Genomic DNA, 230,686 nt, shown 5'->3' with positions numbered 1-230,686 from the left:
ACGAAGAGCCTGACCTTTCTGTTATTTTACGACTGAACCATTTGGCAATGCTGCATCAACAGCTGCAAGTGATAAATTACCCGTTTCTGGATCTTCCGCAGATAAAATCATCCCTTCAGACCACTCTCCACGGAGCTTCACAGGCTTTAAATTGGTAACACAAATCACTTTTCTACCAATAAGGTCCTCTGGTTGATAATACTTCGCTATCCCAGAAATCACCTGACGTTTTTCAAAGCCAAGATCAAGCTTAAACTTTAATAACTTATCAGCTTTCTTCATTTTTTCACATGCTTCTACTTGAGCTACACGTAGATCAAGCTTCATGAAATCATCATAGGAGATCTCAGGCTTAGCTTCTTCTACTTTTTTCTGTTCAGTGCTTCCTTCTACAGGCTTTTGCATCATTGCTTTAATAATTTCTACCTCTTCTTTTACATCAAGACGAGGAAAGATCGGTTCTCCTTTTTCTACCTTGGTGCCTGCAGGAATAATACCTTGCGCTGTAACCCCAGCCCAAGTAACTAAGTTTTCGTCCGCGATGCCTAATTGGCGGAAGATTTCTTTTGGAGATTCTGTTAAGAAAGGAGTTAACATAATGCCTACAATTCGAAGCGAATCTGCCAAATGAGCCATTACGTTTCCTAACCGTTCCTGCTTTGTTTCATCCTTTGCCAAATTCCACGGCTCTGTTTCATCAATATATTTGTTTGTGCGGCTAATTAACTGCCACAGTATAGATAAAGCAACAGAAAATTCCATGTTATCCATTGCTACTTCATATTTTTCGACCGTTTCGGCAACAAGCTCTTCTAAAGACACATCAACATCTGTTTCTGCTTTCTTGTATGCTGGAATATTCCCATCGAAGTACTTATTAATCATAGCAACCGTACGATTTAATAGATTTCCAAGATCATTTGCTAAATCGTAATTCGTACGCTCGACGAATCCTTCAGGTGTAAACACGCCATCATGTCCAAACGGAACTTCTCTTAACAAATAATAACGGAGAGCATCCAAACCATAGCGATCAATTAATGATACCGGATCAACGACATTTCCCTTTGATTTTGACATTTTGCCATCCTTCATTAATATCCAACCATGAGCAAATATTTTCTTCGGAAGTGGAAGATCTAGCGCCATTAGCATAATCGGCCAATAAATGGTATGGAAGCGAACAATTTCCTTACTCATTAAATGGACATCAGCCGGCCAATATTTTTCGTATTTTTCAACGTTTTCCGTGCCGTAACCTAGTGCAGTAATATAATTAGAGAGTGCATCAATCCACACATAAATAACATGCTTTGGATTTCCTGGAACCTTAATACCCCATTCAAATGACGTACGAGATACAGCAAGATCCTCTAGTCCCGGGCGTAAAAAATTATTCAACATCTCATTTTTTCGACTTTCTGGTTGAATAAATTCAGGATGTTCTTCATAATAGGCAATTAATCGATCGACATATTTACTTACTTTAAAGAAATAGGATTCTTCCCTCACCTTTTCAACTGGGCCGCCACAATCTGGACAACTACCTTCCTCTAACTGGCGTTCCGTAAAAAATGATTCACAAGAAGTACAATACCATCCTTCGTATTCATCAAGGTAAATATCACCTTGTTTTACGAGCTGATCGAAAATTCGTTCCACAACCTGTTTATGTCTTTCCTCTGTCGTTCGAATAAAATCATCATTTGTGATTTTTAATTTTTTCCATAAATCTTGAATCCCGGCTACGATTTCATCCACATAGGCTTGTGGTGTAACGCCTTTTTCTTCCGCTTTTTTTTGAATCTTTTGCCCGTGTTCATCTGTACCGGTTAAGTACATGACATCGAAGCCTCGCATCCGTTTATAGCGCGCCATTGCATCTCCGGCTACCGTTGAGTATGCATGTCCTATATGTAATTTTCCACTTGGATAATAAATTGGAGTAGTGATATAAAACGTTTTTTTACTGTCCATTCGTCTTCCTCCTCAAACGACTTTCCATTCATTATTCTACTATTGTAGCGATTTTACTCTCAAAATGCCAATCCAAAATCTAGTTGCATGCTATTGGTTTTTTCCAAAAAAGCTTCCAAATTTAAAAAAAGTTAAAATAAATGTCGAATTTTGTCGAAAAATCACGGGTTAATTATTGCCTTCCTTGCTTTCACATGGTAAATTTTAATTATATAGCAATTAGGAATAAGGTATGATTCGCAGTGTACCAATGGGTTCCATTAATTATCAAATTTTCGAACAAATTTTTAAATTAATATTGACACAAATAGTCAACGTTGGTATTCTATTCCTAAGAACTTGTCGAAAAATGACGAAAGTTAAAGTTAATGGAATCAACCATTAAGGAGGAGAAACGATGAAATCTACAGGTATTGTACGTAAAGTTGATGAATTAGGACGTGTAGTCATTCCCATCGAGCTTCGTCGCTCACTGGATATTAACATCAAAGATCCGCTAGAGATTTATGTGGACAATGATAAGGTGGTATTGAAAAAATACCAACCAAATATGGCATGTTACGTTACTGGGGAAGTTTCTGATGATAACGTGGCATTAGCAAACGGAAAGCTTGTACTTAGCCCAGAAGGTGCGAAGGCACTCATCGACGAAATTCAATCTCATTTTAAATAAAAACGAAAAAGCCGCATTCGGTATTGCCCTCCAACGTTATGGAGATCACTACCTTCCTGCCGGCTTTTTTTATTGCCTACTAGTCTACGTGATAAGCTTGATATACATCTCGCTTTGAAATATCTCTATCTAATGCTACGGTCTTTATCGCTTCCTTACTTTTCATTTGTTGCTCGTTTATATAATACGCTACATGGTCAACGATTGATAAATCCTGCCACCACGCTTCCATGCTTGTATTTTCGCTTATTTCATCGATCGATCTACCGTCGACAACGATACAAAACTCTCCTTTAAGCTCCTTGCTTTCTGACCACTCTAGAAGCTCAGCAATCGTTCCACGAGCATACTCCTCAAATCGCTTTGTTAGCTCACGCGCAATGACAATTCTCCGCTCTTTACCAAATTGCTCTTCCATCGCTTTTAACGTTTCTTTGATACGGTAAGGTGATTCGTAGAATAGTAATGTTGCTGGTAAATTATTTAATCGCTTTAATTCATTGTCTCTTTCCTTTTTTTTACGTGGAAGAAACCCATAAAACAAAAATTCTGTAGAAGGTAATCCCGAGCCGACAAGTGCACACAATGCTGCATTTGCTCCAGGCAATACGACAACAGAATAGTTTTCAGCAATTGCTGATGCAACAAGCTCTGATCCCGGATCAGATATGGCAGGCATTCCCGCATCACTTACAATAGCGATGGAATGTCCCTGTTCTAATCGCGCTATAAGCTGATTCTCCCGTGCCATTTTATTATGCTCATGATAACTGATTAATGGTGTGTCGATTTCAAAATAATGGAGCAGCTTCTTTGTATTCCGAGTGTCTTCTGCAGCAATTATATCCACTGACTTTAATGTTTGTAGTGCACGAAATGTAATATCTTCTAAATTTCCAATTGGCGTAGGTACGACATAAAGTGTTCCTTCAACATCTGCTTCAAAGCTTTTTTGATTGTTCATCGTCACTTCCTCCAGTAATTAGCTGCCATTTTTGATTCCGTTTTAACTGTTTTATTGCATACTCTCTACGCAGTGCTTCTTCCTTTGTTGCATATTTTTCGAGATGCATGACTTGAAAAGGACCGCGCCCACGTGTATATTTCGCTCCTTTTCCCTGTTCATGCATCGTTAACCGATGCTGTAAATCATTCGTATAGCCTGTATACAAGCTGTCATCCTTACACTTTAATATATAAACGGTATGGACCAAACTATCCATATATAATCGCCTCGGCTTCTTTTGTATATGTACCATCTTCCCCATAAATATAGAGAGGGGGTAATATTTTTAAATCCGCCTTTCCATCTCGTATTCCTTCAATTAACAACATATTTGCATCTCTTCCTTGCTTTGGGTATACAAGCTGCATTCGCTTTGGTTCAAGCTTATATGCCCGAAACAATTCAATAATATCTACAAGCCTGCCCGGACGATGAACCATTGCTACCTTTCCGCCTGGACGCACATGAAGCTTACATGCTTTTACTACATCCTCTAATGTACAATATACTTCATGCCTTGCGATCGTTAAATATTCATTTTCATTATACTCTGTCTCAGAAGGCGTTTTAAAATACGGTGGATTACATGTAACGACATCAAAATTACTATGTCCTAAAACAGGCTGCATTTCCTTTAAGTCGCCATGGATTAGCTTAATTTGATTCGTCAACTGATTAAGTTCCACATTCCGTGTTGCCATACTAAAAATTCGCTCTTGAATCTCTACCCCAACGAGGTTTGCACTCGTCTTTCGTGATAATAAAAGTGGAATAACACCATTTCCACTACATAAATCAAGAATTTTCCCACGTTTTATCGGGATGCTTGCAAAATCAGCTAATAACACCGCATCTAAGGAGAATGAAAAAGCTGTAGGGCTTTGAATAATTTTCATCGTTTCATCTGCTAACAAATAGTCCATCCGTTCATCATCATATAAACGTACCATGCTTTAATTCCTTCCCACTAACTTGTAATAAGATTCGTTAATAAAAAGCTATCTATAATAGAAAAGCCACTGTGATTTTTACAGAAAAAGCTGTCTCTAGCCCTATAAAACGACTCGGAGACAGCTTCTATTATAATCTATTTAGTTTTGCTTAGGAAATCAAGGCAAAACATACAATCTTCATTACGTCGTGGACTTCCAAACTCAAGATTGCAAATATGGAAGCCTTCATCGTATAGGCGAGCAAGGTTATCATACCCTTCTCCTGGTGGTGCTCCCTTTACCGCTTGATCATGCAATACCGAAGAATCCCCTATTTCGTTTGTATCCTTTCTTTCGCCATCTAGTCGATTTCGCAGATGTCGATTTTCCATTTCCAAACGATGGTTTTCCTCTAGTAAATCACTTAGGTTATTTTTTAAACTACCAAGTCGCTTATGCAACTCGCCAAGCTGTTTTTCCATATCTGTTACTTGATCAAATAATTGTCTTTTGCTCACGCCTCTTCACCCCACTATTCTGTGGCTTGCGCTGTAATAATCCCTTCTTCAATCAGTTCATCTACGGTGTATTCAACAACTCGCTCCTGATCGGTTACTTCAATTTGAATGAGTTTTTCAAGAATATTTAATCCTACAACTTGTCCTGCTCCATACGGTGTTTTCACGCGCTGACCAACATCTGGAAGCTGTCGTTTCGCTTCCTCATACTGATCATTTTCATATTTTAAACAGCACATCAACCGGCCACATAGCCCCGAAATTTTTGCTGGATTTAATGATAAATTTTGATCCTTGGCCATCTTTATCGATACAGGTTCAAAATCACCTAAAAACGTAGAACAGCATAGCATGCGTCCACATGGACCAATACCACCAAGCATCTTTGCTTCGTCTCGGACACCGATTTGTCGTAGCTCAATCCTTGTTTTGAACTGCGCGGCCAAATCCTTCACCAAATTACGAAAATCAACGCGTCCATCAGCTGTAAAGTAAAAAATAATCTTATTACGATCAAATGTAAACTCTACATCTACTAGATTCATTTCTAATTGATGCTGTCCTATTTTTTCTGAACAAGTTTGAAAAGCTTTTGCCGCATAACCTTTATTTTCGTTAACGATTGCCTTATCTTCCTCTGTAGCAATTCGAATAACTTGTTTTAAAGGTAGTACCACATCTTCTTCATCTACTTGCTTTCTAGCTATAACAACCCTTCCAAATTCAATACCTCTCACTGTCTCAACAATGACATAGTCATCATGATTAATTTGGAAATTAGAAGGATCAAAATAATATATTTTACCCGCTTTCTTAAAGCGGACGCCAATCACTTCTACCATTATTGTCACCTCTGAATTTGAAGTGTAAGTTGTTCCATTACTAACGTTGGGTGAACATTTTGTTTGATACTTCGCTTTGCCTGTAACAACTGCTGCAATATAATTGCCAATTGTTCCTGAGAAAAATGCATCGCCAAGCGTTCAAGCCGCTCATCTCCAGCTTGAAAACAAACAATGGCTGCTTCATTCCCAATATGAAAGTAGAGAACATCTCGAAATGCAAGCAATAATAAATCCAAGCCTTGCTCATGCTGCTCCCTATCTTTAAAATGAGCGAGCCAGTGGCGATGAATAAATAAATATACATCATCTGGATTAATTGCAAACATTTCTACTAATTGTACCACTAACTTTCGTGCTTCGGCAAACCAATCGTCACTTAGTAACCGCGTTGCTTCATTTAAATCGTTCGTTAAAGCACGCATAAATACAGCATTTCCTTCAGATACGCCCGATTCTACTAATATTTCATAGAAAAGTGTTGGGCTTAAAGGCTGTAAATCAATCACCTGACACCTCGAGCGAATTGTTGCAATAATTGCTTGACTATTTTCTGTTAGCATAATGGCAGTTGTCTTCTTATTCGGCTCTTCTAAAAACTTCAAAATTCGATTGGCGGCATTTAATGTTAACAATTCTGCACTTTGAATGATATACACCTTTTGATCGGACTCCAGTCCCGAATAGGTAAACTCTTTTTGTAAACGACGTACTTGTTCAATTTTAATCGATTGCCCTTCTGGTTCAATCCAGTGTACGTCTGGATGGTTTCGTGAATCAATACGCTTACACATGTTACAAGCATTACATGGTTCTATTCCAGTTTTCTGTTCACAAAATAACCCTTTCGCAAGCAATTGCGCGATTTCCCTTTTTCCCGTTCCACGTGCTCCCTGAATTAAGTAAGCATGTGAGATACGGTCTTTTTGGATACTATTCGTTATTATTCTACTTGCTAACGGTTGTACCTTTTCCATCTCTTCCCACGTTTTCATAAAACCATCCCTTACATTGTGCAGCATCACCTGTCAAAAAATAAAGACCTTATTTCATGTATATAAATTAATTAACAATCCTTTTATTTCTCCAATAAGCCCTAATAAATCAACCATTTTTCTTTCATCGCTTAAAACAGTTTCCGTTAATTCCACTAATTTTTCATCCACTTGCTTTACAGTGATTAGTTTTTGACTTTGTCCAGATAACTGAAAGCTATGAGATTCTTCTAAATGCAGTCCATTTGTTACTGCTTCCTTTAGAAAAGACCTTACGAGACGTTTAAATTTCGCTAAATCACGAAAAGAGCGAAAGCGTGCAAGGCGATCTCCCTGCACGGTAATATCACTCATTAGTTTTTGAAGTTCAGCTTGCTGCAATTTACCTGCATGGGACTGAACCATTTGGTTAAATGGTTGTTTTCCTTCTGGTAGCGTACGCATATTCTTATTTGATGCGTCCAACTGTGCACGCATATCCTGCGAAATTTTCAAGCGCTCAGCCCCTTTCCTGTCTAACGAACGGTTTAAAAGTGATGAAAAGCTTCAATCGGTAATATAAAGACAGTGGCTCCGCCAACTTCTACTTTAACTGGCTTTGGAATATAGGAATCTGCATTTCCACCCATCGGTGATATAGGAGCTACCATTTGTTCACGCTGTGAGCAATTATCTCGAATAATCGTTAATGCATCGTCAACATATTCATCCTCACAGCCAATCATTAATGTTGTATTTCCTTCTTTTAAGAACCCACCTGTTGTTGCCAGCTTAGTTGTTTTAAAGTTCCCTTCACCCAACGCATCTGTCAATCGGTTAGAATCCTTATCCTGGATTACCGCAATGATCAATTTCATGGTCTTTTCCTCCTAATTATTTTTTTGCCTCTAAAAACGAAACAATTCGTTGGAACGCATCTTCTGCAACCTTCTCTTTTTCCTGATCGGCATCAATTACTTGAATACGGTCCGGAAATCGCTTTACTAATAGCTGATATGCTTCATAGACTTGTTCATGGAAGTGCAGCTTTTCTAAATCTAAACGATTTCTTTCTCTATTTTTATTCGCCTCAATACGCTCCAATCCCTTTTTTGGAGAAATATTAAAAAATAATGTTAGATCTGGCATCGCATCCTGTATTGCAAATTGATTAATTGCAAAAACTTCATCAATACCAAGCCCTCTCGCATAGCCTTGGTAAGCAAGACTACTATCAATAAAGCGGTCACACAGTACAATTTTCCCTTTTTCCAATGCTGGTAATACTTTTTCAACGAGATGCTGCCTCCGTGCAGCTGCATACAATAGCGCTTCGGTCCTGCCATCCATTGTGGTATGTATTGGATCTAGAATGATTTTGCGGATTTTTTCCGCGATGTCAATGCCACCTGGTTCACGTGTTAACAAAACTTCATATCCGTGTTTGTACAATTTTTCATTAATGACTTGCATGACTGTTGTTTTTCCGGCACCCTCGCCGCCTTCTAATGTAATAAAGTAGCCACTCACGTATTTTTCTCCTTACTTGCACATGTTCAAGCAGTTACTACTTTCATTTCTGTTGAACCGTATTTTCATTCTAGTTACTATTTTTCTTCAAATACGAGAATTCCTGTCTGTATATATTGATTTTGAAAGGTTGCACCTTTTTTTATAAGTGCTTCTACAAGCTTTGCATGTCTATTCGTAATCCGCTCTCCCTTAAGCACCAATGGGATACCTGGGGGATACGGGATTATTGCCTCTGCGGCTATATAATCGATACTCTGTTCCAAACGCATTCGCTTGGTTGGCAACATTCGCATTTCATTATACGTATATGCTAATTGTGCATAAGACTTTTGAAAAAGTCCGCTTATATCTATTGTAGCATGATTTGAACTTATTTTTAATCGTTGTCCAATTCTTTTTAATGCAAGCTTCACTTCATCCAATCGCATTAGCTCTCCTAATCCGTGAATAAACAAAATGTGTTTATGTGACGCCAACTCTGGGTAAATTCCTTCCTGCTCAAATAAGGCTGCAACTTCATAACCACTATGTCCCTGTTTCATCGTCAGCGTTATCTTTAGAGGATCACTTGTCTCTTCTACGAACCAATGCGTACTTTCTGCAAAATCCTCTTTTAGCTGTTGTGCACTTTGTAGGATGCGCGTTAGATCCTGCTTTGTCAATGAAGCTAAAAAAGCCCGAGCAATATCGAGTGATGCAAGCAATGGATAGGATGGACTACTTGATTGAAGCATTGATAAATAATATTGAATTTGATCTCGCGTAACAAAATCTGATTTTATATGTAGCCAAGACGCCATCGTCATTGCTGGTGCCATTTTATGTGCAGATTGAACAACGACATCTGCGCCAAGCTGAAGAGCAGATGGTGGAAATGGGTCTCCAAGTGCAAAATGCACACCATGTGCTTCATCTACTAAGACAGGGATTTGATATGCATGTGCACAGTCAATGAGTTCTTTTAATGCATACGTCTTCCCATAATAGTCTGGATAGGTCAAGACAACCCCTTTGGCATCAGGATGTGCCTGTAATGCCTCCGCTAATCCCTCTATAGATGGAGCTATATAGCGATCTGTTTGGGAATCAAACATTGGATTTAAAAATATAGGAGTAGCACCAGCAAGCTCTAATCCATTCGCAATTGACTTATGACTATTCCTTTGGACGATAAGCTTTTCTCCTGGACGACACATTGCTAGAATCGTTGCTAAATTACCAACGGTTGTTCCTCCTACTAAAAAAAACGTTTCGTCCGCATGAAAAAACGTCGCTGCACGCGTTTGTGCTTCCTTTATTATTTCGGTTGGCGCATGTAAATCATCGAGACCGGTTAATTCCGTGAAATCAATCGATAAAAGTGGACCAAACGTTGCTTTTGCAAAGTCCGGAAATACGGTTCCATTTTTATGTCCCGGAACGTGAAAAGAAATAGGATTCATTGCGCTAAACTCGCAAAGCCCTCGAAAAAGCGGAACATCATATGCTGTGTTTTTCATCTTCACTCTCTCCATTCTTCCTTAAGACTACCAAAAAACAAGTAAAAAATGAAAGATTCACATATAAAAGCGCATGCTTTACCCTTTCATACAATATGGAACCTGTTTAGAACATAAGATTAAATCGCTTTATCGACAATAAAAAAGGTCTATTGCAGCTTGCTCGCAAAGACCGGGGAATCGTTCTATGAAAAAAGGGTAGGTTGATTCATATTTTTTAATTTTTGCAGATAATATCGATACTTTTCCTCTCGCGGCTCGGTATGAATCATATTATATTCACATTCGCAGCAAATAAACATGGTGTAGAGATGAATGCCAGCTTCCTTCTTTTCTTCACAAATACCGCAGTATTCCATTTCATTTACGTGCTTGTCCATTTTCCCACCTCCGTTAATCTAGCATTTCCAAATCTAACGGATTTATACAGGAAACTTTGAAATTTTTTTCATAGCTTTTTAATTTTTGCTTTAGCCTATAAGAACTGGGGTTTATAAAATTCACTCAAATAAATACAAACAAATGAATAGCTGCCAACGAAGCAACGCCAAACAAACCAAGAAAGCCAGCAATAAGTACTGTAAACACATTAATCGGAACATGGAGGCCAATCGCGCCACCTAGTACATTTAAGAAAAACAAAAACAAAACGCCAATTGCTAGTTTTACTGCACCTTGTCCAATCCACTTCATTGGCTTAACTGGTGCACCTATAAATAACAATAGAATAATCATTCCAACCATAATTGAAATCACAATTGTGGAACTCATTTTATCCAACTCCTCTTTCTTGTTTGACCTATACTACTATGTATGAACAAGAAACAAGAAAAAGAACCGAATGACGCTAGATTTGAAGATGATCGTTCATGCAAAAGAGGTTGTAACAGAAGCTTTTTCAAACTGCGATGCGATTATTCGTATTTAAAAACAAATGCTCTTGGTTTGTCTCATATTTCTCTTATCCATAAAAAAAAGACAGGGACTCCTGTCTTTTGAAAATCTAGTTATTTATCATATCGGATGGCACTTATTTTACGATGCCTTGCCTCACGTAACAAAAATGTATATTTCGCCAATGCTAATGCTTCACTATTCTTTCCCTCAATGGTTGGTTCAATGCTTTTACTTACAATAGCACGTATTTGCTTCCAGTCATGCTCCACTGTGAAAAAGGCATCTAATAGTTGACGATCAATATCTCTTTTTTTTAGTTTCTTCCCCATGCTGTCACCTAAATTCTACAGTTCTCTTCTTCCTTCAAGTGCTTTTGATAATGTAACTTCATCTGCATATTCCAAATCACCACCGACAGGCAATCCATGTGCAATTCTTGTCGTACGAACGCCTGAAGGCTTTATAAGACGTGAAATATACATCGCCGTCGCTTCACCTTCAATCGTTGGATTCGTGGCTAAAATAAGCTCTTTTACTTCTTCATCCTTTAAACGATTTAATAATGAAGGTACATTAATATCCTCAGGTCCAATTCCATCCATTGGTGAAATCGCTCCATGTAACACATGGTATTTCCCATGATATTCCTTCATTTTTTCCATGGCAATTACATCTTTAGGATCCTGTACTACACAAATTACCGATACATCTCTCGTTGAATCCTGACAAATCAAGCATGGATCTTGGTCCGTAATATGACCACATACGGAACAATGTGTTAATTCACGCTTTGCATTAACGAGTGATTGGGCAAATTCCATCACATCGTCTTCCTTCATATTCAAAACAAAAAACGCCAGTCGGACAGCGGTTTTTGGTCCGATTCCTGGCAATTTTGTAAAGCTGTCAATTAGCTTAGAAATTGGTTCCGGATAATACATCGTCGTTCCTCCTAGAACATGCCTCCACCAGGTAATCCTTTCGTGAATTGCCCCATCGTAGCATTTGTTTTTTCATCTACTTGGTTTAGCACGTCATTGGTAGCTGCTAAAATTAAATCTTGAAGCATCTCGATATCATCAGGATCTACAACTTCTTCTTTAATTTGCACATCGGTAATTTCTTTCTTCCCGTTTGCAGTTACGGTTACCATGCCGCCTCCTGCCGTTGCTTCAAATGTCATTTCAAAAAGCTCTTCTTGAGCCTGTAGCATCTTTTTTTGCATCTTCTGCATTTGCTTCATCATATTACCCATATTTCCCATACCTTTCATGGAAAACGCCTCCTTTAAATTGTAAAGTTGTTTTAATTAAATACAATTGTTAATCATGAATTTGTAATAAATCATCGCCAACTAACTTACGCGCTTCTTCAACGAGCGGATCTTTCTTTGCTGCTTCCTGTGGAGATTCTTGCTCTTGTTTTTTAACATATTCGTTTCGTAATTCCTTCCAATTATGAATTGGAATTGGAATCATGGTCATTTGTTTGTTTAATACCCCTGCTAAGACCGATTCAACTAACTGTTGATTGTCCAAAAACAAGGAGCAATGTATTTCATACTTAAATGCGACAATAATCGTTTTGTCTGATGCGGCAACCGGTTTAGAATCTTGAACCGTTGCATGTGCTGGTGCACTCGTTGATTTTAATTTATTCAAGAAAGCGGCCCATTGTGTTTGCACCTGCTTTAATTGATCCTTCTCCGCACCCTGTAAGCAAAGTCGGATTTTCTCAAATGGCACCTTAAAGCTATTCTTCGTTGGGCGTGGCTGTCTTTTCTTCGATTCAGAAGGAGCAGATTCATGAAAGCTTCCTTTTGATTGCTTTAATGCTTCCAATTCTTTTTCCAACTGAGCAAGCTTATGTGTCAATGCTGTGATTGCCTCAGAATCTTCAACAGGCTGCGTCGTTTGCTCTTGATAGCGATTCGTTATTGAAATAAGTGTTATTTCAATATATACCTTCGGATTATTCGTCCATTTAATTTCCTGTTGACATGCATTTAACTGCATCATGGCATCTTGAATCCAGGCTTCTGACACTTCTTGCGCAAGCTGCTTAAACGTGTCATCAATCATTGCTCGCTCAAGAATACCTTCTAGTGAAGGAGCACTTTTATACAAAAGTAGATCACGTAAGAAATAAATTAAATCATAGATAAAGCGACCCGGATCCTTGCCATTTTGAATCATGTCATCAAGTAGCTTTAATCCTTGTTGGATATCATGTGCATACATCGATTGAACGATGGCGGTCAGCGTTTTTTGCGATACGCCTCCCGTCACAGCAAGCACATCCTCCAAACCGACCTGCTCATCACTATACGAAATAGCCTGATCCAAAATACTTAGCGCATCACGCATTCCACCTTCCGCAGCAAGTGCGATCGCATCCTGTGCTTCAGTGGTTACAGAAATTCCTTCTTGCTCGATAATATGCTGCATGCGTGTCACAATTGCCTGATTTGAGATAGGCTTGAAATCAAACCGTTGGCAGCGTGAAATGATGGTTAATGGTATTTTGTGTGGTTCTGTCGTGGCTAAAATAAATACAACATGCTTTGGTGGTTCTTCTAATGTTTTTAACAATGCATTAAACGCATTCACCGAAATCATATGCACTTCATCAATAATATACACTTTATATGGAACGGAGCTAGAAGCGTACTTTACATTATCACGAATTTCCCGGATATCATCTACACTTGTATTCGATGCTGCATCAATTTCAATCACATCCGAGATCGAACCATCCTGAATTCCTCTACAAGCAGCACATGTATTACACGGCTCTTTTACTGGAGCATGCTCACAATTAATAGCCTTCGCAAAAATCTTCGCCGCACTCGTTTTTCCTGTTCCACGGGGTCCAGAAAAAATATAAGCATGCGAAAATTTATTTTCAACGATGGCATTTTGCAATGTTCTTGTTATATGCGATTGACCGGCAACGTCTGCAAAGGTTCTTGGACGCCATTTACGGTATAATGCCTGATAGCTCATCATACACGTTCCTCTCCATAGTTTCCTTCTAATTATATCCTATTTGGTTGGTTCATGTGAACCTTTAACCTGATTTCGTATTGTTACGTTATTAAAAATAGTGTATCTTCAATCGAATAACCGTTCTTCTCTTTATTCCTATAGAAAAAATCACTCCCTACCGATTTTGGCAAGAAGTGATTCGTTCACAATTATGTATACCGTGCACCTAACGTCGATGCAACTTCCCCATGCGTTACTTAAGTTCATGGCTCAGTCTAGGTAACCCTACGGCACACAGAAAAGACCACTTACTGCTGCTTCCTTCCGGACCTGACAGGGTTCATGGGTTTCTGTTGCGCAGGACCTAAACGTCAACACCAATTCCTTAAGGCAGACCATGAGGCAGCCCACCTCGGTTAGGAATTCGGCCTCGCTATAGCGGATTGCGAGTACAGGGCACCGCTACCTCCCCGCTTAGCACGGTACTAATCATTATACTTTTTTCATACATAAAATGCAATGACTAATGAAGAGTTGGTTCTAATTTACAGGAAAGGTTTGCATTGACTTTCCCATTAAAATAAGTATTAATGAAAGAGAGGGAAAAATGAATTTCCCCTATTTTTTAATCTATGGAGGTTATTATGTTTTTACTTTATTTATCTATTTCATTTTAAAACCAACCTGTTAAAAATAAAGTGAGGTGTTTTAAAATGAATTGGGTTAACAACTTTTACGAAAAACAATTTTCCATTCTAAAAGATGGATCAAAAATAACAGCGTATCATAAAAACCTAGTAACAGAATTAGAAAAACAAGTAAACAAACCTATTCAGACGATTTTGGAGTTAGGAGCAGGTTCAGGTGAGCTAGCAATCACAGCAGCACAAGAGGGCTACCACGTTACTGCAATTGAGCTTATTCCTTCGATTGTGAAGCATATGGAGGAGCAAGCAAAGCAAACTAATTTAAATGGCAGTCTTACACCAATCTGTGGTGATTTTTATACGGTAGACGTACCTGCTTCATTTGATGTCGTCCTTTATCTTGATGGCTTTGGTGTTGGAAGTGATCAAGATCAAAAAAGATTGTTACAACGAATCGCATCATGGTTAAAACCAGATGGGTGTGCACTCATTGATATTTATAGTCCATGGTACTGGATTAAAGCTGCTGGACAGCAGATGAAGATCGGCGAAGCATTTCGTAAATATGATTATGATTCTGAAGAAATGCGCATGATTGATACATGGTGGACAGATTCTGAAGAAGAAGCATTTTATCAATCGCTTCGCTGCTATGGACCCGCTGACCTCAAGCTACTCTTGGAAAACACTGGCTTAGAGCTAGTTGGTTTTATCCCAGGAGGCGGGTTAGATTATGATACGATGGAATATCATGAGAAAGTTCCATTAAACGAAGCAATGTCTTATCGCGTAAAGCTCATGAAGCGTTGAATTTTCTTGTAAAGAAGAGACTTCCATTAAAAGATATCAGAACCAATTTATAATATTAACGTACGAAACCGACTTTATTGAAAGTCGGTTTCATACTTTTCTGGATGATTAATTGGTTTAATTTCCTTTTTATGCAAAGGGGTTTTTAAAATCTATGTAATCCATAATAAATCTTCTATACTCGTCAGTTAATGTATCAGGTAACTGTTGAAGTCCAACATACTCCACTTTTACGGACTCGCGATAATCGATATTCATTTGTCCACTCACATCTCTCGTATAATATACAGCGGTTAAGGAATATAACTCATCCCCATTTTCAACTTTTAAATAATATTCAGATCCAGAATATACATGAAGTAACTTCAAGTTTTCTATGGTTAATCCTGTTTCTTCAAATATTTCTCTTTTTGCTACTTCTTCAAAGCTTTCACCTAAATCCATTAAACCGCCAGGCAACCCCCAATTTCCATCTCTTCTTTTTTGCAATAGCACTTCTTCTTTTTCATTTACAATAATGACAACAGAACCAGGTAATATAATCGGTCTATGCCCTACATATTGGCGCAAATATTTATAGTATTCCAATACGATCCCCTCCTTGTATCATATGGAACGGGTATACCCCCTATTTTTTCCGTTTACGTAATGCACGAAAAAAATCGGTTAATAGCTGACTGCATTCCGCTTCAAGCACACCAGTCGTCAATTCTACTTGATGGTTAAAGCGTTCATCGTCAAGCAAGTTCATCATTGTCCCTGCACAGCCTGCTTTTGGATCAGAGGCACCATAAACAACACGCTTTATTCGCGATTGGACGATAGCACCTGCACACATTGGACAGGGCTCTAGCGTCACATATAATGTACAATCTTCTAACCGCCATGTTCCAAGCTTTTTATTTGCTGCTTGAATAGCAATCAATTCTGCATGCGATAGTGTCTCCTGTGATGTTTCACGAACGTTATAGCCTCGGGCAATGATTTCATCCTTATAAACGATAATAGCTCCAATTGGGACTTCATCGATTTGGGCTGCTTTTTTCGCTTCCTCTATTGCTTCATACATCATTTTTTCATCATTTATTGTTATATTATCATTCATTTTTACTCCAACGCCTTATTATAAGTTTTTAATGCTGCCGATTCGGATATTACTAAGTAATGACTTTCACTAGGAAAGAGGGATAATCATGTTTCATTACGATGAGCATAGTGCTGTATTATTTGTTGATATGATAAATACCTTTGATTTTGATGGTGGTGAAAAGCTTTTAAAGCATACCGAACAAATATTACCTAACCTCGTAAAACTAAAAAAATTTGCCCATCAACACAAGCTTCCTGTTATCTATGTTAATGATCACTATGGTATCTGGCAAGCGGATTTACATAAAATCATCGCGCATTGCCACAATGAACAGAGTAAAAACGTAATAGATGCTTTAAAACCGGAAGCGGATGATTATTTTCTCATTAAACCACAGCATTCCGCATTTTTCCAAACACCACTTCAATCTCTGCTACATGAATTAGGAAAAAAACATTTAATTATGGCGGGAATTGCAGGAGACATTTGTTTGTTATTTACCGCAAAGGATGCTTATATGTACCAATACAAGCTAACGGTTCCTGGAAATTGCATGGCTTCTGAAGAAAAGGAAGGAAATGATTACGCCCTCTACCTCATGCATTCTGTCATGAAAGCAGAAATCGATTCGATTTAATCGCATATCCCCTTCTTTCCATTCATACAATGATAGTAGTCCGCCGAATGTGTTTCCAGTTCGGCATTCATCTAGGATGAGACTTAGAAGGAGGGGTTTGCATGCAAATCCACGTTGTGAAACAAGGAGAAACTATTAACGCAATCGCAAATACATACCGAATCACCGCAAAAGCAATTATTGATGCCAATGAATTAGAAGCTCCGAATAATCTAGTTGTTGGTCAGGCACTTGTCATTCCTATAATTGGACAGTTTTATTTTGTTCAGCCCGGAGAAAGCTTATTTACAATTGCCAATAAATTTGGCCTCACGTATCAAGAGCTTGCACGCATTAATCAAATTCCCGTAACAATGACATTACAGGTTGGATTACGTCTATACATTCCTCCGCTTCCAAAACGAGAAATCACCTCAAACGCCTATGTCGAACCACTCGGAGAAAGCGTGTCAGAAACCCTCATTAATTCTGCTACAAAAAATGCACCATACTTAACCTATCTTGCTCCTTTTAGCTATCGTGTTAATCGAGATGGAACATTAAACGCCCCTCCGCTTGATAACTTTAAGCAAATTGCAGCTTCGAATAAAGCAGCTTTAATGATGGTTATCACGAACTTAGAAGGCGCAGCATTTAGCACCGAACTAGGTCATATTATTTTAACCGTTCAAGCAGTTCAAAACACGATGCTTGATTCCATCATTAATGTAGCGAAGGAAGTCGGATTTACGGATGTACATTTTGATTTCGAGTTTTTACCAAAAGAAGATCGGGAAGCATACAATACGTTTTTGCGTAAAGCAAAAGAACGTCTAGCTCAAGCTAATTTACTGCTTTCTACCGCGTTAGCACCGAAAACAAGTGCCACTCAAAAAGGAATTTTATATGAAGCACATGATTATGCCGCACATGGCGAGATTGTTGATTTCGTTGTACTAATGACATATGAATGGGGCTACAGTGGTGGACCGCCACTTGCTGTTTCACCAATTAATGAGGTTCGTAAGGTGGTTAATTATGCGTTAACAGAAATGCCAGCAAATAAAATAATGCTTGGTCAGAATTTATATGGCTATGATTGGACATTGCCATTTCAGCCTGGCGGGAATCCCGCTCGAGCCGTTAGTCCACAACGTGCAATTGCGATTGCAAGAGAAAATAACGTTGCCATCCAGTATAATACAACAGCACAAGCACCTTTCTTTACTTATACAGACAAGGAAGGGAAAAAGCATGAGGTTTGGTTTGAAGATGCCCGTTCCATCCAAGCGAAATTTAATTTAATTAAAGAATTGAAGTTGCGCGGAATTAGTTATTGGAAGCTCGGATTGGCATTTCCACAAAATTGGCTGCTTTTAGAGGACAATTTTACAATTAAAAAACTCATCGAATAAGAAAATATATCGAAAAACATAAACGTGCCCTTGAAGTTTTTGGTTTAACTTCAAGGGCATTTTGCTTTATTTACGATTCGAAATCTATATTGAAAAAGCGTTTTTAAAGTGATTCCTACCTAAATGGCGTTTTATAATAGATTTAATGCTTCTCGATTGAATGCAGGAATATCATCTGGCTGGCGACTTGTTACAAGTTGATTTTGACATACGACTACTTCTTCATCTACAACCTTAGCACCTGCATATTCCATATCGACCTGAATTGACTTATAGCCCGTTGCTTTTCTGCCTTCTAATGTCTTTGCTGTAATTAATAACTGTGGTCCATGGCAAATTGCAAAAACAGGCTTCTTCTCATCCATAAAATGTTTTGTAAAAGATACAAACCGATCATCCCCGCGTAATTGATCAGGCGAGAATCCACCTGGAATAAACAACGCATCAAAATCGGATGGATTAACATCCGCAATTCCTTTTTCAATCGTAACTGTTGCTTCTTTATTTTTTCCTGTAACTTGTTTTCCTGTTTCTTTCCCGATGACCACTACTTCATGTCCATCTTCCTTGAAAGCCTTCGCGGGTGCGGTATATTCTACATCCTCAAACATATCCGTTAGTACACATGCTATTTTTTTACCCATTATGTTCATCCTCCTTCAAGAAATATTACATAGGAATTGTTCCCGAATCATATCCTTTTAAACATACTCTTCCAGAGGAGCATGTACGAAAAAGAGCTAGTACTCTTATGCGCTTATATAACATGAGGAAGCAAGAATACAAATATGAAATGATTCAATCCGTAGCTACAATATGATTCTAAAAACACATAAACCCCGAATAGGTTACCTTTATTATAAGTGTCCACTATTTGGGGTTTCGTTCAATCAAGTTGGTTTTCCTAATAAAAACGAGCAAAGCATATTCACTTTATTTTATATTGTATATTCAGTCGGTATGCGCGACAGCCCGAATTTCAATCAGTTGCTCAGGTGATGCCAAATAATTTACTCCAATAAGGCTACCAGCTGGTCGATGTTGTTCCACGTATTCCTTGAACAGCCTGAGAACTGGTTCAAAATGCTCTTGCGCATTTGTGAGATAAATATCCAAATAAGCGAGATTGGTCTTTGTAACACCAAATTCCTTAAGGACGCGATCGAGATTTTCAAGGGTTTGTCGGGTCTGTGCTTCGATATCACCTTCTCCTATAAACGCACCTTCCATATCATGGGAAAATTGCCCGGAAATGTAGATCATGCCGTTAACACTGTAACCTTGAGTAATACCGTGATCCCAAAGATTATGATCGTAGGTTTTAACATTCGTCATTTTTTTCTCTCCTTTACTTCAAAGTATATTCAGTATAAAATAAACGCAATGTTAAAAATAGTACGCACTTTTTTGATATGTACTATCAGAAAGGATAGTGTGAATATGGGAATGGCTGACTATAAAGAAACAGGTAACATTCAAAAGACACCTTTTGGCTATACAATGTCAGTGATTGGTGGAAAATGGAAGATGCTTATCATATACATCTTGGCAGAAAACCAACCAGTTCGCTTTAATGAGTTAAAAAGAAGAATAGGAGTTATTACCTTTAAAACGTTGAGTTCACAACTTAAAGAATTAGAAGCAAATGGGATGGTTATACGGAAAGAGTATCCTCAAGTCCCCCCTAAAGTTGAATACAGTCTCACACATAAAGCGGAAACTCTATTACCTGCTTTGGAACAGTTATGTGAATGGGGCATAAACAACCAAAATAGTTAAAGTTCTTCTTCATAGTTAATGAAATTAATAGATAATAAATCCTAGCATTAGGAGTTGCAAAAGAGTTTACTCAAAAATAAGAAAATCCAAATCAGATCGATTTGGATTTTCTTATTAATTATGCTTTTGTACGTTTTCCATCGAAACAGTACCTACTACCTTAAATCTAGCCATCTTTTCTTATTCCTCTAAGGTTGATGTATCTCCAGTTGGTAATCCAAGCTCCCACGATTTTAATAAACGACGCATAATTTTTCCGCTTCGTGTTTTAGGTATTGTATCCTTTACTTCTAATTCACGTGGTGCAGCATGCGCACTTAATCCTGTTTTAACAAACTGACGAATTTCTTCCAGTAACGCTGGTGTCTTTTCATATCCATCATTTAAGGTAATAAATGCTTTTATGATTTCTCCACGCTCTGGATCGGGTTTTCCAATGACCCCTGCTTCCGCTACTGCAGGATGTTCAATTAGCTTGCTTTCCACTTCAAATGGTCCAACACGCTCACCAGAGGTGTTAATGACATCATCCAGCCGTCCTTGAAACCAGAAATAGCCATCTTCATCTCGATAAGCACTATCTCCCGATACATACCAGCCATTCAGAAAATAACTTTCATATTTACCAGGGTTATTCCAAACTGCTCGCATCATCGCTGGCCAACCTGCTTTTATCGCGAGGTTCCCCATTTGATTTGGCGGGATTTCATTTCCTTCATTGTCTACAATCGAAGCTTCCACACCTGGAATCGGTTTTCCCATAGATCCCGGGCGAATTTCTTCTGATGGTAAATTCACAATCAATTGTGCACCTGTTTCCGTCATCCACCACGTATCATGAATACGTAAATCAAATGCTTTCATTCCCCATGTAATTACTTCTGGATTCAACGGTTCACCAACACTTAAAATATGCCGCAAAGCAGCTAAATCATAATTACTAGGTAAGTTTTCGCCTGCACTTACCATTTTACGTAAAGCAGTTGGTGCAGTATACCAAACGGAAACCTGATTTTTCTCTAATGTTTCATACCAGGATTCTGGTGTAAATCGCCCACCGCGAACAACATTCGTTACCCCTTTTAACCATGGTGCGAATATGCCATAGCTCGTACCTGTTACCCAGCCAGGATCTGCGGTACACCAATAAATGTCATCATCCTTTAAATCTAATACCCACTCTGCGGTTGCATACTGCTGAATCATGACATTATGAACATGGTATACTCCCTTTGGTTTCCCTGTTGACCCTGATGTATAATGCAGGAGTAATCCGTCCTCCCGATCTACCCATACGATGTCAAACGTATCAGATGCTGCGTCCATTTCAGTTTGATAATCGATATATTTTTCTGTAGTTGTTTTCTGGTCCTCACTACCTACGAGCACGATTTTCTCTAAATGAGGTAAATCAGCTTCAGGAACACGTTTTAAAAGTTCAGGTGTTGTAATTAATACCTTCGCCTCACTATCCTGCAAGCGGTCACGTACTGCCTGTTCCATAAATGCTTCAAATAATGGACCTGCAATAGCTCCAAGCTTAATAATGCCGAAAAATACAGCATAGAATTCTGGACTTCTTGGTAAAAATAGAAAAACACGATCTCCTTTTTTAACGTCATACTTTTTTAACACATTTGCAAACTTGTTACTTTCTCGCTTTAAATCAGCAAAAGTCATCTTTTCTTCGCGATCTGGTGCTGTATAAAGCAATGCAGTATGATCTTTTTTAGTTGGATTATCGGCATGCCGATCAATGGCTTCATAAGCAATATTTACTTTTCCTGTTTTGTGCCAGCTAAAGTGCTTATTTATATCTTCCCACGAAAAATTTTGTCGCATTTCTGCATAGTTTACTAGATTATGATTTCCTTTTTTTGCTGGTATGCGTTGCATGTCCATGCTATCACCTCAATTATATTTTTTGTAACCGAATACATTTCTGAATTAAGCTAAATTAACAAATTATTGAAACTTTTAGGTAAGTAATTTCTATTTTAGAACATTTTATGAACAAATTAAAGTAAAAAAATCTAGCATACTGGAAATAGGGTGGTATAGTTAACAGCCATACTTACTTAACCAGGGAAGTATTGTTTATTTAAAACAAATAAAAAACAGCCCTCTGCAAGTTGCAGAAGACTGTTATACGATACATCTTTAATTCTATTTATCTATCTTATCTACCGCACACCTTCAAATGTGATAATCCGTGTATCTTTCGTAGGACGCTTTTTATATGAGTATTCAGCAGAACAGGTTATATTAGAAAAACCTACTTTTTCCAATAAAAGCGTGAATTCCTCCACACCATACCAACGAAGTAAAAACCTTTGTAGTTCCGCATCTATTCGTTTACCATTTCGCCATTTCTCATATTTTAAATAAGATAATGTATATTGTTCTATCCAATTTATTTCAATAGACTTGCTCTCCAATAAAAGGCCTTCCTCGTTTGATGTAGGATATGTAACCGTCGAAATTTCTCCGGTCTTCCAATCAACAGGAAAAATCAAATCAATTATTACACGTCCACCTGGAATTAAATGCTTATAAAAACAATCAAGTGCATCCTTAGCATCCTCAAAGCTTTCTAGCAAGCAAAAGGATCCCGTTGGTATGACAATTACTTCATACTTATGAGGTAATTCAAACTGTCGAAGATTCCCCTCATAAAGATTGGGATTTAACCCTCGCTCATCGCATTGCTCTCGACACGACTTTAGCATAGCAGGAGAATAGTCAATCCCTTCAACCATATAACCCTGCTCTAGTAAAGGAATTAAAAATCTACCCGATCCAACTCCAGCTTCAAGGATCTTTTGATTCGTTCCCTTTAATCTTTCCATATAATATTCAATATCTCCACCTATTGAATATCCAATAGGCTTTGTAAGATTGTAGAGCTCCGTACTTAATTTTCCATAATAACTAAACAATTTCATTCCTCCATTGTTACGTGCGGAAGAACTTATATCATAATCCGCACCTTATTATTTTTAAAATATCGTAAGCAAATTGTCATTTCCATCACTCTCTCTTCTATAATTATTATAAATATATACTATTTTTCGAATTATAGGAAATAAATATTCATAAAAGACAAAAAAGAACAAGAGAAAGATTATTTCTCTTGTTCTTTATAATGCTATATATACGCCCCCGGCAGGATTCGAACCTGCGGCACACGGTTTAGGAAACCGATGCTCTATCCCCTGAGCTACGGGGGCAATCAAATGCGACAACTAATATTATACAAAAACCATACACTTTTGGAAAGCATCTCCGACTAAAGATCTAAAGACAGAGTACCTTAACAAGACCACTTATGGTAAAATAAATAACATCTGTATTATGCTTGGATTGGAGGAGTAGCTATGACAGGAGTTCCTTTTATTGCAATAGAAGGACCAATCGGAATCGGGAAAACATCCCTTGCAAAAAAACTTTCTGTCCAATTTGACTTTCATTTACTGAAAGAAATAGTGGAAGAGAACCCTTTTCTCGGTAAATTTTATGATGATATTGAAGCATGGAGCTTTCAAACAGAAATGTTCTTTTTATGCAATCGTTTTAAACAGCTTGAGGATATAGAAAAAAAATATCTTAACTTACAAAAGCCTGTTGTCGCAGATTATCACATTTCTAAAAACATGATTTTCGCACAACGAACATTGCAGGAAGATAAATTAGAGAAATATGAAGATATTTATCATATATTAACAAAGGATATGCCTGTGCCAAACATGATGATTTATTTGCACGGCAGTTTAGATACGATACTTAATCGCATTCGCCTCCGTGGGAGAGATGTAGAAAAGAACATTAAGGCTTCCTATCTCGCGCAGCTTGCTGAGGATTATGAAACGTATATGAATGCATTTGAACGGATGCATCCCGACATTCCCGTCATCCGTATTAATGGGGATAAGCTGGATTTCGTTAACCATCAGGATGATCTCGATCACATTATCCAGCAGGTGAACGACAATCTGAAGCATTCAAAAGTGACTTCAATATAAATTCTAATTTTTTGACGTATATAAAACAAGCTATCTCAAACTATCAGGTTTTTTATCATTTTAAAAAAGGGGAAGAACGATGAATTTACGAGAGAAATACCAAATCCCGAACGATAGCGTCATTACCATTGCTGGTACAGTTGGTGTAGGTAAATCAACACTGACTAATGCACTTGCTAATGCACTGCAATTCAAAACATCCTTTGAAAAGGTCGATACAAATCCTTATTTAGAGAACTTCTATGCTGATTTTGAACGGTGGAGCTTTCATTTACAAATCTATTTTTTAGCAGAACGTTTTAAAGAGCAAAAGAAAATATTTGAATATGGTGGCGGTTTTATTCAAGACCGTTCCATCTATGAAGATACAGGCATTTTTGCCAAGATGCATTTTGAGAATGGGACAATGTCCGCAACAGATTATGAAACATATACAAATTTATTTGAAGCGATGGTCATGACTCCATTCTTCCCACATCCTGATTTACTTATCTATTTAGAAGGAACCTTTGATGATGTAATCGATCGTATCAAGCTCCGTGGGAGACAAATGGAAAAAGATACACCAATTTCTTATTGGGAAGAAATGTACAAGCGGTACGATGATTGGATTAATAACTTTAATGCATGCCCAATATTACGAATTAATATTGCTGACTACGATCTCTTAGATACAGAAAGTTCCATTGAACCAATTCTAGAAAAAGTTGGTCATTTTATTCATCAATCTAGACATTGGAACAAAAGAGAACTTGTAAAATAAAAACATAAACAGCGCCTTGGTCTGCTCTCCTTCATTGGAGACAGACCATTTTTATTACCAATATGGCACCCGCTCCTTACTGAGTTTTGCAATAAAAGGATATATACCAAGCATGACTACAATTAAAAACAGCAGCAATCCGAAAAATTGCTTTATTGTCATGTCCACTAATAATTGGAAGATAAATATAATACCGATTGGTAATGTAAAATATAAAATACTTGCGAGAGTAATTGCAGAAGAATCATAATTTTCCCTTCCACAGAAAGGACAGGTTTTCGTTATGTGGTATGCATTTTTTAACGTCGTGCCATAGCTCCATGTCCTTCCACAATGGGCGCATACTGGCATTTCACTCTCTCCTTTCGCTCTTATCTATTTCTTTAGTGTAAACTATTCTTGCTTTCCTAATGCAATCGACCGTTTACGTGCGCTTTCTACACAAGCTATAACCGCTTCTTGAAATTGGCATTTATTTAATACTTCGATACCTGCTTCGGTTGTTCCTCTTTTACTGGTAATTTTCTTACGAAGCTCTGCTGCTGGCTCAGTTGATGCTTTTAGCATTTCTCCTGCACCTAACACTGTTTGGCTAATTAATTGCTTTGCGATAAGTGGTTCTAAGCCTGCATCGATTGCTGCTTTTTCCATCGCTTCTACGAGGTAATAAATATATGCAGGACCACTCCCAGAAATACTTGTTACCGTATGCATATTCGCTTCTTCGACCGTCACCGTTAAACCAATCGTATCGAATAATGCCTTCGTCAATTGAAGCTGTGCCGCTGTAGCGAATTTTCCAGCTGAGATAGCTGTAGCCGATTGACCAATAGCAGCAGATGTATTTGGCATTGCTCTTACAATAGGTATCTGCTTATCAATGAGCTCTCCAATATAATCTGTTGATATCCCTGCAATAACAGAAACAATTAATTGATCCTCATGTAAATAAGAACGAACGGACTCTACCGCAGTTTCGATGTCATAAGGTTTTGTTGATAGAACGACAATATCTGCTGCTTCAATAACCGCTCTTTTATTTTCCGGATATTGAACATGATATCGTTGTTCAAGACGTGCAACCCTATCTTGATTGCTTTTATTTATCACATTGATCGAATCTGCTGAGACAAATTTGCTTTTTAATATTCCAGCAATAATCGCCTCTGCCATCGAACCTGCACCAATAAATACAATTTTTTTATCCATACGAATTTTCCTCCTATGATTTCGATTTCCTTCCTCCATACAAAAAGCCCAGATCCATCCTCTCTATAGGACGGACTGAGCTCCGCGGTACCACCTAACTTAGCATGCAATGCATGCCCAACTCTTCCTTTGATAACGCAGGAAACTGCGGTCAGTTTTAGCTGACGACTCCGAGGTAGGTTCACACATGCTGGAGCAGATGGGACCTTTCAGCCGATGAATCCCAATTTCTTTCAGTCATACATGTGCTACTGGCCTGATCATAGTCTGTCTATTGGACTTAATCTATATTCTTATCGATCACAAGCTTTTAGTATTGTTATGTACTATATGTTGTCTCGATAAAATTGTCAAGAGTAAAAAGGACGTTTATTTACTTTTAAATAAATGTTCCATTCTTTTCTATAATTATGCCACTTCTTTCGATTATAATAGAAGAGAACAGTGATTATTACGCACGTAAGAAAAGAGGAAACAATAGTGGATATAAAAGATTTACAACGCTTAAAAGTAGCTAGAAATGAAATTACACGGCTTATGATGACGTATAAATTTGGACAAGATGAAGTAAATACAAAGCTAATGATTTTAAAAGAAGAATTTCAGCATTTCCATGACTATAATCCTATAGAGCATATTAAATCACGGATCAAATCACCGGAAAGTATTTTAAAAAAGCTAATTCGTAAAAACCTTGAAATCTCACTTGATTCGATTCAAGAAAACATTCATGATATTGTTGGCTTTCGGATTGTTTGCTCCTTTGTCTCTGATATTTATCGCATTCGTGATATGATTCAACAACAAAAAGATATCACCCTTATTTCATGCAAGGACTATATTAAATATCCGAAACCAAATGGTTACCAAAGCTTACATTTAATTATCTCTATTCCTGTATTTATGTCCGATAGAGAAGAGCAAGTATATGTCGAAATTCAAATTCGAACTGCTGCCATGGATTTTTGGGCAAGCCTAGAGCATAAAATCTATTATAAATATGACAAGCAAATTCCAGCACATCTCTTACAGGAACTAAAGGAAACTGCCCATATTGCAAATAGCTTAGATATAAGAATGGAGAAGCTCCATCATGAAATACAGCATATTAAAGACTTAAACGCAACGGAGGAAAGTCTTCATACAATGCAGCTAAATGATGAGAATTTCCATTTACCACTCTCTCTTTTAACTTCATTAACGAAACAAGAAGAAAGCGATCTATCCGAATAACAAAATAAAACTACTGCAAATGCAGTAGTTTTATTTTTTATCTCCAATATTTATGCGCTAATTTATAAAATGGAGGAGGTAGAGGGATTCGAACCCCCGCGGGCTTTGACACCCCTGTCGGTTTTCAAGACCGATCCCTTCAGCCAGACTTGGGTATACCTCCATAATCAACATGTTTTAATATACAATAATATACGAACGGTGTCAATTACTTTTCAACATGAAATAACATACCAAAATATACCATAAGTAACTACCTACGCTTTTTAAACGCTAAAAGTAAACATCACCTGCCAGCAAATGAAGAGCCGGCAAGTGATTGTCATTTACTTTATTACTTCTTTTCCACCCATATATGGACGCAGCACCTCTGGAACAACAACTGTTCCATCCTCCTGCTGATAATTCTCTAGAATTGCTGCTACGGTACGGCCAATTGCCAATCCAGAGCCATTTAATGTATGAACAAATTCTGGTTTGCCATTCGGTTCGCGACGGAAGCGAATGCCTGCACGTCTTGCTTGAAAATCTTCAAAATTCGAGCAAGAAGAAATTTCTCGATACGTATCCTGACTTGGAATCCAAACTTCAATATCGTATTTTTTGGCAGCTGTGAACCCTAAATCACCTGTACACATAGACATCACGCGATAAGGAAGCTTTAACAATTGTAGCACCCTTTCTGCATGTCCTGTTAATGCTTCCAGCGTATCATAGGAATCCTCAGGCTTTGCAAAATGGACAAGCTCCACTTTATTAAATTGATGCTGACGAATTAACCCACGGGTATCTCTGCCAGCAGATCCTGCTTCTGAACGAAAGCTTGCACTATAGGCAACATATTTTTTCGGTACTTCATTTGGCGAAAGAATTTCCTCCCGATGAAAATTCGTTACTGGAACCTCTGCTGTTGGTACCATGAAATAATCCCATTCTTCGAGTTTAAATGCATCCTCTTCAAACTTTGGTAGCTGTCCGGTTCCAGTCATACTTGTACGGTTCACAATATATGGTGGAAGCATTTCCTCATAGCCATGCTCATCTGCATGTAAATCCATCATGAAATTCAATAACGCACGCTCAAGTCGAGCTCCAAGCCCTTTATAAAATACAAAACGGCTTCCAGTTACCTTTGCAGCTCTTTCAAAATCAAGAATTCCTAAATTCGTTGCAATATCCCAATGTGGCTGTGCTTCAAACGTAAATGCAGGAACCTCACCCCATTTACGAGCTTCTACATTATCTTCCTCATCTTCACCAACAGGAACACTTTCATGTGGGATGTTTGGGATCGACAAAAGGATATTTGCTAGCTGTTCTTCTATTTCTTTTAATTCTTTATCAAATGCAGCTATTTTATCGCCAACTTCGCGCATTTCTTTTATAACTGCCGCTGCATCTTTTCCTTCTTTCTTTAAGATCGGAATTTGCTTGGAAACTTCATTTCTTCTCGCCTTTAAGCTTTCTGTGTCATTAATTAATGCACGTCTTCGTTGATCAAGATCTCCAAATCGATCTAATTCTGATAAATCTTCTCCACGATGGGATAATTTTTCTTTTACTTCATCAAAGTGATTGCGCAAATATTTCATGTCAAGCATGATATTCACTCCTTATTTTATTTATAATTAAATACAAAAACTCCCGTCCCTAGTAGTAGGGACGAGAGTTGAATTCCCGCGTTGCCACCCTTATTGAAGATAATCTATCTTCCGGCTTTTCGTGATAACGGCACGGACCCGGGTGTACTTATGAGGAGAATGCTCCTTTTCAGTTCACCAGTTCAAGGATGGATTCACAATGCTCCTTCATCGATTCTCACCAGCCATCGACTCTCTTGAGAATAGAGCAACGCTACTATTTCCTCTCATTACTGTTCAGTTTATTATGCATTATCATAGCTGATTTTCACACGATATGCAAGTAAGGTAACTGTCTTATTCAAATTTTAGTTAAACCAACCTTTTACCATATCCACAATAGAACTGAATATGTCGGCAAAGAAGCCGCCAATAGCATCAAGTGTAAGCATAAACCAGTTACTTTTCTCAACTGTTTCCGTTGCTACAACATCAACTACGTGCTTTTTATTTTCAAAGATATATCCTGCGTCTTCTCCCTTGTAAACAAGTTCAGCGGTACCAATTTTTTCACCCTTCTTAACAGGTGCGACTAAAGCGCCTTCCTTGTCCAACTTATCTTTATCTAAATGATACGTAACCGTATAATTTTTTTCGTCACCCTGTTGAACAGGGACTGTTAATGGTGCATTTGTTGCGATAGCAACTTGATCTTCTTTTCCTTTAACAACGTCAATCGTAGCTTTATCCTTTAGTTGATAGCCTGCTGGAAAAAGCTCTTTGCTATTAAAATTATTATATCCATAATCAAGTAATTTTGCCGTTTCTTTAAATCGTGCTGGAATACTATCTGTTTTCATGACAACAGAAATCAGACGTTGACCATTTCGTTCTGCAGTTCCAGTAAAGCAATAGCCCGCAAGATCGGTATGACCGGTTTTTAAACCGTCCACTCCTTCATAATAGAACTGCTTAAAATTCACACTGTCATGTGGCAGCATCCAGTTCCAATTATCAATCATATGCCCATCAAATTCTGTTTGCGGCACTCTAGAAACTTCTAATGCCTCAGGATGGTCGTTTACTAAGTGATAGGCTAAAAGTGCTGAAGATCGTGCAGACATATAATTAATTCCATCCGGCTCTGTTCCTTTTGGATAATTATCACCTAAATCAGCATTTTCTAAGCCAGTTGAATTTACGAATTCAAAATCAGGGAGTCCCATTTCTTTCCCTTTTTTATTCATCATTTTAACGAATTCGCCTTCTGATCCTGCTACAAGCTCAGCAAGTGCGATTGTTGTTGCATTATCGGAATTAATAGCCATTGCATTATATAAATCGCGTACCTTATAATCAACATCCTGCGTTAAACCTGTACCTGAGGATGAAATATCAGCCGAAATTTTATAGGCATAATCACTAATTTGCGTTGTCGTATCCCACGTGATTTTCCCTGCTTCAATCGCTTCTAAAACAAGGTATTCCGTCATCATTTTTGTCATGCTGGCTGGAGGTAATTTCATATCAGGATTTTTAGAAAATAAAATTTTTCCTGTCTCCGCATCAACTAAAATAGCTGACTCAGCAGCTATATCTAATGTACTTGCTGCTTGTGCAGATTGAGTTGTCATAAATGGTGCAATTACGACGAGAAGTGCCATCCACCATACGATGCCTTTAATAAATTTGCGTTTCAACTTTCTCTACCTCCACTATAACTCACTTTTTTAAAATCATGTACTATATATATCGAACGTTCTATTACAAACGTGAACTCCTTTCGCAAAAAGCATGTCGAATTGAGTAAACATACGTTGATATTTTAACATAAAATATCAATAAAAAATAGACGGGTAAAATTGCCCATCTATTTTAAAAATATATAACTGCTGCAGTTTACCTTATAAAGAATAATTTGGGGCTTCTTTCGTAATTTGCACATCATGTGGATGACTTTCACGTAATCCAGCATTTGTAATACGGACAAATTGCCCATTTTCACGTAAAGCTTCAATCGTATTTGTTCCACAATATCCCATACCAGCCCGAAGACCGCCGACAAGCTGATGTAATGTATCTGCTAAAGGTCCTTTATAAGCGACTCTACCTTCAATCCCTTCAGGAACCAACTTTTTGGCATCATCTGTATCCTGAAAATATCGATCCTTCGAGCCTGCTTTCATTGCTCCTACTGATCCCATGCCACGATAAACTTTATAGCGACGTCCTTGATAAATTTCTGTCTCACCAGGGCTTTCAGATACCCCTGCAAACATACTTCCAAGCATGACGGCATGTCCACCCGCAACAAGTGCTTTAACAACATCTCCAGAATATTTAATTCCGCCATCGGCAATAATTGGTACACCATACTTTTCTGCTTCTTTTGCACAATCATATATCGCAGTTATTTGTGGTACGCCAACTCCTGCAACAACACGTGTTGTACAAATCGATCCTGGTCCAATCCCAACTTTAACAATGGTTGCTCCTGCATCAATTAATGCCTTTGTTCCCTCTGGAGTAGCTACATTGCCAGCAATAATATTTAAATCCGGATATGTTTCACGCACACGTTTAACTTGTTCGAGAACGCCTTTTGAGTGTCCATGTGCCGTATCAATGACAATAACATCCACACCCGCTTCTACCAACTTCTCGATACGCTTCATTGCATCCCCAGTAACACCAACAGCAGCACCTGCAAGTAATCTTCCTTGATCATCCTTTGCTGCATGTGGGAACTCAATGACCTTTTCAATATCCTTGATCGTTATTAGTCCTTTAAGTACATTGTGCTCATCTACAAGTGGTAGCTTTTCAATTTTATGCTGCTGCAGCAGCTTTTCTGCCTCTTCTAATGTTGTGCCAACAGAAGCAGTTACAAGATTTTCACTTGTCATCACTTCCCGAATTGAAATAGAGTAATCTTGAATAAAGCGAAGATCACGATTCGTAATAATGCCGACTAATTTTTGTTCTTCAATCGTATTTACGATCGGAACCCCAGAAATTCGGAATTTACCCATTAGATGCTCTGCATCAAAAACTTGGTGGTCTGGTGTTAAAAAGAACGGATTCGTAATGACGCCACTTTCTGAACGTTTCACCCGATCTACTTGCTCTGCTTGCTCTTCGATTGACATATTTTTATGAATAATCCCAAGTCCACCTTGGCGAGCCATTGCAATTGCCATTTCAGCTTCTGTTACAGTATCCATTCCAGCACTTATAAAGGGAATATTAAGCTTTAAGCTGTTGGAAAGCTCTGTACAAACACTCACTTCTCTTGGTAAAACTTCTGACTTTGCAGGGATTAACAACACATCGTCAAATGTTAATCCTTCTTTGACAAATTTATCATCACGCATGGAAATCCTCCTCTAGTTTTTATTCGCTAATAAAAAAACGCAGTTAGGCTAAGCTAAACAAGTACATCTATTTCTAATTACAATACGGTATCAGCCTTTATTTTTCAATCCTATATTTCAGGGAAAACAAAAGAAAATACATTCAAAATTTTAAAACATTTTAAGGGTGATCAGATGAACACAAATGAAATTAATGATTTTTACATATATTTGCAATCGCAGCAATCTGCAAGACATTTTCTTCAGACTTGCTATAAAAAGCTACCACAAGTTGATGCAGAAGCAAAAAGCTATGAAAATTGTACAACCTTCATGTACTACCTTGAACATGGAAGGAAATTTTATGAGACAGGAAAGCAAGTAGATATTGTAATGCAGCCAATGTTATTTTTTTATGGGATGGTTCATTTGGTAAAGGCCTGTCTCTTAACGAAAAGACCTAATTATCCAGAATCTACCACGATTCTTGCTCATGGAGCTTCTACACGGAAACGTAAAAAAAAGAATTACACCTTTCTTACAGATGAAGTGAAAATCCAACATCAAGGATTATTTCCTTATTTTTCTGAGCATCTCTTTTCCACTAAACGCATCCCGTTTCAAAAATTAAACATGGAGGAATTGCTTGGATTAATTCCAGAGCTTCACATTCTTTTTCAAATGCAGCATAAAAAAAAGCTCGAATCGATTGGTAAGCTTGGTGACACGATGCTCGCGTTTCCACCATCGATCCTTGATCAATATCATTTAACAAAAAAAGCATTTCTATCCCGGATTCAACCATATTTACCACAGATTCAACATACAAACCAACTGCAAGATTCTATTGTCATTGAACTAGAGCAGCCAGTATTCCATGCAAGCGGACCATTATTTATCCATCAAAATGAAACACTTTACTTCCCCTCATCTCGTGATAATTTCTGGCCGATATCTGAAGTAATGGTGCATTATTTATTGCTGTATAATTTGAGTATGCTTAGTCGATATGAAGCGGAATGGTGGGGCGATTTGCTCGTTACGAAATCGGAAATCGATTATCCTTTTATTCTCCGCTTTTTACAAATAACAGAAGCTAAAATTCCGTTTCTACTTGGTACAGAGCTCTATAAAATGGTTTAAGGTCAAAGCGAATAATTCGCTTTGACCTTGTTGTTAGCTTTCACTAATTTCACTAATATATAAGGAAGGATGATCTGTTAACTTCAGTAATTCTTCATTTTGATCTAGACGAATAATCGGTCTTGTTGGTGACTGTTTATCTATAAAAACAATGGCACCGGTTTGACCATCAGAAAGACGCACGCGCATCCCGATCGAAAAATGCGTTAAGCATTGAATAAAGGTATGTACAATGGCGGGATCGAACCTTGTGAATTGTTCAACCTGAAGCTCCTCGATCACTTTAAATGGCGATTGCTTTTCACGATAATTCCGTTCACAGGTCATGGCGTGATACGTATCACAAACAGCAATGATTTTGGCATACAAATGAATCGTATCACCTTTAAGCCCTAATGGATAACCGCTTCCATCCTCTCGCTCATGGTGCTGTAGAATTGTAGTTTTTATTGCCTTTGTAACAGCTGGGATTGATTTAACCATGCGATACGAATAGGTTGGATGAAGCTTTACTTGCTCCATATCAGCTGCTGTTAACGTTTGTTGCTTCGTAATGATAGAGTGATCAATTTTCGCCATACCAGCATCACTTAAAAAAGCTGCCAGCCCTATCTGTATCCATTCCTGTTTCGGTAAATCCATTTTCATTCCTATATAGGCGGATAGCATCCCAATTGCAACACTATGGTGATAAAAATAAGCTTCCTTTGTTGCCTCATGATGCAGTGTAAACACTGCTGTTCCAATTTCACGAACTCGCTCTAGTAACGGGATTATCAACATGCGTACTTTTTTGATATCCACGGTAATACCACTCTGCCATTGTGAAAAAAGCGATTGATAATCGTTTACCACAAGATGATAATGGGCATTAAAAGGCATGCTATCTTGCTTTGTCAATGAAATATCTGGTTGTGCTTCTTGTGTTGGTTGTGTTTGGTTATTTTGCGGTTGAAATAGTTCTCCTGCTTCTAGCTTTGTAGAAACATCGACTTCTGTAACTAAAAATCGTTCTAAAACTACAATATGCTCGCTTGTTAGCACAGTATTTTTATGCATAATAGGACGGTTTGTTTTACCTTTGACATCATTCAATAAAATACAACCTGGAACCAATTGTGAAGCTTTTACCCGCATTTCATATCCTCCCAACTGAATATTCACTATCCAATGCTACGATAGAAAAAAACGTTTAGATGTGAAGAAATCGGCCTTCAATAGCCGATTTCTTCCTTCCATCCATTTATTCTTCCTCTGGTTGATTATCCTGTTGTTGATCCGCTGAATTTACTTCTTGTTGCGCTAGCTCTACTGATTCCTCTTCTTCTTCATCTTTCTCAATCTTTGCAACGGTAGCTACTTCTTCATCCTCCTGTAAACGGATGAGGCGTACACCTTGCGTATTTCTACCTGTTTGCGAAATATCTTGAACAGGCGTTCGAATTAAGATACCAGCTGCTGTAATAAGCATAATATCTTCTTCTCCAGTAACTGCTTTTACAGCTACAACATGTCCTGTGTCATCATTTAGCTTACAAGTAAAGATACCCTTACCACCTCGACGAGTGATTCGGTATTGATCTTCCGGTGTCCGCTTTCCAACACCTTTGTTAGTCACATGTAATATTTGCAAGCCTTCTTCAAGTATCTCCATAGACACTACTTCATCATCGCCACGGAGTGAAATACCACGAACCCCACTTGCCGTTCTTCCCATTGATCTCACTTGTTCTTCTGGAAAGCGAATTAAATAGCCATGCTTTGTAGCAATCATAATATCCTTTGTACCATCCGTTAAACGAACAGAAATGAGCTCATCCTCATCACGAAGACCGAGTGCAATTAACCCACCTTTTCGGATATTGGCAAATTGCGATAGTTCCGTGCGTTTGGAAATCCCGTGCTTCGTAGTAAAGAATAAATAGGCATTCTCACTAAATTCATTTACAGATATAACAGCATTTACCCATTCTCCTTTTTCTATTTGCAGGAGATTGATAATTGGAAGTCCTTTTGCGGTTCGACTAAATTCCGGAATTTCATAGCCTTTTACGCGATATACCTTTCCTTTATTCGTAAAGAAAAGAATCGTGTCATGGGTAGAAGTCGAAACTAAATGTTCCACAAAATCGTCTTCATTCGTTCCCATTCCTTGAATACCTCGTCCACCACGTCGTTGCGCACGATAGGTTGAAGAAGGTAATCGCTTAATATAGCCATGATGTGTTAAGGTAATGACGATATTTTCTTCTGGAATAAGGTCTTCATCCTCAAAAAATCCTGCGCCACCAGCCATTATTTCCGTACGACGGGCATCACCATAGCGTTCTTTAATTTCAGTAAGCTCTTCACGAATAATTTCAAGTACTCGCTCTTCATTCGCTAAGATTTCCTTTAATTCCCCAATAAGCTTTAGAAGCTCTTTATATTCGCTTTCAATCTTTTCACGCTCTAGTCCTGTTAATCGTTGTAAACGCATATCTAAGATTGCCTGTGATTGCTTTTCTGATAGCTTAAAGCGTTCCATTAATCCTTGTCTTGCAATATCAGCAGTTTTCGAACTACGAATTAATGAAATCACTTCGTCTAAATGATCTAATGCAATGCGCAAGCCTTCAAGAATGTGTGCACGAGCTTCTGCTTTACGTAATTCAAATGCAGTACGTCGTTTAATAATGACAATTTGATGATCAATATAGTGCTGTAATGCTTGCTTCACAGATAACACTTTTGGTTGTCCATCAACTAATGCCAGCATGTTTATCCCGAAAGTCGTTTGTAATGCCGTATATTTATATAAATTATTTAAAACAACATTTGCATTGGCATCACGGCGTAACTCCATAACTACACGCATTCCATTCCGATCTGATTCATCCCGAAGATCGGTAATCCCTTCAATCCGCTTTTCGCGTACATGATCGGCAATTTTTTCGATAAGCTTCGCTTTGTTTACCTGATATGGTAGCTCGGTTACAATAATTTTTGTTTTACCATTGTTCTGCTCTTCGATATCAACCTTTGCACGAAGGGTTATCGAGCCTCTACCGGTTTCATACGCTTTGCGAATTCCGCTTCTTCCTAATATTTGTCCTGCAGTTGGAAAGTCAGGTCCTGGTAAATGATTTTCCATAATTTCTTCTACCGTTATATCTGGGTCCTTACTTATCGCCAATACAGCATCAATTGTCTCACTTAAATTGTGTGGAGGAATATTCGTTGCCATCCCTACAGCAATCCCTGAAGCACCATTCACTAATAAGTTCGGGAAACGTGCTGGAAATACAACTGGTTCCCGTTCTGATCCATCATAGTTATCAGCATAATCAATCGTATCTTTATTAATATCACGCAAAAGCTCCATCGCGATTTTTGACATTCTTGCTTCGGTATAACGCATTGCCGCAGCTGAGTCACCATCAACCGATCCAAAATTTCCATGCCCATCAACAAGCATGTTTCGATAACTGAAATCCTGCGCCATTCTTACCATTGCCTCATATACCGCGGAATCACCATGCGGGTGATACTTACCAATAACCTCGCCTACGATACGAGCTGATTTTTTATATGCTTTATCTGCATGCATTCCTAAATCATTCATCGCATATAAAATTCTTCGATGAACAGGCTTTAGCCCATCTCTAACATCAGGTAATGCACGCGATACAATAACACTCATTGCATAATCAAGAAATGAAGTACGTATTTCCTGACTAATATTTATCTCCTGAACACTTGGACGTTCTTGTTCTGCCATTTTCAGTAACCTCCTAAAAAACACCGAACATTTTGCTCGTGTGATCCATATCGATTATCAAACGATGAAGTAATGCTCCACCATTTTGTATTTCGATCTTTTTCTACTTCTTTACATATGGATATAGCCGTTGATCGTCCTATACATCCAGGTTTTTCACATACTGGGCATTTTCTTCGATAAAGTTCCTTCTCGGCTCAACCTTGTCTCCCATTAAAACATCAAAAACCTGATCTGCATCAATTGCATCGACAAGCTCAACTTGAAGCAGTGTACGTGTATCAGGCGACATCGTCGTTTCCCAAAGCTGTTCGGCATTCATTTCACCAAGACCCTTGTAACGCTGTAAGCCTGGCTTCGGTTGTTTTGGAATTTCGTCTAAAATACGATCAAGCTCTTTATCATCGTATGCATAATGAACAGCTTTTCCTTGTTGAACTTTATACAATGGTGGTTGCGCAATATAAATATAACCACTCTCAATTAATGGCCGCATATACCGATAGAAAAAGGTTAATAATAAAGTTCGGATATGGGCGCCATCCACATCAGCATCGGTCATAATAACAATTTTATGATACCTTGCTTTCGAAATATCAAAATCCTCGCCAATTCCTGTTCCAAGAGCTGTAATGATCATCCGAATCTCATTATTGGATAATATTTTATCGAGTCGGGCTTTTTCAACGTTTAAAATCTTACCACGCAATGGTAAAATCGCTTGAAAATGACGATCTCTTCCTTGCTTTGCAGATCCTCCCGCTGAATCACCCTCAACAATGTACAATTCACTAATCTTCGCATCACGTGATGAGCAATCAGCTAATTTACCTGGTAGATTAGAGATTTCTAAGGCGCTTTTTCGTCGTGTTAAATCACGGGCCTTTTTCGCTGCCATCCGGGCACGCGAAGCCATCAATCCTTTATCAACGACAATTTTTCCGATGGATGGATTTTCAAATAAAAATTTAGAAAACGCATCACTAAAAATGGAATCGGTAATTGTTCGGACTTCACTATTTCCAAGCTTTGTTTTCGTTTGTCCCTCAAATTGAGGATTAGAATGTTTAATAGATACGATCGCTGTTATACCTTCACGAACGTCATCTCCTGAAAGATTCGTATCATTTTCCTTCAACATACCGTTCTTGCGAGCATAATCATTAATCACACGAGTGAGCGCTGTTTTAAAGCCAGATTCATGGGTTCCACCTTCATACGTATGAATATTGTTCGCAAATGAGTAAATATTACTTGAAAAGCCATCATTGTATTGAACAGCTACATCAACGGTAATCCCTTCTTCTTCACCTTCAGCAAAAAACGGCTCATGAAGTACTTCCTTCGTGCGATTAATATACGCTACGTATTCGCTAATTCCGCCTTCATAATAAAATGTATCTGGCTCTTTTTCTACTCGTTTATCTTCAAGCGTAATGCGAATACCTTTGTTTAGAAAAGCTAATTCACGTAAACGCTGACTTAAAACTTCATAATCATAAACAATACTTTCTGTAAAAATTTCTGGATCAGGCTTAAAATGTGTTGTTGTTCCAGTAACATCTGTTTCACCAATTACTTTTAATTCTTCTTTTGGTACACCTCGTTCAAAGGCTAAAAAATGAATTTTTCCATGGAGATGAACGTACACTTCTAAATTAGAAGACAACGCATTAACAACAGAAGCACCTACACCATGTAAGCCCCCTGATACTTTATATCCGCCACCACCGAATTTCCCACCGGCATGAAGTACAGTCATAATGACTTCAACAGCTGGTTTTCCTGTTTTCTTTTGAATATCAACAGGAATTCCTCGACCATTATCTTTTACGGTAATACTATTGTCTTCTTCAATAATAATTTGGATATGATCACAGTAGCCTGCTAATGCTTCATCAATACTATTATCAACTATTTCCCAAACGAGGTGATGCAATCCTTTTTCACTTGTTGAACCGATGTACATCCCAGGTCTTTTTCGTACAGCTTCCAGGCCTTCAAGGACTTGGATCTGGTCGGCATTATACGTTTGTTCTTGTATGATTTTTTCTTCCATAGCCATTTTACACATCCATTTCCATTCAATTATTCAAGCTTTGCTCGAGTTCTGTTGAATAATCGTCGAGTTTGCTTATTGTTGAGATCATACTTGCACGCTTTTTAAGTGTTGAAACAGATAACGTGCTGAAATAAATATACGCTGTCGTGATGACTACTGATTTTGCATTTTTTTCTGGACCGACAATACTTTTTTTGTTTGCCGTTATCATCTCTTCCATAATGCTGGAGGATGATATGATATTTCGATCAATAATCGTAACAATTTCGTTGGAATGTATAACATTGTCATTCCCGATATGAATGAACATTATAATACCTCCGCATTTAAATTATGGAGCAACACTACCGTTATGAATTCGAAAAAGCTCTGCCTTATTCAAGGTTTCATGATGAATCCCTTCTACACTTGTTGTTGATACAAAGGTTTGTACCTTTCCTTGAATCGTGTTCAACAAATGGGATTGGCGATAATCGTCAAGTTCACTTAACACATCGTCGAGAAGAAGAATAGGATATTCTCCAACTTCATTATGGATTAATTCTAGCTCCGCTAGCTTTAATGATAATGCGGTCGTTCGTTGCTGTCCCTGTGATCCATAGGTCTGCACATCTTTTCCATTTACATAAAAAAGAACGTCGTCGCGGTGTGTTCCGATTAATGTAGTGCCTCGTTCGATTTCCTTTTGCTCGATTTGGGCAAATTTTTCCAAGTATATAGCTTCTATTTTCTCCCTACTAGACGCTTCTAATACTTCAATCGTAGGAGAATACCTTATTTCAAGCTGCTCTAGTTCACGACTGATCCCTTGATGGATTGGCTGTGCCCATTTTCTAAGAAGCTCTAAAAAAGAAAAGCGTCGCTCGAGGATATTTGTAGCGTGTACAATCAATTGTTCTGTAAGCACATGCAGCATCGTTGTATCCTGTGATGGCTTACGCTGCATTTGCTTTAACAAATGATTTCGTTGCTTTAATATTTTTTGATATTGTCCAAGGTGATAAATATACGTTGGTTGGATTTGTCCGAGTTCCATATCAATAAATCGTCTGCGAACTTGTGGTGGACCTTTAACAAGTGTTAAATCCTCTGGTGCAAACATCACTACATTCAGTGCACCAATATAATCACTTAGTTTTTTCTGCTCGATTCGATTTCGTTTTGCTTTTTTACCTTTAGATGAAATAATAATCTCCAGTGGAAAAGCTTGGTTGCGCGCATGAATCCTTCCTTCTACCTTGGCAAAATCTGCTTCCCATTGGATAAGCTCTTTTTCCCTCGGAGTCCGATGTGATTTCGTAAATGCGAGCAAGTAAATTGCTTCCATTAGGTTCGTTTTTCCTTGTGCGTTTTCACCAATGATTACATTTACTTTATCGTCAAAGGAAAGCTCTAATTCATCATAATTTCGGTAATGCTTTAAATTTAAATGTTCAATATGCATGCAAATTCCTCATTTTTCTTGAAACCGTCCATTTTGTCGGATGCATTTCAACTAGACATCTGATCTGCCATGTTTATCCATGCTCTTTGCGTGAAACGAGATAAGAACCTATACCTTCTACTTCAACAACATCATTTGGATAAAGCTTTCGCCCACGTCGTTGCTCTAGCTCTCCATTTACCAGCACCCCTTGCTCCTGCAGAAAGACTTTTACCATTCCTCCAGAATCAAGAATATTGGCAAGCTTGATAAACTGACCGAGTGTAATAAATTCTGTATTAATTTCGATTTTTTCTTGCAATTTTCCTCACCAGACTCTTCATGAAATTTTATCCGCCTTGATAATCTAAAAAGTGTCTATTCCTATTTTACTAAAGTTTTTGTGTTAAGGAAAGGATTGACCCTAGAAATGTATAAAAACAGCTTAAAAAGTGCTTAAAATTGTTTTTTCGGATATATTAATGCATATTCATACGCTAGCCAAACACGAAAATTAGCTTTAGGTAAAACAAACCCTCACCCATTTAAACTAACGTTGTCGGGTGAGGGTTATTTTTTAGAGTTATAAAGATTTACATGCCTGTTTTAACAAGTTTAATAGGTTCGCACCGGTAGAATAAGTTGTAATATTTGATCATCATTTACAGGCTGGATAATAAATGGACGCATCGCACCAGTGAAATTAATTTTCACATCCTCGACCTCCATTGCTTTCAGTGCATCCAGCATATATTTTGCGCTAAAAGATATTTTAAGTTCTTCTCCTTCAAGAGATTGGACAGATACTTCTTCTGAAACGCGACCGATTTCTGGAGAATTACTCGTAATTTCTAGTTGATTATTATCCAATGTTGTTAACCGCACAACATTATTCCGTTCTTCTTTTGCTAAAAGTGAAGCACGATCAATTGTATGGATGAGATCCTTTGTTTTAGCTTGGATTACAGTTTTACTTTGCTCTGGAATTAATCGTGATGTTTCGGGATAATTCCCATCAAGCAAGCGTGATAAGAAATTTAAATGCTTTGTTTGAAAAAGCACTTGATTATTTGTCACACTTATTTCTACTGTTTCCTCTGAATCATCCAACGTTTTATACAATTCGTTTAAGCTTTTACCTGGAATAACGACATTTGCAAATTCTACATTGCTTGCTTCTACTGGAATCGTCCGTGAAGCTAAGCGGTGACTATCTGTTGCTGTGAAATGTAAGCTTCCACCCTGTAATGTCACACTTACACCTGTTAATATCGGGCGTGTTTCCATAGCAGAAACAGCAAATACTGTTTGCTTAATCATTCCTTTTAGTAAATCAATTGGCATTGTAAAGCTATCATCGGTTTGTAGCTTTGGTAATTGTGGATATTCTTCTGCACTTTGTCCATTTAAATTAAACTCAGCTTTTCCAGAACGAATAATTACTTTTAAATTAGCATCCGCTTCGATTTCAACTGTTTGTTCTGGAAGCTTTCGAACAATTTCCGAAAAGTAACGTGCTTGCAATACAATGCTTCCTGGTTTAATTTCTTCTACGTACACGTTTCCGTCGGATTCTTGTGGAATAAACGATTCAATGGAAATATCAGAATCACTGCCTGTTAGCGTTATTCCATTTGGACTAGCCTCGATTTTCATACCTGTTAATATCGGAATTGCGGTTCTGGAAGAAATCGCTTTTGAAACATCTTGTACACTTGCTAATAATTGATCACGTTGGATAATAAATCGCATAAAAAATCCTCCTAATGGGATGGTATATATTTATTTATTTTTAATAAAAATATAATAATAAAAGTAATAAGGCGTGTGAGTATGTGGATAACATGGAAAAGTCTATTTTTATTATACTTATCCCCATGTGGATAAACTGTTTACAACTAAGTACGTTCATCCACGCTATTCACATGTGAATAATTTAAAAAGATTTGATTTCTTCTTTAATTTCCTCAATTTCTTTTTGGAGTAATGTATCCGAGTCAATCATTTTGGCAATTTTTTCGTGTGCATGAATGACTGTTGTATGATCACGCCCACCAAATTCCTCTCCAATTTTCGGCAATGACGAATCTGTCAGCTCTCGTGAAAGATACATCGCAATTTGACGAGGAAACGCGATTGATTTCGTCCTTTTTTTAGCAATAAAATCTTCTAATTTTAAGTTGTATTTTTCGCCAACCACTTCTTGGATTTTCTTTATGGTAACTACTTTAGGCTTATTGCTTGGAATAATATCTTTTAATGCATCTGCAGCAAGCGCCGCATCAATATCTTGATTCACTAAAGATGAATAGGCAACGACGCGAATTAATGCGCCTTCAAGCTCACGGATGTTCGTATCAATTTGGTTCGCAATATAGAGCATGACCTCATTCGGAATATCTAATCCTTCTGCTTTAGCTTTTTTTGTTAAAATTGCAATTCTTGTTTCCAAGTCAGGTGGTGTAATATCCGTTATCAGACCCCACTCAAAACGGGATCGCAATCGATCTTCAAGCGTCGGTATTTCCTTCGGAGGTCGATCACTTGAAATGATAATTTGTTTATTTTCTTCATGTAGCGCATTAAATGTATGGAAAAACTCTTCTTGTGTTGACTCTTTTCCAGCAATAAATTGAATATCATCAATTAATAACACATCAACATTCCGATATTTATTGCGGAAATTTGCTGTTTTGTTTTCCATAATGGCATTAATGAATTCATTCGTAAATTTCTCTGAGGTTAGATAAACAACCTTTGCATTTGGATTATGATCGCGTACATAATGGCCGATTGCATGCATGAGATGCGTTTTACCTAATCCTACGCCACCATAAATAAAGAGCGGATTATATGCTTTAGCAGGTGCTTCTGCGACTGCTAAAGAAGCAGCATGTGCAAAGCGATTCCCAGAGCCAATGACAAATGTATCAAATACATACTTTGGATTTAGCATGGACTTTTTCATTTCTTCTCCAGCAACGACTTGCTTTGGAGGCTTTGGAGATGCCTCAAACAAATCCTTCTCCATTGCTGCATCTGGAATAATAAATTTTACCATTAAGGTAGAACCTGTAATTTCTGCTACCATTTCGGTAATTAATTGTGTGTATTGCTCCTCTAACCAGTCACGTGCGAATTCATTTGGTGCGGAAATAGTTAATGTTTTGCCTTCTATTTTTTCTGCCTTTGTATTTTTAAGCCACGTATCAAAGCTCGGCTTACTTACTTTTTGTTCGATTAATTCTAATGTAGCTGTCCATAATTCACCGATGTTTTCCAAACTGGTTTCACCCCTTTCAATAATTGTTTAAGCGAAATGATTTTTGCTCTATATGGACAGTAGCTGTCTCATTTCTTTTGAATTTGTCGCTTTTTGTCTTTTCTAAGGCCGATCATAATTAGCCGTTATGTAACATAGAAATAGATGAAAAAGCCTCTCTCGATCTATTTGCATACAAAAAGATGGAAAGGCAGGCTGGATAATTTAATTGCAACTACGTAATTATTGTAGAATTCAATTTAGAGTATGTGGATAGCTCGTGCGTGATTGTGTATACGTTATGACTGGTTATAAGCAATATCCACATTATTGTTGATAAGTAAATAAACAGAGGTGTGAACAAATGTCCACAGTTTATCCACAGTCTGTGTATAAGTGATATTTCCTGTATACTTTTACACATGTTAAAACACAACTATAATATCAAATAAATATCATTGGTGCAAGGTTTTTCGACAGTTATCCACAATATCTACCCATTGTAGACAAAATCTATCCACACTACTATATTTTGTGGTTAACTTGTCGATAATTGTTGTGGATAGAAAATATGAATGATAAACTTATTAAATCTTGTTGTGGATAATAAAAAGTGACGAGTTTAAATTGTGTCCTGAATATTTTTTAGGAAGGGAAGTTGACAGATATAGATGGTTTTCAGTATAATTACAAAGACTGTCTTATGGATATGTTTTATTTTGGATTTTGGAGATCCCTCAGGGAGGTGCAAGATAGATGAAAAGAACATTTCAACCAAATAACCGTAAAAGAAAGAAAGTACACGGCTTCCGTTCACGAATGAGTACAAAAAACGGACGTAAAATATTAGCTCGTCGCCGTCGTAAAGGAAGAAAAGTACTATCTGCATAGGCCACTGAACATGTCAGTGGTCTTTTTTACACGATTAGACATCAATGATAATAATGGAATAAGAATGTAAAAAGGATAGAATAGCGTACTTAGAATCAATGTTTATCCGATTTATTTGGAGGGTTTACATTGTTTTTGCTGCATGAATCATTAGTTTTGTGCAAAGATAGTTTCTGTCCAGTTGCTGCAATTCGTAAAGGTGATCAAAATGAAAAAAGCATTTCGTGTAAAAGACAATAAAGAATTTCAAGCTATTTTTAATCATGGGAAATCATTTGCAAATCGTCAGCTCGTTATTTATTATTTACAAAAATCCGAGCAAACGCATTTTCGAGTTGGCATATCCGTTGGAAAGAAGATAGGTAATGCTGTTGTAAGGAATCGAATTAAACGTTATATTCGCCAAGCCTTTCAGGAAATGGATGCGTTGATTCAGCCGAATTATGACATCATTATTATTGCAAGAAATCCTACAAAGGATATGGGTTTCCATGAGATAAAAAAAAGCTTAAACCATTTATTATTTAAAGAAAAACTATTCAAGAAATAAATGGGTAGATTTTAATAGAATCTTTGCGCCATTTAATGATAAAATAAGATGTAATATGGTGGTTATACTTGGGGTTGTTTAGTTAGGAGGAAATAGATTGCGTAAAAAAGGTTTATTGCTTTTGCTATTGGTTGGACTAGTTGCATTGCTTTCTGGTTGTACAGAAATCAATGAGCCAATCAATGCAGAAAGCACAGGAATTTGGAACAAATATTTTGTTTATCCAATGTCATTAATGATTACATATTTTGCAGAGCTATTTAATAATAATTATGGGTTAGCAATTGTTATTGTAACCATTATTATCCGTTTAGTATTATTGCCACTGAACGTGAAGCAACTAAAAAGCTCTAAAGCAATGCAAGATATTCAACCAGCTCTAAAAGAGTTACAGCAAAAATACGGTTCAAAAGATGCAAATACACAGCAAAAGCTACAACAGGAAACGATGGCATTGTTCCAAAAGCATGGTGTTAATCCACTTGCAGGATGCCTGCCTGTTCTAGTGCAAATGCCGATCTTAATTGCGATTTATCACGCAATTATGCGTAATGAACAAATTGGTTTACATTCCTTTTTGTGGTTTGAATTAGGTTCACCGGATCCATTCTATATTTTGCCACTTGTGGCTGGAGCTGCAACCTTCCTACAACAAAAACTAATGATGGCTGGTAGTCCAGCAGCTCAAAATCCGCAAATGATGGTAATGCTTTACGTCATGCCGATTATGATCGGTGTATTTGCGATGTTCTTCCCAGCAGCGTTAGCACTTTACTGGGTAGTTGGTAATATTTTCATGGTCGCTCAAACAATTTTCATCCGAAAACCAATGATGAAGGATGAGAAAAATGGAGGAGACAAAAAGTGAGACAAATAACTGCTAGTGGACAAACGGTAGATGAAGCGGTCCAATCAGCATTAGAGCAGTTAAACACCACACGGGACCAAGTAGAAGTTGAAGTTATTGATGAAGGAAAAAAAGGGCTTCTTGGCGTATTTGGATCAAAGCGTGCGATTGTAAAAGTAACCATTTTGAAGAATCCAATCGAAGAAGCAGAAAAATATTTAAAAGAAGTTATTCGCAATATGGGTGTAGAGGCTGAAATTACCGGTTCTATCGAAGGGAATCATATTACGTTCGATGTAACTGGTGAAAAAATCGCTCTTTTAATCGGAAAGCGCGGACAAACCTTAAATGCCCTTCAATATTTGACACATTTAGTTATTAATAAAGATAAAAAGCAGTATTATACAGTCACGGTTGATGCAGAAGGATACCGTGCAAGAAGAAAAGAAACGCTAGAAACGTTAGCTATTCGAATGGCTGAAAAAGCACTTCACTTGCAAAAGGTCGTGGAGCTAGAGCCGATGCCAGCATATGAACGGAAAATTATTCATAGTGTGCTTCAAACAAGAGATGATGTAAGCACATACTCTGATGGTGTTGAGCCACATCGACATATCGTTATTAAGCCATAATTAAACCCCGATACACGAATGTATCGGGGTTTTTTTTGCTGCCAATGAATGGTTTTCTCCGATTTTAGTTTTAAATTCCGTTTTTCCACATTTATTTTTTCCGCGCACCAGAAAACGATTAAAACCCGTGTAGACTTATACACATGTGGATAAAAAGGGAATAGAAAGTGAAAAATAATCCTTGTGGATAAGTTTATTTTTCATTAAAATTATGGTATTCTATTACATTAGTGACGGAAAAAAGTCACTATAAAATAAACGTATAATGGAATTATTCATATAAATCATTGCATCGATTTAAAAGAAGATAGGAGGTGACGAGATGGAAACAGATACAATAGCAGCAATTTCTACACCGGTTGGAGAAGGAGCCATTGCGATCGTACGGTTAAGTGGTGTCGATGCAGTAGCAATAGCAGCATCTATATTTCAAGGGAAAAATTTAAAGGAAGTAGCTTCCCATACGATTCACTATGGAAAAATTATGGATCCAGATACAAATGAAGTAGCAGAGGAAGTTATGGTTTCCGTCATGCGCGCACCAAAAACATTTACGAGGGAAGATGTCGTTGAAATAAATTGTCACGGTGGCATGGTGGCTGTTAATCGTGTTTTAGAAATTATGTTAGCTAAAGGTGCGAGATTAGCAGAGCCAGGTGAATTTACGAAGCGTGCTTTTTTAAATGGAAGGATTGACCTTTCACAGGCAGAAGCTGTTATGGACTTGATTCGTGCCAAAACAGATAAAGCAATGACGGTTGCTTTAAAGCAAATGGATGGCAGATTATCTAAAATGATACAAAAATATCGACAGTCCCTGTTAGAAACGGTTGCACATGTGGAAGTGAATATCGATTATCCAGAATATGATGATGTGGAAGAGATGTCTCATGAGCTAATGCGTGAGAAAACAAAAGCCGTTCACAAGGAAATTGAAGAGCTTTTACAAATTGCGAAGCAGGGAAAGATATTAAGAGAAGGATTATCTACCGCGATTATCGGTCGTCCGAATGTCGGAAAGTCCTCGTTAATGAATACATTAGTGCAGGAAAATAAAGCAATTGTAACTGAGATACCAGGGACAACGCGAGATATTATCGAGGAATATGTAAATGTACGTGGTGTACCACTTCGCTTAGTTGACACAGCAGGTATTCGGGAAACAGAGGATATCGTTGAAAAAATTGGTGTAGAACGGTCACGCCAAGTATTAAAAGAATCGGATCTTATTTTGTTTGTGCTTAATTATAATGAAAAGCTTTCAGAAGAAGATCGAAAGCTTTTTAAAGCAATTGAAGGGCTAGAGTATATCGTTATTATTAATAAAACAGATTTAGCGCAACAGCTGGATATGGATGAAGTAGAAAGACTAGCAATGAATCGTCCAGTTATTACAACCTCCTTGATTGAAGAACAAGGGATAGATGAGCTGGAAGCAGCAATTGCCAATGTCTTTTTCGCTGGAGACATTGATACCGGTGATTTAACCTATGTATCTAACGTTCGTCATATCCAGTTATTAAAACAAGCAAAAGCGGCACTCGAAGATGCGATGCAAAGCTTAGAATTAGGCATGCCGTTAGATATTGTGCAAATTGATGTAACGAGAACGTGGGAATTATTAGGAGAAATTATTGGCGATACTGCTAGTGATAGCTTAATTGATCAATTGTTTTCTCAATTTTGTTTAGGAAAGTAACGCGTATTTGACAGCGTGAGAAATAGAAAAATTCACAGAAGAAAGGATGAAAAGAAATGGTATATGATGCAGGACATTACGATGTAATCGTTGTAGGTGCAGGTCATGCTGGAAGTGAAGCAGCACTTGCTGCTGCAAAGATGGGTGCGAAAACATTAATCCTCACGCTTAACCTGGATATGATTGCATTTATGCCTTGTAATCCGTCTATCGGTGGACCAGCAAAAGGAATTGTTGTTCGTGAAATAGATGCTTTAGGCGGTGTTATGGCAAAAGTAATTGATAAAACGTATATCCAAATGCGTATGCTGAATACTGGTAAAGGACCAGCAGTGCAAGCATTACGTGCACAAGCAGATAAACCGCTGTATATTCAAGAAATGAAGCAATTGATTGAAAATGAAAAGAATATAACCCTTCGACAAGGCATGGTAGATGAACTTATTATCGAGGACGGCATTTGTAAAGGAGTTATTACAGAAACACACGCAGCCTATCATGCGGAAACGGTAATTGTTACAACAGGAACATTTATGCGTGGAAAGGTTTTAATGGGGGATCTCGAGTATGAGAGTGGACCAAATAATCAGCGTCCGACAATAAAACTGTCAGAAAATCTAGAGAAGCTTGGTTTGGAAATTACCCGTTTTAAAACAGGAACCCCTCCACGTGTAAATAGTCATACGATTGATTATTCAAAGACGGAAATTCAACCAGGAGATGAAAAACCACGTGGGTTTTCTTATGAAACGACCGAGTTTATTACAGAACAAATTCCTTGTTGGTTAACGTATACGAATGAATTTACGCATAAAATTATTGATGATAATCTAAGTCTTTCAGCTATGTATTCCGGGATGAAGCGCGGAACAGGTCCACGTTATTGTCCATCAATTGAAGATAAAATCGTCCGCTTTCATGATAAGCCGCGACATCAAATATTTTTAGAGCCTGAGGGACGGAATACAGAAGAAATATATGTACAAGGCTTATCCACATCGCTACCTGAATCGGTACAGCATGAAATGGTACGATCCGTGCCAGGTTTAGAAAATGCTGAAATAATGCGTCCAGGTTATGCAATTGAGTATGATGCATTAATTCCTACCCAGCTGTGGCCAACATTAGAAACAAAGAAAATAGCTGGTTTATTTACTGCTGGTCAGATCAACGGAACGTCAGGCTATGAAGAAGCGGCCGCACAAGGCTTGATGGCAGGTATTAATGCAGCAGCAAAAGTGCTCGGCAAAGAACCGGTTATTCTTGACCGCTCACAAGCATATATTGGCGTTTTAATTGATGATTTAGTAACGAAAGGAACAAAAGAGCCATATCGTTTGTTAACCTCTCGTGCAGAATATCGTTTGCTTCTTCGCCACGATAATGCAGATCTTCGGTTAACTGCGCTTGGTCATGAGCTAGGTTTAATTTCTAATGAAAGATATGATCGTTTTCTCCTTAAAAAGCAACAAGTAGAGGAAGAAATGAACCGACTCCGAAAAATAGTGATTAAACCAAATGCTATCGTGCAAGAAGTGCTTCAAGAAGCAGAGGCTTCACCTCTAAAAGAAGCGGTGAAAGCAGCAGATTTATTGAAGCGTCCTGAAATGTCTTATGCACTAATAGAGCGACTCATCGAAGCAAATGAATCGCTAACGAGTGATATAAAGGAACAGGTAGAAATCCATATTAAGTATGAGGGCTATATTAAGAAAGCCAACGAACAAGTGGAACGAATGCTTAAAATGGAAGACAAAAAAATTCCCGAAAATATTGATTATGATGCCATTAGTGGAATAGCTACAGAAGCTAGGGAAAAACTGAAGACAGTTCGTCCGCTTTCTGTAGGGCAAGCTTCTCGAATTTCTGGTGTCAATCCTTCTGATATTTCGATCTTACTCGTATATATTGAGAATGGAAAAATTGCCAAGCTCGCTAATTAAGAATTGGCAATGAAGCAACTGTGTAAAAGGGCTGTCCTAATTGAGCGCTGCTCGATGCGGTTTTGGGACAGCTCTTTTACCATCATAAAAGGTCAAGATACTTTAAAGGAGTGAAAAGCCTCGTGAATCCAGAACAGTTTGCTGCTGCATTAGAGGAACAAGGGATAATTTTAAATAACCGACAAAAAACTCAATTTTCAATTTACTTTGATACGTTGGTTGAGTGGAATGAAAAAATGAATTTAACTGCGCTTACAGAAAAGGAAGACGTTTATTTAAAGCATTTTTATGATTCAATAAGTGCATCCTTTTATTATGATTTCACAGAGCAAATTCATATTTGTGATGTAGGAGCTGGAGCCGGTTTTCCAAGTATCCCATTAAAAATATGCTTTCCACAATTACATATCACGATTGTTGATTCATTAAATAAACGAATCGGTTTTTTAAATCAACTTGCCTTACAGTTAGGCTTAGATAATGTCGCGTTTTATCATGATCGGGCAGAAAGCTTTGGGAAAAACGTGAAATTCCGTGAAAAATTCGATGTAGTCATGGCACGAGCTGTAGCTAGAATGTCGGTATTATCGGAACTGTGCTTACCACTTTGTCGAAAAGATGGTGTGTTTATTGCTATGAAGGGAGCACAAGCAAGCAATGAGTTACAAGATGCAAAAGGGGCTATTGAATTATTAGGAGGAGAACCAGCAGAAATTCATTCTTTCTCATTACCAAAGGAAGATAGTGATCGTTCTATTATTATAATTGATAAAAAAAGAAAAACGCCGAAGAAATACCCAAGAAAAGCAGGCTTGCCAAATAAAGAACCACTTGAATAACTATGGAAGATTACGAACAATAGTAGCCTTGTAATCTTTGCATGAAGCAAATCGTTTCATATCATTCTCTCATCAAATATGGTAAAATAAGAACAAGTGTACATGTAGTTGTTGAAGAATGGAAGCCATACATAATGAAAGCGGTGTAATTCAAACACTAGTAAATTGTTTCACGTGAAACATTGTAAGTTGGAAAAGATCCAAGCTATCGAAATAGCTTTTTTAGATATAACGGATAATTCTTTGGGGAACTAAAAATAATCTATTTATTTTATAAAGGTGGTGTTGTATAGTGTTGCAGCCTTTTAATCGAATTTTTGGTATGGGGGAAAAAACAGACGCAGATACAAATAGTGAAATAGAAGCCTATCATCCAGATGAGGTCATACAGCTTCCTGTTGTTAATATACAGCCAAATCGCTATCAACCAAGATCAATGTTTAATGAGGATAAAATAGCTGAACTCGCTCAAACGATCAATACACACGGAATGATACAACCAATTGTTGTGCGTAAGATAGACGGTGAAGAAGGGCAATATGAATTAATTGCCGGGGAACGCAGATGGCGAGCAGTACAATCGCTTGGATGGGAGTTTATTTCAGCAATTATCCGAGATATGAGTGATACTCAAACTGCGTCGGTTGCATTAATTGAGAATTTGCAACGGGAAGAGCTAACTGTCATTGAAGAGGCGATTGCCTATGCAAAGCTGTTAGAAATGCATGAGTTAACCCAAGAGGCGTTAGCGCAACGGTTAGGTAAAAATCAATCAACGATTGCAAACAAGTTGCGGTTACTTAAATTACCAGAGGAAGTACAGCAGGCATTATTGACAAAGCAAATAACAGAACGCCATGCTCGCGCATTAATTAAATTAAAAGAAGCAGAAAAACAGCTTTTTATTTTAAATGAAATCATACAAAAAGATTTAAATGTAAAGCAAACCGAAGAAAAAATCGCAGCTATAAATGAGCCGGTAGAGAAACCGAAGAAAAAACGCGCAAAGCTAAAGGGTGTTAATAAGGATATCCGTATTGCGATGAATACGATTCGTCAATCATTGAGTATGGTATCAGACACAGGGATTGAAGTAGAATCAGATGAAGAAGATCTTGATGATTATTACCAAATAACGATTAAAATACCGAAAAAGAAATAATCATTTAATTTTAATAGACATAAACCTTCTCCCTAGATAGGGAGAAGGTTTATTTTTAGTATAATTAGGCGCATCTAGAATCTATTTCGGATATATTTTAAGTAAAAAGTAAAATTAATAGTCGTTTACTTGGAAAAAGTGATAGAATAGAAAGTATAGCTTAAAGGAAGTTTAACTGGTAGGTGAAAACATGGGAAAAATCATATCCATCGCGAATCAAAAGGGTGGTGTAGGAAAAACAACTTCATCGGTAAATCTGAGCGCAAGTCTAGCGCAATTTGGAAATAGAGTGCTATTAGTAGATATTGACCCGCAAGGAAATGCCACGAGTGGAGTAGGCATCAATAAAGCAGACATGGATCAATGTATCTATAATGTGCTCGTTGAAGATATACAGGCAAAGGAAGTTTGTGTTCCTACGAATGTAAACAACTTAGATATCATACCTGCTACAATTCAACTCGCTGGTGCAGAAATCGAACTTGTACCAACTATTTCTCGAGAGATTCGCTTGAAAAAAGCATTAGAAGAGTTAAGAGGAGTCTATGACTATATCATTATCGATTGTCCACCATCATTGGGCTTACTCACGATTAATGCATTAACTGCTTCTGACACCGTCATTATTCCAGTCCAATGTGAATACTACGCTTTAGAAGGACTTAGTCAGCTATTGAACACGATTCGCCTTGTACAAAAGCACTTAAATAAAAGCTTGATGATTGAAGGTGTATTACTCACCATGCTTGATGCAAGAACGAATTTAGGAATTCAAGTGATTGAAGAAGTAAAAAAATATTTTCAGGATAAAGTTTATAAATCCATTATTCCGCGAAATATTCGGTTAGGAGAAGCACCAAGTCATGGCCAGCCAATCATTACATATGATCCGAAATCACGTGGGGCAGAAGTTTATCTTGAATTGGCGAAGGAAGTGATGGAAAATGGCACGCGGGTTGGGTAGAGGACTAGATGCTTTTTTTCCAGAGATTAATGAAAATGAGAATGATACAGTTCAAGAAATAGCGATAAAGGAATGTCGCCCGAATCCATATCAACCAAGAAAAACATTTCACGCTGATGCGATTGAGGAGTTAAAGGAATCTATCTTAGAATATGGGATTATCCAACCTTTAACCGTACGAAAAAGCATTAAAGGCTATGAAATTGTTGTTGGAGAACGTCGTTTTCGTGCCGCAAAAGAAGCTGGACTCGAAACAATTCCAGTCATTATAAAAGAATTGACAGACGAAAAGATGATGGAGCTGGCGTTATTAGAAAACTTACAGCGTGAGGATTTAACCCCAGTAGAAGAAGCGCATGCGTATGCAAATTTAATTCGAGAGTTAAAGGTAACCCAAGATGAATTAGCTAAACGATTAGGAAAGAGCCGTTCACATATTGCGAATATGGTTCGATTGCTGTCTTTACCTGAACAAGTCATTGCGTACATTAACAATGGTGAGTTATCAATGGGCCACGGACGTGCTTTGTTAGGATTAAAGGATAAGAGTAAATTAATTGCAGTAGTGAATAAAGTGCGTCAAGAAAAGCTAAATGTAAGACAAATAGAAAAACTGATTACTGAGTTAAATGAAAAACCGGTAAAAAAGAAAACGACAGCGAAAAAGGATATTTTTCTACAAGAAAGAGAAAGCTTTTTACGTGATCGTTTAGGAACTGCCGTATCGATTCATCGTGGCAAACGAAAAGGGAAAATCGAAATCGAATTTTATTCAAATGATGATTTAGAGCGCATTATGGAAGTGCTCGATAAATAATTCAAGCATTACTAAACACCATCTTAATAATTCGTTTATCCACGACAAAATGTTGTCTATGGACTGGGATTAGGAAGTTAACCTTCTTAACCAGTCTATTTTATTATCTTTTTACTATCTATTAAAATGAACCCCATTCAATCTGATATAACAACAATGAAAAAGAGTAGGATATTCGTTTCATCAACTTGAGAAAGGAAGCAGATACAATGATATATCTTGATCAGGCAGCTTCCTCGTTTCCGAAACCTCCAGAGGTAGGGGAAGCAATGCTACATGCATTAAATGAAATAGGGGCAAACCCAGGTAGAGGTGGACACGTACATGCGCGTGAAGCTTCGAAGATAATTCAAGAAGCCCGCGAAAAAGCTGCGCAATTATTCGGGTGTGAAGATCCGAAGCGAGTGGTCTTTTTTCAAAATGCTACGATTGCCTTAAATCAGGCTATTAAAGGGTTAGAGTGGAGAAAGGGCGACCACATTATTGCTACATATATGGAGCATAACGCAGTGCGAAGGCCTTTAGAGCATTTAAAAAAGAAATATGGTGTAACGGTGTCCTATGTTCGTTTTGATGGAGATGATGATGCATTTATACATGCAATGAAAGATACCATTTGCTCTCAAACAAAGCTAATTGCTGTAACACATGCATCCAATGTTACAGGAGCTATCATTCCTTTGAATGAAGTAATTAAAGTCGCTAAAAAACATCGTATTATAACGCTTGTTGATGCTTCACAAACGGCAGGGCATATACCGATATCGATGAAAGCACAAGGGGTTGATATGCTTGCCTTTCCTGGTCATAAAGGAATACTAGGACCACAAGGAACAGGGGTGTTGCTTGTTGCACAGCATCTTGATTTACACCCCATTCATCATGGTGGAACAGGAAGCTATTCGGAATCTCCTGATCAGCCGGAAGTGTGGCCAGAAAAACTAGAAAGTGGAACATTAAATACACCAGGCATAGCTGGGTTATTAGCAGCTTTACAAGTTTATGAACGGAAAATACACGACAATGTTTCACGTGAAACATTGTTAGCAAACAAACTATTAGACGGGCTAAATTCAATAGAAGGAATTACTTGCTATGGACCCTTGATAGAGGATGTGCGATTACCGATCATCGCTTTTAATGTAAACGGGATAGATGCGCAAGAAATAGCGATCGTGTTAGATACACATTATCAAATTGCAGTACGTGCTGGATTACACTGTAATCCGTTAGCCCATGAAACCCTTGGAACAACTGAGCAGGGAGTTGTCCGTGTAAGCTTTAATGCAACCAACACAGAAGAGGAGATTGAAGCGTTTTTAACTGCAATCGAAGAAATAACAATGGCATATGAAGGAATGTAAAATAGATTAATTACAATGGAGTTGGAGGCAATGGTATTATACGGGACATTAGTGAATGCGGCTTTTATTATTATTGGTAGTTTACTTGGATTATTTTTTACAAAAATCCCTGAAAAATATAAACAGACCGTGATGCATGGAATAGGACTTACTGTAATTCTAATTGGTATGCAAATGGCGTTTGCAACGGATTCGATTATTATCGTGTTAATTAGCTTACTTACAGGTGCATTATTAGGAGAGTTTCTTCAAGTAGAAGAAGGTTTAAATCGATTAGGAACATGGATCGGTAGTAAATTTACAACTAAAAACCAAAACATAACGGTCACGCAAGGCTTTGTTACGGCTTCGCTTATCTTTGTAATTGGTGCAATGGCTGTGATAGGTGCACTTGATAGTGGCTTGCGTGGCGACCATGAAGTTTTAATCACAAAAGGTGTAATAGATGGATTTACAGCACTTGTATTAACAACAACATTAGGATTTGGTGTTATCTTTTCTGTTATTCCAGTTGTCTTATATCAAGGTGGAATTGCATTATTGGCAACGCAAATCGAAAGTTGGTTTCCGGAGACATTTTTAAATGGACTTATTGTCGAATTAACTGCAGTAGGAGGGCTGTTAATTGTTGCAATTGGGTTGAATTTGTTAAAAATTGTTTCAATCCGTGTTGGAAACTTATTACCATCCATTCTAACAGTAGGGCTCGTTTATGCGATGTATCAGCTTTTCTAATAGAAGAATAAATAATGAAAAAACTGCGAGCATGTATTTCGCAGTTTTTTTCTATTTCGTTAAATTAGAGGGTCGATGATTTTATTTGGGGTACTACAACGGCAGGAGCCTTGCGATGATGGATTAAACGATAATCAATCGACTCAAGCAATCCGGCAATTTTTTTAGCCATTTCTACTACAATAGCTAAGCGAGTATTTTGTAGAACCGAATACTCCATAAACCCACTTACATTGACCACGCCAGTAAGATGGACATCACCAACAGCTGGTAATGGTTTATTTAAAGCTGCACCAGGCTGTAAGGGACCTTCAGTGGCAATGATTTTACCCACCGAATGTGTTTTTCCTAAACAAGCATCCACTGCAATGATAAATGGATTTTTATGAACATGATTAATTTCTTTAATATATTCATGCAGGTTTGTAGCATGTACAGGATGTTCTAGTGTTCCAAAAATCGACAAATGCCTTGGTTTCATTTCCGTTAGAAATGATCCAACTAATGGACCTAGTGCATCCCCGGTCGATCGATCTGTTCCAATACAAACGACGACATATTCACGAGGTACACTAGGAAACCAAGAAATTAATTTATCTCCTATTGCTACATCGAGGTGTGGTGCAGTGTGATCGATTCGAACGGAATCAATTTTTGATTGAAAACGGCTCTTAAGATTCATAGCTTATCCTCCGCAAACATATTGATATAAGTATACGGATTTCATTCGATTTTTATACATTAAGTCAAAAAGTTTAACGGAGGAACTTCCATGTGGAAATCAGGATTTAAATGGATGTTTTTAATTATTGGTACAACGATTGGGGCAGGCTATGCATCGGGGAGAGAGTTATGGGAGTTTTTTGGTCATGAAAGTGGACTTGCTATAATGCTATTCGTGCTTTTCTTTTCCATTTCATGTACGGTCATTATGCATATTAGCTATCGACTACAATCACAGGAATATCGTTCTGTACTAAGAGAAATTGTTGGAGACAAACTTACAGGAATATATGATGTGATGATTTTCCTTTACTTGTATACGACTACTGTTGTCATGCTTTCAGGTAGCGGAGCAACCGGACAAGCGTTTAATTATTCGTATTGGTGGGGTATAAGTATAATGGTGGTCGCACTAGTTATTCTTTTTATGAAGGATATTGGTGGGCTATTATCCATTAATCAAATCATTTTGCCTGTTTTGCTAACTGGTCTATTGTATGTATTGCTTCAGTTTACATATGATCAGGAGCTTTCCTTATTTTCTCATTGGCATGAGCAACGAAATTGGTTAGCTGCTTTTCCCTTTACGGCATTAAATATTTTGCCACTTATTGCCGTCTTAGGTGCGATCGGAAATAAAGTAGAATCCAAAAAGGAGATCTGGATTGCCTGTATCGGTAGTGGCGCTATATTAGGAATTATATCGTATATTTATAACAACAGTCTTATCCAAATTGCAGACGAGCTATTATTATATGAAATTCCTTTATTTGCGATTTTAAAGCATTATCCGATTCAAATGCTTATCTTAATGACAGTGCTCCTATGGTTTGCTATCTTTACAACAGCAGCTGCTGGTATAATGGGGATTGTAACTAGAATCCATAGTTTTTTCCGTGTGCCATTATGGGTGCTTGTTTTCTTAACATTGCTTACGATGATTCCGTTAACAACGTTAGGATTCTCTACATTAATCGGCTATATTTATCCTGTTTATGGGGTATTAAACTTATATGTATTGACAAGGCTGTTATTATTTCCAGTGTGGAGAGTGTTAGATAAACGAAAAGTATAAGATTATTCGCATAAATCATTCGCTTCCATTTTTAAACGAAATATTGTACTATTTAATCTAAAATAATCGCATTTAATTCGTAGTAACAGACGAACAGGAGGTTTTAGTTTGGTTGAAAAAGAACTAACAGACTTATGGGAATATATCACAGGACCAAAGCCTTGGATTGCAATTGGAGAAGGGATTATTCAAATATTATTAATCACCTTTATAGCGCTTTTTATTGTACGAATAAGTAAAAAAGTCGTTGAGCGACTTTTTAGCAACGAACGTCGCGGACCGATTCGTATTTCCGAGCGCAGAGAAAACACATTAAAAAAACTAACGCTTAATGTAATCGCTTATGTCGTTTATTTTATCGCGTTCATTATGATATTAGATAATGTATTAGGATTTAAAATTGGCGCATTACTAGCCGGAGCTGGAGTAGCAGGGCTTGCTATCGGCTTTGGAGCACAAAATTTAGTTCGAGACATTATTTCAGGGTTTTTCATCATTTTTGAGGATCAATTTTCGGTAGGAGACTATATTGCTGTTTCCGGTATAGAAGGTACCGTAGAAGAAATCGGTTTACGTACAACAAAGGTGCTAAGCTGGACAGGGGAGATGAATGTCCTTCCAAATGGAAATATTACACAGGTGACAAATTACTCTGTTCATAATGGCCTGTCCGTAGTAGATATTAATATTCCATATGAAAGCAATATTGAAGAAGCGGAAAAGGTTATTGAAGTAATCGCTAAAAAACTTCCGGAAAAATATCCGCAAATCTTGTCCGCTCCAGAAATCATCGGCGTTCAATCATTAGAACTTTCTCATTTTGTCGTTCGCGTGATTGCCGAAACGTTACCAGGCTCTCAATGGTCAGGTGAACGGATGATTCGTAAAGAGATGAAGGAAGGGCTATATCAGGCTGGTATTGATATTCCTTCGCCACGACTAGTCATGTATTCACGCAATGAACGACCAACAATAATGGATGAAAACCACCACCATCGTGGGCGTGAAAATGATTAAGAAGGAGAACATAGCATGGTAGACAAGGATTTTGGTTTAAATGATGTTGTACAAATGAAAAAGCCACATCCATGTGGGGAAAATCGCTGGAAAATCATTCGAATGGGAATGGATATCCGCATTCGTTGTCTTGGCTGTTCGCACAGTGTGATGATACCTCGCAAGGAATTTGCTAAGAAGCTAAAAAAAATCCTCGAAAAAGCGGAGGATTAAATAGTTAATATAGACTAATATCTTCCAAAAATGGTATAATAGTAACATAGATAGAGAGAAATAGAAATATAATAGGGTAAAAGCAAAAAGTAGGCATCCACTTGGTGCCTACTTTTGCATTATATCTTCTTGTCTTCTTGTCCTGTTGAATCTATAATTAGGAAGACAAACGCGTTCATATGAATGGAAATCCTTAAGGAGTGAAAGATGTATGTCTTTAACAGCAGGAATAGTCGGACTTCCTAACGTGGGGAAATCCACGTTATTTAATGCCATTACACAAGCAGGAGCAGAAGCAGCAAACTATCCATTTGCTACGATTGATCCGAATGTAGGTATTGTGGAAGTGCCAGACGATCGCTTAAATAAATTAACAGAGCTTGTAAAACCAAAGAAAACAGTACCAACAGCCTTTGAATTTACAGATATTGCAGGGATTGTAAAGGGTGCGAGTAAGGGAGAGGGATTAGGCAACCAATTTTTATCCCATATTCGCCAAGTTGATGCGATATGCCAGGTCGTTCGTTGTTTTGAGGATGAGAATATTACCCACGTTTCTGGTAAGGTTGATCCGATTGATGATATTGAAATCATCAATTTAGAGCTTATTTTAGCTGATTTAGAAACGGTAAACAAACGGATACAACGTGTGGAAAAACTCGCAAAGCAAAAAGATAAGGAAGCAGTGGCCGAGTTTGATATTCTTGCAAAACTAAAAGCAGCCTTTGAAGAGGAAACCCCTGCACGTGCATTAGATTTTACCGATGAACAGCAAAAAATCGTTAAAGGACTTCATTTACTTACAGCAAAACCAATGCTTTATGTTGCAAATGTTAGTGAGGATGAAGTGACAGATTCGGATGCGAATGCAAACGTACAAAAAGTAAAAGCTTATGCGGCAGAAGAAGATGCAGAGGTTATTGTTATTTGTGCAAAGATTGAAGAAGAAATTTCAGAGCTTGAGCAGGATGAAAAAGAAATGTTTTTGCAGGAGCTAGGTATTACAGAGTCGGGATTGGATAAGCTCATTAAAGCTTCCTATCATTTGCTAGGATTAGCTACTTACTTTACGGCTGGTGAGCAGGAGGTTCGTGCGTGGACATTCAGAAAAGGCACGAAAGCCCCACAAGCAGCTGGAATCATTCATACCGACTTTGAGCGCGGATTTATTCGAGCTGAAACAGTTTCCTACACAGATCTTGTTGAGGCTGGTTCAATGGGACAAGCTCGTGAAAAAGGAAAGGTACGTTTAGAAGGTAAGGAATATATCGTACAGGATGGCGATGTCATCCATTTCCGTTTTAACGTGTAAATAATGGTTGGTGTAAAATAGGATCCCTTTCATAGGTTGTTATTTATGAAAAACTTTGGTATAATACACTATCGTGAGTAATTAAATTATCGATTACTCCTTGCTCTCAAAAATTTGAGGGCCGCTAAGACCAAAAGGAGGTGTAACGGATGAGAAAATATGAAATTATGTACATCATCCGCCCAGACATGGAAGAAGAAGCGCAAACAGCTTTAATTGAGCGTTTCAACACAATTCTTACTGATAATGGAGCGGAGATCGCTAAGGTAGACGAAATGGGCAAGAAGCGTCTTGCTTATGAAATTAAAGACTACCGCGATGGATATTATGTATTGATTAACTTCAGCGGCGATGAAAAAGCAGTAAATGAATTCGATCGTTTAGCGAAGTTCTCTGATGATATCATTCGCCATATCGCAGTTCGAGAAGATGACCAATAATAAGGGGTGATTCTGATGTTAAATCGCGTCGTACTTGTCGGCAGGTTAACGAAGGATCCTGATTTACGTTATACACCAAACGGAGTAGCTGTAGCTAATTTTACAGTTGCCGTTAACCGACCATTTACGAATCAGCAAGGCAATCGTGAAGCTGATTTTATCAATTGTGTCATTTGGCGTAGACCAGCTGAAAACCTTGCTAATTATATGAAAAAAGGTAGTATGATTGGTGTAGATGGACGAATTCAAACGCGTTCCTTCGAAGGCCAGGATGGAAAAATGGTCTACATTACAGAAGTTGTGGCAGATAATGTGCAATTTCTGGAAACAAAAGGTTCTTCTCCTAACCGTGGAGGACAAGATCAATATGGTTTCCAGCCGAATCAGAATCAAAACCAAGATAAGCAATTTGAGGACGATCCGTTTAAAGATAACGGAGAGCCTATCGATATTTCAGATGACGACCTTCCATTCTAATTAGAATGAGGTAGGAATCGGTGAATACAGATAAAGGAGTGATACGAATGGCAGCTCGTCGCGGACGTGCAAAGCGTCGTAAAGTGTGTTTTTTCACAGCAAACGGAATTACACACATTGACTATAAAGATGTTGAGCTTTTAAAGCGTTTCGTTTCCGATCGTGGAAAAATTCTTCCTCGTCGTGTAACTGGAACTTCAGCTAAATATCAACGTAAGCTTACAAAAGCAATCAAACGTGCTCGTCAAATGGCATTATTGCCGTTTGTAGCGGAGTAAAGAGAAAAACCTTCAACAGCTGATTTATAATCAACGGTTGAAGGTTTTTTTGTATATTGTATTCTAATCAAGCTTTCCAGGAATGCTTCGTAAATCTACATTAAGAAGGAACAGGCGCTGTATGGAGTGTTCCATGCTCCACATAAAGCACACGATTTCCAAGCTTTAATGCTTCCTCATGACTATGCGTTACCATAATAATAGGAATTTGCCATAATGCATGAAGTCGTAACAGCTCCTCATGGCTTCGCAATCTTGTTTTATCATCCAAAGCAGAAAACGGCTCGTCTAGCAAAAGTAGGTCAGGCTCTGTTGCTAATGCACGTGCCAGCGCAACACGCTGCTTTTCCCCACCTGAAATTTGATGCGGGTATTGTGCGATTAAATGGTCAATCGTTAGTTCTTTAATCACTTGCTTTGCTAACGTTTCGTTTTTCATTCCGTACGCAATATTCTTCCAGACCGTCATGTGTGGGAAAAGGGCATAATCCTGAAAAAGATAGCCAATTTTCCTCCGCTGAATTGGAACAGCGATTTTTTGCTCCGAATGAAACAATACGCTGTCATGTAAACGAATGATCCCTTGATCGGCTTTTGCAATTCCTGCGATACTATGGAGAATTGTTGTTTTTCCAGCACCAGAAGGACCGAATAAAACAACAATTTCATTTTTCACGGTAAAAGTTGCTTGTAATTCAAAATGGGAAAGTTGTTTCTTTATCTCGACTTCAAGCATGACTCTTCCTCCTCTGCTCTACCCACATTATTATTTTGATCGCTTCGCTGTATAACGCATCATATTTCGTTTACTCCACCAATTCAACCAAAGGATGGCCGAAAATCCAAGTGCAACGATAATAATAACCCAAAACGATGCGAGTTCCATGTTTCCAGATTCTACTGCGAAATAAATCGCCAGTGGAATCGTATCAGTCACATTTGGTATATAGCCTGCAAGCATTAAGGTAGCCCCAAATTCTCCAAGCGCACGAGCAAAGGATAACACAAGCCCAGCTAACAATCCCGGCCATGCTAACCGGAAGGAAATCGTCCAGAATACTTTCCATTTAGAAGCGCCCATCGTGTAGGCGGCATTTTCCATATTGGCATCGTATTGTTGAAATGCGCCAGCTGCACTTTGATACATTAAAGGAAATGAAACAACGACGGCAGCAATGATAACTGCATACCATGAAAAAACAATTTGAACATCAAACCAATTCATTAGTAGTTGCCCAATCGGACCATTTTTTCCGAATAAGAATAATAGGCCGAATCCAACAACGGTCGGAGGAAGTACAAGCGGCAGCAAGATAACGGCTTCTACAATACTTTTTCCAGGAAAATCATTTCTTCCAATAATACGCGCTAAAAACACGCCAACAATAAAAACAATGATTGTTGCGATAAATGCTGTTTTAAAAGAAAGCCATAATGGCGATAATTGAATATCTGTCATCTGCAATCCACCTAGGTTTATTTACGGAATCCATAGTTATTTAAAATTTTCTGTGCTTCATCACTTTCTAGAAAGGTGAGAAACTTTTTAGCTTCCTTCTCATGTTTTGTATCAGCGACTACCGCACCTGGATAAATAATCGGGTCATGCATCCCAGCTTTTGCTGCTGCCAGTACTTTAATTTTGTCTGATACAAGTGCATCACTTTCATAAACGAATCCGATATCGGTGTTTCCTGTTTCTACATACGTTAATACTTGCCGTACATCCTTGGCAAGCACTAATTGTTTCTCAAGCGTACTCCATTTTTCTAATTGCTGCAATGCTTGCTGCGCATATTTTCCAGCAGGAACACTTTCAGGATTCCCAATCGCGATTTTCGCTACATCCTTTGCATTTATGTCTGCAAATGCCTTATATTCGAGCTTGGAATCATCTCCAGTAATCAAAACAATTTTGTTACCGGTAATGTCAGCCCGTGTATCCTTTAAAATAAAATTCTCGCTTTCAAGCTTGTCCATCCAATCCTGATTCGCAGAAATAAAAATGTCTGTTGGAGCGCCTTGCTCAATTTGCTGTGCCAATTTACCAGAACCGCCGAGATTAAAAACAAGCGCTACATTATTTTCTTTTTCATATGTATCTTTTATTTCTGCTAATGCATCGGTCAGACTAATTGCTGCAGAAATCGTTAATTCTGTTTTCTTTTCGGCTTCATCCTGCTTGTCATTACTGCAACCAGCTAAGAAAATAGTAACTGCGATAAAAAGTAAAGTGAATAACTGTGTCTTTTTCATGATTAGCCTCCATTAAATATAAGTAGATATAACTAATTATAATTACTTATAACTAATTATAAGTAGATTTAGTTGTAAAGTAAATGATAAACTAAATAAAGGAAAGAGTGAGGTGATTGCTCGTGTCGCAAAATGAGTCTTATACGACAGAAGAAATTGCACGTCTATTAAAGGTATCAAAGCTAACCGTATATGATTTGATTAAAAAAGGAGAGCTTCAGGCATTCCGTGTGGGTCGGCAAATGCGTGTAGATGCCATGGAGCTGGAGCACTATAAACGAAGAGGACAGCAAGGTGTTTCTGCGCCTGTACAGGCAGAAAGCAGAATAGAAGCTGGATCAGAACAAGCGGTTGTTATTAGTGGTCAAGACAATAGTTTAGATATATTAGCACAGGAGCTGGAGAACAAATCAGCTTCCATTCGTCCACTTCGTACGCATAAAGGAAGTTTGGACGGACTAATCGCAATGTATGAAGGAAAGGTAGCAATTGCAAGCGCTCATTTGTTTGATGGAGATACCGGTAAATATAATATTCCTTATGTCCGCAAGCTGTTAGTGAGCCAATCATTTATTGTTTTTCGATTTATTAAGCGAACGGCCGGATTATACGTAGCGGCAGGAAATCCAAAGGAAATTTATGCGTGGGCAGATTTAAAAAAGCCGAATATTGTTATGGTGAATCGCGAGCCTGGTGCAGGAGCTAGAGTGTTATTAGATGAGAAATTTCGCTTACATCATATTAATAAACAAGCGGTTGCAGGCTATTCGAACGAACAATCGAGTCATCTAAACGTTGCCTCGATGATTGCAAATGGATCGGCTGATGTTGGTGTTGGCATTGAAACCGTGGCAAAGGTAGCTGGAATCGACTTTGTCCCCATGGTCGAGGAAAGCTATGATTTAGTTGTTTTGAAAACAGCACAAAATAACGCATTAATTAATCATTTAAAGGAAATCTTAACGAGCAAGCAATTTCAGAAAAAGCTGGCATCATTAGGCTATCAAACCGCAGGCATTGGAGATATCATTTGGGAGCAATAAAGCTGGATATGAAAAGAAATCGGAAATATTAACCGATTTCTTTTCATATGAATAAACAACAGTCATTATGATGCATGTTTCTTCCGTTTTGGGTAGATGGAAATGATCTTGATTAACAAAACGAGAGAATACACAATAAATAGAATAATAATCATATCGTGCACCGAAAAAAAAGTGGCTGCTACTGTATAGAATAAAAATGGAATTGTTGTGGTATATGCACTCATTTTCCATAATATCGAAAATTTAAGCTTCCTTTTCATAAGGTGAGCAATTCCTGTTGCAATATAGGCGAGGAGGGATAGTAATATAAAAATGACAATGGTTAACGGCAAATAAGAAAAAATAAAAAAGTAGATTAGTCGAAATAATATATTCATATTTGCGGTCATTCCATTTGTTTCGGTTAAAACGTCAATCAGTGTTGGAACGGATACAAAACCAAGCAGTATAAACATATAAAAGACCGTGATATCCATACCTGTTCGATTTAAACGAAAAACAGCTTGTTTATTAGGAAGTCGTAAGCTTTGTGTGAACATCGTCCAAAAAATCATTATCTTCATCCTTTAATATGTATTCATCTAGTCAACCAACTCTATTATAATAGATGAAAGACTGAAACGTGTAAAAAAGCGGCTTATGCTGAACCGAATGCTTCATTTCAAGTAGAAATAGCGCTTTTCCCCAACCTAAACCACTCAACCTTCTTTCCGAAATATCTGTAAATCCATGTTTCCATTCGTTCTCTTTCCAAATTCGATGAAAATCATGTTATCATATTAGAATGAAATAAAAAAATATCCCTTTCTCTAGAGAGAAAAAATAGGCGGATGAAAAAATAGACCAATATTTATTCCTGTCTTCGCGATATTGAACGAGGTGCAAATAATGAATCAATCGAAAAAAATAACAGATGGTGCCCTATTAACAGCTATTTTCGTAGTGCTTATGCTTTTATGGTGGTACTTTTCATTTTTCTCAGTAATAGCGGTGTTTTTACTACCAATTCCATTTATCATTTTTTCTTACCGATATGATTGGAAGCCAAGCTTACTCATGTTTGTCGCAGCCGCAGTAATTACGATGCTTTTTGCGACCGTCATCTCGATTCCCATTACGCTGTTAGCTGCAGCGGGGGGAATTATGATTGGTACTGCCATGCATCACCGCGCTAGTCCATACGAGGCCTGGGCTCGAGGAACAGTTGGCTTTGTTATCGGTATGTTGTTTTCCTTTTTATTTAGTCAAATCGTATTCCAAATCAATTTCACTGCAGAGTTTGATAATATGATCCAGCAATCGATGCAAATGAGTAGAGATATGATGCAGCAGCTTGGAGTCGAGGATCAAATAGAAGGCCAAATAGAATTATTAGAGCAGCAGTTCTTAATGGTAAAGAACTTAATCCCGGTCATGTTTGTTGTCATGTCGATGTTATTTGCATTGGTTAGTCAATGGTTAAGCTATAAATTAATTAATCGGATAGAAAAGAAGACCTATCAATTTCCACCATTTCGCATGCTACGTTTTCCAGTAGCAATCGTGTGGATATACTTTGTTGCCATGATTGTTTCATTTTTTCAGCCTGATCCGAACGGAATCTTATTCCTAGGTGTTCAAAACGTATTAATGCTAGCTGGATTTTTCATGGTTATTCAAGGTCTTTCCTTTGTTTTTTTCTATGCACACGAGAAAAAACTAACGAAAGCAATCCCTATTTTGCTAATTGTTTTTATCGTGATCATCCCTTTCATTCTACTTCCTTTGGTTCGAATCTTAGGTATAATTGACATAGGATTCCGTTTAAGGGAACGGGTTTCAAAGAAGTAGAAAAATAGGCCTTGTCACCTTTCAATTGATCCATTCCTTTAACGTGAAAAGGTGATGAGTAGTAGGAGCTGAATTTCTATGCCGAATTTACAAAAGAAGCCCGCACTTGGCAGACATTTATGGATAATTTATTTGTTGTCCTTTTTATTGCTTGGTGTGATTTGGTATTACCAATGGATGCTTGGTATTGTAATGACTTTATTGTTAGCTGCGTCCTTTTATAATAGCATTCGTACCGAACGAATGATTATAACAGAAACGGAAAAATACATTTCCACCTTGTCCTATCGCCTGAAAAAGGTTGGTGAAGAGGCATTGCTAGAAATGCCCATTGGTATCATTCTTTTTAGTGAGGATTATAAGGTGGAGTGGACGAATTCATATATGAATCAATTTTGGGAAGAAGACTCGATTGTTGGAAAATCACTAAATGAGATTTCTGAGGCTTTAATTCCTGCTATTAAGGAAGATAACGAAGAAGTGTGGGTACGGCTGGAACAAGTCGAATTTCAAACAACAATCAAGAAAGAAGAACGACTTCTTTACTTTTTTGATCGCACAAAGCAAGCTGAAATGGAGACATTGTACCAAAATGATCAAACAATTTTAGCGATTATTTTCCTAGATAATTACGATGAAATCACGCAAAACATGGATGATGCGATAAAGAGTCAATTGAATTCAGAAGTAACTGCAGTACTTAATGAATGGTCACAGCAGTATGGACTTTACTTAAAGCGAACATCGCAGGATCGCTTTCTAGCAGTCGGTACGAATGAAATTCTTAACCAGCTTGAACAATCGAAATTTCATATATTAGATACGGTACGGGAAATAACGAGTGAACAAAATATACCATTGACGATTAGTATTGGGATAGGATTAGGTAAAAAAACATTGCCAGCACTTGGAGCAAATGCCCAATCAAGTCTTGATCTTGCTTTAGGACGTGGCGGTGATCAGGTTGCCATTAAAGATGATTCCGGTAAGGTTCGCTTTTACGGTGGTAAGACGAATCCAATGGAAAAACGCACAAGAGTAAGAGCAAGGGTCATTTCTCATGCGATGAAGGAGCTTGTGAAAGCAAGTGATAACGTCATTATTATGGGACATAAATCTCCAGACATGGATGCCCTAGGTGCAGCAATTGGCATATTGAACATTGCGAAGCGCAATCAGGTGAAAGGATATATTGTTTTTGATCCAGATGATATTGATACAGGTGTTCACCGGTTAGTAAAAGCAATCAAAGAAGATGAAGAGCTGTGGCAGCATTTTATCGATCCGAATGAAGCGGAAGAGCTTGTATCATCGAATAGCCTTGTTGTTGTTGTCGATACGCATAAACCATCGATGGTTGTGGATGAACGCTTATTAAATAAAACAGAATATAAAGTTGTTATTGATCACCATCGTCGGGCAGAGGACTTTATTGAAAATCCAACGTTAGTGTACATGGAGCCATATGCCTCATCAACAGCAGAGCTCGTAACCGAGTTGCTGGAATACCAACCAAAAGGTCCGAAGCTAAAGATGCTAGAGGCAACGGCATTATTAGCTGGTATTATAGTAGATACGAAAAGCTTTACATTACGAACCGGCTCACGTACGTTTGATGCTGCCTCTTATTTACGATCAAAAGGTGCTGACACGGTACTCGTGCAGCAATTGATGAAAGAGGACTTAGATCGTTATGTAAAACGTAGTAAGCTAGTGGAGCGTGCGAGAATATTCCGCGATCATATTGCGATTGCAAAGGCAAATCCAGGTGAAATATATGATCCTGTATTGATTGCACAAACAGCTGATACACTCTTAACGATGAGTGGCATAAGTGCTTCCTTCGTTATTTCAGAACGAAAGGACGGAAGGATAGGGATTAGTGCACGTTCACTCGGAGCCATTAATGTGCAAGTAATAATGGAAAAAATGAATGGTGGCGGTCATTTAACAAATGCCGCGACACAATTAGAGGATACAACAGTAGATGATGCAGAAGAACTGTTGAAGGATATGCTGGAAGCGTATGATGAAGGGAGAGAATCAGAATGAAAGTAATTTTTGTGAAAGACGTGAAAGGAAAAGGAAAAAAAGGTGAAGTAAAGAATGTGTCAGACGGCTATGCACGTAATTATTTGTTGAAGAACAACATGGCTGTTGAAGCAACGCCTGGTAACTTAAAAGGGCTAGATGCACAAAAGAAAAAACAAGATCAGCTTGAACAAGAAGAAAAAGAAGAAGCAATAAATCTAAAAGATAAGCTAGCAGCGTTAACGGTTGAAATGAAAGCAAAATCTGGCGAAGGCGGTCGCTTATTCGGTTCCATTACGAGTAAGCAAATTGCAGATGTATTAAAGAAAGAGCACGGTTACCAAATTGATAAGCGTAAAATAGAACTTGAACAACCAATTCGTTCGTTAGGATATACAGTTGTACCAGTAAAACTACATCCAGAAGTATCTGGTTCTGTTAAAGTACATGTTGTGGAACAATAATCTTTTCGTAGCGTCAAACAAGGATGCTTTGTCTTAGGTGAAGGAGGAAAAGGCTTTGAGTGATCAATGGAATGAACGAATACCACCACATAGTATTGAAGCTGAACAATCGGTTATCGGAGCAATCTTTCTGGAGCCTGAGGCATTCTCTACGGCATCTGAAATATTAATGCCGGATGATTTTTATCGTGCTGGGCATCAACGTATCTTTGAAACGATGATGAAGCTTTCCGACCATGGTGAGCCAATTGATGTAATTACAGTAACGACAGCATTAAAGGATAGTAAACTATTAGATGAGGTTGGTGGTGTTTCCTATCTAACAGAAGTAGCTGGAAGTGTGCCAACAGCCGCTAATATTAGTTATTACTGTAAGATTATCGAAGAAAAAGCGTTACTACGTCGATTAATACGTACCGCAACCGATATTGTAACCACTTCCTATGATAAAGAAGATGAAGTGGACGATGTTTTAAATGATGCGGAGAAAAGTATTTTAGAAGTTTCCGGTCGCAAGAATTCCGGCGCATTTAAAGCGATTAAAGATGTTTTGATTAATGTGTACGATAATATTGAAATGCTACACAATCGGAAAGAGGATGTAACCGGAATCCCAACTGGCTACCGTGATTTAGATCGAATTACATCCGGTTTCCAACGAAACGATTTAATTATTATTGCGGCCCGTCCATCAGTGGGTAAAACCGCATTTGCATTGAATATCGCCCAAAACGTAGCTGTTAATACAGACGAGAACGTTGCGATATTTAGTCTGGAAATGGGAGCAGAACAGCTTGTGCAACGTATGCTTTGTGCAGAAGGAAACATTGATGCGCAACGATTAAGAAATGGACAATTAGAGTCTGAGGATTGGGGAAAGCTTACGATGGCGATGGGCTCTCTCTCTAATGCAGGAATCTATATTGATGATACGCCAGGTATTCGTGTAAGTGAGATTCGTTCAAAATGTCGACGATTAAAGCAGGAGCATGGACTTGGCATGATTTTAATTGATTATTTACAGCTTATCCAAGGAAGTGCTGGCTCACGAGATAACCGTCAGCAGGAAGTCTCGGAAATCTCTCGTTCCTTAAAAGGACTGGCTCGTGAATTGAATGTGCCACTTATTGCACTTTCCCAGCTTTCACGTGGCGTGGAACAACGCCAAGATAAGCGCCCGATGATGTCTGACCTACGTGAATCAGGAAGTATTGAGCAGGATGCGGATATTGTAGGGTTCCTTTATCGTGATGACTATTATGATAAAGAGTCCGAGAAGCAGAATATTATCGAAATCATTTTAGCAAAGCAACGTAATGGTCCAGTTGGAACTGTCGAACTTGCTTTTGTGAAAGAATATAATAAATTCGTAGATTTAGATCACAGGTATGATCAAAGTGATATTCCACCAGAACCAGTTCATGCATAAACGGCATCTTTCATTGTTTTTTAAAAGCAATGGGAGAGCCGTTTTTTTGGTGGAAAGCAATGTGGTGAATGCGGAAGTACGAGTATGCATGTTTGTTCTAAAAAAAGGAATAATACGGAGAGATAAAGAAAGGTAAGAATAGATATTTAATGTTCGGTAATTACGAACATTAAATATATTAATATTGTAATGGTTCGTGTTTAGATTGACTATCCTTAAAAATACTGCTAAAATTACTTCTGTAATGCACAAATAACATAAGAAATACAAACTTAGTGGAGGTGCGTCATGTCCTCAGTAGTAGTTGTTGGAACCCAGTGGGGAGACGAAGGAAAAGGGAAAATAACCGATTTTTTATCTCAGAATGCAGAGGTTGTTGCTCGTTATCAAGGAGGCAATAATGCCGGTCATACAATCAAGTTTGATGGCATCACCTATAAACTGCATTTAATCCCATCAGGAATATTTTATAAAGAAAAAACGTGTGTGCTTGGAAATGGAATGGTAATTGATCCAAAAGCGTTTCTTGAAGAAATCGCTTATTTACATGAGCATCAGGTTTCAACTGATAATTTGCGAATTAGTAATCGTGCACATGTTATTTTGCCATATCATTTAAAATTAGATATTTTACAAGAGGAAGAAAAGGGTACGAATAAAATTGGGACGACAAAAAAAGGAATCGGCCCAGCCTATATGGATAAAGCGGCTCGTGTAGGCATTCGTATGGCAGATCTTCTTGATAAAGATGTATTCCGTGCGAAGCTAGAGCAGAATCTAAACGAAAAAAATCGTCAGTTTACAAAGCTGTATAATACAGATCCAATCCATGTAGAAGATATTTTCGAAGAATATTATGCATATGGACAACAAATGAAGCAGTATGTTTGTGATACATCCGTTGTATTAAATGATGCCTTAGACGAAGGCCGTCGTGTGTTGTTTGAAGGGGCACAGGGTGTAATGCTTGATATTGACCAAGGTACGTATCCATTTGTAACATCATCCAATCCAATTGCTGGAGGCGTAACGATTGGAGCAGGAGTAGGACCGACAAAAATAAACCATGTTGTTGGTGTATCCAAAGCGTATACGACGCGTGTAGGAGATGGCCCATTCCCAACGGAGCTTCATGATGAAATAGGCGACCAAATCCGAGAAGTCGGACGTGAATATGGCACAACAACTGGAAGACCACGTCGTGTTGGCTGGTTTGATAGTGTGGTTGTTCGTCATGCACGCCGAGTGAGTGGAATTACAGATTTATCGCTGAACTCGGTCGATGTACTAACTGGAATAGAGACATTAAAAATTTGTGTAGCATATCGCTATAAAGGGGAAATCATGAAGGAATTTCCAGCGAGCCTTGCTGTATTGGCTGAGTGTGAGCCAGTGTATGAAGAAATGCCAGGCTGGACAGAAGATATTACGGGGATCAAAAATCTCCATGATTTACCTGACAATGCGCGCCATTATATCGAGCGGATTTCGCAGCTTACTGAAATTCCGTTATCGATTTTCTCTGTAGGACCAGATCGTACACAAACAAATGTTGTTCGCAGTGTATATGCCTAAGCTTTTTTAGAATGATGATAGGGCTGGAAGGAGGAAACAGTAGCCTCCGGTGGAGAATCCGAAAATTGCATTGTAGTTTAAAATAGGATCGCTTTCAACACAGGCACAAGCGCGACAGCTGCTCAAAAAGACTTCGCAGTGTCTTCTTTGCCACGGCACGGCCTCAACTAACTCGGAAAAGAAAATACGCTTTTCCGAGTGTTTTTTTCGACGTACAGGACGTACTAGCGCAGACGTTGCCACAGGATGTAGCGGTTTTAGTCTGCGTTCCCCTGTTAGTTTTCCCGCTGGACTAGGAACGCTTCGGCAGCGACACATCGCACGCAGAAAAAGTGCTTTTCTTTTTCAAGGAGTCTCTCCTATTTCAACTATCCCAGATCAACATGAAGTACTATAATAACTAACCGATTTCATTTGGCTTTCCTTTAACAAAAATTCTTTGGCCCTGTCGCATCATTTTTAGTCCATGGTCGATTTGGTTATGAACTCCTCTTAATCCAACCGCAGTGTGCAATTTAACTGCTTCTATACCCGATTTAATCCTACCTTAAACAACCGTATACCCACCAATGTAATTATTTTGTAAAATAAATGCTAAAAAATGGTAAAACACACCCTTTTTCAACAGTTTTCACGTTAATATTCACCCAACAGCCCTATAAAAAGTAAAAAAATGTAATAAATGATACATTTAGATTACATTTTACCTAGAGTTATTCAATTATCTATTACTCCTATGGTAGATTAGTAGTGGATTAATTACATAGAAAAATAGATTTAGAGAAGATTTGGTTTTGTCAGGGGGCTATACCAAGTGAAGTCGAAAGGTACGAGCAAAATGGACAAAAATAAGTATATACATCGTTTTATGATTGCAGCTGTATTTCTGTTTTCATTTGCATTTGCCATGCCGGTAGCTGCAGATGATGATCAAGAGCTACAAACGGTGTATCACGTTTATGTGAATGATGATTATGTCGGAAAAATTGATAACAAAGAAGTTGTTCAATCATTCGTTGATCAGAAGGTTGAAACAGCACAGCAGACGAATAAAGACCTATCACTAACAATTGGGGAAGAGATTACATACATACCTGAAAAAGTATTTCGTCCTTCCTTTGATAACGATAAAGTCCTCCGTGATTTAAATGAGAAGCTAACGGTTAAAGCATTAGCGATTGAATTAAAGCTCGGTGATGATGTCGTAGGTTATTTTAATAGTGAAAAGGACGCACAACAGCTTTTAACTGCGTACAAAGCAAAGTATGTTGACCAAGCTATCTTGGACAAGCTCGAAGCAGCAAAGCAATCACAGGAGCTAAAAGTAGATGATTCAGGCATCGCAATTGTTGAGCAGCCAAACAAAGAAACCGAAATTGAAGTAGGAGACGCAATTATAAAGGATGTTTCTTTATCAAAAGAGGTTTCGTTATCCGAGCAAAAAGTGTCTGTTGATCAGATTCTAACAGAAAAGCAAGGAATGAAAATGCTTGAGAAGGGCACGCTGACAGAGCAGGTTCACAAAGTAGATTCAGGTGAAGTGCTTGGATCCATTGCAGGAAAATATGACCTTACAACAAAAAAACTACTTGAGCTCAACCCATCGATAGATGAAGATACAGTGTTACAAATTGGACAAGAACTGCAAGTAACAGAATATAAGCCATTTGTTCACGTTGTGCTTAAAAAAGAGCATATCGTTGAAGAAAAGGTTGCCTTTGAAACAGAGGTAAAGGAATCGGAAGATATGTTCAAAGGTGATGAAAAAGTAAAGCAAGAAGGAAAAGACGGTAAAAAAGTCGTTCACTATGCGATTGAGGAAGTTAATGGCAACATTAAAAACAAAGAAGTTTTAGAGGAAAACGTTATTGATGAGCCAGTAAAGAAAGTCGTTATTAAAGGAACGAAGGTAATTTCGTCTCGTGGCACTGGGAATATGCAATGGCCAACAGTTGGTGGCTATATTTCAAGTAAATCTGGCTATCGCTGGGGAAGCATGCATAAAGGGATCGACATTGCTCGTCCAAGTAACCGTTCTATCTTAGCTGCTGATAATGGGGTAGTTGTCTCGGCAGGATATGATAATGGTGGCTATGGAAACAAAATCGTCATTAACCATAACAATGGATTAAAAACGATATACGCCCACATGGCTTCCATCAGTGTTCGAGCTGGTCAAACGGTACAAAAAGGAATGAAAATAGGTGTAATGGGATCAACAGGGAATTCAACTGGTGTGCATTTACACTTTGAAGTATATAAAAATGGTGCCTTACAAAATCCATTAAACTACATTCAATAATGAATAAAAGCTTCAAAGGCTGACTCATGACAGAAGCAAGATAATGAGTTAGTCTTTTTTCTATTCATGCGCTTGCTCTGATTTTAACGTTTGCCGATAGGTTTAATATCGTGAATAAAAGACTTTTCGATAAAAGTACGTTAAAATAGACGCAAGGCAGATGATCCTTAACGAATAGTATACGAGCAAAACTGATAAATAATAAAGTCGTTTTGATAACGAAGAAAAGGATGATGAAGAATATGCCACAGAAAATTTTAGTTGTTGATGATGAACAGCCAATTGCTGATATTCTACGTTTTAATTTAGAAAAAGAAGGCTACCAGGTTGTCTGTGCCTATGATGGAGATGAAGCTATTGAGCTTGCTGAAAAAGAAAAGCCAGACCTCGTCTTATTAGATATTATGCTTCCAAATAAGGATGGAAATGAAGTCTGTCGTGAAATTCGTAAAACACAAACGATGCCAATTATTATGCTAACTGCAAAGGACTCCGAAATTGATAAGGTGCTAGGGCTTGAGCTTGGAGCCGATGACTACGTTACAAAGCCTTTTAGTAATCGGGAGCTTATTGCCCGTGTAAAGGCAAATTTACGACGCTTACAGCATGCACCAGAGGACGCAGGGAAAGCGAATAAGGATATTGAAATCGGAACACTAGTCATTCATCCAGATGCCTATACGGTTACGAGAAGTGGAGAAGAAATTGAGCTAACTCATCGAGAATTTGAACTGCTTCACTATTTAGCGCGTCATATTGGTCAAGTAATGACGCGAGAGCATTTATTAGAAACTGTTTGGGGCTATGATTATTTTGGCGACGTTCGTACGGTTGATGTTACCGTTCGTCGTCTTCGTGAAAAGATTGAAGAAAATCCAAGTAATCCAACATGGATTGTTACCCGTCGTGGGGTAGGCTATTATTTACGAAATCCTGATCAGGAGTAGGTTTTATGCATAAAGTAGGCTTTTTTCGCTCGATACAGCTGAAGTTCATTATTATTTATATTCTACTGCTCCTTGTCGCGATTCAAGTCATTGGTTCTTATTTTGCAGGCAAGCTAGAAAAAGAACTAACCTCCAACTTTGAGAGTAGTCTAACAGAACGAATTGACTTGCTTAGCTATAATTTGGAACAGGCTTTTGAAAAGGATCGCTCAGAAGAAGAAGAGGAGTCCAAATTAAAAGAAGATATTCAAAAAATGATTTCCGATATAAAAACAGACGATATTACGAAGCTAGAGGTTGTAAATAGTCAAGGACGTGTATTAGGAACAAATGATACGCTAAATGAAGAGGTAATTAACAAGATTACGACGATGCCTTTGGTTATCTCTGCACTTAAGCAAGAAGCAAAATCAGCGCCACAGCAAGCCTATGATCCAATTACTGAAAATCGTGTATTCGTACAAGCCGTTCCAGTTTATTACGAGGATCGGTCGATTGCGGGTGTTGTGTATGTACAAGCATCAATGGAAGGTATTTACGATCAGATGCAAGAAATCAATGAGATCTTCTCAAAAGCTTCTGTTTTGGCAATTGTTGTTTCTGCCTTTCTTGGTGTGCTTGTTGCACGTACGATTACAAAGCCTATCAAAGAAATGCGTCGCCAAGCACAAACAATGGCGCGCGGTGATTTCTCACAAAAGGTGAATGTTTATGCAACCGATGAAATTGGGCAGCTCGCGATTACCTTTAATAATATGAATGATCGATTAAAGCATTCCTATGCCACCATTGAAGAGGAGCAGCGGAAGCTTAGCTCTGTGCTTTCGAATATGTCGGATGGGGTTATTGCAACAGATGCAACTGGCGCCATCACGTTAATGAATGAGTCTGCTGGTATTTTAATTGGTAAAGACCCAGAAGATATTCAAGGCGCTTTTTTGCTCGATGTTTTACATTTAGATCAAAGCAACTTTGATATTTCGAATCTTCATGATAGTGGTTCTTTAATTATCGATTATGGCGATGGGGAAAATGACTTTTTAATTCGAGCGAACTTTTCAACCGTTACCGATGATGAAGATCGGGTTACCGGATTTATTACCGTGCTTAGTGATGTAACAGAGCAGGAAAAAATGGAGCAGGAACGACGTGAATTTGTTTCTAACGTCTCCCATGAGCTTCGTACGCCATTAACGACAATGAGAAGCTATATTGAAGCACTAACCGATGGAGCTTGGCAAGATAAAGAAATCGCTCCACGTTTTTTAGAGGTTGCCCAAAATGAAACCGAGCGGATGATTCGCATGGTTAATGATTTGCTGCAGCTTTCCAAAATGGATAGTACGGATTTCACTGTGGAGAAAGAACGTACAGAATTTATTGTTTATTTTCATAGTGTAATCGATCGTTTTCAAATGAATAACCCAGAGCATATCACCCTGCAAAGAGAGCTTCCAGCTGGAAAATATTTTGTATGGATTGATAAAGATAAAATGACCCAGGTGCTCGATAATATTATTTCTAATGCGATCAAGTATTCACCAGAGGGTGGCACGATTCGCTTTAAAGTGGTTAGACAGAAACAGCACCTCCTCGTTAGTATTGAGGATGAGGGAATGGGAATACCATATGATAAAGTAGATAAAATATTTGAGCGCTTTTATCGCGCTGACAAAGCACGGACGAGAAAATTAGGTGGTACAGGGCTTGGCTTAGCAATATCTAAGGATATTGTCGAAGCACATGATGGGAAAATATGGGCTAGAAGCAGAGAGGGTAAAGGGACAACGATTCTCTTTACACTTCCACTACTCAGTCAAAAGAGGAGAGGGAGTAGATGAGGCTTGAAGTTGTAAAAACCTATGTATTAGTTATATTAGTTGGCTTAAGCCTGCTACTCACCTTTAATATTTGGAGCTTTCAACCTAACTTTGATTCGCTTGATTTAAAATCAAGCTATTTAGGGGAAGACGAGTTTTATCTAAATGGGAAGGATCAGAAAGTAAAGCAATTGATTGAGCCAAGCAATATTATTTTCCATCGCCAAGGTGTGTTTTATGGATTTGAGAGTCCTAAGATAGAGCATTCGATTTATCAGGATATGCAAACATGGATGATGTATGATTTTCGCCTACGCGAAAACGCTGCTCCTATGGACGAGAAGTATCAGGTGGAAATTCAGTTCCCAGTGCAATTGCCGATGAAGCTTATTAATAGTTTATTTAATTTTAATGAGGATATTAATGAGCTACCAAACTGGTCGTTTGAACGGATGTACATTACCTTTAATCGGGAAAAATCACTTATGACGATTCATTTCGTTAGTGTTGATGGTAGAAATGAAGCAACGGCAATTGTTAATAATGCAACGAAGTTTGATACGATGTGGAAGTATATGAACCAGTTAGAAGGATTAGAGCAATATGTTCTAGTTGAAGGAGCAAGAAATCCAATTTACATTCCGAAGTATCCAGAAGAAGTAACGATGCTGACGTTATCGGCTTCGCAAACAGATCCGAAAAACTTAGTGAATGCACTGTTTAACAACCCGTTTACTTCGGTTACGTGGAATAGTGATTTAAAGCTTTATACAGATGGAAGCCGTCAAATGCGTATTGTTCAAGAGCGGAGATATATGGAATTTACAAACCCGAAGAATAACAAAGATTTTATTCGAATGGGTCCAATTGATCTGATTGTGAAAAGTATGAACAATATCAATGAATATAAAGGGTGGACAGATGATTATAATTTGCAATACATCGATACGTCTAAAAACCTCATTCGATATTTGATGTATTACGAAGGCTATCCTGTTTTTAATAATAGTAATTTGACAGAGATTGAACAGCAGTGGCGGGACCAAGATATTTTTCAATATCAGCGTCCGTTGTTTAGTATAAATAATTCCTTTGGAGGCGACCCCGTTGAGCTGCCTTCTGCAGATGAAGTAATAACAAGCATCAAAGAAAATAAAAACATTGACGTTAAACAAATTGAGGATATTCGGATTGGTTATACACTCCGGTTTCATAACACGAATTTTATGACATTGACCCTAGAGCCAGCTTGGTATATGAACTATAATGGAGATTGGAAAGAAATTATCCAAGAAGATATGCTGCAAAATAGAGGGGTGAGCTGAGGATGCAATGGAACCAAATAAAAACACTATTTATCCTCTGCTTTCTCGTATTAGATATTTATTTAATTGTGCAATATATGAATAAACAAGAAGCAGCGGATTTAGCGTTAATTAAGCTCCAGGATCCAACATTTGATGAGACGTTAAAGGAAGAAAATATTAAAATCAGTATGCTTCCTGAAGAACAGCCAGATGAAGCATTCATTTCCTTAAAACAGAAAACCTTTTCGGAAAAGGATAAAAAAGATCTAGCACAATTACCAAACCAAACGGTTGATGTGATCAAAGATCAATTTATTGTAGCGGCATTTAAAAAACCGATTCCAATGCCACAGCCATTTACAGAGGAAAATATTACCGAGGTTGTGAAGCGGAACATTATTTATCCGAGTGAGTATGTATTTGGAGAATGGAACAAAGAGTTGAATGTATTGCTTTTCTATCAAACGAAAAACAATCGTCCTGTTTATTTAAACCAAAATGGCATATTACTCATTTATTTAAACAATAACAATGAAATGGTTTCTTACACACAAGCAATGCTTGGAGATACCGTGGAAACGGGAGAAAAAAAGAAAGCGATAATGCCAATCACCGCAATTGAAAAGCTATATAATAATAACCAATTATACTCTGGTGATGAAATAACAAAGGTTGATCTTGGTTTTCATACGACCGTTCCATTACCTAATGGCGTGCAAGTATTTCTACCGAGCTGGAGAATCGTTGTAAATGATGACAATTGTTATTTCGTCAGTGCCATCGAAGCGGATATTTCTGCAGGGAACGTTGTAGAGTTTCTGGATGAAACATTACAAGCGAATTTGTTGAAGGTGCACATGATTCAAGAAGATAAAAAGGAAGTAAGAGAAAGTGTAACAGCCCAGCTAGAAACAAGACTGGAAAGTATTAGACGGAGTGAGACAGAATGACGTTACGATTTAGTGTACTGGCATCCGGAAGTTCCGGCAATGCATTTTATATCGAATCAAATAAGACAAGGCTGCTCGTTGATGCAGGACTAAGCGGGAAACAGATGGATCGTTTGTTTTCACAAGTAGAGGTTGATCCGTCTCAGTTGAACGGTATCCTCGTAACCCATGAGCATAGTGACCATATTAAAGGGCTTGGCATTGTCGCGCGCAAGTATAACCTACCTATTTATGCGAATGAAAAGACATGGAAAGCAATGGAGCATTCAATCGGCAAGCTTTCGCTAGATCAGAAGTTTATCTTTGATATGGAAACCGTGAAAACATTTGGCGACATGGATGTGGAATCCTTTGGTGTTTCCCATGATGCTGCAGAGCCGATGTTTTACGTGTTTCATCATAATGGCAGCAAGGTGGCCATTGTAACTGATTTAGGCTATGTTTCAGATCGGATTAAGAAAACCGTTTCCGATGCGGACGCCTATATCTTTGAAGCAAATCACGATGTGGAAATGCTGCGAATGGGACGCTATCCTTGGAATGTGAAACGACGTATTTTAGGCGACTCAGGCCACGTATCTAACGAAGATTGCGGACTTGCCCTATCTGATATTATATCTAATCGTACAAAGCGTATTTATTTGGCCCATTTAAGTCAAGATAATAATATGAAAGATTTAGCTCGGATGTCCGTCGATAACGTGCTTCAGGAGCGGGGAATTGAGATAGAGCTTCATGATACAGACCCACAACAAGCAACAACCCTTTATGAAGTAGGATAATGTTTTATAGTTTATCGGTTATGGGTAATACTATATACAGATTTACATGATGAATGGATCGTGTGACAGAAATTTTTGAGGGGATGATTTAATGGGGTATTACGACGATCATTATCCACCCAATCCACATCGTCGGAAAAAACGCGGTTGGATTGCTCCAGTCTTTTTAGGTATCATTATTGGTATTTTACTCGTTATAATTGCACGCCCTGAAGTGCTTGATATGAATCGTTCTGATACGAATCAGGAAACAGCGGAAATCAATCGCGAGTCGAATAATGCTGGCATCCAAAATACTGTAAAGGTAGACGTTTCTACGCAAATAACAAAAGTCGTAGGTGAAGTAGCACCTACCGTTGTAGGGGTTACCAATATTCAACGGCAGTCCAACTTCTGGGAGCAACAAGGCGATGGAATGGAAGCGGGAACAGGTTCAGGTGTCATTTACAAAAAAAATAATGGAAAAGCATACATCGTTACAAATTACCACGTAATCGAAGGAGCAGATGAACTAGAAATCGTGTTGTTTGACGATACGAACTTAAAGGCAGAGCTTTTAGGTGGCGATTTATTTTCCGATTTAGCTGTATTACGCGTGGATGGCAAACAAATTGAAAAAGCAATTGAATTAGGATCCTCGGATAATGTAAAGGTAGGAGAGCCAGCTATTGCGATTGGAAATCCGTTAGGACATATGTTTGCAGGCTCAGTTACAGAAGGTATCATTAGTGGAACACAGCGAACGATCCCACAGGATTTTAATCAGGATGGACGTGCCGATTGGCAAGCCGAGGTTATTCAAACAGATGCGGCGATTAATCCTGGGAATAGTGGTGGTGCATTAATCAATATCCAAGGCCAGCTTATTGGGATTAACTCGATGAAAATAAATCAAACAGCAGTGGAAGGAATCGGCTTCTCCATCCCAATTGATTCGGCTCGACCAATTATTGATGAGCTTGAAAAAACAGGAAAGGTCACGAGACCATACTTAGGTGTAGAGATTTATTCTTTAGAGGAAGTACCGCAAAACGAATGGGAAAGTACACTAAAACTACCGAAAGAGGTAGAAGGTGGCGTTTATATTTGGAGTATTGAACGACTTTCGCCAGCAGATCAAGCAGGACTTCAGCGTTTAGATGTTATTACCGAGCTAGACGGGAAGCAAATAATGAATATGATTGACCTTCGTAAAATCTTATACCATGAGAAAAAGGTCGGCGACAAAGTTGATGTGACGTATTATCGAGATGGCAAGAAAAAGACAACAAGCTTAACATTAGGAAGACAAGAATAACAATGAGCCACCATTTCTTCGGAAACGGTGGCTTTTTTGTGGATGAAGACAAAGGAATTTGACCATTCTAACAGCTTTATCCACATTTTTGGGCTACTTATGCACAATATGGGGATAAAAAAAGAGCAAAATCTATATTTAGTATCAAACGTATGTTCGAACACAAAATAACAGCGAACATTTGTGCATATGTGGATAACTTTGTGCATAACTGAAATCATTACCTCGTATCAAAATGATGAGAAAAACTTTATATACGTCCAGGAGAATTGCGCCAAAGCACAAGGAGCAACATCAGCATGACGATGTCTAGCCGTGCTTCGAACGCAAATGAAACAATGCCTTTTTCAAGGAGAAGCGGTAGCTTCGTTATATATAACGCACCAAGCATAACGAAAATAAGCGGGATACTAGCTTGCTTTACATAAAGGTTACTCACAATGAGCGCTCCACAGGCAATTTCAATTAAGGCAAGTATAAATAAGCTTTCGACTGGAAAAGGAATAGCTAAGCTACTAAATATACCTTTAAAATCGGCTGCAAGTAATTTCATAACACCGGACGTTATAAAAACATAGCCAACAGCATAGCCAATCCAACGATACATCGATATGTGGATATTCATTTCATTCCTCCCATCCTTGTTTTTTCTATTGTATGCCGCGTTATGGACAATCTTGACAAGCTGCTTTATGAAATGAATAAATGTACGGTTGGAAGTTTTATGAGATTTGTCTATAAAGGCTACATTCAAATTATTTGAAGCTTGATTAACACCAAAAAAGCGTTTCAAAAGTGCGCTAGGCGATTTTATTGCTAATCCTTCTTTTCACACTTATAATTTTCTTTATACTTTCCAAAAATGGAGAGTATAGCTAAAATAGCAATAATGAATGAACACAGAAGGAAGTGCAGCAATGATTAAACGTTTTTTTTCTTATTACAAGCCGCATCGGCGTCTTTTTATCATAGACTTTACCAGTGCTGTTATTGTCGCGTTACTAGAGCTCGCCTTTCCAGTTGCCGTGCAACGATTTATCGACAAGCTCCTGCCGGGAAATGACTGGAGTTTAATTATTTTAGTTAGTGTACTGTTACTATTTGTCTATTTAGTAAGTACGGTGCTGCAATACGTTGTTACCTATTTAGGACATAAGCTCGGTGTGAACATTGAAACCGATATGCGCCAAGAGCTCTTTCAGCATGTACAAAAGCAGTCGTTCCGTTTCTTTGATAATACAAAAACCGGCCACATAATGAGCCGAATCACAAATGACTTATTCGATATTGGCGAGCTTGCCCATCACGGACCTGAAGACTTTTTTATTGCGATTATGACGTTTGTCGGGGCCTTTTTACTCATGTTCAATATTAATTTTCAGCTTTCGCTGATCATCTTAGTAATCGTGCCGATTTTAATTGCCTTAATTTCCTATAGCAATATCAAGATGAACAAAGCATGGAAATCCATGTATGAGGAAATTGCGGAAGTGAATGGACGCGTTGAGGACGCAGTGTCTGGGGTGCGCGTTGTTCAATCGTTTACAAATGAAGCCTTTGAAATGAAACGTTTTACAAAGGATAATTATAATTTCCGTAAAGCGAAGGTAAGCGCATATCGTGTCATGGCCTTTGTTAGCTCGAATATTTATATGATGATGCGCCTTATGGTACTAGTTGTACTCGTCTATGGAGCTTGGTTAACGTTCCATGATCAATTAACGTACGGCGAGCTTGTTAGCTTTGTCTTGTTTACGAACGTATTATTTAAACCAATCGAAAAAATAAGTGCACTCCTAGAGCTTTATCCAAAAGGAATGGCTGGCTTTCGCCGATTCACGGAGCTGCTTGATATCGCACCAGATGTCGTCGATCGAAAGCATGCCCAAAAGGTGGACACGCTCCAAGGCCATATTTCCTTTCATAAAGTTACCTTTGGCTATGAAAAAACACAGGGTCCGGTATTAAAGGCGATGAGCTTTCATATTCAAGCAGGAGAAACGGTAGCATTAGTTGGTCCGTCTGGTGCGGGTAAAACAACTATTTCTGCTTTAATTCCACGCTTTTACGATGTCGATAGTGGTCAAATTACGATTGATGGAATCGACATACGCGATATGACGAAGGAATCATTACGCAAGCAAATTGGTATTGTCCAGCAGGATGTATTTTTATTTACTGGGACACTAAGAGAAAACATTGCCTATGGAAAGCTTGATGCAACCGATGCAGAAATTAAGCAAGCGGCGAAACAGGCGCATTTAGAAGAATTTATTCAAGGGCTTCCTGATGGTTATGAAACACAGGTTGGGGAGCGCGGATTAAAGCTTTCGGGCGGGCAAAAACAACGTATCGCAATTGCACGTATGTTTTTAAAAAATCCACCAATCCTTATTTTAGATGAGGCAACCTCTGCCCTGGATACAGAAACAGAAATGCAAATTCAGCAAGCATTAACAGAGCTTTCGAAGGATCGGACTACGATTGTTGTTGCCCACCGGTTAGCAACAATTAAAAATGCGGATCGCATTATGGTTGTGACGAAAAATGGTATTGAAGAAGAAGGAAATCATGCGGATTTATTAAAGAAGAATGGGATATTCGCTCATTTGCATCATGTACAAATGATGTAGCTGGAATTACGGCAAAGAAATTGTGAGCATCATCGCAGATTGAAAATGGGTTCGCTTTCCCCGGGCACGGCCTCAACTAACTCGGAAAAGAAGTACACTTTTCCGAGTGGATTTTCGGCTCGCGCTGTTCCCGTGGGAGTCTCACCCATTTCAACTGCTCGATAAATTTATTTATATTAAATGTTAAATTAAAAGTACATTCATCAATTATTCGTTCAGCTTTATTTTTAAAACATTCTTTTGTCTCATTGCCTTTTTCTATGGGAGGCAGCAAAGGAATGCTTTTCTTCTTTTTAGCGGATGTTGCGGTATATAAAATTAGCGGATACCGGCTTTATTCCTAGCTCTCGTGCCCAGACGGATAATTGCCCAATATGATGAATTTCGTGGGCAATAATATGGTGTAGGATTTCTTCCTTGGAAAAGCTGTCATCCAGCCAGCTAGCATAAATAGGCTGATTGATAGCAGCGAATTCATCAGAGAATAGAAATGCTTCCACCTGTTCCCGATAATGATCAGCTAGCTGTTTGGCGTCCTGTAAGCTAGTATATTGCTCCTGCTTTAAAGGAATATCTTCCTTTCCTTGGATGGCACGTACCCAGCTATATTCCACATCACTTATATGGATAAGCGTATGCATAATCGTACCAACCCCACCTGTTCTTTTTTTGAATAGCTCCTTTTCAGGTAGCTGTGCTAACAGCGCATACCATTCTTCGCGCACCTGCCAATTATACGTAAATAAAGGCTGTAGCATCCGTATCCTCCCCCTCTGACATTATCCCATCGATATTCTGTTCTTTCATTATAGCGTATATCTAATGGGTAAGAAGGAAGTTTATGCACGTTTTTTGTCATTCACAATAGAAAGGGATGCTTTTTCCTTCGTGATAATGTGCAGCACCAATCCGGTAAATAAGAAGCCACTAATGAAATTTCCGATTGTGACCGGAATTTGATTCCATAGCCACCAATCACTAAAGGAAATATCAGCACCAATCATCATCGCAACGGGAATAACAAACATATTTACGACAGCGTGCTCAAAGCCTTGCGCAAAGAATATAAAAATCGGCAGCCACATGGCAGCAATTTTTCCAATGGTTGAACGCGAGGTAAAGGCCATTACTGCACCTAAGGTTACCATCCAGTTACAAAGCAGGGCTTTCACAAATACAACAACCATCCCATCTGTTCCGATGGCTTGATATGCAAATGTTTTTCCTTCCGCAACAGCAATAATTTTATCAATTAACAGCGAATCCTGGACATGTCCAAGCTTCGTTATGAAAATAGCAAATAAAACCGCATAAAAAATACTTCCCGTCAAATTTCCGAAAAAAGCCCACGCAAAATTTCGGAGCACCGGTTTTATCGTCGTTTTCTTTCGTAAAACGGCAATCGGCAGCATGGCAAACGATCCGGTGACCAGCTCTAAATTTAATAATAAGACCATTACGAAGCCAGCAGGAAAAATTGCTGCTCCAACAATGTCCATTCCAGTTTGGGTTGAAGCGGTAAGCGCTAGTGTTGTTGCATAGCCTAAAAATGCGCCAGCAAGCATGGCTTTTAAAAAGATATGACTTGAAGGAAGTGCTGCTTTTGTTGCACCAGCAAGTGAAATGTCATGGATTGCGTCTTTCGGTTTTACATAATCCAAGATGTCAGCTCCTTTATCGATGTATAATCTATTACCTATTCAATGAAATAGTTGTGGAAGCGACGTTTCCATCTAAAGTGTACGTATTTTAATGGCCCTTTTCAATTGCTAGTTTTAGGGCATAAGACGGAAAAGGAAACGGCAAATAAGGTGAATGTATGGAGAAAGCGAGCCGCCATATGTACTGACAACGTTGCTTGCTCAAATGGAAGAAGAAAGGAACACTTCCAACAATTTGGTGACTAGCCACTATGAAGCTAGTAAATAGGCAATTAAACAAAATATCGGTGGAGAGGTGCAAACGCAAAAAGTGTCGATATTTCCCGGGAAATAGAAATAATAGATCAATTTCTTAAAAAGCACTTCCTAGATTCTTAGCAAATTTTAATATTTTTCTCATTGTCCTGTTATATCTTTCCTTTATTCTGAAATTAATCACATAGAAAAGGAGAGATTCACATGAAAACATTTGTATTAACAACCGTAGGAGCGCTAGTGCTAGCGGGTGGAGCTGGAAGTGTACATGCATTCCAAAATGATCAAGCACCCGAAAATGAAGCAAAGGTTAATATCTCACAATTAGCTGGAGCAGAAGCAGAGGATATCCAAGCATTTACGGAATATGCTAGCTTAGAAGAGCATGTGGATGTTTCGGACTATGAAGCATATGTTGTCGAGGACAATGCGTATAAGCGTGTAATCGTTTTAAAGAAAAATAATCAGGTACAAGTAAAAAGCATTTTTGTAAAAGAGACGAACAGACATAAAATCATTGATTTTCAAGAAGGTCTTCTTTTCCAAGGAATTCTTGGCAATGATCAAGCAGAAGCAACAGATTTAGATGATTATCCAGAGTACGATAACTTAGAAGATCGTGTAGATGCCTATGACTATCATGGAATGGTTGTTGAAGATAATGCGAATAAACGTATCATCGTATTAAAGGATGAGGATGGAAACAGTGTCTATAAAAGTATTTTCGTAAAAGCAACAAACATGCATAAGATTGTTGATCTTAACGGCGGATTGATTTTTGAAGGTGTCATCGGTACGGATGATGATATAGATGATGAAGCAGATGATGATCAAGACGAAGAAGAAAACGAAGCGGACATCGATTTCGATGCGTTCCTAGAGTATGATAATTTAGACGATGTTATTGACGTGGATGAAGATGAGCTTGTGCTTGTCGAGGACAATGATTCAAAGCGCGTTTTACTTGCTTTAGATGATAATGGACAACCACGCTATAAAAGCATCTTTGTAAAAGAAACAAACAGACATAAAGTGATTGATCTTCGCAATGGAGAAATCTTTAACGGCATTTTGAAGTAATATTATCGCCCCTATGCAACGAGCTTGTGCATGGGGGCGTCGTTTGTTTAAAATCGCATATCTATCTTTTATTGCTGTCCACGATGCCAGCGTTGCATATTGGTCATAATCAACTTTCGCCCTGCAGGTAATGCATCCAGATAGGTTAAACGAAAATAGAGAGACTTTAAAAAGGAAAATATGTTGATACGTGTGTGATAATTATCCGTAGCTTCGGCAAGCAAGGCATCTGTCTTGGCGCAAAGCGTGGTTATCCAATTCATCATGGTTTCCTCTGTAGCTTGCTTGTCCACACAGGCATCGACGGCAAATAACAGCCGCTCATCCTCTTCATCTGTATACATACAATCCTTAAACAAGCAGGTCGTAATTGCTTGTAGAAATTGATCAGCCTGCTCTAGCGGGAAAAGTGGATGACGAATTGCTTCATCTAAATAATCTGCTCCATGGGCAATACTATGTGCCCAGCCTTTTTCAGGAACAAATCCACGTGTATCTACTTCTTGCTCTAAATAGGTCACACTTTGCTTGATCGCGGTTAATGCATCCTCATCAGGTAAGAATCGCGCGTTTTTATCCTTATGTAAAAGTACGGCAAGTACTAATGCAGAAAAGGAACGGGTAAACACACTATCGGTATCCCGCTCACCGATTCGATAAAATAAATGGTCTTTATCCAGACAAACACGAAGTAGCTGCTGCATTTGCGCAGTAGAAAGGAAATCGTCAAGAATAAGCTTGCAAAAGAGCGGATAAATTAGCCCATCCCGGAGCTCTGCATCAGGTGAACCAATTTCCATCACCATATTCGCTAGTAATGCATCAAGATCAACCGATGCGAAATCTTTTTTTTCCATCGAAGACAAGGTACGCAATTGTTCTTTTAATGACATCAATTTCCCCCTCTTTTCTCTAGTTGTCTATAACACGCATCCAAGCTGCCATATACATGCTCCACATCTTTATCGAAATAAAAGGTTGGAGCTGCTGCTGGATCAATTGGTTCTGCAGCATATAGGATGATACGCTTTTTTTGAGCAAGCGCCATGCCGAATTCAATATGACTTCCTTTTCCAGCAGGAAGCAGCATGAAGAAAACCTCACACGCACTTACTGCCTTTCTTTCTAAAGCGCCAATCGTAGCTAATGCTTCTGCATCTAGAGCACGCTCGTTTTGTGTCCAATCATATGTATGTGTAAAGCCTAGTCGAACGAGCCCATCTCGGAGTGTCTGAACGGCAGCTTTATTAGCGAAGGTCGAAGCGATGTAAAATTTCACGAAGATTGCCCCCAATCCTGTGCAAGCATACCATATACGATATGGTCAACATAATGATCATATAGCCATTCCGCCTGCCGAATTTGCCCTTCTTTTGTAAAGCCGAGTCGTTCCGCAATTGCTCTGCTTTTTTTGTTTTCATATGCGGCACGAATATCTATCCGATTAAGCTGCAGTACATGAAAGCCATAGTTTACCATTGCGCTTACCGCTCGACTCATAATTCCTTTTCCTTGATAATCGACGGCCAACCAGTAGCCAATATATCCAATCTGATTACGCCAATCAAAGCTGTTATAGCCTACTACGCCGACAAGCTCCTCTTGATAAAAAATACCTGCTGTAAGTCCGGTACGCTCGGCAAACAGATGAAAGGAATTTTCGATAAATTGCTTGGAATCAGCTACCTCTGTTGTTTGATCAAGCCATGGAAGCCACTCTTTTAGATAGACACGCGAACGATCGGTAATGGCAAATAAGGCAGGTGCATCTTTCGCAGTCAATAGTCGTAATGTAATCTCTTCATCTACCTCATAATAAAACGATGGAATCATATGTTATCCCCCTTTAGCTGCGGTGCGTTGTCATTTTGTTTAAGTGTACCATAGAAACAAGAGCAGTAGCGGCTAATCGTTGGTGTATACCTGCAAAAGAAATGGAGTTGTTAAAGTATATTCCAAATTCATTGTGGTGCTGATTTTATCCTTCTTTTTCATAAACATCGTTGCTTTTGGGAAACGTATATAAAGGTATTTCTAATTGAATTCGCTTACAAGCAGAAAGTTTATAAAAACGTCACGTTTTATATGTGCACTTCTTCACAAAAGGTATATAATTACCGAGTGAAATGGATTGCGCAGCATACAACTGGAGGGTTACACATGTACAAGAAAAAACCGGATAAATTTTTGCTTTATTTAGTTGATTTAATGGAACAGCTTGATAAAACAGTCGATTACTTCGTTCGCTTCAAAGTAAAGGATGCTCAAAGCTTAAGTGAATTCGCTGAACAGATTAAGCAGTTTGAAACCGAAGCAGATGACAAGGTACATCGCATTATCAAAGACTTAAACGACGCCTTCATTACGCCAATTGAGCGTGAAGACATTCTCCAGCTAACGATGAATTTGGATGATGTTATAGACGGCATGGAAGAATTCACTGCCTTGATGGATACGTACCAGATTCTATCGTCAGACAGCTACATTGATCAGTTCACCGATTATATCCATAAATGCTCCAAGGAAATGCTTACAGCGATTCAGCTGCTGGCTAATGGCAAGCTAAAGGAAGTAGAGCCACATGCCATTCTCATAAAAGATCATGAAAGCAAGTGTGATGATTTATACCGCCAATCGTTAAAGCACCTTTTCCAAACAGAAAAAGACGCCATTACGGTAATAAAATATAAAGAAATTTATGAAACGCTGGAGGAAATTGCCGACTACTGCCAGGATGTCGCAAGCACCCTTCAAAGTATCATGATGAAAAACGCGTAGTGAGGAATCGATGATGGATGGACTAATGTTTGTTATTATCTTAATCGTTATTTTTGCGCTTGTTTTTGATTTTATTAATGGCTTCCATGATACGGCAAATGCGATTGCAACGTCCGTATCCACCAAGGCTCTAACACCAAGACGAGCCATTATCCTGGCGGCAGTCATGAATTTTGTTGGTGCACTAACCTTTACCGGTGTTGCCCAAACGATTACGAGCGGGATTGCTGACCCATTTGATTTAAACAATGGAACAACGGTCATTTTAGCCGCTTTAATCGCTGCGATTATTTGGAATTTAGTCACCTGGTATTATGGCATTCCAAGTAGCTCCTCCCATGCAATTATTGGTGCGATTACAGGTGCGGTCATTGCTTCTGCCGGATTTGAAGCGATCCGTTTTGGTGGCTTTGTTTCAATTTTAAAAGCATTGTTATTGTCACCGATTATTGCGTTTGCGATTGGTTTTATCGTCTATGCTATCATTAAAGTTATTTTTAAAAATGCTAACCTAGCAAAAACAAATAAACGGTTTCGCATGATGCAAATAGCAACAGCAGCCGTACAAGCTTATTCCCATGGAACAAATGACGCCCAAAAATCGATGGGGATTATTACGATGGCCCTGATCGTCGGAGGAATGCATACAACAACAGAGGTTCCCTTTTGGGTGCAGGTTGCCTGTGCTACCGCAATGGCACTAGGAACATCTGTTGGCGGCTGGCGAATCATTAAAACCGTTGGCGGAAAAATCATGAAAATCCGTCCCGTAAACGGTGTTGCTGCCGATTTAACGGGTGCAGCTGTTATTTTTGGTGCAACATTGATTCATTTGCCAGTGTCGACTACACATGTTATTTCCTCCTCCATTCTTGGAGTTGGCGCCTCACACCGTGTTAAAGGTGTAAACTGGGGTGTTGCCAAACGCATGCTCATTACCTGGGTCATTACATTACCGATTTCTGCTCTGCTTGGCGGATTGTTCTTTTATATTTTACAGTTATTTATATAACGCATATGAGATCTCTAGTTGAACGAATCCGGCTGGAGGTCTTTTTTCGTGGAAAAGGTCATGGCTGATTTCCTCGAATGGTTGCTAAAGTTTTCGCATAAGCTAAAAGTAGGAAATAACTGGTTTTCAAGAATGTTAGATAGGTGAATAGAACGATTTTAATGTGATAACGCTTACAATTTGTTCGGTAGATGGTATAATTTACGGAACAATATGAAAATTTTAAAAAAGGATGTGGACATGCCAATGACTGCAAAGCGTATGCGAAAAACAGCTTTACTCGTTGCAATGTTTGCCATGCTTGTCTGGATGCCATTTACAATCAACGACCTCTCCTCATATGTGGCTGCATCCAATGAAAGCAATAAGACTGTCTCTAAGACCCCAGCTGAACAAGTAACAAATGAAGCGGAAGGATTAAAAGCGCAAATCGATGCCATTCTTGACGATGCCCGACTAGATGGTGCGATCACAGGTGTCAGTATTCGAAAAGCAGCAGACGGAACGCTACTCTATTCCCATGATGGCGATATTCGCGTGCATCCAGCATCCAACCAGAAGATCCTAACTGGGGTATCGGCCTTACGTACCCTTGGTGCAGACTACCGCTTTGCTACGGAAGTACGGACTGATGGCAATTTAAAAGGAAAGGTTTTGCAAGGGAATCTCTATTTAAAAGGAAAAGGTGATCCAACCTTAATGAAGGAGGACCTCGATGCCTTCGCCCAAGAGCTAAAGGAAAAAGGCATTGATAAAATAAAAGGGAATCTCATTGGTGATGATAGCTGGTTTGATGCGGTGCGCCTATCCACCGATTTAAATTGGGATGATGAACCATATTATACAGCAGCACAAATATCTGCCTTGACCCTTTCCCCGAACGATGATTATGATGCAGGAACAGTCATCATTGACGTTCATCCAGGAAAGAAAGCAGGCGATAAACCAGTCGTAAAACTCACACCAGAAACAGACTATGTAACGATTAAGAATAAAGCCGAAACCGTCGAAAAAAATGGTTCCCGATCGATTTCTATTGAACGAGCGCACGGCTCCAACGAGATCATCATTACCGGCACCATTCCTGTAGATGCGAGCCGCTCACGTGTCTGGCGTTCTGTATGGGAACCGACAGGCTATGCGGTGGATGTTTTCCGTAAGTCATTGGAAAAGGAAGGAATTCAGCTTATCGGCAAAAGTAAAGCGACGGTAGGCGTCACACCAGAGGACGCCACATTACTAGCAAAGCAACAATCGATGCCTTTAGAAGAGCTACTCATTCCATTTATGAAGCTAAGCAACAACGGCCACGGCGAGGTGCTTGCGAAAACAATGGGCAAAGCTGTACATGGAGAAGGCAGCTGGGAAAAAGGCATCCAGGTGATGGAGGATACACTTGCCTCCTATGGACTAAACATGGATACGATACTCCTTCGTGATGGAGCAGGCATGTCCCATAAAAATCTTATTCCCGCGAATGAGCTATCCAAGCTACTGTATGAAATTCAAGCAGAAGACTGGTATCCATTATTTGAGTCGGTTCTTCCAGTTGCCGGAAACCCTGAGCGTATGGTTGGTGGTACATTGCGCTATCGCATGACAGAAGCTCCAGCTAAAGGAAATGTAAAAGCAAAAACCGGTTCACTTACAGGAGTGAACACCTTATCCGGCTATGTCACATCAAAGGATGGCGAAAAGCTCATCTTCTCAATCATGATGAACAATTATATAAAGGGCTCGATGACGCAAATCCAAGACGAAATCGCAACTGCATTAGCGAAGTATGAGTTTGAGGATTAGGGTTGAGGGAGTTGTACGATAGCTCTTTTATAGCGAACGGTGCTTTCACTTAGGTGGAAGCACCGTTTTTTATATGGGGTGGGATTCTGTGGTGTATGTGAGGGGAATGATACACAGCAATGTCGATTCACATGGAAGCGGAGAAATGGAAAGAGGTAAGGAGAAAGGCTTATATTAAACAATCCTATCTGGTAGAATAAGGATATATTTAAGAAAAAGGACGAATTCCCTATGAAAATAAGCTTAATCACAGTTGGCAAGCTAAAAGAAAAATATTTAAAGCAAGGCATTCAGGAATATATGAAGCGGCTCGGAGCCTATGCCAAGGTCGACATCATCGAGGTTGCCGATGAAAAAGCACCCGAGAGCATGAGCGCAGCGGAAGAAGCAGAGGTGAAGCGCAAAGAAGGCGAACGTATCTTAGCGCATATCCAGCAGGAAACGTATGTAATTACCCTTGAAATCAACGGAAAAATGCTCACATCCGAACAGCTCGCAGCAAAAATTGATGAACTTGCTACATACGGCAAAAGCAAAATCGCATTTATTATTGGCGGCTCACTTGGACTAAGCGAGAAAGTACAAGCAAGAAGTAATTACGCGTTGTCATTTTCTAAGATGACGTTTCCGCATCAGCTTATGCGCCTTGTTTTGTTAGAGCAGGTATACCGGGCGTTTCGGATAAATAGGGGGGAACCGTACCATAAATAGTGGTAAAGCAGAGAGTGGAAATTGTGTTAAGTAAGACCGTTTTAGAACAAATATAAAATAAAATACATCCCCTTGCACTCTTAAAAAAGTTTGTAGGGGGTCTTTTATATCAAAAGTTGATTTTTTGATTACTTTAAGGGAATAAACGTTCCCTTTGTATTAAGTTAATAAGTGGATAAATGGTATAATTGTACATATTAGAATGATTAGAAGATGTGTAAGTGAAAATTTTATTAAAAGGGAGTGATAACAATGCAAAATGAAACTAATATACTAATCTATCAAACAGAGGATGGAAATACAAAGATAGATGTTAGATTGGAAAATGAGACGGTTTGGATGACACAAAAGGCAATTGCGGAGTTGTACCAAAAGGGAGTTAATACAATTAACGAGCATATTAAGAATATTTATGCAGAAGGAGAACTTCGGGAATCGGCAACTATTCGGAAAAACCGAATAGTTCAATCTGAAGGTAAAAGAGAAGTTGAACGTGAAGTGGCATTTTACAATCTCGAAATGATAATTGCAATTGGATACCGAGTTCGTTCTCACCGAGGGACACAATTTCGCCAGTGGGCAACTAAACGTTTAAATGAATACTTGGTTAAAGGCTTTGTAATGGATGATGATCGCTTGAAAGAGATGCGCAATTTTGGACAGGATTATTTCGATGAATTACTGGAACGAATCCGTGACATTCGTGCCTCAGAGAAAAGGTTCTATCAAAAGATTACAGATATTTATGCAACGTCTGTTGACTACGATCCAAAAGCAGAAATAACACAAGAATTTTTCGCAACTGTTCAAAATAAACTACACTTTGCAATTCATGGTCAAACAGCGGCTGAACTTATAGTAGACAGAGCCAAATCAGAAAAGGAGAATATGGGTCTTACCGCATGGAAAAGCGATATTGTTCGAAAAAGAGATGTAACAGTTGCAAAAAATTACTTAACAGAGAAGGAACTTAAATCACTCAATCGGATTGTAACAATGTACTTAGATTATGCTGAAGATCAAGCGGAAAGACAACAGCCAATGCATATGAACGATTGGATTGATAAGCTTAATGCCTTTCTTCAGTTTAATAATCGTGAAATTCTTGAAAATGCAGGAACAATCTCAAAGTCTGTAGCCGATAAGTTAGCCATTCAAGAGTATGAAAAATTTAACCAGTATCGTTTAAATCAAGATACTCAGGATGACTTTGAGCAGTTTATAGAGAATAGTAATTTAAAGAAATAACTCCTAAGTTCTGCACCATTCATTATTTTGAAAAAGTCCTTAGGTATGGAACATGAAAATAGATCAAACTATAAGAGAGAGTAAACTTTCATGAAACATATATATGCTTTTGAAAGTAAAGAGGTTCTCGATAAATATTAGGGCGTAATTGATAGGTTTTCAGACAGATTAACTGAACTAATGAAAACAGATCGCCGAGGAATTCCAGAATTCATTTGTAGTAATGGGAGGTTCCGGGGCAACATTAGGATTGTGTATATTTATTGCATTTTTAGCTAAATCACAGCAATTAAGAGTTTTAGGAAAGGCAGCTTTGGCACCTGGTATTTTTAATATTAATGAGCCATTAATATTTGGATTGCCGATTGTGTATAATCCGTTCCTGGCAATTCCATTCTTTCTAGCACCTATGATTTCAGCTACAATCGGCTATTGGGCGATTAAACTAACTATTGTTAAACCTATAATTGCCCAGATGCCATGGCCTTCGCCAATAGGGATAGGTGCTTTTATTAGTACAGGTGGCCATTTTATGGCGATAATTGTTGCTATTATTTGTGGAATCGCAGCATTTCTTGTATGGCTTCCATTTATTAAGATGTACGATAAGAAGTTAGTTAAACAAGAACACGGCGAGGGCTCTATTATTTAAATTCGTCCTGGGATGGTAGAAGAACACATGTTAAATGATGTGCACCCCTAGAGTTTGACCAAAAATCTAACTCTAGGGGTGTTTTGTCCAGCACGGGAGAATTCTAACGAGAAAATTAGAAGGGGAGAATAAAAATACCTTTATAGAAATAACGACTGGATGCGAAAATTGATCACTTGCAAAAGTGGACACTGACTTTCGACGCTGAAAGGAAATAATAAAGCATGTGTGAAGGATAGCTAGAGATGAAATATCTAAGGACTTAGTTACCAAGCTATGTGTAGATTGATTCATTTTTTCTAAGCTCTTAATAACTTTTAACAGTACATCTTCTCCTATTGATTCCAGTGATTCAGCAGCATTGGTTAGTGCATAAGAAACTCGCTCTTTAGTAGAAGCATAGTTGTTCAAATCTTCATCATGTAATGCCTCGACTTCCTTTAGCGCTGTTTGGATCTTATTTCTACTAACTAGTAAATGAGATAGCCTAACGTAGTCATTGCATTCAATAGAATCTACTATCTCATTTTTAATTCTTTCATCTTCATTTAATAACGATTGATAGATTGTTTTAATCTCTGGAATAGGAACTCTTTTCCCATTAATCAATTCATGATCAAGCCATAAGTTTTTTCGCATAATAAAATTCCTCCTAAATGTTATTGGATAATCCTAATTAGCTGTTGAAGTGGTGATAACCCTTGAGTGTTAACTTCAATACCATTTCATCTGACTTACTTTTCATAGTCAGAATGAGTCCATCATCCTCAAGTTCTGATAGATTAACCTTTTGAATGTCGTACTTCACTAGGAACTTTGCAGGGATCCATTTGTTTAGCTTCTTAGCTTCAATTAGGATCTTGATCAATGAGTTGTTCATCTCCATTCCTCCTTTCATAGTGCGCTCCTCTCACCACGCATGTCGTCTCTGTAATGCAAAAAACCGTTATCTATCCAAATGGATGAATAACGGTTTATATAAAGGGGTGGGGCATGAAACTGATGGGTACCCCGTTTGTTAATATAACTGTGGTGCCGAGGGAAAATATATATGAAATTCCCTCCTTATATAAAAATAGTTTGAAGTGTTTGGTCACTTAGTAGTCAATAGTGATAACAGTGTTACTAGACCGAAAGAAAGGGATATATTTAAAAGAGATAAACAACTGCATATTTCTTGAAGAGATACTACATGTAGTAGCTATTGAATAAAAATGATGAGCTGTTTTATGGTAGAATACTAATATAGGAAGAAAGTATGAAATTGAGGATCTAAACTATAAATAATTTAAAAGATAAATGAGAAATTAGAATAAACTGTAGGGAGAGTTTTCATTGAATCAGAAGCTAAATGACTTAAAGAAAAACTTATGGGAAGTAGCCGATGAATTACGTGCAAATTCAGGTTTAAAAGCATCTGCATATTCGACTCCTGTATTGGGATTAATATTTTTAAAGTTCGCGGATGCTAAATACGAACAATTTGAAGATGAGATTGTGAAAGAATATGAAGCATTAAAAGGCGGAAGACGTGAAAAGAAAATAGAAGAAATTGCAATTGAAAAATGTGGGTTTTATTTACCAAAACAGTCATGTTACTCCTATTTACTTAATTTAAGTGAAGAAGAGGATATTGCCAATAAAATAAAAGAAGCGATGGAAGGTATAGAAAAGTTTTCGCCTGAATTTGCTGGCGTTTTACCAAAAGATAATTACCATGATTTAAGTGCCGATGATAATAATAAAATTTTAAATAGACTATTGAGAAACTTTAACGATATTCCGACAGATTCTGAAAATGATATTTTTGGTGAAGTATATGAATACTTTTTAGGGAATTTCGCATTAGCCGAAGGTCAGGGTGGCGGAGAGTTCTACACACCAAGAACGGTAGTACGTTATATGGTTGAAGTATTACAACCGTCGGAAGGTAAAGTATTAGATCCTGCTTGCGGATCTGGAGGAATGTTCGTTCAAACAGCACATTACGCACAAGCACATAAAGAGAAAAATGGTGGGCAACCTTTAAATTTAAGAGCTTACGGTGTCGAAAGAACTGGAGAGACTGTTAAATTAGCAAAAATGAACTTGTTTTTAAACAATATACGTGGAGAAATAACAGAGGCAAACTCTTATTATGCTGACCCGTATGATTCCTTTGGGAATTTTGATTATGTTTTGGCAAATCCACCTTTTAATGTAGATAATGTGGAATTAGACTTGGTGAAGAATCAGAAGAGGTTTAATAAATACGGTGTACCACAAACAAAAGGAAAAAAGCCCAAAGTACCAAATGCAAACTATTTATGGATTAACCAATTTGCGACTGCTTTAAATAAAACGGGAAAAGCAGCACTTGTTATGGCAAACTCGGCTTCAGACGCAGGGCATAGCGAAAAAGAAATCCGTAAAGCATTAATAGAAGATGGTATTGTTTCGCAGATGGTTGCTCTTCCATCCAATATGTTCAGTACAGTTACATTACCAGCAACACTATGGTTCTTTGATAAGCAAAAGAAAGAGCAAGATGAAATTTTATTTATAGATGCTAGAAGTATATTTACTCAAGTAGGTCGTGCTTTAAGAGAATTTTCGGATGAACAAATAAAGAACTTAGCAATCATTAATCGTTTATATGAAGAAGACAGCGAAAGTTTCTACGAACTTATTAAAGAGTATGAGGATAGTAGAGAAAGTGCAACATCAGAAGAGGATAAAAAGTACTTTCAAAAACAAATTGATTGGTTATTGGAACGATTTCCAGACGGTAAATATCAAGATGTAATTGGCTTGTGTAAGGTAGCGAAACTTGATGGTGAAGATGGGATTATTGAACAAGATTACTCATTAAACCCTGGAAGATATGTTGGTGTTGTTATTGAAGATGACGGTATGACAGCAGATCAATTTAAAGATAAAATATCCGCTTTAAATGATGAGTTGAAACAATTAAATGAACAATCAAAAGAACTAGAAAAGCGAATTGAGAAGAATTTAGATAGTATGGTGATCGAGTATGAGTGAATGGAGAGAGGTAAGGTTTAATGATGTTATTGATTTAAACCCCAGAGTTAAGTTAGAAAAAGGAATAGACTACCCTTTTATTGGTATTGCTGATATTAATGAAGGAAATTTTTATGTTGAAGAGGGACAACAAATAAAATTTACAGGACAAAGTGGAAGTAAATTTCATTCGGGAGATACTTTATTCTCAAGGATTACACCTTGTTTAGAAAACAGAAAAATTGCTCAATCAGTTCTGAAATCAAAAGATAAAGGTTTTGGTTCAACTGAATTATTAGTATTTAGAGCCAAGAAGGGCAAAACAGATCCTAACTTTGTTAATTACCTAGCTCAGACCGATATTATTGTTTTACCTGCTATTAATAGTATGAGTGGTGCGAGTGGTAGACAAAGAGCAGATAGTAATTATATAAAGAAATTAAAAATAAATATACCCAACTTAAGTACGCAAAAGAAAATAGTAAGCGTTCTTTCAGCATATGATAAGCTCATCGAAAACAATAAACGTAGGATTGAAATTTTAGAAAAAGTAGCAGAAGAAATTTATAAAGAATGGTTTGTACGAATGAGATTTCCAGGATATGAAAATGCAAAGTTTGATAGGGGAATACCAGAGGGATGGAAAGTTAGTAAGCTAGGAAGTTTAGTTAATATATCATCTAGTAAAAGGGTCTACTCTTCAGATTATGTAGAAACTGGTATACCATTTTATCGGTCAAAAGAAGTAATACAATTATCGAATGGAGAAATCATTTCAGATATGCTTTACATTTCAAATGAGAAATATAGAGAATTTAAGGAGAAGTTTGGTGTACCCCAAAAGAATGATATACTACTAACTTCGGTTGGAACAATTGGTGTACCAATGCTAGTAAGAAATAATAATCCGTTTTATTTTAAGGATGGAAATCTAACATGGATTCAAAGCAGGTCTAATGCCAGTTTGGCAAATTATTTATACTATTGGATAAAGTCAGGCGTAGGTCAGCAACAAATACTAGCATCTACAATAGGTACATCGCAAAGTGCTCTAACAATTGAAAACTTAAAGAGGGTTAAAGTTATTATACCTGATGATACTGTTCTTTCTATGTTAAACAATCTTTTTAGTGATATTATCGAAAATATAAGTAATTTAACAACTCAAAGTCAAAACTTAATTAGACAAAGAGACTTACTATTACCAAAGCTTATGAACGGTACAATTAAGGTGAAGTAAAGGAGGGATAAATATGAGGAAGATAATCACTGAAGATATGATCGAACAAGCTTGTATAAAAGTATTATCCGAAAATAATTACTACGAATTTATTGATGCAAATATTAGTGCAGATAAAGTGTTTGCTTCACTAAATGTTTTAGAGCATGAAGATGATGGAACAGGTCGTTCCAACATACAAGAAGTAGTATTGCCACAAGTGTTCTATGAAAGTTTGCAAAGATTAAATCCACAAATACCTGACCGTTTTTTTAAAAAAATTGTAGAGGATTTTAGACTTCCTTTTACAGATAAAGAACTTGAAGTTGTTAACTATGAGAGATATAAACAAATAAAAAATGGTATTAAAGTAGAGTTCGAAAAAGACGGCAAGAAACAGTATGAAACAGTTCGTATTATTGATTTTAACTGTGCAGCAACAAATACGTTTACAATTGTTTCCCAAATGTGGATTAAAGGGGAAACCCAGCATCGTAGACCAGATTTACTATTATTCGTAAATGGATTACCACTTGTTTTTATTGAGCTGAAAAATTCAGATGTTAAATTAAAAACAGCATACGATAAAAATTTACAAGATTATATTCGTGATATCCCTCAATTATTTCACTTTAACCAATTATGTGTGCTATCAAACGCATCAGAAACAAGAGTAGGGAGCTTTACAGCGAACTACAGCCACTTTTTTGAATGGCTACGTTCAACAGAGGAAGATAGAGTAAATCGACAACAAATACGTTCAGAAGGCACAAGTATTCAATATTTGTTAGATAATCTCTTCAAGCATGAAACTTTACTAGACTATGTTGAAAACTTTATTCTTTTTGAAAATAAACGAATGAAAGTTTTAGCTAAAAATCATCAGTTCCTAGGTGTTAATAATGGAATTGAATCATTTAAGAATCGGAAAAAGTTGAATGGAAAACTAGGTGTATTTTGGCATACACAAGGTAGCGGAAAGTCTTATTCAATGGCGATGTTTATTAATAAGATTAATAGAAAAATGACAGGCAACTTCACGTTTTTAATAGTTACAGACAGGCAAGACTTGGACGATCAGCTATACAAAAACTTTTTAAGAACAGAAACGGTAACAGAAGAAGAGTCGGCTAATCCTAAAAATGGTGCTGCCTTAAGAAAAGACTTACAAACGAATAAAGCCTTTCTATTTACTCTGATACAAAAGTTTCGTTATGACAAGGGTAAAAAATATCCAGTATTATCTGGGCGAGATGATATTGTTGTTATTGTAGACGAAGCACATCGTACACAATACAAATCATTAGCGGAAAATATGAGAACAGCTCTACCAAATGCTCAATATATGGCTTTTACAGGAACGCCATTATTAGGATCTAAAAGGTTAACTAATCAATGGTTTGGTGATTATGTTAGTGAATATAACTTTGCACAATCCATTGAAGATGGTTCAACTGTTCCTTTATATTACTCAAGAAGAGTTCCTGAAGTATGGTTAACAAATGATTTCTTGGAAGATGATTATCTAGAAATAATCGAAAATGATAACTTGTTACCAGAAGAAGAAAAAAGGTTATCAGATTATTATTCCAAAACAAATGAAGTACTGAAACGTGATGATCGTTTAAATATAGTTGCAAAAGATATTGTCGAACACTTTCCTAACAGAGGATATTTAGGAAAAGCAATGGTAGTATCTGTAGATAAATTTACTGCTGTCAGAATGTATGACAAAGTACAATATTATTGGAATGAGAAGTTAAAGGATTTGTATCAAGAACGTTCTAACGCTCGTTCAAGAGAAGATAGAGAACGAATTAATCGCCAAATTAAATATATGCAACAAATAGAGATGGCTGTTGTTGTAAGTGAAGATGGAGATGAAGATGAAAGGTTTAAAAATGAAGGGTTAGAGATTAAAAAGCATCGAGAACGGATGAATCATATCGATGAAAATGGTCAAGACATAGAGGATAACTTTAAAGATCCGAACAATCCATTATCTTTAGTCTTTGTTTGTGCGATGTGGTTAACGGGCTTTGACGCGCCAAGTGTGTCAACAATTTATTTAGATAAGCCCATGAAAAGTCATACGTTGATGCAGACGATTGCGCGAATTAATAGAGTATTTCCTGGCAAGAATTCAGGACTAATCGTTGATTATTTGAACTTATTTAAATATATGCAACTAGCGCTTGGTGATTATGCAAATCCAGATAATGCTGATGAGATGCCTGTGAAAAATATCCAAGCACAAATTGAATTGTTGGATAATGTCATTGAAGAAACAATATCTTTCTGTAACGGTTTAAAGATTCATTTGGATAATATTATGCAAAGGGATCAAACTTTTGACCAAATTGAACTTTTTCAGCAATATACAGATAAATTACTAGAAAAAGACGAGTATTATGAAGAATTTAATATCTATGTAAATATTTGTAAAAATATCTATGAAGCTTGTAAGCCAGAAATATTTGAATTTGATTGGGAAAATAAATATTTATCCGTCATATTCTATTTGGGTGATATGATCAAAGCATCTGCGAGAGAGGAAAGTATCGAAAGTGCAAAGGTAGCATTAAGTAGAACATTAGATTTGAGTGTAAAATCAAAATATGTTCATGAAGATGCAGGAGACAACAAATATGAAGTTACAAAAATGAAGACATTAAATTTATCTGAGATAAATACAGAAAATGTTAGAAAAGCAATAAAAGAATCTCCATACAAGAATATTGAAATTCAAGAGTTAAGAATGTTTATTGAAGATAAATTAGATAAGCTTTTACAAGAAAATAAAACACGAGTTAACTTTGTAGAAAGATACAAAGAGTTGATAAATCGGTATAATGCTGGGAACTCAACAAATGAAGATTATTACGAGGACTTAGTTGATTTTGTAGATAATTTGAAACAAGAAGATGAACGACATGTACGAGAAGGCTTAACTAAAGAAGAACTAGAAATCTATGATTTGTTAAAAAAGGATAAATTAACAAAGAAAGAAGAAGAAATAGTTAAATTATCTGCAAAAAAATTGTATGAAATAATAAAAAGTGAACAAAGCAAAACGAAGGTTATTGATTGGTATAAAGATACACAACCTAGAGAAGCTGTTAAATCAGAAATTGAAACAATTTTAGATGAAACTTTGCCGGATAGTTATGACAAAGATATCTTTAATTTGAAGACAGAAGTGATTATGACTCATTTAATGGAAGAAGCTATGATGGGAAGTATACTACATTCAAATGAAGCTAGTTAATTTAGTTGACCTAAAACTTTAATGGACAAAGATAAAGGGTCTGACCCTAATTTTTGGAATGATGAATCATGATACTTTCTTTCAAAAGCAGGCGAAAATAGTTAGTAAGGAACTGGAAAGAAGATTATTGTTACAATAATAATATAAACCTAAAATAACTTAAAAAACTACTACAACAAGGCATGACAACTCAGATAAGGAGAAGTCATGCTTTTATTTATGTGGTTGGAGTTATTGAAAGTTGAAATTAACTTATCAGTTCTAGAGTTTGTTTATTATTATCCAAGAGGGATGGTAGAATGGTGTGAACATACTGGAAAATATAGTTACTGAATTAACCCCAGAGGAATTTGAAGTTTACTGTTTAGAACTATTGAAAACTACTAATATAGAATTAGAGGATTGCAAAATTAAACACAATCAAATTATTAAAACAAATGATGGGAGTTATCAACTTGATGGTTTAATAGAATTTAATCATTTTGGCGTAAATTATAAGACTGTGGTCGAATGTAAAAGATACAAAAGTAAAATTAAAAGGTCACAGATTCAAATCTTACATGACACAATTCAAAGAGTTGGTGCAAACAAAGGTATCTTCATCTCAACATCAAGTTTTCAACAGGGAGCAATGGAGTATGCTAGAATTCATGGAATTGCTCTATTACAAATTGTAAATAGCTCCATAATGACAATTCAAAATTCACTATCACCTAGGAAAATATTGAATTTTTCTTATCCTAAATATACTTTTGCAATTTATGATTTAAAATTACAATGTCCAACTGACTTCACATATTATGGAAATGCAGAACCATTAGTAAATTTGTTATTGGAATAGATATCTGGAGGAGAATATGTTTATACCTACTAAAGAGAACTATACAAATATGACACCACAAGATTTTGAGAAATTTGTAATGGATTTAATATATAGAGCTAGTGAAGGACAGCGGAATATAGCTGTTCGGCATAATGAAATAATTAAGACAAACGAAGGAGAATTTCAGATTGACGGTACTATTAGGTTTGAGATTATGGGTGTTAAATACTTAACTTTGGTTGAGTGCAAGATGTATAAAAGCCCAGTATCAAGGGAGAAAGTTCAAATATTATTTGATAAGTTACGTGCAACTGGTGCTCAAAAGGGAATACTGGTTACTACGTCCTATTTCCAATCTGGAGCAATTGACTATGCAGCCTCTCATGGTGTTGCTCTGGTGCAAATTATAGATGGAAAATTAACCTATAACGTAAGAAGTAGATATGTCGAAAAAATAAACTATCCAGATGATCTTCCAAAATATGCGGGAATTGCTCAATATAAGGTGAACAAAAATACAATTGGCTGCTCGAATGTAATGGGGACTGATTTTCTTGCTGAGTTTATATTTTCTAATTAATGTAATGTGGATTCTAAGCTATAAGGATAACTTAAATAAGCCGTAATGTTATGTAAAAAAGGTTTTATATTCATTATATCGGTTATCGTCAATACTTAATATTAATTCTACAAGCGGGGGTGATTACGATGAAAATAGTTTTCCATTATCCACCAGAACTTATTAATCTGTTAGTAGATACAATACCTTTAATTTGTAGGTCTAAAGATGATGTAATACTCTTTTTTAAAGGATCTGGAGTACCCTCTAAATATACACGGGATTTAGAAAATAAGGTAGATTTAAATCGCAAAGGTATTTCAAAATATGAAATAGCCAGAACAGTATTAACTAGGATAAATGAAGCTGGTGAAAAGTCCTTACGTACCAGACGTGAAATATTGAAAAGAGTAGTAGAGTTCGAGAGTTTCTCGTCTTGTTGGCAGGATGATCAACTAAAGGCTAGAGGACTGGTATCGGAAATTCAAAAAGTAGTTAATGCCAAAGATTCTTTTACTAGAATGAATTTAGAACGTGAGAAAGAAGCAGAGAGGAACCGTATAAAGTATCAAAAGAAAATTGCGGAGGAACAAAGTCTGCGTAAAAGGAAGGAACTGATTAAAGGGGAGTTTAATTAGTTGTTTAGTATAAAGAATCCCCACAAAAGAGGCAAAGCATTAGAGAGTGTACTAAACAAGATTTTTGAAGAAAACAAAATTCTTGTAAGAGAGTCATTTACATTAAATGTTTTTGATGGTGAAGGTATCATTGAACAGATTGACGGTGTAGTAGAGCTAGAGAATAAACTATTCTTGGTAGAGATGAAGTGGTGGGATAAGCCCATTGGAGTTGGGGAGGTATCTCAGCATTTAGTTCGGATTTTTAATCGTGGCCATGCCTGTGGGATATTTATTTCAGCATCACCTTTTACAAAGCCTGCTATAACGATTTGTAAAGAATCACTTTCTAAAGTATTGATAATTCTTATAAACCTTGAGGAAATACACAGAGTGCTTGATCAAGATGGAGATTTAAAAGATTACTTACAAAGAAAAATACAGGCTGCCACAATTAATAAGGAACCATTGCATGTTCCAGTGTAGCTAGTAAAGAAACCTGCTATGACCTAGAATACTAGAATTGCATTATAACATCATTTTGTAACTTTAATAAGTAGATGGAGGCGGATTTTTTGGGTTACCTTTTTAATAAAAGTAATATACTTGATGATTTAAAAAGTTATTTTGAAAGTAGTAATATTAACTTCTTGTTAGGTTCTGGTTGTTCTTTACATGCTATTCCATCTTTAGGAGATGTAGAAGTTGAAATAACAGATAAAGTAAGGAAGTATTCAGTTTCAAAAGATGACAGATTATTAGAAGAAATATCCGATGAACTAAATAACTTTATAAAATCAGCTATGATTCCTAGTAATCGGTTAATTAAAGATGAATATGCAAGTGAAGATGAAATTCACCAAACGAAAGTTCGTTATGAAAAGTTTTTAAATACTGTATACTCACTCATATTACATAGAGGTTCGAACATTTTACCTAAAAAGGTTAATGTATTCACAACAAACTATGATCCCTTTCTTGAAATAGCCGCTGAAAGCCTAAAAATGCCGTACAACGATGGTGGTGTAGGTGTATTGAAAAGGCAATTTAGCAGCAAAAACTTTCAAAGGAGGATTTATAGATTAAGTGATTCATATTCATACGAATACGAGGAACCGAGCTTTAATATTATTAAGCTTCATGGTTCCTTAAATTGGAAACTAGAAAGTGATCCCGATTCTATATTAATTAGTAATGATATAGAATGTTCACTTCTTTCTAAGGAACACATTGAAGAAAATGGATATATTAAAAATCAATCTAATATACCAATTATTTTACCAACAAAGCAAAAGTTTGTCCGTACACTTATGGAGCATACATACTACGATTTATCACGATTGTATTCTAATGAACTAGAAAGAGAACAAAGTGTATTACTAAGCTCTGGTTTTTCCTTCGAAGATGAGCATATCAGGTCAATTACGCAGAGGGCATTAGGGAACCCATATCTTAGCTTGTATATTTTTCCATTTAGTTATAGAGGTGAACAAAAAGTCTTAGATTATTTTCATACATTTCCTAATGTAAAGGTTGTAAGAGTTAACGAAGTGAGTTTAGAGGATGAGGAAGATTCCCATACAAGTACTGAAACAGCAAATTATGATTTGACTTTAGCTAAAAAGGATATGGAGGAAAATTCAAGAGTTAACATAGATTTTTCATTATTTATCAATATACTATATCATTTACTATCGCAGGTATCAGAGAGAAGGGCGTATTTATGACTATAAAGGAGACAAGAGACTTTCTAGACCAAAACGCCTTTTCAAGGATAGGAGAGGTAGTAGAGATAAATGGAAGGTCAATTGTAGTAAAGGTGGATAAACAAAAAAATAATACAAGTCTATTTTATAAGGGAGAGATATATCGAAATGTAGGAATTGGTAGTTATGTAAAGGTAAAGAAAGACTTTTTGTATATTATAGGAAAAATAGAAAAGGAATTTATAAAGGAAAAACGGTACGTAAACGATACAAGTAAATTAAAACATTTAAACCAATATGATAGGTTTATAGAATTATCAGTAGTTGGAACATTTGAAAATGGCAATTTTAAAAGAGGAATAAGAGTACTACCCCTTCTGTATAATGAGGCATACCTTGTTTCTGAAAAAGAATTAAATCAAATCTTTCATTTTACAAGTAAAAAGTCAATTTTAATTGGCAAAGCTATTTTTGAAGATGTTCAGGTTAGAGCTAGTGTTACAAATTTATTTGCATCTCACATTGGAATTTTTGGTAATACAGGAAGCGGTAAATCAAATACACTTGTAAGGTTATATCACAATTTGTTAAACATACCAAATATAAATATACAAGGAAAAAGTAAATTTATTATTCTTGATTTTAATGGTGAATATTCAAATGACACAACTCTATCAAGCAGCAAGAAAAATATTATTTTATCTACTCGAAGTAGTAATGATCAGATTTGTATCGAAGCAAGTTGGTTAGACGAGGAATTCTGGAGGATAGTTCTTCAAGCAACAGAAAAAACCCAAGCCCCTTTTATAAAAAGAGCATTAAATTATTATTCCAAACAACTTGCAAATGAACCATTAGAGAGGTTTTCTCAAATACTATCACGGAGGCATAAGACTATCTTGAATAATGGAGGGATAAATAAGCAAGAAATTGATGCATTTAATCTGTTAAAGAATTGTGTGAAGAATTTGTTTAGTATAGAAGATGAGAGTCAGTTCCCCGAAATCTTTAGAAATTACTCTACTCATGGAAGTGATATATGCAGAGAGAGTGTTCGTGGTTTTGATTCTGAATATACTATTCACCAAAACGGGAAGATTTACCTAAACAAGCCAGAAAATGCCGAATTAGAAGTGAAAAAGTTTAAAGAGAAAATAGATGCATTAATTAATGGTTTTCAAGGTGAGATTGGATACTTTGATTTGTTTGAAGCAGCTTTGGGGATTCGACTAACTGATGACGTCCTATATAATATTGCACAATTTGATCATATATCACCAATCATTCATAGATTTCAAAAAAGAAAAAATGAGTTGAAAAAAATCTTTCAAATTAGTGAAAGTAACTTTATGGATATTGCGACTCACGATATTATTAGTATTTCATTAAGAGATGTTAATTTAGAAATGAGAAAGATCATTCCATTACTCTTATGTAAAAAGATATATGAAAATCACAAAGCTCAGAGTTTAACCTCAAAAACATTGCATTTAATTATTGATGAGGCCCATAACATACTATCTGAAGAATCCTTTAGGGAAAGTGAAAATTGGAAGGACTATCGTTTAGAAGTATTTGAGGAGATAATAAAAGAGGGACGAAAATTTGGGGTTTTTTTAACAATATCAAGTCAAAGACCTTCTGATATATCAAATACAATTATTTCTCAATTACATAATGTGTTTATACACAGATTGATAAATAATAATGACTTACAAACAATGAGTAAAACAATCTCCTTTTTGGACAATGTATCGTACAACTCGATTCCTATACTTCCACCAGGAGGTTGTATTTTTACTGGTACGGCAACTGAGATACCAGTAGCTGTACAAATACCAGTATTAGAAAAAAGCATTCAACCTACTAGTGAAACAAGTTTACTAGATGTACTCTGGTTTGATAATGAAGTGGGAGAAAATCTATAAATTCGATTGGTAATGTAAAATGAAAAAGTCAACTAAGCAATCAACAGGTTTATTAGAAGTTGATTACTGACCTTTTTGTCTACACTTAATTAGGAGGAAAAATGAAGAATCTAAAACAAAAGTCAGAAGTTAGATATGCTATTTGGCAAGCATATAATAAGAAATGTGCAATCTGTGGAGAACCTATAAATTACACACAGCTTCAAATAGACCATATTATTGCAGAAAGTCTTGAGAAAAATCATTATGAGCTTTATGGTGTATTAAAAAAGTATGAATTACCAAAGGATTTTCAAATTAATAGTTTATACAATTTAAGACCTGCATGTGGCTATTGTAATAGAGAAAAAAGTTATTATGAAGCACCAGAGGAAATTACTGCAAAGCTGTTGAGAAAAGCAAAGAATAAGATAAATGATGTAAATAGAGAAATAAATAAATACTTAGATGAATCAAAATACGCTCTTAAAATAGAGACAATGCGGATGGCTGTTAAAACTGGAGAATTAAAGTTGGAGGAATATATAGATCAAGTAAATAATTTTGTTGCTGACTATGGCGATGAATATGTTAAATACGAAGATAGTTTCACAAATGTTCGTTCAATAAAACATTTTTCTGTAAGGTTAGATGGCCATCTACCTAGACTTCATGAACCTGAGGGAAGCTGCTTATTTACATTTAATAGTTTTTATATTCGTGGTATGAGTATAAATTTATCTCATACTGATATCCTTCAAACATTATTTATTGGGAAGAAAACTCCAATAGATCTATTAATGCGTCCTTATATAATTGATAAATTAAGCGAAGACAATTTTATTATTCAATTAGGAAATTGTAGGTTCAATCTGAGTAAGGATGAAACAATGCATCTTTGTGAAGTAGTTGATAGGTTTATTGACGAGTATATAATTGCCATAGAGAAAATTGAGAAAGTACTATTTTGTAAAGAATTTCTACCATTAAGTAATGATTTGACAAAGTACAAGCTTATCAAAATAAATAAGAATTTGTGGAAATTAATGTTAAAATTTGCGGATGAACATGATAACTATCATGGAGAAGGTAAATGGCATATATTTGACGCATCGGGAAGGAATATGATTAAAGTTTATAATAATCAACCCACTCCACAGTACAACTCAGGTTTTCATTGCTTTATACATAGTTTAGCTGAGTCTAACGATAGTTGGGAAACAACAGATGAAGTGTGGTTAGTTTGGTGGGATGTTGAAAATAATCAGAATTATGGGATAAGAGATTATTGGACAGTAGAACAAGCATATAAATGGTTAACTACTGAATTCATTCCAATAGTAATGTATACATATGATGTTTCTCTTAAGAGGAATAAAATAGGATCTAGAAAAGGAATCTCATTTGTTGAGTATAGAGAAAATAATAAATTCAATGAATTATATTATAGCGATAGTAAACGGTATCTAAATGTTAATAAAGTAACGGGAATTAATGAATTCTTGGAGTTGGTAAGCACATTACAACTATATTATTCAGTAAATAGAGAGACATATCTAGAGAAGGAAGCAATTGAAGGTATTTATGATGCATTAATTTATATACTAAATATTAGTTCCGATACCAATTTTAGTTATATTTGTTCGAAATTAGACATAAAACAAACTTCTAATTTAAATGAGTTACTAACACAAGTAAATAGGAACAAGAAAAATGAAAAATCAGGTAAGGTTTTTGGTGGAACTTTAGATATGTTACTAAGGTCGGTCTTTTCGGCGGCTGAATATTCAATGGATATATTGAATTCCGATGAAATTATACTATTAACAAAGTATTTAGAACCTCTGATCAATGATTATAATACTAATAAATTAGTTGAGGTATATAGTATTAGGTCAAAATGATACGGCGTAGAAGTGCACCAACGTTGACACAGTTTTCCATTGAGTGACAAACAGTGTATCATTAGGATACAGTCTATTGCCACCTTGATTCTTCCGGGAGATTGGCAATAATCTAATGTTTATTGTTGATGAAATTCACCTATTTTTGCTAGTTTATTTTTGCATTGATTTATAAAATTACTATTAGTATTATTTATTTTAATTAGAGAATTATTGTGGTTATGATAAAAAAGATTGTAACAATACAATAGTAACCAGACATGTAAAGCCTTTTATTAAGATTAAAAGATGATCATTATCTAGTCTTCTAGATAAGATGTAATTAATAAAATAATATCTATTGAGTAATTTAAAGGTTAGATAGAGGGGGAAACCGATGAATAAGATGATTTTAAAAAAATTATATCTAAGAGAAGATTTGCAGATTTTTTTCAATACTGGTCAGAACTATATCATTGGGAAAAATAATACTGGGAAAACAACAATTTTTAATATAATGCAATATGTATTAGGTTTGAAGCGGGTAGATATTAATTCTGAGGAGATTTATAGCACGGCAATTGAACCTTATATTGAATGCCAATTTGGTAGGGAAGTATACAAAATATCTAGAAAATTTGGTTCAAATGAAATAACATTTCAAGGTGATATTAATGTAATAGTCAATGCTGATTCATATGAATTAAATGATCTATATGCTAAATTATTAAATATTAGTTTTGAAAATGAATTAAATTTTAACAATGACAATATTAATAATGATCATTCTTCAATTGATATTATTAAAATGTCATTCTTATCAGAAATTGAACTGAGTAAAACTTATCTAAACAGAGGAAACAATTATTATAAAATATTAGGATATAACGAGGACTACTTAAAATTAATAAAAAATGATATTAGTAGTTTAAAAAATGAACTAAAATTTGAAACAAAGTCTTTAAAAACTATTGAACAATACAAAGAATCTGTAGAAAATACCCTGAAAACAAGATATGTGACAAAACAAGAAGAAATAACCAAGATATTAGAGGATGAGTATTCGATTTTCAGAAATAAATACTTGAACAAAACTAAATTACTACATAATGCCGAGGAGGTTTATGAAAAAGAGCTAAGAAATTTTAAAGATAGCATAAACAATGAAATATCTAAACTAAATCCTTATTTCCTAAAAATTATAAAAGAAATATCTCCTATTACTAATAGTCTAGTAGGTAGTGATTTGCAACATGTAATAGAATTAAAAAATATGAGAAATATGTCAATTGGCCAAAGAGTGTTGCTATTGTGGGCATTGCATATTACTCTCTGCCGAAATGAAGTCCAAAATGGATTGGGAATGCTTATCACTGATAGCATCTTGCCAAAGGTTGATATTGCAACTATGAAGAGTATAAGGAATAAAATATCCAATATTACTAAAAATGGAGAATTACAATATATTGAATTTTGTACTGAAAATTCATATGTTCCCAAAGAATCAGTTGTTTTTGAGATGCCTTCAAAGCGAGGAGGAGGCATTTTTGAATGATAAGAAATATATTTTAAATGATATTATTCCTTACTTAATGCTTATCATTGCTCTACTAACCTTATTATTTGGTGACAGTATTATTAGCAAAGTATTCTCTAATAAAGCAAATTTAGTCCTAGAGACAGAATTGATTAATGAATTTATTCCTGAGGAAATAGCCAACAATAAAATATTTAAGGACAATAATTTAAATAAAGGTAGTTCCCTTAGAATTATTAGGATTAAAAACGAAGGTAAATCAACAAAGAATCTAAGAATTCAATTAAACTTAGATGGTAGGATTTATTTTAATGATATAAATAGTACTGAGAAAATAACTAATAAGAAGATTGAATCTGATTCTACAATAATTTTATCTCTTGATAGATTGTCACATAATTCAACAATTGATATAAAAGTCTGGCTAGAGAATGAACAGAAGCAGTTTGATGTTTCTTATACAGATGATGTATCTAATAGTACTATAAGAGAAAAGAGTCAGTCAGAAACAATTTACAAGACTATATTATATACTTTGTTAACATTGATACTTTTATTATCATTAATCTTAATTATTTTTAACTTTAGTAAGAGAAGAAACGCTAAAAGGTCATTAGAACAGCAGGATTTATTAGAGAATATTCTTAAACAAGTTAGTGAGAGTCATTTTAAAGAAGAAAGTGAAGATGAAAGCCCAACTACAGTTAATGATAGAAATAATTCCTTAGACCGATTACGAGATTTAATTAACAAAAATAGAGAGTGATAATTGATATATATATATATAGACTAATTTATCATTATATGTTATCTCTGTTATCTCTGTTATATCTTCCTAAGACTCTGCCACAATCAGTCACAATTCCCAAAACAAAAGCCTAATGCCTTGCCGAAAAGGAGAAGGTAATAGGCTTTTTTCTTCTTGAGAAAAAGTGGTAAAAAAGACGGTACAATTGGTTAAATCAGATGGCTGTAAATAAGAAACGCAATCGTAAGTAGTACTAGTTACTGTCTTTCTTTTATTTTACCCTACAAACCGGTACGGTGAACCGTATCATAAATAAGAGGAAAATATTCTGATAGACTTTCCGCCCTGAAATCTGTCTTAATATTTATTGAAACATACGCCTCACTTCAAAGTTGTATGTGTTTAAGCGAGCGTTTCTGCTCTTTTTCTAAATCAGCCACCGAAGAGTTAGTGACATTTTTATAACAAAATCTTATGGAAATAAAAAAACTTACTTAGCTAAGTATTGATGTTATTGAAAAACCGTGCTAAGATTTTAATATGCTCAGTATTTCACAAACTTTCTAGGAGGAATAAAAATGTTGACTACTTTTAAGGCAGTTACGAAAAAATTACCGGAAGGTCTTCAAGTCGAATGTAATTCCAGAGGCTTCAAAATTATTGCAGATGAACCAAAGGATTTGGGTGGAACGGATAAGGCAATGAACCCTGTTGAAATCGTACTATGTGCGCTTGGTGCTTGCCAGTCCATTGTTGCTAGTGCATTCGCTCAAGCTCACAATTTTACTTTTGAAGAATTTCATGTTGAACTGGAAGGCGATTTAGACCCGGATGGTTTCATGGGACTTGCAGATGTAAGAACTGGTTTTCAGGAAATTCGCTTTACAATGCATTTTAAAACAAATGAATCCCAAGAAAAGGCAGAAGCTTTTGCAGCATTTATTGAGAAGACATGTCCGGTAGGTGATTGTCTTGCAAACGGTGTGAAATTAGTACAATCAGGAGTAGTTAGATATTAATTCATGAACCAAAAGGGGTCTAGAACCCCTTTTTTAATATTTGAGGAGGATAACGATGCAAGTTAAAATGTCAATGATTCCTGGTGGGAAAACTGGAATAGTCGGAGAAATCCATGTTTCTCTCGGTAGTCAGGTAACTGCTGGTGATACCTTAATGGAAGTAGAGATTAGTAAAGGAAACCTCGAAATTACTGCCGAAGAAAGTGGCGTCATCAGTCAGATACTCGTTGAAGAAGGAAGTGAAGTTTCTTCGGATGAAGTGCTGCTTGAAATGGAGCCAATCCAATCGAACAGCACTGAAGCTGAAGCGGGTCAGCAAGCACGAAATGAGGAGATGCCAACGGATGAGGTGGATGCTGATTTACTCATTATTGGTGCTGGACCAGGTGGATATGTTGCTGCCATTTATGCAGCAAAGAAAGGGCTTCGTGTCACATTAGTTGAAAAAGAGAAGACGTTAGGGGGCACTTGCTTAAATGTAGGATGCATCCCTACAAAGTCCCTTGTTAAATCTTCAGAGGTTTGCCATAGCGTAAAGAATGGCGCTTTGTTTGGCATTGAATCAGACACAAGCCTCCAAGTTAATATGAAGCAAATTATTCGTCGTAAGGAAGAGGTAGTAAATCAACTCGTATCTGGTATTGCCTTCTTAATGGAGAAGAACGACATCCGGGTCATCCATGGCGATGCATCCTTCCTTTCCGAAAAGAAGGTTCTTGTGAAGGGGAAAAATAATTACCAAATTTCTGCCAAGGATATCATTATAGCGACAGGTTCAAAGATTTCTAAGGTGAATATTCCCGGTATTGATCTACCGTTTGTCATGAACAGCACAGAGGCTTTAGCTAGTACAGAATTGCCAAAGAGTATAACGATCATCGGTGGGGGCGTCATCGGTATGGAGTTTGCATTTATTTACCGTAACCTTGGCGTTGACGTGCATGTGGTGGAATTTATGGACCGTCTTCTGACCATGCTAGACAGCGATATAACGGAAGAGCTTGAACAGGCAGCAAAGCAGGCGGGTATCCATGTTCATATCGGAGCTAAAGTCTCTAAGATTCAACGAGCTCATAATGGAGAAGCGATCGTGACCTATGTGACGGCCAGTGGAGAACACCTTTTAGTAAGTGAAAAGGTTCTTGTTGCAATTGGCCGTGAACCGAATATAGATGGCTTGGACCTTGATCAGGCAGGAGTTCAGTTAGTGGCGCATGGGAAAGGGATTGCCGTTGACAAACAGATGCGAACGAATGTGGAGCATATTTATGCAATTGGTGATGTCACGAATATTATGCAGCTTGCCCATGTAGCATCACATCAAGGTATTCATACTATTGATACAATACTTGGAGAACAATCGGAAATGGATTATACAGCTGTACCGAATGTTATTTTTACGTCTCCGGAAATTGCTAGCGTCGGTCTGCAAGAATATGAGTGTAAGGAGCGAGGAATCGATTATCGTGTGAGTAAGGTATCCTTTGCCAGTAACGGAAAGGCATTAACAATGAATGAGCCAGCCGGTTTCATTAAGCTCATTAAGGATAATCAAACCGGTAAGATTATAGGAGGGTCTATCATAGGGCCAGACGCTTCTTCTTTGATTAGTAGCCTTACGATTGCGATTTCAAACAAGCTTACTGAACAGCAAATTACACAAACTATTTTTGCGCATCCAACGACCGCTGAAGTGATTCACGAAGCAGCATTAGGTTTAAGTATTGGCGCACTGCACGAAGCGTGAGTAGTCATATTTCAATCTCAATAAATACCGAGTGCAAGTAGGATAAAGTAATCGAAACGTTCATTTGAATTAAAGCGTATCTCAGCATTCGCACCAATAATTTGCTATAATGATGAAATGAAATATAACTCTGAATGAATGAGTTAAGAATGGTTGGTGCTTTCATTGTTTAATTTGGATGACTGTCTTGCCTTTATTACAAATAAGAGCTCGAAACGATTAGTAGAAGCCCTGGACAATGAATTCAGGCCTTATCATATAACAAGAAGCCAGTGGATTACGATGTATTATATTTTCAATAATGACTCTATTACTCAGAAAGAACTGGCAGATAAAATGGCTATCAAAGAACCAAGTGTGGTAAGGCTTCTTCAAAAATTGGAATTAGGCGGACTTATACACCGCTCAGAAACTAGTGAGGATAAGCGTATTAAACAATTACAGTTAAGTTCTAAAGGCATCAAGGTTTATCACGAATTACTTCCTATTGCTGAGAATTTTAAAAGGAACACGCTTCAAGGTATTCCTGAGAAGGACCTTGAAACCTTTAAGCAGGTATTAGAGATTATGACCAAGAATACAATAAAAGAGTAAGATAGAGGCTTCCCTGTTTAAACTTTAGGTGAAGCCTCTTCTTTTTTAGCAAGCTTAAAGTGCTCTTTGCTGTTTCAACTTCACTAAAATCAGAAATATTTTTCCCCTAGCGTTTGAAGCACAGGTATTTAAAGGTGTATTAGAATTTCTTTTTCCCGATCCCTTATCCAAGTAATTAGTTTTTTCTTACAGTATTCTTTGATTCCCCCTGAATCTTGGTAAGGTGGCTAGTTTCATATGAAATTACTTTTTGGTTTTCTAATTTCCCATCTAACATCTGCATTTAATGTGCTCTGTTATATATCACTTCTCTACTAAATTCAAAACTCATCAAAATAATGAAAAAATTTTGTTGACATGTGTAACCGTTTACAGTAATATGATTTCAAACGAAAACGTTTTCGTAAAACGTTTTCTCAAACTAGGTGATAACATGACGAAGTATACGATAAAGGACATCGCGCGTGAAACGGGATATTCGATATCAACGGTATCTCGTGTATTAAATAACAAGGAAGAGGGGATGTCGAAAGAAACAAGAAAACGTATTTTAGAAGTTGTTAAAGAAATGAATTACCGTCCTAACCAGTTTGCTAGGGGCCTCATTACGAAAAAGTCAAACATGCTCGGGCTAATTGTTCCGAATATTTCAAATCCATTCTTCCCTGAATTATGTCGAGGTGCGGAGGATGAAGCGGTTCAGAATGGCTTTAGTTTAATTATTTGTAATTCAGATGATCAGGCGAACAAGGAAGAGCGGTACATTCACCTGTTAAAGGAACAGCAGGTTGATGGGATTTTACTAGCAAGCATGAACAAATTAACGCGTGGAAACGAGAGGATCTTAACGGATTCGCAAATTCCATATATTTTAGTGGATCGTGGAGTTGATGTCGATTCAGCCACGGGGGTGTTCATGGATAACTTCAAAGGAGGTTATTTAGCGGGTAAGCATTTAATTGAATTAGGGCATCGGAAAATTGCTTGTATGACAGGACCTGCTGACATTACGAACGCGAACAAGCGCTTAAAAGGATTTCTGCAGGCATTGAATGAACATGATATTTCGATTCCATCGCATTACATCTTGAATGGAAACTATCATATGGAGGATGCGTACGATCTGGCCAAAAGGTTTCTTGCGGAACATGAGGTGACCGCTATTTTTACTGGTAACGACCTAATGGCTTGTGGTGTATATCGAGCAGCGTTCGAATTAAATATTTCTATTCCGAATGATTTATCTGTGATTGGCTTCGATGATATTCCATTTGGAGAGGCTTTGAATCCGAAGCTTTCTACCATTCGGCAAAATACATATCAAATTGGCAAGGACAGTGTAAAGCTTCTCATTAAGAAATTACGAAATGAACCTGTTGAATCATTGTTTTACGAACCAACACTTGTCGTAAGAAATAGCACCCAAAACCTCATCCAAAGCCCTTCTCTTGAGGATTGATAGGGCTGATGCACACGTCTTAATCGCTTCACAAGGTGAAATTGTGGAAGGTCTAAGCCATAAAAGGATGAAAGTGGTAATAAATCAACATTTTTCTGTTATATGTCAATAAAATTTCACTTTTATGTCATACCATTTAAAAATAATGTGTTATACTATTTCAGTATTAAAGCTAAAAGTGTTATCTTAAGTGAGTTCTGGAGGAAAGAAGGAATGCGAATCGGTAATGGAGCATAAATGAAAAAGTGACGACACGGTTTGGGACGAGCCCAGCATGCTGTACATCCAAGATGGTGCGTCGCTTAAACACAGGTATTGCTTGTGAATATATAGATACAGCAAGAGAGACTAGAACTAGCATAGAGGAGTGATGACTAAATGAAGCGTATTCCAGTAATAATTGATTGTGATCCAGGTATAGATGATGTAATGGCTTTATTATTTGCCTTTGTCCGACCAGAATTAGACATTCGTTTAATTACGACAGAGGCGGGAAATCAAACGCAAGATAAAACGGCGTATAATGCAAGAAGCTTTTTGACTTACATGAATCAAGAAGTGGAAGTGGCAAGAGGTTTAGAGCAACCACTTTTCGTTGATTTAGAAGTTGCTGAGGAGGTTCACGGTGAAAATGGATTAGGGGATGTTATTTTTCCTGAACCAAGCTTTGAAGAAAGTAACCGTACAGCTATCCATGCGCTTTATCAGACGATAATGACAAGTGATGAGCCAATCGTTCTCATTGCAACAGGTCCTTTAACGAATATTGGCGCACTCCTGTTAGCACATCCAGAAGTAAAAGATAATATTCGCTCTATCTCCTTCATGGGTGGAGCAGCAGTGGGAGGAAACATGACACCTACAGCAGAATTTAATGTGTATGTTGATCCACATGCTGCTGATATTGTCTTCCGTTCCGGTATTCCGATTGTCATGAGTGGCTTGGACGTCACGCATAAAGCATTTTTAGATGAGGATGACCTGAAACGCATTGGCGATATAGGGACAGAACTAACGGAAAGACTCGTCGAGTTAATGACCTTTTATACAAAGGCAGCAACACAAACTGCTTTTCATGAAGAGAATTACGATACGAACGTTCGGTTACATGACTTATGTGCGGTTGGGTATGTTGTCGAACCAAAGCTGTTTCAAGGGGATGATTGTTATGTAGCAATTGAAACAACCAGTGAACTAACGAGGGGCACAACGATGGTGGATTATACACAGTCCTTGCCTTATGCAAAGAATGTTCATGTGCTTCATACGGTCGATCGTGAGCGATTTGTGGCTATGTTTATTGATGCAATTCAAAAAGCAGAACAATTAATTAAAGGAGGAAATTTACATGTTGAAAAAAATTAAGGCAGATTTTAATTTATTAGCAATTTTACTTATTCCTATCGGTATCGCAGTTAACTTTGTTGGCTTTCAGGTGGCACAAATTTTAAGGCTACCAATTTTTCTAGATACGATTGGTACGATCTTAATTGGGGTTATCGCAGGACCTTGGGTTGCGCTAGTAGCAGCACTTATTACGAATTCGATTACAGCAATTTTTAATCCGGTTTATTTTCCATATGTTGTTACTTCCATGGCTATTGGGGTTGGAGCAGGTCTATTATCCAAGTATGGAATGCTAAGTAATGTGTATAAAACGATTGTTTCAGGCCTTGTAATTACAGCAATTGCGGTTGTTGTTTCTTCGCCAATTACGGTTATTTTCTTTGGGGGAGCAACTGGTAATACGTCCTCAGCAATTACAGCAACATTCTTAGCAATGGGGCAAAATATTTGGGGAGCGGTTTTTTCTTCAGCAATCATTACTGAAATAGCGGATAAGGTCGTTTCTGTATTATTAGTTTACTTTGTTGTAAAGAGTATTTCCGATCGCTATTTATCAAAAATGAAATATGGTCATTTATATATGAAAAAGAGAAACACAAAGAGCAAAAAAACGGATCACGCATCCTAATCTTTTTACTTGAAAAAGGGCATATTCAAGAGATAGCAATGCCCCGCACTTAAGGAGAATACCGCTTAAGTGTGGGGTGTTATCTATTATTTCATAAAACTATTTGGAGTTGTGTGAACATACTCCACTTTTGAAAGGAGCTACACCATGAATCAAAATCCAATTTTATCGCTTCACCCGTTAACAAAATTCTACTTTGCAATCTTTATTACCGTATCAGTCATTATTGTGCCAAATTATCTATTTGCATATGCTTGGTTTCCAGTATTAATTGTGATCGCTGCTATGGCGAAGGTTGCAAAGTCATTTATATCATTTATTCTCAAAACGTTAATCATTCTTTTGGCAATTGTCTTCTTAATGCAATTGTTCTTTTACCCAGGAGAGGATGTCATTGGCTCTTGGTGGATTTTTGAACTAACGAATGAAGGCTTATTACAAGGTCTTTCTTTAACCTCCCGTATTTTAGCGATAGGTTCAGCGTTTATTTTATTTTTTAGGATTGTAGAAATTAAGGACTTTGTGAAAGCACTCGAGGATATTGGCATGCCACCAACTGGCGCTTATATCGTACTTTCCACCTTACAAATCATTCCGGAAATGCGTCGTCAATCAAATACAATCATGGAGGCGCAAAAAACGCGTGGAGTAGAGACAGAGGGGTCTTTAATTGTTCGTGCAAAAGCCTTTTTCCCAACGTTAACGCCACTTATCCTTTCTTCGATTGCAAGTACAGAGGAAAGAGCAATTACGCTAGAATCGCGTGCTTTCTCAGCACCTGGCAAAAAGACAAGCCTGCATAAATTAACAAAACGTCCCATTGACCGTGTGCTTCCATGGGTATACGTCGGCATTATAATCGGACTCATTATTTGGAGGGTTTTCCTATGACAGCAATCATTCAACTAGACAATGTTTCCTACCGCTATCCGATTGGGGAAGAGTGGATATTAAAGCATGTTTCACTGGAAATTAAAAAAGGCAGCTTTGTTTCGATCGTTGGCAACAATGGCTCTGGTAAAACAACGCTTTGTAATATTTTGCGCGGATTTATTCCCCATTTCCATAAAGGAGATTTGGAAGGGACGATTAAGCTCGGTGGTACCGATATGAGCGAATATCAGCTAGGTCAGCTTGGGGAAAAAATCGGCTTTGTCTTTCAAAATCCATTCATTCAAATTTCCGGTGTGAAAGATACCGTGTTTGATGAAGTAGCATATGGCTTAGAGAATCTCGGGGTTGCCGAAGAGGACATATATAAACGAGTGGAAGAGGTGTTATCGCTCGTTAAAATTCAGCATTTGCGTGAAAAAAATCCCTTTGAATTATCAGGCGGACAGCGCCAACGTGTTGCATTAGCTTCTATTATCGTCATGGATCCGGACATTTTAGTAATCGATGAGCCGTCTTCCCAATTAGATCCAATTGGAACGGAGCATGTATTTGAGATCATTCGATTAATGAAAGAAAGAGGCAAAACAATTATTCTTGTAGAGCATAAAATGGATTTGGTTGCGGAGTATTCCGATGAATTAATAGTGTTAGATAAGGGAGAGGTTCTGATGCAGGGGCCGACCCGAGAAGTGTTGGAAAGCGAGATTTTTAACACAGCTAATATTCAATACCCACATGTGACAGAGGTAGCATTGGAGCTGCAAAAGCAAGGTGTAAAGCTAAACTTCCTACCTATTCGGGATTCAGAGATTACGACCTGTTTTGAGAATGATGGGGGGAATGAATAATGACAAAGCTACATTTACAAGATGTTAGTTTTACGTATCCAGATGGCACAAATGCGGTCGAAAATTTATCATTGGAAATCCCTAGTGGTCAAAGGGTTGCGATTATTGGACAAAATGGTGCTGGAAAAACAACAGCTGTAAAACTAATGAACGGACTATTAAAACCAACGAGTGGACAAGTGTTAGTTGGTGAATGGGATACAAAAACGAAAACAACGGCACAAATATCGAGTAAAGTAGGCTATGTTTTCCAAAATCCAGATGATCAAATTTTTCATAATGAAGTGATGAGTGAAGTGCGCTTCGGACCAAAGAATATGGGCTTTGATGAGGAAAAGACGGAAGAAATTACGAATTGGGCAATGGAGCTTTGTGGAATTTCTGAATATGCAGAGGAAAACCCGTATAACATGCCTTATTCAACGCGAAAGTTTGTCACCATTGCATCTGTTATTGCGATGGATTCAGATATCATTATTTTAGATGAACCGACAGCAGGGCAGGATAAAATTGGACTCGAACTGCTAGGTACGTTGCTCGCCGAATTAGAAAAGCTAGGAAAAACGGTTATTACAATTACACATGACATGGAATTTGTTACAGAGCACTTTGAACGAATCATCGTAATGGCGAATCGCCGCATAATCGCGAACGACAAAGCTGCTAATATTTTTTATCAGCATGATGTTTTAGAAGAAAGTATGCTAAAGCCCCCAGCGGTTGCGCGAATGGCTTCTTTAATAGGATTGCCAAATGGAGTATTGCATAAGGCGGAATTAGTAGATTATTTAAAGCAACAGTTGTTATTAGGGGGAAAAGCGCAATGAAGATGACGGTTATTGGGAGTATCAATATAGATGTCGTATATGATGTTCCCTATATTGTAAAACCGGGTGAAACAATTCATAGTACAGGCTATCAAACTTCCTTTGGCGGGAAGGGCGCTAACCAAGCTGTTACGATGTCTCAATTAGGAGCACAGGTTGACTTTGTTGGTTGTGTTGGTCAGGATGATTTCGGTAAAAGGGCGTTAACGAATTTACGTGACTACCATATTTCTACGCAACATGTTAGTGAAGCGGGAGTTACCGGAAATGCGCTTATTCAAGTAAGTGAAACAGGAGAAAATGCGATTGTTTTAATGAATGGTGCGAATTATCATGTCACACCAGATTCAGTGAAGGAGGCCAAGGATGCGATCGTTGATGCAGATGCGGTCGTCATGCAGCTTGAGATTCCTTTAGAATCAGTTGTTGCGGGAATAGAGCTTGCTGCAGAAAATAATGTTCCTGTTATTTTAAATCCAGCGCCTGCTCAAAAGCTATCAAACAGCCTGCTTGCAAAAGTGGACATATTAACACCCAATGAGACGGAATTAGCCACCTTAACTGGAATGGAAATAAACACAAAGGAAAGCATCATTGCTGCATGTGACTCGTTACTAGAGCAAGGTGTTACATGTGTTGTTGTAACCTTAGGCGAACAAGGCGCCTATTTTACAGATGGCAAGGAAAGTGGCTGGGTAGCGGCAACAAAGGTAAAGGCTCTGGATACAACAGGTGCAGGGGATGCCTTTAATGGCGCATTAACTGTTGGGCTATGTAAAAAATATAGCTTACGAAAAGCGATCGACTATGCATCCAAGGTTGCAGGACATGTCGTCACACAAAAAGGTGCACAAGTAAAAATTCCAACAGCTTTATATAAGGGTGAGTAATGAAGGCGATTCTCTTATTACTCGTTTTGAGTTTGTTATGGGGCTCTTCCTTTTTGTGGACGAAGCAGCTGTTAGTTTATTTTGATCCGATAACCGTAGTCTTTTTACGGTGTCTGTTCGGTTTCGTTGCCTTGTTTCCTTTTTGGTTGCGCAGTAAGCATAAGACGAAGTTTCGCGTAAACCTATTGTTCATATTCATCGTTTCGCTTGGAGCAGCAATCCCCTGGTCCATTGTTAGCATTTCGTTGACAGCATTGGATACAGGAGTGGCTGGAATTTTAAATGCGACTACACCAATGCTTGGTCTGTTATTGTCCATATGGGTATTGCGTGAGAAACCGACAGGAAATCAGTATGCAGGTATTTTGATTGGATTTTTCGCTGTATTATCGTTGCTGTTATTTTCAGGGCAAGCTACAAATGCGGAATTTTCCATTGCGCATGCCATACTTATGTTAATCGCCACATCCTGTTATGCGTTAAATTCTATTCTTGTTAAGAAATATTTCCCGACCATATCGGCCTTGCAGCTTGGGATGTGGACACTTGGGGTTGCAGCATTGTTAAATGGGATTATTAGTGTAATTCAACAGCCGGCGGCGATTTTGCATGTAAATACGTTCCCGGTGATCGCATCTTTGGTTGTTCTAGGCTGTCTTGGATCGGGCTTAGGCTATGTTTTGTTTTATCATTTGGTCATTTCAGCAAGTCCGATATTCGCTTTATTAACAACCTTTATTATTCCGTTTATTACGATTTTCTTAGGAATCTTTATTTTAGATGAACCGTTCCATCTTGGCATCGGAATCGGATTACCACTAATCATCACCAGCCTTTTTGTGGTGAGTATGCCAAAGAAAGGTATTGGGAAGGTAAAGACTGCAAAACAGCAAGCAGGATAAATAGAATAACCACCTGTATAATAAAAATTGCATGCAACCAAGTAAATATTATCCAGGAGAGGGTAGGCGGTGGTGAACAGTGTATTATCATATTGGAAGTAAAGAATATTCTTTAAAATACACCTATCCAACTGGATCCAAATTCTACAAATAAAAAAGACCGTTCATGTTATAGAGAACGGTCTTTTTTCATTTTTCCTAAAAACCTATCGATAATTTATTTCCCAACCGTCCCGGCTTCTGCGGGATGGACACCATGACGGTAATAATCTTTATACTCCGGCTTCATCGGTTCGCGTCCAAGAATAATATCTGCTGCTTTTTCTGCCAGCATCAATACCGGAGCATGGATATTTCCATTGGTTGTAGTTGGCATGGCAGATGCATCCACTACCCGTACATTGTCCAGGCCATGAACTTTCATGGTATTTGGATCAACGACAGCCATTGGGTCGGAGGCGGGCCCCATTTTAGCTGTGCATGATGGATGAAGTGCCGTTTCCCCGTCTTTCTTCACCCACTCCAGAATTTCTTCATCTGTTTGGACAGAAGGACCAGGCGAAATCTCACCAGTGGTGTAAGGTTTCAAAGCGGGTTGAGAAAGGATGTCCCGTGTGACCCGTATTGCTTCAACCCACTCGCGTCGATCCTCTTCGGTAGATAAATAGTTACACACGATACTTGGATGCTCAAAAGGATTACGTGATCGGATTTTCACGCTTCCTCTCGAGTTGGAGTACATTGGTCCGACATGTACCTGGAATCCGTGTTTTGTATCGGCTTTTTGCCCATCGTATCGGACAGCTAGCGGTAGGAAGTGGAACATTAGATTTGGATAATCAACTTCCTCATTGGAACGGACGAATGCGCCACCTTCAAAATGATTCGATGCTGCTGGTCCAGTACGACCAAGTAACCATTGCAAGCCGATCCAAGGCATTTTAGCTTTATTTAAACTTGGCTGCATGGAAACGGGCTGTGGACATGCGTGCTGGATATATACCTCGAGATGATCCTCTAAGTTTTCCCCTACTCCTGGTAAGTGTAGAATCGGATCGATACCAAGTGAGCGTAAATGCTCTGCGTCCCCTACACCAGACAATTGTAAAAGTTGCGGCGTGTTAAAGGCACCACCAGAAAGAATTACTTCCCCTGCGTTAACATGATAGGTTTTTCCATTCCTTTGATATGTTACCCCTTGCGCTTTGGTACCCTCAAAATTGATACTTGTAACAAAAGCTCGTGTTTCTACAGTAAGGTTTTTGCGACGCATCGCTGGTCGTAAATATGCCCGTGATGCAGAAACTCGTCTGCCATTATGCACTTGACTGTCAAATGGGCCAAAGCCTTCTTGCCGAAAACCGTTTACATCGGGTGTTCTTGCATAACCAGCTTCCACACCCGCATCGAAAAAGGCCTGGAATAAAGGATTTGTCGCAGGTCCACGCTTTAATTTTATTGGACCATGATGCCCGCGATACTCATCCGTAGAATCGGCTCCAAAGGTTGTTTCCAATCGCTTGAAATACGGAAGACAATGGGCGAAATCCCAATTTTCCATCCCTGGTTCAGATCCCCATTTCTCGTAGTCCATCGGGTTCCCGCGTTGATAGATCATGCCATTGATCGAGCTTGATCCTCCAAGCACCTTGCCTCTAGCATGTGCGACACGACGCCCATCCATATAGGGCTCAGGATCTGTAGAATAGATCCAGTCATAAAAACGATTGCCTGATGGGAACATTAATGCTGCAGGCATTTGAATAAATAAATCCCAAAAGTAATCATTGCGCCCCGCTTCCAAAACAAGCACAGTCTTACTCTTATCTGCACTTAGGCGGTTGCCGAGTACAGAACCTGCACTTCCACCGCCGACAATTACGTAATCATAAGTTTGATTCATGTGAAATACCTCCTTGAAGATAGTTAATAGAAATCAGCAATCTGGCAAACGATATCTTCCAATCATATTTTATTAAGTTTATTTTATTTATTAAAAATTATTTTAACAATTTGTACACAAGCAATGGACCATGATGTTTTTACCTTGTAAATCAAGGCACAGCTTTTCTTTTTGGGAATCCGCCAAGACTATAGCGGAAATACGCCATATAGCTCTAAACCTTCCTAAGTAAGAGGACTTAGAGCTATTAATCTATCAAAATCTTAGTTAAACCATTTAACAGGTTCAGGTTGCTTGTTGCGAAAAATGTGTTTTACTTCGGTATACTCCTCGATGCCTTCCCGTCCAAGCTCCCGTCCAATGCCTGATTGTTTATAACCACCCCATGGTGCTTGGGCAAAATAAGGATGGAAATCATTGATCCAAACGGTGCCCATTCGTAACCGTGCGGCAACAAATTCTGCCTTATTCAAATCCTGCGTCCATACAGCACCAGCCAAACCATAAATCGTATCATTCGCTAATTTGACAGCTTCTTCTTTGGTCTGGAATGTTTCTACTGTTAATACTGGTCCGAATACCTCTTCTTGGACAATCCGCATATCGCTTCTGCAGTTTGTAAATATGGTAGGTAAGTAGAAGAAACCGTTTTGCAATTCAGGGTCATCTGGGCGTTTCCCGCCAACAGCGAGTTTGGCACCTTCTTTTTTGCCTATTTCTACATAGTTTTCCACTTTCGCACGGTGTTCTGCCGAAATCATTGGCCCGCTTTGTGTACTTTCATCAAAGCCATTACCCAATTTGATTTGTTTTGTTCGTTCAATTAGAGCTTCAACAAATTCATCATGGATGATTTCTTCAACTAAAAGCCGTGACCCCGCAGAGCAAACCTGTCCTGCATGAAAAAATACTGCATTTAACGCCTGGTCAACAGCTGTCTCAAAATCAGCATCGGCAAAGACGATATTCGGATTCTTTCCACCAAGCTCGAGGGCGATTTTTTTTACATTATGACTCGCCGCCTGCATGATTGATTTCCCTGTTTCAATGCCACCGGTGAATGAAATTAAATCGACATCATGATTAGAAGCTAATTCCGCGCCGACAGATTTTCCGGAACCAAGTACTAAGTTGGCAACACCTTTTGGTATACCAACCTCTTCCATTAGTTCAAAGACTTTCACGGTAGTTAATGGAGTAATCTCACTCGGCTTCATCACAAGGGTGTTACCAGCGGCCAAAGCCGGAGCGAGCTTCCATGCGGCTTGGAGTAAAGGGTAATTCCATGGGGTGATTTGACCACAAACACCGACAGGCTCACGAACGACCTTGCTTTCACTGTTTGGTATTGGTGAGGCAATAACTTCTCCGCCGTCTTTATCTGCCAGTCCACCAAAATAAAAGAAAACATTCGCAATGTCGGCCATATCTGCACGGCTCTCTTCGACAGTTTTACCTGTATCCAATGTTTCCAGTTCAGCTAATTCCTCCAGATCCCGCCGGATTAATGTACCTATTTTGTATACGAGCTCCCCGCGTTCGCTGGCAGGTAATGTGCTCCAGCTACCTTCATCAAATGCCACTCTTGCAGCTTGAATGGCTGCTCGCGCATCTTCTGCATTTCCTTCTACAGCACGTGCAATAACTTTTTGATTATATGGGTTAATGATATCCCGTGTTTCTCCAGATTTGGCATCTAGCCATTCACCATTTATATACATTTTCTGTAATTTCACAACAACACTCCTTTAATGTTTATTGTTAAATTTGTTAAATAAAAATTAAACATTATTAATATAACAATCGTAACAATAGTTTAATTAACGTGTCAAATAAAAGCAGAAAGAGTCTAGTTACTAACCAATGAAGCTGAATATAACGAATGAATTCCTAAGGAATACGTTTGCAGGACTTATTTTTTTATCCTGAAAAATTATAAATCTTCTCTACCCCTGATAAAACAATAAGGAAACTAGATGAAAGATCTAATTCGATTTGACAAAACGAAATATTTCGATAACCTATTACATGTGGATAGTTTATTAAATAAAAATTTAATAAATTTATTTTATTTAATAAAAGGGGAGGGGAGAAGACGAATCATCTACGTAATTTAAATCCACTCCTGGGAAAAAGGGGAGTTTTTACTAGATGTTTGCCGAAAATCTAAATTGGAAAGGTGTTTATAATCAATGAATGTTAAAAGAGTTGGTCAATTAATTTTAGTTACTCTAATATTTGTTGTACTCGCAGCGTGTGGTTCAACTAGTGAAGATGCAAATTCGGATAAAAACTCTGGCGAAGCGAAGGACAGCAAAGGGACAATTACGATTGGACAAATCAATTGGCCTGAAAATATTGCAGTTACAAATTTGTGGAAGACAATTTTAGAAGATGAAGGATATGAGGTTGATTTAAAACTTCTTGAAATGGGGCCACAGATGGCTGCGTTAGCCTCAGGAGATTTAGATGTCGCACCAGAAATCTGGTTGCCGGTTCAGGATAAGAGTTACTTTGAAAAGTATAAGGACGAAGCTAACTTTTTTGAAAATCCGTGGTATGACAATGGTAGAGTTGGGTTGGCTGTTCCAACGTATATGAAGGATATTAACAGCATTGAGGATTTGAATGAAAGCAAAGATAAATTCGATGGAGAAATAATCGGCTTTGAGTCTGGAGCAGGAACAATGCTGGTTGCACAGGATGTTATTGATGAATATGGACTTGATTATAAATTGTCACCGAGCAGCACAGCAGCAATGATTACATCTATTAAGAATGCGGTTAAAGATAAAGAACCGATTGTCGCTCCATTATGGAAACCACATTATATATTTTCGGAAGTGGATCTGAAGTTCTTGGAGGACCCGAAAAAAACCTTTGGTGAAATAGAGCAGATCTATATGGCGACTCGGGATGGATTTGATTCCGATCACGAAAAGGTCAGCAACTGGTTGACAAACTTTAAATTGAATGACGAGCAACTTGGTGATTTAATGAATAAAATTAAGGAAAATGAGGATAACCCGATCGAAGGCGCCCAAAAATGGGTGGAAGAAAATCAGGATGTCATTAACAAATGGATGAAGTAAACGAAAATCAAGAGACGATACTCGATAAGAGAATCGTCTCTTTTGTAATGGAGTGAAGTATTAGATAAGAATCTAGTGCTGAATTTATTTGCTTCTTTGCATTACAAATTATAAAATATAAGAAACGTTTAATTTATTATAAACTAATTAAATAAACTCTTAATTTTACGATAAAGAATGATAGGAAAAACTTCTGTACTTGCTTTAAGATGAGGCGAATGCAATTTACAAAAGAGAGGTGCCACCATGGAAAGAAACCAGAATAATTCCCCCAGCGAAAATGCAAACGAAAAAATAGAACAGGTTGAACGCATGATGATTAATACGATCTCAGAAACTATGGACCTGTATGGCGTTACTCCTTCAGTGGGACGTTTGTACGCAACCATGTATTTTAAACATGAACCTATTACCCTGGATGAAATGAAAGACGCACTCGGCATGAGTAAACCGAGTATGAGTACTTCCGTCCGAAAACTCCAAGAAATTAATATTGTTCAAAAGGTATGGCAGAAGGGCTCGAGAAAGGATTCATTCATAGCTGAAAAGAATTTCTTTAATTATTTTTCTCAATTTTATGGTATGAAATGGGAACGAGAAGTGAGTATGTATTTGGTTAGCCTAAAGAAGGCCCAAGCACAACTTAAAGAAATAATTGAAGATAGTGAAACAGATGAAGCATCAAGAGAAAAAGCTGAATTGGACTATCAGCAACTTGCAGATGCTATGGTCTACTATCGGTGGTTGGACAAGCTCACCAAGCTTACTAAATCCGGTGAAATATTTAAATATATACCAGTAGACGAAGCGGATGAAAGGGATGAGGTGTAGGAAAGATTGTGATTGTTTATCGGAAATTTACTGATAGATAATCGTTCATGTAACGCCCTTGTTCTAGTTAATTTCTTGATTGTTAGGATCAGTTCCTTACTGTGCATCATTTTAAGGGAGAATTCATGAAACTACTAAATGTTAACATATCATTAATATATGGGAAGAGACTATCAACGGAAGTCTCTTTCCTTTTTTAATGTATAACACTTTTGCGTGGCTTCCATTATTGTAATGAAAATAGGTGCTGACGAGATTCCTGCTAATACAGGTGAACATCAGGGTTTTTCTCTTGTGATGGATAGAATCAGTTATTAAAAAGGGGTTTGATTAACATTTGGAATTAGAAATATTATAGTTTTTAGAATAAGTAGATTTATACCCTAGTTTACAGTATATGGATTTGTTATAATGGGCATATTGAACCATTTAAAGATCGATACATAAAATATTTAGACATAACACCAGTATCCCTTTAACAAATATAGGTCTTGTTTAAATGAGAGGGGAAGGAAATTGACTATTACCTCAGAGCAAGTATTAAATATACTCCAGTCGACTCAAACTATTGAATCGAGGATTAAAGAGACATATAAAAAAAATCATGACGAGGTTCGCAGACATCCAAATGTAAGACAGGAACAAATGCCTGTTTTTGTTTCTTTTTTATATGAAAAGATAATTGAAGATAAACAGCTACCATCAGTTCAAAGTTTTACAGATAGTTATATGGAAACGTATTATAAAAACATAAATAAAAACCATCTTATCTACAGCGCGTATAAGCAACGTTGCTGGATGGCGTATGAATCACTGGTGAGAGATCTTCATTTCTACTTTAGATTATCCGAAAGTTGCATGTTTGAGAATGTTGCACTTTCATATGCATATGATGTTGAGGCGAAGCAGGATGTGGTAGTAACTCTGGGTAACCTCAAAGCTGGTCTTCAGCTTTTTTATGGTACGGACAAAGATATTGCGTATAAAAAGAGAAATGCATTAAGGCGTAGAGCGGTGATGGGATATCCCGACCTATTTCTTCCACTCAACGGTTCTGAAACAGTGCCGGAAAATATCGGAACCGATAAAGAAGTATTTCTAGCGTATAGTGACCATGATGTTAAAACAATATACAGAAAACTACGGACGGTTGAAGCGGCTGATCGATACCCACAAGAAGATTACTTTGTTAAACCGCTGAAACCCGTGGCAGTTAAATCAAATACTGAAAATAAAGCTAAAAGTTCAATGAAGCATTCACTGCTTTATATAGGACCCGAAAATATAAAAGAATATTCACAAACAATTAAAGCGTTGACTAAAAAAGGGAATCGTGTGGAGTGGCTGTCTCCTTTCGATGATTTTCCTGTAGAATTTGATGAAAAGGTAGCTAAGTATATAAGAATTCATAAGTGGGAAAGCGCTTTACAGCATAATTTGAAGATTTATGATGGTCAAATAAAGGATAGTTACACAATGGAGATTCTCAAAGAGGCGGATTCAGAAACCACTTTTAATTTTGGACAGTATATTACTGAACATGCTCCTGAAGATAAACATATTATACTCGAAGCTGGTGCTGGGAGCGGAAAAACAGAAACAATGATTTCTCGCATTATCTTTTTGCTTCATACAAAGGATGCCTTATCTCTTAGGGATATTGTTATGATTACCTTTACGAATGAAGCGGCAGATAATATGAGAAACAAGCTGTCTAAGCGATTATTCGATATGTATAAGAATACTGGTAACAATACATATATTGAATGGCATGAGGAAACGGCTTCTATGAGGATAATGACAATACCTTCATTTGCAAAATCAGTCCTTAAGGATTTCAGTTCTGCACTTGGTATTAGTCCTTCTTTTAAAATAAGCCCAATGACTGACCGGAAAAGAGAAATTGTAAGCGCTGTTCTCGATGAATATATGCGGAAACATCGCCTGAGCTACAATGAAATTGGAAAACTGAGAGAATATGAACTAGAAAAGATTATTGAGAAATTCTGGAATAAAATGGAGCAAAAGGGTATCACTATTAAACAACAGGAACAGTGTATGATTGACTGGGGTGCTCCGCCTGAGAATCCTGTTGGTAGAGTGTTGCATAGTTTATTTCAAGCGACATTGATTGAATGCAGAAAAAGGTTTGAAGATGTAAAAACAAGATACAATACACTAACAGTTCAGGATCTTACAAGCAAAATTAAGGAAATAAGACCTATATTAAAGGTTGAGAATCTCAATACTCCGTTTAAATATTTATTTGTAGACGAGTTTCAAGATACTGATGATATTCAAATTGATCTAGTGAGCGAACTGACAAAACTGAACAATGCTCACTTGTTTGTCGTGGGTGATATTAAACAATCTATTTATCGTTTTAGGGGAGCAAATTATACAGCCTTTGATGTGCTAGAGGATAAACTCGGAAAAGCTCACATTAACAGAGGCTTTAAGCTTAAGAAAAACTATCGAACAAGCAAGAAGATTCTCGAGGAACTTGAAAGTTTGTTTGATGTATGGCGTACAGATCAGGATGAAATTTTGCCTCGTGAAATTGGGGCGGGGAGGCTTCGAGCTGAAATCGATCAACATGTATATCCTGATTTTATTGATTTTAATATTATGGGAAATTATTGGGAAATTGACATCGCGCCTGTTATCAAACGTCTCTATGATTCAATGAATACATCTGAAAAACGTGAAGCTCCTGTTGTGTTAGCTGTTCTTGTGAGGACGAATTCACAGGCAAGAAAAGTAAGGGAATTATTGGAAAAGATGAGGGAAAATAACAATAAGATAACTTTTGAGGTGGACATAGGCGGTACTCTTTTTTCATCTAAAGCTGCCAAGGATTTGCTAATACTCGTTAATGCATTGTGTTACAGTAATGATCCTGAAAGTCTTTATGCTTTGTTCCAGACGCCTTTTTCCAATCTCGAATTTATACCGGAGCATATTTATGAAAATATTATTTCACCTCCTGAAAAAGGACTTTCTAAAGCTAAGGAATCAATAAAAGGCCTTTCTAAGGCGGAGTATGGTCTAAGGTCTCTACCTGCAATTAATATTATATATTCCTTTATTCAAGACAATGATTACGAGGATATTTTAACGCGAAAAGATTATCAGGAGCATGAAATTAAGAAATACCGTTTGAACATATACAAAATACTCAGCTTAGCTTCAGAAAGTAATAATATCGATCTTAATAACATCATTGAGATAAGGAACTGGCTAAAAACCCAGATAGCAGTCAATAGGGATGAGGACGAAGCTAGAGTTGAAATTAAAGATGAAGAAAAAATTATTCAGGTGTTAACTGTACATAAGGCAAAAGGTCTGGAATTTGATACGGTATTGGTGCCTTATACTAACAACAAGTTTCAAAGTAATCAATATGATGATTTGTTAATCACTCATAAGGACAAAAATATTTCAGCAGGATGGAAGATTGCTAAAGGTAACACGCAATCGCCCATTTTTGCCGAACTTAGTGAAAGAGAAGGAATTGAAGTTATCAGAGAAGAAGCTAGACTTTTATATGTTGCCTTGACAAGAACCGAAAACAGACTGCAAGTTTTATTAAATAACGAAGAACAAAATCATAAAGCCTCTTGGTCCGACCTAATCTGGCTTTGGAAAGGGTGATCAAATGACGCGTAGAATACTGGCCTACCAAACGCCTGCACAATTGTTCAGATCCGATTCCGTGATGCAGAAAGAATATGCGGACTGTCTGCATGTCACTGCTACAACGAGTTTAAGGAGAGGAATCGGTGAGACCATTAGAGATAATTCGTCATTTTTAAAAGCACCTGTTATTACTTTCAACGAACTGTTTTCGGAGATGGCGGGTACATCTTGGTATTCGCAGACAGCCCAACTTAAACAGTTTCTTAGTTTAACAACTGCAGTAAGAGAACTATGGGAAAGTGGACGAAATATTAGTAAGCATAATCTCCAGGCTGTATCTAGAGATCAAATGACGCTCCTTAAAACGATCAGAACACTTACTGAACTAGAAATAACTTTTGAAGATTTTCAAAGAAACTGCGCAGGGAACCTTACCGATGATGAAAATATTTTATTGAAAATATGGCGTCATACAAAAGATAGATTTACTGATGATTACAGTGAAATGAGTGCTTTGTTTGCAGGTAAGAAAGACCTTTTTAAGGAAATGGAGCGAGTACTTCTTTTGTGGGGAAGCAAGATGATGGATAGTAAAAACAAAAGCAAGAGAAGTGCGTGTAATTTATACCCAGACAAATGGAAAGATATTATTCATCGGTCAATAGAAAAGAGAAAACTAGTTCTACACGGGTTTTATTTTATAACACCTATTCAGGAAAAGATTTTTAAGTTGCTGGAAAAAGAATATGAGTTATTATTTCTGAATCTGTATGATGAGAGGTTTCCTTCGACGTTTGAAACGGTTACTTCTTTTCTAGGAACTGATATAAATGAGGTTGTCCAAGTTGTTCCAGATGACGCTTCGATAAACCCAGTTGCTTCACGATTGATAGAAAGCCTCGAAGGTTATTCTTATACTTCTTTTGAAAGCGAGGCTACAATATATACAGATCTTGCCCACTTCGCAGAGGTAGAGAAATATCGACTGGAAGAGTTGGATAAAAGGCCAGAACTATCTGATTATCGTACTGAACATCTCATAACACCTCGTGCTGAAGAATTAAAAAAAGAATTAACAGCAATTGGATTTATTCCGTACGAATACGAAAGTCTAACCGATCATCCAGCTGGTAGATACTTATATAGACTACATATGTTGAAACAGGAGATCACGGATGTCTCCTCAGGTGATATTATTACAACTTATGAAGTTACCCCTGAAGCGGTGCTTGATTGTTTTTTATCAGGATGTGTTATAGCAAATGGGGTTAACATGAGAGGTTATGTGAAACAATTTGAACAAATCATGCCGTTTTGTAAGAATATTACCCAATTTGATGATTGGATTAAGAATTTAGAAGAGTTGAAGGAAATTAAGCGGGAATGGGAAGATAGAGTTCATGAGATAAACCCAGTGCATACTACTGACGATTTACATAAATTTCATTCCCTCCCTATGCGGCAATTGTCCTATTTTTACGTAAGTGTGGATGATATCGATGCTATTACTGAAGGAATCAAGTCGCTTCGTATTATACATGACAGATTATTCGGTAGCTGGAACAAACAAGTTAATATTAAAACACACCTCGATCAAATTAAGGATTACGCGCTACAGGATGCACCTGATTATTTTGATGAGGAAGAAAAGAAAGCGGTAGAAGCTATTTTGAGTGCAATATCCGAAATCAATGATGATGATACAGAATTTATGCTAAAGGATCTGGCAAACGGTTTAGCATTCTATCTTAATAATGCTCTTAAGGAACTTGAATCTGAAGATCAGGGATTTAAAGAGGTTAATTCATTATTAAATGCAGATGGCGCGCCCTTCTATATATATAGGAAATTTCATCTTGCTTTTGTTGATGAAAAAGCATTGCCGATTTCTCAGGAGTTTAATTTATGGCCAATTTCACGTCAGGTACTTAAAACAATCAGTACAGAATTCAAAGAGCTTCAACTAATTGAAAAAAGGGAAAACATGAGCCGGTCTATTTCGAGGTATCTGCTCTATTCTCTTCTGCATTCTGCTGATGAGATAAGGTTTTCTTATGCTGAAAACCTTCCATTCCAAACCGATTTGAAGCCATCTCTTTATATGAAACTGTTAGAATTGAATTTTTGTTCACCTAAGAAGCATTCGCCACAAATATCGAAGGGTATGAATGATAAAATAGAATTAAGTGGTACGATATCCGACAGAACAAACTGGACAAAAACTATGAAGAAAGAAGCCGAGGTTTGTCCTAGAAGGGCAACATTTAGTTTTGAACTGAATACACATACGAGATTCTCTAATGACTTTCATCTCAGATTTTTATATAGCAAATTTTTAACTTACTTTAATGTTGCATCTCCAGTTAAGGTTAAGGGTGATATAGCGACAATTATTGATAAATGGTTTCCCCAGTGGAACGAAACTAAGAAAAGCATAATTAACACTGAATCCAGTTCATACAGGGCTCAGACCTGCAAGATGGATAACACAATTGGAGGAGTTCCATACAGTTCAGCAATAAGCGAATTTAGTTTAATTCCAAATGGGAAAGCAAAAAGCAAATCAAATCAAATGCTTTCAGTTAATAAAAGAAATTCATATGAAGCCAAGCCAGGGGAACATTGTAAGTACTGCCCTTATATCGACATATGTAGAGAAGCTGAATATAGCATAGATTATGAGGAAAATAGAGGTAATTAAAAAAGGGGGAGTTTTCGGTGGCAGACTTAAAATTACCGATTTATGATAACGCAAAGAATCAGATACAGAACATGAAAGAGAACGGATCTGACTGGGAGCAAATTAAAGGCAACTATCAGACATTAAAAGCTATTTCCGTACTGAGTGAAGATATTACTGAGGATATCTGGAACAAACTTGTCGATGCAGAACATGAAGTATTCAAGGATGAAGAAAACAGAAAAAAAGCTGGTCCGAGAACGGTCATTATCTCGAATGACGAAGACAATGAGGCGACAGTCCCTACAGATAAAAGGTCGTCTTGGCAATTGTACCGCAAGAAACTATTGGGAAAAGGTCTTAGCTTAAAGTCAGTAAATAAACTTGAAGAAAATACAATTAAGTTACTTAGAAAACTTAACAAGGACACGTCCGAAACAGGTCCTAAAAAGGGGTTAGTTATTGGTCAAGTTCAGTCCGGTAAAACTGCTAGTATGGCGGGGCTCATGGCTATGGCGGCAGATTGGGGCTGGAATACGTTTATTGTGCTTTCAGGCATGATAGAGAATTTAAGAGAACAGACACAGGAACGCCTTATCAGCGATCTCAACAGTCCGGGAAACAATGATTGGCGGTCATTTCACAAATTATCAAGACATTCACAGCCCGGAGAAAGGACGCAGAATCTAAATTTTAATGATAATTGCTCACAAAAGTATCTGAATGTGTGTCTTAAAAACAAGACTAGGCTGGAAAATCTTCTAGGCTGGCTGAAAGATGATGAGAACAAACTTAAACAGATGAAAATTCTCGTTATTGATGACGAAGCTGATCAGGGAAGTATTAACACCAAAGGATTAGATAAAGAGGAACGAAGCAAAATTAATGAACTGCTGATTGATTTGGTTCATGTGTCTTCCAGCGGCGAACAACCAAAGTCAATGAATTATATCAGCTATACAGCAACACCTTATTCGAACTTTTTAAACGAGTCACATCCAGAATCTCTTTATCCTAAGGATTTTATAGCTGTTCTACCGGTAGCTGATGAATACTTTGGTCCAAAACAGATTTTTGGAAATGAGGAGAGCGAGGACTCTGACCACTTAGATATTGTTAGAATTATCAGTGACGCGGATGTGGATCTCATTAAGGAACTGCAGAATGGAAAGCGATATGATCTGCCACCGAGTTTTGTTTTAAGTATACTATGGTTTTTTAATGCTGCAGCAGTTAAGAGGTATTATGGAGATAAAAATCCTGTCAGTATGCTGATACATACGAGTCAGCGTCAAATTGACCATTCAAGGATTGCAGAGAGTGTGGGTAACTGGATAAAAAATATTAATCAAGAGGAACTTATTAACAAATGTCAGGCGTTATACCATCTCGAAAAGGATCGTTTTGACATATCCAGATTTAGAGAAGGCTTCCCCGAGTATCCTGTTCCAGATAATGAGCTTAGGGATTACCCGGATTTTATAAAAATAAAACCATTTATCTTAGAGTTAAAACGGAAAATATCACATATTAAAATGGACAGTGAGGGAGACCTTTCTTATCATAATGGGATACATCTGTGTATTGATAACAGTTCAATGACGGGAATAACTGATGAAAATACCCACATAAGATTAGCCTATCCTAATTCACGACAGCTACAGAAATTAGCTCCGGCACCGGCTTTTATTATAATTGGTGGCAGCACACTCTCAAGGGGACTTACGATTGAAGGGCTTGTAAGCACCTACTTCTTGAGAGCTGCTAATGCGGGTGATTCACTGATGCAGATGGGACGTTGGTTCGGGTACCGTAAGGGTTATGAACTCCTCCCCCGGATCTGGATGACAGAAAAAACGTTTTCGCAGTTTCAATTTTTGACAAGTCTTGAAGAAGAACTAAGGAAAGAACTTATAGAATTTGACCTTGGAAACAGAAGCCCGGCTGAGTATGGTCCAAGAGTAAAAAACTCCCCACAAGTATCTTGGCTTCGTGTAACAGCTGCTAATAAGATGCAGGGAGCACAAGAGATTGAAATGGATTTTGCAGGTGCTTCTATTCAGACAATACATTTTGAAAATGATCCTAAACTGCTTGGAGAAAACATTGAAACTACTCAGTTATTTCTAGATCAGCATTGTCCAGCACCTGAAAAATCGATGGTCTCTAACTCTTTGGTATACAGAGGTGTTGATTTCCAGACTATACGTGATGAGTTTCTTCTGAAAACACATTTTAATTCCCGCTCGAAGGTATTTAATCAGATTGATGCCTTTTGTGAATGGTTTGAGAAAGTTAAACAGGAAATAGGTTACCAGAACTGGAATATCATTGTTCCAAGTGCTGGAGCAATTACAGAATTGTCTCCTACTCGTGATAATGAATGGCGCGTGAAAGATTATACGTTAACAATGGTAAACCGGTCGAAAAAAAGTTCATCCATGAATTATGGTGCGGATATTGCAAATATTGGAGTGCTTAGAGGCCCTCATGATGTGTTTGCAGATATAAAAGATGAGCATTTTAAAGGCAATTCAACACCTAACAAACAGGAAATGGAAAAAATAAGAAAGTCATACGGGTTAAATAATGTCCCTCAACTTATTATTTATCGAATACGTAAAGATTCTGAGGCTTCAAGAACGGTTAAAACTGATAAATCGCCTAATAGAATAGATCTTAACTTTAATGAAGATATTATTGGCGTCTATATTAATGTCCCTGGAGATAAAGACAATAAACCCCACGCAAAGGCTCTTACGGTAAATATGAAAAAATTTGAAAACGACAATGAATAGGTTTGGGAGGAGACTGACATGCAAATTGAAATTGCAAGAATGGCCAGGATGGCTGAAACTGGGAGTTCCCTTCTTAGATTGATTCAGAACAGCCACACGCCAATTTCTGACCTTCTCATAAGAGAGTCCGTACAAAATAGCATTGATGCGGCTGATGATTCTGATAGACCTATAAGATATGATATTTCAGCAAAGCAATTTGAAAAACAAAAGGTGTCGCGGCACTTTAATGGAATATCAGAGAAACTGAATATGCGATATCAGACAGAAGAACAGACCAGTATAGTAATAAGAGATTCAAATACAACAGGACTCACGGGTCCTCTACATCAAGATTATATAAAGGAAGACGGCAAGTTCGGGAACCTCCTTAAGTTGGTGTATGAGATTAGCATGCCACAGGAAAAGCTTGGTGCCGGCGGATCTTGGGGGCTCGGGAAAACAGTCTATTTCAGAGTCGGGATGGGTCTTGTAGTCTATTATTCAAGAATCCGAAATAGTAGTGGTAACTTTGAATCAAGACTGGCTGCTTGTCTTGTAGAGGATGAGTTTAGAGAGGATAGCCTTCTTCCCGAAAGTAAAGGCTTAAAAAGGGGCATAGCCTGGTGGGGAGAGCAACACTCTGAGCAGTCTACCAGACCATTGACAAACGAGGCATCCATAGCGGAAATACTAAATGATTTTAATATTGAGCCATATCAAGGGGATGAGACTGGAACAACTGTCATCATTCCTTTCATAGACAGGGAAATGCTTGTTCCTAAACGCGAGGAAAGAAGTGATCCTTTATGGTGGTATTCTGATATAAATTTATATTTGCATATGGCTATTCAAAGATGGTATGCACCTAGGATAGATAATAAATCTTATCCGTACGGAAAATATCTACTGCCTTCTGTAAACGGTGAGATGATTAGTAAAGAAGATATGGAACCTGTTTATTCCATCATTAATACCCTTTATACAACTGCTGCCACTGGTAAGGTTCCTGTAGACGAATATATTAGTGCAGAAATGATAAACTTAGATCAGGTTGAGTTAATGAAAGTGTTAAAAGATAAAATTGGCGGAATGGTTGCCTTTACTAAGGTAAGTAGAGACCATTTGAATATGGGTGTTCCGCATAATAAAAAGTCTCCATATGATTATATTGGTCATGAGAAGAGTGACAATAATAATATGAACCCACCTATTGTCCTTTATCTTAGAAAACCCGGAATGGTTGTCAGCTATGAAACCCACGGGAAATGGGTAAATGGTATTGAAAATACACCGGAAGACCAATATATTATAGGTGTTTTTGTACCCAATTCGGATAATACTGTAATAGCTTCAAATGCCAACTTTTCCTTAGATGAGTATTTAAGACGTGGCGAGAAGGCAGACCATTCTTCATGGTCGGATATTATGCTAGATGACAGAAAACCAACCATTGTCGATCGTATTCAAAATAAAGTTTCGGGTTTTATTAAACAGACATATAATGAGAAAGAGAAAGAGACAAATACGTCACGTAGCGGTGCCTTGAGCAAATCACTAGCAAAAATTTTCCTTCCCCCTGCTGGATTTGGTAATGTAGCAGGAGGTGGTGAAAAAGGGAATTCTAGGGGTGGTGGTACTGGAATAAGCAAGAAAAAAGGTAAACTCCAGGTTGACCAGACATACCTTGATAAAAACAATATTATGATTGTGGATTTCTCTATTAATTTGCCTAATGATAAAGAAGTAATAGAAATAGAGTTGCATGTTGATTCAGAAGGTGGCCGGAAATTTAAAGGAGATGAATGGGAAAAAAAGACAGAGTTGGGCACGCCATTCCCGGTGGAGATAATAGATTTTACATTGAAAGATGGTTACGTTGATCGGCCTGAATATGCCTTTATAACAACTAAGGAATATAATGTTAATTACAAAATTCGAATTTTTGCAACCGAATCAAAAGAGATATCAGGGAGATTGCATATTAAGCAATCAGACCCGATGATACAATCTTCCATTCAGGAATATATCAATTAGAGAGGAAGTCTAAGATGAGTACCTCTATTAAATTTCATAGGGAACTTGATGAGAAGTTGATGGCAAGAATAGGATATAGTCAACAGCCTCTAAAGGCATATTATACTAATGAAATGAACGAAACTATTGAAATGGGTGTTGAACCTGAAGAAGGTCTGGAAAATACATTTCAATTAGCAGACCCGAAAGTTCATTATGATCCTGACATACATGATCTGAATCTTGTTTTTGAGTTTGGAATTGAGAATACAAGATTTCTATTTGGTGAAAATGGCCTAACAGGTAATGATGGTGTTTTGGGTATCGCTGTAAGATGGCATTCACGTGATTCAGCTCAGCAAAAGGTTGTACCTGCAACTGTCATTAACTCAGTTGATGATCATATTGACTATCAGATGAATCTAAGAATTCAAAAGGGTACCGTTAGGGGGAAAGTGTCCTTTGAAGTAATTCTTTATGTGGTCAAACCAGCGCACGGTCAGATACATCTGGTATCTGGAACTGTATTGGGGGTTCTTAGATCATCTCTGCTTCTATTTGATGGAAATACCTCAATGTTCCCTATTCTTGAAGTGAATAACCCTAATAAAGGTTTGTGGTGGGTAGATTGCAATTTTACGGACCCTTCGATTGAACCATTTGATGATGAGCATGTAGCAATTGTAATTAATAAGGGTCACAGGCATTATAAGCAATTGAAAATTGAGAAAGGAATTGGCTCTTCTCCTCTAATGCTTGAAATTGTTGCAACAGGGCTCCAAATAATTATTGAGACAGTAAAAAGTTCAGGATCATGGCAGGATATATTAGCTAACAACAGTGAAACCGGCAGTATAGGAGAAGCTATTTATTATTTTATAAATACTTTTCCTTGGGATACGTCATCCCCGGAGAATTTGCTCAGAACTATGAGAGAGGACTTTAATTCAAGATTTTAATGGGGGTGATATGAATGTGGAAGAGTTTGTCAAAATCAGAAGCGGGTAAAGAAATGCTTAAGTGGGACATTGATAAAGTTCCAAATCCAGATTGCGATGGAGATATGAAGGAATTGAGAGAAAAGATTCTTTCAGCTAGTCAGAAAGCAACAGAATTTATACACACAAATGAAAAACAGAGTAGTAAGAAGGATTATTATTATGATCTTCGATTTGGTTTGGAGTTGTACTTGCTTTTAAAAAACGATTACCACTTTAATGAAAGAAAAGCTTCCGATGACACAATATGGATCTATTTATCTATCAAAGTTGTCCCTGATCTTGTCTATGCCCGCTGGGGACTGAATATCAACAGATATTATAAGCAAACGAGACGAATATGGTTAAGGACAATATGGTGGTATGTTCATTTATCATGGAACGACAACAAAGAAGATACCTACAAAATGTTGAGGGATTTTACTACAGATGAGATTGTACAACTTGTGGAACGTTCAGGTCCTAAAGGCTACAGAATAAATGTAACGAGAGAAATTATGAAACAATTTAGCGAGTTGAACAGTATAGGGGACAGAAATCTATTTAGGAAGATAATGAAGCTGAATACGGCGAGACTGAAGATCGTGGAGCCTTCACTGACCCAAGGGGGAAATATAAAATACGTTAAGGAGCTTATTGATTACTTTGGATATGCAAATACAAATAAAGTCACAGAAAAACCAACTAAATATACCACAAGTGGTTGATTTGTTTTCCGGATGTGGAGGGTTGTCATTCGGGTTTCATCTTGAAGGATTTAAAATTTGTTCAGGTGTGGAAATGGATCCGCAGGCATGCAATACTGCTTCCTATAATCTTCACTGGAAAAATGGAGAAGATAAGGAGCATTTGAATAATGATGTGTCTAAGGTTACACCTGAAGAGTTGGGAATAAATCCTGGGAAATCTGTAATTACAATCGGTGGACCGCCATGCCAAGCTTATTCAAGAATTGGTCGTTCCAAACTTAAATCACTTGGTGAGCATCGGTTTGGTCTAAATGATAAGAGAGCATTTCTTTACAAAGAGTTTGTCAGAATGGCAGTAAACGCAGATTCCGAGGCTATAGTTATGGAAAACGTTCCTGAATCAGTCAATTTTTTAGGGATGAATATTCCGCAAATAGTATGTGATATATTAGAGGAGAATGGGTACAATGCTGTGTGGACAATACTAAATGCTGCAGACTTCGGAGTGCCGCAAACTAGAGAAAGGGCTTTTGTGATTGCGCATAAAAAAAGGTATGGAGAAATAAGATATATGCCCGAACCCACTCATAAAAACTCTCCAAGCATTGTGAGAAACCCTAATATATTTCATAAATATAACGGGATGAGGAACTTTAGAGCACCGAAATTGCCGTCGGATGACACTTTAGAAGAATGGGTGACAGTAGGTGAAGCGCTATCAGATTTACCTGCTTTATTCTTGGATGCAAGTTCACCTTACAAAGTTGTTAAAGTTAATACAAAAATGGCATACCAGGCCCCGCCACTTAATAATTTTCAGAGAGAAATGAGAAAGGGTAAGGGCAGCAATATAAGGAACAATGTAGACGGAAATTGTTTTAGAAGAACATTGAGGGATTTTAGGATATTTGAAAAAATGCAACCTGGTGATGATTATCGACATGCTCATGAAATTGCTATATCACTCTTTGAAGAGGCTTGTGAGTTTCACAAAATCAGCGTTAATGATAAAGAGAGTTATGAGCGACTGAAAAAGGATTATGTTCCGCCATATGATACTACTAAATTCCACAGCAAATGGAAAAGACTGGATCCCAAAAAACCTTCACATACACTTGTAGCACATTTAGGGACAGATACTTACAGTCATATTCATCCTTGGGAACCGAGGGGAATCACTGTAAGAGAAGCAGCTAGATTACAATCATTTCCAGATGACTTTATCTTTAATGTTCCTATGGGGACCGCTTTTAAACAAATTGGAAATGCAGTTCCACCAATGCTTGCCAGAGCCGTTGCCAAATCAGTTTTAAAGAATATATCTTTAGAATGATCTTTATTAATTTTATTCTTTGAGATGAGATATATTGCATTGATCCTATATATTCAAATGAGTTTATATGAAACTCTTGAGATCGACGATGCAAGAAATAATTATTTTCAAAGACCTGTGGGGGTGTCGTTATGTATTATATAACAAAACTGGAAAGTGCCATTTTTGAAACGCCTTATCAAGAAGGATATAGAAAATTAAAAGTACTATCCGGATACGCTTCATCGGCCTTTCTTACTCATATTCTTTCTAATTATCCGGATCTATCTCTTGAATTGATAATTGGTATGGCTTGTAAAGACGGAATAACTGAATGGGATCATAAAAGATATAGACAGATTGTCTCAAATAATCCTCAGGTGGATATAAAATATCAAAGATCACTTCCTGCTGTTCACTCGAAAATTTACCATTGGTATCAAAATGATGAGTTTGATACCAATGAAGCCTTTATTGGTTCTTCAAACTTCAGTTGGGCAGGTTTTAGGGATCAAATGGAATTAATGGGAAAAGTAGATTATCCGAATTTGCCAGAAGTTTTTAGGTGCACAGATACAGTGAGTTGTCTCCATGAAAATGTAGAAGATGAAATACGTATTAATCAATTAGAAGTAGAAAAAAGAGATGATGGATCAATCGGATTATATTCAGTAGAAGGAAATAAAATAGAACTTGGAGAATTGGATTTTGTAAAACTCTCTTTGTTGACAAAAAGTGGTGAAGAAATACATGAACGAGGTGGACTAAACTGGGGTCAGAGAGAGGGACGGGAGCCTAACCAAGCATATATACCTGTACCAGTTAGTATAAATCGCGACAAGGAAAACTTTTTTCCGCCTTTTAAGCATACATTTACTTTACTTACTGATGACGGTGAACAGATGAGTTGTATTATGGCTCAGGATAACAGAAAAGCCATACAAACAACAGATTCTAACAGTATCTTAGGCAGATACTTCAGACAGAGACTTAATATTCCACTCGGTTCTAAAGTCAACATGACAGACCTTGAGAAATATGGAAGAACGCATGTTACAATCTATAAGTTAAATAACGAAACTTATTTCATGGACTTTGGAGTGCCAGTATAAAGATAATGAAAGCCCCCGGAAGTACAGTAAATTCATTCCGGGGGTGATTAATTCACTTATATTTTTAAACTCAACTGTTCTTCTGTTTTTTTAATTTGCCTTTTTTTCATATTGCTTTCAAGAACCTCGACTACAATTCCTTTCCACTTTGGATCAACATGATCGTAAGGAACACCTGCAAACAATTTTAATATTGCTTCAATTATTATCTGAGCTGCACGTGGAGGAACGGCCATTCCAATTTGTTTTCTTACAGACTCTTTTCCGCCGATAAATTTGAATTTATCGGGGAAAGTCTGTAGACGCGCTCTTTCGCGGTTAGTTAGAGCTCTAGGCTCGTTGTAATGGTACATATGTGTTCCGCCTCCACCTGATCCAGTAACTGTATAAGCAGGCATGTCAGGATGCAGACGTTTATAAATATTACTCATCCTTGCGCCCTTTACATTCAGTCGGAGCTCTTCCGGAATATCTTCTGACCATGCATTTTCACCTGGTTTTATATAATTAAGCATTTTTACCACTCGCTGTTGATGTTGAGTGAATTCGTGGTTAAGTGCGTTGTCAGGTATCGGTGGTGATTCTATCGCTTCTTTTGAAGTTTTCCATAATGCTGGATCTTCATGGGTTGGTGCAGGTATTTTAAATTTAAGATTAAGATCTTTTCTGATTCCAACGATAATAATACGGTGCCGCGCTTGCGGAATTCCATATTGTTCAAATTTATATAAGTGAGGGGTCAATGTATACCCATGATGACCGGCATTCTCAAGGTCAGTAAGTATTCGGAGAAACGCCTCACCGTCATTAGCACTCTCAAGACCACCCACATTCTCAGCAATGAACCATTTAGGCTGATGATGTTCAAGCACTTTAACACCATAAGTGTACAGTGGACCGTACTTACCTTCTAGACCTTTGCTTTCTCCTACAATGCTGTAATCATTACATGGGAATCCAAAAGCAAAGGCATCGATTTTTTCCAATAAAGTTACATCAAGATCTCTAACATCTCCTTGGAAAACGGAATCAGGATTTTGAGGACATAGATTATGCCGAAATGTTTCGCATGTGTCCTCATCAATATCATTCGCCCATACGTGTTCTACTTCAAATATTTCGCCGTCTTTTTTGACAATGGCCATATTTGCTCCAAGCGACAGTCCGCCGGGTCCGCTGAATAATTCCCCTTTTTTAAATTTCATCTAAAAAACTCCTATTCTTAAACTATAGCTATAAAGCAATAACGATCGACAATCTTTTACAATATATTATATCATATCATAGTATACATTTTGTTTAGAGGAAAAGAATTTAAACCATAAATGAGATAGGGTAGCGTAGTAAAAATTGCGCCTGATGAGCTATTCAATAAATGAATATAACTTTATTAATTGTTCATAAGTTCCAAGATCTTTAATTGGAAAATTGTCTTCTAGACTATAGCAATTTAGGTGTGATAAAGAGTTCATTTGATCTAGAAAAACAAAGTCCCCATAATTAAGTTCTTCTTTGCAAATACTGCAGTGAATTAGCATTCTGTTACCTCCTGTATTCGAAGAATTTAATAGTTATTTGACTATAAGCCTTTTTTATTTGGTAATGTTTATCTTTATACCACTTTCAAATGCTGTTTTATCTATTAATTTTCCAACAAAATTCTGAGAAGACTGTTAAAGGTGAAGCAGTAGATTAGACTATACTAGAAAACTCCGTTTAAGTCGAGATATTAGGAAGGTCATAATTAGTGGTGAGGAACCGGTACCAATTAATAGTTTATGGTTAAGAGATTTTGAGCTAGAAAATTGGGAATACGCAATGAGTTTTTCTTTGAGAAACAAAATGTTGTGGACTTTATTACTACTGAAAAATTTGACCAACTATTTATTGGAAGAGGCTATTTATTAAATTTATAACAACCATCAGACACTATTTCTTTCAGCTGAATTCAAGCCTCCAGCACTAAAATGAGCACAACCATCTCATTATGAAATAATGAATACAAAATTAGCATCCCAAAACCCAATAAAAACTTAATCAATTATCATCTTTATAAATTTCTCTCATATAATTTTTAGAGGTGATAAAAATGGCAAGAGTTGCATATACAGATAATGATGTGAATTTAGTGGCGAGGATGATGCGGGCAGAGGCTGAAGGGGAAGGGCAGCTAGGAATGCTTATGGTTGGTAATGTAATTGTAAACCGATTAGTTGCTAATTGTGGAGATTTTAAAGATTTAAGGTCCATATACGATGTAATATTTCAAATTCAGGGTGGTAATTATTCTTTTGAAGCTGTACAAAAAGGGAATGTTTTTTATAACAGAGCGCGTGGTGTAGAAAAGAAGTTAGCAAAAAGAGTATTAGATTCCTGGAGACAGCATCCGTCCAAGTTCGCGCTTTGGTATTTTAATCCGTATGCTCCATGTCCCCCTACATGGTACAATCAACCATTTACAGGACAATATAAAAAACATTGCTTTTATGAGCCGGAAGCAAATACATGTGAAGGTGTTTATATGGGCTAGTCCTGTTCTTTGCACTACAAACAGTCCACACCAGCTCGGTGTGGACTGTTCCTTTTATTTTATCTTCACCACAATATCTCCCGCTGTTAAATTACTGTGTTGAGTAAAATTGCAAAGCAATACGTTTTTAAAAAGTTGAATGAGTATATTTTAATATTTTCACAATTACCAATAAATTCGATGGTGTTTCATGAAAATCCTTCAAATTTTAATTTTTTTAAACTAAAAAAAATCCACCCAACTAATGTCAGGGTGGATTTTTACTACCTACAAGAATTATCTGTTTTTTTCAGGTCTTATCTTATCTCCAATATTCGGTAGCTCTATATATCCGATGTTTCCAGGGTTTTGGGAGCTTATCATAAGATAATTTTCTCCATTTATGTCGTTGCTGGCTTGCAATCCGGTAACTTCACCACCATCTGGAGCCGAAATAATTCGTTCAAGTTCTTTGGTATCAATATTGTAAGCCCAGCCGAAGTTGTTCGTATGCATGCTACTATCTTCTGCGATAAATAATGTTCTTAAATTTTCGTCGTATGTGATATTATCTGGGTTCGCCATTTTATCTGGATGTGCTGTGTTTCCATCGGCATCTGGAGCAGTGAGGTCTTCTCCGTTTAATAATGCTTCCATGTCGGTAACTACATAATTACTCTGAATGGGATTTCCATCCTGATCCTTTTCGTTTGCGGCCATATTCAGTTGAAAAATAGTCCCCGCACCCAATTTTGGTAATCGAATATCATCTACGGGATCATTAGGATTTGCTAGCATACCTCCTTTTACATAGGACATGGCCATATAAATTTTGTTTTCAGCTTTGTTGAAGGTTAAGGTCTCCATTTTATTAAATTCAGATGTGGCACCAAGCATGGCACCGTAACGACGAGATTCCAGGAATGCTGCAGCTTTTTCCATACCTGGTTTTACTTTTAAGTATTCTTCGCCGACGGTTGTTTTAATATGCGTAAATCCGTTTGCTTTTGCATAAGCAGGATCATCAGTCGCTTCAAAAATATCACTAAATGTTAACGATTCTGCTAGTTCTTTCATTTCTTTATCAGTTGCATGTCCTAATTCAATCCATTCTAAATCTCCCGCACCGCCGTTTTCCCCACTAGTCTGATTAAATTTGGCGGCGTATAACGTGCCAGCTGATAAATCTCCAGCTTTGTCAGCAATATACATGAATGGCATCACATAGCTACCGTCATCACCGTAATACACGGTGCGATTATCTGGTGCAACGACTACATTTTCAAACGATAAACGCCCCATGCTATAGTGCTTCACAGCTTCAGCTTCTCCATTAGGGGATACAGTAATTTCAGTTGTATGTCCATAAAGATATGGATTACCAACCGCATTTGCATCTTGATAATAGTTACGTGCAAATTGAGTAACCCGGGAATTTTCCGGATTCGCTTCGTGTGCTCGTGCATCTGGTTCATATTCTTCACTGCCTAAATGCGTATTCCAAGGGGATAGGATACCAGCACAAGGTGTCCATACGCCACCATCAGCAGAAAAGTCAACTGGTTCAATATCGGTAATTTTTAATTCTCCAGTTTTCTTATTTTGTACGACTGTATTTAAGTATACGGATTTTGGTACCTCACCAATTTCGTTTTTTGGCATACTTTCAAAGTGGTTAATCAAAAATAGTTTTCCGCTCTTGCCGTTTACACTTAGAAGCGAATTCATATCTGGCGCCGTAGAGAAGATTGGACGGCCATCAGCGTGTGTAATTGGATTGCCATGGACATCGACTGAACCGCCAACAATTTTTCCATTAATGACTTCACCAGGTTTTGCTAAGGTATGATAGTCTAGTGCAATTTCATTTTTCGATCCATCTGATAATGTTACAAGGGCTTTTGCATGTGTGTACATGGATGATTTTTCTTCCGGTGTTTTCGGGGCATCCATTCCAACAAATGCTACATCCATTATTTCTAGTGGCTTATTGGGCTGTGCAAAGACGTTTACGGCTGTTGGAATTAATAGTGCTGCACTTAAAACGGGAACGACTAGCTTTTTCTTGTCCATTAACATTTCCTCCTAATAGTTTAATAGATGGTTACAGATTAATAATAGGATGTAAATGTTAAGGGAGTATGCGTTTATTATTAATAGCTTTTAAAGTTTCTTGGTTGTTTCGTCTTAGTTCCTTTAGTCGATAATCCAGCATAAGCACGTATTCGGCGTGCAGATTTAGAAAAATAGTGCTTGTTTTTATAAATCTGCTTGAAGGTTTTCGGAGAAATTAGAGCTAGAGGAATTTGAAAGTGGGCTTGTTGGTAAGAGTGGTTTAATCTGATGGAAGTACCACTCTTTGAGGATTGGTTTAACAAGCCTTAATCAAACATAGCATAATCCGAAAAGCTTCCCCAATATTCAACGGTATTAAGCTGCGGATAGGCTGAAAGAAAAGAAACGAGAATCGGACAGGCATTGAGCTCAGGATGTGCGAAAAAGAATTGTTTATCGCCAAATCGGATTGCTGTTAAGGCAAGAGGTAATTCGCGTCTAAATATTTCATTCCGTTTTATGCTGGCTGCCGGATCATTGGTTAACCCATCTACATCCAAATAAGCATTATAAACGAGTATGCCATTGAATAGAGTCCATTCCCCGAGTACTTCATCCTTCGAAGGGTTGATTTTATCTTTCGCAAATCCCAGTCCAATCGTTAAAAAGAGCTCACCGGTAAGATCAGAATGAGTCAGCGTGTAGCGCCGATGGAAAACAGGTTCTGTAACCGTGACGCCTTCTCTCAATTCAACAAATAGCTTGTCAGGGTTAAATGCGGTCAAGCGATCACTTCCTTTTATTTTTTCTACATACTATGCTTTATAAAAAGTTTAGATTACAAATCTGCATTCTTTAGCAAAGAGAAAAAGAGAGGGTAATGGCTCGTTTAACTACGAGCCAGTTTTGCGATTGTAGCCCTTTTTTGATTTAATAGGATTATGGTTATAATAGAACTTTTGCAAAAAAAAACGAACGTCTAAACGCATTTCATAAAAAGCATTACGTATGTGTGGAAGAGCTTAATAGTGAAGGTATCCTGGGGGATGAGAAAGTGAAAAAGCGAAAAGGTTGGAGTGTGATCGTATTATTTGGAGTGTTCGTTGGTGTAGTTTTTTTGGGAATGATATTTCTAATCGAAGAAAGAAAGGATCCGCTGCTCAAAAGTGATGTGTTTGTGTTTCATGATATTAACATTCTGCATTGGTTTGAATTCACTAGTCGAGAAGGGAAATTATCGGGAAAGCTGTTTCAACAGGAAATCATCCAAGAACAAGAGGAATTGCCGATTATGGAAGAAAAGGAATACGCTGTGACTGTGGAAACAACCGAAAAAGGATATTTGTTGAAGGTTCAAAATGGGAAGGAAAGTAAGGTGTTTGATGCTTGGATCTCTGGAGAGAATCTGAAAGTTCAGAAGCAACGTACAAAAGAATACAAAGTATATGAGTCGATGAATAAGAAAGAACGAGACGACCATGTGAAAGCATTGCAACATGATTTGGAAATTGGACTTGATCAAACGGAGTGGTTAGAAAAAAAACGTTTTGCACAATTTGTCTCAGAGGTTGAGAGTATTTATGGATACCTTTCCACTGCGGATAATGGATCCACGCAATTGTTCCTAACAATCGACGAAGCACTTCTGCAAGGGGAAGTGACTGCTTCGCTTTCCGTGATAACAAAATCAAAAAGCGACAAAGATCAGTATGAAGAAAGGAAGTATATCCTATATGGTATTACCGATGGGTTTATGGTAGAGTTCTATACTACTTTAGACGGAAAAGAAACCAAGTTAAAAGGCGAATTTTATGGGAATGCAAGTGGGTTTGATTTGTCATTTTGGACGACAAATGAAAAACTATCCTTTCATGCTGTATCAAAAGAAATGTTTCGTCAGCAATATAATACTTATAAATCAAAGACATCTGGAACAAAGGAAGCACAGTAAGGATAATTTCTATCTCTAATCTCCACTTCCTGTTTGTACATGATGCACTTATTACGCTTTACCGTACAATCCTTTCGTTAGTTAACGAATAATTGAATGATCACGACATGCTTTTTTAAAATTAAGCGCCTTGCCATGTAGGCTCAAGGCGTTTATTCTTGTTTTGAAATGATGGGAGGCTATATGGTATATATAAAATGGTTGTTTCGGCTATCATAGGAATATTTACTTGAAAAAAATGCTAGTAAACGATTATTTAAGGTATAATTAATTTAGAAAAGGTGTTTTTTAATTGAAGCGCCTTGTTTTTTGTGTCGTAGCAAGAGTGATTATTGTTCAAATATGGGGATAAGGAAGGTTGTCATGGAGAAAAAAGATGTTATCTTAATTGGCGCAGGAACGATGAGTGCAACATTGGGGTCGCTTTTAAAGGAACTAGCTCCGAATTGGGAAGTGAAGGTTTTTGAAAAACTGGCTAATGCCGGCGAAGAAAGCTCGAATGAATGGAACAATGCGGGTACAGGCCATGCAGCATTATGTGAACTAAATTATACGCCTGAGCAAGCGGATGGCTCGATCGATATTACGAAGGCGGTCAAGGTCAATGAGCAATTCCAGCTATCAAGGCAGTTTTGGTCATATCTAGTGAACAGCAATCTTATTCAAAATCCACAAGATTTTATTATGCCACTTCCACATATGAGTCTAGTTGAAGGAAAAGAGAATGTTGCTTATTTGAAAAAGCGTGTCGAAGCATTATCGAAAAATCCGTTATTCCAAGGGATGATGTTTTCCGATGATCCAGAAACACTACGGGAATGGATTCCGCTTGTTATGGAAGGGCGTACATCAGATGAACCGATTGCCGCAACGAAAATGGATGCAGGTACGGATGTTAACTTTGGAGCGTTAACACGGACATTGTTTGACCATTTAAAACGCGAAGGTGTGACGGTAGACTATAATCATCATGTTGCGGATATCCGACGTACGGAAGATGATAAATGGGAAGTAGTCGTTCATGATATGGAACAGGCTAAAATCGAGCATCATATTGCAGACTTTGTCTTTATTGGCGCTGGTGGTGGAAGCCTGCCATTGCTACAAAAAACGGGAATTCCTGAATCAAAGCATATTGGCGGCTTTCCAGTTAGTGGTTTGTTTTTAGCTTGTAACAATCCTGAACTCGTAGAGAAGCATCATGCAAAGGTATATGGGAAAGCAAAGGTTGGTGCACCACCAATGTCTGTTCCACACCTTGATACACGTTTTATAGATAATAAAAAAACATTGCTATTCGGCCCATTTGCAGGCTTTTCTCCAAAGTTTCTGAAGACGGGCTCGAATCTAGATTTAATCGGCTCTGTCAAACCGAATAATGTGGTTACAATGCTAGCTGCAGGTGTAAAAGAGCTATCATTGACGAAATACTTAGTTCAGCAAGTTCTACTTTCACATGAACAGCGTATGAAGGAATTACAGACCTTTATACCAACTGCGAAAAACGAGGACTGGGAAGTTGTGGAAGCAGGGCAGCGTGTCCAGGTAATTAAAGATACGGCATCTGGAAAAGGAACATTACAATTTGGGACCGAGGTTGTGCATGCAGCGGATGGTTCAATTGCAGCATTACTTGGTGCATCTCCGGGTGCCTCTACGGCGGTTCATGTTATGCTGGATGTCATCCAAAAATGCTTTCCAGAGCATGTACAAGCTTGGGAGACGAAAATCAAAGAAATGCTTCCTTCTTATGGTGAATCGCTTTCGGAAAACCCAATGCTATTCCATGAAATTCATGCATTCACCGCACAAACGCTTGGTCTAGATCAAGGCGTACCCGAGGATCAAATCGTATCATAACATAGAAAAAGAAAAGGATGGCTCAATCTCCTACGGCAGAGAGCCATTCTTTTTTGTATGAAGAGCGTTAGCGGTTAGAATTTTCTGTTCTCTAAAAGTTTAAAGAATCAGCTCATAGAAAAGTATTGCTAGTTGCAATGCTTCTTTTTTGTTTTTGATTTAAATAATTTGTAATGAAGCTTCATACTTTATGTCTATAATTGTAAGTCATAAAATGTCGAATGGTGAGCAAAAATACTCATTTTATCAAATTTTATGTCATTTTAATGTAATAATTGAAGCTTTGGTGATAATATGGAAAAAAATTTAATTTTTTTAAAAATTATTACAAGGGAGGTTAAAGTATGAAAAAAGCTTTTTCAATCTTCTTGATTGTTTTAGTGGTCTTTTCTCAATTGACGTATTCCCCACTAATTGCAGAAACAGTTGATCAAAAGGGATTTGAAATTTCCCTAGAAGAAGGTAATAATTCAAAAGAAACCATAGTAAATGTCCATTCGTCGAATGAGATTTATGACAATCTTGAAATTATACTTCCTAAAGACGTATCCTTTAACCAAGAAAAATCACAGAGCAACCTTGGTTTTTCGTATAATGCGGATACAGAAAGAGTACTTGTTTTTAACGAAATTAAAGAAAAAAATGTTGAGGTTACCTTGGTTTTAAATGATCTTAAAAATAGCGACAATCAATTAGTTGTAAATGGAATGAAGGACGGGAAAATAATAGCCAGTCAAACTTATTTATTTACAACGCAAATAGAGTCATCCGATCAGGTGACACAACAGTCAACAGACAAAAGTAAAATTAACACGACAGCGGATGAGGACCCAAAGCAGGATACATCTAGCGATAATGTCAAAAAAGATGAAGCAATTGTTGAAAATAATGAAGTAACAAGCGAAAAAAATGATAAAAATACCGTGCAAGCTAAGTCTATTACAAAGGATGAAGAGGTAGAGAGTATTCAAGCAGCTTCAGAAATGAATGTGAATAATATGATTACACCATTGTCCGGTAATTTGAACGTTGATATTGATTTAGCTCCAAAGAGGGCGACAACATTAGCGGGTAATGATGCGACTTATATGCTGACCTTGAAATTCACAGGGTCAAGAACAGCGTATACAAATGCAGAAATTGTTGTTGATTTACCTATTACAGATTTCACGGATTTTACACAGGATTTAAGCGAACTAAAGATCAATGGCGTAACTCCAATCTATAATCAAGTTAATAAGCAACTGATTTACGCACTAGGTGAGATTAAGACTGGTCGAACCTATGAAACGATACTAAAAATAAATACAAATAATGGGGTCTCCCCAAATGGCTATGCATTAGAGGCGGGAGCTACCTTCCAAGCGACGGAACAACCTCCTGTATTTGATAATGCAGTTGTTAATATTGAAGCTGCAAGCGCAACTAGCGTTTCCAAAAAATTTATAGGTGTTCAGAATAATGATCGAAACCTTCCTTCTCCCGGGGCAAAAACGTTATGGAAGATCAAATTAGACATTCCTAAAAAAGATACGGGGCAAATGTTTTTAAAAGAAGGCTCGCAAATTATCATGACTGATACTTTGCCTGCTGGTTTATCCTATGATTCAATGGAATCTGGTCCTGAGCCAGTACAGAACGGAAATGTATTAACATGGCAATTTGATGCTCCAACATTAAATGAGCAATCAGCTGCGAATTCGGCATTGTATTCGCAAACGGTTCAAGTATGGCTTACCGTTAATACAGGTACAGTAAACACAACACAAACGAACCAAGTAGATGTAGAAACGACATATATTGATGACTCAACTAGGACTACATCAGGTCAGGATAAGATTGATATTGTTGATTCGAGTGCTGCTAACGGACATATTGATGGATCCTGGTACGTACCAGTACATGTTGGACCTGCTGATGGAAAGGGGAAAGTTGCTCCAAATAGTAATCAAAATCCGAATCCAATTGTGTATGATGATGCATTATTAGGCTTTAGCCATGGGATTGCTCCTTTAAAGGAAAGCGAACCAGGCGATTTTCAAAGCTATACAACTATTTTTCGAATTGATTCAAATCTGATATTTGAAAGACTTACGACACCTGGAGGATTCATTTTTCGACCGAATGCGAATTATCCATCGGGTATTCCATTAAATGAACAACCACGATTTAATATTGTGGCATCCGTAAATGGACAAGAAAAGCTTCTTGTAGAAAATGCAGAACATAAAAAGCATTACACACGAAGTGATTTAGGTTTATTGAATACAGATAAAGTCGACTATATCAAGTATGATTTTACGTATGCTCCATCGGGCATGTTAAACGGTACACGACCTTATTACTACTTCGGAATAAAGGAAGGCTATACCGGTGAAGTAGTTAACACCTTCAATGTTTATGGCGTTGATGCGAATGGTAGTTCCTTTAATCATCGCTATGATGAAGAACCGAGAAATACAATCGCTGGTCCTCGTAGTGCGACCATTGCACCAAAACCAGTAGATCAACCGCCAATTGCATACGTTGGTGTGAAGCTATTAGATGAAAATGCAGGGGAAGTTGTAGCTGGCGGTAATCGAATGCAAATAGGATTAGATAATGCAAGTACTTCAACAATTGCTATGAATGACAAGCTTGAGGCGGTTGTATTAATGCCTCCAGGAGTAAGCATAAATAATAATCCAAATCCTAACTTTATAGATAAAGATGGACAATCTAGTCAGGCTTCGTCGTCTGCTGCGGGTGGCTCTTTTGAAATACTGAATGAAAACTATAATGGGAGTGGCCGTCAGCTTGTTCGGGTGGTTTGGAATGATAATCTATTACGTCCGGGAAACAAACTAGTTGCTGAACTAGATGTAACCGTTTCTACTGGTGCTCCAAATAGTCTTTTATTTAATGTATATGGCTTTTCTGGTGATGACCAATTAGATGTTCCTACGAGTGATGGTACGCTAGTTACGGACACGGTTCTAGAAACAGATACAGGAGATTTAAATGAAAATGGTATTACAGATGAGCCGCGATTAAAATCAGGTAATCGTTATTTCATGCGTGGCGAATACAATATCGAAACCGAGAAACTAGTGAAGGGTGAACTAGATACCGCGTTTTCTTTATTTGGCCATACACTTCCTGGTGGGTCTATTGATTATCAATTAAAGCTAACGAATACAAGTGGTAAGGATATTTCTTCATTAACTTTGATCGATGTTCTACCATCTGTAGAGGATTTAGGAATTACCGACAATGTCGATCGAGGTAGTCGATTTACTCCTCTGTTAACGGGCGAAATTGTTCTACCTTCATCGTGGAAAGATCGAGTAGACGTGTTTTATAGCACTGCTGAAAATCCAAAACGAGATGATTTAATTAGAAAAACAGATTACCCGGATACTACGCAACCGCTTAGCAATCCTCCAGGTGCGCAAGAGCCCAACTGGATGAAATCAAGTGAAGTAACGGATTGGACTGATATTCATTCGTTTAAGATACAATCGAAAAATGATGAAGATTGGTTAGATGGAGAGAGCATTCTAATTTCCTTCTCAATGCAGGCTCCATTGGCATCTGATGTGCCAGAGGATATATTAGATGAATCGATTGACCCTACATCACGAGCAGCATGGAATTCTTTTGCAATTGCAACTGATCAAGGTCAACCGGTAGAGCCACTTCGTGTTGGTGTGTATATGAGCTACGATAATTCTGTGTCACTTTTAAAGGTAACAAAGGAAGGTACACCACTAGAAGGAGCAGAATTTAAACTGCTAGACGACTTAGGAAATGAACTACGAACTGGTCTTGTGACAAATGCAGATGGAAAAATTATTGTGGAAGGTTTGCCAATAGGTAATTATACGTTTGTTGAAACAAAAGCACCTACTGGCTATGAACAAGATAGCACACCGATTCCATTTTCAATTGATTTTGTTCAACAAGCTCCAATAGAATTAGTTTTTGAAAATTCTCCTATTCCAGGTTCAGTAGAATTGACGAAGGTAGGAGAAAAAGGTGAAATACTAGCTGGAGCAGAATTCAAGCTCCTAGATGATACTGGAAAAGAGCTGCAAGCGGGACTAGTGACAGCTGCAAATGGTAAATTAGTGATTAACGACCTTCAACCAGGTAACTATCAGTTGGTGGAAACAAAAGCACCATCTGGCTACCAACTAGATGAAACACCGATTCCATTTGAAATTGTTTTTAACCAACAAGAAGCAGTACAGTTAACGATGGAAAATAAGCTTATCCCTGGAGTTTTTGAATTAACGAAGCAAGGGGAAGGTGGAGAAAAGCTAGAAGGTGTTGTTTTTGAATTACAAGATGCAGCTGGAAATTCTATCCGAGATGGATTGACAACTAATGCGGAAGGGAAAATTATTCTAAATGACTTGACCCCTGGTGCTTATCAATTGGTGGAAACGAAGACCATTTTAGGATACGTACTAGATTCCACACCAATTCCATTTGAAATAGGTCTTGGACAGGCGGAAAGCACAAAAGTCACCTTCACGAATTTGTGGACTACTGGTTCTATTGAATTGACGAAGGTAGGGGAAGCGGGAGAAGTGTTAGCCGGAGCAGAATTTAAGCTGCTAGATGATACGGGAAATGAATTACAAGCCTCCCTCGTGACAAATGAAAAAGGCATGCTAGTTATAACAGAATTAAAGCCGGGTAACTATCAACTGATCGAGACAAAGGCACCATTCGGTTATGTACTAGATTCAACCCCGATTCCATTTGAAATTGGTATAGCACAAAGTACCCCGTTAAAGGTGGCATTTGAAAATAAATTACAGCGAGGAAGCTTGCAGATTATTAAAGTGGATGCAGATACAGATGCAACGTTAGCGGGTGCTGAGTTTGAGGTAAAGGATCAAAATGGAAATGTAGTACAGGTAATAGCAACGAATGCAGCTGGGATCGCAGTAGTCAATAATCTAAAGCCAGGAGATTACACAATCACAGAGACGAAAGCTCCTTCTGGATATGTTCTTGCAAGTGATCCAATTCTTTTTACAATCGAGCTTGGTCAAAAAGAGCCAGTGGAGCTTATTGTTGAGAATACTGCAAAAGAAGTGCCGCCAGTTAATCCAACTACTCCAGTAGATCCACCTACTCCGGTAGATCCGGAACCAGAGATGCAAACAATGCTGCCGCAAACTGGTGAGGAATGGCTAAGATACCTATTCATTTTAGGAATTTCATTCATGGGTGCCGGTGCGCTTTTATTATTCAGTCGAAAGAGACGGATAATAGAATAACGAAAAGGAAGGAAACGAATGCAAAATAACAAAAGAGTAGTGGGTATTATTTTGCTAATCGCAGGGGCTATAATGATATCCATTCCTTTCTTCTATGAGTGGAAACAAAATCAAAAGACAGCGGCGTTAGAAGAAGCCTTATCGTTGGTCTCACAATCGGATGAAGTAGATTTGGCATCTATCAATCATTTATCGCTTTCACAAAGTGAATTAGACGAAGTAATAGAATTAGAAATACCAGCAATAGAGTTAAAGCAAAAAATTCTCCCGAATACGACTGAAGAGAATTTAAGTATTGCATTAACTCAAATCAAGTCAAACCAGACCCTTGGTGAAGGTAACTTTACCATAGCGGGTCATAGAGGATATCGAGAAGATAGACATTTTCACAGCTTACCTGATGTTCCCATAGGAGCTGAGGTTATCCTCCATGATAAAGAAGAGCGGTATATTTATGAAATAACAAGTATGCAGGTTATTGACCCAACATATGTAGAAATACTTGAAGATAAGCCAAATCAAAATGAATTAACACTTATTACTTGTACGATAGATGGAAAAAAACGTATTGCCTTACAAGGAAGATTAGCACATATGAAGTGAGACAAAAACGATAGGTGGGGATGAAAGAGTACGCCAATCACTTTATCGGTAATTTAAACAAGCCAGCGTGAAGAAACGCTGGCTTGTTAATGTATAAGGTGTGTATTATGTGTTATCTACTATGGCTTGCCTTATAAATAAAATAGTCAAAATCAGCATGCTTACGTTGTCCAGACGTATCCTGGCATTGCATTCCGACAAATGCACCAGTAAAAAAACCGCCGCCTTGAATATAATCATCGGATAGCTTATAGGAGTCTAAAACTATTGGAATATCTATCCATTTTTCACCATCAAAGGAATAGGAGTATTGATAGTGATTTATGTTAACCTCTACTCGTAAATAAACGTATTGTATATGAGAAGGTATGCAAATTTCCCTTCCTTTCAATGGCTGATCAAAAGTAAAATTATCACATGTCATGAGCTCAAGTATTCTTCCTTTGTCTTCATGCCATGTAATTTGTAACGATGTCCAGTTTTGCGTATTATAGTAGTTTACAAGTCCAGCAGATTGCTGAAATGAGTCAGGTTGAAAAGCGACCTTTGTTTCTGCAATAAAGTTAAAGTGCTGCCAGCGTCGTGCAACAAAAGCTTGCGTAAACTTTGACGTTAATGACTCTCTTCCATAAATTCGCAAATGTCCAGGGTTCTCCTTTAGGGATATAATTTCTTCGCCTAGAGGAATGCGTAGTGTTTGAAAGTGAAGATTTAAATTCTCTGTATCAAAGTGATCCTTCTCCTTAAAATCGCTTTCCCACTTTATTTCTTTTATTGCCGGCCCTTCAATTGTAAGCGCTGGCTGATTCCCTCCCACAACATATGGCCAATCATCTTTCCATTCGAGACGCTGGATCGCAGTTTCTCTACCAAGTGGACAGTATCCACGAGGGTCTAGCAAAGCTTGCCCGTCTCGTGGTAAGGGCCGACCGGTAAGGTGGACTAGAAACCATTCATCAGTATGTGTATGAACCATCGAAGCATGTCCAGCTTTTTGTAATGGATTTCGTGGATTTGAAAATGCTGTTAGTAATGGATTTTCCGGATGTACCTCATAAGGTCCCCATAAATGCTTGGATCTAGCAATAGTTGCTTGATGATCATATTTCGTACCACCTTCAGCGGTTAATAAATAATAATACCCATTTATTTTATAAAGGTGTGGAGCTTCTGTTAGTTTAATATCAGTTCCTTTGAAAATGATCTCTGATCTACCAATAAGCTTTTTCTTGTCAACGCTATACTCCTGTAAAATAATTCCATAGAAATTGTGATTCCCAATCCGATGATCCCAAAACATATTAGCTAAGTATTTTTTTCCATCTTCATCGTGAAATAATGAAGGATCAAATCCAGAGCTATTTAAATAAATAGGTTCTGACCATTCTCCATCAATCGTATCACATGTCACAAGGTAGTTATGACAATCCTTCCACTGTCCTTCTGTTACTTTTACGTCCGTATATATTAGCCAAAACATACCATCACTGTAGGATAGCTGTGGTGCCCATACCCCACCTGAATCAGGGTTTCCAATCATGTTTAATTGACTTAAACGATTGAGTGGTCTTGAAACAAGTCGCCAATTCTTTAAATCTTTCGAATGATAGATTCCGACTCCAGGATACCATTCAAAAGTAGAAACGGCGATGTAGTAGTCTTCTCCTGCACGACAAATACTTGGATCAGGATTAAAGCCAGTCAAGATTGGGTTCTGAATTATAGTCATTGTTGATCCACCTTTTCATATTTATTTTTTATAGCGAATTTAATGCATACATTAAATTACTAGCTTTCTCGACTTCAGCATGTATGATTAAACTTGCTTTAAATATCCATTGAAAAAGTTTTCTACAGAAAATGCAGCAACACCAAGTGCACTGGAATGCTTTGATAAAGAAGAAAAATCAATTTTTAAATCTTTTTGCTGAAAGGTTAATGCTCGGTTCATACGATGGTTTATTGGTTCTTGAATCCATTCCTTGGCTGCGGTAATCCGATTCCCAATAATAATTTGCTCAGGATTAAAAATGTTTACAATATTAGTTAATCCAATCCCCAAATTGTCGCCAAGCGTTTCAAATAAATGAATTGTATCCTTGTTTCCTTTTTTAGCTAATGCTATCAGTGTATTTAAGCTAATGGTTTCACTAGGCGGAATCGGGAAGTTAGGTTTACTAGCTGTTTCATACAAATACTGTTCTGATGCATATAATTCCCAACAACCAAGATTGCCACATCGGCATTCTTTTCCATTCATTTCAATCGTCATGTGTCCTAATTCTCCAGAGAATCCATTATTTCCTTTATACAATTGTCCATTTAAAATTAATCCTACACCTAGTCCAATTCCTACACTTACATAAATAATATGATTATATTTTTTTCCTGCTCCAAATTTCTTCTCTCCATATGCTCCTGCATTTGCTTCGTTTTCAATAATAACGGGAACATGGTACTTTTCTTCTAAAATAGATTTTATATGAACATTTTTCCATTTCAGGTTAGGTGCTAATAAAATTTCTCCATGTAAATTAACTGTGCCTGGCACACCCATACCAATGCCTATAATGCCATACGGACTAGAAGGGGCAGATGCAATAAGGGTGTCAATAATTTGGAATAGCTTATCTTGAATTTCTTGATAGGACAGATCCTGAAAGCTGATAGCTGTTTCTTGGCATATGTTTCCTTCCAAATCTGTTAATATCCCTAATATATAATTGACGCCAAGGTCAATGCCGACTGTATAACCCGCTACTTCATTAAAAAGCAGCATGACAGGCCTTCTACCACCTTTTGACTTCCCTGGACCAGATTCATTAATTAATTTTTCATCAATTAATTCACTAACAAGTGAGGAGACGGTACCTTTGTTTAAACCTGTCATATTAGCAATATCTGCTCTTGAAATAGGATTATTGTTTTTAATAGTCTCAAGTACGAGTGTTTTATTTTCTTTTTTAACAACGTGCTGGTTCCATGTTTGGGTTGTTTTCATTCTGGACATCAACTCTCTTTTCGTATTTTTTATTTATTAGAACATTTCACTCTTTTGGTGAGAAGAAAAATAAGGATGTTATTTTAGCTCTAAATTATCTTCCAAATAAGGAGTGAAAGTAAATCGTTTTCATTTAGGCTAGCTCTTGAACTAATCATACCATAATCTTCATAAAAATAACATAGTTTATCCACTAGACAAACTATGTTATTGGTGATATTCTAAATTTAACGGTTATATGCCGACCAAAAATTAGGAGGGGTACGATGAGCAAAAAGAAAGCGTTATCATTATTGTTGTCCGCGTTACTATTTGTTTTGGTATTGGCAGGATGTTCCGGATCTGGAGATGATAATGAATCAACAGAAGGCGGAAAGAATGCCGGAGATAAAAAAACAGTTAAATTTATGCATCTCTGGCCGGAAGGAAGCTCTGCACAACACCATAAAATTGTGAGTGACATTGTTGCAGATTTTGAAGCAGAGCATAAGGATGTAACGGTTGATGTAGAAGTTTTAAGTAATGAACAGTATAAAGATAAGATTAAGGTATTATCTACTTCTAATGAACTACCTGATGTCGGAATGACTTGGGCTGCTGGATATTTAGCGCCATATGTAAGCGGAAATAAATTTGCATCATTAAATGATATACTTGATAGTGGATTAGGTAATGAGTTTGTTGCAGGTACAACAGATGCATATGCGATTGACGGGCAAACATATGGTTTACCTTTAGAATTAAATATTGTATCTGTATATTACAATAAGAAAATTTTTGACGATAATGGTCTTGATGTACCGAAAACATATGATGAATTTAAGGAAGTTGTAAAAACGTTAAAAAGTAACGGTGTTGCTCCAATCGCTTTAGGAAATAAAGATCGTTGGACTGGTTCGATGTGGTATATGTATTTTGCGGATCGAATTGGTGGAGGGGAATTACTTACAAAAGCAATTAATAGAGAAGAATCGTTCGAAAGCCCGGCACTTGTACAAGCTGCAGAGGAGATTCAGAATTTAGTGGACATGGATGCATTTGTAAAAGGTTTTAATGGATTGTCTGATGAAGAAGCAAAAAGTATGTTTATGAATGAACAGGCTGCAATGTATTTAATAGCAACTTGGGATTTACCAAACTACACGACGAATGAAGACGTGCCACAATCATTTAGAGATTCGGTTGGTTACTTTCCATTTCCTACAGTCGATGGAAATGGCGATGTGAATAGCTTTGTAGGTGGTCCTGGGGTAGGGTTGTTTGTTTCTGAAGACTCAGATGTAAAAGCAGAAGCAAAAGAATTCGCATCCTTTTTTGTAAAGCAATGGGGAGCAAGAGCGGTCACGGATGTTGGTGTTATCCCAGCAACAAAGGTGGATCCGAATGAGTTAGATCTTCCGCAAATGTATGAGGATGTCTTAAATGATTTAAACAATGCAACAAATCTCACCCTATATGCAGATGTACAAATGAGTTCGGATACAGCACAGGTTCATTTAGACCAAATACAAGCGCTATTCGGAAAGGATGCATCACCGGAGGAATTTGTAAAAGCTCATGAAGAAGCTCTTTCTAAAGAATAATTAATAATATCGAATTTCTTTCGGGTGAAAGTAAAAAAAATAAGAGGGCATTCCCGAAAGGATGTCCTCTTATTAAATGATATGGGGTTGAATGTAATGAATAAAGTGATGTCCAATAAATGGATCATTGCAATATATACGCTTCCAGCCTTGTTATTAATTGGAGTGCTAATCTTTATTCCGCTTGTTTTGACAGGCTATTATGGCTTGATGGACTGGGATGGAATAGGGGATATGAGTTTTATTGGGCTGGAAAATTATAAAAATGCAATCGTAGATGGGAAGTTTTGGAGTAGTGCATGGCATTCTACATTACTAGCATTCTTTTCTACGTTGAGTTTAGCAATATATTTAATGATTTCGATGATACTGGCTTCCAAATTAAAAGGAGCAGACTTTTTAAGAAAAATATATCTAATTCCAATGCTGTTATCTTCAGTTGCGATTGCCCAGCTTTGGATTAAGGTATTTAATCCTACAAATGGGATGTTAAACTATGTACTGATGAAGCTAGGTATAGAGAATCCGCCTGCATGGCTTGCTGAACCAAGCTTTGTTTTATTTGCCATCTTTATCCCAATCTTATGGCAATATGCTGGCTTCTACATTCTTATCTATTATGCTGCATTAAAAAACATACCTGAATCGATTATTGAAGCAGCAAAGATTGATGGGGCTTCTCCTTTACAAATAGCTTATCGAATTAAATTACCGTTAATTAAAGGTATAGTGAAAGTAACAATTGTACTCGCTATAGTTGGTTCATTAAAGTACTTCGATTTAATTTATGTAATGACAGGTGGCGGACCAAATGGGGCAAGTGAAGTAATGGCTTCTTATATGTACAAATTGGCATTTGCAAGTAATGACTTCGGTTATGGAAGTGCAATTGGCTTCCTGTTGCTAATCATTACCTTAATTGTCACGGTGATTATTCGTAAACTAACGGCTACGAAAGACGAAATTCAATATTAATGGGGGATCAATCATGAATCGAATAGGATATTATTTGCTATATGTTTTTTTAGCGATTGTAGCATTGTTTCAAATTTTTCCGATTATATGGTTATTCCTCTTTTCTTTAAAGGATAACCGTGAAATTTTTGCTGGCTCTCCATTTGCATTGCCAACAGAATTTAGATGGGAAAACTATCAAAAGGTTTGGGATGGGGGAATAGGTGTTTATTTTTGGAACAGTGTTTGGATAACTGCTGTAGCAATTATCCTAACTGTAGTGCTAGCGAGTATGGCTACGTTTGCTATTACTAGAATGCAATGGAAGCTAAGCAAGCTTGTACTCGGCTTATTTATGGTAGGGTTAATGATCCCAATCCATTCTGCGATCATCCCACTTTTTAGCATGTTTTTAAAAGTTAACTTAATCGACAGCCCATGGTCCATCGTGATTACGTATACAGCTTATAATTTGCCAATTACGATGATGATTCTGCTTGGGTTTTATTACACACTTCCTCGTGAAATTGAAGAGGCGGCTATTATTGATGGGTGTTCCGTTCATCGAATGTTTTTCCGAATAATTTTACCAATGACAGGACCAGTTATTTCAACCACCGTAATCATCAATATGATTTACAACTGGAATGAATTTGTATTTGTTAATACATTTATTAGCTCGGACAAGTATAAAACCTTAACAGTTGGAATTCAAAACTTTATCGGGCAGTATATGACTGACTGGGGCGCTATTGGAGCCACATTGATCATTAGTGTTTTACCCATTCTTTTAGCCTTTGTTTTCTTTAGTAATAAAGTGGTTGAAGGTATTTCGTCAAGTGCAATTAAAGGATAGTTGGTAATTTGTTTGATGCTGTGAATCATTACGATTACACAGCACCATAGCAGATGAAAATTTTTTCTATTATGAAGCATTACTTTGTTTAATTTGTATTCTTCGGAAAGCGTCTAAGCATAGCCAAGTGGTAATAAATGCATAGATACTTGAGCCAAATATAAATGCCAATGCAGGAATTAGTTTAAAAAGAAAAAATATCGATCCGATACTTAAAATGATAAGAAAGCTATGTATTGGACTAATGAGCATAATGAGGAATGCATTTTTAATTAGTTTGAAAATATTCAAATCAAAATGTACAAACGAAGGAAATAGGTAAAATAGAAAAAGGAGAAATAGAACTATGAATGCAAATAAAGGTATGTTCATCCAAGTCACATTTTCATCAATATTCATTTGAATAAAATACAAATCTATACGAATTAGCAGGACGATAGCAACAACAAAAAGTCCCATGAGATTACTTTTAACAAAATCAGCTTTAACGTATTTCCAAAAGGATTGAAAAACTGGACTATCAGTTGAGCCTCTTAACCAATCTCGCATAATAGCAAATACTGCAATTGTCGCAGGGAATAAACCGAACACTACAAGTCCAAGTAAGGAAAAAAGAATCCATAGAAGGTTGAGATAGGCAAAACGAGAGATCCATTCCATCATACGATAAAGTGTACTGCTAAATAAATTCATTATATTACCTCCACTCTTTGGTTGTAACGCTTAGGATGAGAATATGCATTTATTATAAAGGAAGCATTCTTTTTTTGCATGAAAACAGAGGTAAGCTTGTTTTTTTAAAACTTAGTTTGTTGATTGTACAAACTATTGAACGTTGGTACAATAGAAATTGAAAACAATTACATTAATCGTGTTCAGCATACTGAAGGAGGAAGAAATGATGGCATATTTTAAAGACATATCAAACATTAAATACGAAGGAGCATCCTCAACAAATCCGTTTGCATTTAAATTTTATAATCCGCAAGAAAAAATTGGAGCAAAAACAATGGAAGAACATCTTCGCTTTGCGGTCGCATATTGGCATACCTTTACGGAGGATGGAAGTGATCCGTTTGGTGCAGGTACAATGATTCGACCTTGGGATAAGTTCAGTGGAATGGATTTAGCAAAAGCAAGAGTTGAGGCGGCTTTTGAATTTTTTGAAAAGCTTGGAGTTCCTTATTTTTGTTTTCATGATGTAGATATTGCTCCAGAGGGAAGTAACTTAAGTGAGACATATAAAAATATAGATACAATTGTTGCGATGATTAAAGACTATATGAAGGATAGTAAAACGAAGCTATTATGGAATACGGCCAATATGTTTACACATCCACGTTATGTCCATGGTGCAGCATCGTCCTGTAATGCTGATGTTTTTGCTTATGCAGCAGCAAAAGCTAAAAAAGGGTTGGAGGTTGGAAAAGAGCTAGGTGCTGAAAACTATGTGTTCTGGGGTGGACGAGAGGGCTATGAAACACTTTTAAATACAGACTTAAAATTAGAATTAGACAATCTAGCACGTTTCTTCCATATGGCAATTGACTACGCAAAAGAAATCGGCTTTGACGGACAGTTTTTAATCGAACCGAAGCCGAAAGAACCTACTACACACCAGTATGATTTCGATGTTGCTAGTGGTTACGCCTTCTTACAAGCAAATGATTTACAAGACCACTTTAAATTCAATATTGAAGCAAATCATGCTACGCTTGCTGGCCACACCTTTGAGCATGAACTTCGTTATGCTCGGATTCATGGGATGCTTGGTTCCGTTGATGCGAATCAAGGCGATCCATTGCTAGGCTGGGATACAGATGAATTTCCAACAGATTTGTATTCAACTACACTAGCAATGTATGAAATTTTGAAAAATGGGGGCCTTGGACGTGGAGGTTTGAATTTTGATGCCAAAGTACGTCGTGGTTCTTTTGAAGCGGAGGATTTATTTCATGCGCATATCGCTGGAATGGATAGCTTTGCAATCGGCTTAAAGGTTGCTCAGCAATTATTAGATGATAGCGTATTAGAGCGAGTGATTGATACACGCTACAGCAGTTATACAAAAGGAATTGGTAAAGCGATTGTAGATGGAGAAACCGATTTTCATAAGTTAGAAGAATATGCATTAGGGCTTACAACTATCGAAAATAAATCAGGTCGTCTAGAAGAAATAAAAGCTACCATTAATCGATATTTATTAACAGCATTTAACAAATAATAAGATAAGCGCTGGAGGGGATGTTTTTAATTCCATCCAGTATTGGCTAGTTGATTTTAGCATGGAATGAGGTGCTCGTATGCGGTATGTCATTGGTATTGACCTTGGCACAAGTGCGGTTAAATTACTACTGGTTGATCAGCTTGGACAGGTAGTTCAAGAAGTCTCAAAGTCTCTTACATTAATTCAAGAAAAAACAGGCTACAGTGAACAAGATCCAGAGGAATGGGTTACGCAAACAATCGCTGGGTTAAAGGAATTACTTCTAACTTTTCGAGGCAATCCGAAAGAAATTGAAGGAATCAGCTTTTCTGGGCAAATGCATGGTCTTGTATTGTTAGATAAAAAGAATCGAGTCCTCCGTAATGCAATTTTATGGAATGATACTCGTACAACTGAGCAGTGCCAGCGGATCCAAGCAGTTGTTGGGAAGGAACGATTATTGGAAATTACAAAGAACCCGGCACTTGAAGGATTAACCTTGCCTAAAATTATGTGGGTAAAGGAGCATGAGCCAGCGCTTTTTGAACAAGCTGCCACCTTCCTGTTGCCAAAGGATTATGTGCGTTTTCGACTAACTGGAAGGTTGCATACGGATTACTCTGATGCTGCTGGAACATTGCTATTGGATATTAGAAAAAAAGCATGGAGTACTGAATTGTGTGAGCTCTTAGACATTGACTTAGAACTCTGTCCACCATTAGTGAGGTCTGATGCGGAAGTTGGGTATATTACAGCAGAAATTGCCGAGGAGACAGGGTTATCTTCAACCACGAGTGTGTTTGCAGGTGGTGCAGATAATGCATGCGGTGCGATTGGAGCCGGTATTCTATCGGATGGAACAACATTATGTAGTATTGGAACTTCAGGTGTAATTTTATCATATGAGGCAGCAGGCGATAAAGATTTCCAAGGAAAGGTTCACTATTTTAACCACGGAGCACCAGATGTGTTTTATACAATGGGTGTTACATTAGCTGCAGGCTATAGCTTAAACTGGTTTAAAGAAACATTTGCAAACAATGAATCATTTGATCAATTATTGGCAGAGTTAGAAATGATTCCAATTGGTGCAAATGGTCTGTTATTTACCCCATATTTAGTAGGTGAACGAACACCGCATGCTGATTCAATTATTCGGGGAAGCTTTATCGGAATAGATGCATCTCATGGGAAGAAGCATTTTGTACGTGCTGTTTTAGAAGGGATTACATTTTCATTAAATGAAACAGTTCAGATTTTTCGTGAGCGTGGTAAGACGATTGATACTATTGTTTCTATTGGTGGAGGAGCAAAAAGTGACGTATGGCTTCAAATCCAGGCAGATATTTTCGATGCTAAAGTTGTAAAGTTAAAAAGTGAACAGGGCCCAGGCATGGGGGCAGCGATGTTAGCTGCCTATGGATGTGGATGGTTCAAAACGTTAGCTGCTTGTGCAGACCAATTTTTGCAGGTAGAAAAGGTTATTACTCCGATTGAAGAAAATATCGCTGTATATCAATCTTTATTTGAACTATATAAAGATATATATCGTCAAACAAAAGATTTAAACAAAAAATTAGTACCGTACCGAAGTTAGGCTTAAAAAGAAAAAAGGTCATCCGAGATTGTGCATATATGTATGGTTCGGATGACCTTTTTAACGTTTTTTGTTAATAGATGAGGTTGGACATTGAAAGAATTGGAGGGCGAGGAAGTATGTTTTATAAAGAGCTTGGAAACACAGCAATGAAAATAAGTGCTTTAAGCTTTGGAACATGGGCAATTGGTGGTGCATGGGGAAAAACAAATGACCATGATGCTTTAGAGGGCTTAGCGCGTGCAATCGACTTAGGTGTTAATTTTTTTGATACTGCAGATGTATATGGAGATGGACATAGTGAAGAATTATTGGCAAAAGCGACAAAGGGGAAAGAAGGGGAGATATACATTGCCAGCAAATTTTGTCGAGCAGGAGATATCCATGATCCAACTAATTATTCGGAGGAAGTGGTAACAAATTATTGTGAGCAAAGCTTGAAGCGATTACAAAGAGAGTATATTGATTTATACCAGATTCATTGTCCACCGATGGATATTTTGCGGGCAGGTCATGTGTTTGACACGTTGGAAAAATTAAAGACTCAAGGGAAAATTCGTTACTATGGTGTAAGCGTTGAAACTGTTGAAGAAGGATTGTATGTGTTGGAGCATACGAATGCTAGTTCATTACAAGTGATCTTTAATCTTTTCCGGCAAAAGCCGTTAAAAAAACTATTTCCACTTGCCTTAGAAAAAGAAGTTGGTATTTTATCACGTGTGCCACTTGCTAGTGGCTTATTGACGGGTAAATTTACAGAACAGACTTCATTTGCGAGTGATGATCATCGATATTTCAATAAGGATGGAGCTGCATTCAATGTTGGAGAAACCTTTGCAGGAATTGAATTTGCTCGTGGTGTCGAATTAAGTAGAAAGCTCGAATGGATAGCGGAAGGTAGAGACAATATGACGAGAGCGGCTTTGAAATGGATTGTTGAACAGGAGGCAGTTACTAGTGTCATACCTGGCTTTCGAAATAAACACCAGGTAGAGGATAATGTGGGAGCTCTTGCAGTCAAAGCATATCAGGATGATGAGTTAGAAAAATTAAGAAGATTTTATGAATTAGAAGTAAAGCCGTATATTAGAGGGGCCTATTAATCTCTTCAATCATCTTGCATACAACTGGTAGTAAGACCTCTATGTGAAGACACAAAGATTGAGTGAGGTTCAAACTGAACGTCAAATGTTCGGTTATGCTCAACCAACAATCAGGGGGAGATGAACGAATCCTCACTGATTAAAGTTTCACTAGTATGATGCGAATGTGGAGGGGGAAAATTGAAAAAAAGAAGGAAACGTACTTGTAACTATATCTTTAATAAACTTGGTTGGCAGCATTTGCGGATTGGAACAAAATACTCAATTGTATACTTGTTCACGATTTTTCTGTTCTTACTTGCTGGAGCAATCATCTATTTTCAATTAAGTAGTGCACAGAATAGTATTGTGGCAATTGAAGCACAAAGTAAACAAACAAAGGGAATTTCAGAGATGGCTTTATTGATTCAAATTAAAGACGGGAATATTGCTGATTATCTAGCCGTACAAAGTCAGGATATTGCTTCTTCTTTTAAACAAAATCAGGCAGCATTAAAAGAATTAGAAACGGCGTTAAAATCTAGCTTACATACAGAAGAGGAACAGCGTATTTTTAAAGAACTAATTGATAAGAGCAATACAATGGATAAAATTTTTTATGAAGAAATTATGCCAGCTATTGAGAATGGAAATGTCGATGCAGCACGCACTTTTCGATTGAATGCTTCTTCCATAAAAGAATCTAGTATAGCGCTTGTATATCAATTAATTGAAATCGTAAATAAACATCAAGATAACACGGTTCAGCATGCTAGCAGGAGTATCCTTCATAGTATTGTTACGTTCGGTATAGTAATTATAATAACGATTGTTATTGGAATGAGTAGTATTTTTATAGTTAGTCATTTTATTTCCAAGCGATTAAAGAAAGTTGTTGATACAACAGCGCAGATTGCGGATGGTGATTTATCAATTGCAGCGATTGCTTATGAAGGAAGGGATGAAATAGGTAGTTTGGCGACTACATCAAATCGTATGAAGCAAAACATATATAACATTGTGCGAAAGGTAGCGACTGCATCAAATACAGTATCTACTAGAAGTGAAGCATTAAACGAATCTGCTTCGGAAGTAAAAGCGGCTGGGAAACAAATTGCTTCAACAATGGAGGAACTGGCTTCAGGTATTGAAATGCAGGCACATGCATCGGCTGAGCTTGCAGAAAGTATGAAGAAATTCTTACAGCGAGTATATGGTTCAAATAAGGATGGTCAAATGATTGTTGATTCAACAACATCCGTTCAACGCTTAACTAATGATGGAAGCCTATTGATGCAGCAGTCAATCAAGCAAATGGAACGAATTGATGTAATTATGACTACGGCTGTTGAGAAAATAAAGGGGCTTGATAAACAATCAGAAAAGATTTCGACCCTTGTTTATGTTATTCAGGATATCGCTGATCAAACTAATCTACTTTCGCTTAATGCAGCAATAGAAGCTGCGCGGGCAGGAGAGCACGGTAAGGGCTTTGCGGTTGTTGCAGATGAAGTGAAGAAGTTAGCAGAACAAGTGACAGCCTCAATATATGAGATTACTAGCATCGTCAACAATATCCAAATGGAAACACGTAATGTTGTCCAATCATTAGGAGATGGCTATAAGGAAGTAAAAGAAGGAATAATACAAGTACAAGAAACAGGAAATAATTTTGAACAAATTAATTCTTCTTTTGCACAGGTAGCTGAAAAGGTTTCGAGCATATCAATAAATTTAAATGAAGTAGCGCTTCGTGGTGGAGAAATGAGTAAGTTGATTGAGGATGTTGCAGCAGTTTCAGAAGAATCAGCTGCAAGTGTGGAACAAGCAACGGCTTCAGTACAGCAGTCTTCGAGCACAATGGAAGAGGTTTCTCATAGTGCGAACGAATTATCGAAGCTGGCAATGGAAATGAATGAGGAGATAAAAGTATTTCAATTATAGTCAAATTTATACGAAATAAGGCCTCTTACTATGGAGATAACTTACTTCTGATAGTGTAGAAAGTTTTTGAGGATAAATGAAGCAACAACAGGAATGGCAGCGGAGGTATTACGGTGAAAATTACAATTAACAGCCTAGAAAATAAATGGAAGCAGTTTAATTTGGTTAATAGAAATGGAATGGTGGCAAGCATCTTAAATTATGGAGGTATTATTGCGAGGCTACTCGTTCCGGACAAGCAGGGCAATTTAGAAAACATTGTGCTTGGATATAAGAACCTGGCAGATTATAAGAATGATTCGAATTATTTTGGAGCAATTATAGGCAGAGTTGCAGGAAGAATCCAAGAGGCTTCCTTTCAGTTAGGAGCAAATTGCTATCAGTTAGAGGAAAATGAAGGACACCACCATCTACATAGTGCTAGTGTAGGATTTCATCAGGTTATCTGGGATGCACAAACGTTTCAAAGCGAAGATAGAATTGGTGTTCAACTTCAGCATGTAAGTCCGAACGGTGAAGGAGGATACCCAGGAAATGTAACGGTAAGGGTTACATATACTTTGAATAATTATAACCAATTATCAGTACATTACAGTGCTGTGAGTGATAAGTTGACAGTACTCACATTAACGAACCATTCATATTTTAATTTAAGTGGAAATCTAAAGGATACAATTTTGAACCATCGTATAACTATAAAAAGTCATCATATTCTAGAATTAGATAAAGCAAGTATACCTACAGGCCGCAAATTGCCTGTCAAGGGCACTCCATTTGACTTTTGTCAGGGAAGGCTTCTTCAGGATGGAATTCTTCATGGAAATGAACAAAATAAACGAGTTGGGAATGGATATGATCATTATTTTCTGTTCGATTGCTCTAAACAGAAGCAGGTGCTGCTATCAGAGGAAGCGAGTGGTCGAACGATGCAGATGGAGACAGACCAACCAGGTATGGTGATGTATACTGCAAATAACTTAGCAGGAGGTCATCCTTTACATGAAGGAGTTTCTAGAAAGTATATGGGTGTATGTTTGGAAACTCAAGCATCTCCAGTTTCTTTACATCATAATGGTTTTCCATCGATAACATTACAGCCAAACCAATACTATGATAAAAAAACAACCTTTAGCTTTAGCTGGTAAGAGTGCCAGTAGAGGAGATTGAAAAAGAAATACTGTACCTAATAAGTATATGTGCACTTTTAATAAGTTGTTGAGCAACGATCATTTTTGGTTGTTGCTTAACAGCTTTTTTAATTTTCTTCGCTTAAAACCACTTAAAATCACATGAATAAATAACCATATCTGTATATAAAATATCATGTCAGGAAATCATATTTTTCTAAGCAGTTAGCTTGACAATCCCCCTTTTAGAGCAATTTTTTGTTAGTTTTTACTAAGATAAATGACTACTAATTTCCAACAAACCTTTATTTTAAGAGGTTTTTGAAAGGTTTCTAATTACTTATTATATAAATATTATATCTCAGAAAGATTGTGAAGTATTGAACTTAATGTGAATGTTTAACGTAACATATTGCCTAACTTTGAGGGTGGATTTAATATAAATATGTGAAGTGTTTCACATAATAAATTACATGGTTTTGAAAGGAGTCATCATGATGGAAGCACAAGTGGAAAAACAACCTGTGATTCAAGGGCAAGGCTTAAGGAAGTTGAACATGGAGTATGTATTCGGTTTTATTGCTATTATTTTTGTTTTAATTTTAGGAAGTACATTATTAAAAACCGACATGCTATTTTTTAGACTTTTAGTCGGGGTAGGATTTGGGTATGCGCTATCTCGTGCTTATACAGGCTTTGCAGGTAGTATTAATCGTGCTTATACGACTGGTTCAACCAAATTGCTTCGAGCAATGGCTTTTATGTTCTTTTTTACTACATTATTAGTTACGACTTTCTTATTTAATGCAGACCCTACAAGTTATGACCTTTGGATTAATCCAATTAACGTAGGGTTGGTGCTTGGAGGATTACTTTTTGGTTTTGGTATGGCATTTTCATCATGCTGTGCATCTGGTGTATTAACCGATTTAGTAACCGGGTTGCCTCGAGCATTTATTACGCTTTTATTTTTCGGTTTTGGTATATTTATCGCATTTCCGATTCAACACACAGCAAGCTGGATTAACAATTCCCTCTTTACTACGGAGGTTGGCAGTAAATTACAAGGCGGTGTATACTTGCCGGACCTGTTTAAGTGGGACGGTCTAGGCGGATATTTAGGAGCCTTACTATTAACTGGATTGTTTTGTGGAATCGTTGTTTTCCTTGCATATCGCTATGAAAAAAGACGGAAAGAACAAAACACCTACCATGGCGTATTAACAGAGAATGTTCAGGATATGCAAGTGGATTTTGATAGCAAGGATTACAAGCTGCTTAGCTCAGCAACGTATAATCGTATGTTTGTGAAGCCTTGGACATTAAAACAAGGTGCGATTGTAATCAGTGTTCTATTTGTTCTGTTAATGGGTGTTACGAAGGCTGGGTGGGGAGCTTCTACACCTTATGGAATTTGGTTCGGAAAGCTTCTTATGGCATTTGGCGTTCCCGCAGAATCCATAGCATCCTTTACGCATATGTCTGCTGATCCGTATGTATTACCATTTTTCGAGCATGGGGTATCAGTACAGAATTTCGGAATTCTACTTGGAACCATTATCTTTTTATTAACAGCTGGTCAATTCAAAAAAGTCTTTCGTTCAGGCGTTCATATTCGCAGAAGAGAAATATTGCTATTTGCGCTTGGCGGAATCACAATGGGAGTAGGAACACGCTTAGCAAACGGATGTAATGTTGGGGCACTTTATACACCAATTGCGAACTTCTCGCTTTCTGGTTGGATATTCTTTATCTTCCTAGCATTAGGTGCGATTGTTGGTAATGCGGTTGCAAAACGATTGTTCTAAGATAAGTAAAAAGGAAAGTAGCTGGATAAAATAAGTGAAAAGCGGATCGTGTTTAAACAGCTTAGAAAAAAGACGGATGCAAATCAATGTGAAAAGAGGAGAAGAAGAGATGGGTAAACGTATTTTAATTGTTGGTGGCGTTGCTGGTGGTGCTTCTGTTGCAGCAAGAGCAAGAAGACTAGATGAACATGCCGAGGTGATCATGTTTGAGCGTGGACCACATGTTTCTTTTTCAAACTGTGCACTACCATTTCATTTAAGTGGCATTGTTGAAAACAGTGATGATCTCGTTTTAATGAATCCGAATCAATTTAAAAAGCAGTATAATATCGAAGCTAGAGTAAATAGTGAAGTATTAAAGGTGAATCGCGAAGAAAAGACGATTACCATAAAAAATCTTACTTCTGGTGAAGTTTATGATGAAGGCTATGATGAATTAGTGCTTTCTCCAGGGGCAAATCCAATTGTACCTCCATTAGAAGGAATTGAACGTTCGAATGTATTTACCGTCCGTAATGTCGTTGATATTGCGAAGCTAAATGCGTTTGTTCAACAAAAAGAAGTAAAAAACGTGGCGGTAATAGGTGGTGGTTTTATCGGTGTAGAAGTCGCGGAAAACCTACGTTTAGCTGACTACAATGTTTCTCTAGTGGAATTTAACAATCAAATCATGGCTCCATTTGATTATGATATGGCGCAAATTTTGCATAAAGAAATGATCGATAAAGGTGTACAGCTTATTTTAAGTAATGGTTTAGCAAAGGTTGGAGACGGTTATATCGAACTACAGTCTGGAAGAAAAGTCGATGCAGAAGCAGTAGTCATGGCTATTGGAGTAAAGCCTGAAACAACCTTGGCAACAGAAGCGGGGCTTGAAATCGGCACAACAGGTGGCATTAAGGTTGATCATAATTATCTTACAAGTGATCCCCATATTTATGCGGTTGGCGATGCGATTGAAGTGTTTCATCGTCTTACACATGAACCAACACGGCTTGCATTAGCGGGTCCTGCCCAGCGGCAGGCAAGAGCTGCGGCAGACCATATGTATGGCATTCCACATCGGAACACGGGAGTGATTGGTTCTTCTTGTATTCATGTGTTTGAGCAAAATGCGGCTGCTACTGGTTTAAATGAAAAAGATGCACAAAAAGCAGGTATTTCCTATGATTTTGTTTATGTGATTCCAGGTGACAAGGTTGGTCTAATGCCTGATAGTAACCCAATCCATTTTAAATTGCTTTATGAATACCCAACAGGAAGAATATTAGGTGCTCAAGCAATTGGAAAAGGAAATGTAGATAAGCGCGTAGATGTAATTGCAGCGATGATCACAATGGGCGGCACCTTAGAGGATTTGAAGGAATTAGAGCTTTGCTATTCTCCAATGTTTGGTACAGCAAAGGATGTTGTTAACTTCGCAGCACTTGTTTCCTTGAATATTTTAAATGGACAATTTAGGCAAGTTCCTGTATCAAAAGTACGAGAGCTCGTTGAAGGTAATGCGTTTATCATGGATGCACGTGAAAAGCATGAATATGAAGCAGGTCATTTAATCAATGCTGTCAATATTCCATTGAGTGAATTCAGAGAGAGATTAGATGAAATCCCACATGATCAGCCAGTGTATGTACATTGTCGTTCAGGTCAACGTAGCTACAATGCAGTAATGGCTTTACAGCATCTTGGGTATACAAATGTAATCAATATATCTGGTTCATATTTAGGGATTTGTCTCTACGAATACTTTAATGATCAAGTAACAGGCCGAGATAAAATTGTCACTGCGTATAACTTCAAATAAAAGTGGGCGTTATGGATAATAAATTAAGTCGTTACGATATATTAAGCTTAGTATTAGGCTCCATTATTGGTTGGGGATCCTTCACACTTCCAGGTGTGAAGTTTCTCCAGCAATCTGGTGTCATCAATACCGCAATTGGCCTGTTTATCGGTGGAGTAGCGATAATTTTTATTCAAAAAGGCTATCACATTATGATGCAGCACCATGGAGAAGATGGTGGGGAATTTTCCTATGCGTATAAAAATATGGGAAGACAGCACGGCTTCATCGTTGGCTGGTCCTTGATTTTATGTTATTTAAGTATCGTACCTCTTAATGCTACTGCCTTTGTATTAGTAATGAAAATATTGTTCGGATCAAAGGTGGAGTTTTTTTATCTTTATGAAGTAGCGGGTTACCCCGTCTATTTGTCTGATGTTTTGATTGCCAGTATCGTCATTATTTTATTTGCGCTGATTAACATTCGGGGACTTCGAAAAAGCTCGAATGTCCAAAATGTGATGGTGCTTTTCTTGCTTGTGAATGTAGTCATTGTCTTTATAGCTATGGGAATGAAAGCAGGGACAGCTACACTCGTAGAAAATTATGTGGTGAATTACCGCTTTAGCTTTGGGGAGGTCGCTAAGGTGCTCGCGATTGTTCCTTTTATTTTCGTTGGCTTTGATGTTATTCCACAGGTTGTCACAGATTTAAAGTTTAAACGAGAACAGGCAACAAGGGTAGCAGTGCTTGCTATTTTCTCCGGGATTATCGTCTATACGATGTTAAATATAATTACTGGCCTTGCATATGCACCAGAACAAGCAGGTGCGCAGGAATGGGCGCTTGGTTCGGCGGTTTTACATCATGTTGGCATGTTTGGGTTCTTGCTTTTGATTATTGCGCTAACAACGGCTGTTTCAGGCGGTATTAATGGATTTATGATTAGCAGTAGTAAATTGCTTTCTGCGCTTTCATCCTATGGGATGCTTCATGCGAAATATACGGTTAAAAATAAGCAAGGTGTCCACCATAAGAGCATCATATTTGTAACTATCATGAGCTTAATCGCGCCATGGTTCGGCCGAGAAGTGATCATTTATATTGTTGATATGTCATCCTTATTAGCGGCGATTGCTTATTTGTATGTTTGTTGGATTGGGTTTCAAAAGGCAGCACAAAAGCTGGACAAATATTTGTCGTTCGTTGGTGTGCTTATAAGTATTAGTTTTATTGGCTTATTGATCATCCCAGGCTCTCCAGGTCTTTTAAGTAGACCTTCCATAGTCTTTATGGCTATTTGGGGTGTCATCGGATTTCTCTATTATAAGCAGTATGTAAATAAAACGAGCTTTACCGAAAAAGATAATTGAACTAGAAACATGCCAGACTAATTTGTTGTATGAATAAATTAGCCTGGCACTTTAAGTTTGTACCTATTCTTCCCGCAGGGTTTCCATGCAGTTTCCTTCGTTCGTGTATTTACGTATAGCGAACGATATAGAGACCATCTGTTTCTAACCACTCGGCAAAAAAGACATCACGTTCCGTAGCAATTCCATGAGCGAACAACTGATTTTTTAACCATGCATGGTTCTTGTTCATTTCATTTAAATTATCTTCCATTACTTGGCCGTCGCGAATGAGCGTTATAGGTAAGTGGGCAGGCTTTGTTAGCATATCAAGTTCTCCTACAGTAGGCGATTGATAGGATGCTTTTTTCAAAATGCTAATTGTACCGTTTGGCTCAATGAATGCATAGGCCACTTCACGAAGAGAAAAAATCCCGTCTTGGCGCAGCTGACTTTGTAGCTGATTAAGGTTCATGCGGCTTTTCTTCATTTGCTGATAATTAATCCTTCCCTCTCTAATTATCATTTTCGGTTTTCCTTCAAATAGGGTGCGTAAGAATAAAGACTTTTGGGCAATCCATTCCATAATAAAAAGCAAAATCCCCCATAAAAAAACGGTCGTAATCACATGCCATACAGATACACTTTTTTCATAGACGGCATTTCCGAGTAATTCTCCCAAGACAACCGCTGAAATAAAATGAAAAGGGGTTATTTTATCAATGAGCTTTCCGCCAAGTATTCTGACAGATAAATAAAGTATAAAAAATCCCATGATTAGCTTAACGGATGTGAAATACGCAAACTCCATATATAACTCCTCCGAATCTAGCATGATAGCTTACTAGAATATTCTCCAGTTCAGCAGAATTATATACATGAACAAAGATGAAAGGGATTACGGTCAATGATACAATAGCAATAGAAAAAAGTGACTACGATTGCTTTCGTTTTCGACTTCTATCAACCTTATCTGCTAGCTATGTGAGGAGAATCTTGATTGAATGGAATTGGGGGATAGCATGCATTTATATCAAATTATTAAAAACGAACCAGCTTATTGGCTTGTCGATCAGGTGAAAGTGAAGGGTACAGAACTTCTTGAATATCGAGTTCAGCTTGAAAGACTACTGACTGCTTGGGAATCGAAGCGGGTTAGTTATCTATCATTACTAATGGATGAAGGAATAGAAGGCTGGCTTGTGGAGCAAGGATTTCACAAGGTGTCTAGCATTGTAGAATATACACGTTCGCTTGCTAAGCTTCCTCCTTTAGATGAAGCTATTCAGTGTCAATCTTTAGCAGGTGGAGAGATAAGCGATCTTCAGTTTCAAGATTTATATGCTAAATGCCGTTCAGGGTCAGCCAATAAAAACAAGCAACAGCCAATGGATGAGGTTATGAAGTCGTTAGAAAGCGAACTTGGAAGGGATTGGCGTTCCTACTGTTACTATTTTTTACGCGCGGGAACTAAGGAACCGCTCGGAATCAGTATCCCACATATCGAAGCAGATACAGTAGAGGAAGGCCGATTATTTTATTTTGGTGTTCTTCCAGAGGTACGCGGACAAGGATTAGGTACGAGGCTACATACGCATGCTTTACACCTATTAAAAAAAGAAGTAGGAGCGTCCTACTATGTTGGAAGCACGGATAAGCATAATACGGGTATGATTCGCATCTTTGAAAAAAATGGATGCCATTTACGCGATCAAAAGGGTATTTATCGGATTGATAGAAACAACTAGAAATAATTTAAAGGATGATGGAAAAGTATGCCATCATCTTTTTTGTTTGTTTACGATTTTGTTTGCTTGTTTACGTTTTGTAGACAAAAGTACACAAAAATGTTTACAAGTTTACAAATGCGTTTACTTATTGGAATGGCAGATGTTTTGAGTGGCAACGTTCATTGTTTACGCAATTGTTTACAAAATAAGTACAGTTTACAGATTGTTTACAGCATTACAGTTATATTTAATTTTGCGCTAGTGTATTGAATGAGGTGTACATGCCCTATACGCTTAATATAAGCACATACGTTATTTATCGTGCTTATTTATTAGTAAAGGAATGATGGATGGATGACAAATACACGACTAGCAGCAATTGATGTTGGAAATGATTCCGTAAAGGCGATATTTGGAGAGATGGATTATGAAGTTAACATCCCGAATATTATGGCACATGACATCGAAGACCGTCCGGTAATCGGGATTGAAGAGTTAAATAGTAAAAATCCGTTGGAGGGTATTCACGTTCGTGTGCATTCTCCGGCATTAAAAGAAAATACCGCCATTTACCGCGTTGGCTCGTTAGCGGCAAAAAGCAGTAATGCGACAGAGCTTGACCCTGGAAGTAGTAAGGCGGATGAAGATCAAACGCTTGTGATGTTATTTACGACTCTAGCGTTAGATGCAGTGCGAGAAGAAAATAAAGCAATTTTTCCACAAAAGAAAAATAGTATTGACGCTACATACATGCTAGGTACAGGCTTGCCGCTTAGAGAAGCGAAGGAGGGTAAGGATGCAGGATACCGTTCAAAGCTATTAGGGTCTGTGCACCAGATTGAATTTTTAGTGACTCCCAAATACCAAGGTATGAAAGTAAACCTGCAATTTAAAGATGTAAAAGTATATCCCGAGGGATTTGCGGCATTTATTAATCTCGTGATGGATAATGACTTGAAAATCATTAACAAGGAATTAATTGATAAGCGGATTATTATTCAAGATATTGGTGGGCTTTCAACGGATATCGCGGTAATTAAGAATCGAACCGTTGATGATGATAAAGCACAAGGCTATAATCTCGGTGTATCGGAGTCACTAGAGGCAATACGTGATGAAATATTGTCAAAGCACGGGGTAGAGTTAGATAGTAGAAAAGATGTCGTTGATATTATTACGCGAAAAAAGGACCGAAACCATATTATGGTGAAGGGCAGCCGTACAAGTGTGCATGATATTACCGATCGTATACTATTAGAGCTTGCAAAGCGGCAGTATCGCTTGCTTCGTAATACATGGCAGAAAAATTCACAAACTGAAATTTGCTACTTTGTTGGTGGTGGATCCAATGTATTAAAGGAATATTTAAAAACAATGAATAACAATCTTGATGGATATAATATCGACTTTTTTGAGGATGAAAAGGAAAGTATTTGGATGATGGCAAATGCGTATTATAAGCTGATCAAGGATTTTGCTACAAAACAGGAAAAAAAGGCAGCTAAGGAAACTGCGAAGAAATAAGGTGATGCTATGACGAATCGTTCGACAAGGATACAGCGCGGTCAGGCGATTTCCTTTCGTGTTCCCTCCAATACGCCAGATCATCTGCTAAAGCATTTACAGCATTTAAAAGAAACAGAGCGGCGCAATTTCTCTAGTAAAATTGCTGATTATGTTTTACAAGGTGTGGGGAATGCGTATGCAAAGGAACGGGAATCAATTACAATCCCACTTCCGAATAAGCTAACCAAGGCTCAGCGAGATTGGTTAAAGCATGAGCATTCCGAGGCATTGCTTGGGAGCATCGTTTATCATCTGCTTTCTGATCCAGTGCGAGCTACCGCGTTATTAGCGGGGCTAAATAGCCGTGCGCTAGATATAGATGAGGCGCTTTTTTTACAGGAAAAGGAGCTGGGGCAAAGGGAGGATTCTTTAGCCGATGAAAAAAGGAGTCAGCCCGCTTTTTCTGAAGGAAGCGAACATGCGGATGTTGAAGCATTTACATTAGACAAAGCAATGGAGCCACAGGAAGAAGATACGGAAGAAGAGCTTGAAGATTTACTTGGAGATTTTTTAGCTGAAATGAATAAATAGCCGGTGCCTAAAACAATAGGAATAAGCTGTTCATGTATTGGAAAAGAAACATTTCCGCATGAACAGCTTTTTTAAAATAACATGGTTGAAAAAAATATTATTTAGTACCTTGCAATGAATAGTAGTGTGTGGTAATGTTTAGGTAGTGAGGTATTATTTTTATTAAGGTACTGTGTAATATATAGTAGTGAAAGAGGTGTTGAAGAGCGATGAATATTCAGTTTAAAAAAGGCGTGCTCGAAATATGTGTGCTTGCTTTACTTGATAAAAAGGATAGGTATGGCTATGAGCTTGTTCAGAAAATTTCTGATCGAATTGCCATTTCAGAAGGCTCGGTGTATCCATTATTAAGAAGATTAGCAAAGGAGAAGTATTTTACAACGTATTTAAAGGAATCGACAGAAGGCCCTTCACGAAAATATTATCGTCTCACAGAAGACGGTAGAAAATATTTATACCAGCTCATTGACGAGTGGCATGAATTTACTAAGGGAGTTAATCAAATTATTGAGGAGGGTGTTACGGATGAATAAACAACAGTTTATTAATAAATTAACCGAATCGTTACAACGTTTACCAGCAAATGATCGAACTGATATTGTTCATGATTTTGAGGAGCATTTTGAATTTGGCTTGCAGGAAGGAAAAAGTGAGGAAGAAATTGCAGCTTCTCTTGGTTCTCCTGCACAGATTTCCAAAGAACTGCTTGCTTCCTACCATCTCGATCAAGTGGATGAGAAGACTTCCGCTGGAAATATGTTTCGTGCAGTATGGGCAGTGCTTGGTCTAGGGTTTTTTAATTTAGTTATCGTACTTGGTCCATTTATTGCTTTAGTTGGTGTGCTTGTAGGCGGATGGGTATCTGGACTTGCTTTTATCGTCTCGCCTCTGCTTCTCGCATTGGATACACTACTACATCCACAATCATTTAATTGGTTTAACCTGTTTGTTGCCATTGGATTAACAGGTCTAGGTCTGCTTGTTGTCATTGCCATGATGTATGTGACACAGTTTTTTATGAAAGGATTTGTTCGTTATTTACACTTTAACGTGCGTTTTGTGAAGGGGGGCTTAAAGGATGCGTAATGTAAAGAAACTCGTTATGGTAGCAATCATTTTTATTATTGTTGGAACAATTGGCAGCATTGTCACATTTGGTAGCAGAGATACTGGAGAAAAGGTGGCAACGGAAAAGTTTGTTGATGCAACAAACGTTGCTAGTATTTCGGTGGAGGCGGATAATGAGACCGTTCGAATTTCGCCAACAAAAGAAAAAGATATCCGTATTACATGGACTGGAACGGCAAAAAAGAATGCCAATCGTACATTGGAGGTAGAGCTAGATGGAGAGGATTTAAAGATCCAAACAAAGCAACGCCAGTTTTTCCAGTTTTTTGATTTTAATTTTCACTCGATGATATTACATGTGTATTTGCCAGAGAAGGAATACCAGGCATTGTCCGCTGATTTGGATAATGGGAAAATACAGGCAAGCAACTTAGTTGTTAAGGATATGGAAGTAGAAACGAGCAATGGCCGAATTGAATTGAATAAGCTGGAGACAGAAAAGTTAGTAGCGAAGACGAATAACGGTCGAATTCAATTAGATGAAGTGAGTGGAGAGCTAATTGGAGAGGCGGATAATGGTTCCATATATTTAGAAACGGATGATTTAGACCGTCCAATTGCACTTGAAACAAATAATGGAAAAATTAAAATCAAGGCAGCAAGTGAGCCGAAAAACGCAACGTTTGCCGTAAGTGTTTCCAATGGAAAGGTGAATATATTTAACAAATATAGTGAGAATGCTGTGTTTGGAGATGGTGACAATTTAATTCAGCTGTCCACAGATAATGGCAAGATTGATGTAACTAAATAAGTGTCTTGAAGTACAATTATAAAAGCTCCCAGCACAGTAGATTGTGTGGGAGCTTATTTATTTTCGAAGTAACAAATAGATGAAGTATGGAGCACCAATAATAGAAATCATAATCCCTGCTGGAATTCCGTCTGGACTCGCCATGTTGCGTCCGACTAAATCGGCAACTAATAATAGCCAACCGCCTATTAAAATCGCGACAGGGAGATATTGCTGTGTTCGCGTTCCCACTAATGCTTTCGCAATATGTGGCGCCATTAATCCAACAAAGGAAATCCCGCCTGTAACCGAGACCGCAGCAGCTGCTAATGCGACCGCGACAATTAGTAAGCTTCTTCTTTCACGTTCTATCGAAACACCTACGCCAATGGCTACAGGTTCGCTTAATCCAAGCAGATTGAGACGGTTTGCTTTATACAACGTATAAGGAATAAGAAGAACAAGCCATGGCAGCAATGCCCATATGAATGGCCAATCGGTCCCCCATATACTTCCTGCTAACCACTTAGAGATAAAGGCTACCTTTTCACGCTCTGTAGTAGAAATGAGCATAATCATGACGCCAGATAGCGCTAATGAGAGTCCGACCCCAGTTAATACAAAACGAATCGGGGCTAATCCTACATGCTTTTGATAGGAAAAAATATAAATAAACGTAGCGGTTAGTATCGCACCTAAAAAAGCAACAAGTGGTAGCCAATAGATGAAGGCCCCTGCTTCAATCGGAAAAAATAAAAAGAAAAGCGAAATCGCCACACCTGCTCCAGCATTTATTCCGATAATGCCAGGGTCGGCTAAATCATTGCGTGTAATACCTTGCAGGATAGAGCCAGATAAAGCGAGTGCCATTCCTGCTAGTAACGTAATAATCATTCGAGGTAAACGAATGGAGAATAATACAAACTCCTCTTTAAATGATCCATTTCCAAGTATGGTCGGTATTATGCGATCATAGGAAAGCGGAAAAGCTCCAAGTCGGATGCTAATAACACTCGTAGCAATGATAAGAAAGATAAGGCAAAAAACGATCACTCGTTGTTTTCTTCTTAATGTAGCATGTATCATGAGAATGCTTTGCCTCCTTTATGAATGATAAATAGAAAGAAAGGAAGCCCCATGATCGAAATAATCGCTGCGACAGGTGTTTCATATGGCGGGTTAATATTTCTTCCAAGCGTATCTGCAAGCAGCATAAAGATAGCTCCTGTTATCGTTGATATCGGAATAATATAACGGTAATCTGTCCCAACAATTCCACGCACAATATGAGGAACCATTAACCCGATAAAAGCAATGTTTCCAACTAAAGCAACAGCGGCACCAGCAAGAAAGGTAGTAATAATAAATAATATCATTTTGATTTGTGTTGTTTTTTGTCCTAAACCAACTGCTACTTCTTCGCTTAAGCTTAATATTGTTAATTGCTTGGAAAAAACCAGCGCTAGACCGATACCAATTACGATAAAGGGTACGATGAGTTGCAGCTGCTCCCAAGTCGTTCCAATCAGTCCACCGGCTGTCCACATGGAAACATCTTTTGAAAGATGAAAGTAGATGCCAATTCCTTCAGCTACCGCAAGAAGAAATGCGGATATTGCAGCACCTGCTAACACAATCCGAAAAGGAGAAAAGCCTCCTCTTTTTAACGATGCGATACCAAAAACAAGGCCAGCTGCAAGTGCGGCACCGATAAAACAAGCAATCATAATTCCAAAATAGTTTAGATTTGGGAGCCATGCTAATGTAATGGCAAGTGCGGCATTTGCTCCAGCTGTAAGTCCAAGTAGGCCAGGATCTGCTAACGGGTTTCGAGTCATTCCTTGCATGATCGCACCAGATACAGATAGAGCCGCTCCGACAAATATTGCTGCTACTTCACGTGGCAAACGAATTTCACGTAGAATGGCTACCTTTTCACCTGTTCCTGTTGGAGTAAATGCTTGCCATACATCCCGCCATGTCGTGTCTGCGGCTCCAAATAACATGGATAATATAAACGCTCCGATTAATAAAACGAGCGCTATAATTATTTGATATGTAAATCGTATCGGTTGTCGCTGTTTCTTTTTCATCGTGCATCGCTCATCTTTCATGTTTAGATGGAGAGGGAGTCGTTATAACTCTCCTCTCTATCGAATTGTCTATTCTCCTAGAAATTTCTCCGTGAAGAATTCAAGCTGGAAATCTAATGTAATTGGATCATTAAAATAAAACGCTTTACCATCTACTTCAAAAACTCTCCCATTTTTAACGGCTGGGATGTTTTTGTAAGTCTCTGTTTCTTGGAAGGAGTTGTCCTGCTCACTGTTCTTACTGAATACCATATAGTCGCCAGCATATTCTGGCACAACCTCTGGTGATAACGCGAAGTATCCGTCCTTTAAAGCATCTTCTTTTACTTTTTCAGGCATTTTTAAACCCATTTCCTGATAAAGGATTTCCGTTCCACGTCCCCAATTATCTCCATACACATAGAGCTGTTTATCAAAAAGCTCAATGACGGAGATCGTTGTGTTTTCACCAATTTTTGCTTTGATTTTTTCTCCTGCTTCCTGTGCGCGCTTCTTAAAATCAGCAATCCATGCTTTTGCTTGCTTTTCTTTATTTAACAGCTTGCCAACTTCAAGGTATTGGGTTAGGTAATCGACTTTTCCATACGTATATGTAACAGTAGGAGCAATTTCCTTTAATTTATCAAGGTTTTTGCTGTCTGGAGTAGCGATAATTAAATCCGGGTTAAGCTCAAGAATTTGTTCCAAGCTTTCTTCTGATACTTCTTTTGCATCTTGCAAATACGGTTCATAACGAGGATTGTCGTTTGACCAGCTGTCAATTCCCACAATGTTGACATCGGATGCCATGACACTTCCAGCTATAAATGATGATAGAACAACGACACGCTCTGGATTTGCAGGAACTTCGATAGGACCAGTCTCGGATTCGTAAACGATCGTTTCTTGAGCATCTCCTGCTTCGTTAGCTTTCTTATCTTTTTCCTTATTCTCCTGCGCACTGTTACATGCAGTGATAAAGGTTAATGTAATGATTGCGATAAACAACACTATTTTTCTCATTAACTGTCACTTCCTTATTAAATTATAGGTGATGCACATTGGTTTATTCGTTCGTGGATCACGACCGATTTCCGCATCTATTTGAAATACACGTTGAAGTACATCCTGCTGTATGACGTCTTCACATGTTCCGGCCTTGGCAATTTTGCCATCCTTTAATGCAATAATATAATCTGCGAATCGGGCGGCCTGATTTAAATCATGCAAGACCATAATGATGGTTCGTTGGGCTTCTTTGTTCAGCTGTTGTAATAGCTCTAATACCTCAAGCTGATGTGCCATATCTAAATAGGTCGTAGGTTCATCCAAAAAGATGATGTCTGTTTCTTGAGCAAGTGCCATGGCAATCCATGCACGCTGCCGCTGCCCGCCAGAAAGTGCATCAACAGACCGATATTTAAATGGAGTTGTACCAGTTACATCAAGAGCCCAGTTAATCACCTCATAATCTTTTTTTGTTAATCTACCAAACCCATTTTGATAAGGAAAACGACCATAGGATACAAGTTCGCCAACGGTTAGACCCTGCGTGCTTTCTGGAGTTTGGGGAAGCATGGCAATTTTTTGAGCTAACGCCTTTGTATTTTCTTTTAAAATGCTTTTCCCATCTAGAATAACCGTACCAGCTTGCTGGGGAATAACACGTGTCATTGCTTTAAGCAAGGTTGATTTTCCACAGCCATTCGAGCCGATAATGGCAGTTATTTTTTGATCTGGAATGGTGATGTTGATGTCATGGATGATGTTGTTTTCTCCATAACCTACGTGTAAAGCCTCTGTATAGAACCGAGCCATAAGCAATCCTCCAACATATAAAATGCACAGCATGAAGTGATAATGATTCTCATTTGCGCTTCATGCATTACTATAAATGTCCCAGTTTATTTTGTCAATTGAGTTAGTGTAAATGGTGGAGTTGAATTTTTTATGCTTGAAATTGTAGGTTGCTATGAAGAAAAAAATAACGTATAGTTAAATGAGAATGATAATCATTGACGGCTAGTCGAGGAGGCAATGCAATGGGTCAGCAGGAATTGTTTGATGTGACAATAATAGGTGGGGGACCAGCAGGCTTGTATTCGGCATTTTATAGTGGTTTACGAGAAATGAAAACAAAAATTATTGAACACCAGCCGCAATTAGGTGGGAAAATACATGTTTATCCAGAAAAAATGATTTGGGATGTAGGCGGACTTACTCCCGCTCCTGGTGCGAAGCTGATTGAGCAGCTTGTAGAGCAAGGACTTACCTTTCAGCCTGAAGTTGTTTTAAATGAAACCGTTTCATCGATTTCACAAGATGACAATGGTCTATTTATGATCGAGGCAGTATCGGGAAATATTCATTATTCAAAAACAGTGATCGTTTGTGTTGGCGGTGGCATTCTGCAGCCGAAAAAACTGAACGTCGTTGGGGCAGAACGGTATGAGGTTTCTAATTTAAATTATACAATTAAAGCATTGGAACATTTTAAGGATAAAACGGTTGTCATTTCTGGTGGTGGAAATTCAGCGATTGATTGGGCATTAGAGCTTGAGCCGATTGCAAAACACGTATATATTACGTGTCGTAACGATAGCTTCTCCTGTCATGAGGCACAGGGAACAGAATTACAGCAAGGCTCGGTTGTTTGCTTTTTTAATTCAAAAATTACGAAGCTTATCGCTAGTGATGATCATAAGAAAATCGAAAAGGTCGAGCTGACCAATCACCAAACAGGGGTAACCTCCTATTTACCGATAGACGAAGTGATTGTTAATCACGGTTACGAACGTGATACCTCCTTGTTAGATCAGAGTGATTTATCGATTGAACGGATTGATGAATACTTTATTGCTGGAACTGCTGCTAGTGAATCCTCCGTTCCGGGTTTATTCGCTGCTGGCGATATTTTGATGCATGATGGCAAGCTTAATCTCATTGCTGGAGCATTTCAGGATGCTGCGAACGCGGTAAATAAAGCAAAGCAATTTATTGAACCAGAAGCTACAAAAACAGGCATGGTTTCTTCGCATAATACATTATTTCAAAAACGTAATCGAGAAATCTTGCAGGAAAAAGTAGCAAAAATGAAATAAAGGTAGATACAAGCTTAGCTAGATTATTTTTCTAGTTAAGCTTTTTTTCACTCTATACAAGACAATTTGAATATATTTAGTTAAACTAAAATAAGATAAATTACTCGAGATTAAGGGGAAAAAGATCATGCGAATGCTAGCGCGAATTGTTTTAAAGGGCTATAAATATATTATTCTTTTTTGGATTTTGCTTGCCATTGCCATGGCATTTTTAGCAATCCGTCTGCCGTCAATGTTAGAGGGGGATGGCTTTCGTATGGACGGCGAGCATGAAAAGGTGATGGAGATTGCCGCAGAGACCTTTGATATGCCTGCTGAGTCACTATTTCTTGTGTTTGATGGTGTGTCAGATGAAAAGCTAGCCAATCGTCTTCAGGAAGTAGAAGCACTCGGTGTCACATCTGAGATTGTTTCGCCATTAGACGATCGCACGATGTATACGAAGGACCTGTCATATGCGTTGTTACACTTTAATGATGATGAACTAGATATGGCTGAAACGGTTACTGCTATTCGCGACGTCATTAAAGCGGATAAAGGCATTACGTTAACGGGTCAGTCTGCCATCACGAAGGATATAAATACGGCTAGCCAACAGGACTTAATGACAGCAGAAGCCATCGGTTTGCCGATAGCCATTATCGTATTGTTATTTGCATTCGGAACTGTTGTTGCTTCGTTCGTTCCACTATTAATCGGTGTTAGTGCAGTGATTGTTTCCTTTGGAGTGTTGGCGATATTAGGGAACTATATCGATTTATCGATCTTTATCTTAAATATCATTCCAATGCTCGGATTAGCACTCAGCATTGATTTTGCTTTGTTATTTATTAGTAGGTATCGTGAGGAACGAAGAAAAGGAAATGCGTTGGATGCCGTTTCTATTACGATTCAAACCGCCGGTCGTTCGGTATTGTTTTCTGCCTTTTGTGTTTTTATTGGTCTTGGTGCGATGCTGCTTATTCAGGTGGAGATTTTTGAAAACATTGCCGTTGGTGGAATGATTGTAGTCGCTATGGCCGTTATAAGCTCGCTCACTTTGCTCCCATCCGTATTAATTGCGTTGGGAGATCGAATTGATAAATGGCAGCTCTTAAAAGTAAAGCAAAATGGTTCTGATCGTTGGCGCGCGTTTGCGGGGAACGTTATTAAACGTCCGATTATGATTACGATTGTTGCGTTAATCCTTTTAGGAATTGCGCTCATTCCTGTTCGAAATATGGATTTGACCATTCCGCAAATCGACTCTTTGCCAAAATCGTATGATTCGCGGCTTGCCTATGAAAAGATGGAGGATACCTTTGACTTTGGCGGCGAATCCTCTGCCTACATTGTTGCTACTAACAAGGCAGGCTGGGAAGCGAAAGAGGGCTTAGAGCAAATAAAGCAATTAGAAGATAAATTAATGAACGATCCGCTCGTAAAAGAGGTGCAAACAATCTATCAAGTAAGTGGTGTGGAAAGCCCAGAAGCATGGGAACAAGCATGGGGATCTCCAATGAAAGAAAAGCTTGCTCCTGTAAAAGAAGCGTTTATTCAGGATGAAAAGATGCTTATTCCGGTTCAACTGAAAGTATCAGGCGCATCAGATGAAGCACAGGACTGGGTGCGAGAGCTAGATAAAAAGTATGCTTCCTTTGATTTAATGGTTGGCGGCGAAGCAAAGTTTAACCAGGAGATTTTTGATGAAATCGCCGATAAAATTATTCCCGTGCTAACGGTTATCATTATTTCGACCTTTATCGTGCTCATGCTTGCGTTTCGATCGATATTAATTCCTTTTAAGGCCATTGTCATGAATGTGCTAGGGTTATCAGCGACATTTGGTATTCTCGTTTACATTTTCCAATATGGACACTTTGGCTTGACCGCTGGAACGATCGCATTAATTATTCCGGTAATTGTCTTTAGCCTCGTCTTCGGATTAAGCATGGATTATGAAGTGTTCCTTATTTCGCGAATACAGGAGGCTTATGCGAATACGCAAGACAATGACTTTGCGACGGTCGAAGGACTTGCGGCAACAAGTAAAATCATTACTTCCGCTGCACTTATTATGATTGTTTTAACAGGTGCATTTGCCTTTACCGATGTAATGCCTGTTAAACAAATTGGTGTAGGAATTGCGATAGCGGTAGCCATTGACGCTACCATCATTCGTTTATTGTTAGTCCCAAGCTTAATGAAGCTGTTCGGGAAATGGAATTGGTGGCTTCCTTTTAGAAAAGGCCCATACCGAGCAGGAAGCTGGCATTAATTGAAAACGAGCATGAGAAACAACAAGCGTATTTGTCTCTCAAAATCTAAACAATAGTATTGCTATTTGAAGGTGGGTTCGCTTTCACCACAGGCACAAGCGCGACATCTGCTCAAAATACCTTTGCCTCGGGCACGGCCTCAACCCACTCGGAAAAGAAAGAACACTTTTCCGAGTGGGTTTTTCGACGAACAGGACGTACTAGCGATCAATAATCTCCCAACTCGAGCGAGAAGTACTCAAACTCGAGCGAGAATCCTCAAACTCGAGCGAGAAATCCCAAACTCGAGCGAGAAATCCCAAACTCGAGCGAGAAAACGTCAAACTCGAGCGAGAAATCCCTCAAACGATCAAGAACCAGCCGCAAACGATCAAGAACCAGCCGCAAACGATCAAGAAACAGCCGAACTCGATCAAGAATCCCCCCAACTCGATCAAGGATCGGGTGAAACGATCAAGAACCAGCCTCAAACGATCAAGAACCAGCTCAAACGATCGAGAACAGCCTAAACTCGATCAAGAAACAGAGGATGTAGCGGGTTTAGTTTGCGTTCCCCCTGTTGCTTCCTGAAGGACAAGAGACTCTTCGGCAGCGACACATCGCACGCAGAAAAAGGGATCCTTCTTTTTCAAGGAATCCCCCCTTCAACTGCTCTATAAATTCATTTATTCAAAAAGTCAAATATAATATAAAGTAATAAATAAAAAATGCTTTTGTTCATCCGCTACTTTAAAAATATAGATGCGACTATGAACCCTATTATGAGTACAAGGATAAGTATTCCAGTACCCTTCCAGCTTAACCCGCCGACTAAATCAGAAAGATTGCTTCCTTGTATACTGCTTGAAGGGTTTTCTAATTCCTTTTGTCTCATTCTTTCTCTTCGTTCTTCTGGCGTTTCTTTATCTTGATTCATTTTCATCCCCCGTTAGCATCGATTTTTTGTACTATCCTATAGAATAAACTTAAAATCTTGTGCTCTAGCACAATTTACTGCAACTTTTAAATCCATTTGACAAAGCAACTCATCCATTATTTGCCGGTAGTAGACATATGAAACAGATTCATCCGTATTTATTATTTTTTGCATATCAGCTTTCTTCATCTTATCTGTGACATGTTGAAACTGATTAGCGGCTAAAAGGGCAAATCCTTCATAAAACCATCGAGGCCCCATTTCGTCTTCTTTCCCTTCTAATATTCGAATGTGGAAAGCATGAGCAAGTTCATGAGCGAGTAATTTTTCATAAGCATTTTCTTCCTGACCAATTGGATAATTTTTAGCATACGTCTCAGGTGTCACTGCAAGCAAAATATCATTTGTAATAACAGCAGAATAGGTTTTAGGAATATTCGTCTCGGGGTCCAAATGAAAAGCTAGTTTTACCTCCTTATCAAATTGTTCTTTTGTACTGCAAATTTGAAGTTTGTTAATTAATGGGGTAGACAGATATTTACTCCATTGATAGGCACTAGCAAACTCAGATATTCTTCTTTGAGCATTGGATATTTTTAATTCAAACTCATTCCGACGATTTTCTTCTGTTGGTGGAAGTTCTAGCGGTATTTTGAAAACGTATGTATTTTTGTTCATCATTAAATAACACCTCTATAAAAAATTTCATTGTTTAACTTTATGAAATGAATCCTTTCTCTTTCTTGAAAAACTGCCCATTAGTTGAATAAGATATTGAAATAAATCGCAAATTTAGTTAAACAAATTGTATCATAGGATTGCTCATTTTATATTAAAATCCCTCTGATAATCCAGTTGTTTACTTTATGGAACCTTAGAGTCGAACATCAACTTTTTCAGAGCCATATGTAAAAAAGAACTTTTAGAAAGTAACAAACTAGTCTACTCGAAAAAAACGTAAAAAGAGGACAAAGCCATCCAAACAGGCGTTGTCCTTTTGCGTTATTTCCTTCGTTCAATTGGCAGTGTCATACAACGGATACCGCCCCCGCCTTTTTCAAGCTCGGTAACATCAATTTCAATCCGTTTCTTTTTTGTTAGCGTTATATCGTTTTTGAAAATTTCTTTCGTATGTTGTGAGCTAACGAGAATCGTTTCTGGGTCAATGTTTAAAAAATTGATATCTGCAACGGTGTTTTGTACAGCGCTTGTCCATATGACATCGTACTGATGACGCTTTAAATAATCAGCAAACATCTTATACGTAGAAGATTGATCGGTTATTATTTGCACGGGGAGGAATCGCATATAGCTTTTCGCTAGTATCGTATTTTCTCCGGTCACATTGCAATTCATATCTAAATGTAATGTATCTGCCCGTCGTGGCAAATCGACTACTCCGATTTCAGAAAAGCCTGCTCGGAATAAAAAATCCTTCATGCTTCGGATACTGTCAATGCTTGTACGGAGCCCTGTGTTAATTAAGATGGCATCTTTATTTAAGACAAGAACATCACCAAATTCTAATGCCCGCCACCCGTTATTTGCTTCCTTTTGAAAGTGCGGTTCTGCTATCCATGTTTCAAGTATTGGATGGAAAAGCTCATATTCAGGCTGGCGCATCGAGGTTCCTGCTTTCCCAGGAAGAATGGTTTCACCAAAAACACAAGCGAGATCGCGGACAAAATAACGGTTTACTAACTGTTCGTGAAAGGACTGGGTTTTATGTGGTAAATGTACTGCATAGTCAATGACCCGCACACCAAGCTCTGTTAAAGTGCTTGTCAATTGTTCGAAGTTTTCCGTTGCTTTTTGATGATCTACTGCCTGCTCCCATTGTATGTCTTTTGCTGTTTGTTGGTCTGGAATAGTTAGTTTAGACGGGGAGCAAATAATAACAGTCTTTAATGTATCGTATTCATTCCAGCAAAAGGGATGTAATTGGCTCATCCTCGAACACGCCATTTTTTCGATAGCCTGTTAAGGGGATGTGTAAATTGATCGATGTGCATAACATTTTGCTCCTTTTCTAAGCTCGAAAGTAAGTAATGATTCATTTTTTTACTATGTCCATTTTTAAAAATAACCATTCAGTTCGTTATCGAAAAATGGTTGGTTTTCGTTCCGGTGTGAAATGGGCAAGTTGTTGGAGCGCTATTATCATCACGTAAAAAATACTGCTTCCATTCATAGTTGTCTGCTTCACCATACCACTTTAACGCTGCGTGTGGCGGGATATAATCATAATCTATCAATCGTTTTCGAATAATGTTTTTCATTTTTCTTCCGAAAGAGGTCTCGCCATTTAATTGGTCAAACACCCATCTTGGTTGGAAAGCGAGTAGCATGTATGGGAAGTGACGGCTTTTTCGCACTGTATGTGCTGGAGTAGCACAAAAGACAAAGTAAGCCTCTCCCTGAAAGCAAAATTCCCATTCGTTATCGTGTGGTTCTGTTGGAATATGTTCCGGCCAACTCTTTTCATCTAGCTGGTGTACTTTCTGTAATAACGTCCAAAACATCGTTTCAAATGCTTCTACCGATCTTTCTTCCTCTGTGTTAATGAAGACGACAAGGGAAGCAAAAGGACCTGTTTGGCGTGATATGTCTCCATATTCCGTTAGTATTTGAGCGAGCTGCTTACTAGCAGTTTCCTTCGTTGGCGTCTCCAAAAAACCATATCGTAGCATATTCTTTTTAAATCCATATACTCCAGGAACACAAGGGTAAGGGGTTTTTGTAGAGGTCATCATGTTAGCAAAATCCTCAAAGGCAGCTTGCTGCCACTTCTTCAGCCAATCCCTAGAGTTCTCTAAGTCATTCTTTTCAAAAAGCATCTTATATAATCCCTCCTATTGCTATACCACTATCGTATTAGGAGGAAGAGAAATAGGTGTCTGTCTATGAAACAATGAAAAGGTAAGCTTGTACACCAAAGTAAGCACCAAACCCGATAAGTACGATGCCAGACGCAATCGTAGTTATGCGAAGAAAAAATGGATTTGCTTTTTTTCCTAGAACTGTGGCTAGCCAAGCCATCACAACATCCCAAACAATAATGCCGACAAAAATACCAATTGTTGCAGTAAAAAGAAAATGATTTGCTTTCGTGGGGGCTTGTACAAGTAGTGATCCATATATTCCGAGCCAAAATAATATATTTAATGGATTGGATAATGCGATGAGAAAACCAATCCGGAATGACTTTCTCTTTTTCTCTTCTATGACCGACCTTTGTTCATTGTCAAACGTGTTTGCATTGACGATGCTTTCTATGCCTGTGTAGCAGAGTACGAAAAATCCGAATAACCATAAAAACAGCTTGATTAAGGGGATTTCAGCCACTTGCATGATGCCAAGGAAAATCAAGAGCATGAACAAGGCATCTGCTGTCATCGCGCCTATACCGATGAGCCAAGAATGAATAAATCCTTGCCGAATTCCTTTCTCCCATTGCAAGGCATTAATCGGCCCCATCGGTGCAGAAATCGATAAACCTAAAAATATAGAGCTGATAAAAATACTCATTGCTCGGACTCCTTTTTTTCAGCGTCATTGTTCTCATTATATTCGGACAAGCTTTGATCTATGTTCAGAATGTTTAAGTAGAAGGGCATCTAGCTAGATGAAAAAGGTTAGGGGAATTCCCCTATTCATTGTGGACACTCTTTCTTATATTATAAAGGTTGTAATAGTGTTAACCACTTTTTACAAAGGGGGAGAAGGATCATGAAAAAATTTCATTTTCGTGTCGTCATTGTTGGCGGTGGGTCTGCCGGGATTTCAGTAGCCTCCAGAATGCTTAGAAAATCAAAGACCTTACACGATGAAATTGCCATCATCGATCCTGCTGATCATCATTACTATCAACCGTTGTGGACGTTGGTCGGTGCGGGTGCAGCAAAAAAAGAAGCAACGAAACGCGATATGGGGTCTGTTATTCCAGAGGGGGCTTCTTGGATACAGGATCGCGTGATCGGCTTCTTGCCAATGGAGAATAAGCTGCAAACAGCCAACCATCAAGAAATTTCCTATGATTATTTAGTAGTAGCAGCAGGGATTGAGCTAAATTGGGATGGCGTTAAAGGGTTAAGAGAAGCAATCGGTAAAAACGGTGTAACAACTAATTATGATTATGCGTATGCGGACTATACGTGGGAAGTAATTCGTTCCTTTCAAGGTGGAACAGCATTGTTCACACATCCTGCAACGCCAATAAAATGTGGTGGAGCACCACAAAAAATCATGTATTTAGCAGAAGATTATTTTGCGAGGACGGGTATAAAGAAGGATGCAGAGGTTGTATTTGCATCTGCAAACCCAGCTATTTTCGACGTTGATAAATATCGTATTGCACTTGAAAAAGTCGTGGAAAGAAAGCAAATTGATACAAGATTTAAAAGGAATTTAATCGAAATTCGTGGTGAAGAGAAAAAAGCCGTATTCGAACATTTAGATACGAAAGAGCAGGAAGTTATTGCTTATGACATGCTTCATGTCACCCCACCAATGCAAGCGCCCGCTTTTATAAAAAACAGTGCTCTTGCCGATGAAAATGGCTGGGTAGACGTGCATAAGCATACATTACAACATGTTCGTTATGAAAATATATTTGCGCTTGGAGATAATAGTAATCTCCCAACCGCAAAAACAGGTGCTGCAATTCGAAAGCAGGCACCATTAGTTGCTAACAATATTTTAGCGCTGATGAAGGGAAAATCATTGGAAGCAACATACCAGGGCTATTCTTCTTGTCCAGTAGTAACTGGCTACAATAAGCTGATTCTGGCAGAGTTTGATTATAATAAACAACCTACGGAAACCCTGCCGTTTGATCAAGGGAAAGAACGATTAAGTATGTATATCCTTAAAAAGTATTTTCTACCAATCATGTATTGGAGCGGGATGTTAAAAGGGAAGATGTAGGCTGTTTTGAGGGCAAAGCTGAAAATTATTTTGTATCACAACACGTGATGTGTTGTTCTATAAAAATATTAAACAAGTACAGAGGGGATGAAACACATGTTATTACGTTATTTTTATGATGAGAAGCTAGCACACGCATCTTACATGGTAGGGTGTCAAGCAAAAGGGGAAGCGGTAATTGTTGATCCAATGCGAAATATTGCACCATATATCGAAACCGCTGAAGAAGAAGGTTTAACGATTGTTGGCGCGCTAGAAACGCACATCCATGCTGATTTTGTTTCTGGATCAAGAGAATTAGCGAATAAATTTGATGCCACACTTTATATTTCAGATGAAGGTGATGCGGATTGGAAGTATCAAAATCTGGAAGGGATAAAGTATCAGCTTTTAAAGGATGGCGATTCATTTAATATTGGGAACCTTGTTTTTGATGTATTGCATACCCCTGGCCATACGCCTGAAAGTATTTCATTTATGCTTACCGACAAAGGTGGCGTAGCGGATGAACCAATGGGAATCTTTACTGGTGACTTTGTTTTCGTTGGTGATATTGGTCGTCCAGATTTATTAGAAAAAGCAGCTGGTATTAAAGGAACCTCAGAAGCAGGAGCTTTTGCAATGTATGATTCGGTAGAACGCTTTAAAAAGCTTCCTGATTATTTACAGGTTTGGCCAGCACATGGAGCTGGTAGTGCATGTGGAAAAGCACTTGGTGCAGTGCCATCTACAACGATTGGCTATGAAAAGCGATTTAACTGGGCAATGCAATTTAATGATCGTTCATCATTTGTCGATGCATTACTTGATGGACAGCCTGAGCCACCAACGTATTTTGCTGTTATGAAGCATGTTAATAAAGTAGGAATTCAATTAATTGAACAGATCCCAGCATTAACAAAGCTAACCACTGCTACTGAAGTAAAGCAATTTATTGCAGATGGTTTACAAGTAATTGATACAAGACCTGCGGAAGAATTTGCTGAAGGACATATGAAAGGAACAATTAATGTACCCTTTAACAAGTCATTTACGAACTGGATGGGCTGGCTCGTTGATTATGAAAAGCCGTTTTATGTGTTGACGGATGAAGCCGACTTAGATGAAATGCTTATCGCACTTCGCTCGATTGGAATTGATAATTTAAGAGGATATGGGGATGCAAAAGCAATTCTAAACGAGGAAGCGGAGTTGGAAACCTATCAATCAATTACGGTAAAACAATTAAAGGAAAGAATGGATAAAGAGGATGTGCATGTGTTAGATATCCGAAATCTCACTGAATGGAATGACGGGCATATCAACGGTGCACAGCATATTATGCTTGGCACATTACAACAACGGTTAGCGGAAATAAAGACAGACAAGCAGATCGTCGTACAATGTGGATCAGGAGTTCGGTCAGCAATCGGCATCAGTATTTTGTTAGCAAATGATGTAAAAGAACCACTTAACCTTGCTGGAGGCTATGAGAGCTGGGTAAAGGAAATCGTCTAAACATATAGATAAGAAAGCAAAGCTGAAATCAAAGGGATTCAGCTTTGCTTTTTGCATTATTTTTCTTATAGTTAGGATAAGGACAGCTTATGAACAGATGAAACGAGAAAGTCATGGATAAAAAGGAGTGACTTGTTTATATGGATAAAGCATTTTTTTGGCGTGATCGCTATTTAAAGCAAATTTTTGAAAGTCTACAAGATGGTATTATTATCATGAATCAATCACGTGAAATATTACTTATGAACCCTGCTGCCGAGAGACTTACCGGCTGGCAAATTGGGAGTGCTGTTCCTTACTGCTCTTATTGCCAAAGCAGAAAAATAGAGCCGAATGAGAAGCGATGCTACTTAATTGAAAATGATGAGGTTCCGTATTTTTTATCGGAAATGCCGACCTACCATGGAGAAAGTCTTGATGTAGAAATGAGCACTGCCTTAATGTATCAGGATGAGCATTCTGATCAAAAGGAATATTTACTCGTACTGCGTGATCAAAGTATTCGCAAGCAGAAAGAAGAGGCACGCACCTCCAAGTATATGATAAAAAAATTAATTGAAGCAAAAGAAGATGAACATAAGCGATTGGCGCAGGAGTTGCATGATGGGGTTGGACAATCGTTATTCTCGATATCAGTTGCCTTGCAGGCCATTGAGTCATATGTGCATGATGCGCGGTTAGATGCTTATTTAACAGAGGTTCGCTCTGAATTGGAAAAGGTAATGTCAGATGTGAAATCCTACTCCTATAAGTTACGCCCACAAAGCTTGGATCGCCTTGGACTTGTTGCAACGATTCGTTCTTTAATTACAACAACGATGAAAAATGATCCAGATCTTCAGATCGAATTTAATACGAATCTGGTCGGTCGCTGCTATCCACTTGTTGAAATAAATTTATATCGTGTGATTCAAGAAGCATTGCATAATATTATTAAGTATGCGCACGCATCAAAGGTATCTATTGCGTTGGATATGAATGAAGAAGGACTAAAGCTTCACATTCAGGATAATGGAATTGGGTTTCGTCCGAACAAGGTCGGTGAAGGATTAGGCTTAAAGCATATGGAAGAAAGAGTAGATCAGTTGGGCGGGAAATTCATGATCGAATCAACTGAAAATACGGGAACACAAATTAAGATAACCGTTCCAAAGTGGAAGGAAGATATCGATGATTAATATTATGGTAGTCGATGATCATGTATTAATTCGAAAAGGGATTGTACTCTTATTAGAAAACTTCGCTGATATTCAGATTGTAGGGGAAGCAAGCAGTGGAGAAGAAGCCATTGTAATGGCAGCGCAAACGCAGCCAGATGTTATTTTAATGGACATCTCTATGCCTGGTGGTCTTGATGGCTTTACAGCAACGAAAAAAATACTTCATGAAGTTGAAAGTGCCAAGGTTATCTTGCTTACAATGCATGAAGAAGAGGTGTATATTCAAAAGGCAATTGAAGTAAAAGCACATGGGTATATTTTCAAAAATAGTCAAGGTGGAGACTTACATGAAGCCATAACGACTGTAAATAGCGGTAAACGTTTTTTTCGAGTTGACATTCCAGATGAACAGCTGGAAAAGTGGTTTGAGGATGGGACACAGCCCAGCTCTATTTTAACATTACGAGAGCAAGAAATTGTTCGGCTAACGATCTTAGGATATTCGAACAAGCAGATGTCTGAGAAGTTGTTTATAAGTCCGAAAACCGTTGAAAATCATAAAACAAATATTATGCAAAAGCTAAACTTAACAAATAAAGCCGAGCTTATCCAATACGGCATAAAAAACCATTTTATGCACTAAGTGGGCTTGAACTTGAACAATAGCATCACAGTTTGAAAGTGAGTTCGCTTTCCCCGGGCACGGCCTAACTAACTCGGAAAAGCAAGAACGCTTTTTTCGAGTGGAATTTAATCAAAGTCACAACTAATAAAATCGGCTTTTTCCAATATAAAAAATAGTAGCACAAACCATGGCCAGGTCTGTGCTATTAATGTGTTTAAAAAGGTTTATTTATAGGCTTTTCTTGCAGAAATACCAATCTGCACATTCATAATCTGGGTTATTTAGTCTTTCATTCGCTTCTTCCTGTGTACGTGGAGGCTTAACAATTACTTTGTCTCCTGGTACCCAATCTGCTGGTGTTGCAATATTGTGCTCATCTGTTGCTTGTAATGCTTTTACCAAACGTAAAATTTCATCCATATTGCGTCCTGTGCTTAATGGGTAATAAATAATAGCACGAACGATTTGTTTATCATCAATAACAAAAACAGCGCGAGAAGCTTCTGTTGATTTTCCTTCAGGCATTAGCATGCCGTATTTAGCAGCAACTTCTTTATTTAAGTCAGCAATAATTGGAAATTCAATCGTAACGTCAAAATTATCTTTAATATTTTTCACCCAGGCAATATGTGAATGAAGACTATCAATACTTAAACCAACAAGCTCTGTATTCAATTCTTTTAAAGCGGGATATATTTTTTGGAAACCAATAAACTCTGTTGTACAAACAGGGGTAAAGTCAGATGGATGAGAAAATAGAATGAACCATTTTCCTTTATAGTCCTCACTTGAAATAACGCCGTGAGTTGTTTCAATTTTAAAAGCTGGTGCTGGATCGCCAATACGTGGTAGTGCGATTTGTTGCACTGATGATTGCATATTATTTTCCATTTTATCTTTTCTCCTTTTTAATAATTATTATTACAACATAATTATTACATTCATATTTTAAAAAAGACATAGGGGATTTCCCCTATTCACGTCCTTAATCGTTCTATGTGCTTTATCTGAAACGTTTATAAATGAAATGCTGAAGCTTGACTTATCAATAGAACGAAGTACGTTTTCCTTCAAACTGGCATCAATTAACAACAGCTTATTATGTATGTGCGTACTCTCATTTGTGCATCTAGCAGATGATTATGCAAATACATAGAAGGGTATATAATATAAGACATGAAGCGAGCGATTAATGTGGATGCTTATTCTGTTCTAGTAAACATGTAAAAAAATAAAATTAACCTATTGACAAAATACCCCAATGGGTATATTATATTCCTTGTGACTCATTTATTCATAGGGAGGGAGCAGCAATGATGGGGTGGATAATTGTTGCAGCAATGGTGTTCATGTTTGTGTATCAACGATATATACCTGTCCTTGGGATTGGCAAAAAGGACTTAAATTATGTATCATATTCTAAAGAAGATATTACTATCGTCGATACAAGAGACTATCAGGTATCTAGTAACCAGAAGATCGAGAAGGCAGTATGTATCCCACTTCCCTATTTAAATCGACATTGCTATGACATTCCAGATAAAAAGGTATTTCTTGTATCAGAAAGCAAGCTGGAGAAAAATTTAAGTGCCCGTATTTTGCGTCGTAAGGGGATGCGCGTTATTGGCTACCATCTTATTCATGATTAAGTAAGCGAGGTGTTACGATGAAATATGATGCAGATGTCATCAATAGAATGAAGCGGATTGAAGGACAGGTTAGAGGATTATTGAAGATGATGCAGGATGATAAAGAGTGCCGCGATGTCGTCACCCAAATGTCTGCAGTTAGAAGTGCAATTGATCGAACCGCTGCCTTGATTGTAACGAAAAATCTTGAGCAATGTATCCGTGATGAAAAAACGAACGGGGAAGATGCTGAAACCTTAATTAAAGAGGCAGTAAATCTACTTGTGAAAAGTCGTTAATCAGATGTGGTTGACAATTTTCCGTAATGCATTTACCATAAAAAATGGGTTAAGTTGAAAAGCGTAACCCTATTTTTTAATCCAAATATGATACCCCTATACGTATAGTGGGAAACGTAAAAAAGGAGAATGCTGGTGGAAAATAAGAAGAAAACGACAATCGTATTGTTTAGTGGTGAGTATGACAAAGCGATGGCGGCCTACATTATTGCTAATGGCGCAGCTGCTTATGATCATGAAGTAACAATTTTTCATACCTTCTGGGGACTAAATGCATTACGCAAGGAAGAAATGGTACCTGTTAAAAAAGGTTTAATGGAGAAGCTGTTTGGGAAAATGATGCCTAGAGGCGCTGATAAAATGGGACTATCAAACATGAACTATTTAGGGATGGGTCCTAAAATGATTAAAAGCGTCATAAAAAAGCATCAAGCGATGACATTACCCCAACTAGTGGAAATGGCGCAGGAGCTGGATGTAAAGATGATTGCCTGTACAATGACAATGGATCTGCTAGGGCTTCAAAAGGAAGAATTACTAGAAGGCATTGATTATGGTGGCGTTGCTGCATATATTGGTGATGCAGAGGAAGGCAACATCAATTTGTTTATATAATATTTTTTTAAAAATAATTATACCCGTATAGGTATAATGAAGCATTTCCATCTAGGAAAAAGGTAAGTCTAATAAAAAATTATAATTGGAGGAAAATAACATGAAATCAATTAGCGCTGAAGAGTTAGCAGCAAAATTAAAAGCAGGAGAAAAGCTTAGCATCATCGATGTACGTGAAGATGAAGAAGTAGCACAAGGTAAAATTCCAGGAGCACGCCATATTCCATTAGGACAAATTCCAGATCGTTTAAATGAAATTGAGAAGGATCAGCATCATTATATGGTATGTCGCTCTGGCGGACGAAGCAGTAACGCATGTGCCTTTTTACTACAACATGGCTATGATGTCACGAACATGAATGGTGGCATGCTTGCATGGGAAGACGAAGTAGAGTAAAGGGAGGCTCCATTGATGTCGATTAAAGCAAATGAAGTATTAGATGCAAAAGGATTGGCGTGCCCCATGCCAATTGTACGTACAAAAAAAGCAATCGCCAGCCTTGAGCCAGGCCAGGTAATTGAAGTGCAAGCAACTGATAAAGGGTCTACGGCTGATATGAAGGCGTGGGCAGAAGGTACAGGACATCAGTATTTAGGAACAGTAGAGGAAGCTGATGTGCTAAAGCATTACTTGCGTAAAGCGAGTGAAGCAGAAGCAAAGGAAGAAATCAAACATCCACATGTGATGGAGTTAGCGGACCTTCGTACAAAGATTGAAGCGGGTGAAGCAGTTGCGCTTTTAGATGTACGAGAACCAGCAGAGTATTCTTTTGGACACATTCCGGGGGCTATTAATATACCTCTAGGGGAACTAGAAGAGCGCTTTGAAGCGTTGGATAAAGATAAAGCGTGGCATGTTATTTGTCGCTCAGGCAATCGTAGTGACCTCGCTGCACAAAAGTTAACAGCTAAAGGGTTTAACAAGGTAACAAATGTCGTACCAGGCATGTCAACTTGGGATGGAGCAGTAGAAAAGGATAACTAACGCAATTGAAAGAAGGGGTTAAGTTTGATGTGGTTTTAATCCCTTCATAGAAAGTCACAAATGGAAAGCAAAACACTCCTTCAAAAAGACTGTTTGAAGGGAACTCGAAACCTCACAATCAAACCACGAACGTTGCGTAATGAATATTAGGAGGAATTTATCAATGGCAAATTCAAAGGTTGCAATTATTGCAGCTAACGGAACATTATTTGATGCATATAAAGTTTTTAATGTAGCAACAGCTGCAGCAGCTTCTGATGCAGAGGTAGGAATCTTCTTTACATTTGAAGGACTGAACCTCATTCATAAGGAAGCACACAAAAATCTACCACTTCCTGAAGGAAAGGAACACTTTCAAGAAGGATTTAAACAAGCGAATGTACCATCAATATCTGAGCTAGTGGAAATCGCACAAGAACTAGGTATTAAAATTATTGCTTGTCAAATGACGATGGACGTTATGAACTTAGAGAAGGATGCATTTATTGATGGCATTGAAGTAGGGGGAGCAGCTACGTTTATTGAGTATGCAAAGGATGCCAATATCACACTATCATTTTAATTAAAGGAGGAGAAACCAGTGGCAAAGATAATGTCGACAAAGGAGCTTGCTACGAAAATTGTAACCGGAGAAGCAACCTTTATCTTAGATGTTCGGAACAAGGATGAATTTGATAACTGGAAAATTGAAGGTGGAAAGGTTGAATTATTGAATGAAGCGTATTTCAACCTTTTAGATGGCGTGGATTCTATTACAGATAAACTACCAAAAGACAAAGACATTATTGTTGTTTGTGCAAAAGGTGGATCATCTGAAATGATCGCGGATATGCTTGAAGAAGCTGGATTCCAAAATGCTTATAGTTTAGAAGGCGGAATGAAAGCGTGGAGTGAACACCTAGAGCCAGTTAAAATCGGTGATTTAAAAGATGGTGGAAGCTTGTATCAATTTGTTCGCCTTGGTAAAGGGTGCTTGTCTTACTTTATTGAATCCAATGGAGAAGCAGCGATTATTGATACGGCTCGAATGATTGATACCTATGAAAGCTTTGCAGCAAAAAAAGGGCTAACAATTAAGCATACAATCGATACGCATTTACATGCGGATCATATTTCAGGCGGACGTCGCTTAGCCGAAAAAGCAGGTGCGACGTATCATTTACCACCAAAGGATGCAACAGAGGTAACGTTTGACTATACACCTGTTGAAGAAGGAAATGATATTACTGTAGGGAAAACAACAGTGAAGGTACAACCAATCTATTCACCAGGGCATACGATTGGAAGCACATCCTTTATTATTGATGATACGTATTTAATCACAGGGGATATTTTATTTGTGAAATCGATCGGACGTCCTGATTTAGCCGGTTTGGCTGAAGATTGGGTGGGAGATCTTCGTAATACACTTTATAGCAAATATAAAGAGCTTTCCGATGACTTAATTGTTCTACCAGCACACTACTCTTTCCCAGAGGAGCTAGGGGAAGGCGGACGTGTCGCTGCTCGTTTAGGTGATTTGTATGCGAAAAATTCTGGCTTGCAGGTAGATGACGAGGATGTATTCCGTAAAATGGTTACGGAAAACCTACCTCCACAACCAAATGCATACCAAGAAATTCGTAAAACGAACATGGGTAAAATTAACCCGGATTTAGATGAACAAAAAGAAATGGAAACTGGACCAAACCGTTGTGCAGTAGAGGGTTAATGGACCTGCGTTGTTAGATAAAACAAAGCGAAACGTATAATCTGAGGAGGATATAGAATGGAAGCAACAAAATTTTTAGATGCCAAAGGCTTAGCATGCCCAATGCCAATCGTAAGAACAAAGAAGGCAATGGAGGACCTTAGCTCTGGTGATGTGTTAGAAATTCATACAACAGATAAAGGCTCAAAGAGTGATTTAACTGCATGGGCGAAATCTGGCGGACATGAAATATTAAAAGAAGAGCAAGAAGCAGATGTATTTAAATTTTGGATTAAAAAAGCATAAATAAAGTGAAGCCCCAATTTTGGGGCCTCTCTTATTTGCATAATGGCCAGAGAGCGGATCGTGGCCATTTCACAGGCAGGAATTAGAAGGGGGAAAACCCAGATGGAATATAGCTTATTATTTATTATCACCATTTTCCTAATTGGATTTATTGGTTCGTTTATATCTGGAATGGTTGGTATTGGTGGATCAATCATTAAATATCCAATGCTGTTATATATTCCAGCAATGCTTGGATTAGCATCCTTTTCTGCCCACGAAGTATCTGGGATTAGTGCGATTCAAGTGTTATTTGCGACAATCGGTGGAGTATGGGCATATCGTAAAGGTGGCTATTTAAACAAAACACTAATCATCTATATGGGGGCAGCTATCCTACTGGGTAGTTTTATTGGTGGCTATGGCTCACAGTTTATGTCAAGTGGTGGCATTAACTTTGTCTACGCAATATTAGCAACAATTGCCGCTGTAATGATGTTCATTCCGAAAAAAGGATTGGATGATATTCCACTTGATCAAGTAACCTTCAATAAGTGGGTTGCTGCTTTCTTTGCTTTAATCGTGGGAATAGGCGCAGGTATTGTTGGGGCGGCAGGAGCATTTATCCTCGTACCAATTATGCTTGTGATTTTAAAAATTCCAACAAGGATGACGATCGCTACATCGCTAGCAATAACATTTATCTCATCCATTGGATCAACAGCAGGAAAAGTATTAACTGGGCAAATATTATATGTTCCAGCAGCAATCATGATTGTAGCCAGTCTCATTGCTTCCCCGTTAGGTGCAAAATTTGGTCAAAAAGTAAATACGAAGTTTTTACAAGTCTTTTTAGCACTCCTTATTTTAGGAACTGCTATTAAAATTTGGCTCGACATTTTTGCTTGATAAAAAAGGTGCGTACACGTAGAGGAGAAGAAGAATGGATATAGTTCAATGGATTATTATTATAGCAGCTGTAGTTTTTATTGCTACACGTTTCATGCCAACAAAAGGTATACAACATATTACAAGCCAAGAAGCGAAAAATAAATTTAAAGATAAGCAAATTCAATTTGTAGATGTTCGAACACCAGGAGAGTACCGTGCGAATCATCGCAAGCCTTTCAAGAACATCCCATTATCCAATTTATCGGCTCAGACAAAGAACTTAGATAAAAGTAAAGAGGTTGTAGTGATTTGTCAAAGCGGGATGCGCAGTATGAAGGCGGCAAAAATCTTGAAAAAGCAAGGCTTTGAAAAGATTAGCAATGTGAAAGGCGGCATGAATGCCTGGATTTAAGAGAGGAAGCAAAAGAAGATGACAAAGAAGATAATGCCGAATGAGGTTGCAAGTCGGCTACAGCGTGGAGAGCAGGTGCACGTTATTGATGTTCGAGAAGCTGGAGAAGTAGCTTTAGGTAAAATTCCAGGCGCAATCCATATCCCGCTAGCACAGTTAGCATTGCGGAAAAATGAATTAGATGCGTCGCTGACTTATGTGGTAACCTGTCAATCTGGAAATCGAAGTAAAGCAGCATGTGGACTTTTGACAGCACTTGGCTATCAGGTCGAGGACATGGTAGGCGGTATGAAGCAGTGGCAAGGGGAACTGGTTTAACCACTGATTTCACGCGTTTAGGAAGGTAACGCAAAATAGAACGACAGCTGTGCACCACGATGCTGGTCGTTCTTTTTCTTTGTTAAAGGGGATGGGTGAGCATGGATAAACAGCGCATCGGAATAAAAGAAAACCTAGGAATCTTTATGCTATTAGTTGTTATTAATTTTTTTGTCGGCTCAATGGTCGGCATGGAGCGCACTATTCTTCCACTGCTTGGTGAAGAAAAGTTTGGTTTAGCTACTACAAGTGCTTCTTTATCATTTATTATTAGCTTTGGATTTTCAAAAGCAATTGTAAATTATTTTGCAGGAAAAATAGCGGACCATTATGGGAGAAAACAGGTGCTTGTGATAGGTTGGGTTTTCGGGTTGTTTGTACCAATACTGATTCTTGGAGCATCCCATTGGTCAACGGTTATTATCGCGAACCTTTTTCTAGGTATAAATCAAGGCCTCGCTTGGTCAATGACAGTAAATATGAAAATTGATTTATCGAAAACCGCACAGAGAGGAACAGCAGTTGGCATAAACGAGTTCGCAGGGTATGCCGGTGTTGCGATTATGGCGGCAGTGTCTGGGTATATCGCAACATCTATTTCCTTGTATCCTTTTCCGTTTTATTTCGGATTAGGACTAGCGGTCGTTGGGCTTATCTTATCTATGTTCGTCAGAGATACAACCGATTTTATAAAAAAAGACCAGACAACAACATTAGATAAAACATTATCTTCTAAGGAAGTATTTAAGCTTACAACATGGAAAAACAAACAGCTAGCTAGCATTAGTGTTGCGGGGATGGCTACAAACTTTAAAGATGGGATGGCGTGGGGGCTATTTCCTATTTATTTCTCTACGGTTGGTTTAACGGTTGGACAAGTTGGAGCAATTATTGCGGTGTATCCGGCTGCTTGGGGATTCTTTCAATTGTTTACAGGAATTTGGAGCGATCGGGTTGGTAGAAAACGGCTTATTACTGGTGGTATGTGGCTGCAAGCAATAGCCTTATTCCTTATTCTAACTGTTAATACATTTTGGTTATGGTTTATGGGGGCTGTTCTGTTAGGAGTCGGGACGGCAATGGTGTATCCAACGTTACAGGCAGCAATAGGTGATATTGTGGCACCAGCTTGGCGAGCTTCTTCGATGGGGGTTTATCGAATGTGGCGTGATAGTGGCTATGCATTCGGAGCGTTGGCAGCAGGTGTAATCGCGGATTTGTTAGGAGTAAGCTGGGCAATTGGACTTGTAGCAATGATACCTTTTTTTGCTGGCCTTCTTGCACAAATACGCTTAAAGGAATCATTGGAATTCTAAGTCACGCTTAAGCGAATTAGCCAATCAAACGTTATTTCTTATTTTGTTCAGCGTTGGTAGCATAATGGAAACATATACCAAACGATGTAATGAATGAAGATGGGATAGAGATAGTTCGGTATGATAAAATACTACTATAGTAAGAAAAGGAGTAGACACCTCCTTTTTTATCTGAAGAAGCTTGAGTTGTTAACTTATTAAAAACAAGCTGGAGGAGATCGCATGTGTAGTTTGATTGCCATACAGCCTTATGTTAAAATTCACCGAGAGGTCAATAGTGTTGAACAAAAGCACGTGGAAGAGCACCGTGTAATTCATTTATATGAAGACCGCATTGAAACGGAACACAGAGCATTTTCTGTAGACGATGTTTGGGATGTATCCTATCGCGAATTTGGTTGGGAAAATGGGCTGCTTTATCTTCATACGAGTAAAGGTGTTTTCTCATATCAAGTTAAGGAATCGCCCCATTCTTTTATAGAAGCTTTCCAACAGAATATTAAAAGCCAATAATGTCACTAGTGCAGATACATTCTTTATGCTGTATATATAATATCCATTACCTGCCTTAGAGCCTCTGATGGTCATTTTCCTCGCGTTTAGTGAAGTGTAGCCCCAAGGATCATCATTTCCTTAGGGCTTTTTCTATTGTGTTTACCGAAGAAGCAGAAACCGAAGTTGTACAAGCATGAGCTACTGTTTTTCTTCGAGTTTATCGAGTGCTACATCAAACTCGTTGCCTGGATCATCTAAATAATACACACGGGCTATCTGCTCTTCTACATGCTGAATAACAACGCGTTTTCCATTATACGTAATATGCTTTAAATCTGGAGAAGCGGCAATTTCCTCTGCTCGTTGTTTATTCATTGTTATTCCACCATCCTTTTAAGGTCCTTGTTCATCTAATCCATTTAAATCAACATTTTGTTCACTATCCATTTCATCCAACGGAAAAACCACTACTGTTGATTGGTCTTGCTGTACTTCCTTTAGAAATACAGGAATTCCATAGTACGAGACATTAATTAAGGTTGGTGTGGCGATAATTTCCTGCGCACGCTTGGCATCCAACTTAGTGACCTCCTTTCACAGAAGGCTATTCTATATTTTTTACTGGATAGAAATGCGTATGCACGGAAGAAAAAGGAACTTAGCTGCATGCTTAGGAATAGTTTTTGAAAGTATTTTTAGGGGTAAATAAACAGTTCAGTCTACATATGATTGGCTTCTCGGTAGTTGAACAGATTTTCTTATAAGCTGCATTATTGATTACCCATTATAAAAAACGATGGTAATGATGAAAAATTACAATATTTGTCACGGTTCTTAGTGCAAATAGAGGAAAGTCTAGAAATGGGAAGGTAAATGTATTAAATCATTCCTTTGATGAGCTCGTAGACTATTATGTTAAAAATATTGATTTTCTATTGGCAATACCGTGTCTTTTCCTCCAAAACGAACCCAATAACCTCGTCATAGAGACCAATCATAATTTTAAACCAATCATCCAAGGTAAGGCATTTCTTCAACAAAAAAAATTCTGGAATGAAAATAAACATTCCGGAATCTTTTTTAAGCATTCTGTATTTTTAGCGTAAACTAATTATCTTTAAGTTCTGTTCTGTTAAGTATTCGATAATGGCAGGCAATGCTTGTAAAACAGGCTTTGTTTCATGGAGCAATATGATCGATCCAGATACATCTGTTTGTTGAATAGCTTGAAGAATTTTATCAGCTTGTCTTGTTCTCCAATCCTCTGGATCATTATTCCATAAAACTACTTTTCCATTGTTGGCTTTAACAAGATTTACTGTCTCTTCATTTTTAGCCCCGTATGGCGGTCGAAATAGAACAACTTTCTCATTGGTTATTTTTTCAATGAGTTTATTGGCATCCAGTAATTCAGCGGATTGCTTGTGCTTGTTCAGTGTTGTAAAATCTTTATGATTCATGGAATGGTTGCCAATTGAATAGCCATTATCATGGACATAGCGCACAGCACTCGGGTGTTTTGAAACATTAAGTCCAGTAAAGAAAAAAGTCCCACCGACTTGATACGATGTTAATGTATCGACGATTTGTTTCGTATAGTTTGAAGGTCCATCATCGAATGTAATTGCAACATAGCCATCAGGTACATTAAAAATAACATCCTGTTTAATTTCAATCGTTGCTGACAAGATCGTTTCTTTTTGTTGATGAGCGGTGTTAACTTCTTCTTTTTGCTGTGGTTCAGTCTCTTCTTCAGAAGTGCTTGCTAATGGTGCTTTATCGACAACGGCTTCATTCACAATTGAATTTGAATCCTTTACTTTAGGTGCCTCCACCGTTAATTCCTTGCTTAAAAATGCGCGGGTAGAAAACCCGAAGACAACCATGACTATCGTGATTAACATGACGACCGCTTTTAAAGAGTGTTTACGAGCTTTTCGCGAGGGAATGGATAAGACTTCTTCCATTTCCGATTTAATATCTCCACGGCTCGGTAACGATAAAAAGGCAGCGTCCTGCAGTGCTTCTTCGGTTTTAATATCCTTCAAATATTGTAATTGCTGTACAAAGGCTTTCGAGCATGGAAAAAGGATACGCTTACTTTCATCGCGAAAGGTTTGCGTTAATATACCTACATGCTGGTTTTTGCTTTCAAGCTTACTTGACTGTAAAGAAATTCGATATTTATAGTGATCATCGGAGTTAATCAAACGCTTCAGATATTCTGCAGTCGTAAGGTCAATCTCCCACATGTATTCTTTTCGTTGATCAATAATTATACAAACACGTAAGTAAGCTTTTTCTGCTGTTATTTCAATGGACAATAGCTCAAGCATTAGAAAATGGAAGAAAGTCATCGTTTTTTGATCTGCTTGTAATTCAGGTTCTTTCTTATCAATCATTACTCATCAGTTGTATCGGAAGCTTTAGCGAACGGTGAGAAAGAAATAGACATTCGCTCTGTAAAATCGTTTATTGTTTTCATGAGCTCTGCTTTTTCCTGATTAATTCTCTCGTATTGCTCCCGATAATTTTGGTTTTCGACTTCAAGACTACGGATGTTTTCTTCCAGTTGCTTAATTTTTATCATGCTTTCATACTGTGAATTTGTCGTCTCTTCATTTAATTTATCGTATTTTGCTTTTGTTTGTTCAAGTTGGCTTGAAAGTTGATCGAAATCGGTTCGAGCTGCGCTTTGATATGATTTATAATCTTCAAGAAGCTGATCATAGCTCATTTGCTTTCTTGTCAGCTTATCTTCCACATCTTCGAGTTCTTCATTCTTTTTCAGTATTAACAAATCGGTCTTTCTTTTGTCTTCTATGTATCGCTGAATCGTTTCATTAGCAGCCCCTACTTGATCCTGTAACTCGTTCACTTTATATAAAATAAGTTGACGGTCCTTCAGCATGTTTTCTAAAGATACTATTAAATCAAGAGATACTTTATCTTGCTTGTCTTTTGAAAGCAAATTGAAAGATTGCGGCTGTGTTGGTGTCTCCACAGTTTCTACTGCTTCATTTGCAGGATCGATATTTTCTTCACTAACACTTCTTTTATCAATCGCTTCAATATGTGCTTCCAAATCTGGTTGGTTTTGACCAGACAGAACATTTTTAAACCAATTTGGCTTTTTTCCATTTTCACTTGCCATCGTATCATCTCCATTTTGTTTTAATAAAAATCCCAATACGTGAGTAAAGTTCTAGTAAATTTAGATTAGTTCGAATGCGGTTTATCTTACTATTATCCTATTATTATTGTAAGTTGTTGTCGAGTAATGTCAATGATAGTTTACTATTGTTTTGTAAATTAAGTCAAAAGTACTTATTTTATGTAAAAAAATAGACAGAATTTAGAGTGAAAAGAATCATTATTTCGCCCGCAGCATAGATTATAAGAAACCGCAAACTACATGGAGGGAAAAGCATGGATATTCTTAATAAGGTGAAGAGCTATCGGGAGGAAGAACAGCAGCTAAAGTGGGAAGGAACGTTTGCGGAGTATCTTCAAATCATAAAACAACGACCAGAAGTTGCCCAGACAGCTCACTCACGTGTGTACAACATGATAAAAAGTGCAGGAGTGAAGGAGAAGGACGGTAGACGTGTATATGATTTCTTTGGGGATGAAATTTTTGGACTTGAGGCCTCTATTGAAAACTTAGTGGAAGAGTATTTTCATCCAGCAGCTAAACGGCTAGATGTTCGGAAGCGGATTCTGTTATTGATGGGGCCAGTAAGTGGAGGTAAATCGACCATTGTAACGATGCTTAAACGGGGGTTAGAACAATATACGAGAACGGACGAAGGTGCTGTTTTTGCAATCAAAGGCTGTCCGATGCATGAAGATCCACTCCATCTCATTCCACATCATTTGCGAGCGGATTTTTATCAGGAGTATGGAATTCGTATTGAAGGCAGCTTGTCTCCATTAAATACAATGCGGTTAGAGAAGGAATATGGAGGCAGAATTGAAGATGTTGAAGTAGAGCGAATTTTTTTGTCCGAGGATAAGCGCGTCGGAATCGGTACCTTTAGTCCTTCTGACCCAAAATCACAGGACATCGCAGACTTAACCGGGAGTATTGATTTTTCTACCATCGCAGATTATGGCTCGGAATCTGATCCACGGGCATATCGATTTGATGGGGAGTTGAATAAGGCGAATCGTGGAATGATGGAATTCCAGGAAATGCTTAAATGCGATGAGAAGTTTCTGTGGCACTTACTTTCCTTAACACAGGAGGGGAATTTCAAAGCAGGTAGATTTGCACTAATCTCAGCAGATGAATTAATTATTGCGCACACGAATGAAGCCGAGTATCGCGCATTTATTTCTAATAAAAAGAATGAGGCGCTTCATTCGCGCATTATTGTAATGCCGATTCCTTATAATCTACGAGTAAGTGAGGAAGAAAGAATTTATAAAAAAATGATTCAACAAAGTGATATGGCCCATGTGCATATTGCACCACATGCATTGCGTGTTGCAGCTATTTTTACTATTTTAACACGCTTACAGGAATCGAAGAAAAACGGCGTCGATATTGTGAAAAAAATGCGTCTCTATGATGGGGAGCATGTAGAAGGCTATAACCAAATCGACGTAGATGAGCTGAAAAAAGAATTTCCTGATGAAGGGATGCACGGTATTGATCCGCGTTATGTAATTAATCGGATATCATCAACGATTATTAGGAAGGACGTTCCAGCTATAAATGCCCTTGATGTGCTTCGTTCCCTGAAGGATGGACTTGATCAGCACCCTTCTATTTCAGCGGAGGATAAAGAAAGGTATATGAATTATATTTCCGTTGCACGTAAGGAGTATGATGAAATAGCGAAAAAAGAAGTACAGAAAGCATTTGTCTATTCTTATGAAGAATCTGCAAAGACGTTGATGGATAATTATCTTGATAATGTAGAAGCGTATTGTAATAAAAATAAACTAAAGGACCCATTAACAGGAGAAGAAATGCAACCAGATGAAAAGCTCATGCGTTCTATTGAAGAACAGATCGGTATTTCAGAAAATGCAAAACGATCCTTTCGAGAAGAAATTCTCATTTCCATTTCGGCTTTTGCAAGAAAAGGAAAAAGCTTTAATTATAATTCTCATGATCGGTTGCGAGAAGCGATTCAGAAAAAGCTTTTCGCCGATTTAAAGGATATCGTAAAAATAACGACTTCTTCTAAAACACCGGATGAACAGCAATTAAAGAAAATTAATGAGGTTGTTGCAAGATTAATTGATGAATATGGTTATAACTCCGTTTCCGCAAATGAGCTGTTGCGATATGTTGGAAGCTTGCTGAATCGATAATGAAAATAACTGACCGCCGTATCCAAAGGATATGGCGGTTCGTTTCTAGGCTGCTATCGGAACTAATCGTTTAAAGCAAACGAACTTGTTCATACTGGCATATAATATTGGAAAGCGGAAATGATGTTGGTTTATAAAATATAGAAGGTGGGGATGGTATGCAGGAGGAGAATGGAAGTTTTGTTGTTTCCAAGGAAGACTGGTCTCTCCATCGAAAAGGGTTTCAGGATCAGCAGCGTCATATGGATAAAGTGAAGGACGCGATGAAAAATAATCTTCCAGATCTCATTACAGAAGAAAGTATTATTTTGTCAAATGGTCGAGATGTCATCAAAATCCCGATTCGTTCTTTAGATGAATATAAAATTCGGTATAACTACGATAAATCAAAGCATGTAGGACAGGGAGATGGAGATAGCCAAGTAGGAGATGTCATCGCACGAGCGCCGAGCAATGAAAGCAAAGGTGCTGGAGGCGCAGGTGAAGGAGAAGGGGGAAACCAGCCAGGCAGTGATTATTATGAAGCAGATGTATCGTTAGCGGAGCTAGAGGAAGAATTGTTTAAATCGTTAGAGCTACCTAATCTCCAAGAAAAAGAAAATGCCGAGGTGACGGTTGAAAAAGTTGAATTTAATGATGTTCGTAAAAAAGGTTTAATGGGAAATGTCGATAAAAAACGAACCATTTTGACAGCATTAAAACGAAATGCAACAGAAGGACGCCCATCGATAACACCGATTTATAATGATGATTTGCGCTTTAAAACGTGGAATGATGTAATTAATCCAGAATCGAATGCAGTTGTATTAGCAATGATGGATACGAGCGCCTCGATGGGGCCGTTTGCTAAGTATCTCGCAAGAAGCTTCTTTTTCTGGACGACACGCTTTTTACGTTCGAAATATCAATCTGTGGAAATTGTCTTTATTGCCCATCATACGGAAGCGAAGGTTGTGTCAGAGGAAGACTTTTTTGCCAAAGGAGAAAGCGGTGGAACGATATGCTCCTCTGCCTACAAAAAAGCATTGGAGTTAATTGAGGAAAAATATACGCCTTCCCGTTATAATATTTATCCTTTTCATTTTTCAGATGGAGAAAATTTTACCTCTGATAACTCGAAAAGCTTAGAGCTAGTGCATGAAATTTTACAGGTGGCCAATATGTTTGGCTATGGCGAAGTAAACACTTATAATCGCTACTCCATCCTAATGAAAACGTTCCAAGAAATTGACGATCCAAAATTTAGACGGCATATTTTAAAAGAAAAGCGCGATGTGTATGAAGCAATGAAAGCATTTTTTAGAAAAGAAAAGGTGCACGTATAGGACTAAATAAGCGCATTTGAATCAAGTCGGCCTCAACAAACTCGGAAAAGAAAGCTTTTCCGAGTTTGTTTTTCGACGTACAGGACGTAGCGGCTTTAGTCTGCCGTTCTCAATGGACTAGGAACGCTTTGGTAACGAAGCCTCGCATAAAGAAAAAGTGATCTTCTAATTCTCACTCTTGTCGCTTTACTATTATGATTCTAGGGAAATCCGATAAACACCTCGATCCGTAGTAAGGAGAAATTGTTCTCCATCAAACTCATATAACGATGTGTCTTCTAGTGGGATTTCATAGCTTGCGTCTGGTAGCGGCTGATAGCCTTGTGATGACTGAATTTCACCTTCTCCATTTAAGATAAGTGTATGCATTGCTTCATACTGATCCAATCTACGTGTATGGCTTTCATAGGCAATATCTGTCAGGTTCATATGAATTTCGTCCTTATCGGTTAGTTCGATTTTTTCAATTTTTATATGCTTCCCATTCCATTGTTTAAGCTGTTGATCTAGTTGTTCAATCGATAAAAATTGGTGTTCCATCATAATCCCTCCTCCTATTAGATTCTCCTTTAAAAAAGGAAACATACCGAAATTGTTTGATTTCAATCGTCTTTATCTCATTGCGAAGTGCTCCAGTTTATACGTTGCTAACCGGTTGCTTGCGCTTTTCTTATTGAAATCAAGGTCAACATTCTAGTCCTGTTTCATAAACTATAGAAAGGAATTCTGGAGGGATCACATTGACAGATACAAAGGAGCTCGAGCAGGCAATTGGCGAAATAACAGAAATCGCATCAGGCTTTGGATTAGATTTTTATCCAATGCGCTATGAAGTGTGTCCTGCGGAAATTATCTACACATTTGGCGCTTATGGCATGCCTACTCGATTCACACATTGGAGCTTTGGAAAGCAATTTCATAAGATGAAGCTACATTATGACCTTGGATTAAGCCAAATTTATGAGTTAGTTATTAATTCAAATCCATGCTATGCATTTTTGCTGGATACAAACACGTTGATTCAAAATAAGTTAATTATTGCGCATGTCCTAGCGCATTGTGATTTTTTCAAAAACAATGTCCGATTTTCCAATACGAGGCGTGATATGGTAGAAAGTATGACAGCGACGGCAGAGCGAATTGCCCATTATGAACTAGTCCATGGCAAGGAGGAGGTAGAACGCTTTCTAGACGCCGTATTATCCATTCAAGAACACATCGACCCGTCCATCACAAGACCGCAATTACAGCGTGAAGCATGGGATGAAGTGGAGCCGGAGGAGAAGAAGGTAACACCATATGACGATTTATGGAAGCTAGATCAAAAAGCAACCGATCAAAAGCCGAAAAAGCAAAAACGGCGTCACATTCCTCCACAACCAGAAAAGGATTTATTATTATTTATTGAACAATATAGTCAGGAGCTTGAAGACTGGCAATGTGATATTTTAACGATGATGCGTGAAGAAATGCTTTATTTCTGGCCGCAGCTCGAAACAAAAATCATGAACGAAGGCTGGGCTTCCTACTGGCATCAACGCATCCTGCGTGAGATGGATTTAACCCCTGATGAAGTGGTTGAATTCGCCAAATTAAATGCGAATGTCGTGCAGCCATCGAAAAAGCAAATTAATCCGTATTATTTAGGGCTAAAAATATTTGAGGATATTGAGGCGCGCTATAATGAACCAACAAAAGAGATGCAAGAGCGCGGTGTTGAGCAAGGATCTGGACGTGAAAAGATATTTGAAGTGCGTGAGATTGATTCCGATATTTCCTTTATCCGCAATTATTTAACAAAGGAGCTTGTAGCACGCGAAGATTTGTATTTGTTTGAGAAGCAAGGGAATATGTATCGCATTACCGATAAGGATTATACACATGTTCGAGATCAGCTTGTTTCCATGCGTGTGAATGGGGGATTTCCCTATATCGTCGTCGTTGATGGGGATTATATGCGGAATGGAGAGCTTTATTTAGAGCATCGCTACGAGGGAATGGAGCTAGATCTTAGTTATTTAGAAAAGGTGTTGCCATACATTTATCAGCTGTGGGGGCGCGTCGTTCATCTGGAAACGCATGTAGAAGGCAGGTCTGTGCAGTTCACGTATGATGGACATAAAATGAATCGCCAGCTTTTATCCAGTAAGTAACTTGATATGAACACGCCCACTTTAAAAAGGTTCATTTAAAACGAGGAGCAGGTTTTTTCCTGCTCCTCTTTGACAAATCCTTTATTCCTCATTGATTTTAGGGTATTTTGCAGCGGCTTCCTCGGGAATTGCAATGCGAAAAGTTTCCACTTCATTAATATAGGAAAATAATAAATTGCTTAACGTAAAGTGTAAGGTATTTGCTTTTTCGACAAATGCTCGGTCATAGCTAATGTCTACAAATGAACTGCTGCGATAGACTGAATCTACCTGACTTGGGTTGACCCGTTCTCCTTTTTCGTTTGCGGTTTGTAAGGTCATTGGGATATCCTCTTCTTGGTGAAACGGATAAGCAGGCATAATTTGCTCTATAAGCTCCACTTTACTTTTTCCGGTCGTATCGAATTTGAACGATACGTCTAAACCAGATTCTTTATAAACAAAGGAATGAACGGAGAGTGCTTTATTTTTCACTTCAAATAGCTTTTCTTCCTTTTTAGCGGTATAAGGGAGTTCCTTCGTTGCCACGATATCGTTATAGTCCGATACATCAACAGAAAATTGCATTGATTCGTCACTTTGAAGATCCAGCGTGTGGATATCTACATCCGCTTCCTCAGCTCTCGATAATAGTGGAGAGAAGAATAACTGTACGTGATTATTGTCCATTCGGTAGTTATACCGAACATCATAACTGAAAATATGACTATTATTCAGATTGCGCAAGTTAGCATGGATATAATTTACCGTCATATTAGCTGGCTTTTCAATTGTTCCATGTACGATTATTTCTGATAAGCCTAAATCAAGCGACTCTAAATGAAAAGTAACGTCTTCACGAGTGAGTGATTGATTAATGGCGATTTTTTCAATATGCTGCTGTTTCCGATCAAAAAAAATCGGAAATTCGACATCCGCCGCTTCCATACTCCTACCAAAATAATCAATGAAGATATCCGTGACAATTAATTCATCTCGTTTTACCATTGGCGCTTCATCCTGTGAAATCGATCCACGCAACACCCCGTATAATCGATCTTCAAAAACAACACCAAGCTCATCTCCAAATCGTGAGAAAAAATCAAAGGAACTATTCATGCTTTCTTCTGAGAGAAAATCAATGGTTAGGAATTCGTTAGATACAAACTGTTCCTCTGGTACGTCAATACTATAGTAAACCAATGTTTCTATCGAATTAGACCAGGTCTTTTCAATGGTAAGCGAAACATTTTCGGCTAGTTGATAGGTTTGATTAGAAGGCGCAACTTGTCCTGCTTGCTCTGCCTCGCGTAGTCCAGCAGTTGTAGAATAGAAAAAATCATCCACTTGTTTTCTAGAGTTTACTTTACTAAACAATAATTCCACTTGTTGATTTTCATGTTGGTATGTACCTTGCTCTTCGACAATCGTCTCTTCTTGTTCTTCTGGTTGTTCTTCTTTCTTAGAAGCATTATCAGCAGGGTTTTCTAGCATGAGTTTCATGGCAACGAATAGTAAAACAAGTGCACCAATGCCAACAAGGGCTTTTGATCTGGCTATCCTTGTTGTTTGTTTTTGCTGGCGATTTTTTTCGATGAAGCGATCAAAATCTGCCTTCGTAAAATAGGCTTCATTTCCAAGAAAGCTATAGAAGTCATCTTTCGTTAATTGATCCATGGCAATTGCTTTCTCGTCCACAAGTGCAAGCTGTTTTTCTGCTGCTTCCAGCTTTAGGTTAACTATTTTACTTACTTCAGTTAAATTAAAACGATATATGTAATGCAGGAGAATAATAGCTCGTTTCATCGGTGAGAGCTCCAATATTTCCTTTACGTCTTTTTGCTGTTGTGTAAAGACAGGAGGAAACGGAATGGAGGATGAAGCTTGCTTTTCATTGGAGAGGATTCGTTGCTGTATAGGGAGCCGTTGAGCTTGTTTACACTGCTTGAAAGCAATTTGAAAAATGACGGAACGAAAGGAAGCGGAAAAGTCTTGTTTCTGTAGTTTTTTAAACGCTACTTGTACTGTCTCTTGGAATATCGCTTCCATTTTTCCTTTGTTTCCAACATATGTATAAATAAATCGTTTGACGTCTTCGCCAATAGGCTCTAATTGCTTGAAAAAAAAGGCTTCTTCGAGATTCATTTCATGTAACAACGGATATTCACCTCTTTATTTCTTTAAGGTTTAATGGATAATCATGTAGATTTCTTAGCTGTTTGAAGTTTCACATAATTATAACATACACTATTTTGAATCGTAATACAGAAAAAGCCCCCAACAAATCGTTAAAGCTGTTTGAGGGGAGCTCTTGTCATCTCTATTATGTTTGTTTTCGCCTTTTTTGAGGCTTTCCTAACAATACTACCTTGGCTTTTTCACGGCTTTGTTTATTTCCAAGGACGAATAACGTATCTTCATCTTGAAGGATCGTGCTTCCTGTCGGGGTAAGTAGCTTGTCTTCCCGAATCACACCGATAATAAGTGTATTAGTTGGAAGCTCTAAATCGGTTAATGATGTATTCACTGCAGGGGAGCTATCGGTAATGGTTACCTCCATTATTTCTGAATCGGTTTTTCCAAGGTTGATTAATTCAAAGCTAGAGGTTCGATTTTCTTTTCGATCACTTGTCAGCTTTAATTTTGCCGCGAGCCATGATAATGTGCTTCCTTGCACTAAAGCGGAAATGAGCACAACGAAAAACACCGCATTAAAGATTAGCTGACTGCTTTCAACCCCTGCAATAATTGGATAGGTGGCTAGAACGATTGGAACAGCTCCTTTTAATCCAGCCCATGAGATAAATAACTTTTCCTTCACATGGTATTTAGAAAATAGCATGCAAATAAATACAGCTGCTGGGCGAGCGATTAACGTGAGAATAGCTGCGAGAATAATTCCTTGCCAGAAAACATGAATTAACTGATTCGGAAAAACGAGTAATCCTAAGATAATAAACATTACGATTTGCATCATCCATGCAAAGCCTTCATTGAAACGTAAAATCGAAAAGCGATGCATTAAATCGCTATTCCCCACAAAGATTGCCATGACATAAACAGCGAGTAAGCCACTTCCATTTAAATAATCGGTAAGTGCGTACGTGAAGATGGCAGCACTCATCGCTAATACAGGATAAAGTCCTGCAGTATCGAGTTTAATATTGTTAATGATAAAGATAGTCGTTTTACCTAATATAACACCTAATACAAGACCGAGTATCATTTGAAGAAAGAAAAAACCAATGGTATCCCAGACCGATGTCGAAGGAACTTGAATCATTTCAATCAATGCAATCGTTAAAAATACGGCCATTGGATCGTTTGAGCCTGATTCAGCTTCTAATGTTGCCGTGAGCTTTTTCTTAATATTTTTATTCCCAAGCACAGCAAAAACAGCAGCAGCATCTGTTGATCCAACGATGGCTCCAAATAACAATCCTTCTAATAAGGAAAGCTGCAATATATAGGTGGCGGCGATTCCAGTAATAACCGTTGTTAACAATACGCCTAGTGTTGCTAAAATTCCTGCGGTACCGACAACAGGACGCATATTTTCCCATTTGGTTTGTGTTCCACCATCAAATAAAATGATAATTAAAGCCATAATCCCAACAAATTGAGCAAAGGAAGCATTGTCAAAATATATGAATCTATTTAAAACCATTCCAGCTACTAAGAATAATACGAGTGAAGGTAAACCTAAGCGAGAAGAGAATCGAGCGGCAAGCACACCAATGATTAGCATGGTAGCAAATAAAAATATTAAAGTCCCAGTCTCCAAATGAATTACTCCTTTAAATGGATTACTTACTCTTATTTTACCTTTTTCATAGGAAAAGTCACAATGAAAGTAACTCCGTACGTAAATGATTTTTGCGTGGGATCGTAAAATCGCTACAATTTTACAGCCGAGTAGTTTATTATGGATAATATGAATACAATAAAATGAAACGTATATTAAAATGAATAATTTGCATCGATATTGCGATGATTAAGGAAGGTCGTTTATGTCCGAACAACATATTACACGTCTACATATAAATGATAAAGAATATATTCTAGTAGGAACTGCACACGTATCGAAGCATAGTGCGGATGAAGTAAAGGAAATAATCGAAAAAGAAAGGCCGGACACCGTTTGTGTGGAGCTTGATGATCAAAGATATCAATCGATTCGAGAAGGAAACAGGTGGAAGGATACCGATATTTTTCAAATCATTAAGGATAAGAAAGCAACCTTGCTATTAATGAATTTAGCGATATCGTCCTTTCAAAGAAGAATGGCAAAGCAATTTGGCATTAGTCCTGGACAGGAAATGATTCAAGGCATTGATTCAGCCGAGCAAATTGGTGCCGATTTAGTGCTCGCGGATCGTAATATTCAGATTACCTTTTCACGTATTTGGGGCAATCTTGGCTGGAAAGGAAAGGCGATGCTCCTAACACAGGTAGTGGCGGGTATTTTTAGTAGAGAAACTATTTCTGAAGAAGAGCTGGAAAAAATGAAATCACAGGATATGATTGACTCCATGCTTCAGGAGTTTACGACGCATTTTCCGAGACTAAAAACACCGTTAATTGATGAACGCGATCAGTATCTGGCGCAAAAAATAAAAGAAGCGCCAGGTAATAAAGTTGTTGCTGTGCTCGGTGCTGCGCATGTTCCAGGGATTACAAAGCAAATCCATCATTCACATGATTTAGAGCGCTTGTCAGAGCTTCCGCCTAAATCGAAGCTTCCTAAAATTATTGGTTGGTCGATTCCAATCTTTATTTTGGCAATTATTGCGTACACATTTTTCGCAAATCCAACAGCAGGTATACAGCAGACAATAAGTTGGATTTTATGGAATGGGTCCTTTTCCGCGATTGGTACGGCACTTGCTTTTGGTCATCCACTCGCTGTGTTAACGGCTTTTTTGGCAGCTCCATTAACATCGCTTAACCCACTGCTTGCTGCAGGATGGTTTGCCGGCTTTGTGCAAGCGTATATGCGCCGTCCAAGTGTTAAAGACTTTGATACATTATCAGAAGATGTTTTTAGCTTAAAGGGTTTTTGGAACAATAAGGTTACGCGTGTGCTCTTAGTTGTTGTGCTAGCGAACGTTGGAAGCTCGATCGGAACATTTATTGGTGGAGCTGATGTTATCCGTTTATTTATTCAAAACTTGTGATCGCTCTTTTTTGTAACAAAACATCATATGTGATATAATTAACATGAAAATAAAAGTGCTTCAAAGGGGAGTAGCATTGGAGTGGCTAGCCCATTCCAAAATAAAGTCGTCATTACATGGAGATTCTCCATCGGCTTTATTAAACATGAACTTGTTCAGCGAGACCTTTGCCGATATGGTAAAGATCTCGCTTTTTTTAAAATAGGATATAAATGAAAGGAAGGGATCGTATGAATTTATTTATGGGGGATATGCCGTTGTTCATAAAAAGGGAGCTTGAAAAGTTAAATGAAACGATTGCTCCATTGGCGAAGAAAGCTTCTAAATATGCGCTGTGGTCCTTGCCATTAATTAGTGTTTCTGTTGTTAACCTTATCTTTTTATTGTTTTTCATGCCAGAAAGCTCAAATGTCGTAAGTCTTGTTGTATTTGCGGTGCTTGGAGCGGTAGGCTTTGCTTTGTCGAAGGAAGCAAAGTATCATAAAAAAGAAATTCATAAGCAAAGCAGAGACTATATGATCAAGCGGATTACTAGCAGTGATGCTGCCCCTGAACATTCCAAAGATAAATATGTTGCGCTTGTAAAAGGGCAACCAGTGCAAGCGATGCAACATTTTGTGAAGTTTTTAGAGGAAGAAAATCGCATGGATACCATTTATTAATTACTAATATGTCGCCCTAGCTTTTATAAGCTAGGGTTTTTTGTTGTTTAAGAAAGTTGTAAATATGCTTTCGCTTACCTATTTACTTTTTTAGCGAATGGGTCTAATATACTTAGGGACACGAAGTATTGTGTAATTGAATATTAAAGGTAGGGAATAGCGTGGCCTTTTTTCATGAATGGTCAAATCAGTTTAAATCGTATAATCAAAATATTAAATTAGCAATCGCTGCGAATATCTTTTCCCAAATTGGAATGGGAATGTTTATGGTTATTTATAACTTTTATATTCGGGCGCTTGGTTTAAATCAGGATGTAAATGGGCAAGTTATTGCGCTTACTGCACTAGCAACAGCAATTATTCTTGTGCCAGCAGGGATTATGAGTGATCGCCTAGGTAGAAAACGGGTCATGCTATTTGGCATATTTGGATCCGGTATTATTTTAATTCTACGCAGTGTTGTTGAGCCTACATCGTTATTACTTGCGACAGGATTTGCAACTGGTATTTTTACGGCATTTCTTCAAGTATCGACGATTCCGTGGCTAGCTGAAAATTCAAATCCGAAGCAACGGGTGCATCTTTTTAGCTTACATGCAGCATTGATAACAGCTGCTAATGTCATTGGAAGCATACTTGGTGGTGTATTAACAGATCTGTTTTCATTGGTCACCACGGAATTAATGAGTATACGTATCACCTTAATTATTGGTAGTGTGTTCTATTTAGTTGCTTTTTTCCCAATTACAAAAATGGTAGAAAGAAGACCAGTGAAACAAAAGGATGCGAATGTAAAAGTTGCTCCGGTGTTATTTTTCAAAGCAAATAAGGCTGGTATTAAAATTATTGCCCTTTTTGCATTAGCACAGCTATTAATAGGCTTTGGAAGTGGGCTCGTTATTCCTTATTTAAACTTATATTTTGCAGATCGCTTTCAGGCCTCTAATTCCATGATCGGTGTTATTATTTCTCTAGGGCAGGCAGCAACTGCAGTAGCAATGTTTATTGGTCCGCTCGTTGTGCAAAGGGTTGGGGAAGTCCGTGCAGTTGTTTATTTACAGCTTTCATCCTTGCCATTCCTGCTCTTAACTGCCTTTACGCAAAATTTATGGCTAGCAGGGCTCGGTTTTTTATTTCGTCAGGCATTAATGAATGCAGGTAACCCGATTCAAGCTTCCCTCATGATGTCGAAGGTTGATGATTCGATGAAGGGACTTGCTAATTCAGTGAATCAAATGGTATTCCAGCTCGGGTGGGCATTTATGGGGCCAGTTTCCACAACGATTGTATTACATTATGGCGCTTATTGGGGCTATGCACATATCTTTTCGATTACGGCCTGCTTATACTTGGTCGGTTCGTTATATTTTTTCTTTGTATTCCGGAAGCTAAAGACAGACAGTTAAGAAGAATAATATGCAGCACACGGACAATGAATGCGATTGTCCGTTTTTTGTTTTATCCATTGCATTTAATAAACAAGGATATAGAGTCGAACGATTGACAGCTTCTCATGAATATGGTATTTAATGTATTGGGTTAGCACTCTGTGATAGAGAGTGCTAAAATGGAAACGAGCCCTCAATAAAGAAAGGAGATATTACATTGGCTAAAAAACAATTTAAAGCAGAATCGAAGCGTTTGCTCGAAATGATGATTAATTCGATTTATTCACAGAAGGAAGTGTTCTTAAGAGAACTTATATCGAATGCGAGCGACGCGATAGATAAAATTTATTATAAGGCTTTGACAGATGATTCATTAATCTTTAATAAGGATGATTACTATATAAAAATTGTATCGGACAAGGAAAACCGAACATTAACAATTAAAGATACAGGTATTGGGATGACAAAGGAAGAGCTAGAAAGCAATCTAGGTGTAATCGCCAAAAGTGGTTCTTTAGCTTTTAAAAACGAAAATGAAAGCAAAGACGGTCACGATATAATTGGGCAGTTTGGGGTTGGATTTTATGCGGCCTTCATGGTTGCTGATGTTGTAACAGTGTATAGTCGAGCGCTTGGCAGTGAAGAAGGCTATAAGTGGGAGTCAAAGGGAGCAGACGGCTATACGATTACTGCCCATGAAAAGCAGGATGTCGGAACAGAAATTATTTTAAAAATCATGGAAAACAACGAAGATGAAAATTATGATGATTATTTAGATGAATATCGACTTCAGGAAATCATTAAAAAGTACTCTGATTTCATTCGCTACCCAATTAAAATGGACGTAACGAAAAGCAAGCCAAAAGAAGAAGGAAGCGAAGACTATGTGGACTTCGTTGAAGAAGAAACGATTAACAGCATGGTGCCGATTTGGAGAAAGAATAAGGATGAACTGACAGATGCGGATTATGCGCATTTTTACCAGGAAAAGCGCTATGGCTTTGATAAGCCATTAAAGCATATCCATATAAAAGTAGACGGAAATATACGCTATAATGCAATCTTGTTTATTCCTGAAAGCACCCCGTACGATTACTATACTGCGGAATATGAAAAAGGTCTGGAGCTCTACTCCAATGGTGTATTAATCATGGAGAAAAGTCCGGAGCTATTACCGGATTACTTTAGCTTTGTAAAAGGAATGGTAGATTCTGAGGATCTCTCCTTAAATATCTCGCGTGAAATGCTGCAGCATGACCGTCAGCTAAAGCTAATTGCTAAAAATATAACGAAAAAAATTAAGCAACAGCTACTACAGCTTCTTCGAGATGAGCGAGAAAGCTATGAAACATTTTATCAATCCTTTGGTCGCCAGCTAAAGTATGGGGTGTATAGTGAGTTTGGTGCGAATAAGGAAACGCTACAGGATTTGCTGCTTTTCTACTCTTCGACGGAAAAGAAATTAGTTTCCCTCGACGAATATGTTTCTAGAATGCCAGAAGAACAAAAATATATTTATTATGCTGCCGGTGAATCAAATGACCGTATTGAGAAGCTGCCACAAACAGAGCTTGTTGCGGATAAAGGATACGAGATTTTATACTTTACCGACGAAGTAGATGAGTTTGCCATTAAAATGCTAATGCAATATAAGGACAAGGAATTCCGTTCCGTATCTAGTGGAGATTTAGGCATTGACATGTCAGAGGAAAATAAAAAAGCAGAAGCGGAAGCAGATGCACAAAAGGATTTATTTGCCGAAATGAAAAAGCTGCTTGATGGCAAGGTGAAGGAAGTAAAAGTATCCAAACGTCTAAAGTCGCATCCTGTTTGTCTTTCAACCGATGGAGAAATTTCATTGGAAATGGAGAAAGTACTGAATGCGATGCCAAATAACCAACAGGTTAAAGCGGATAAAGTATTGGAAATCAATATTGACCATGAGGTATATCAATCATTGAAAACGGCCTTTGAGAAGGATAAAGAAAAATTTGCTTTGTATACTGGTTTGCTTTACAACCAAGCATTGCTCATTGAAGGGCTACCAGTAGTTGATCCAGTAGAATTTACAAATGATATTTGTAAAGTAATGGTGTAAAAGCACTTTCTAAATAAAGCTGCCTATAAGTCTTCAGTGGACTTAGTGGGTGGCTTTTTTCTTTTAGTGAGTAAAATGAAACAAAGTACGAGATTCTTTTCGTCTAACTTTAAAGGAGGCATCATCATGAAACACAATCTTTTTAAATTGTCGTTTTTATTAATTGTTGTGATGTTAATAGCCGTAGGGTGCAAGCTGGAGGGGGAACAAAAGGAACCGCCTCACATGCAAGTAAAGATTAATGAAATAACAATTGAGGCACAGCGAGGTTCATATAAATGGCAATATGGAAATCAACATGTTGTCGCTGATGCTGCGGCTCCTTTTCAAATCGCTGCTAACATGGATGCTGTCGTCGTTCCTGCAGGTGAATCTGCCAGCATTCTGTTTACCGATCAATCTGAACCGGAAATAGAAGCCTATCTATGGGAAGAGACGCGTTCGGGAACGCTTGAGGTGGATCAGAATGAATTAACACTCCCAGTGGAAACGGGTACTCATATTATTGAAGTGTTTGCTACATGGAAAGCAGGAGAAGCATCCTATACCTTTGTCGTGCTTGTTCAGTAAAATAGAAAATCGGTCCCGCTTGACTCTCACCACTGTAAATCAAACTTCACATTGAATTTACAGAAGCTTCACAGTGGGATGGTACAATAAGAATGGGTATATTGTACTATTCGGGAGGGCGGAAGGTGACTAAAAAGAATAAAGTACAAGACAAAAAGAGTAAGGCAATTAAACGTGCTTCGAATTATACGAAAAAGCATCTATCTATACGGATGCGCTTGCTCATTCTTTTTACTTTATCGATTATCTTATCTGTCGGAATCGTTGGAGCTGTATATTATACTAAAGCAAAAACGCTGACAGTTGAAAAAGTGGAGAATCGATTAGTTCGAGAAGTAGAGTTGATGGGACACATTGCAGAAAATCTAAAGTTTTTATATGTCAGTGATGAAGCTTATTTTATGCAGGAGCTAGAAAGGAACATTCGCTCCCAACAGGAAAAATTAAAAACAGAAGGGATGACCTCTTCTTATTATTCGATCTCCAATAAAAAGGCGACCCCATTTTTGGTAAATAATCAAGAAGCACCAAAACTTCCTAATTCGATTATAAATAAAATAACAGAGGCTGGAGCTGGTATTCTACATGCCCAAATAGGTGAGAAGGATTATACGTTTGCATTTCGGAAAATGGCAGATGTTAATGGGATATACGTGCTTGCCGTTCCCACTCATACATATATGCAAGCGATAAATGATATGGCCCGATTTACATTTTTCATCGCCACAGGATTAATCGTTTTGGCAACGGTAGTTGTTGTGTTTTTTGTTCGAAGTATGACAACGCCTTTAGCACAGCTTCAAAAGACGATGCGAGGAGTTCTTGAGGGAAAATGGACGCTACCTGAAAAGGTTGATACGACAATCCCAGAAATTACGTCATTGTACACAAGCTATACAGCCATGGTGCATAGTATTCGAGAGATGCTAACCGAATTAAAGGATACGACGATACAGCTGGAGAACAAGGGAAGTGCATTACAACAATCATCAACAACTACCCTAGCTTCAAGTAATGATTTAGTGGAAGCAGTTAAGGCGGTAAAAGAAGGAGCAGAGCAAACTGCAAGCAGCTCTGAATCATCCATCACATCCTTTCACTCTATGCATAGAAAGCTGTTAGAAATGACGGCAAATATGGAGGAAGTTTCACAGAGCCAGGAAATAATGGCACAGACTGCAGCTGCTGGAGAAAGAAAAACAACTGATTTAATTCGAACGGTTGAAACATATGAGTACGATTTTGGTCAATTAAAAGCTGTTATACAGCAAGTTAGTGCGGATGCAGCAGCGATTAAGAAATTCGTTGTCGTTATTCATAAAATGGCGGAACAAACGGACTTATTAGCCCTGAACGCATCAATTGAAGCGGCTAGAGCAGGGGAAGCAGGAAAAGGGTTTGCGGTAGTAGCAAATGAGGTGAGAAAGCTTGCAGAGCATTCGAGACATGCAGCCAATAATATTACCAATTCGATTGCATCAATGGGGGAAATTACTAGTAAGGCGACAAGTGAGTTCACGCTAATGCATACTAAAACAATGGGGACGCTTCAGTTGTCAAGGGAAACAAAAATTTCTATCGAAAACATGATGGAAGATGTTTCGGCTGTGAGCACTCGGATGAGTGGGATGCGTGAAGAGCTCCAACAGATACATCAACAGCTTCCAGAGCTAGAATTGGCAACAGATCGTGTATCAGCTATTTCTCAAGAGACCTTAGCAAGTGTGGAAGAAATGCTGATAATCAGTGATACGCAAATAAAGCAAATGAGTGAAACACATCATATTGGAATAGAGCTTCGAGATCTATCAGAGGCATTGCATCATCATTCGCAGCGATTTGTATTAGAAGAATAAAAACGATCCAGTAAAGTGAAATACAGGCATGCGAATACTTAAAAAAGGCTCGATTATTGTACTGAACCCATAAAGTTAGACTAAATTATTAAGCAGATAATTGGCTGGTTTG

The 230,686-nt window shown here is 37.8% G+C and carries 207 protein-coding genes, 2 tRNA genes, 1 other RNA gene and 1 other annotated feature; of the genes, 132 read left to right on the top strand and 78 right to left on the bottom strand.

All coding sequences use genetic code 11. The annotated features are described in order from the left end of the window. Positions 1-21 precede the first annotated feature (21 nt). Positions 22-1,977, bottom strand: coding sequence for a methionine--tRNA ligase (gene metG, locus SPK86_RS05215; protein WP_284140710.1), 1,956 nt, complete (start codon positions 1,975-1,977; stop codon positions 22-24). 397 nt (positions 1,978-2,374) lie between these two features. On the opposite strand from metG, the gene SPK86_RS05210 reads away from it, so the two are divergent. Further along, positions 2,375-2,650 (top strand): AbrB/MazE/SpoVT family DNA-binding domain-containing protein, encoded by a 276-nt coding sequence (locus SPK86_RS05210; protein ID WP_284140709.1) that lies wholly within the window; start codon positions 2,375-2,377, stop codon positions 2,648-2,650. Between the two features lie 79 nt (positions 2,651-2,729). Here SPK86_RS05210 and rsmI read toward each other — a convergent pair whose 3' ends face one another. From rsmI to ffs, 17 genes are all read right to left on the bottom strand, one after another. After that, positions 2,730-3,614 (bottom strand): 16S rRNA (cytidine(1402)-2'-O)-methyltransferase, encoded by an 885-nt coding sequence (rsmI, locus tag SPK86_RS05205; RefSeq protein WP_284140708.1) that lies wholly within the window; start codon positions 3,612-3,614, stop codon positions 2,730-2,732. After that, positions 3,592-3,873, bottom strand: a complete 282-nt coding sequence (locus SPK86_RS05200; RefSeq protein ID WP_284140707.1) for a GIY-YIG nuclease family protein — start codon at positions 3,871-3,873, stop codon at positions 3,592-3,594. Before SPK86_RS05200 ends, rsmI begins: the two co-directional genes overlap by 23 nt. Beyond that, on the bottom strand, positions 3,866-4,606 hold the full coding sequence (locus SPK86_RS05195) for a tRNA1(Val) (adenine(37)-N6)-methyltransferase (protein WP_284140706.1): 741 nt from the start codon (positions 4,604-4,606) through the stop codon (positions 3,866-3,868). Before SPK86_RS05195 ends, SPK86_RS05200 begins: the two co-directional genes overlap by 8 nt. 137 nt (positions 4,607-4,743) lie before the next feature. Beyond that, positions 4,744-5,070: a DNA replication initiation control protein YabA gene (gene yabA / locus SPK86_RS05190; protein WP_443089760.1), complete on the bottom strand. Its 327-nt coding sequence runs from the start codon at positions 5,068-5,070 to the stop codon at positions 4,744-4,746. Positions 5,071-5,120: 50 nt separating this feature from the next. Further along, positions 5,121-5,948: a PSP1 domain-containing protein gene (locus SPK86_RS05185; protein WP_284140704.1), complete on the bottom strand. Its 828-nt coding sequence runs from the start codon at positions 5,946-5,948 to the stop codon at positions 5,121-5,123. A gap of 5 nt (positions 5,949-5,953) precedes the next feature. Then, positions 5,954-6,943 carry a DNA polymerase III subunit delta' gene (gene holB, locus SPK86_RS05180; RefSeq protein WP_284140703.1) on the bottom strand — a complete coding sequence of 330 codons (990 nt, stop codon included), beginning with the start codon at positions 6,941-6,943 and terminating at the stop codon, positions 5,954-5,956. 54 nt (positions 6,944-6,997) lie between these two features. Further along, positions 6,998-7,438, bottom strand: coding sequence for a YaaR family protein (locus SPK86_RS05175; RefSeq protein WP_284140702.1), 441 nt, complete (start codon positions 7,436-7,438; stop codon positions 6,998-7,000). Between the two features lie 32 nt (positions 7,439-7,470). Further along, complete coding sequence (locus tag SPK86_RS05170; RefSeq protein WP_284140701.1) at positions 7,471-7,800, bottom strand: cyclic-di-AMP receptor; 330 nt, start codon at positions 7,798-7,800, stop codon at positions 7,471-7,473. Positions 7,801-7,816: 16 nt separating this feature from the next. Continuing rightward, positions 7,817-8,452, bottom strand: a complete 636-nt coding sequence (gene tmk / locus SPK86_RS05165; protein WP_284140700.1) for a dTMP kinase — start codon at positions 8,450-8,452, stop codon at positions 7,817-7,819. A 77-nt stretch (positions 8,453-8,529) separates the two neighbouring features. Then, entirely contained in the window at positions 8,530-9,954 is a 1,425-nt protein-coding gene (locus SPK86_RS05160) for an aminotransferase class I/II-fold pyridoxal phosphate-dependent enzyme (RefSeq protein WP_330948800.1), read from the bottom strand. A gap of 185 nt (positions 9,955-10,139) precedes the next feature. Continuing rightward, positions 10,140-10,334 (bottom strand): sigma factor G inhibitor Gin, encoded by a 195-nt coding sequence (locus SPK86_RS05155; RefSeq protein ID WP_284140698.1) that lies wholly within the window; start codon positions 10,332-10,334, stop codon positions 10,140-10,142. A 124-nt stretch (positions 10,335-10,458) separates the two neighbouring features. Continuing rightward, positions 10,459-10,725 carry a pro-sigmaK processing inhibitor BofA family protein gene (locus SPK86_RS05150; RefSeq protein WP_284140697.1) on the bottom strand — a complete coding sequence of 89 codons (267 nt, stop codon included), beginning with the start codon at positions 10,723-10,725 and terminating at the stop codon, positions 10,459-10,461. Positions 10,726-10,961: 236 nt separating this feature from the next. Continuing rightward, positions 10,962-11,180 carry a DUF2508 family protein gene (locus tag SPK86_RS05145; RefSeq protein WP_284140696.1) on the bottom strand — a complete coding sequence of 73 codons (219 nt, stop codon included), beginning with the start codon at positions 11,178-11,180 and terminating at the stop codon, positions 10,962-10,964. 15 nt (positions 11,181-11,195) lie between these two features. After that, on the bottom strand, positions 11,196-11,792 hold the full coding sequence (gene recR, locus SPK86_RS05140; RefSeq protein ID WP_284140695.1) for a recombination mediator RecR: 597 nt from the start codon (positions 11,790-11,792) through the stop codon (positions 11,196-11,198). A gap of 11 nt (positions 11,793-11,803) precedes the next feature. After that, positions 11,804-12,124 (bottom strand): YbaB/EbfC family nucleoid-associated protein, encoded by a 321-nt coding sequence (locus SPK86_RS05135; RefSeq protein ID WP_284140694.1) that lies wholly within the window; start codon positions 12,122-12,124, stop codon positions 11,804-11,806. Between the two features lie 49 nt (positions 12,125-12,173). After that, positions 12,174-13,856, bottom strand: a complete 1,683-nt coding sequence (gene dnaX, locus SPK86_RS05130) for a DNA polymerase III subunit gamma/tau (protein WP_284140750.1) — start codon at positions 13,854-13,856, stop codon at positions 12,174-12,176. A 200-nt stretch (positions 13,857-14,056) separates the two neighbouring features. Then, positions 14,057-14,321, bottom strand: an RNA gene (gene ffs, locus SPK86_RS05125) — signal recognition particle sRNA large type. 230 nt (positions 14,322-14,551) lie between these two features. Here ffs and SPK86_RS05120 point away from each other — a divergent pair. After that, positions 14,552-15,295 (top strand): SAM-dependent methyltransferase, encoded by a 744-nt coding sequence (locus SPK86_RS05120; RefSeq protein WP_330948799.1) that lies wholly within the window; start codon positions 14,552-14,554, stop codon positions 15,293-15,295. A gap of 129 nt (positions 15,296-15,424) precedes the next feature. Here SPK86_RS05120 and SPK86_RS05115 read toward each other — a convergent pair whose 3' ends face one another. Together SPK86_RS05115 and tadA are read right to left on the bottom strand one after the other, a co-directional pair. Then, positions 15,425-15,883: an NUDIX hydrolase gene (locus SPK86_RS05115; protein ID WP_284140692.1), complete on the bottom strand. Its 459-nt coding sequence runs from the start codon at positions 15,881-15,883 to the stop codon at positions 15,425-15,427. Between the two features lie 40 nt (positions 15,884-15,923). Next, positions 15,924-16,400: a tRNA adenosine(34) deaminase TadA gene (tadA, locus tag SPK86_RS05110; RefSeq protein ID WP_284140691.1), complete on the bottom strand. Its 477-nt coding sequence runs from the start codon at positions 16,398-16,400 to the stop codon at positions 15,924-15,926. A gap of 88 nt (positions 16,401-16,488) precedes the next feature. Here tadA and SPK86_RS05105 point away from each other — a divergent pair, with 88 nt between their 5' ends. Both SPK86_RS05105 and SPK86_RS05100 read left to right on the top strand, forming a co-directional pair. Beyond that, complete coding sequence (locus SPK86_RS05105; RefSeq protein ID WP_284140690.1) at positions 16,489-17,022, top strand: cysteine hydrolase family protein; 534 nt, start codon at positions 16,489-16,491, stop codon at positions 17,020-17,022. A gap of 101 nt (positions 17,023-17,123) precedes the next feature. After that, complete coding sequence (locus SPK86_RS05100; RefSeq protein ID WP_284140689.1) at positions 17,124-18,416, top strand: glycoside hydrolase family 18 protein; 1,293 nt, start codon at positions 17,124-17,126, stop codon at positions 18,414-18,416. Positions 18,417-18,547: 131 nt separating this feature from the next. Here SPK86_RS05100 and SPK86_RS05095 read toward each other — a convergent pair whose 3' ends face one another. Further along, a complete protein-coding gene (locus SPK86_RS05095; protein WP_284140688.1) occupies positions 18,548-19,060 on the bottom strand; it encodes a type 1 glutamine amidotransferase domain-containing protein in 513 nt (170 codons plus the stop codon). Between the two features lie 307 nt (positions 19,061-19,367). Beyond that, positions 19,368-19,751 carry a RidA family protein gene (locus SPK86_RS05090; RefSeq protein WP_284140687.1) on the bottom strand — a complete coding sequence of 128 codons (384 nt, stop codon included), beginning with the start codon at positions 19,749-19,751 and terminating at the stop codon, positions 19,368-19,370. A gap of 105 nt (positions 19,752-19,856) precedes the next feature. On the opposite strand from SPK86_RS05090, the gene SPK86_RS05085 reads away from it, so the two are divergent. Continuing rightward, positions 19,857-20,195: a winged helix-turn-helix transcriptional regulator gene (locus tag SPK86_RS05085; protein ID WP_284140686.1), complete on the top strand. Its 339-nt coding sequence runs from the start codon at positions 19,857-19,859 to the stop codon at positions 20,193-20,195. Between the two features lie 180 nt (positions 20,196-20,375). Here SPK86_RS05085 and acsA read toward each other — a convergent pair whose 3' ends face one another. The 3 genes from acsA to SPK86_RS05070 all read right to left on the bottom strand — a co-directional run bounded on the left by acsA (position 20,376) and on the right by SPK86_RS05070 (position 23,425). Further along, positions 20,376-22,097, bottom strand: a complete 1,722-nt coding sequence (gene acsA / locus SPK86_RS05080; protein WP_330948798.1) for an acetate--CoA ligase — start codon at positions 22,095-22,097, stop codon at positions 20,376-20,378. Between the two features lie 281 nt (positions 22,098-22,378). After that, on the bottom strand, positions 22,379-23,134 hold the full coding sequence (locus SPK86_RS05075) for a class I SAM-dependent methyltransferase (RefSeq protein ID WP_284140684.1): 756 nt from the start codon (positions 23,132-23,134) through the stop codon (positions 22,379-22,381). A 218-nt stretch (positions 23,135-23,352) separates the two neighbouring features. Beyond that, positions 23,353-23,425 (bottom strand) — tRNA-Arg (locus SPK86_RS05070). Positions 23,426-23,572: 147 nt separating this feature from the next. Here SPK86_RS05070 and SPK86_RS05065 point away from each other — a divergent pair. Continuing rightward, the gene (locus SPK86_RS05065; protein ID WP_284140683.1) at positions 23,573-24,217 is read left to right on the top strand and encodes a deoxynucleoside kinase; all 645 of its coding nucleotides are present in this window, start codon (positions 23,573-23,575) and stop codon (positions 24,215-24,217) included. A 79-nt stretch (positions 24,218-24,296) separates the two neighbouring features. Beyond that, positions 24,297-24,980, top strand: coding sequence for a deoxynucleoside kinase (locus SPK86_RS05060; protein WP_284140682.1), 684 nt, complete (start codon positions 24,297-24,299; stop codon positions 24,978-24,980). Between the two features lie 54 nt (positions 24,981-25,034). On the opposite strand, the gene SPK86_RS05055 is transcribed toward SPK86_RS05060, so the two are convergent. Both SPK86_RS05055 and proC read right to left on the bottom strand, forming a co-directional pair. Continuing rightward, a complete protein-coding gene (locus SPK86_RS05055) occupies positions 25,035-25,331 on the bottom strand; it encodes a hypothetical protein (RefSeq protein ID WP_284140681.1) in 297 nt (98 codons plus the stop codon). A 42-nt stretch (positions 25,332-25,373) separates the two neighbouring features. Beyond that, a complete protein-coding gene (gene proC / locus SPK86_RS05050) occupies positions 25,374-26,189 on the bottom strand; it encodes a pyrroline-5-carboxylate reductase (RefSeq protein WP_284140680.1) in 816 nt (271 codons plus the stop codon). 537 nt (positions 26,190-26,726) lie between these two features. On the opposite strand from proC, the gene SPK86_RS05045 reads away from it, so the two are divergent. After that, positions 26,727-27,422: a GTP pyrophosphokinase gene (locus tag SPK86_RS05045; RefSeq protein WP_443089759.1), complete on the top strand. Its 696-nt coding sequence runs from the start codon at positions 26,727-26,729 to the stop codon at positions 27,420-27,422. 70 nt (positions 27,423-27,492) lie between these two features. Here SPK86_RS05045 and SPK86_RS05040 read toward each other — a convergent pair. The 4 genes from SPK86_RS05040 to guaB form a co-directional block, all read right to left on the bottom strand. Beyond that, a tRNA-Ser gene (locus tag SPK86_RS05040) sits at positions 27,493-27,585 on the bottom strand. 163 nt (positions 27,586-27,748) lie between these two features. Next, positions 27,749-29,023 (bottom strand): serine--tRNA ligase, encoded by a 1,275-nt coding sequence (gene serS / locus SPK86_RS05035; protein WP_330948796.1) that lies wholly within the window; start codon positions 29,021-29,023, stop codon positions 27,749-27,751. A gap of 54 nt (positions 29,024-29,077) precedes the next feature. Then, positions 29,078-29,302: a binding site (T-box leader), on the bottom strand. 68 nt (positions 29,303-29,370) lie between these two features. After that, positions 29,371-30,702: a D-alanyl-D-alanine carboxypeptidase family protein gene (locus SPK86_RS05030; protein ID WP_443089755.1), complete on the bottom strand. Its 1,332-nt coding sequence runs from the start codon at positions 30,700-30,702 to the stop codon at positions 29,371-29,373. Between the two features lie 204 nt (positions 30,703-30,906). Continuing rightward, on the bottom strand, positions 30,907-32,376 hold the full coding sequence (gene guaB, locus SPK86_RS05025) for an IMP dehydrogenase (RefSeq protein ID WP_330948795.1): 1,470 nt from the start codon (positions 32,374-32,376) through the stop codon (positions 30,907-30,909). Between the two features lie 174 nt (positions 32,377-32,550). On the opposite strand from guaB, the gene SPK86_RS05020 reads away from it, so the two are divergent. Beyond that, positions 32,551-33,498 carry a YaaC family protein gene (locus SPK86_RS05020; protein WP_284140676.1) on the top strand — a complete coding sequence of 316 codons (948 nt, stop codon included), beginning with the start codon at positions 32,551-32,553 and terminating at the stop codon, positions 33,496-33,498. A 33-nt stretch (positions 33,499-33,531) separates the two neighbouring features. Here the strand turns inward: SPK86_RS05020 and SPK86_RS05015 are convergent, their stop codons facing one another. The 8 genes from SPK86_RS05015 to dnaA all read right to left on the bottom strand — a co-directional run bounded on the left by SPK86_RS05015 (position 33,532) and on the right by dnaA (position 44,026). Beyond that, entirely contained in the window at positions 33,532-34,635 is a 1,104-nt protein-coding gene (locus tag SPK86_RS05015) for an HD-GYP domain-containing protein (RefSeq protein ID WP_330948794.1), read from the bottom strand. 106 nt (positions 34,636-34,741) lie between these two features. Beyond that, the gene (gyrA, locus tag SPK86_RS05010; RefSeq protein ID WP_284140674.1) at positions 34,742-37,258 is read right to left on the bottom strand and encodes a DNA gyrase subunit A; all 2,517 of its coding nucleotides are present in this window, start codon (positions 37,256-37,258) and stop codon (positions 34,742-34,744) included. Positions 37,259-37,397: 139 nt separating this feature from the next. Continuing rightward, the gene (gyrB, locus tag SPK86_RS05005; protein WP_443089754.1) at positions 37,398-39,323 is read right to left on the bottom strand and encodes a DNA topoisomerase (ATP-hydrolyzing) subunit B; all 1,926 of its coding nucleotides are present in this window, start codon (positions 39,321-39,323) and stop codon (positions 37,398-37,400) included. 19 nt (positions 39,324-39,342) lie between these two features. Further along, positions 39,343-39,630 (bottom strand): extracellular matrix regulator RemB, encoded by a 288-nt coding sequence (gene remB / locus SPK86_RS05000; RefSeq protein WP_284140673.1) that lies wholly within the window; start codon positions 39,628-39,630, stop codon positions 39,343-39,345. A 21-nt stretch (positions 39,631-39,651) separates the two neighbouring features. Further along, positions 39,652-40,764, bottom strand: a complete 1,113-nt coding sequence (gene recF / locus SPK86_RS04995) for a DNA replication/repair protein RecF (protein WP_284140672.1) — start codon at positions 40,762-40,764, stop codon at positions 39,652-39,654. 73 nt (positions 40,765-40,837) lie between these two features. Beyond that, a complete protein-coding gene (yaaA, locus tag SPK86_RS04990) occupies positions 40,838-41,065 on the bottom strand; it encodes a S4 domain-containing protein YaaA (protein WP_284140671.1) in 228 nt (75 codons plus the stop codon). A gap of 293 nt (positions 41,066-41,358) precedes the next feature. After that, the gene (gene dnaN / locus SPK86_RS04985) at positions 41,359-42,495 is read right to left on the bottom strand and encodes a DNA polymerase III subunit beta (protein WP_330948793.1); all 1,137 of its coding nucleotides are present in this window, start codon (positions 42,493-42,495) and stop codon (positions 41,359-41,361) included. A 184-nt stretch (positions 42,496-42,679) separates the two neighbouring features. After that, entirely contained in the window at positions 42,680-44,026 is a 1,347-nt protein-coding gene (gene dnaA / locus SPK86_RS04980) for a chromosomal replication initiator protein DnaA (RefSeq protein ID WP_284140669.1), read from the bottom strand. Positions 44,027-44,761: 735 nt separating this feature from the next. Here dnaA and rpmH point away from each other — a divergent pair. From rpmH to SPK86_RS04920, 12 genes are all read left to right on the top strand, one after another. Beyond that, on the top strand, positions 44,762-44,896 hold the full coding sequence (gene rpmH, locus SPK86_RS04975) for a 50S ribosomal protein L34 (RefSeq protein ID WP_284140668.1): 135 nt from the start codon (positions 44,762-44,764) through the stop codon (positions 44,894-44,896). A 208-nt stretch (positions 44,897-45,104) separates the two neighbouring features. Beyond that, complete coding sequence (gene rnpA / locus SPK86_RS04970) at positions 45,105-45,446, top strand: ribonuclease P protein component (protein ID WP_284140667.1); 342 nt, start codon at positions 45,105-45,107, stop codon at positions 45,444-45,446. Between the two features lie 97 nt (positions 45,447-45,543). Beyond that, a complete protein-coding gene (gene spoIIIJ, locus SPK86_RS04965; RefSeq protein WP_284140666.1) occupies positions 45,544-46,314 on the top strand; it encodes a YidC family membrane integrase SpoIIIJ in 771 nt (256 codons plus the stop codon). After that, on the top strand, positions 46,311-46,925 hold the full coding sequence (jag, locus tag SPK86_RS04960) for an RNA-binding cell elongation regulator Jag/EloR (RefSeq protein ID WP_284140665.1): 615 nt from the start codon (positions 46,311-46,313) through the stop codon (positions 46,923-46,925). The genes spoIIIJ and jag overlap by 4 nt, the downstream gene beginning before the upstream one ends. Before the next feature lie 322 nt (positions 46,926-47,247). After that, positions 47,248-48,624: a tRNA uridine-5-carboxymethylaminomethyl(34) synthesis GTPase MnmE gene (mnmE, locus tag SPK86_RS04955; protein WP_284140664.1), complete on the top strand. Its 1,377-nt coding sequence runs from the start codon at positions 47,248-47,250 to the stop codon at positions 48,622-48,624. Positions 48,625-48,680: 56 nt separating this feature from the next. Continuing rightward, a complete protein-coding gene (gene mnmG, locus SPK86_RS04950) occupies positions 48,681-50,567 on the top strand; it encodes a tRNA uridine-5-carboxymethylaminomethyl(34) synthesis enzyme MnmG (protein WP_330948792.1) in 1,887 nt (628 codons plus the stop codon). A 122-nt stretch (positions 50,568-50,689) separates the two neighbouring features. Continuing rightward, the gene (rsmG, locus tag SPK86_RS04945) at positions 50,690-51,406 is read left to right on the top strand and encodes a 16S rRNA (guanine(527)-N(7))-methyltransferase RsmG (RefSeq protein WP_284140662.1); all 717 of its coding nucleotides are present in this window, start codon (positions 50,690-50,692) and stop codon (positions 51,404-51,406) included. A gap of 292 nt (positions 51,407-51,698) precedes the next feature. Next, the gene (gene noc / locus SPK86_RS04940) at positions 51,699-52,568 is read left to right on the top strand and encodes a nucleoid occlusion protein (RefSeq protein WP_284140661.1); all 870 of its coding nucleotides are present in this window, start codon (positions 51,699-51,701) and stop codon (positions 52,566-52,568) included. A gap of 190 nt (positions 52,569-52,758) precedes the next feature. After that, on the top strand, positions 52,759-53,532 hold the full coding sequence (locus tag SPK86_RS04935) for a ParA family protein (protein ID WP_284140660.1): 774 nt from the start codon (positions 52,759-52,761) through the stop codon (positions 53,530-53,532). Beyond that, positions 53,513-54,349 (top strand): ParB/RepB/Spo0J family partition protein, encoded by an 837-nt coding sequence (locus SPK86_RS04930; RefSeq protein ID WP_284140659.1) that lies wholly within the window; start codon positions 53,513-53,515, stop codon positions 54,347-54,349. The genes SPK86_RS04935 and SPK86_RS04930 overlap by 20 nt, the downstream gene beginning before the upstream one ends. Positions 54,350-54,558: 209 nt before the next feature. Then, a complete protein-coding gene (locus SPK86_RS04925; RefSeq protein WP_330948791.1) occupies positions 54,559-55,713 on the top strand; it encodes an aminotransferase class V-fold PLP-dependent enzyme in 1,155 nt (384 codons plus the stop codon). A 30-nt stretch (positions 55,714-55,743) separates the two neighbouring features. Next, entirely contained in the window at positions 55,744-56,448 is a 705-nt protein-coding gene (locus tag SPK86_RS04920) for a DUF554 domain-containing protein (RefSeq protein ID WP_284140657.1), read from the top strand. 64 nt (positions 56,449-56,512) lie between these two features. Here SPK86_RS04920 and yyaC read toward each other — a convergent pair whose 3' ends face one another. Further along, positions 56,513-57,130 (bottom strand): spore protease YyaC, encoded by a 618-nt coding sequence (gene yyaC / locus SPK86_RS04915; RefSeq protein WP_330948790.1) that lies wholly within the window; start codon positions 57,128-57,130, stop codon positions 56,513-56,515. A gap of 90 nt (positions 57,131-57,220) precedes the next feature. Between yyaC and SPK86_RS04910 the strand changes: the two genes are divergently transcribed. The 7 genes from SPK86_RS04910 (at position 57,221) to rpsR (ending at position 61,983) form a co-directional block, all read left to right on the top strand. Then, positions 57,221-58,246 (top strand): YkvI family membrane protein, encoded by a 1,026-nt coding sequence (locus tag SPK86_RS04910; protein ID WP_284140655.1) that lies wholly within the window; start codon positions 57,221-57,223, stop codon positions 58,244-58,246. Between the two features lie 108 nt (positions 58,247-58,354). Beyond that, positions 58,355-59,263 (top strand): mechanosensitive ion channel family protein, encoded by a 909-nt coding sequence (locus SPK86_RS04905; protein ID WP_284140654.1) that lies wholly within the window; start codon positions 58,355-58,357, stop codon positions 59,261-59,263. A gap of 15 nt (positions 59,264-59,278) precedes the next feature. Continuing rightward, a complete protein-coding gene (locus SPK86_RS04900) occupies positions 59,279-59,476 on the top strand; it encodes a DUF951 domain-containing protein (RefSeq protein ID WP_284140653.1) in 198 nt (65 codons plus the stop codon). 211 nt (positions 59,477-59,687) lie between these two features. Continuing rightward, positions 59,688-60,788 carry a redox-regulated ATPase YchF gene (gene ychF / locus SPK86_RS04895; protein WP_284140652.1) on the top strand — a complete coding sequence of 367 codons (1,101 nt, stop codon included), beginning with the start codon at positions 59,688-59,690 and terminating at the stop codon, positions 60,786-60,788. A 149-nt stretch (positions 60,789-60,937) separates the two neighbouring features. Continuing rightward, positions 60,938-61,228, top strand: coding sequence for a 30S ribosomal protein S6 (rpsF, locus tag SPK86_RS04890; protein ID WP_284140651.1), 291 nt, complete (start codon positions 60,938-60,940; stop codon positions 61,226-61,228). 15 nt (positions 61,229-61,243) lie between these two features. Beyond that, on the top strand, positions 61,244-61,705 hold the full coding sequence (gene ssb / locus SPK86_RS04885) for a single-stranded DNA-binding protein (RefSeq protein WP_284140650.1): 462 nt from the start codon (positions 61,244-61,246) through the stop codon (positions 61,703-61,705). Positions 61,706-61,752: 47 nt separating this feature from the next. Beyond that, complete coding sequence (gene rpsR, locus SPK86_RS04880) at positions 61,753-61,983, top strand: 30S ribosomal protein S18 (RefSeq protein ID WP_284140747.1); 231 nt, start codon at positions 61,753-61,755, stop codon at positions 61,981-61,983. Between the two features lie 100 nt (positions 61,984-62,083). Here rpsR and SPK86_RS04875 read toward each other — a convergent pair whose 3' ends face one another. The 3 genes from SPK86_RS04875 to modA are packed head-to-tail and all read right to left on the bottom strand — an operon-like array spanning position 62,084 to position 64,239. Beyond that, positions 62,084-62,719: an ATP-binding cassette domain-containing protein gene (locus SPK86_RS04875; protein ID WP_330948789.1), complete on the bottom strand. Its 636-nt coding sequence runs from the start codon at positions 62,717-62,719 to the stop codon at positions 62,084-62,086. 30 nt (positions 62,720-62,749) lie between these two features. After that, positions 62,750-63,442 carry a molybdate ABC transporter permease subunit gene (modB, locus tag SPK86_RS04870; protein ID WP_443089753.1) on the bottom strand — a complete coding sequence of 231 codons (693 nt, stop codon included), beginning with the start codon at positions 63,440-63,442 and terminating at the stop codon, positions 62,750-62,752. A gap of 17 nt (positions 63,443-63,459) precedes the next feature. After that, positions 63,460-64,239: a molybdate ABC transporter substrate-binding protein gene (gene modA, locus SPK86_RS04865; RefSeq protein WP_330948788.1), complete on the bottom strand. Its 780-nt coding sequence runs from the start codon at positions 64,237-64,239 to the stop codon at positions 63,460-63,462. 122 nt (positions 64,240-64,361) lie between these two features. On the opposite strand from modA, the gene SPK86_RS04860 reads away from it, so the two are divergent. Continuing rightward, the gene (locus SPK86_RS04860) at positions 64,362-65,282 is read left to right on the top strand and encodes a helix-turn-helix transcriptional regulator (protein ID WP_330948787.1); all 921 of its coding nucleotides are present in this window, start codon (positions 64,362-64,364) and stop codon (positions 65,280-65,282) included. Positions 65,283-65,347: 65 nt separating this feature from the next. On the opposite strand, the gene SPK86_RS04855 is transcribed toward SPK86_RS04860, so the two are convergent. After that, positions 65,348-65,839 carry a DUF1189 family protein gene (locus tag SPK86_RS04855; protein WP_284140646.1) on the bottom strand — a complete coding sequence of 164 codons (492 nt, stop codon included), beginning with the start codon at positions 65,837-65,839 and terminating at the stop codon, positions 65,348-65,350. Positions 65,840-66,173: 334 nt separating this feature from the next. Between SPK86_RS04855 and SPK86_RS04850 the strand changes: the two genes are divergently transcribed. From SPK86_RS04850 to SPK86_RS04795, 12 genes are all read left to right on the top strand, one after another. After that, the gene (locus SPK86_RS04850) at positions 66,174-67,115 is read left to right on the top strand and encodes a YybS family protein (RefSeq protein ID WP_330948786.1); all 942 of its coding nucleotides are present in this window, start codon (positions 66,174-66,176) and stop codon (positions 67,113-67,115) included. Between the two features lie 78 nt (positions 67,116-67,193). Continuing rightward, a complete protein-coding gene (locus SPK86_RS04845; RefSeq protein WP_284140644.1) occupies positions 67,194-69,167 on the top strand; it encodes a DHH family phosphoesterase in 1,974 nt (657 codons plus the stop codon). After that, positions 69,164-69,610 (top strand): 50S ribosomal protein L9, encoded by a 447-nt coding sequence (gene rplI / locus SPK86_RS04840; protein ID WP_284140643.1) that lies wholly within the window; start codon positions 69,164-69,166, stop codon positions 69,608-69,610. The genes SPK86_RS04845 and rplI overlap by 4 nt, the downstream gene beginning before the upstream one ends. 55 nt (positions 69,611-69,665) lie before the next feature. Next, positions 69,666-71,039, top strand: coding sequence for a replicative DNA helicase (gene dnaB, locus SPK86_RS04835; protein ID WP_330948785.1), 1,374 nt, complete (start codon positions 69,666-69,668; stop codon positions 71,037-71,039). A gap of 288 nt (positions 71,040-71,327) precedes the next feature. Continuing rightward, on the top strand, positions 71,328-72,614 hold the full coding sequence (locus tag SPK86_RS04830; RefSeq protein WP_330948784.1) for an adenylosuccinate synthase: 1,287 nt from the start codon (positions 71,328-71,330) through the stop codon (positions 72,612-72,614). An 814-nt stretch (positions 72,615-73,428) separates the two neighbouring features. Next, complete coding sequence (locus SPK86_RS04825) at positions 73,429-74,916, top strand: M23 family metallopeptidase (RefSeq protein WP_330948783.1); 1,488 nt, start codon at positions 73,429-73,431, stop codon at positions 74,914-74,916. 242 nt (positions 74,917-75,158) lie between these two features. Next, positions 75,159-75,863, top strand: coding sequence for a response regulator YycF (gene yycF / locus SPK86_RS04820; protein WP_284140639.1), 705 nt, complete (start codon positions 75,159-75,161; stop codon positions 75,861-75,863). 5 nt (positions 75,864-75,868) lie between these two features. Beyond that, positions 75,869-77,704, top strand: coding sequence for a cell wall metabolism sensor histidine kinase WalK (gene walK / locus SPK86_RS04815; protein ID WP_284140638.1), 1,836 nt, complete (start codon positions 75,869-75,871; stop codon positions 77,702-77,704). Further along, positions 77,701-79,008, top strand: coding sequence for a YycH family regulatory protein (locus SPK86_RS04810; protein WP_284140637.1), 1,308 nt, complete (start codon positions 77,701-77,703; stop codon positions 79,006-79,008). The genes walK and SPK86_RS04810 overlap by 4 nt, the downstream gene beginning before the upstream one ends. A gap of 2 nt (positions 79,009-79,010) precedes the next feature. Continuing rightward, entirely contained in the window at positions 79,011-79,940 is a 930-nt protein-coding gene (locus tag SPK86_RS04805; RefSeq protein ID WP_284140636.1) for a two-component system regulatory protein YycI, read from the top strand. Continuing rightward, positions 79,937-80,722 (top strand): MBL fold metallo-hydrolase, encoded by a 786-nt coding sequence (locus SPK86_RS04800; protein ID WP_284140635.1) that lies wholly within the window; start codon positions 79,937-79,939, stop codon positions 80,720-80,722. Before SPK86_RS04805 ends, SPK86_RS04800 begins: the two co-directional genes overlap by 4 nt. A gap of 91 nt (positions 80,723-80,813) precedes the next feature. Beyond that, positions 80,814-82,019, top strand: a complete 1,206-nt coding sequence (locus tag SPK86_RS04795) for a S1C family serine protease (protein ID WP_284140634.1) — start codon at positions 80,814-80,816, stop codon at positions 82,017-82,019. 250 nt (positions 82,020-82,269) lie between these two features. Here SPK86_RS04795 and SPK86_RS04790 read toward each other — a convergent pair whose 3' ends face one another. Beyond that, positions 82,270-82,644, bottom strand: a complete 375-nt coding sequence (locus SPK86_RS04790) for a DoxX family protein (protein WP_330948782.1) — start codon at positions 82,642-82,644, stop codon at positions 82,270-82,272. Positions 82,645-82,936: 292 nt separating this feature from the next. Here SPK86_RS04790 and SPK86_RS04785 point away from each other — a divergent pair, with 292 nt between their 5' ends. Then, positions 82,937-84,652, top strand: coding sequence for an ABC transporter ATP-binding protein (locus SPK86_RS04785; RefSeq protein ID WP_330948781.1), 1,716 nt, complete (start codon positions 82,937-82,939; stop codon positions 84,650-84,652). Positions 84,653-84,945: 293 nt separating this feature from the next. On the opposite strand, the gene SPK86_RS04780 is transcribed toward SPK86_RS04785, so the two are convergent. Together SPK86_RS04780 and SPK86_RS04775 are read right to left on the bottom strand one after the other, a co-directional pair. Further along, entirely contained in the window at positions 84,946-85,410 is a 465-nt protein-coding gene (locus tag SPK86_RS04780; RefSeq protein WP_330948780.1) for a DinB family protein, read from the bottom strand. An 81-nt stretch (positions 85,411-85,491) separates the two neighbouring features. Further along, complete coding sequence (locus tag SPK86_RS04775) at positions 85,492-86,313, bottom strand: formate/nitrite transporter family protein (RefSeq protein WP_330948779.1); 822 nt, start codon at positions 86,311-86,313, stop codon at positions 85,492-85,494. 459 nt (positions 86,314-86,772) lie between these two features. Between SPK86_RS04775 and SPK86_RS04770 the strand changes: the two genes are divergently transcribed. Then, complete coding sequence (locus tag SPK86_RS04770) at positions 86,773-87,648, top strand: hypothetical protein (RefSeq protein WP_330948778.1); 876 nt, start codon at positions 86,773-86,775, stop codon at positions 87,646-87,648. Positions 87,649-87,716: 68 nt separating this feature from the next. Here the strand turns inward: SPK86_RS04770 and SPK86_RS04765 are convergent, their stop codons facing one another. The 3 genes from SPK86_RS04765 to SPK86_RS04755 are packed head-to-tail and all read right to left on the bottom strand — an operon-like array spanning position 87,717 to position 89,481. Next, positions 87,717-88,541, bottom strand: a complete 825-nt coding sequence (locus SPK86_RS04765) for a DUF2785 domain-containing protein (RefSeq protein WP_330948777.1) — start codon at positions 88,539-88,541, stop codon at positions 87,717-87,719. Then, entirely contained in the window at positions 88,541-88,927 is a 387-nt protein-coding gene (locus SPK86_RS04760; protein WP_330948776.1) for a group-specific protein, read from the bottom strand. The genes SPK86_RS04765 and SPK86_RS04760 overlap by 1 nt, the downstream gene beginning before the upstream one ends. Next, entirely contained in the window at positions 88,924-89,481 is a 558-nt protein-coding gene (locus tag SPK86_RS04755; protein ID WP_330948775.1) for a GNAT family N-acetyltransferase, read from the bottom strand. The genes SPK86_RS04760 and SPK86_RS04755 overlap by 4 nt, the downstream gene beginning before the upstream one ends. Before the next feature lie 327 nt (positions 89,482-89,808). On the opposite strand from SPK86_RS04755, the gene SPK86_RS04750 reads away from it, so the two are divergent. The 6 genes from SPK86_RS04750 (at position 89,809) to SPK86_RS04725 (ending at position 95,849) form a co-directional block, all read left to right on the top strand. Continuing rightward, on the top strand, positions 89,809-90,426 hold the full coding sequence (locus tag SPK86_RS04750) for a DUF47 domain-containing protein (protein WP_330948774.1): 618 nt from the start codon (positions 89,809-89,811) through the stop codon (positions 90,424-90,426). 13 nt (positions 90,427-90,439) lie between these two features. Next, complete coding sequence (locus tag SPK86_RS04745; RefSeq protein WP_330948813.1) at positions 90,440-91,438, top strand: inorganic phosphate transporter; 999 nt, start codon at positions 90,440-90,442, stop codon at positions 91,436-91,438. 246 nt (positions 91,439-91,684) lie between these two features. Further along, on the top strand, positions 91,685-93,238 hold the full coding sequence (gene dacB / locus SPK86_RS04740; protein ID WP_443089758.1) for a D-alanyl-D-alanine carboxypeptidase/D-alanyl-D-alanine endopeptidase: 1,554 nt from the start codon (positions 91,685-91,687) through the stop codon (positions 93,236-93,238). 231 nt (positions 93,239-93,469) lie between these two features. Beyond that, positions 93,470-93,949 (top strand): 23S rRNA (pseudouridine(1915)-N(3))-methyltransferase RlmH, encoded by a 480-nt coding sequence (gene rlmH / locus SPK86_RS04735; RefSeq protein ID WP_330948772.1) that lies wholly within the window; start codon positions 93,470-93,472, stop codon positions 93,947-93,949. A gap of 252 nt (positions 93,950-94,201) precedes the next feature. Further along, the gene (locus tag SPK86_RS04730) at positions 94,202-95,197 is read left to right on the top strand and encodes a virulence RhuM family protein (RefSeq protein WP_330948771.1); all 996 of its coding nucleotides are present in this window, start codon (positions 94,202-94,204) and stop codon (positions 95,195-95,197) included. Between the two features lie 190 nt (positions 95,198-95,387). Next, the gene (locus SPK86_RS04725; RefSeq protein ID WP_330948812.1) at positions 95,388-95,849 is read left to right on the top strand and encodes a PTS transporter subunit EIIC; all 462 of its coding nucleotides are present in this window, start codon (positions 95,388-95,390) and stop codon (positions 95,847-95,849) included. Between the two features lie 72 nt (positions 95,850-95,921). Here the strand turns inward: SPK86_RS04725 and SPK86_RS04720 are convergent, their stop codons facing one another. Both SPK86_RS04720 and SPK86_RS04715 read right to left on the bottom strand, forming a co-directional pair. Then, positions 95,922-96,488 (bottom strand): hypothetical protein, encoded by a 567-nt coding sequence (locus SPK86_RS04720; protein WP_330948770.1) that lies wholly within the window; start codon positions 96,486-96,488, stop codon positions 95,922-95,924. A gap of 37 nt (positions 96,489-96,525) precedes the next feature. Beyond that, positions 96,526-96,747 carry a hypothetical protein gene (locus SPK86_RS04715; protein WP_330948769.1) on the bottom strand — a complete coding sequence of 74 codons (222 nt, stop codon included), beginning with the start codon at positions 96,745-96,747 and terminating at the stop codon, positions 96,526-96,528. A 437-nt stretch (positions 96,748-97,184) separates the two neighbouring features. Here SPK86_RS04715 and SPK86_RS04710 point away from each other — a divergent pair, with 437 nt between their 5' ends. The 23 genes from SPK86_RS04710 to SPK86_RS04600 all read left to right on the top strand — a co-directional run bounded on the left by SPK86_RS04710 (position 97,185) and on the right by SPK86_RS04600 (position 124,274). Further along, on the top strand, positions 97,185-98,873 hold the full coding sequence (locus tag SPK86_RS04710; RefSeq protein WP_330948768.1) for a class I SAM-dependent DNA methyltransferase: 1,689 nt from the start codon (positions 97,185-97,187) through the stop codon (positions 98,871-98,873). Continuing rightward, on the top strand, positions 98,866-100,092 hold the full coding sequence (locus SPK86_RS04705; protein WP_330948767.1) for a restriction endonuclease subunit S: 1,227 nt from the start codon (positions 98,866-98,868) through the stop codon (positions 100,090-100,092). Before SPK86_RS04710 ends, SPK86_RS04705 begins: the two co-directional genes overlap by 8 nt. Positions 100,093-100,105: 13 nt before the next feature. Next, positions 100,106-103,339 carry a type I restriction endonuclease subunit R gene (locus SPK86_RS04700; protein ID WP_330948766.1) on the top strand — a complete coding sequence of 1,078 codons (3,234 nt, stop codon included), beginning with the start codon at positions 100,106-100,108 and terminating at the stop codon, positions 103,337-103,339. Between the two features lie 304 nt (positions 103,340-103,643). After that, positions 103,644-104,180 (top strand): restriction endonuclease, encoded by a 537-nt coding sequence (locus SPK86_RS04695; protein WP_330948765.1) that lies wholly within the window; start codon positions 103,644-103,646, stop codon positions 104,178-104,180. 16 nt (positions 104,181-104,196) lie between these two features. Beyond that, positions 104,197-104,742: a restriction endonuclease gene (locus tag SPK86_RS04690; RefSeq protein ID WP_330948764.1), complete on the top strand. Its 546-nt coding sequence runs from the start codon at positions 104,197-104,199 to the stop codon at positions 104,740-104,742. Between the two features lie 128 nt (positions 104,743-104,870). Next, complete coding sequence (locus SPK86_RS04685) at positions 104,871-105,359, top strand: hypothetical protein (RefSeq protein ID WP_330948763.1); 489 nt, start codon at positions 104,871-104,873, stop codon at positions 105,357-105,359. Continuing rightward, positions 105,360-105,824 (top strand): restriction endonuclease, encoded by a 465-nt coding sequence (locus SPK86_RS04680; protein WP_330948762.1) that lies wholly within the window; start codon positions 105,360-105,362, stop codon positions 105,822-105,824. Positions 105,825-105,913: 89 nt separating this feature from the next. Further along, on the top strand, positions 105,914-107,065 hold the full coding sequence (locus SPK86_RS04675) for an SIR2 family protein (protein WP_330948761.1): 1,152 nt from the start codon (positions 105,914-105,916) through the stop codon (positions 107,063-107,065). Beyond that, a complete protein-coding gene (locus SPK86_RS04670; protein ID WP_330948760.1) occupies positions 107,062-108,972 on the top strand; it encodes an ATP-binding protein in 1,911 nt (636 codons plus the stop codon). Before SPK86_RS04675 ends, SPK86_RS04670 begins: the two co-directional genes overlap by 4 nt. 101 nt (positions 108,973-109,073) lie before the next feature. Beyond that, a complete protein-coding gene (locus tag SPK86_RS04665) occupies positions 109,074-110,855 on the top strand; it encodes an HNH endonuclease (protein WP_330948759.1) in 1,782 nt (593 codons plus the stop codon). 376 nt (positions 110,856-111,231) lie between these two features. Continuing rightward, positions 111,232-112,389: a hypothetical protein gene (locus SPK86_RS04660; RefSeq protein WP_057989112.1), complete on the top strand. Its 1,158-nt coding sequence runs from the start codon at positions 111,232-111,234 to the stop codon at positions 112,387-112,389. Then, on the top strand, positions 112,382-113,137 hold the full coding sequence (locus SPK86_RS04655) for a hypothetical protein (protein WP_057989110.1): 756 nt from the start codon (positions 112,382-112,384) through the stop codon (positions 113,135-113,137). Before SPK86_RS04660 ends, SPK86_RS04655 begins: the two co-directional genes overlap by 8 nt. A gap of 560 nt (positions 113,138-113,697) precedes the next feature. Continuing rightward, positions 113,698-114,138 (top strand): OsmC family protein, encoded by a 441-nt coding sequence (locus SPK86_RS04650; protein ID WP_330948758.1) that lies wholly within the window; start codon positions 113,698-113,700, stop codon positions 114,136-114,138. Between the two features lie 55 nt (positions 114,139-114,193). Continuing rightward, positions 114,194-115,885, top strand: coding sequence for a dihydrolipoyl dehydrogenase (gene lpdA / locus SPK86_RS04645; protein ID WP_330948757.1), 1,692 nt, complete (start codon positions 114,194-114,196; stop codon positions 115,883-115,885). A gap of 156 nt (positions 115,886-116,041) precedes the next feature. Then, positions 116,042-116,479: a MarR family winged helix-turn-helix transcriptional regulator gene (locus SPK86_RS04640; RefSeq protein ID WP_330948811.1), complete on the top strand. Its 438-nt coding sequence runs from the start codon at positions 116,042-116,044 to the stop codon at positions 116,477-116,479. 433 nt (positions 116,480-116,912) lie between these two features. Beyond that, entirely contained in the window at positions 116,913-117,938 is a 1,026-nt protein-coding gene (locus SPK86_RS04635; protein ID WP_330948756.1) for a LacI family DNA-binding transcriptional regulator, read from the top strand. Between the two features lie 378 nt (positions 117,939-118,316). Then, positions 118,317-119,303 carry a nucleoside hydrolase gene (locus SPK86_RS04630; RefSeq protein ID WP_284140485.1) on the top strand — a complete coding sequence of 329 codons (987 nt, stop codon included), beginning with the start codon at positions 118,317-118,319 and terminating at the stop codon, positions 119,301-119,303. After that, the gene (locus SPK86_RS04625; RefSeq protein ID WP_330948755.1) at positions 119,287-119,913 is read left to right on the top strand and encodes an ECF transporter S component; all 627 of its coding nucleotides are present in this window, start codon (positions 119,287-119,289) and stop codon (positions 119,911-119,913) included. Before SPK86_RS04630 ends, SPK86_RS04625 begins: the two co-directional genes overlap by 17 nt. 147 nt (positions 119,914-120,060) lie before the next feature. Continuing rightward, positions 120,061-120,804: an energy-coupling factor transporter transmembrane component T family protein gene (locus SPK86_RS04620; RefSeq protein WP_330948754.1), complete on the top strand. Its 744-nt coding sequence runs from the start codon at positions 120,061-120,063 to the stop codon at positions 120,802-120,804. Continuing rightward, positions 120,801-121,655 carry an energy-coupling factor ABC transporter ATP-binding protein gene (locus tag SPK86_RS04615; RefSeq protein WP_330948753.1) on the top strand — a complete coding sequence of 285 codons (855 nt, stop codon included), beginning with the start codon at positions 120,801-120,803 and terminating at the stop codon, positions 121,653-121,655. The genes SPK86_RS04620 and SPK86_RS04615 overlap by 4 nt, the downstream gene beginning before the upstream one ends. Then, positions 121,655-122,482 carry an energy-coupling factor ABC transporter ATP-binding protein gene (locus SPK86_RS04610; RefSeq protein ID WP_330948752.1) on the top strand — a complete coding sequence of 276 codons (828 nt, stop codon included), beginning with the start codon at positions 121,655-121,657 and terminating at the stop codon, positions 122,480-122,482. The genes SPK86_RS04615 and SPK86_RS04610 overlap by 1 nt, the downstream gene beginning before the upstream one ends. After that, a complete protein-coding gene (rbsK, locus tag SPK86_RS04605) occupies positions 122,479-123,372 on the top strand; it encodes a ribokinase (protein WP_330948751.1) in 894 nt (297 codons plus the stop codon). The genes SPK86_RS04610 and rbsK overlap by 4 nt, the downstream gene beginning before the upstream one ends. Then, positions 123,372-124,274, top strand: coding sequence for a DMT family transporter (locus SPK86_RS04600; RefSeq protein ID WP_330948750.1), 903 nt, complete (start codon positions 123,372-123,374; stop codon positions 124,272-124,274). Before rbsK ends, SPK86_RS04600 begins: the two co-directional genes overlap by 1 nt. Positions 124,275-124,491: 217 nt before the next feature. Here the strand turns inward: SPK86_RS04600 and betA are convergent, their stop codons facing one another. Together betA and betB are read right to left on the bottom strand one after the other, a co-directional pair. Further along, on the bottom strand, positions 124,492-126,177 hold the full coding sequence (gene betA, locus SPK86_RS04595) for a choline dehydrogenase (protein ID WP_330948749.1): 1,686 nt from the start codon (positions 126,175-126,177) through the stop codon (positions 124,492-124,494). Between the two features lie 263 nt (positions 126,178-126,440). Continuing rightward, positions 126,441-127,898, bottom strand: a complete 1,458-nt coding sequence (gene betB, locus SPK86_RS04590; protein WP_330948810.1) for a betaine-aldehyde dehydrogenase — start codon at positions 127,896-127,898, stop codon at positions 126,441-126,443. A 471-nt stretch (positions 127,899-128,369) separates the two neighbouring features. Between betB and SPK86_RS04585 the strand changes: the two genes are divergently transcribed. The 10 genes from SPK86_RS04585 to SPK86_RS04540 all read left to right on the top strand — a co-directional run bounded on the left by SPK86_RS04585 (position 128,370) and on the right by SPK86_RS04540 (position 145,323). Further along, positions 128,370-129,269, top strand: coding sequence for a glycine betaine ABC transporter substrate-binding protein (locus tag SPK86_RS04585; protein WP_330948748.1), 900 nt, complete (start codon positions 128,370-128,372; stop codon positions 129,267-129,269). 246 nt (positions 129,270-129,515) lie between these two features. Further along, positions 129,516-130,100 carry a choline uptake/conversion transcriptional regulator CudC gene (gene cudC, locus SPK86_RS04580; RefSeq protein WP_330948747.1) on the top strand — a complete coding sequence of 195 codons (585 nt, stop codon included), beginning with the start codon at positions 129,516-129,518 and terminating at the stop codon, positions 130,098-130,100. A gap of 516 nt (positions 130,101-130,616) precedes the next feature. Continuing rightward, positions 130,617-133,754 carry a UvrD-helicase domain-containing protein gene (locus SPK86_RS04575; protein ID WP_330948746.1) on the top strand — a complete coding sequence of 1,046 codons (3,138 nt, stop codon included), beginning with the start codon at positions 130,617-130,619 and terminating at the stop codon, positions 133,752-133,754. 4 nt (positions 133,755-133,758) lie between these two features. After that, complete coding sequence (locus SPK86_RS04570) at positions 133,759-136,440, top strand: hypothetical protein (RefSeq protein ID WP_330948745.1); 2,682 nt, start codon at positions 133,759-133,761, stop codon at positions 136,438-136,440. 17 nt (positions 136,441-136,457) lie between these two features. Beyond that, positions 136,458-139,217 (top strand): Z1 domain-containing protein, encoded by a 2,760-nt coding sequence (locus tag SPK86_RS04565; protein WP_330948744.1) that lies wholly within the window; start codon positions 136,458-136,460, stop codon positions 139,215-139,217. A gap of 18 nt (positions 139,218-139,235) precedes the next feature. Continuing rightward, positions 139,236-141,233, top strand: coding sequence for a hypothetical protein (locus SPK86_RS04560; RefSeq protein ID WP_330948743.1), 1,998 nt, complete (start codon positions 139,236-139,238; stop codon positions 141,231-141,233). Positions 141,234-141,247: 14 nt separating this feature from the next. Next, positions 141,248-142,171: a hypothetical protein gene (locus tag SPK86_RS04555; RefSeq protein WP_330948742.1), complete on the top strand. Its 924-nt coding sequence runs from the start codon at positions 141,248-141,250 to the stop codon at positions 142,169-142,171. Between the two features lie 14 nt (positions 142,172-142,185). After that, positions 142,186-142,917: a DUF6339 family protein gene (locus SPK86_RS04550; RefSeq protein ID WP_330948741.1), complete on the top strand. Its 732-nt coding sequence runs from the start codon at positions 142,186-142,188 to the stop codon at positions 142,915-142,917. After that, positions 142,862-144,232, top strand: a complete 1,371-nt coding sequence (locus SPK86_RS04545) for a DNA cytosine methyltransferase (RefSeq protein WP_330948809.1) — start codon at positions 142,862-142,864, stop codon at positions 144,230-144,232. The genes SPK86_RS04550 and SPK86_RS04545 overlap by 56 nt, the downstream gene beginning before the upstream one ends. Before the next feature lie 131 nt (positions 144,233-144,363). Then, on the top strand, positions 144,364-145,323 hold the full coding sequence (locus SPK86_RS04540; protein ID WP_330948740.1) for a restriction endonuclease PLD domain-containing protein: 960 nt from the start codon (positions 144,364-144,366) through the stop codon (positions 145,321-145,323). Between the two features lie 56 nt (positions 145,324-145,379). On the opposite strand, the gene SPK86_RS04535 is transcribed toward SPK86_RS04540, so the two are convergent. Further along, positions 145,380-146,528: a DNA cytosine methyltransferase gene (locus SPK86_RS04535; protein WP_330948739.1), complete on the bottom strand. Its 1,149-nt coding sequence runs from the start codon at positions 146,526-146,528 to the stop codon at positions 145,380-145,382. An 884-nt stretch (positions 146,529-147,412) separates the two neighbouring features. Between SPK86_RS04535 and SPK86_RS04530 the strand changes: the two genes are divergently transcribed. Then, entirely contained in the window at positions 147,413-147,853 is a 441-nt protein-coding gene (locus tag SPK86_RS04530; protein WP_330948738.1) for a cell wall hydrolase, read from the top strand. Between the two features lie 276 nt (positions 147,854-148,129). Here the strand turns inward: SPK86_RS04530 and SPK86_RS04525 are convergent, their stop codons facing one another. Next, complete coding sequence (locus SPK86_RS04525; protein ID WP_330948737.1) at positions 148,130-149,905, bottom strand: PhoX family protein; 1,776 nt, start codon at positions 149,903-149,905, stop codon at positions 148,130-148,132. A gap of 308 nt (positions 149,906-150,213) precedes the next feature. Beyond that, complete coding sequence (locus SPK86_RS04520; protein WP_330948736.1) at positions 150,214-150,672, bottom strand: staygreen family protein; 459 nt, start codon at positions 150,670-150,672, stop codon at positions 150,214-150,216. Between the two features lie 269 nt (positions 150,673-150,941). Between SPK86_RS04520 and SPK86_RS04515 the strand changes: the two genes are divergently transcribed. The 4 genes from SPK86_RS04515 to SPK86_RS04500 all read left to right on the top strand — a co-directional run bounded on the left by SPK86_RS04515 (position 150,942) and on the right by SPK86_RS04500 (position 159,574). Further along, positions 150,942-151,838, top strand: coding sequence for a hypothetical protein (locus tag SPK86_RS04515; protein WP_330948735.1), 897 nt, complete (start codon positions 150,942-150,944; stop codon positions 151,836-151,838). A 363-nt stretch (positions 151,839-152,201) separates the two neighbouring features. Then, a complete protein-coding gene (locus SPK86_RS04510) occupies positions 152,202-153,698 on the top strand; it encodes a malate:quinone oxidoreductase (RefSeq protein WP_330948734.1) in 1,497 nt (498 codons plus the stop codon). A 344-nt stretch (positions 153,699-154,042) separates the two neighbouring features. Beyond that, positions 154,043-158,971: a SpaA isopeptide-forming pilin-related protein gene (locus SPK86_RS04505; protein ID WP_330948733.1), complete on the top strand. Its 4,929-nt coding sequence runs from the start codon at positions 154,043-154,045 to the stop codon at positions 158,969-158,971. A gap of 18 nt (positions 158,972-158,989) precedes the next feature. Then, on the top strand, positions 158,990-159,574 hold the full coding sequence (locus SPK86_RS04500) for a class D sortase (RefSeq protein WP_330948732.1): 585 nt from the start codon (positions 158,990-158,992) through the stop codon (positions 159,572-159,574). Between the two features lie 112 nt (positions 159,575-159,686). Here SPK86_RS04500 and SPK86_RS04495 read toward each other — a convergent pair whose 3' ends face one another. Together SPK86_RS04495 and SPK86_RS04490 are read right to left on the bottom strand one after the other, a co-directional pair. Then, a complete protein-coding gene (locus tag SPK86_RS04495; RefSeq protein ID WP_330948731.1) occupies positions 159,687-161,303 on the bottom strand; it encodes a glycoside hydrolase family 43 protein in 1,617 nt (538 codons plus the stop codon). Between the two features lie 87 nt (positions 161,304-161,390). Continuing rightward, positions 161,391-162,575 (bottom strand): ROK family transcriptional regulator, encoded by a 1,185-nt coding sequence (locus SPK86_RS04490; protein ID WP_330948730.1) that lies wholly within the window; start codon positions 162,573-162,575, stop codon positions 161,391-161,393. A 266-nt stretch (positions 162,576-162,841) separates the two neighbouring features. Here SPK86_RS04490 and SPK86_RS04485 point away from each other — a divergent pair, with 266 nt between their 5' ends. The 3 genes from SPK86_RS04485 (at position 162,842) to SPK86_RS04475 (ending at position 165,968) form a co-directional block, all read left to right on the top strand. Next, positions 162,842-164,158, top strand: a complete 1,317-nt coding sequence (locus SPK86_RS04485; protein ID WP_284140519.1) for an extracellular solute-binding protein — start codon at positions 162,842-162,844, stop codon at positions 164,156-164,158. 96 nt (positions 164,159-164,254) lie between these two features. Further along, a complete protein-coding gene (locus tag SPK86_RS04480) occupies positions 164,255-165,133 on the top strand; it encodes a carbohydrate ABC transporter permease (RefSeq protein ID WP_284140520.1) in 879 nt (292 codons plus the stop codon). Between the two features lie 13 nt (positions 165,134-165,146). Continuing rightward, the gene (locus SPK86_RS04475; protein ID WP_284140521.1) at positions 165,147-165,968 is read left to right on the top strand and encodes a carbohydrate ABC transporter permease; all 822 of its coding nucleotides are present in this window, start codon (positions 165,147-165,149) and stop codon (positions 165,966-165,968) included. Positions 165,969-166,037: 69 nt separating this feature from the next. Here the strand turns inward: SPK86_RS04475 and SPK86_RS04470 are convergent, their stop codons facing one another. Further along, a complete protein-coding gene (locus tag SPK86_RS04470; RefSeq protein ID WP_284140522.1) occupies positions 166,038-166,661 on the bottom strand; it encodes a YesL family protein in 624 nt (207 codons plus the stop codon). 208 nt (positions 166,662-166,869) lie between these two features. Here SPK86_RS04470 and xylA point away from each other — a divergent pair, with 208 nt between their 5' ends. The 8 genes from xylA (at position 166,870) to SPK86_RS04430 (ending at position 178,888) form a co-directional block, all read left to right on the top strand. Then, positions 166,870-168,192, top strand: coding sequence for a xylose isomerase (gene xylA, locus SPK86_RS04465; protein ID WP_284140615.1), 1,323 nt, complete (start codon positions 166,870-166,872; stop codon positions 168,190-168,192). Between the two features lie 79 nt (positions 168,193-168,271). Then, positions 168,272-169,771, top strand: a complete 1,500-nt coding sequence (xylB, locus tag SPK86_RS04460) for a xylulokinase (protein ID WP_330948729.1) — start codon at positions 168,272-168,274, stop codon at positions 169,769-169,771. 119 nt (positions 169,772-169,890) lie between these two features. Next, a complete protein-coding gene (locus SPK86_RS04455) occupies positions 169,891-170,874 on the top strand; it encodes an aldo/keto reductase (protein ID WP_284140524.1) in 984 nt (327 codons plus the stop codon). A 180-nt stretch (positions 170,875-171,054) separates the two neighbouring features. After that, positions 171,055-172,797 (top strand): methyl-accepting chemotaxis protein, encoded by a 1,743-nt coding sequence (locus tag SPK86_RS04450; protein WP_284140525.1) that lies wholly within the window; start codon positions 171,055-171,057, stop codon positions 172,795-172,797. A gap of 113 nt (positions 172,798-172,910) precedes the next feature. Next, positions 172,911-173,942 carry an aldose epimerase family protein gene (locus SPK86_RS04445; protein ID WP_284140526.1) on the top strand — a complete coding sequence of 344 codons (1,032 nt, stop codon included), beginning with the start codon at positions 172,911-172,913 and terminating at the stop codon, positions 173,940-173,942. A gap of 476 nt (positions 173,943-174,418) precedes the next feature. Then, a complete protein-coding gene (locus SPK86_RS04440; protein ID WP_284140527.1) occupies positions 174,419-175,732 on the top strand; it encodes a YeeE/YedE family protein in 1,314 nt (437 codons plus the stop codon). 109 nt (positions 175,733-175,841) lie between these two features. Continuing rightward, entirely contained in the window at positions 175,842-177,536 is a 1,695-nt protein-coding gene (locus SPK86_RS04435; protein ID WP_284140528.1) for an FAD-dependent oxidoreductase, read from the top strand. Between the two features lie 11 nt (positions 177,537-177,547). Then, positions 177,548-178,888, top strand: coding sequence for an APC family permease (locus tag SPK86_RS04430; protein WP_284140529.1), 1,341 nt, complete (start codon positions 177,548-177,550; stop codon positions 178,886-178,888). Positions 178,889-178,997: 109 nt separating this feature from the next. Here the strand turns inward: SPK86_RS04430 and SPK86_RS04425 are convergent, their stop codons facing one another. Continuing rightward, positions 178,998-179,678 carry a DUF421 domain-containing protein gene (locus tag SPK86_RS04425; RefSeq protein ID WP_284140530.1) on the bottom strand — a complete coding sequence of 227 codons (681 nt, stop codon included), beginning with the start codon at positions 179,676-179,678 and terminating at the stop codon, positions 178,998-179,000. Positions 179,679-179,889: 211 nt separating this feature from the next. Here SPK86_RS04425 and SPK86_RS04420 point away from each other — a divergent pair, with 211 nt between their 5' ends. The 6 genes from SPK86_RS04420 to SPK86_RS04395 all read left to right on the top strand — a co-directional run bounded on the left by SPK86_RS04420 (position 179,890) and on the right by SPK86_RS04395 (position 184,573). After that, entirely contained in the window at positions 179,890-180,615 is a 726-nt protein-coding gene (locus SPK86_RS04420; protein ID WP_330948728.1) for a GNAT family N-acetyltransferase, read from the top strand. 336 nt (positions 180,616-180,951) lie between these two features. Further along, positions 180,952-182,121, top strand: coding sequence for a ParM/StbA family protein (locus SPK86_RS04415; RefSeq protein WP_284140532.1), 1,170 nt, complete (start codon positions 180,952-180,954; stop codon positions 182,119-182,121). Positions 182,122-182,130: 9 nt separating this feature from the next. Further along, positions 182,131-182,694: a hypothetical protein gene (locus SPK86_RS04410; protein WP_284140533.1), complete on the top strand. Its 564-nt coding sequence runs from the start codon at positions 182,131-182,133 to the stop codon at positions 182,692-182,694. Positions 182,695-182,903: 209 nt separating this feature from the next. Next, positions 182,904-183,227, top strand: a complete 324-nt coding sequence (locus SPK86_RS04405; RefSeq protein ID WP_284140534.1) for a PadR family transcriptional regulator — start codon at positions 182,904-182,906, stop codon at positions 183,225-183,227. Then, on the top strand, positions 183,220-183,780 hold the full coding sequence (locus SPK86_RS04400; protein WP_330948727.1) for an HAAS signaling domain-containing protein: 561 nt from the start codon (positions 183,220-183,222) through the stop codon (positions 183,778-183,780). Before SPK86_RS04405 ends, SPK86_RS04400 begins: the two co-directional genes overlap by 8 nt. Next, on the top strand, positions 183,773-184,573 hold the full coding sequence (locus tag SPK86_RS04395) for a DUF4097 family beta strand repeat-containing protein (protein ID WP_330948726.1): 801 nt from the start codon (positions 183,773-183,775) through the stop codon (positions 184,571-184,573). The genes SPK86_RS04400 and SPK86_RS04395 overlap by 8 nt, the downstream gene beginning before the upstream one ends. 57 nt (positions 184,574-184,630) lie before the next feature. Here the strand turns inward: SPK86_RS04395 and SPK86_RS04390 are convergent, their stop codons facing one another. The 4 genes from SPK86_RS04390 to SPK86_RS04375 all read right to left on the bottom strand — a co-directional run bounded on the left by SPK86_RS04390 (position 184,631) and on the right by SPK86_RS04375 (position 188,442). Continuing rightward, entirely contained in the window at positions 184,631-185,638 is a 1,008-nt protein-coding gene (locus tag SPK86_RS04390; RefSeq protein WP_330948725.1) for a FecCD family ABC transporter permease, read from the bottom strand. After that, a complete protein-coding gene (locus SPK86_RS04385; protein WP_330948724.1) occupies positions 185,635-186,645 on the bottom strand; it encodes a FecCD family ABC transporter permease in 1,011 nt (336 codons plus the stop codon). The genes SPK86_RS04390 and SPK86_RS04385 overlap by 4 nt, the downstream gene beginning before the upstream one ends. Before the next feature lie 69 nt (positions 186,646-186,714). Continuing rightward, on the bottom strand, positions 186,715-187,647 hold the full coding sequence (locus SPK86_RS04380) for an iron-hydroxamate ABC transporter substrate-binding protein (protein WP_330948723.1): 933 nt from the start codon (positions 187,645-187,647) through the stop codon (positions 186,715-186,717). 6 nt (positions 187,648-187,653) lie between these two features. Then, positions 187,654-188,442, bottom strand: a complete 789-nt coding sequence (locus SPK86_RS04375; RefSeq protein ID WP_330948722.1) for an ABC transporter ATP-binding protein — start codon at positions 188,440-188,442, stop codon at positions 187,654-187,656. Between the two features lie 224 nt (positions 188,443-188,666). On the opposite strand from SPK86_RS04375, the gene SPK86_RS04370 reads away from it, so the two are divergent. Together SPK86_RS04370 and SPK86_RS04365 are read left to right on the top strand one after the other, a co-directional pair. After that, a complete protein-coding gene (locus SPK86_RS04370) occupies positions 188,667-189,725 on the top strand; it encodes an NAD(P)/FAD-dependent oxidoreductase (RefSeq protein ID WP_330948721.1) in 1,059 nt (352 codons plus the stop codon). 127 nt (positions 189,726-189,852) lie between these two features. Next, entirely contained in the window at positions 189,853-191,982 is a 2,130-nt protein-coding gene (locus SPK86_RS04365) for an MMPL family transporter (RefSeq protein ID WP_330948720.1), read from the top strand. A 725-nt stretch (positions 191,983-192,707) separates the two neighbouring features. Here SPK86_RS04365 and SPK86_RS04360 read toward each other — a convergent pair. The 5 genes from SPK86_RS04360 to SPK86_RS04340 all read right to left on the bottom strand — a co-directional run bounded on the left by SPK86_RS04360 (position 192,708) and on the right by SPK86_RS04340 (position 196,427). Beyond that, complete coding sequence (locus SPK86_RS04360) at positions 192,708-192,899, bottom strand: DUF6366 family protein (protein ID WP_330948719.1); 192 nt, start codon at positions 192,897-192,899, stop codon at positions 192,708-192,710. A 36-nt stretch (positions 192,900-192,935) separates the two neighbouring features. Continuing rightward, on the bottom strand, positions 192,936-193,580 hold the full coding sequence (locus SPK86_RS04355) for a hypothetical protein (protein ID WP_330948718.1): 645 nt from the start codon (positions 193,578-193,580) through the stop codon (positions 192,936-192,938). A 321-nt stretch (positions 193,581-193,901) separates the two neighbouring features. After that, on the bottom strand, positions 193,902-194,849 hold the full coding sequence (locus SPK86_RS04350; RefSeq protein ID WP_330948717.1) for an arginine deiminase family protein: 948 nt from the start codon (positions 194,847-194,849) through the stop codon (positions 193,902-193,904). A gap of 140 nt (positions 194,850-194,989) precedes the next feature. Next, positions 194,990-195,736 (bottom strand): YqcI/YcgG family protein, encoded by a 747-nt coding sequence (locus SPK86_RS04345; protein ID WP_284140545.1) that lies wholly within the window; start codon positions 195,734-195,736, stop codon positions 194,990-194,992. Between the two features lie 64 nt (positions 195,737-195,800). After that, positions 195,801-196,427, bottom strand: coding sequence for a LysE family transporter (locus SPK86_RS04340; RefSeq protein ID WP_284140546.1), 627 nt, complete (start codon positions 196,425-196,427; stop codon positions 195,801-195,803). 198 nt (positions 196,428-196,625) lie between these two features. On the opposite strand from SPK86_RS04340, the gene SPK86_RS04335 reads away from it, so the two are divergent. The 4 genes from SPK86_RS04335 to SPK86_RS04320 all read left to right on the top strand — a co-directional run bounded on the left by SPK86_RS04335 (position 196,626) and on the right by SPK86_RS04320 (position 201,125). Beyond that, complete coding sequence (locus SPK86_RS04335) at positions 196,626-197,825, top strand: FAD-dependent oxidoreductase (protein WP_443089757.1); 1,200 nt, start codon at positions 196,626-196,628, stop codon at positions 197,823-197,825. A 96-nt stretch (positions 197,826-197,921) separates the two neighbouring features. Beyond that, the gene (locus SPK86_RS04330) at positions 197,922-199,322 is read left to right on the top strand and encodes an MBL fold metallo-hydrolase (RefSeq protein ID WP_330948715.1); all 1,401 of its coding nucleotides are present in this window, start codon (positions 197,922-197,924) and stop codon (positions 199,320-199,322) included. A 140-nt stretch (positions 199,323-199,462) separates the two neighbouring features. Continuing rightward, positions 199,463-200,500: a PAS domain-containing sensor histidine kinase gene (locus SPK86_RS04325; RefSeq protein ID WP_284140549.1), complete on the top strand. Its 1,038-nt coding sequence runs from the start codon at positions 199,463-199,465 to the stop codon at positions 200,498-200,500. Continuing rightward, positions 200,493-201,125, top strand: coding sequence for a response regulator transcription factor (locus SPK86_RS04320; RefSeq protein ID WP_330948714.1), 633 nt, complete (start codon positions 200,493-200,495; stop codon positions 201,123-201,125). The genes SPK86_RS04325 and SPK86_RS04320 overlap by 8 nt, the downstream gene beginning before the upstream one ends. Before the next feature lie 210 nt (positions 201,126-201,335). Here the strand turns inward: SPK86_RS04320 and SPK86_RS04315 are convergent, their stop codons facing one another. Then, positions 201,336-201,998, bottom strand: a complete 663-nt coding sequence (locus SPK86_RS04315) for a peroxiredoxin (RefSeq protein WP_330948713.1) — start codon at positions 201,996-201,998, stop codon at positions 201,336-201,338. A gap of 422 nt (positions 201,999-202,420) precedes the next feature. On the opposite strand from SPK86_RS04315, the gene SPK86_RS04310 reads away from it, so the two are divergent. The 13 genes from SPK86_RS04310 (at position 202,421) to SPK86_RS04250 (ending at position 210,059) form a co-directional block, all read left to right on the top strand. After that, the gene (locus SPK86_RS04310) at positions 202,421-202,756 is read left to right on the top strand and encodes a hypothetical protein (RefSeq protein ID WP_330948712.1); all 336 of its coding nucleotides are present in this window, start codon (positions 202,421-202,423) and stop codon (positions 202,754-202,756) included. Positions 202,757-202,773: 17 nt separating this feature from the next. Continuing rightward, positions 202,774-203,034 carry a metal-sensitive transcriptional regulator gene (locus SPK86_RS04305; RefSeq protein ID WP_284140553.1) on the top strand — a complete coding sequence of 87 codons (261 nt, stop codon included), beginning with the start codon at positions 202,774-202,776 and terminating at the stop codon, positions 203,032-203,034. 129 nt (positions 203,035-203,163) lie between these two features. Further along, on the top strand, positions 203,164-203,649 hold the full coding sequence (locus SPK86_RS04300; RefSeq protein WP_443089752.1) for a DsrE/DsrF/DrsH-like family protein: 486 nt from the start codon (positions 203,164-203,166) through the stop codon (positions 203,647-203,649). A gap of 100 nt (positions 203,650-203,749) precedes the next feature. Next, on the top strand, positions 203,750-204,046 hold the full coding sequence (locus tag SPK86_RS04295; protein ID WP_284140554.1) for a rhodanese-like domain-containing protein: 297 nt from the start codon (positions 203,750-203,752) through the stop codon (positions 204,044-204,046). Positions 204,047-204,061: 15 nt separating this feature from the next. Continuing rightward, positions 204,062-204,634 (top strand): sulfurtransferase TusA family protein, encoded by a 573-nt coding sequence (locus SPK86_RS04290; protein WP_284140555.1) that lies wholly within the window; start codon positions 204,062-204,064, stop codon positions 204,632-204,634. Between the two features lie 163 nt (positions 204,635-204,797). After that, positions 204,798-205,196, top strand: a complete 399-nt coding sequence (locus SPK86_RS04285) for a DsrE/DsrF/DrsH-like family protein (RefSeq protein WP_284140556.1) — start codon at positions 204,798-204,800, stop codon at positions 205,194-205,196. A 30-nt stretch (positions 205,197-205,226) separates the two neighbouring features. Further along, positions 205,227-206,345 (top strand): MBL fold metallo-hydrolase, encoded by a 1,119-nt coding sequence (locus SPK86_RS04280; protein WP_443089756.1) that lies wholly within the window; start codon positions 205,227-205,229, stop codon positions 206,343-206,345. Between the two features lie 57 nt (positions 206,346-206,402). Next, positions 206,403-206,630, top strand: coding sequence for a sulfurtransferase TusA family protein (locus SPK86_RS04275; protein WP_284140558.1), 228 nt, complete (start codon positions 206,403-206,405; stop codon positions 206,628-206,630). Positions 206,631-206,732: 102 nt separating this feature from the next. Next, a complete protein-coding gene (locus tag SPK86_RS04270) occupies positions 206,733-207,518 on the top strand; it encodes a sulfite exporter TauE/SafE family protein (protein WP_284140559.1) in 786 nt (261 codons plus the stop codon). A gap of 34 nt (positions 207,519-207,552) precedes the next feature. Continuing rightward, positions 207,553-207,912, top strand: a complete 360-nt coding sequence (locus tag SPK86_RS04265; RefSeq protein WP_284140560.1) for a rhodanese-like domain-containing protein — start codon at positions 207,553-207,555, stop codon at positions 207,910-207,912. Positions 207,913-207,930: 18 nt separating this feature from the next. After that, positions 207,931-208,230 (top strand): rhodanese-like domain-containing protein, encoded by a 300-nt coding sequence (locus tag SPK86_RS04260; protein ID WP_284140561.1) that lies wholly within the window; start codon positions 207,931-207,933, stop codon positions 208,228-208,230. Between the two features lie 101 nt (positions 208,231-208,331). Continuing rightward, positions 208,332-209,546 carry an MFS transporter gene (locus SPK86_RS04255; RefSeq protein ID WP_284140562.1) on the top strand — a complete coding sequence of 405 codons (1,215 nt, stop codon included), beginning with the start codon at positions 208,332-208,334 and terminating at the stop codon, positions 209,544-209,546. Positions 209,547-209,768: 222 nt separating this feature from the next. Next, positions 209,769-210,059 carry a hypothetical protein gene (locus SPK86_RS04250; protein WP_284140563.1) on the top strand — a complete coding sequence of 97 codons (291 nt, stop codon included), beginning with the start codon at positions 209,769-209,771 and terminating at the stop codon, positions 210,057-210,059. A 180-nt stretch (positions 210,060-210,239) separates the two neighbouring features. Here the strand turns inward: SPK86_RS04250 and SPK86_RS04245 are convergent, their stop codons facing one another. The 4 genes from SPK86_RS04245 to SPK86_RS04230 form a co-directional block, all read right to left on the bottom strand. Continuing rightward, positions 210,240-210,416 (bottom strand): H-type small acid-soluble spore protein, encoded by a 177-nt coding sequence (locus SPK86_RS04245; RefSeq protein WP_330948711.1) that lies wholly within the window; start codon positions 210,414-210,416, stop codon positions 210,240-210,242. 18 nt (positions 210,417-210,434) lie between these two features. After that, positions 210,435-210,620 carry an H-type small acid-soluble spore protein gene (locus SPK86_RS04240; RefSeq protein ID WP_330948710.1) on the bottom strand — a complete coding sequence of 62 codons (186 nt, stop codon included), beginning with the start codon at positions 210,618-210,620 and terminating at the stop codon, positions 210,435-210,437. A gap of 518 nt (positions 210,621-211,138) precedes the next feature. Beyond that, positions 211,139-212,443, bottom strand: a complete 1,305-nt coding sequence (locus SPK86_RS04235) for a polysaccharide deacetylase family protein (RefSeq protein ID WP_330948709.1) — start codon at positions 212,441-212,443, stop codon at positions 211,139-211,141. Beyond that, positions 212,443-213,195, bottom strand: coding sequence for a hypothetical protein (locus tag SPK86_RS04230; RefSeq protein ID WP_284140567.1), 753 nt, complete (start codon positions 213,193-213,195; stop codon positions 212,443-212,445). Before SPK86_RS04230 ends, SPK86_RS04235 begins: the two co-directional genes overlap by 1 nt. A gap of 275 nt (positions 213,196-213,470) precedes the next feature. Between SPK86_RS04230 and SPK86_RS04225 the strand changes: the two genes are divergently transcribed. Continuing rightward, on the top strand, positions 213,471-215,366 hold the full coding sequence (locus tag SPK86_RS04225) for a PrkA family serine protein kinase (protein ID WP_330948708.1): 1,896 nt from the start codon (positions 213,471-213,473) through the stop codon (positions 215,364-215,366). 158 nt (positions 215,367-215,524) lie between these two features. Further along, positions 215,525-216,691 carry a sporulation protein YhbH gene (gene yhbH / locus SPK86_RS04220; RefSeq protein WP_330948707.1) on the top strand — a complete coding sequence of 389 codons (1,167 nt, stop codon included), beginning with the start codon at positions 215,525-215,527 and terminating at the stop codon, positions 216,689-216,691. Between the two features lie 192 nt (positions 216,692-216,883). Here the strand turns inward: yhbH and SPK86_RS04215 are convergent, their stop codons facing one another. After that, the gene (locus SPK86_RS04215; protein WP_330948706.1) at positions 216,884-217,234 is read right to left on the bottom strand and encodes a hypothetical protein; all 351 of its coding nucleotides are present in this window, start codon (positions 217,232-217,234) and stop codon (positions 216,884-216,886) included. A 197-nt stretch (positions 217,235-217,431) separates the two neighbouring features. On the opposite strand from SPK86_RS04215, the gene SPK86_RS04210 reads away from it, so the two are divergent. Beyond that, a complete protein-coding gene (locus SPK86_RS04210) occupies positions 217,432-218,844 on the top strand; it encodes a SpoVR family protein (RefSeq protein ID WP_284140571.1) in 1,413 nt (470 codons plus the stop codon). A gap of 81 nt (positions 218,845-218,925) precedes the next feature. Here the strand turns inward: SPK86_RS04210 and SPK86_RS04205 are convergent, their stop codons facing one another. Together SPK86_RS04205 and SPK86_RS04200 are read right to left on the bottom strand one after the other, a co-directional pair. After that, positions 218,926-220,980 (bottom strand): RNA polymerase sigma factor, encoded by a 2,055-nt coding sequence (locus SPK86_RS04205; protein WP_330948705.1) that lies wholly within the window; start codon positions 220,978-220,980, stop codon positions 218,926-218,928. Between the two features lie 166 nt (positions 220,981-221,146). Further along, entirely contained in the window at positions 221,147-222,607 is a 1,461-nt protein-coding gene (locus SPK86_RS04200; RefSeq protein ID WP_330948704.1) for a potassium/proton antiporter, read from the bottom strand. Between the two features lie 226 nt (positions 222,608-222,833). On the opposite strand from SPK86_RS04200, the gene SPK86_RS04195 reads away from it, so the two are divergent. The 6 genes from SPK86_RS04195 (at position 222,834) to SPK86_RS04170 (ending at position 230,574) form a co-directional block, all read left to right on the top strand. Next, positions 222,834-224,000 carry a TraB/GumN family protein gene (locus SPK86_RS04195; protein ID WP_330948703.1) on the top strand — a complete coding sequence of 389 codons (1,167 nt, stop codon included), beginning with the start codon at positions 222,834-222,836 and terminating at the stop codon, positions 223,998-224,000. A gap of 230 nt (positions 224,001-224,230) precedes the next feature. Further along, positions 224,231-224,662 carry a DUF5392 family protein gene (locus SPK86_RS04190; protein ID WP_330948702.1) on the top strand — a complete coding sequence of 144 codons (432 nt, stop codon included), beginning with the start codon at positions 224,231-224,233 and terminating at the stop codon, positions 224,660-224,662. 161 nt (positions 224,663-224,823) lie between these two features. Then, complete coding sequence (locus tag SPK86_RS04185) at positions 224,824-226,068, top strand: MFS transporter (RefSeq protein ID WP_284140576.1); 1,245 nt, start codon at positions 224,824-224,826, stop codon at positions 226,066-226,068. Positions 226,069-226,267: 199 nt separating this feature from the next. After that, positions 226,268-228,148 (top strand): molecular chaperone HtpG, encoded by a 1,881-nt coding sequence (gene htpG, locus SPK86_RS04180; RefSeq protein WP_330948701.1) that lies wholly within the window; start codon positions 226,268-226,270, stop codon positions 228,146-228,148. A gap of 126 nt (positions 228,149-228,274) precedes the next feature. Beyond that, the gene (locus tag SPK86_RS04175) at positions 228,275-228,718 is read left to right on the top strand and encodes a hypothetical protein (protein ID WP_330948700.1); all 444 of its coding nucleotides are present in this window, start codon (positions 228,275-228,277) and stop codon (positions 228,716-228,718) included. Positions 228,719-228,843: 125 nt separating this feature from the next. Continuing rightward, positions 228,844-230,574: a methyl-accepting chemotaxis protein gene (locus tag SPK86_RS04170; RefSeq protein WP_330948699.1), complete on the top strand. Its 1,731-nt coding sequence runs from the start codon at positions 228,844-228,846 to the stop codon at positions 230,572-230,574. Positions 230,575-230,686 lie beyond the last annotated feature (112 nt).

This window comes from Virgibacillus sp. MG-45 (assembly GCF_036409425.1).
Lineage (GTDB): Bacteria > Bacillota > Bacilli > Bacillales > Amphibacillaceae > LDC-1.
This window is presented reverse-complemented; position numbering and strand designations above follow the sequence as displayed.

Excerpts from the sequence above, each read along its gene's own strand:
- SPK86_RS05045 (WP_443089759.1), top strand. The coding sequence starts at position 26,727 with ATGATGACGTATAAATTTGGACAAGATGAAGTAAATACAAAGCTAATG.
- SPK86_RS04585 (WP_330948748.1), top strand. The coding sequence starts at position 128,370 with ATGAATGTTAAAAGAGTTGGTCAATTAATTTTAGTTACTCTAATATTT.
- SPK86_RS04305 (WP_284140553.1), top strand. The coding sequence starts at position 202,774 with ATGAAATATGATGCAGATGTCATCAATAGAATGAAGCGGATTGAAGGA.
- SPK86_RS04505 (WP_330948733.1), top strand. The coding sequence starts at position 154,043 with ATGAAAAAAGCTTTTTCAATCTTCTTGATTGTTTTAGTGGTCTTTTCT.
- SPK86_RS04315 (WP_330948713.1), bottom strand. The coding sequence starts at position 201,998 with ATGGAAAATAATATGCAATCATCAGTGCAACAAATCGCACTACCACGT.
- SPK86_RS04635 (WP_330948756.1), top strand. The coding sequence starts at position 116,913 with ATGACGAAGTATACGATAAAGGACATCGCGCGTGAAACGGGATATTCG.
- SPK86_RS04275 (WP_284140558.1), top strand. The coding sequence starts at position 206,403 with ATGGAAGCAACAAAATTTTTAGATGCCAAAGGCTTAGCATGCCCAATG.
- SPK86_RS04230 (WP_284140567.1), bottom strand. The coding sequence starts at position 213,195 with ATGGCAAGTGAAAATGGAAAAAAGCCAAATTGGTTTAAAAATGTTCTG.
- remB (WP_284140673.1), bottom strand. The coding sequence starts at position 39,630 with ATGTTCATTCATATCGGGAATGACAATGTTATACATTCCAACGAAATT.
- recF (WP_284140672.1), bottom strand. The coding sequence starts at position 40,764 with ATGCATATTGAACATTTAAATTTAAAGCATTACCGAAATTATGATGAA.
- SPK86_RS04555 (WP_330948742.1), top strand. The coding sequence starts at position 141,248 with ATGAGTACCTCTATTAAATTTCATAGGGAACTTGATGAGAAGTTGATG.
- SPK86_RS04235 (WP_330948709.1), bottom strand. The coding sequence starts at position 212,443 with ATGATTGATAAGAAAGAACCTGAATTACAAGCAGATCAAAAAACGATG.
- SPK86_RS05015 (WP_330948794.1), bottom strand. The coding sequence starts at position 34,635 with ATGCGGGTAAAAGCTTCACAATTGGTTCCAGGTTGTATTTTATTGAAT.
- SPK86_RS04700 (WP_330948766.1), top strand. The coding sequence starts at position 100,106 with ATGAGGAAGATAATCACTGAAGATATGATCGAACAAGCTTGTATAAAA.
- SPK86_RS04660 (WP_057989112.1), top strand. The coding sequence starts at position 111,232 with ATGAATAAGATGATTTTAAAAAAATTATATCTAAGAGAAGATTTGCAG.
- SPK86_RS04270 (WP_284140559.1), top strand. The coding sequence starts at position 206,733 with ATGGAATATAGCTTATTATTTATTATCACCATTTTCCTAATTGGATTT.
- SPK86_RS04630 (WP_284140485.1), top strand. The coding sequence starts at position 118,317 with ATGAAGCGTATTCCAGTAATAATTGATTGTGATCCAGGTATAGATGAT.
- modB (WP_443089753.1), bottom strand. The coding sequence starts at position 63,442 with ATGACAGATATTCAATTATCGCCATTATGGCTTTCTTTTAAAACAGCA.
- SPK86_RS04330 (WP_330948715.1), top strand. The coding sequence starts at position 197,922 with ATGTTATTACGTTATTTTTATGATGAGAAGCTAGCACACGCATCTTAC.
- SPK86_RS05065 (WP_284140683.1), top strand. The coding sequence starts at position 23,573 with ATGACAGGAGTTCCTTTTATTGCAATAGAAGGACCAATCGGAATCGGG.
- SPK86_RS04930 (WP_284140659.1), top strand. The coding sequence starts at position 53,513 with ATGGCACGCGGGTTGGGTAGAGGACTAGATGCTTTTTTTCCAGAGATT.
- SPK86_RS04910 (WP_284140655.1), top strand. The coding sequence starts at position 57,221 with ATGTGGAAATCAGGATTTAAATGGATGTTTTTAATTATTGGTACAACG.
- SPK86_RS04790 (WP_330948782.1), bottom strand. The coding sequence starts at position 82,644 with ATGAATATCCACATATCGATGTATCGTTGGATTGGCTATGCTGTTGGC.
- SPK86_RS04480 (WP_284140520.1), top strand. The coding sequence starts at position 164,255 with ATGAATAAAGTGATGTCCAATAAATGGATCATTGCAATATATACGCTT.
- SPK86_RS04810 (WP_284140637.1), top strand. The coding sequence starts at position 77,701 with ATGAGGCTTGAAGTTGTAAAAACCTATGTATTAGTTATATTAGTTGGC.
- SPK86_RS04300 (WP_443089752.1), top strand. The coding sequence starts at position 203,164 with ATGCTGGTGGAAAATAAGAAGAAAACGACAATCGTATTGTTTAGTGGT.
- rplI (WP_284140643.1), top strand. The coding sequence starts at position 69,164 with ATGAAAGTAATTTTTGTGAAAGACGTGAAAGGAAAAGGAAAAAAAGGT.
- betA (WP_330948749.1), bottom strand. The coding sequence starts at position 126,177 with ATGAATCAAACTTATGATTACGTAATTGTCGGCGGTGGAAGTGCAGGT.
- SPK86_RS04390 (WP_330948725.1), bottom strand. The coding sequence starts at position 185,638 with ATGATACATGCTACATTAAGAAGAAAACAACGAGTGATCGTTTTTTGC.
- SPK86_RS04525 (WP_330948737.1), bottom strand. The coding sequence starts at position 149,905 with ATGGACAAGAAAAAGCTAGTCGTTCCCGTTTTAAGTGCAGCACTATTA.
- SPK86_RS05095 (WP_284140688.1), bottom strand. The coding sequence starts at position 19,060 with ATGGGTAAAAAAATAGCATGTGTACTAACGGATATGTTTGAGGATGTA.
- rsmI (WP_284140708.1), bottom strand. The coding sequence starts at position 3,614 with ATGAACAATCAAAAAAGCTTTGAAGCAGATGTTGAAGGAACACTTTAT.
- SPK86_RS05145 (WP_284140696.1), bottom strand. The coding sequence starts at position 11,180 with ATGGGGAAGAAACTAAAAAAAAGAGATATTGATCGTCAACTATTAGAT.
- SPK86_RS04470 (WP_284140522.1), bottom strand. The coding sequence starts at position 166,661 with ATGAATTTATTTAGCAGTACACTTTATCGTATGATGGAATGGATCTCT.
- SPK86_RS04530 (WP_330948738.1), top strand. The coding sequence starts at position 147,413 with ATGGCAAGAGTTGCATATACAGATAATGATGTGAATTTAGTGGCGAGG.
- SPK86_RS04310 (WP_330948712.1), top strand. The coding sequence starts at position 202,421 with ATGATGGGGTGGATAATTGTTGCAGCAATGGTGTTCATGTTTGTGTAT.
- SPK86_RS04265 (WP_284140560.1), top strand. The coding sequence starts at position 207,553 with ATGGATATAGTTCAATGGATTATTATTATAGCAGCTGTAGTTTTTATT.
- serS (WP_330948796.1), bottom strand. The coding sequence starts at position 29,023 with ATGCTTGACATGAAATATTTGCGCAATCACTTTGATGAAGTAAAAGAA.
- SPK86_RS04195 (WP_330948703.1), top strand. The coding sequence starts at position 222,834 with ATGTCCGAACAACATATTACACGTCTACATATAAATGATAAAGAATAT.
- SPK86_RS04485 (WP_284140519.1), top strand. The coding sequence starts at position 162,842 with ATGAGCAAAAAGAAAGCGTTATCATTATTGTTGTCCGCGTTACTATTT.
- SPK86_RS05085 (WP_284140686.1), top strand. The coding sequence starts at position 19,857 with ATGGGAATGGCTGACTATAAAGAAACAGGTAACATTCAAAAGACACCT.
- gyrB (WP_443089754.1), bottom strand. The coding sequence starts at position 39,323 with ATGGCTATGGAAGAAAAAATCATACAAGAACAAACGTATAATGCCGAC.
- dnaN (WP_330948793.1), bottom strand. The coding sequence starts at position 42,495 with ATGCGATTTATTATCCAACGTGATCAATTATTAGCAAGTGTACAAGAT.
- SPK86_RS04650 (WP_330948758.1), top strand. The coding sequence starts at position 113,698 with ATGTTGACTACTTTTAAGGCAGTTACGAAAAAATTACCGGAAGGTCTT.
- walK (WP_284140638.1), top strand. The coding sequence starts at position 75,869 with ATGCATAAAGTAGGCTTTTTTCGCTCGATACAGCTGAAGTTCATTATT.
- SPK86_RS05185 (WP_284140704.1), bottom strand. The coding sequence starts at position 5,948 with ATGGTAGAAGTGATTGGCGTCCGCTTTAAGAAAGCGGGTAAAATATAT.
- proC (WP_284140680.1), bottom strand. The coding sequence starts at position 26,189 with ATGGATAAAAAAATTGTATTTATTGGTGCAGGTTCGATGGCAGAGGCG.
- xylB (WP_330948729.1), top strand. The coding sequence starts at position 168,272 with ATGCGGTATGTCATTGGTATTGACCTTGGCACAAGTGCGGTTAAATTA.
- SPK86_RS04795 (WP_284140634.1), top strand. The coding sequence starts at position 80,814 with ATGGGGTATTACGACGATCATTATCCACCCAATCCACATCGTCGGAAA.
- SPK86_RS04410 (WP_284140533.1), top strand. The coding sequence starts at position 182,131 with ATGACGAATCGTTCGACAAGGATACAGCGCGGTCAGGCGATTTCCTTT.
- dnaX (WP_284140750.1), bottom strand. The coding sequence starts at position 13,856 with ATGAGCTATCAGGCATTATACCGTAAATGGCGTCCAAGAACCTTTGCA.
- SPK86_RS04935 (WP_284140660.1), top strand. The coding sequence starts at position 52,759 with ATGGGAAAAATCATATCCATCGCGAATCAAAAGGGTGGTGTAGGAAAA.
- SPK86_RS04720 (WP_330948770.1), bottom strand. The coding sequence starts at position 96,488 with ATGCGAAAAAACTTATGGCTTGATCATGAATTGATTAATGGGAAAAGA.
- guaB (WP_330948795.1), bottom strand. The coding sequence starts at position 32,376 with ATGCGTGATGATAAATTTGTCAAAGAAGGATTAACATTTGACGATGTG.
- SPK86_RS04290 (WP_284140555.1), top strand. The coding sequence starts at position 204,062 with ATGTCGATTAAAGCAAATGAAGTATTAGATGCAAAAGGATTGGCGTGC.
- yabA (WP_443089760.1), bottom strand. The coding sequence starts at position 5,070 with ATGGAAAAACAGCTTGGCGAGTTGCATAAGCGACTTGGTAGTTTAAAA.
- SPK86_RS04745 (WP_330948813.1), top strand. The coding sequence starts at position 90,440 with ATGGATGGACTAATGTTTGTTATTATCTTAATCGTTATTTTTGCGCTT.
- rpsR (WP_284140747.1), top strand. The coding sequence starts at position 61,753 with ATGGCAGCTCGTCGCGGACGTGCAAAGCGTCGTAAAGTGTGTTTTTTC.
- SPK86_RS04625 (WP_330948755.1), top strand. The coding sequence starts at position 119,287 with ATGTTGAAAAAAATTAAGGCAGATTTTAATTTATTAGCAATTTTACTT.
- ssb (WP_284140650.1), top strand. The coding sequence starts at position 61,244 with ATGTTAAATCGCGTCGTACTTGTCGGCAGGTTAACGAAGGATCCTGAT.
- SPK86_RS04770 (WP_330948778.1), top strand. The coding sequence starts at position 86,773 with ATGAAAACATTTGTATTAACAACCGTAGGAGCGCTAGTGCTAGCGGGT.
- SPK86_RS04260 (WP_284140561.1), top strand. The coding sequence starts at position 207,931 with ATGACAAAGAAGATAATGCCGAATGAGGTTGCAAGTCGGCTACAGCGT.
- SPK86_RS04475 (WP_284140521.1), top strand. The coding sequence starts at position 165,147 with ATGAATCGAATAGGATATTATTTGCTATATGTTTTTTTAGCGATTGTA.
- SPK86_RS04540 (WP_330948740.1), top strand. The coding sequence starts at position 144,364 with ATGTATTATATAACAAAACTGGAAAGTGCCATTTTTGAAACGCCTTAT.
- SPK86_RS04375 (WP_330948722.1), bottom strand. The coding sequence starts at position 188,442 with ATGGCTCGGTTCTATACAGAGGCTTTACACGTAGGTTATGGAGAAAAC.
- SPK86_RS04750 (WP_330948774.1), top strand. The coding sequence starts at position 89,809 with ATGTACAAGAAAAAACCGGATAAATTTTTGCTTTATTTAGTTGATTTA.
- SPK86_RS04535 (WP_330948739.1), bottom strand. The coding sequence starts at position 146,528 with ATGAAATTTAAAAAAGGGGAATTATTCAGCGGACCCGGCGGACTGTCG.
- SPK86_RS04600 (WP_330948750.1), top strand. The coding sequence starts at position 123,372 with ATGAAGGCGATTCTCTTATTACTCGTTTTGAGTTTGTTATGGGGCTCT.
- SPK86_RS05210 (WP_284140709.1), top strand. The coding sequence starts at position 2,375 with ATGAAATCTACAGGTATTGTACGTAAAGTTGATGAATTAGGACGTGTA.
- SPK86_RS05100 (WP_284140689.1), top strand. The coding sequence starts at position 17,124 with ATGCAAATCCACGTTGTGAAACAAGGAGAAACTATTAACGCAATCGCA.
- SPK86_RS04420 (WP_330948728.1), top strand. The coding sequence starts at position 179,890 with ATGCATTTATATCAAATTATTAAAAACGAACCAGCTTATTGGCTTGTC.
- yycF (WP_284140639.1), top strand. The coding sequence starts at position 75,159 with ATGCCACAGAAAATTTTAGTTGTTGATGATGAACAGCCAATTGCTGAT.
- SPK86_RS04440 (WP_284140527.1), top strand. The coding sequence starts at position 174,419 with ATGATGGAAGCACAAGTGGAAAAACAACCTGTGATTCAAGGGCAAGGC.
- SPK86_RS04455 (WP_284140524.1), top strand. The coding sequence starts at position 169,891 with ATGTTTTATAAAGAGCTTGGAAACACAGCAATGAAAATAAGTGCTTTA.
- SPK86_RS04430 (WP_284140529.1), top strand. The coding sequence starts at position 177,548 with ATGGATAATAAATTAAGTCGTTACGATATATTAAGCTTAGTATTAGGC.
- SPK86_RS04340 (WP_284140546.1), bottom strand. The coding sequence starts at position 196,427 with ATGAGTATTTTTATCAGCTCTATATTTTTAGGTTTATCGATTTCTGCA.
- yyaC (WP_330948790.1), bottom strand. The coding sequence starts at position 57,130 with ATGAATCTTAAGAGCCGTTTTCAATCAAAAATTGATTCCGTTCGAATC.
- SPK86_RS04765 (WP_330948777.1), bottom strand. The coding sequence starts at position 88,541 with ATGTCATTAAAAGAACAATTGCGTACCTTGTCTTCGATGGAAAAAAAA.
- dacB (WP_443089758.1), top strand. The coding sequence starts at position 91,685 with ATGACTGCAAAGCGTATGCGAAAAACAGCTTTACTCGTTGCAATGTTT.
- SPK86_RS04510 (WP_330948734.1), top strand. The coding sequence starts at position 152,202 with ATGGAGAAAAAAGATGTTATCTTAATTGGCGCAGGAACGATGAGTGCA.
- SPK86_RS04685 (WP_330948763.1), top strand. The coding sequence starts at position 104,871 with ATGAAAATAGTTTTCCATTATCCACCAGAACTTATTAATCTGTTAGTA.
- SPK86_RS04490 (WP_330948730.1), bottom strand. The coding sequence starts at position 162,575 with ATGAAAACAACCCAAACATGGAACCAGCACGTTGTTAAAAAAGAAAAT.
- SPK86_RS04785 (WP_330948781.1), top strand. The coding sequence starts at position 82,937 with ATGATTAAACGTTTTTTTTCTTATTACAAGCCGCATCGGCGTCTTTTT.
- SPK86_RS04690 (WP_330948764.1), top strand. The coding sequence starts at position 104,197 with ATGTTTATACCTACTAAAGAGAACTATACAAATATGACACCACAAGAT.
- SPK86_RS04780 (WP_330948780.1), bottom strand. The coding sequence starts at position 85,410 with ATGCTACAGCCTTTATTTACGTATAATTGGCAGGTGCGCGAAGAATGG.
- SPK86_RS04280 (WP_443089756.1), top strand. The coding sequence starts at position 205,227 with ATGTCGACAAAGGAGCTTGCTACGAAAATTGTAACCGGAGAAGCAACC.
- lpdA (WP_330948757.1), top strand. The coding sequence starts at position 114,194 with ATGCAAGTTAAAATGTCAATGATTCCTGGTGGGAAAACTGGAATAGTC.
- betB (WP_330948810.1), bottom strand. The coding sequence starts at position 127,898 with ATGTATATAAATGGTGAATGGCTAGATGCCAAATCTGGAGAAACACGG.
- holB (WP_284140703.1), bottom strand. The coding sequence starts at position 6,943 with ATGAAAACGTGGGAAGAGATGGAAAAGGTACAACCGTTAGCAAGTAGA.
- SPK86_RS04570 (WP_330948745.1), top strand. The coding sequence starts at position 133,759 with ATGACGCGTAGAATACTGGCCTACCAAACGCCTGCACAATTGTTCAGA.
- SPK86_RS04850 (WP_330948786.1), top strand. The coding sequence starts at position 66,174 with ATGAATCAATCGAAAAAAATAACAGATGGTGCCCTATTAACAGCTATT.
- SPK86_RS04875 (WP_330948789.1), bottom strand. The coding sequence starts at position 62,719 with ATGCTTGAAGTCGAGATAAAGAAACAACTTTCCCATTTTGAATTACAA.
- SPK86_RS05055 (WP_284140681.1), bottom strand. The coding sequence starts at position 25,331 with ATGCCAGTATGCGCCCATTGTGGAAGGACATGGAGCTATGGCACGACG.
- rlmH (WP_330948772.1), top strand. The coding sequence starts at position 93,470 with ATGAAAATAAGCTTAATCACAGTTGGCAAGCTAAAAGAAAAATATTTA.
- SPK86_RS05170 (WP_284140701.1), bottom strand. The coding sequence starts at position 7,800 with ATGAAATTGATCATTGCGGTAATCCAGGATAAGGATTCTAACCGATTG.
- SPK86_RS04830 (WP_330948784.1), top strand. The coding sequence starts at position 71,328 with ATGTCCTCAGTAGTAGTTGTTGGAACCCAGTGGGGAGACGAAGGAAAA.
- SPK86_RS04295 (WP_284140554.1), top strand. The coding sequence starts at position 203,750 with ATGAAATCAATTAGCGCTGAAGAGTTAGCAGCAAAATTAAAAGCAGGA.
- SPK86_RS04415 (WP_284140532.1), top strand. The coding sequence starts at position 180,952 with ATGACAAATACACGACTAGCAGCAATTGATGTTGGAAATGATTCCGTA.
- SPK86_RS04755 (WP_330948775.1), bottom strand. The coding sequence starts at position 89,481 with ATGATTCCATCGTTTTATTATGAGGTAGATGAAGAGATTACATTACGA.
- SPK86_RS05090 (WP_284140687.1), bottom strand. The coding sequence starts at position 19,751 with ATGACGAATGTTAAAACCTACGATCATAATCTTTGGGATCACGGTATT.
- SPK86_RS04255 (WP_284140562.1), top strand. The coding sequence starts at position 208,332 with ATGGATAAACAGCGCATCGGAATAAAAGAAAACCTAGGAATCTTTATG.
- SPK86_RS05060 (WP_284140682.1), top strand. The coding sequence starts at position 24,297 with ATGAATTTACGAGAGAAATACCAAATCCCGAACGATAGCGTCATTACC.
- SPK86_RS04380 (WP_330948723.1), bottom strand. The coding sequence starts at position 187,647 with ATGAGAAAAATAGTGTTGTTTATCGCAATCATTACATTAACCTTTATC.
- SPK86_RS04705 (WP_330948767.1), top strand. The coding sequence starts at position 98,866 with ATGAGTGAATGGAGAGAGGTAAGGTTTAATGATGTTATTGATTTAAAC.
- ychF (WP_284140652.1), top strand. The coding sequence starts at position 59,688 with ATGTCTTTAACAGCAGGAATAGTCGGACTTCCTAACGTGGGGAAATCC.
- SPK86_RS05160 (WP_330948800.1), bottom strand. The coding sequence starts at position 9,954 with ATGAAAAACACAGCATATGATGTTCCGCTTTTTCGAGGGCTTTGCGAG.
- cudC (WP_330948747.1), top strand. The coding sequence starts at position 129,516 with ATGGAAAGAAACCAGAATAATTCCCCCAGCGAAAATGCAAACGAAAAA.
- SPK86_RS04615 (WP_330948753.1), top strand. The coding sequence starts at position 120,801 with ATGACAGCAATCATTCAACTAGACAATGTTTCCTACCGCTATCCGATT.
- SPK86_RS04355 (WP_330948718.1), bottom strand. The coding sequence starts at position 193,580 with ATGATGAACAAAAATACATACGTTTTCAAAATACCGCTAGAACTTCCA.
- SPK86_RS04800 (WP_284140635.1), top strand. The coding sequence starts at position 79,937 with ATGACGTTACGATTTAGTGTACTGGCATCCGGAAGTTCCGGCAATGCA.
- SPK86_RS05195 (WP_284140706.1), bottom strand. The coding sequence starts at position 4,606 with ATGGTACGTTTATATGATGATGAACGGATGGACTATTTGTTAGCAGAT.
- metG (WP_284140710.1), bottom strand. The coding sequence starts at position 1,977 with ATGGACAGTAAAAAAACGTTTTATATCACTACTCCAATTTATTATCCA.
- SPK86_RS04900 (WP_284140653.1), top strand. The coding sequence starts at position 59,279 with ATGGTAGACAAGGATTTTGGTTTAAATGATGTTGTACAAATGAAAAAG.
- SPK86_RS05135 (WP_284140694.1), bottom strand. The coding sequence starts at position 12,124 with ATGAAAGGTATGGGAAATATGGGTAATATGATGAAGCAAATGCAGAAG.
- rpsF (WP_284140651.1), top strand. The coding sequence starts at position 60,938 with ATGAGAAAATATGAAATTATGTACATCATCCGCCCAGACATGGAAGAA.
- SPK86_RS04730 (WP_330948771.1), top strand. The coding sequence starts at position 94,202 with ATGCAAAATGAAACTAATATACTAATCTATCAAACAGAGGATGGAAAT.
- SPK86_RS04285 (WP_284140556.1), top strand. The coding sequence starts at position 204,798 with ATGGCAAATTCAAAGGTTGCAATTATTGCAGCTAACGGAACATTATTT.
- SPK86_RS04225 (WP_330948708.1), top strand. The coding sequence starts at position 213,471 with ATGGATATTCTTAATAAGGTGAAGAGCTATCGGGAGGAAGAACAGCAG.
- rpmH (WP_284140668.1), top strand. The coding sequence starts at position 44,762 with ATGAAAAGAACATTTCAACCAAATAACCGTAAAAGAAAGAAAGTACAC.
- yhbH (WP_330948707.1), top strand. The coding sequence starts at position 215,525 with ATGCAGGAGGAGAATGGAAGTTTTGTTGTTTCCAAGGAAGACTGGTCT.
- mnmG (WP_330948792.1), top strand. The coding sequence starts at position 48,681 with ATGGTATATGATGCAGGACATTACGATGTAATCGTTGTAGGTGCAGGT.
- SPK86_RS04395 (WP_330948726.1), top strand. The coding sequence starts at position 183,773 with ATGCGTAATGTAAAGAAACTCGTTATGGTAGCAATCATTTTTATTATT.
- SPK86_RS05020 (WP_284140676.1), top strand. The coding sequence starts at position 32,551 with ATGAACACAAATGAAATTAATGATTTTTACATATATTTGCAATCGCAG.
- SPK86_RS04560 (WP_330948743.1), top strand. The coding sequence starts at position 139,236 with ATGCAAATTGAAATTGCAAGAATGGCCAGGATGGCTGAAACTGGGAGT.
- SPK86_RS04545 (WP_330948809.1), top strand. The coding sequence starts at position 142,862 with ATGCAAATACAAATAAAGTCACAGAAAAACCAACTAAATATACCACAA.
- SPK86_RS05120 (WP_330948799.1), top strand. The coding sequence starts at position 14,552 with ATGAATTGGGTTAACAACTTTTACGAAAAACAATTTTCCATTCTAAAA.
- rbsK (WP_330948751.1), top strand. The coding sequence starts at position 122,479 with ATGAAGATGACGGTTATTGGGAGTATCAATATAGATGTCGTATATGAT.
- SPK86_RS04400 (WP_330948727.1), top strand. The coding sequence starts at position 183,220 with ATGAATAAACAACAGTTTATTAATAAATTAACCGAATCGTTACAACGT.
- recR (WP_284140695.1), bottom strand. The coding sequence starts at position 11,792 with ATGTATTATCCGGAACCAATTTCTAAGCTAATTGACAGCTTTACAAAA.
- modA (WP_330948788.1), bottom strand. The coding sequence starts at position 64,239 with ATGAAAAAGACACAGTTATTCACTTTACTTTTTATCGCAGTTACTATT.
- SPK86_RS04855 (WP_284140646.1), bottom strand. The coding sequence starts at position 65,839 with ATGATTTTTTGGACGATGTTCACACAAAGCTTACGACTTCCTAATAAA.
- SPK86_RS04845 (WP_284140644.1), top strand. The coding sequence starts at position 67,194 with ATGCCGAATTTACAAAAGAAGCCCGCACTTGGCAGACATTTATGGATA.
- SPK86_RS04250 (WP_284140563.1), top strand. The coding sequence starts at position 209,769 with ATGTGTAGTTTGATTGCCATACAGCCTTATGTTAAAATTCACCGAGAG.
- SPK86_RS04665 (WP_330948759.1), top strand. The coding sequence starts at position 109,074 with ATGAAGAATCTAAAACAAAAGTCAGAAGTTAGATATGCTATTTGGCAA.
- SPK86_RS04405 (WP_284140534.1), top strand. The coding sequence starts at position 182,904 with ATGAATATTCAGTTTAAAAAAGGCGTGCTCGAAATATGTGTGCTTGCT.
- SPK86_RS04365 (WP_330948720.1), top strand. The coding sequence starts at position 189,853 with ATGCGAATGCTAGCGCGAATTGTTTTAAAGGGCTATAAATATATTATT.
- SPK86_RS05105 (WP_284140690.1), top strand. The coding sequence starts at position 16,489 with ATGTTTCATTACGATGAGCATAGTGCTGTATTATTTGTTGATATGATA.
- SPK86_RS04215 (WP_330948706.1), bottom strand. The coding sequence starts at position 217,234 with ATGATGGAACACCAATTTTTATCGATTGAACAACTAGATCAACAGCTT.
- SPK86_RS04715 (WP_330948769.1), bottom strand. The coding sequence starts at position 96,747 with ATGAAAGGAGGAATGGAGATGAACAACTCATTGATCAAGATCCTAATT.
- SPK86_RS04360 (WP_330948719.1), bottom strand. The coding sequence starts at position 192,899 with ATGAATCAAGATAAAGAAACGCCAGAAGAACGAAGAGAAAGAATGAGA.
- SPK86_RS04350 (WP_330948717.1), bottom strand. The coding sequence starts at position 194,849 with ATGAGCCAATTACATCCCTTTTGCTGGAATGAATACGATACATTAAAG.
- SPK86_RS04925 (WP_330948791.1), top strand. The coding sequence starts at position 54,559 with ATGATATATCTTGATCAGGCAGCTTCCTCGTTTCCGAAACCTCCAGAG.
- SPK86_RS04175 (WP_330948700.1), top strand. The coding sequence starts at position 228,275 with ATGAAACACAATCTTTTTAAATTGTCGTTTTTATTAATTGTTGTGATG.
- SPK86_RS05150 (WP_284140697.1), bottom strand. The coding sequence starts at position 10,725 with ATGAGTTCCACAATTGTGATTTCAATTATGGTTGGAATGATTATTCTA.
- SPK86_RS04345 (WP_284140545.1), bottom strand. The coding sequence starts at position 195,736 with ATGCTTTTTGAAAAGAATGACTTAGAGAACTCTAGGGATTGGCTGAAG.
- SPK86_RS04610 (WP_330948752.1), top strand. The coding sequence starts at position 121,655 with ATGACAAAGCTACATTTACAAGATGTTAGTTTTACGTATCCAGATGGC.
- SPK86_RS04425 (WP_284140530.1), bottom strand. The coding sequence starts at position 179,678 with ATGGAGTTTGCGTATTTCACATCCGTTAAGCTAATCATGGGATTTTTT.
- SPK86_RS04920 (WP_284140657.1), top strand. The coding sequence starts at position 55,744 with ATGGTATTATACGGGACATTAGTGAATGCGGCTTTTATTATTATTGGT.
- SPK86_RS04495 (WP_330948731.1), bottom strand. The coding sequence starts at position 161,303 with ATGACTATAATTCAGAACCCAATCTTGACTGGCTTTAATCCTGATCCA.
- acsA (WP_330948798.1), bottom strand. The coding sequence starts at position 22,097 with ATGGACATGCAACGCATACCAGCAAAAAAAGGAAATCATAATCTAGTA.
- tadA (WP_284140691.1), bottom strand. The coding sequence starts at position 16,400 with ATGAATGATAATATAACAATAAATGATGAAAAAATGATGTATGAAGCA.
- SPK86_RS04550 (WP_330948741.1), top strand. The coding sequence starts at position 142,186 with ATGTGGAAGAGTTTGTCAAAATCAGAAGCGGGTAAAGAAATGCTTAAG.
- SPK86_RS04620 (WP_330948754.1), top strand. The coding sequence starts at position 120,061 with ATGAATCAAAATCCAATTTTATCGCTTCACCCGTTAACAAAATTCTAC.
- SPK86_RS04190 (WP_330948702.1), top strand. The coding sequence starts at position 224,231 with ATGAATTTATTTATGGGGGATATGCCGTTGTTCATAAAAAGGGAGCTT.
- SPK86_RS04325 (WP_284140549.1), top strand. The coding sequence starts at position 199,463 with ATGGATAAAGCATTTTTTTGGCGTGATCGCTATTTAAAGCAAATTTTT.
- SPK86_RS05200 (WP_284140707.1), bottom strand. The coding sequence starts at position 3,873 with ATGGATAGTTTGGTCCATACCGTTTATATATTAAAGTGTAAGGATGAC.
- SPK86_RS04245 (WP_330948711.1), bottom strand. The coding sequence starts at position 210,416 with ATGAATAAACAACGAGCAGAGGAAATTGCCGCTTCTCCAGATTTAAAG.
- SPK86_RS04385 (WP_330948724.1), bottom strand. The coding sequence starts at position 186,645 with ATGAAAAAGAAACAGCGACAACCGATACGATTTACATATCAAATAATT.
- SPK86_RS04500 (WP_330948732.1), top strand. The coding sequence starts at position 158,990 with ATGCAAAATAACAAAAGAGTAGTGGGTATTATTTTGCTAATCGCAGGG.
- SPK86_RS04320 (WP_330948714.1), top strand. The coding sequence starts at position 200,493 with ATGATTAATATTATGGTAGTCGATGATCATGTATTAATTCGAAAAGGG.
- SPK86_RS04435 (WP_284140528.1), top strand. The coding sequence starts at position 175,842 with ATGGGTAAACGTATTTTAATTGTTGGTGGCGTTGCTGGTGGTGCTTCT.
- SPK86_RS04370 (WP_330948721.1), top strand. The coding sequence starts at position 188,667 with ATGGGTCAGCAGGAATTGTTTGATGTGACAATAATAGGTGGGGGACCA.
- gyrA (WP_284140674.1), bottom strand. The coding sequence starts at position 37,258 with ATGGCAGAACAAGAACGTCCAAGTGTTCAGGAGATAAATATTAGTCAG.
- mnmE (WP_284140664.1), top strand. The coding sequence starts at position 47,248 with ATGGAAACAGATACAATAGCAGCAATTTCTACACCGGTTGGAGAAGGA.
- SPK86_RS04670 (WP_330948760.1), top strand. The coding sequence starts at position 107,062 with ATGACTATAAAGGAGACAAGAGACTTTCTAGACCAAAACGCCTTTTCA.
- SPK86_RS04805 (WP_284140636.1), top strand. The coding sequence starts at position 79,011 with ATGCAATGGAACCAAATAAAAACACTATTTATCCTCTGCTTTCTCGTA.
- rnpA (WP_284140667.1), top strand. The coding sequence starts at position 45,105 with ATGAAAAAAGCATTTCGTGTAAAAGACAATAAAGAATTTCAAGCTATT.
- SPK86_RS05155 (WP_284140698.1), bottom strand. The coding sequence starts at position 10,334 with ATGGACAAGCACGTAAATGAAATGGAATACTGCGGTATTTGTGAAGAA.
- xylA (WP_284140615.1), top strand. The coding sequence starts at position 166,870 with ATGGCATATTTTAAAGACATATCAAACATTAAATACGAAGGAGCATCC.